Genomic DNA, 228,906 nt, shown 5'->3' with positions numbered 1-228,906 from the left:
CGTCGACGGCGAAGAGCTGCTGATGATGAAAGAAAGCGACATCATGGGCATCATCGAGTAAGATGCCGGGTTTTCCCGAATTCTTCTCTGATCCCATCCGCTGACAACTACAGATTTTCTCTAGGAGAGTGAACAATGGCTGCTAAGGACGTCAAATTCGACACCGATGCCCGCAACCGTATGCTGAAAGGCGTCAACATTCTGGCTGATGCCGTGAAAGTGACCCTGGGCCCCAAAGGCCGCAATGTGGTTCTGGACAAATCCTTCGGCGCACCGCGCATCACCAAGGATGGCGTGTCCGTGGCAAAGGAAATCGAACTGGAAGACAAGTTCGAAAACATGGGCGCCCAGATGGTGAAGGAAGTTGCTTCCCGCACCAACGACGAAGCCGGTGACGGTACCACCACCGCAACCGTGCTGGCGCAAGCCATCGTCAAAGAAGGCCTGAAGCAGGTTGCTGCTGGCCTGAACCCGATGGACCTGAAGCGCGGCATCGACCTCGCGACCTCCAAGGTTGTCGAAGCGATCAAAGCATCGGCCCGTGACGTAAAAGACAGCGACGAAGTTGCGCAGGTTGGCACCATCTCCGCCAACGGCGAAGCTGAAATCGGCCGTCAGATCGCAGACGCGATGCAGAAAGTCGGCAACGAAGGCGTCATCACCGTCGAAGAAAACAAAGGTCTGGAAACCGAGACCACAGTTGTCGAAGGTATGCAGTTCGACCGTGGTTACCTGTCGCCTTACTTCGTCACCAACCCTGACAAGATGATTGCAGAGCTCGACGACTGCATGATCCTGCTGCACGAGAAGAAACTCTCCTCGCTGCAAGCCATGGTTCCGCTGCTGGAGCAGGTGATCCAGTCGCAGAAGCCGCTGCTGATCATCGCGGAAGACGTCGAAGGCGAAGCGCTGGCAACTCTGGTTGTCAACAAACTGCGCGGCGGCCTGAAAATTGCTGCTGTCAAGGCGCCGGGCTTCGGCGATCGCCGCAAAGCCATGCTGCAGGACATCGCGATTCTGACCGGTGGTCAGGTGATCTCCGAAGATCTGGGCATGAAGCTTGAGTCCGTCACCATGGACATGCTGGGCACCGCCAAGAAAATCGAAATCACCAAAGACGAAACCACCATCGTCGATGGTGCTGGCGAGAAGGCCGAGATCGAAGCACGTGTTGCACAGATCCGCACCCAGATCGAAGAAACCACGTCCGACTATGATCGTGAGAAGCTGCAAGAGCGCGTTGCCAAACTGGCAGGCGGTGTTGCTGTTATCCGCGTCGGTGGCATGACCGAAGTGGAAGTGAAAGAGCGTAAAGACCGCGTCGACGATGCCCTGAACGCAACCCGCGCAGCTGTGCAGGAAGGTGTCATCGTTGGTGGTGGTGTTGCTCTGGTTCAGGCCGGTAAGGCACTGGACGGTGTCGAGGGTGCAAACTCTGACCAGAACGCCGGTATTACCATCGTGCGCAAAGCCATCGAAGCGCCGCTGCGCCAGATCGCTGAAAACGCAGGTGTCGACGGTGCCGTGGTTGCAGGCAAGATCCGCGAATCCGCGGACAACAGCTTCGGCTACAACGCTCAGACCGATGAATATGGCGACATGTTCTCCTTCGGCGTGATTGACCCGGCCAAAGTGACCCGCACCGCTCTGGAAGATGCGGCATCGGTTGCTGGCCTTCTGATCACCACCGAAGCCATGGTTGCTGACAAGCCCGCCAAAGAAGGCGCGGCGGCAGGCGGCGGCATGCCCGACATGGGCGGCATGGGTGGCATGGGCGGCATGATGTAATCACAAATCCCGTTGGGATTTGGGATGCGACAAAAGGCGATTGGCCGCATAGGCCAATCTGCCAGACGTCCGCCACTTATGATGTTAGGAATTTGGGCTGCCTTCGGGCGGCCCTTTTTCATTTTGGACAGCGAAGGCCCGCCTTGCGGACCTGCCTGCGGCGCGAGTATTTTTAGAAAGGTGACTGCCGGGAGGTTTGCTTGTCATTGCTCTCTTTTCGTTTTTGAAACGACGGCCTAAAGTCATCCTCATGGTCAAAGCCGTTTTTATTCAATCTTCGCATTCAGGTTATGACGATCAGCCGGGCAAAGCGTATCACTTTCCGAAAAAGCACTATTTGAGTCGGGTAGAACAAACCGTTGGTGATTGGGTGATTTTCTACGAAGGACGACGCGGAGGTGGAAGAGGCTACCATGCTGTCCAGCGCGTGCTTCAGGTTCAGAGCGACCCTAACGACCCGGAAATGGCGTACGCGCTGCTGGACGTCGGCAGTGAGTTGTCTTTCGAAAATCTCGTTCCAAGATGGGTAGATGGTCAGGGTCCGTTTGAAACTGGGCTGCCTAAATCGCGCGGCAGCAATACGAGCGCAGTTCGATTGATTTCGGATGGAGATTTTGCGCGGATAATCAATGCAGGGCTGGAGGCACGTAAAGAGCCGAATGCCATTCCAAGAACCGGAGATTTTGTCGCTGAGCCTGGTTTTGCAGAGGCGCCGGCCCCCTTCGAACCCCAGATTCAACCGCGCGAGATGCTGCTGTCTCAGCGGGCTTTCCGGGACCGTAGCTTTGCGAGGCAGGTCAAACATGCTTACGGCGGGCGCTGCTCAATGTCAGGGCTGGAACTGCGCAATGGCGGCGGACGGGCCGAGGTGGAAGCAGCGCACATCGTGCCGATCTCGGAACGTGGTCCCGATACGGTGCGCAATGGCTTGGCTCTGTCGGGCACGGTACATTGGATGTTTGACAGGGGGCTGTTGTCGATCAGCGATAACAATGAAGTGCTTGTTGCCAAAAACGCGGCGGATAAGGCGGCGCTGGACCGTTTGCTGCTGCCCGACAGGCGTCTGATTGAGCCTGCGAACGAGGCATATAAACCACATAAATCCTATCTTCGATGGCATCGGGAAAATGTGTTCAAGGGCTAATGCCGTTCGCTATGGGAGCGGTCGGGCTCTGGATCTGTGCCTAGACATAAAAATATCAGTGGTCCCGGGCATCTCGGCAGGGTAGCCCTAGCGCATGCGTCTGATTTTTCTCGTCTCTCTCACCATGGTGGCCTTTGCTGCGAATTCCATTCTGGGCCGGTTGGCCATTGGTGGGGGCTATATGGAAGCAACCAGCTTTGGTCTGCTGCGACTGTTTTCCGGGGCGGTGACGCTGATTGCGCTTTGTATACTTCGCGGGCTGTCGGTGCGGCGCGATCTGCGGCAGACGCTTTGGGGCGCGGCGGCGCTTTCGATCTATATCGTCGGGTTTTCCGTAGCCTACCAGGATCTTGATGCGGGGCTTGGCGCCCTGATCCTGTTTGGTGTTGTGCAGGTGTCGATGTTTCTCTGGGGGAGTTTCAGTGGCAGCCCGGTGTCTTGGGGGCAGATCGGTGGGGCAGGGATTGCGTTCGCCGGGCTTGCGTTTGTGGTCTGGCCCAGCGGTGGCGCATCCGCCGCGCCGCTGGGGGCGTCGCTGTTGATGGCTTTGGGAGGGCTTGGTTGGGCGGCGTATAGTCTGCTGGGGCGTGGAGCGCGGGCGCCGCTTGCGGCGACGGCAGTGAATTTCGCGGTAGCAACCCTGATGATGGTGCCGGGGGTCCTGCTGTTTGGTGGCGATATCGTGGTCACGCGAACAGGGGGGCTTCTGGCGGTCCTATCAGGGGCGGTGACTTCCGGACTTGGCTATGCGCTCTGGTATCATGTGCTTCCCAGATTGTCGCCTGCGGTGGCGGCAACGGTGCAATTGTCCGTGCCGGTGATTGCAATCCTCGCAGGTGCCGCACTGCTGGGAGAGGCGATCACGGTTTCATTGGTGATCGGGTCGACAGCTGTTTTGGGCGGGATCGCCGTTGTTGTCTTGTCTGCTCCCGGTCGCAGGACGGCTGCGCACAGCAAGACAGTGGCGGAGCGCTGACACGTTGCGTCACAGCAGACCCATTTGCGGTCCACCCTTCCTGTTGTAGGGCTTTGGCCCTATGTGCAGTGTTCCATGATCCCAGTGAGGTCGCGAAACACCATGATCCGTTCTTTTATCCCCTCTGCGCTGACGGGCGCGGTTTTGTGTTTCTCCGCAGCCATGGCGCGCGCGGATTGCGCCATTCTGCTGCATGGGCTGGCGCGCAGTGAAATCTCGCTGGCGGTGATGGGGCAGGTGCTTGAGGCGCGCGGTGTCCACGTCGTTATCCCCGGCTACCCTTCGACTGACAAAGCGGTGGCGGATCTTGCGGCCGAGACGCTGCCCGATGCAGTTGAGCACTGCACAGCCCTCATCTCAGAGGGTGAGCGTATCCATTTTGTCACCCATTCCATGGGAGCCATCCTGCTGCGTCACTGGCTTCAGAGCCACCGACCGGACGCGTTGGGTCGCACGGTCATGCTGGCTCCGCCCAACCACGGCAGTGAGCTGGTGGATGAGTTGGGCGATTGGGAGGTGTTTGGCCTTCTGAACGGCCCCGCTGGCCTGCAGCTGGGGACGGATGCGGACAGCCTGCCCAACCGGTTGCCACCGGCCAGTTTCCCCGTTGGTGTGATTGCCGGCGATCTGTCGCTTAATCCGATTTTCTCCGCGATCATACCGGGAGCAGATGATGGCAAAGTCTCCGTGGAGAGCACCTATCTGGAGGGGATGGTAGATCACATCGTGCTGCCCGTCACCCATACGTTTATGATGAACAACCCTCAGGTTATCGCGCAGGCGCTGCATTTCCTCGACGCCGGGCGCTTTGATCCGGATATCACGTGGCTCGACTCGATCACGGGACAGATTGAGGAGGCCTGCGCGCAAGGCCGGTGCAGTGATGATGGAAATCAGCCGCAAGGGGAGGCACAGCCATGAGCGCGCTCGAACTGACATTGACCGGGGCAGATGTGCTGCGCCCGGACGGCTTGGAACGCGGTGGCGAGTTGACCTTCGCAGGAGGTGAGATCCAGACAGCGCGCGCCGGGCGGGCGATTGATCTGTCAGGCTACCGTATATTGCCTGGCATCGTGGATTTGCACGGCGACGGATTTGAACGTCATCTGGCGCCGCGTCGTGGCGCGATGAAGCAGATGACCGAGGGCGTGATTGCCGCCGAGGCGGAACTGGCCGCCAATGGCATCACCACGGCTGTGCTGGCGCAGTTTTATTCCTGGGAAGGTGGGCTGCGTGGCCCGGACTTTGCGGGCCAGGTGTTTGAGGGGATCAAAGCGGCTCGGTCCCGGGTGGTGACAGACCTGGTTCCACAACTGCGGTTCGAAATCCATCTGCTGGATGCCTATGATGAGCTGCCCTCTCAGATCGCGCGGTGGCAGGTGCCTTATGTGGTGTTCAACGACCATTTGCCGCATGACCGGCTGGCACAGGGGAAAAAACCGCCGCGTCTGACTGGGCAGGCGCTGAAAGCGGGGCGCAATCCGGACGTTCATTGGCAGATGCTGAAGGATATGCATGCCCGCAGACCGGAGGTGCCCGCCGCACTTGATAAGCTGGCTGCGACGCTGGGCGCTGCAGGGGTCCGCCTTGGCAGCCATGATGACCATAGCGCCGGGGACCGCATCACGTGGCGCAATCGCGGTGCGCGGATTTCGGAATTCCCGGAAACGATGGCGGCCGCAGAGACGGCCAAAGCCGCAGGCGATGCTGTTATCCTTGGCTCACCCAATGTGGTGCGAGGCGGCTCGCATAAGGGCAATGCCTCAGCGCTGGATCTTATTACCATGGGGCTGTGCGATGCGCTTGCGTCGGATTACCACTATCCCAGCCCGCGCCGGGCCGCGTTGATGCTGGAGCGTTCCGGCCTGCTGGATCTCGCAGGCGCGTGGCGGCTGGTGTCGGAGGGGCCAGCGCAGATCCTCGGGCTTGAGGATCGGGGGCGCTTGGGAACAGGGCTGCGCGCCGATCTGGTGATCCTTGACGCTGACGATCAGATCGCGGCGACTTTTTCAGGCGGTCGGGTCAGCTATATGAGCGGCGATGTGGCCGCCCGTTTTCTCACCTGACTGCAGCAGCACTACAGCAGGCAGCGGCGCGGCGCTGCCCATCAGGCCGGATGGCCCTCTGCGCAGCGCGTAAAACCGGCGGGGCCGCTTTTACTGCCGCGGTCGCCGCTACCGGGGCATCTTCTGGCTGAAAATATCCCGGGGTTTGGGGCGGCGCTCCAAGATCCCAACCCCGCATCTCAGGTCTGCGGTTTTTGCACCCGATTAACATGGCCCATCTTGCGGCCCGGCTTTGCCTCGGTCTTGCCGTAGAGGTGGAGAGCGCAGTCGGCCTCTTTTGCCAGTTCGGGCACCCGGTCCATATCGGCACCAATCAGATTTTCCATCACAACGTCGCTATGCCGCTGCCCGTCGCCAAGACTCCAGCCCGCAACCGCACGGATATGCTGCTCGAACTGATCAATGGCGCAGCCGTTCTGGGTCCAATGGCCGGAGTTATGGACGCGCGGGGCGATCTCGTTCACGATCAACCCCTGGGGTGTGACGAACAACTCGACCCCAAGAACACCGACATATTCGAGTGCATTCAGGATTTTGCCTGCCATCAGCACCGCATCCATGCGCTGCCCTGCACTGAGGCGGGCAGGAACGGTTGTGGTATGCAGGATACCGTCGCGGTGGATGTTCTCACCGGGATCAAAACAGGCGATTTCACCGCTGACGCCCCGGGCTGCAATGACTGAAACCTCATGGCTGAAATTCACGAACCCTTCAAGGATCGAGGGCGCGCCTGCCATGGCAGCCAGTGCGTCGGCCGCGTCTTCAGGCGTTTTGATGCGGGCTTGCCCCTTGCCGTCATAACCAAAACGGCGGGTCTTCAGGATCGATGGGGCGCCGATCTGTGTCAGCGCCGCGTCGAGACTGGCCTGATCGGAGATATCGGCAAAAGCGGCAGTTTGCAGGCCCAGATCCTGCAGAAAGGTCTTCTCGGTCAGGCGGTCCTGACTGATGCGCAGTGCCTCGCGGCCAGGGCGGATCGGCTTCAGTGTTTCCAGCAGATCAAGGGCCGAGGTCGGGATGTTTTCAAACTCATAGGTGATCACATCAACGGAGGCGGCAAAGGCGGCCAGTGCTTCGGCGTCTTCGTAGCTGGCGGTTGTGACCTGGTCGGCAACATGGGCTGCGGGCGGCTTGGCGCTGGGCTCAAAGATATGTGTTCTGAACCCGAGGCGCGAGGCCGCGACCGAGAGCATCCGCCCCAACTGACCCCCACCGAGGATGCCGATGATTGCGCCGGGTTTCAGAGCGTTTTCAGACAGGTCAGTCATCAACAGGTTCCTCTGGGATGGAGGCAGAGAGGGCAGCGCGCCAGTCGTCGAGGCGTTGGGCGAGATCTGCGTCCTGCAGTGCCAGAATACCAGCAGCCATCAGGCCTGCATTGGCCGCCCCGGCGGCACCGATGGCCATGGTGGCCACGGGAAACCCCTTGGGCATCTGCACGATGGAATAGAGCGAATCGACACCGGAGAGGGCGCGGGTCTGGACCGGCACACCAACCACAGGCACGCGGGTTTTTGAGGCGACCATGCCGGGCAGGTGGGCGGCACCACCGGCGCCAGCGATAATCACCTGCAAGCCGCGGTCGGCAGCGGATTTGCCGTAGCTCCACAGCCGGTCGGGGGTCCGGTGGGCTGAGACGATCTTTGCCTCATAGGGAACGCCCAGGTCATCCAGGAGGGTGGCGGCCTCTTTCATAGTGGGCCAATCCGACTGGCTGCCCATGATGATGCCCACTTTAATGTCGGCGGTGTGCTCTGGCATAGGCTCAGATCCTGTCATGCCGCGGGCCTGCGAACCCGCTGGGTTGGAGGAAGCGCGCACTATAGAGAACCCTGTGCATCACGCAATGCGGCAATGAACCCTTTGGGGCGCAGTGTTTGGAGGTCAGGATCAGGCGATGATATCCGGTGTTAGCCGGTCTTCGATCAGCGCGATCTTGTCCTTCAGGATCAGCTTCTGCTTCTTCAGTCGCTGAATGGTCAGCTGATCGCTGGTGCCACGGTCCTGCAGGGCGGTGATTGCCTCATCCAGATCGCGGTGTTGCCTGCGAAACACCTCCAGCTCCACCTGTAAAACATCGTCGGTTTTCATGGAGATATCGGTTGGTGCGTTCATTGGCGACTCGGCTTCTGGCGGGTTAAGACTTAGCGAATATTACGCTTTTAGGGGCTTTTGCGCCAGCGCTGCTGTGCCTTGGGCTTGTGAAAACGCATAAAACACCCATATTCTTAGGAAAGCGGTCGCCATAATGGGGCCGCCACCATACGTCGCTTTAGAATCAAGGACGAAACCTGTGTCTAAACTCACACTCGGCTCGTATCCGCATATGTTGGGATTTGAGCAATTGGAACGCCTTCTGGAACGCTCGGCCAAATCCGGGAATGAAGGCTACCCCCCTTACAATATTGAACAAACCTCGGATCATTCCTATCGCATCACGCTGGCCGTGGCCGGTTTCGGCGAGGCCGATCTGGCGATCACCGTGGAGGACCGGCAATTGGTCATCCGGGGTCGGCAGAGTGATGACAGCGATGGTCGTGTGTTTTTGCACCGGGGTATTGCCGCGCGCCAATTTCAGCGCATGTTTGTATTGGCGGATGGTGTCGAAGTTGGCGAGGCGGTCATGGAAAACGGACTGCTGCACGTCGATCTGACCCGGGCGCGACCGGAGACTGTGGTTCAGACAATCAACATCAAGAAGGGGTAAGACAGATGCACACAGCCTACCAGTTCAACGATGCAGACAGCCGTATTGTCTATGTAAAGGCCGTCGATGTGGCCGATCTCCCTGCTGAGGTTCAGGCCGGTGCCAACGGGCGCACACAGCTTTATGCAGTGCATGATGCGGCGGGGGAGCAGTTGGCGCTGGTCAGTGACCGCAAAATGGCCTTTGTGCTGGCGCGGCAACACGATTATGCACCGGTGCCTGTGCACTGACATCATCGCTGAGGGGCAGGGGGCGAGAGCGGTATCGCTGTTGCCAATCTTGTCGCAGCTCATCGGTCGGGCGCCCTCGTGGCGCCCTTTTTCATGCCTGTAAAGGCACTCGGGTCTGATGATAGTGCCAGAAATCAAGGCGTTCTCATCAGCGGCGCTATATCGGAAGCTCCAAGCAAATGTCCCTTGCGATACGGCCATTGGCGTGGTCTTGCTTGGAGGTGACGGGATTGATTGCGGGAGGGATCGATGCGCTACGATTTCGATTGGGTTGATGCGTTTTCGGCGCGGGCCTTTGGCGGCAATGGCTGTGCGGTCGTGCACGGTGGTGCGGAGCTGAGCGATGAGACCTGCATGGCGTATGTGCGGGAAACCTCTCTGGTGGAATGCACGTTCACCGGACCATCTGAGGTGGCCGATGTGCGGGTGCGCTATTTTCTGGCCAGCCGGGAGATCCCCTTTGCGGGCCATCCGACCATCGCGACTGTTGCAGCGCTGCGAGACCGCGGGCTGATGACCGGGGATGCGATCACATTGGAAACAGGTGCCGGGCTGGTTCGGGTCACCATTGTCGATGATCTCATAGAAATGACGCAGGTCGCGCCTGAGTTCGGCGGCTTTGCCGATCCGGAGCTGGTGGCGGCGGCGGTCTCTTTGCCGGTGGATGCAATTGTCGGGCAACCACAACGAGTATCCACCGGATTGCCCTTCTGCATTACAGTGCTGCGCGACCGGGCCTCTCTGGAGGCGGCGCAGCTGAACATCCCGGCGCTCACCCGATTGGGGGAGACGATGGGCGCCGAGGGCGTCGATATGATGGAGCCATTTCTGGTGACCCTTGAGGGCGCCACGGCGGAGGGAGATACGTTTTCACGGCTGCTGATGGCGCCGCCCAGTCCGCCAGAGGATCCGTTCACCGGCTCGGCAACCGGGGCGATGGCAGCCTACCTGTGGCGTCACGGGCTGATGGAGCCCGATCACTTCATCGCGGAGCAGGGGCATGGGCTGGGGCGGCCGGGGCAGGCCGTTGTAACCCGGGTGGGTCCGGCAGAGGCACCCAGCGGTATCCGGGTTGCGGGGCGGGGCTATGTGCTGATGCGTGGCACTGTCGATTTGCCTGACGCCAGCTGACAGAAAGGCCGGAACCTGATGCGGGAACCTGCGATTGCGGTTGTGCCTTACGGGGCCAGACTGAGCCGCAACTTTGCCAGCCGTGACCTCTCCACTTTGCATTGGCCGCTCGGCTGCCCTGAGGCGCTGGGCGGCGGGCAGGTCGCAGACCTGACAGCGCGGGACCACCTGATCGTCTGGGCCAAAACGGCCATGTATTTCCAGCCGCGCTGGCCCTGTGCTGCGCAGACTTCGATGATGGTTATGGAGCCAAAGATCATGTCGGCGCTGCATCATCGACTGTTGCCCTGGACGTGCCGCCGGTTTTTCCGGGTGTTCAGCTATGACGATGATCTGCTGGGCCGGATCGGCAATGGGGTGTTCCTGCCGTTTGGGACCACCTGGGTGCCGGAGTGGCGGGATCTGACCGTGGAGAAATGCGCGGATCTTTCGGTTATCGCCTCTGCCAAACGCGATCATCCCGGTCATAAGCTCCGCCATGAGATAGTCGCGCATCTGCAAAGCACAAAGCCTGAAGCCGCCATTCTGGGGCGCGGATACCAGCCCTTTGAGGCAAAGTCCGACGGGCTGGCGCCTTATCGGTACAGCGTGGTGATCGAGAATGTGCGTGAGCGGAATTACTTCTCCGAAAAACTCATTGATGCGATCCTGTGCGAAACGGTGCCGATCTATTGGGGGTGCCCGAATATCAGCGATTTCCTTGATCCGACCGGCATGATGGTCTGCGCCTCGGCGGAGGAGCTGCGCGCTGCCATCTCAATGATTTCAGAAGGGGACTATGCCGCGCGGCTGCCAGCGCTTCGGGCGATCAAGTCTGAGGCTGCGCGCTATGGAGAGATCGAGCGGCGCGCGGCGGAGGCGCTGGTAGCGAACCTCTGAGACAGCTTTAGCGCAAAAGAGAAAGGCCGCCCGGAAAGGCGGCCTTGGTCGTGTTTTGCTCGGGGCGGGCAATCAGCCTGCAATCAGCCCCATGTTTTCCAGCTTCAGCAGCACCTGATGGGCGCAGTTGTCCACGTCGACATTCTCGGTCTCGACGCGCAGCTCGGGATCTGTCGGCACATCATAGGGGTCGGAGATCCCGGTGAATTCCTTGATTTTGCCTTCGCGTGCCAGCTTGTAGAGGCCTTTGCGGTCGCGGCGCTCACATTCCTCGATCGAGGTGGCAACATGCACCTCAAGAAAGGCGCCGAACTGTTCCACATCCTCGCGCACGGCGCGGCGGGTGGTGGCATAAGGCGCAATCGGCGCGCAGATGGCGATTCCACCGTTCTTGGTGATCTCGGATGCCACATAGCCGATACGACGGATGTTGAGGTCGCGGTGCTCTTTGGAGAAACCAAGCTCGGAAGACAGGTTTTTCCGCACGATATCGCCATCCAGAAGGGTGACCGGGCGGCCGCCCATTTCCATCAGCTTGACCATCAGCGCGTTGGCAATGGTGGATTTGCCGGAGCCGGAGAAGCCGGTGAAGAACACGGTGAAACCCTGCTTGGAGCGCGGCGGCTTGGTCTTGCGCAGCTCATTCACCACCTCAGGGAAGGAGAACCACTCAGGGATTTCCAACCCTTCGGCCAGACGGCGGCGCAGTTCTGTGCCAGAGATGTTCAGGATGGTGACATTGTCGCGATCTTCGATCTCGTCATTCGGCTCATACTGGGCGCGCTCCTGCACATAGACCATATGCTTGAAGTCGACCATTTCGATGCCGATTTCTTCCTGATGCTCACGGAACAGGTCCTGCGCGTCATAGGCGCCGTAGAAATCCTCACCGGCGGAGTTCTTGCCGGGGCCTGCGTGATCACGACCAACGATGAAATGGGTGCAGCCGTGGTTTTTGCGGATCAACCCGTGCCAGACCGCCTCACGCGGGCCCGCCATGCGCATTGCCAGATTGAGCAGCGACATGGAGGTGGTGGCCGCCGGGTATTTGTCCAGCACCGCCTCATAGCAGCGCACGCGGGTGAAGTGATCAACATCGCCGGGTTTGGTCATGCCAACAACCGGGTGGATCAGCAGGTTGGCCTGAGCCTCACGCGCGGCGCGGAAGGTCAGCTCCTGATGCGCACGGTGCAACGGGTTGCGGGTCTGGAAGGCCACGATGCGGCGCCAGCCCAGCTTGCGGAAATAGGCGCGCAGCTCGTTCGGGGTGTCGCGACGGCCGCGGAAATCATAGTGGACAGGCTGCTGGATGCCTGTCACGGGACCACCGAGATAGATCTTACCTGCGGTGTTGTGCAGATAGTTCACCGCCGGATGGGCGTCGTCATCGGCGCCAAATACTTTTTCCGCTTCGTGCGATTTATTAGGCTCCCAGCGGTCGGTCACAGTCATGGTGCCGAGGATCACACCTTCCTGATCGCGCAATGCGATATCCTCGCCAATCTCCAGCGAGGCGGCGAAGTCCTCAGAGACATCCAGCGTGATCGGCATCGGCCAGAGGGTGCCATCGGCCAGCCGCATGGTGTCGACGACGCTGTTGTAGTCTTCTTCGTTCAGAAAACCCTTCAGCGGGTTGAAACCACCGTTCATCAGCAGTTCCAAATCGCAGATCTGGCGCGGGCTCAGGTCGTGGCTTTTCAGCTCTGCGGCTTCGACCTTCAGCTTTTGTGCGGAGTCATAGGAGACGTAAAGCTCCGGGATGGGGGCAAGGTTATTTTGCATCAACTTGGTCCTGTACTTAAATGGGACGAGGCCACTGGTGGTTCCGGTGAGTTCCGCATGCAGCGCGTCATATTCGGCGAACTTGCGGGTGAGAAATTGATCGGTGAGCCGGATCTTCTCGGCGGCACCGCGGGTGGTGAGGGCATAGGCAAAGCGTTGGCGTTTATCAGGGCCGGCCCGTTCGCTGACCTTGACAAGCCCTGCCTCAGCAGCTGCACGCAGCTGCGCATTGAGCCGACCCAGAGAGATGCCCACAGCCGCCGCCGTTGCCCGCTGCGAGGCGTCAGGCGCCTTGTCGAGCTGGCTGAGGATACGAAAGAGCAGGTCTTCCTCCTCATGGCTGAGAGATGCTGATACGGGTGGCATTGTCCGACTCAAAGTGTGTTCACGCGTGAACGCATCTCATGGTTTGCAGTCGCAGCAAAGGCCAAACCACTGCGCTGTTAGTGAAAAAGACCGCCGTTCCCAAATTGCAACGCAAGTGGAACGGACGGTCCTGTGAAATCCCTGCTCGGGAACAGGGATTTGAAGTCTAGGGCGGCGGGGGAGTTAACCCTCTGCAAACCCCCAGCCATCGGGCTGAAAGCCGTGGTCGATCGCAACGCGGGTTGCCACCTCTTCGACCATCCAGATCGCGGAGGCTGACAGGATCTGATCCGGCATTGTCGCAATGAGCGTTGCAGGTTCGTCGCCCTCTGCCTCGGCCCATTGGGTATGAAACCCCAGATCGGCCAGCGCTTCGGCCAGCGGCATCCACTCTTTGTCGGCCTTGCCAGGCACAAAGAACAGGTCCAGATCGGCCTCAAACGGCAGATCGCCCTCGGCTTGCAGATCTGAGAAGGCCGAGAATGTCTCGGCCCTCTGGCTGTTGAAATCATGCGCCACGGCGCTCACTCCTGTTCTGCCAGAAAGCGTTCGGCATCCAGCGCGGCCATGCAGCCCATACCAGCGGAAGTGACAGCCTGGCGATATTTGTGGTCGGTCAGGTCACCAGCGGCAAAAATACCGGGAATAGATGTTTCGGTGGTGCCGGGGGTCACCTTCACATAGCCACCGTTGTGGGTTTCCAGCACATCCTTTACCAGCTCGGTCGCCGGGGCGTGGCCAATCGCGACAAAAACGCCCTTGCAGGGGATCTCGGTGATCTCGTCGGTTTTGACGTTCTTCACCCGTACCGCTTCAACGCCCAGCGGGTTCTCGGTGCCGACCACTTCTTCCAACTGATGGAACCACAGCGGCTCGATCTTCGGGTTTTTCATCAGGCGGTCTTGCAGGATCTTTTCCGCGCGCAGCTCATCCCGGCGGTGAATCAGCGTCACCTTGGAGGCGAAATTGGTCAGGAACAGCGCCTCTTCCACGGCAGTGTTGCCGCCACCGATCACGACGATTTCCTGGCCGCGATAAAAGAAGCCATCGCAGGTGGCGCAGGCGGAGACGCCGAAGCCCTTGAATTTCTCCTCAGAGGGCAGGCCCAGCCATTTTGCGCGCGCGCCGGTCGCGAGGATCACCGCATCCGCTGTATAGTTAGTGCCGCTGTCACCCTTGGCCACGAACGGGCGCGAGGTGGTGTCGAGGTCGGTGATGATGTCCCCGATGATCTCACAACCCATCGCCTTGGCGTGGTCTTGCATCCGCACCATCAGATCCGGGCCCTGAACCTCGGTATCGCCAGGCCAGTTCTCGACCTCGGTGGTGGTGGTCAGCTGGCCACCCGGCTCGATACCCTGAACCAGGATCGGTTCCAGCATGGCGCGGCTGGCATAGACACCGGCAGTATAGCCTGCCGGGCCGGACCCGATGATCAGAACCTTGGTGTGGCGCGTGTCGCTCATCTCATTTCCCCAGTAGATGAATAGGGCGGTCTTGCCGCCGTCAGGCAATGCATATAACTGCACCCGGCGGCGTCTTAAAGCCCTGGCTTGGGCGAAGATGGGCGGTCCTGACCTTAGCGGTTTTACTAAGATGCTGAGGTTTCATCTTATCATTGGCAAATATTGTTGCGCGCAACTGAAATAATATTGCGTGCGCTTTGGATGCTGGTATAACAAACGGAAATTTCAACAGGAGCTTCCAGATGGTCACAACACGCCTTGATCCGATTGATCGCAAGATTTTGTCGGAATTGCAGGCCGACGGTCGCATGACCAATGTTGAGCTGGCCAAGCGTGTCGGTATTTCCGCACCACCCTGCCTGCGCCGTGTGCGCTCGCTTGAGGAGGCGGGGTTGATCCGGGGCTATCACGCTGAAGTCAATGCCCGCGAACTGGGGTTCGAGGTGCAGGTTTTCGCCATGGTGGGGCTGGAGAGTCAGGCCGAGGCCGAGTTGAGCGCATTTGAAGCAAAATGCCGGGAATGGCCGCTGGTGCGGGAGTGTCACATGCTGAACGGTGAGGTGGATTTCATCCTGAAATGCGTCTCCCCTGATCTCAGCACCTTCCAGAGCTTTCTGACCAGTGATCTGCTGACCACTCCGAATGTGGCCAGTGTCAAGACATCGCTGGTCATCCGTGGCGCCAAGGATGAGCCGGGTGTGCCATTTGACGTTCTGGAGCAGCGCCTCGCACGTGAGGCCTGATCAAGGCCGATAACCTTGGCTGCGACCCTAAAAAAGGCGCCCCGCGAGCGGGCGCCTTTTGCGTAGGTTTGACCATCCTTGCCGCGCGAAAATGGACCTCAGATCATATCCGGGTCGGAGGGGGCAACACGCGGATAGGCCAGCGGACCAAAGCCTGCAATCGTCTCGACATGGGAAAACAGGTTGAGGTAGAGCGTGCGGATTGCGTGGCTCACCAATTTCAGCGCCTCGGGCCCCGGATGATAGGTTTCAAACGGCAAACCGCCGACATTGATCACCGCGTGCCGGGGCAGGCAGATATGGTAGAGATCTACTGCCGTCGGGGGCGCGGTTTCCACAATGCTCATACCGTCGTGATACTGCTGTACCGGTACCAGTGCGGCACCGTTTTCCAGCTGAAGACCTGGCAGGGGCGCGCGTTGCAGCAGCCGCGCAGCTGGGCCCGTGACAACCGTTGACATCGGTTTCGCCTCGCCCAGGCTATCGGCAGTGAAGCTGGTCAGCCGATGGCTGCGTCCGTTCTGGCCGCTGCGGGCGGGAATCAGGCTGGTACAGCCTTTCCACACCAGCGGCTGGGCCTCCCCGTCATAGGTCATCAGCTCATCACCCGGCAGAAGATCCTCGATGGCGATAGGGCCTTGGGAGGTCTCAATCAACGAGCCGCGGCAGAAGGCGGTAAAGGCCTCCTCAAATAGCGGCAGCGAAGGCGCCACGTGGCGGGTTTCGGCGATGGATCCATTGGGTAACAGGCTGCAGACGTCATAACGGCGCAGCTGGGGCCGCGCGCCGCCGCGCTGGGCGGCTGGATCTTTCAACAGGGCGTTCGCTTCGACCGCATTGGCAGCTGCGCGTCGCAGCGACTGAGGTATGGTCATGGCTAACTTGCCTCTCTCATGACTGTACAGACGTCGACTTTGGCGGCGCGATGAGCAGAAAGCGCGCCAAAGCCGTTTGATCCCTGCCGGGTGCCCCATCCGCAATACGCACGGTTCGGGGTATGCGCCCAGCAGGGCAGGTAATCGCGGCGGGTCCCGCTTGGGCAGAGGTCGCCGCCTGGCCTGAACATTGGTGGACGATGTCAGGCCGGTATTCATGGTCCCCGGCTTGTTGTGAGCCGGGGTGCAGTTCAGGCGCTTTTGACAGCTGCCTGCTGCGACGGGGTTTGATGGCGGCGTTCAATCGCGGTTTGCCGGGTGGCGCCACGGGTCCAGGGCAGGCGGACCTCTTCGGTCTTGGCGGCGGCCACAATCGATTTGATGAAGCGCGATTTCGGTTTCATGAGGCGTCTCCTGTCGGGGCGGGGCAACCTCCTGTCGCCCGCACGCTGTAGTCCCGACCTTTGTCGCCTGCCAATGCGCCAGCAATGTGGCCGATCTGTGGAATTCACCGGAACTTCGCCAGATCTGCGCGCGCTATCACACCATACTCCGGCGCTGTTTTGCACCGGAATTCAATGTCGTGTCACATGATGAAGGCCGCGGTGATTACAGGCGGATACAGGAAATGAGGCGACCATAATCTGCCTCTTTCTGGTGGGTCGCACGGCGGTAGGAGTAGAACCGTTCCGCGTCGGAATAGGTGCAATGACCGGTCCAGGCCGCCTCTGCCACGCCTGCGCTGCGGAGTTTTTGCAGGCCCAGCGATGGCAGGTCAAAGAGATACCGGTCGCCCTCACCATTGGCAAAAAATCGGGCGTTGTCCGCATCCTGCATCATGAAGTCATCAAAGAACTCCGGGCCGACTTCATAGGCGCGCTGCGAGATTGTGGGGCCGATAACCGCGCGGGTGTTTTGACGGCTCGCCCCCAGCTGTTCCATGGCATCCAAGGTGGCTTCTAGAACGCCGTCCAGCGTGCCGCGCCAGCCCGCATGGGCGGCGCCGACCACCTTTGCCTCGGCGTCGTGGAACAGCACAGGCTGGCAATCAGCGGTCAGGATGGACAGCACCACACCGGGCACATTCGTGACCATCGCGTCGGCCTGAATGTCGCCCTGAATATTGTCTTGTCGCACATCGGAGATGGTCAGGACATTGGCCGAATGCACCTGATTTACCCGGCCGAGCGCCTCCGGCGGTGCGTCCATCGCGGCGGCAGCTCGGGTCCGGTTGATCTGTACGGCTTCCCGCTGATCGGACGAACCAAGCCCGCAGTTCAGCCCCGCAAAGATCCCTGAAGACGCGCCACCGCGCCGGGTGAAAAACCCATGTTTGGTGCCATTCAACAAGTCGGAGATGAGAATTTCCAGCGTCATGCGTTCAATCCCGGTGGAGGTGAGGCCTGCATGGGGAAAATCCCCAGCACTTTGAACAGGTTTCCCATTTCCTCAGGGTGCGTCAACCGCCGATGTGCAGCAATCAAAGATTGCAGGGCGTTCCCCTCCAGCCGCGCGGCTAGCGTCTGCGCGCGTTCGGTGATGCCCAGACGCTCCAGAAACACGCCCTGTGGGGTCAGCCGGCTATGGCTGCAACCTGCGGCCTTCGCGGTCAGTGCCAGTGCCTCAAAATCAACATGGGTGGTCAGATCGGCGCTGCCGGGATCAGTGAGCGGATCGCTGGGTGCATGGGCGCGCAGGGCCTGCAGCGTATCCCCCAGGGATCGCCAGTCGCCATAGTCCACGATCAGCGCGGCGCCGCCGTGGTGCGAAATCCGGGCAGCGATGGTCTGCACCATGGGCTGCGCTGCTTCGCACAGTTCCACCAGATCATTATCGCGGGTGTCCTCAAGACGATGCGCCAGCGCCGGTTGCGGTGTCACCGCGCCAAGGCCAAAGCTCAGCATGCCGTCCTGCAGCCCGACGGATTTTTCGCGCCAGCCGTCGCCATCTCGCAGAAATTGACGCACCGGCAGCGCATCGAAGAATTCATTTGCGATCAGAAACAGCGGCTGCTCGGGCAGCGCTGTGATGGTGTCGTGCCAAAGAGGGGCGTAATCGCTCAAGGTCTCCGCCTGCCGGGCGCGCAGGGTGGGGGAGGCCTCGAGGAGCGCGATTTGCATGGCGTCGTGGAACCCCGGCACCTGTTTGGTGGCGCGCAGCAGATCCGCCATCAACGTGCCGCGACCCGGGCCAAGCTCGGCCAGAATAAACGGGTTAGGGCTGCCCTGATCCAGCCAGCATTGCGCCAGTGCCAGCCCGATCAGCTCTCCGAACATCTGGCTGATCTCCGGCGCGGTGATGAAATCGCCCGCGCGGCCCAGCGGGTCGCGGGTTGTGTAGTAGCCATAGGTCGGGTGCAGCAGCGCCTCCGCCATGTAGTCCGCAACCGAAATCGGTCCCTCGGCGCGGATGCGGGTCGCGATGTGGTCGCTCAGGCTCATGCGGGGACCTCAGTAGTGGAGCGGCGGCGCAGTACCAGAAAGACTCCGATGGCAATCATCGGCAAGGACAACAGCTGCCCCATGGTCAGCCCATATCCGCTGATCTCCCAGGCGAGGCCAAGCGGGTTCTCGGCTGTTACGAATTGCGCATCCGGTTGGCGTACAAATTCGACCGCAAATCGCGCCGCACCATAGCCTGCAAGAAACACACCGGTGATCCAGCCGGGCTGGCGCAGCGCGGCGCGCCGGTAGACCAGCCACAGCAGAACCGCGCCGAGGATCAACCCTTCCAGCAGCGCCTCATAAAGTTGCGAGGGGTGGCGCGCGCAGATCTCCCCCAGCGCCTGACCGCAGGACTGCGCTGCGCGCCCCGGAAAGGCCACGCCCCAGGGCAGATCAGTTGCCCGGCCCCAAAGTTCGGCATTGTTGAAATTTGCAAGCCGCCCCAGCAGCAGCCCCGGCGGCACCGTATGGGCCACCAGATCGGCAATCTGCAGGCGCGGGATATTGTGGCGCAGCGCGTAAAGCCAAGTCGCCAGAATCACGCCGAGCAGACCGCCATGAAACGCCATGCCACCTTGCCAGATGCGCAGAATTTCGGTGGGGTTCGCAAGGTAATAGCCCGGCTGATAAAACAGCACATAGCCCAGCCGCCCGCCCAGGATGACACCGAGGATGATCCAGGTCAGCAAATCCTCAACCTGTGCCGCTTTCATTGGCGGCTGCGCGCCGGGCCATAGGGCGGGGCGTCGCAGCGCCGCCACCGCAAGCCGCCAGGCAATGACAATGCCGACGATATAGGCCAGCGCATACCAGCGTAGAGCGAATTGGCTGCCAAACAGCTCAATTGTGAAAATTTCCGGGGTCAGATCGGGGAACTGGAGGAAGAATGCATGCATATGCCGTCAATGCCTTTGCAGGGGCTGCAGTGTCAACGGCTTGCCGCCGCCGGTGTTGATGCCCATATAGGGGGCAAGGCAGACATGGAGAAGACAATGCAGACGCGCAACAAGATCATGGATGATATTTCTCAGCTGATGACCAATGCCATGGGCGTGGCCCATGGCGCGCGGGAAGAGGCGGAGACCGCGATGAAGGGGTTGATCGACCGTTGGCTGGCGGATCGCGATTTCGTGACCCGCGAGGAGTTCGACGCGGTGCGCGCCATGGCGCAGAAAGCCCGCGAGGAGAATGAGGCGTTGAAAGCGCGGCTTGATGCGCTGGAAGCGGGCAAATCCGGCTGACGCTCTCCCGGTGCTGTTCCTGGGGGACACACCCAGGGAATGGCTGAAATATCCGATCTGCAACATTCATTGGCGCACGGCCCCGTCTGGGCTGTGCGCCATTCTTCTGCCGGTATGTGGGGTGCAGTGCGCGATCTTGATGCCTGCAACCGCGTCCAATCTCAAACTCACGGCGCTGTCACGATATTTTGAGGGTATGGACGGTTCGTCCACAACTTATTGCAGTTATCCCCAAATAAAGGGTTGCCAGACTCTCTCGCTGCCTCCACCATATCTAGTAGGAGAAGAGGAAAGTCTCCTCTCCTTATTGAGCAGGCCGCTAGCAATTGGGGGTGCCCCGCATCTCTTTTGCTAGAGATCAGAGAGGTGGCAACATGGCTCTTTCCGAACATTTTCTGGAAGACGAAAATCACCCTATCGACATCGTCGAACATCTGGCCTCGGACCATGATTGGGATTTCGACCGCATAGGTGACGATCAGATCGCGATGGCGGTGGAAGGTCAGTGGCGAACTTATTCGCTGACACTGGCGTGGTCCGGCTATGAAGAAACCCTGCGGATGGTGTGCAGCTTTGAGATGGAGCCGCCGAAGGACCAGCTGCCAAGGCTCTATGAGCTGATCAACGAGATGAACGATCAGTGCTGGGCCGGCGGTTTTACCTTCTGGCCCGATCATAAGCTGATGCTTTATCGTTATGGGTTGGTGCTGACCGGCGGTCAGGTGGCCAGCCCGGAGCAGATCGACACGATGATCAACTCCGCTGTCGCCAATTGCGAACGCTACTATCCGGCCATCCAGCTGATGGTCTGGGGCGGGCAGTCGCCGCGTGACGCGCTTCAGGTCGCCATTGCAGAGGCTTACGGGCGCGCGTAAACCTATCCCCGAACCGGTCCCGCATGGGGCCGGAGATCCGATCAGGGGAGGGGAAAGATGCAGGTTTCAGAGATCGCAGCGCGCGGCATCGCGCTTTTGGGCTGCGGCAAGATGGGCTCGGCCATGTTGGCGGGCTGGCTTGACCGGGGGGTATCCCCGGAGGCTGTCTGGGTGATCGATCCCAACCCGTCCGATTGGCTGCGTCAGACAGGTGTTCACATCAACGCGCCGCTGCCTGAGGCGGGTGCCGATGCACCGGGGATCGTGTTGATCGCGGTCAAGCCGCAGATGATGGGCGAAGCACTGCCGCAGCTGCAACAGCTTGGCAATGGCGAGACGCTGTTCATTTCCGTGGCCGCCGGGACCTCAATCGCCACCTACGAAAACCTGCTTGGCGCCAACACGCCGATTGTGCGAGCGATGCCGAACACACCGGCTGCGGTCGGGCGTGGCATCACGGCGATCATCGGCAACGCCTGTGCCTCTGCGGACGACGTGACCCGTGCGGAGACGCTGCTGCAGGCCATCGGTCAGACGGTCCGGCTGGAAGCCGAGGCGCAGATGGACGCGGTCACCGGGGTCAGCGGCTCCGGTCCGGCCTATGTCTTTCACCTGATTGAAACCCTTGCGGCAGCAGGTGAGGCCGAGGGGCTTCCGACGGATCTTGCCATGCAGTTGGCCAAGGCCACCGTGGCGGGGGCAGGCGCGCTGGCGGAAGCAGCAGAGGAAACCCCAGCAGAGCTGCGCGTCAATGTGACCAGCCCCAATGGCACGACACAAGCTGCGTTGGAGGTGCTGATGGACGCGGACAACGGCTTCCCACCCTTGCTGCGGCGCGCGGTGGCGGCGGCCTCCCACCGGTCAAAGGAGCTGTCGCGTGGATAACATCAGTTTCGACGATTTTCTGAAGGTCGATATCCGCGTCGGCGAGGTTGTGCGCGCTGAGGACTACCCCGAGGCCCGCAAACCCGCGATCAAGATGTGGGTGGATTTCGGCGACGAGATCGGCGTCAAGAAAACCTCGGCGCAGGTCACGGCACATTACACCCCGGAAAAACTCTTGGGCAGACAGGTGATGGCGGTGGTCAATTTTCCGCCCCGGCAGATCGGCAAATTCATGTCAGAAGTGCTGGTTCTGGGGCTGCCGGACGAGGCGGGCGAAATCATGTTGATCGGCCCGGATGGGGCTGTACCACTTGGGGGGCGGATGCATTGAGCGGGAAACTCTGGATTACCCGTCCGATGACCGCGGCTGTTGAGGCGCGTGCCCGATCGGAATTCGATGTCGAGATCCGGCAGGAGACAACGCCACTGAGTGCCGAGGACCGCCAGCGGGCGCTGCGTGAGTTTGATATCGTTATGCCCACCCTTGGCGATCAGTTCGACGCGGCGAGCTTTGCCGGGATCTCCGCACCTCGGTGCAGGCTGCTGGCCAATTTTGGCGTCGGCTACAATCACATTGACGTCGACGCCGCGAAAACTGCGGGCATTGCGGTCAGCAACACACCGGGCGCGGTCACCGATGCCACCGCCGATACCGCGCTGACGCTGATGCTGATGACCGCGCGCCGGGCGGGCGAGGGGGAGCGGCTGGTCCGCTCCGGTCAATGGCAGGGCTGGCATCCAACCCAGATGCTGGGGCTGCATCTGACCGGCAAACATGTGGGTATCGTCGGCTTCGGTCGCATTGGTGAGGCCATCGCGCGGCGCTGTCACTTTGGTTTTGGCATGTCGGTCAGCTATCTGGCGCGCAGTGAAAAATCACCGGGCTTTCCGGCGGTCCGGGCCGACAGCCTGAATGCCTTGGCGGCAAGTGTCGATGTGCTGGTGCTGGCAGTACCGGGCGGTGCCGAGACCCGGCACCTGATCAATGCGGAGGTTCTGGCGGCGATGCGGCCTGAGGCGCTGTTGATCAATATCGCCCGTGGCGAGGTCGTGGATGAGGCGGCGCTGATTTCGGCCCTTCAGACGGGGCAGATCGCCGGGGCCGGGCTGGATGTCTATGAGTTCGAACCAGAGGTGCCTTTGGCGCTGCGGCAGATGGAGCAGGTCACGCTCCTGCCGCATCTGGGCACAGCCACGGAGGAGGTCCGCAGCGATATGGGACATCTTGCGCTGGACAATGTGGCGGCCTTCCTGGCTGGGAAGCCGCTGATTTCGCCGGTTTGACAAAATGCAAAGGTTGGGGCGCGGAGAGTATGTGCCCCGCCTTAGTTTTGGTCTGAGTGCGTCAGTCAGACGCCTCCGCAGGCAGGTCACCCGTGGCCTGTCGCCAGTGGCGACGGCAGAGCGACACATATGTTTCATTGCCGCCGATCTGTACCTGGGCCCCTTCGGTGATGGTCCGCCCCTGATCATCCTGCCGGATCACCATGGTCGCCTTCTTGCCGCAGTGACAGATGGTGCGCACCTCGCGCATCTCATCAGCCAGCGCCAGCAGCGTCGCCGATCCCGGAAACAGCTTGCCCTGAAAATCGACCCTGAGCCCGTAGCACAGCACCGGCACCCGCAGATCATCCACCACCCGTGCCAGATCCCAGACCTGATCCGGCGACAGAAACTGCGCCTCATCGACAAAGATACTGGCGACCGGGCCCTTGGCCAGACGGTTGGCGACCTTGTCAAACAGGTTCTCGCCGGGGCGAAACATATCCGCCTCGGCGCCGATCCCGATGCGGGAGGCAATCCGCCCCTGACCGGCGCGGTCATCCAACGCCGCAGTCAGCAGATAGGTGTCCATATTGTTCTCGCGGTAGTTATGCGAGGCTTGCAAGAGCACCGTCGATTTGCCGGCATTCATGGTGGAGTAATGAAAGTAAAGCTTGGCCATGGGGCTGATTTAGCCGCAGTGCCCCCCGGAGGAAACGGTTTTCTTCATCAGATGCGGCCAGATGTGGAATGGCAGGGCGGGCTTGGGTGAGCCATCCGTGAAGCACCCTGCACGCTGATGTCGGTCCGAGGCGAAACAACCCGAGAAACGAACCACACGACACCCGCAGCAGGGCGCAAACTGGACGGAAATTGCCCACCAGCGAAGGCCCACGAAACACGCCTCCGCCCCCAACACATTTCCCTGTCGTAAGACCTGGATCAGCGCTGTAAGTCCCTTAAAACCTTAGGGATAGAAATAGGTTCGCATTTCCTTTAAGTGTCGTGAATGGGAAATTAACGCGTTTCTTCCCCAATGGGGAAGCGGTCATATGCAGGTAGAATTTATATGGCAGACATAGGTACTTATCTAAAAAAACACACCGAGGCGCTGGTCAAGGATGTGGGGATCGAGGCGGCCTGCCAGATCACAGGGAAATCCAAGGCGACGCTTGGCCGATATTACTCGGATAATGCCGAACACGCCGATCGCTTCATGCCGGTTGATGCGGTGGCCAAGCTTGAGGCGGCGGCCTCCTTTCCGCATGTGACATCTGGTCTGGCGGATCTAAAGAACATCACCCTATCGTATTGTGAGGCAAGCGCGGCGTCAGAGGCCCGCAGCGGTGGCGTCAATGCCGATGTGATCGCACTGAGCCAGCGTTTCGCCACCTTGATGAGTGAATATCAGGAGGCGATGGCCGATGGAATTATCACCATCAACGAGGCCAAGCGACTGCTGCGCGAAACGGTGATGTTGCAGCAGGTGTTGCTGGATATGAAACTGCATCTGGAAGAAGAGAGTGGCTGAGATGTCAACGGGGAAGGCCGCGACGCTTGGAGCACGAGCGGCCAAGGATCTGCCTGCGCTCGTTGACGCTGCATTGCCGCAGATTGATGTTGTTGGTCTGGCAGCGGCGGACGATCCGCAGCATCCACCGCGTATTCTGCTCCTTTACGGGTCGTTGCGGTCTGTAAGCTATTCACGAAAAGTCGCCGAGGAGGCTGCGCGGATCCTGCGCGCGCTGGGCTGTGAGACGCGGATCTTTGATCCGAGCGGATTGCCCCTGCCGGATGACGAAGGATCCGAGGGACATCCCAAGGTCACCGAACTGCGTGATCTGGCGGTCTGGAGCGATGGCATGGTCTGGTCCAGCCCCGAACGCCATGGCGCGATGACCGGTATCATGAAGACGCAGATCGACTGGCTGCCGCTGTCGCTGAAGGGCGGCATCCGCACCACGCAGGGCAAGACGCTGGCGGTGATGCAGGTCTCCGGTGGGTCGCAATCCTTCAATGCGGTCAATCAGATGCGCATCCTGGGCCGCTGGATGCGGATGATCACAATACCCAACCAGTCCTCCATTCCCCGAGCCTGGCTGGAATTTGGCGAGGGCGAGCGACTGCCTGACGGTCCGTTCTATCGCCGGGTTGTCGATGTGATGGAAGAGTTGGTGAAATTCACCTGGCTGACCCGTGGCCGCAAGGATTACCTGGTCGACCGCTATTCCGAGCGGGTTGAAGATGTCGAAGCCGTGCATCAGCGGGTGTCGCAGAAATAGCCCGGATCGTCAGGTGCTCCGTTATAAAACAGGGCCTGCCACACTCGGCAGGCCCTTTTCTATGGCTCATGTTGTGTATTAGGGCGAGCCTGCGAAGGTTCAGGCAACGCGGCGCAGGATAACGGAACCCACGGAATAGCCTGCCCCAAACGAACAGATCAGCCCAAGATCCCCCGCGACCAGATCGTCTGAGTATTTCGAGAAAGCGATGATTGACCCAGCTGAGGATGTATTGGCGTAATCCTGCAGGATATTGGGCTGTTCACCGGCCTCCGGCGTGCGGCCGAGGACTTTCTTGCCGATGAAATCATTCATCGTCTTATTCGCTTGATGCAGCCAGAGCCGCTTCAGGTCGGTGTTTGCAACCCCTTCAGCCTCCATATGCTCGGCGATGTGCTGGCTGACCATCGGCAGCACTTCCTTAAACACCTTGCGGCCGTTCTGCATGAACTGCATGTCGCGGCGATCCTCGACGCCGTCCGGGCGGGAGCGGCGCAGGTAGCCATTGTTGTTGCGGATGTTGTTGGAGAAACTGGTGGCGCAGCGGGTCGACAGGATCTCGAAATAAGCTCCCGTTGCGTCTTCGCTGCGCTCGATCAGGGTCGCTGTCGCCACATCGCCAAAGATGAAGTGACAATCGCGGTCGCGCCATTCCAGATGGCCGGAGCATATCTCCGGGTTCACCACCAATGCCGCGCGGATTGACCCCGACCGCACCATATCGGCAGCGGCCTGAATGCCAAAGGTGGCTGAGGAACAGGCGACATTCATGTCAAAGGCAAAGCCCTCAATGCCCAGCAGATCCTGAATTTCGATTGCCAGCGCAGGGTAGGCGCGTTCCTTATTGGAGGCCGCGCAGATTACCGCATCAACATCGGCAGCGGTCTTGCCTGCCTGCGCCAGCGCCTTTTTGGCGGCATCCAGCGCCATCTCTGCCATGATTGACGGCTCATCATCGCTGCGTTGACGCAACAGCGGGTGCATCACCTCGGGATCCAGAACGCCGCTTTTGTCCATCACATAGCGCTGCTCGATGCCGGAAGCCTTGAGGATGAACTCCTCCGAGGAATGCGCCAACGGCTCCATCTCGCCAGCGGCAATCGCCTCAGCATTTTCGGCATTGGTCTTGTCTGCGTAGGCATTGAATGCCGCGACCAGCTCGGCGTTGGTGATCGTCTGTGACGGGGTGAAGACGCCCGTGCCGGTGATGGCGGGTGTGAACATGCGCTGGACCTTCGGGTGGTTTTCAAAAAGTGCTGCATATCTGGGCATCTTCCCCCTGTCAGGTCAAGTCTGGCGCCATGGCTCATGGCAATAGCTGCTCCTACGTCAACGCCACAGGGAGGGGGCCGCAGCCGGTTTGAGGCGCTTAGAAAACTTCCTTCCTTGAATAGTTCGAATTTTGAAGTATATGCCCCCTGAAGGCGGTGGCGATATGATTCGAGACTCCGACAAGATTTCTGACCATGATACTGACCAGGCTTCGCGCGAGACCCGCCCGGAGGTCTGCGCGATGTTGGGCGTTTTTGCGCTCTATTGGCGCATTGATGCCTGCATCGAAGACAGCGTTGATATGCCCGAATTGAGCCGAATGGAATGTCACATCCTGGTGCGTCTTGGGACCCCATCCCGTATGGGGGAACTGGCACGAATGCTGCAGACCGTTCCCTCTTCGGTGACTGCGGCGGCAGACCGTCTGGAACGACAAGGGCTGATCTGGCGCAGCCGCGATCCTCAGGATCGGCGCGCTTGGCTTTTGTCACTAACGCCGGATGGTGTGGTCAAGCGGGATCGCCTGGTGGCGGCGATGTCTGAGCTGTTTCAGCGCATTTCCGGGCTTGACCGGGACGAAATCCAACAATTTGCGGCCCTTTCGGCCAAAATCCATGACACTGTTGTAGCGGCGGACGCGAATCCGCTTCGGAAGGAGTAACTTATGCAGCTGAGTTCGAGAGTCATTGCCGGTATCGCCGCGCTGATGTTGGCAGGGGGACCGGCACTTGCCGCGGATGCCCTGAAACCTGTCAAACTGATGGAAACACAGTCCGGCGCAATGCCCATCCACCGCGAGTTTTACGGTCAGGTTGCCGCCAAGGAAACGGTTGATCTGGCGTTCCAGGTTGGCGGTCAGGTGGTGAAGTTTCCCGTGACAGAAGGTGCCTTTGTGCCAAAGGGGGCGCTGGTTGCTGAACTGGACCTCGAACCGTTTGAGCTGAAACTTGGTCAGGCGCAGCTGCAGAAGGAACAGGCAGATCGCACGGTCACACGTCTGGAAAAACTGACTGGCACCGTTAGCCAGGTCTCCATCGACGATGCCGAGACCCAGGCGGGTCTGGCGCGGATTGCTCTGCGGGATGCGGATTACGCGCTGGAACATGCAACTCTGAACGCCCCATTTGATGCGTTGGTTTCCAGCCGGGAGGTAGCGTTGTTCAGCACCGTCAGCGCGGGTGCGCCGGTTGTGCGTTTGCACGACATGTCGGAACTCCACATTGAGGTCGATGTGCCTGAAGTGCTGTTCCAGCAGGGGGAAGACAATGACGCCCTGACGATCACCGCAACCTTTCCAAACAGCGACACTGCATATCCGCTGGAAATTCTGGAATTCGATGCCGAGGCCAGCAGCGTTGGCCAGACCTATCGCGTGACCTTCCGCTTGGATCCGCCAAAGGACCGTCAGGTCTTCCCCGGGGCGTCCACGACCGTACGGGTCACTGTGGATACCGGGCTATCAGCCATCGTGGTTCCACCGACCGCAATTGTGCCCGCCGCCAATGGTGAGCCTGGCGTAATGCTGTTTTCGCCCAAAGGTGGGGATGAGGGCACCGTGACCTGGACCAAGGTTGAAACCTCCGCCACCGATGGTGGCCAGATTGAGATCACCTCCGGTCTGCAGGGCGGTGAAGAAATCGTGCTGACCGGTGGCGGCGCGCTCGCCGATGGTGAGGCCGTGCGCCGCTTCACCGGCTTCACCAACTGAGGGCGGATCTTATGGACATTGCACGCGGGTCGATCAATCGGCCGCTTTATACATGGCTCATCATGCTTGCCGCGCTGTTTGGCGGGATCTGGGGGTTCCTGAACCTCGGACGGCTCGAAGACCCGGCCTTCACCATCAAACAGGCGGTGGTCATCACCCAATATCCCGGTGCCAGCGCTGAGCAGGTGGCACTGGAAGTCTCTGAACCGCTGGAATCGGCGATCCAGAAGATGGGAGAGGTGAAACAGATCACCTCAATGAACCAGCCGGGGCTGTCGCGCATCGACGTTGAGATGCAGGACACTTTTGACGGAAGCGAGCTGCCGGCCCTCTGGACCAAGCTGCGCAGTGAGGTTGAAGATGCGGCCCGCGAATTGCCCGAGGGGGTGAGCACCCCCTTCGTCAATGACGGGTTCGGGGATGTGTTCGGCGTCTTCTATGCGGTGACAGCCGAGGGGTACACTGATGCGGAGCGTCACGAACTGGCGACCTTCCTGCGCCGTGAACTGCTGGCGGTGGATGGCGTGGCCGATGTCGAAATCGCTGGCCTGCCGGAAGAGGCGATCTTTGTCGAACCGAAGATGGCGATCACGGTAAACCAGAACATTCCGATCAATGCAGTGTCGAACGCTCTGGCCACGGCCAATTCGGTGCGTTCTGCGGGCCAAGTTGACAACGGGCCGGTGCAGACGCGCGTCAGCGCTCCGGAAGGCTCCGACTCCGTGACGGAAATTGCGGGTCTTACTGTGGGGTCTCAGGGCGAGGTCATCAATATTATCGACATGGCCGATGTCCATCGTGGCCGGGTGGATGACCCGTCCCAGATCATCCGCTTTGACGGTGTTGAGGCCTTTACCATTGGGGTTGCAGGTCTGGCGACAGAAAATATCGTTGAGGTGGGCCAGCGGGTGGATGCGCGTCTGGCTGAGCTGGACAGTCAGATCCCTTACGGTGTTGAGCTGAAACCGATTTACCAGCAGCATGTCGTCGTCGATCAGGCGTCCAATGACTTCCTGGTGAATCTTGCGATGTCGGTCGGCATCGTGGTGATCGTGCTGGCGGTCTTCATGGGCTGGCGGGCCGCCATCGTTGTGGGCACCACGCTGTTGCTCACGGTTGTCGGAACGCTGATGTTCATGAATTTCTTCTCCATTGAAATGGAGCGGATTTCCCTTGGCGCGTTGATCATTGCGATGGGGATGCTGGTGGATAACGCCATCGTTGTGGCGGAAGGTATGCAGATCTCCATGGCGCGGGGGCGGAATTCTCGCGAGGCCGCGCATGAGGCAGCATCAAAAACCCAGATCCCGCTGCTGGGGGCAACCGTCATTGGCATCATGGCCTTTGCCGGTATCGGCCTCAGCCCGGATTCAACCGGTGAGTTCATGTTCTCGCTGTTTGCGGTGATTGGTATTTCGCTGCTGCTCAGCTGGCTTCTGGCGCTGACGGCCACGCCGCTTCTGGCTCACTACTTCTTTAAACAGGGGAGCGGTGACGATCATGATGCCTATTCCGGGATCCTGTTCCGCACCTACAGCAAGATTCTGCGGCTGTCGCTGACACTGCGCTGGTTTGTGGTGCCGGGGCTTATCGCGATCACAGTGTTGTGCTTTATTGGCTTTGGCCAGGTGAAGCAGCAGTTTTTCCCCAACTCCAACACGCCGTTGTTCTTCGTGCACTACAAGCTGCCGCAGGGCACGTCGATCACCACCACCTCACAGCATATGCGTGTGTTTGAGGAGTGGCTGGCAGAGCGGGACGATGTGGAAACAACGAGCACATTTGTCGGGCAGGGGGCCACGCGTTTCATGCTGACCTATGATTCCGAAGATCCAACCCCCAGCTATGGGCACCTCATCATCCGGGCCACCAGCCTTGAGGCGATCCCGGCGCTGCAGGCGGATCTGGAGGCCTTTGGTAAGGGGCGCTTCCCTGAGGGCGAATTCCGCACCAAACGGCTGGTCTTTGGCCCCGGTGGGGGCGCCCCGATTGAGGTGCGGTTTGCCGGGCCTGACCCCCGGGTGCTGCGGCAGCTGGGTGAGGAGGCAATGCAGCGTCTGAAACAGGCGACACCAGATATTCTGAGTGTGCGTCAGGACTGGCGCGAGCAGGAAATCACGCTGAAGCCGATTTATGCCACGGACCGGGCGCAAACTGCCGGTGTCACGCGGGAGGCTATCGCGGATGCGCTGCAGTTCTCCACCGATGGTCTGCGGGCGGGTGTGTTCCGCGAGCGGGATCGCTTGATCCCAATCGTTCTGCGCCGTGCCGAGGTTGGTGAATATAATCTGATGGATCAGCTGGTGTTCTCTGAGGCGGCAGGTAAATTTGTGCCGCTTGAGCAGATGGTCGACGGGATTGACGTGGTGGTTGAAAACACCCTTGTCCATCGCCGTGATCGTGTGCCCACGCTGACCGTTGGTGCAGACATTCCAGCAGACCTGACCGCAGCCAGTGTTTTCTCGCAGGTCAAAGACACCATTGAGGAGATCCAGCTGCCTGCGGGCTACACAATGGAGTGGGGCGGGGAGCATGAGAACTCTGCCGACGCCAATGCCAGCCTTGGCAAGCAGCTGCCGGTCACGATCCTGATTATGGTGCTGATTTCGGTGCTGCTGTTCAATGCGATCCGCCAACCGATCATCATCTGGCTGTTGGTGCCGATGTCGGTGAACGGGGTGGTGATTGGCCTCCTTGGAACTGGTATGCCCTTCACCTTTACCGCGCTTCTCGGTCTGCTCAGCCTCTCTGGCATGCTGATCAAGAACGGTATTGTCTTGGTTGAGGAAATTGATCTGGTCCGGGCGGAAGGAAAACCGCTGCGCGAGGCCATTGTCGAGGCGTCCGTGTCGCGTCTGCGCCCGGTCATGCTGGCGGCGGTTACAACCATCCTTGGCATGGCACCGCTGCTGACCGATGCCTTCTTTGTGTCGATGGCGATCACCATCATGGGGGGGCTGGCTTTTGCCACTGTCCTGACCCTGGTGGCCGCGCCTGTGTTCTATCTGATCTTCTTCGGACGGGATGAAAAACGCGAGCAGGCCGCCGCAACCTGATCACTGCGCCTGATATTTCAAGAGAAAGCCCCGGTTGCAGAACCGGGGCTTTTTTGTTGTGCAGATCACCTTCTGATTGCGGGGCTGGGTCCGCAAGATGGCCTGTGGAGCGGCATAGGCAAAGCGGTACGGTCCCCGTGCAGGGCAAATACAGGCGCGGCTGCTGGTATTTCAGCGGCAAAATCCTGCTGTGATCCGCGCATGATCTCTTAAGACTTATGCGGTGGCAAAGCACCGACGGGATTCGCCCCAATTGCCAGTGGGCGGGCCAAATTCCGCCTTAATCCCCGCGATTCCTTTCCAGATCTCAGCGCCCGGCCCGTATCCACAGGAAAAATCGCACTGAAATCCTTGCTGGAAAAATGACATTTTTTCCGATGTTTGAGCGAAATTTCCCTAAAAATGTTCAGAGAGGTTAAGGAAAATATAGTGCTATGGCAGTCCTATGACCGCAGTCGCCGTGCGCGTTAACTGATTGTTAAACATGTCACATTCTGCGCGCCTTTCTGACAGCTCTCCACAACTCCAAGCCGCATTCCAGCCTCAGCCGACCCCGAAGATGGCGATGTGGGAAAAAATCGGAGTGGACCATGAAACGCATTATCCGGCTGATCGCCGCTGCTATTATTTCGAGTACAACCCTGAGCCTATCTGTGGAGGCGCAGTCTGCCGGAGTTAGGGCCGTGCAGGGATGGGAAGCTGTCGGACGGCTCAATATTGCCGGGCGCAATATGTGTACCGGCAGTCTGATCGCGGCCAATCTGGTACTGACCGCCGCGCATTGTCTCTACAATCCGCAAACCGGTCAGGCGGTGAACCCGCGAAGCATCAAATTCGAGGCCGGTCTCAATGGACGCAGGGCCAAGGCCTCACGCAGGGTTGTGAAAGCAGTTATCCATCCCGGATATCGCCACAGCTGGTCCAGTCGCAGCGAAGCGGGCAGCGATATTGCAGTTTTGCGCCTGGATCGTCCAATTGCGGGGAGTAAGATCCGCCCGTTCTTATTGGCAGCAGCTCCAACACCCGGTGAAAGTGTCGACGTGCTGTCCTACACTATAAATCAGGCAACCCGCCCGGCCCGTGAGCAAGGATGCCGGATCCTTTCGACCAGAAGCGAAACTCTGGTGACCTCTTGTCGGGTAGAATATGGTGCCTCAGGGTCGCCTGTTTTACAGATGCGCAAAGGTGGCACGCCGATGCTGGTTTCCGTGATTTCGGCCAAGGCTCAGATGGGCCGCAAACGGGTGTCGCTGGCCACCACCTTTGATGGATCGCTGCGCAGGCTAATGCGCCGCGCGGGCTGAGCTGGGCCCGCCCAGCCTCCGCTCCGTTTCCCACAATTGCGTCTGTGGGGGGTGGGCGGCACCCAATCGGTCAATAACCCCGGAGCACCTGCTCCGGGGTTTGTTCAGGACGGGATCGGAGGCGCGTCAGTTGACGAAATGGAGCCGGTCAAACTGTCGCCGCCACGCGGAAACCTGATCCTGAACCGGCTCTCCACGCAAAGCGGCCGCGATTAGCGTGGCCAAGGCGACGGCATCTTTGCTGGTCATGCCCCAGCGCACCAGCTCTGGCGTGCCGATCCGCAGGCCGTTCATATCGCCCTCAACCGCAGGCAGGGGCAGGCCGATCCCGCAGGCCAGAAACCCATTCCGTCGCAGCAGTTTTGACGCGGCCTGCCCGCCACCATAGATCTCGGCGCGCAGCGCAAACTGATGGGACATGGTGATGCCGTCGGCTGTTTTGAACAGTGGCAAGCCTTCTGCCTCCAGCGCGGCTGCAAGGCTCTTTGCCATCGCAATCATTTCGGACGCATAGGCCCGGCCGTGATCGCGCCAGTCCAGCAGGGTCACCGCGAGGGCTGCGGATTTTGCCACATCAAAGTTCGCCGTCATGCCGGGAAAGGCGATGCTGTCCAGCGCCTTGGCGATTTCGGCATCGTTGCTGACGATCAGCCCACCGGCAGGACCACCAAGGCTCTTGTAGGTGCTCATGGTCATGAAGTGGGCGCCCTCGGCCAGCGGATCGGCCCAGGCCTTCCCTGCGATGATCCCACATTGATGGGCCGCGTCAAACATGACCTTGGCGCCAATCTGATCCGCGATCGCCCGCACGCCTGCAACGGGGTGTTCAAACAGGTTGAGACTGCCGCCGATGGTAATCAGCTTGGGGCGTTCCCGCTCTGCGAGCTGCTGAAGGGCCTCCAGATCGACGGTATAGCCATCTTCGAGCACTGGTGCATCGATACTGCGTAGCCCATAAAGCCCGGCACAGCCGGCGGCGTGATGGGTCACATGTCCGCCGATGCTGGCGGGCGGTGCAATGATGGTATCGCCGGGGCGGCAGGTTGCCATAAAGCCGTAGAGATTGGCGAGCGCGCCGGACGGCACGCGGATTTCGGAAAATTCCGCATTGAAGACCTCGCAGGCAAGACGCGCTGCAATCACCTCGATTTCTTCAATGGCCTCTAATCCCATCTCATATTTATCGCCGGGATGCCCCAGCGACGGGCGCGACCCCAGACCCGAAGCAAGCAAAGACTCCGCCCTTGGGTTCATCACATTGGTGGCCGGGTTGAGGTTGAAACAGTCTGCCTCATGGATCACACGGTTTTCTTCGACCAGGGTCGCGATACGATCCAGCAATTGATCGGATGCTGCACCGGCCGTGGCCCGGGTGATGTCCTCGATCCGGGTGATACTTGCTTCGGGAAGCCAGCTGTGGGGCGCTTGAGTCATCTGATCCTCCATCTATGGATAGCTCTGCCTGTGCTCACTTTGCGCTTGATGGGCGTGACCGGGCAAACCAGATTTGCTATTTGTTGGCGTAGAAAAACTAAGCCTGAAGCGAGCTGCCATGACTGTCTCCCCCAGACGCCCCAAGGGGCCTCCTTTGAACGCGATGCGGGCGTTTGAGGCTGCCGCGCGCCTCTCCGGTTTCGTTGCTGCGGCACAGGAATTGGGCGTGACACCCGGCGCGGTGTCCCAGCAGGTAAAGGCGCTGGAGGACTGGACGGGCACGCCGCTATTTCAGCGCAACCCGCAGGGGGTGCTGCTGACCGCGGCGGGGCAGGCGCTGTTGCCAAGCTTCGTGGAGGCGTTTGATGCGCTGGGTGCGGCGACGCAGGCCTTGCGATCGCTACGACCGGTCCAGGAGCTACATATCGCCGCCCTGCCTTCCATTGCGCAACTGTGGTTGCCGCAGCGGCTCGACCGATTGCGCAGGGCGCTGCCAGATCTGAAAATCTCCGTCACGGCGATGGAGGAACCTCCAAATCTCAACCGTGAACTCTTTGATTTTGCGATTTTCTACGCCTCACCTGAGGAGCGCCCGGAGGCAGCGCTGGTCTTGCAGGGAGACCGGATCTTTCCGGTTTGCGCTCCGGCGGTTGCTGCGGGGCTGAACCATCCGGAAGACCTGTCACAGGTCGCCCTGTTGCAGGATCAGACCTGGGCCGGGGATTGGACGCAGTGGTGCAAGAGCACCGGACTGGTTCTGCCAAATGCCGATAGCGGCCCAGCCTATTCGCTCTATAGCCTGGCGCTGCAGCAGGCGATTGCCGGAGCCGGTGTGCTGATGGGGCATGAGGCTTTGGTTGCTGATGCGCTGGGTCAGGGCAGCCTGATGTGTCCGTTCAAGGATCTTATCGCGGACAGCGGGCGCCAGCTTATCCTTGTCCAGCCACCGCGCGCCAGAAGAGGCCCGGCGCATGAGACCATATTGGGGCTACTGAAATAGAGAGGCAGTTGCGATAGCAAAAAAGCCCCGACGCGTTGTCGGGGCCTTTTGAATGGTTCGTATTCTGCCAATGTCGGCTGATCAGCCCTGCAGGCTCTTCACCTCAACATCGCCTTCAGCCTGCGCCTTGATCGCGCGGGCGGCGGCATTGGCGCCGGCAGCAGTGGTGAAATAGGGGATCTTGTCATAGAGCGCGACGGACCGCATGTCTTTGCTGTCCTGTACGGCCTGCGCGCCTTCTGTGGTGTTCATCAGCAGCTGGACGTTGCCGTCCTTCAGCATATCGACCACATGGGGGCGGCCCTCATAAACCTTGTTGACCAGCTCGCAGGGCACGTCATGGCCGTCCAGCCAGCTTTGGGTGCCGCGTGTTGCCACCAGGGTAAAGCCCTGTTCCACCAGAATTTTCGCCGCATCCAGCATCAATGTGCCCTTGTCAGCATCCTTGATCGAAATGAAGGCGCGCCCTTCAGAGGGCAGCACCATCCCGGCCCCCATCTGCGCCTTCAGGAAGGCGCGGGCAAAGCTGCGGTCCCAGCCCATGACCTCACCGGTGGAACGCATCTCCGGCCCCAGCAGCGTATCAACGCCGGGGAAGCGGGCAAAGGGCAGCACGGCTTCTTTCACCGAGAACCAGGGCATGTCGGGATCCGCCAACGTCATTGGGTCGGCCATCGGCACGTTGACGTCATAGCCGGCATCCGGCTCATACGGCGCACGCTTAGGGAAATTCGACAGCGGTTCACCGGCCATCACGCGGGCGGCGATGGAGGCGATGGCGCTATCGGTGGATTTCGCCACAAACGGCACGGTGCGCGAGGCACGCGGGTTCACCTCAATCAGGTAGATCACCTCATTGCCATCGGCATCGGGTTTCACCGCGAACTGGATGTTCATCAGGCCGACCACATTCAGCGCCTTGGCCAGCGCATTGGTCTGGGTCTTGACCTCTGCAATCACCTCTTTTGACAGCGAGTAGGGCGGCAGAGAGCAAGCACTGTCGCCGGAGTGAACGCCTGCTTCCTCAATATGCTGCATGATGCCGGCCACATGCACATCCGTGCCGTCGCAGATTGCATCAACGTCCAGTTCCACCGCACCGGAGAGATAGCTGTCGAGCAGAACCGGGCTGTCCCCGGAGACCACAACCGCCTCGGCGATGTAGCGCTTCAGCTGGTCCATATCGCGCACGATTTCCATCGCGCGGCCCCCCAGAACATAGGACGGGCGGATCACCAGCGGAAAGCCGATTTCTTCTGCGATCTCAATCGCCTGTGCGTCGGTGGATGCAATGCCGTTACGCGGCTGCTTAAGACCCAGCTGATTGACCAGGGCCTGGAACCGCTCGCGGTCCTCGGCCAGGTCAATGGCGTCAGGTGAGGTGCCGAGGATCGGAATGCCTTCCTCTTCCAGCGCATTGGCCAGCTTCAGCGGTGTCTGGCCGCCGAACTGGACGATGACGCCATGCAGGGTGCCGTTTTCCTGTTCCTTGGTCAGGATCTCCATCACATGTTCGAACGTCAGCGGTTCAAAATACAGCCGGTCTGAGGTGTCATAGTCGGTCGACACGGTCTCCGGGTTGCAGTTGATCATGATGGTCTCATAGCCCGCATCGGTCAGCGCAAAACAGGCGTGGCAGCAGCAGTAGTCAAACTCGATCCCCTGACCAATCCGGTTGGGGCCACCGCCGAGGATGACGACTTTTTTCTTGTCCGAGGGGCGCGCCTCGCATTCCACATCGCCAAAGGCCGGAGCCTCATAGGTGGAATACATATAGGGAGTCTGGGCCTCGAATTCGGCGGCGCAGGTGTCGATCCGCTTGAAGACAGCATTGACGCCAGCGTTGCGGCGGGCGCGGCGCACGTCACTCTCACTCTGGTCGGTCAGTTTGGCCAGACGCGCGTCGGTGAAGCCCAGCATCTTGATCGCGCGCAGACCATGCTCGTCCTGGGGCAGGCCTTCGGCGCGGATCTTGGCTTCGGCGTCAACGATTTCGCGGATCCGGGCCAGGAACCAGGGGTCGAATTTGGTGACCGCGTGGATGTCATCATCGGACAAGCCGTGGCGCATCGCCTGGGCGATGGTGCGCATCCGGTCCGGGGTCTGCTGGCTGATCGCCTTGATCACCGCGGCTTTACCATCGGTCTCATCCTCGGCGCCGGGGATGGCCACCTCATCAAAACCTGTGAGCCCGGTTTCCATCGAGGCCAGCGCCTTTTGCAGGCTCTCATGGATGGTACGGCCAATGGCCATGGTCTCGCCCACGGATTTCATCGCGGTGGTCAGATAGGGCTCTGAGCCTGCAAATTTCTCAAACGCAAAGCGCGGGATCTTGGTGACGACATAGTCGATGGTCGGCTCAAACGATGCCGGGGTCACGCCGGTGATGTCATTGTCCAGCTCATCCAGCGTGAAGCCGACCGCCAGTTTGGCGGCGATCTTGGCAATCGGGAAGCCGGTGGCCTTGGAGGCCAGCGCCGAGGAGCGCGACACGCGCGGGTTCATCTCGATCACCACCATGCGGCCATCGGCTGGGTTCACCGCCCACTGCACGTTGGATCCGCCGGTTTCCACGCCAATCTCGCGCAGCACCGCAATCGAGGCGGAGCGCATCATCTGGTATTCTTTGTCGGTCAGCGTCAGCGCCGGGGCCACGGTGATCGAATCACCTGTGTGGACGCCCATCGGGTCGATATTCTCGATCGAGCAGACGATAATCGCGTTGTCGGCGGTGTCGCGCACCACCTCCATTTCGTATTCTTTCCAACCCAGCAGGCTCTCATCGACAAGGATCTGATTGACCGGTGAGGCATCCATGCCGGAGCGGCAGAAATGGATGTAATCTTCGCGATTATAAGCGACCCCACCGCCGGTCCCGCCAAGGGTGAAGGCCGGGCGGATGATTGCGGGCAGGCCGATATCTTCCAGCTCATCCAGAGCCATCTGAACACCGGCGTCCAGATCGGCACTGCCGTTGTCTTTCTTCGGCGCTGTGATGATTGTGGCGCGGGGGTTCTCCAGCCCAAGCCGATCCATCGCCTCGCGGAACAGCTTGCGGTCTTCTGCCATTTCAATGGCTTCGCGCTTGGCGCCGATCATCTCAACGTCGAATTTCGCCAGCACGCCCATCTCTTCCAGCGCCAGCGCGGTGTTCAGACCGGTCTGCCCACCCATCGTCGGCAGCAGTGCGTCGGGGCGTTCTTTTTCGATGATTTTGGCAACCACTTCGGGCGTAATCGGCTCGATGTAGGTGGCATCCGCCAGACCCGGATCAGTCATGATCGTCGCCGGGTTCGAATTCACCAGAATGACCCGGTAGCCCTCTTCGCGAAGTGCTTTGCAGGCCTGCGCGCCTGAGTAGTCAAACTCACAGGCTTGGCCAATGATGATCGGCCCCGCACCAATGATCATGATCGATTGGATATCGGTTCTTTTCGGCATGGCCTGAATCCCTCTGATTTGCGCGAGTCATGGGCACCCCCGTGCGCCCAAATTGTCCTGCGTTATAGGGACCGCGCCGAAAGGTTCAAGGGGGATCGGAAACCGAATTGGAAATGCCGCATCCATGCCTTTTGTTCGCATAGCGAACGGATATATGTGGAGGGGCAAGATAGACGGAGCAGGCAGACGTGCGGATTCGCTTTGATCAGGGGCCAAAGGGGGCCGCCACATGTTTTGACACCCCGCTGCGCATCATTCGCGCGGACGGGCCGGACGACGTGCCCGCGGCCTTGGCGGCGCTGGATACGGCGCGCGATGCCGGGCACTGGCTGGCGGGCTACGCGTCGTATGAGCTGGGCTATGCGCTTGAGCCGAAACTGGCGAGCCGGATGCCAAGGGAGCGGCGGCTGCCGTTGATCTGCTTCGGGGTCTATGATGAGCCCTCTGGTGAAACGGATCGGGCATTGCCAGACCTTCCCCCTGGCGATGCGGGTTTGGAGGGTATCACCCCCCGATGGACCTATGACCGCTATGCCCAGGCCTTCGCCGAGGTGAACCGCAATATCGGCAAGGGCGATATCTATCAGGCCAACCTGACCTTCCCGATCGATGCCGATGCCTATGGCACCGCTGAAGACCTCTATGCAGCGTTGAAAGCCAGACAGGCTGTCGGCTACGGCGCCCTGATCGAACAGGACGACCTGCCGGATCTGTTGTCCCGCTCGCCGGAGCTGTTTTTCCGCACCGATGCGGAGGGCGTGATTGAGACCCGCCCGATGAAGGGCACCCAGCCGCGCAGCGTTGATCCGGTGGAGGATGCCCGCCGCCGCGACTTCCTGCGTCAGGATGAGAAAAACCGCGCTGAAAACCTGATGATTGTTGATCTATTGCGCAACGACATTTCTCGCGTGGCTGAGACCGGTTCGGTTCATGTGCCCGAATTGTTTGCCGTCGAGAGCTATGCGACGGTGCATCAGATGGTTTCCATGGTGCGCGCTAAATTGCGCCCCGACGCCGGGTTGGCAGAGATCTTTTCAGCGCTGTTTCCCTGCGGATCCATTACCGGCGCGCCGAAAATTCGGTCGATGGAGATACTGGCCGATCTGGAACCCTGGGCGCGCGATATCTACTGCGGCACAATCGGTTGGGCGGCACCGGATGGATCGTCCGAATTCAACGTGGCCATCCGCACGCTGATGCTCGACGAGGGCCGCGCGACGCTCAACGTGGGCGGTGGCGTGGTCTGGGACAGCACCGCAGAATCCGAATATGAGGAAGCGCTATGGAAAGCCCGGTTCGCCCGCGTGACGCCATCCAGAACGATCCCGCTTTCCGCCTGATCGAGACGCTGGGCTGGCATCCGGGGCAGGGGTTCCGGCATCTGTCGCAGCATCTGGCACGGATGGAGCGCAGCGCGGCAGCCTTTGACCTTGCCTTTGATCCTGAGGCGGCGGCGCGCGTGTTGGCTGAGGTGACCGGCGCAGCACCGCTGCGCTGTCGGCTCACGCTGGGCGTGGATGGTCAGCTGGCGCTGGTTACGGCGCCGCTTGGCCAGATACCGGCGCAATGGCGTCTGGGCATCGCCGAGACACAGCTGGACGCGGGGGATATTTGGCTGCAGCACAAAACCACCCGCCGCGCGCTTTATGACGCCGCGCGTGCCACGCTGCCGGAGGGGGTGGATGAGCTGCTGTTTCTAAATGCGCGCGGTGAACTTTGCGAGGGCACGATCACCAATCTCTTTGTCACTCGCCCAGACGGGCAGATGGTCACTCCGCCGCTGTCTTGCGGCCTGCTGCCGGGTGTCCTGCGGCAGGTGCTGCTGGCGCAGGGGAGGTGCGAGGAGGCTGTGCTGCGGCTTCAGGATCTGAAGCAGGCAAAAGCCATCCATATGGGCAACTCTCTGCGGGGGCTGGTCCCGGCACGGCTGGTATAGCAGGGAACTGGGGGTTTCAGGCGTCAGACCACGTGGAAATCACCCAGTTTGCTTGACAACGCCGCCGCAACCTAGTGTACCACCCCGGACGAATTCCGCGCCGTTCTGGCGCATCTCCCGATTGACGGCCCGCCCGGTCATGTGACCGGTATAACGAAAGGTCACCCCATGCACGACTATCGCAGCCATACCTGCGCCGAACTCAACAAATCCAACGTCGGTGAGACCGTCCGCCTGTCGGGCTGGGTCCATCGCGTGCGTGATCACGGCGGCCTCCTGTTCATCGATTTGCGCGACCACTACGGCGTCACGCAGGTTATGGCCGACCCGGACAGCCCGGTCTTTGCCGACATCGAGAAGGTCCGCTCTGAATGGTGTATCCGCATTGACGGCAACGTAAAGGCACGCGACGAGAGTCTGGTGAACGACAAGATCCCCACCGGTGAGATCGAAGTCTTCATCCGCGACATCGAAGTGCTTGGCAAATCCGAAGAACTGCCGCTGATGGTGTTTGGCGAACAGGAATACCCGGAAGAAACCCGCCTGCGCTATCGCTATCTCGACCTGCGTCGCGAGAAGATGCAGAAGAACATGCTCTTGCGCTCCAACATGATCCAGTCGATCCGTCGCCGCATGTGGGACAAGGGCTTCAACGAGTATCAGACGCCGATCATCACCGCCTCCAGCCCCGAAGGCGCGCGTGACTTCCTGGTGCCGTCGCGCCTGCACCCGGGCAAATTCTATGCGCTGCCGCAGGCGCCGCAGCAGTTCAAGCAGCTGATGATGGTGTCGGGCTTTGACAAGTACTTCCAGATAGCACCCTGTTTCCGCGATGAGGACCCGCGCGCTGACCGCTCACCCACCGATTTCTACCAGCTCGATCTGGAGATGTCCTTTGTCACCCAGCAGGACGTGTTCGACACCATCCAGCCGGTGATGCAGGGCGTGTTCGAGGAGTTCGGGAAGGGCCGTAAGGTCGACAGCGAGTGGCCGCAGATTTCCTATAAGGATGCGGCGAAATGGTATGGCACCGACAAGCCGGACCTGCGCAACCCGATCAAGATGCAGGACTGCTCCGAGCATTTCCGCGGGTCTGGTTTTGCGATTTTCGCGAACCTTCTGGAAAACGAAGGCACCGAAATCCGTGCCATCCCGGCCCCCACGGGTGGCTCCCGCAAATTCTGCGACCGGATGAACAAATTTGCCCAGGGCGAAGGCTTGCCGGGCATGGGCTATATCTTCTGGCGTGATCAGGGCGAAGGAATGGAAGCCGCCGGCCCGCTGGCCAAGAACATCGGCCCGGAGCGGACCGAAGCCATTCGCCAGCAGCTGGGTCTGGGTGTTGGCGATGCGGCCTTCTTCCTTGGCGGCAAGCCAAAGACCTTCGAAAGCGTTGCAGGCCGCGCCCGCACCGTGATCGGCGAAGAGCTGGGTCTGACCGACAAAGACCGCTTTGCCTTCTGCTGGATCGTGGATTTCCCGATCTACGAGAAGGATGAAGAAACCGGCAAGATCGATTTTGAGCACAACCCCTTCTCCATGCCGCAGGGTGGCATGGACGCGCTGCTGGACGATCCGCTGTCGGTCAAAGGCTATCAGTACGATCTGGCCTGCAACGGCTACGAACTGGTCTCGGGCGCGATCCGGAATCACAAGCCGGAGATCATGTTCAAGGCGTTTGAAATTGCCGGCTACGGCAAGGAAGAAGTCGAAAAGCGGTTCGGCGGCATGGTCAACGCGTTCCAGTACGGCGCCCCGCCGCACGGGGGCTGCGCGGCCGGCATCGACCGTATGGTGATGCTCTTGGCCGATGAGGCCAACATCCGCGAGGTCATCATGTTCCCGATGAACCAGCGTGCCGAAGATCTGATGATGGCGGCGCCCTCTGAGCCGATGAGCGAACAATTGATGGAGCTGGGCCTGCGGGTGATCCCGCAGGATCAGTAATCCGATCAAAATATGATACGAACAGGCCCGGGCAATTGTCCGGGCCTGTTTGCTTTTGGAAGGGGCAGCGGCCTCCGCAGCGGAGAAGGTGGAAAAACGCGCCTGCAGTGCATAGGTCTGCAGGGTGCCGCAGGTCGCCCAAAAATTGATCTGTGGGTCGGCGCCGCAATGTACGACCGTCTGAAGGCGATATCAGTTGAGAAAGGCCCGAACACGATGCGCTTTGATCCTGAACTGGCAGAGATCCGCTTTGGCTGCGGTCTGTCGCCACGCCACGCGCCACCGAAGGGGCCAGACGAAATGCTCACAGCCCTGCGCGCGCCTGATAGTGCGGCTCAGGACTGGCCGATACCGGGGTTCGATGGTGCCTTAGCTGATGCGCGCGCCTATTCCGCCGCCCGCCGTGCCCGCAAGGCCGCCATCGGCAGCCCGCTGTTCGATGTGCGGGACAAGGATCTGAAGCGCCAACGTGCCAGGATGCGGGATCATCAGGCGGTATGGTTCACTCAGCGGCTCCTGCGCTGTATCACAACATCAAACGGGTTTCGCGAACGCCTCACGCTGTTCTGGGCCGATCACTTTACTGCGCAGGGCAAGATTGCCGCCCTGCGCTACGGCGCGACGCCCTATGTCGAGAGTGCGATCCGCCCCAATATCGCGGCTCGGTTTGAGGATCTGCTGATTGCGGCGGTGACCAGTCCGCTGATGCTGCATTATCTGGACCAGCACCGCTCCACCGGTCCAAATAGTCGCCGCGCGGGGCGCGTGGCCCGGCGGCAGGGGCGCGTGGTTGGCCTCAATGAAAACCTGGCGCGTGAAGTGCTGGAGCTGCATACGCTGGGGGTCGGCGGGCCATACGGGCAACAGGATGTGCGCCAGCTGGCAGAGCTGTTCACCGGGATGATCTACAACATTGAGGACGGGTTCAAATTCGCGCCGGGTTGGGCAGAACCCGGTGCAGAGGTTGTGCTGGGGCAGTGCTATGATGCGGAGATCACCGGGCTCGCGGCGATCAAACAGGCGTTGCGGGATCTGGCCCGGCATCCGGCGACGGCAGATCATCTGGCGCGGAAGCTGGCGGTGCATTTCACCCGCGATACGCCGGACCCGGCCTTGGTCGCGCATCTGGCAGACCGCTACCGGGCGACCTCCGGCGATCTGATGCAGGTCTATGCGGCGCTGCTGGAGCACCCTGCTGCATGGGAGACGGATCTGGGCAACGTGAAACCACCTTTTGCCTATCTCGCCTCCGCCTGTCGGGCGCTGGCGATGCCACCTGCGGCCCTGACCAAACTGAGCCGCCCTCAGATGAACCGGTTCTTTCTGCGACCAATGCAGCGCATGGGGCAGCGTTGGGAATTTTCCAACGGTCCTGATGGCTGGCCCGAGGCGGATGGCGACTGGATCACACCGCAGGGATTGGCGGAGCGGTTGCGCTGGTGCATGTCGGTGCCGGTGCAGCTGATGGAAACGCTGCCTGCACCGCTGGAGGCCCTGCAAGATGCGCTTGGCAATCGCGCCACCGCGCAGCTGCGCTTTGTTGCCTCCGCAGCCGAGACCGAGCGGGAGGCGGTGGGGCTGATCCTGGCCGCGCCCGCCTTCCAGCGCCGGTGAAAGGGAAAGCCCGATGACAAATATACCGCCGACCCCCTCTGCTAGCCCGCCTGCCAGCCTGTCCCGACGCAGCTTTCTGGCGCGCTCGGGCCTGATCGGCTGTTCGCTGGCGGCCAGTCCGTTGCTGACACCGGTCAGCTTTGCCGCTGCCCCCTGGGACACAAGGCTGGTGGTGATCATTCTGCGCGGCGGCATGGATGCCATTGATGTGGTACAGCCCTATGGCGATCCGACCTATGCCGGGCTGCGGCAAACCCTGCTGGGCGGGCCGCAGAATGGGGCGGCGGACCTTGATGGTTTCTTTGCGCTGCATCCGGCGCTGGCGCCGTTGATGCCGCTGTGGCGGGCCGAACAGCTGGGGTTTGTGCAGGCGGTCTCCACCCCGTATCGCAACAAGCGCAGCCATTTTGACGGTCAGGATCTGTTGGAGGCGGGTACGCCGGGGCTGCATCAACGCCGCGACGGCTGGCTCAATCGGCTGCTGCAGGTGACCCCAGGGGTGGAGGCGCGCACCGCCTTTGCTATCGGACAGGGGGAGATGAAACTGTTGCAAGGGGCGGCGCCGGTCTCCGATTGGTCGCCGGATGCCGAGATCGCGCTCAGTCCGCAGGCGGAACGTCTGGCGGGGCTGATGATGGAAGGGGATCCGCTGTTTCACGCTGCGTTGGCCGAAGCGCTGAATCTGGCTGACAGCGCAAAGGCGGACGCAGCCACTGGGCGCGCCGGAACCACAGGGCAGGGTCCGCGTCGTGCACCGCCCCACCAGCGGATCGCCAGCTACGCGGCGCAGCAGCTGCGTGGGGAGAGCCGGATTGCCGCCTTTTCGATCAACGGATGGGACACGCATAATCGCCAGAAAGGCGCGCTGACGCGGGCGCTGCGCCGTCTGTCCGAGACTATTCTAACACTGCATGGCGATCTGGGGCCGACCATCTGGGACAAGACGGCGGTGGTGGCGATGACAGAGTTCGGGCGCACCGTGCGGGAAAACGGCACTGGCGGGACGGATCATGGGACCGGCGGTGCCATGGTACTGGCCGGGGGCGCGATCAGGGGCGGTCGGGTCCACGGGCACTGGCCCGGTTTGACCGAGGCCGCGCTGTTTGATCGCCGCGATCTGATGCCCACCGGCGATGTCCGCGCGCAGATGGGCTGGATCATGCGGGGCATGATCGGCACCGATCATCAGGCGATTTCGGATGTGATTTTTCCCGGCGTCGAGATGGGATCGGATCCGGGTTTGGTGCGGCGCTAGGGAGATCTGGCGGAACCGTCGACTGAGATCAGGTAAGTTCGAGCTGTTGCACGGTATTGTACCGTCTCGGATATGAGGCGCTTGCCAGCGAAATCACCAACAGGCCACGCTGTAATGACTTCGGGCGCGGTGACGCTGTGTCAGCGCAGACGGATCAGCGGTCGCTGCGTTCTAGGATGACCAGAGATCCCAGACTGCGATCGCGGTTGCGGCGGATTTCACGGGCGGAGAACCGCGCCTGCAGGTATAACACGATGCCCAAAGTGGCAGATGCGATAAGGACGACTTCGATCATCTCAGATGGCGACCTTCTGTTTCAGACGTTCCTGCACCAGCCCGGCAACACGCGCGGCAACCCCAGCGACGGGGCGCCCGGTGCTACGGGCGTCCGCCAGATCGGCGGCGGCCCCGGCCAGATGGGAATCGCCAACGCTGCGGGCGACACCCCCAAGAAACTGCGCGACATAGTCCAATGTCTGTCCCTCCTCAGCTTCGTTCAGCACCTCAGCGGCGTGGGCCATATCATCCTGAAAGGCGAGCAGATCAGGCTCAATCACCTCATCGGTCAGCTCATTAGGGCCAGACAGCTGGCGCTCGGCGGGCAGGCGCGACAGGATCGCGGATTGAAAGGCCGCAAGCGAGGTGATCGGCTTGGCCAGAAACCCATCGGCCCCGGCCGCCATCGCCATCGCCTCTCCTGCCTCATCACCGGAAATGCCAAGGATCACACCAACCCGCGGGCTGGCCTCCGCCATGGACTGAATGAGATCGGCGCCGGAGCCATCCGGCAGGCCTAGATCGGCAATTACCACGGAAGGTCTGTAAACTTTCAGGTGCCGATGGGCGGATTTCAGACAGTCAGCGCGCCGGATCCGGGCGCCACTGCGCAGGCACAGCAGGCGCATCGCCTCGCAGGCGTATCGGCTGTCTTCCACCACAAGAATTGTCAGCCCCAGCAACGGTCGTTTCGTCGTGGGCAAGCGGTGGGCGGCAGCAAACAGTTCCGAATCGTCCATGGTTAAGGCTCCTGACTGGATACGACTCAACGCTAGGGAAACGGGGCTAACAGCTGGTTAACATTGACGGCGCGCCTTTAGGTTGAATTGAATTCACTGGGATAAATTGATGCAACAGAGCGTTATTGCAGTGAATTTTCTGCCGCGCGGATTGGCGCACTTGCCCACAGGCAGCAGCTCTTTGATAAGTCTGGGCAGACAGATCACTCAGGAGACCGCAAAATGATTGGCCGCCTCAACCACGTCGCAATCGCCGTGCCCGACCTAGACGCCGCTTCGGCGCAGTACCGCAACACCCTGGGCGCCAAGGTGGGCGCGCCGCAGGATGAGCCGGATCACGGTGTCACCGTGGTGTTCATCGAACTGCCCAACACAAAAATCGAGCTGCTCTACCCGCTGGGCGAGGCCTCCCCCATTGCAGGGTTTCTGGAGAAGAACCCAGCGGGCGGCATTCATCACATCTGTTATGAGGTGGATGACATCCTTGCCGCGCGTGACCGGCTGAAGGCGGAAGGCGCGCGGGTGCTTGGCTCCGGTGAGCCCAAGATTGGCGCCCATGGCAAACCGGTTCTTTTCCTGCATCCGAAGGATTTCAACGGCTGCCTGGTGGAATTGGAACAGGTTTGACGCTATCTGCCCCTTAACCCCTCACAGTGGGGCGGGGGTATCAGAAGGACAGCTATCATGGGTGTGACATCCGGTTTGGTTCTTTATGCGGTGATCTGGTTCATGACCTTTCTGATCGTGATCCCGATCCGCATTGAGACGCAGGGCGACCGTGGCGAGATTGTGCCCGGCACGCATGCCGGGGCGCCGGAGCATCATTATCTGAAGCAGAAGGCCGTGATCACCACGATCGCCGCGGCCGTTCTCTGGGCGATTATCGCGACGATCATCCTCAGTGGTTGGATCACCGTGAATGATTTCGACTGGTTTGACCGGCTGCCTGATCCGCAATAGGCGCGCGCCTTAGACAACGATAATAGCGAAACAGGCGGGCATGGGCCCGCCTGTTTGCATGTCTGCCTGTCGTGACATGTCGGTGACAGAAATCAGCGCGAAACCAATTGCTGCCCGGCGAGCCGGTGAAACAGATGCGTGAATGTGGCTGCCCCGATAATGGGGACCAGCAGGTTCACCAACGGGATCGACAGCGGCATTGCCATCAACACGCCTGCCATCCAGACGGTGCCCAGATGTTTGCGCCGCAACCGCTTTGCCTCTGGCAGACCCAGGCGGCGGGCCGCCGCCAGCGTGAAATATTCACGCCCCAGCAAAAACCCGTTCAGCCCCCAGAAGATAAACAGCGCAAAGGGGGCAAACATAAAATACAGCACCAGCGCCAGCACATTGGCCACCACCAGAACGCCGAGGAAATTGATGGTGTCGCGCACCCCATCCCAGAATGGTGTCTTGATTGCGGGGGGTAGGCCCGGATAGTGGCGATCCTCCACCGCCTGCGCGACCTCATCCAGAAACATCGAGGTGATGGCCGAGGCCACAGGCACCATCAGGAACACCGACAGGAGCAGCATCAGCACCAGAGAGGTGATCGACAGCAGGTCGTCGATCCAGGTGACTGGCCCAATCAATGGCAGGGTGGCATCGGGACCGACCAGCCATTGGATCAGCGCCAGAAACGCCGCATAGGTCACCACCAGCAGCGCCACGGTCAGACCGACGCCCAGAAACAGGACCTTGCGGAAACGGGGATCGCCGAGCTGGCTCAGCGCTTTGGTGAAATCGGTCAGTATCATTGATCCATCCAGGTTGTCAGCGCGTCCAGATCCGGGCGGGGCCGTTCCGGCGGGGCCGAGGCCTCTGTTGCAATATGGATCAGGCCGGCAATCCGCTCATGCGGGTGCAAGCCAAACGCCTCGGCGCAGAAGTCTGGGTCATGGCTAGCCCAGCCTGACAGCCAATTGGCGCCCCATCCGGCGGCCAGGGCGGCATTCAGCAGCGCCAGACAGACCGCCCCGGCGGAGTAGGTCTGTTCGATGGCGGGAATCTTAGGGCTGGCTTTCTGCACCTCGACCACGGCGACGGCCAAATGGCCCAGCTCAAACTGGCTGCGGGCTTTTGCGATGTCCTCCGCCGATTTGCCAAGCCGCTCACCGGCCTTGCTGGTCAGATCTGCCAGCCGCGCCATTGCGGGTTTCTCGATCACGACAAAACGCCAAGGCTCCAGCTTGCCATGATCCGGGGTGCGCGCGGCGGCGCGCAGCAGGGGCATCAGGGCGGCGCGGTCTGGCGCCGGGGCGATCAGTGTTTTGGCCGGGCGAGAGCGGCGCGACAGAAGAAACGTCAGGGCAGCATCATTGCGAGGGGGCATATGTGAAACCTTTTTACATCTACCGCCCATGTCGGCAGGGCGGCGCGGGTTTTCAAGGGGCGATCCGGGGGGGCAGTGGAAATTGCCTGACAGGCGCGGGCATGAGGGCTGGCGGCATCTGCGGTCCGAACGCGGGGTCTGTGGCAGGAAATATCCCGGACGCCCGTGCAAAGTCTATGGAATCCGCCACCAATTCGCGCCATCACTGCGAATATGGGTAAGCCAAAGCAAAAAGACCTCCCCAATCTGAGTCATCTGGCCGTCGCTGGCGGCGAGATTGCCGTACGCGTCACTCCGAAGGCCGCACGCAATGCGGTGCTTCCAGCTGCGCAGGCTGAAAGCGGGCAGGGGGCAACGCTCAAGATCACGGTGACGGCGGCGCCGGAAAACGGCAAGGCGACCGCTGCGGTTCAGGCGCTTCTGGCGCGCGCCATGCGGATTGCGCCCTCAGACCTGGAACTGCTGCGTGGCGCGACCTCTCGTGACAAGGTGTTTGCCTACCGTCCCTGACGGCGGCGTCCCTCATGAGGTATCACGACCTCAACGCAGGCTGACGGAGCACTTCTTCAGAGCGCTAGCTCTCCTCCTCATCCTCGCGGGTAAATCGGTAGACCCCTTCGGGCAGGTCCAGCGCCGCAGCCAGATCCCGGACCTGACTGTGAGAGAGGGTGATTTTCTGCACCCGGTCGGTACGCGGGTCCAACTGCTCGACCGTGACACATTCAGTGAAAATATTGATGGAAACATCCTCCATCAGCTGGGCGGTCTCGTCATCGACGAGGGTCACGACTGTGGCGTCGAATTCGTGCTCGATGGTAAACATATGCCCAGCTTGCCATCGGGCCGCCCCCACTGACAAGGCTTTGTCGCATCACGTATTCTTGCGGCACATTGCAGCCGCCAGGGCTTCATGCGATTGATCCTATGTCGGCTGTCGCGATAAGGTGGTACTGGCAACGCAATGGGCACTGGCAAAGCAAAGGAGATGTCATGCGTCGAGTCTTGCTGATGATGGGATGTGCGCTCACCATGGGGCTGGCAGCCTGCGATACCGTGGTCGACACCGGGACCGCGCCCGCCGCGCGGCCCTCCGGCCCACCGGTGCAGGGCATGTCCCCGGCTGAAGGGCGCAGCGCCTTTGCGGCGGTCACCCGCGTGGTGGAGCCGGTTTCAGAACGTGAATGCCGTGCCCGGACGCAAGGCCTGAACTGCGACTTCCTGATCCGGATTGATCCCAACCCCAAGGCCCCACCAAACGCCTATCAGAGCCAGGACCGGTCGGGGCGCCCTGTGATCACCTTCACCCAGCGGATGCTGGGGCAGATTGCCAATCGCGACGAACTGGCCTTTGTGATGTCGCACGAGGCCGCACACCATATCCGTGGTCATCTGGCACGCAAACGCCAAAGCGCGGTAGCAGGCTCGATCCTGCTGGCCGGGCTTGCGAGCGTTTCCGGTGCCAGTGCCGCTGATGTGGCCCGCGCGCAGGATCTTGGCGCCGCTGTGGGCGCGCGAACCTATTCCAAGAATTTTGAACTGGAGGCGGATGAGCTGGGCACCATCATCACCCATAAGGCCGGGTATCGTCCCAGCGTCGGGGTGAAATTCTTCTATCGTCTGCCCGATCCCGGTGATCGTTTCCTCGGCAGCCACCCCGCCAACCCGGACCGGGTGCGCGTGGTCAATCAGACGATCCAGAAATACAACCTGAATTGACCGATCTGGCGCAGTCCGTCGCCTCCCTGAGGCAGCTCGGCGTGGTGCTGAGCGACCGCGGATCAAAATACGCGGTCAGTGGCGCGCAGGTCACCAGCCGGGCGCAGATCGACGCGGTGCTGGCAGAGCTGAAATCCGACCGCAGCTATGCCAAGGCGACCCACAACACCTGGGCGGCGCAACTGCCCAGCGGTGGCCTCAAGGCTGATGATGGGGAGAGCGGCGCCGGTATGGTGATCCTGCGCATGATGGAGCGGGAGGGGCTGCGTGACCATGTCATCATCGTGACCCGCTGGTATGGCGGCAAGAAGCTGGGCGGTGACCGGTTTCGTCGGGTTCAGGATGCGGTGCGCGCCTATTTCGATCAGGTGACCGCCAGCTGAACCGAGATCCCATATGCCAGGCTGTTTGGCCCAGTGTCTTGAGTGTCAGGTGTTTTGGGCATCCGGCGTCTCTGTTTATCGGCTGTTTGACCTGCATCAAGTCGCCCGGCCCTGACTGAGGTTAAGTTGCCCGCAGGATGAATGATTTCCGGGGACAGCGCGATGACCAGCCAAACCAATGAGACCAGCAGGCGAGATCTGAAAACCCACGCCGCCCTGTTTGACCGCATGGCGGAGACCGTGGGCCTCGATCTACAGGAGGAAGCGATCTCCGGTCGGCTGCGATTTGATGAGATCAGCGAGGCGGTGCTGCGCTGCACCCGCTGCGCCGGCGTCGGCGCCTGCCACAAATGGCTCGACAAAGGGCTGCGCCCGGGGGCCGAGGCGCCCGACTTCTGCCGCAACCGCGACCTCTTGGCCTATCTGAATGAGGAGGAGGTCTAAAGTCTGATCCCAGGCGTGCATCTTTCGACGCCTCTCCATCGGGCCGCCAGTCCGATGTTCCGCCCCTCTTATCCGATCCTCACAGGAGATCCTGACATGCACCCTTTGGGCCACCCGCTGCATCACCTACGTCTGATCAAACGGATGGGGCAGGCCTGCGGCGTTGATCTAACTGCCAGTTTTGCGGCGGGGCAGATCACACAGACAGATTGGGCCGATATGGTGACCCGCTGCCGTGGCTGTCGCGAGGTCGCCCGTTGCGAGGCGTTTCTGGATCAGATCGACCGCGCCGCAGACACCATGCCCAAGGCCCCACTGCAGGGCTGCCGCAATGGCGATGCGCTGCTCCGGCTGCGGGACTAAGCGTGGCTGCTGCGTCGCTGACGCAGCCGGTGCCAGTGATAGAGCGCCGGCGCCAGTACGTAATCATATAGGGCGGAGGCCAGCTGGCGCAGCCCTGGCAGCCCAACCACACGCGCGACCCAGCGATAGCCCGGCATCTGCGCCCAAAGCACCAGAAACGCCGGGATGCCACTCAGCACCTTGCCCTGATGGCGCACATGCAGCCGCCGTGCGGCCTGATCCGCATCAACACCCCAGCGCGCCAGATCTTTTGAGTTGAGGTCATCAAAACGCAACGGCAGCTCCCGCCGCTCCGCCAGATTGGCGTAATGGCGGATCTCGATACTGCACACCGGGCACTCTCCGTTATAGAGGATCTCGGTCGTGTCGTCCTGAGGGGTCGGCATGGTTGGATGCCTCCTAGTTGGATGATTACCTGAGACATGTAACGGCGACCGGGCGCATGGCGAGAGGCAGATGGTCACACCTGCGCTTGGCTTGGACTAGGCCATACTCTCTCATTCCGTGCTGGACCGGCGGGGCGGGCGCTGCAGTCAGGCGGGTGGCTGCTTGTGCTGAGACGTCTAGGATGCTGACACTTTCTATCACAACCTTTGCAATGCCTCATAAGTTGTGCAAAATCAGCGTATGATTGTATGACCTATGAGTTTTTATCGTATTGGCAAGAGGGGCTTTGACGCATCATGGAGAGACCAGAATATCTGAAACAAGGAGAGCCTGCGCGTCTTTTCCCGGTTTTGTCCAATAACTCCAAAGAGGGGCGAACAACTTCAATTCTCTTGGCGTGCCTTTCCAAAGTTGAGGAACTGGCATCAGAGTTGCTGGCGTCGTTGGGGCAACGGACTGGCAAACGCACCACGGTAGAGACCTTCACTGAAGTGGTTTTTGATGGTCAAAAAGAGGCGTGCAAAGATCGTCCTGACGGGTTGATCATCGTTAAAAACGGTTCTCGTGAATGGCGGGCCATGGTGGAGGCAAAGATTGGCAATAACCCTCTGACCGCAGAGCAAATTGAAAAATACCGCAGCTTGTCAAAGGACAACGGGATTGACTGCGTCATTACGATTTCCAACCAGTTTGCGACTTTGCCCGCGAGCCATCCACTGGAAGATGTCCGTAAAAGCCGGTCAAAGATTCCTGTTTTCCACTGGTCATGGATGTTTGTCCTAACGGCCGTGGATTTGTTGATCAGCAACGATGGTGTGGCCGACGATGATCAACGTGTGTTGTTGAATGAACTGAGACGCTTTTTGACTCATGAAAGTGCAGGCATTCGTGGGTTCGATCGCATGCCGCCAGAATGGGGTGAGCTAAACAAACTTGTCTCTGCTGGTGGTAAGATACTTGCGAAGTCACCAGAGGCTATTTGTGTATTGGACGCTTGGCATCAGGAAACCAAGGACCTGTCTTTGATTTTAAGCAGGCAGACGGAAGCAAGTGTCAGAGAGCGCTTGAACAGGAAACACGCCAAAAACCCTGCAGATCGTCACAAAGATGAATTGACCCAACTCAGAGAAGCACATCAACTGCGCGTTAGCTTTGATATACCTAATGCTGCTGCCCCCTTGGAGGTTGTCGCGGATCTCAATCGCCGAACGATCGAAGCTGGAATGACACTCCGGGCACCTGAGGACAAGAAATCATCAAAAGCGCGATTGAATTGGCTTCTCCGTCAGTTGAAGAGCGAAGCTAGCAGTGATCTGTTTGTTCGTATGACTTGGCCCGGGCGCAGTGAAGATACCCATTTCCCCTTGGTGGAGTTGGTGACCGATCCGGATCTTTGCGAAAAGGACAAAAATGGACTTCAAGTCGTCAGTTTTCATATCTATGTCGCAAAGCGCTTGGGCGGAAAATTCACCCAGCAAACAAACTTCATCGCTGAGCTTGAGACGATTGTCCCGGACTTCTACCGCGAGGTTGGCCAAGATCTAACGTCATGGCGAAAACCTGCACCAAGAATTCGAGAGTCTCAGACAGACGCCAGTGTTCAATCGATTGAAGACGAAGCGGAAGTGGTGGCGTTGCAGGCGCAGTGAGTACCGGGGCTTCAGCCGCCTAGCCAGCCCTGACGCCCCACAGATCATACTCCCCCGCTTCATCGACTTCAACGGTGACTAGCTCGCCAACCTGCAACCCTTCGGTGCCCTCGTCAATAAACAGGTTGCCGTCGATCTCAGGCGCGTCGGCTTTGGTGCGGCAGGTGGCGATGCCGTCCTCGTCGATGTCGTCCACGATCACCTGTAGGGTCTGGCCCACCTTGGCCGCCAGCTTCGCCTCGGAAATCGCCTGCGCCTTCTCCATGAACCGGTCCCAGCGCTCCTGCTTTACCTCTTCGGCAACGTGATCCGGCAGGTCGTTCGACCGCGCGCCATCGACGTTTTCGTATTTGAAACAGCCCACACGATCCAGCTGTGCCTCATCCATCCAATCGAGGAGATGCTGGAACTCAGCTTCTGTCTCGCCGGGGTAGCCAACGATGAAGGTGGAGCGGAGGGTGATATCCGGGCAGGTTGCGCGCCAGGCCTTGATCTCATCCAGCGTTTTGGCCGCAGCCGCCGGGCGCGCCATGCGGCGCAGCACATCCGGGTGGGCGTGCTGGAACGGGATATCCAGATAGGGCAGCAGCGCGTTATCCGGATCCGCCATCAGCGGGATCAGCTCACGCACATGCGGGTAGGGGTAGACATAGTGCAGCCGCACCCACAGCTCATCCGCGGGGGCCAGTTTGCCCAGCTCGCGGCTCAGATCTTGAATATGGCTGCGCAGCTCACCGTCTTTCCACGGGTTCACATCATATTTGCGATCCAGCCCATAGGCGGAGGTATCCTGCGAAATCACCAACAACTCGCGCACGCCAGCATCCACCAGTTTTTCCGCCTCGCGCAAAACCGCATGGGCGGGGCGGGACGCCAGTTTGCCGCGCATGTCGGGGATGATGCAGAATTTGCACTTGTGATTGCAGCCCTCGGAGATCTTCAGATAGCTGAAGTGGCGCGGCGTCAGCTTCACACCCGCTGCTGGCAGCAGATCTACGTAAGGGTTGGGTGAGGGCGGCACGGCGGCATGGACCGCATCCAGCACCTGCTCATATTGATGCGGGCCGGTCACCGCCAGAATGCGCGGATGATGCGCGCGGATATAATCCGGCTCTGCGCCCAGACAGCCGGTGACAATCACCTTGCCGTTCTCCTTCAGCGCCTCACCGATGGCTTCAAGGCTCTCGGCTTTGGCACTGTCGAGAAAGCCGCAGGTGTTCACGATCACCGCATCCGCCCCTGAGTAATCCGGCGACACGCCGTAGCCCTCAGCCCGCAGCCGTGTCAAGATCCGCTCACTGTCAACCAGCGCCTTGGGGCAGCCCAGGGACACCATGCCAAGGGTCGGCTGTCCCTCACGGGGCGCCTCGCCAAGCCGGGGCTTGGGCGCAAGATCGGGGCGAAGGCTGGGCGGATTGGCGGAACCGGGTGTCTGTGTCATGCGCGCGCGTATATCAGGACTGGGACAGGAGGCAAGGAAAACGGAGGGGTTGGCCGTGCACCCGCTGTACGCCCCCTGTGCCTCCCTCGTTCGTCAGAGGCTGCATTTCCCGCTTACCCGGACGATAGGCCGAGCAGCACCTGACTTTCTCCCTGGGAAGGCGCTTTGCACCTCCTCTGGGTACGATGCTGCCCTCGGAGGTCGAATAAGACCACCGACCATGGATAGCCCTAGGAATGGCGCATGATCTCTCTGAGAGGAACGGTCAGCGGCACCGGCTGCGCTGACCAATAGCCGCAAACACGCAATGCTTTGATACCGGGCGAGGGCTTCGCGCATTGCACCCGCCCGCCCACGCGGTAAGCTGCGCAAAACCCCGCGGGAACAGGGGGCAAGGCAAGAGGTGCGGTGATGAAGCTGATAATCCGGGTTGTAATAGCGCTGGTGGTGGCCGTGGTGCTGCTGTTGGGCGCGCTGTTGGTGCTGCCGGGCGAGAAACTGGCCCAGCTGGCCGCGAGCCAGATCGAGAAGCAGACCGGGCGCACGGTGACCTTTGGCGGGCGTGTTGGCTACACGCTCTGGCCGACGCTGGGGGTGAAGGCAGACCGGGTGGCGCTGTCCAATGCCGATTGGGCTGGTCCTGAGCCGATGCTGACGGCAGAGCGGCTGACCATCGGTATTGCGGCAGCGGATCTGATCGGGGGTAAGATTCGGGTGACCGAACTCTCGGCGGTGTTGCCACAGCTCAATCTCAGCACCCGCGCGGATGGCACCGGTAACTGGGTGCTGGGTCCCGTCGACGAGGGCCAGACCGGGGCCGCGCCAGCCGCCGAGGGCCGCATGGAAAGCCTGCCGGTCAGTATTGAGGCGCTGAACCTCACTGGCGCCAGCCTGCGCTACGCCCCCCATGGCGAGACTCCGATTGAGCTGACCCAGGTTGATCTGGCGCTGCAGTGGCCTGAGCCTAACGGGACTGTGCTGGCCGATATCACGCTGCGCCCTGCTGGCGCGCCGGTGCAGATCGCGGCGGAGATCGGCACGTTTGAGGCATTTCTGGCAGGGCAGGTTGCCTCGGTCGGGGCCAGTGTGACCGCTGATGAGACCGAACTGCGGTTTGACGGGCGGGCTAATATCACTGGCGCCGCGACGGGTCGCCTGACTGGAAAAAGCTCTGATCTGGCGCGCAGCCTTGCGGTCTTGGGCGGCGCCGAGGGGGTTGAGACACCCGCGGTGAAGACTTGGCTCATCGCGTCGGATCTCACCTATACCACCGATGGGCGTCTGGCGCTGCGTGATCTGACACTGGAGGCAGATGCCAATCGGTTGCGCGGCGCAGCGGATGTGGTGCTCGGCGATGTGCCCAAGGTGACCGCGCGTCTGAGCGGTGACCAGCTGGATTTCTCGGCGCTGCTGCCCGCGGGCGATGCGGACCTGCCTGCGGCGGCTGCGGCTGGCACGGGTACGGATCCGGTCAGCGACGGCTGGTCGCGCGAGCGCATGGATTTCGGCTGGCTGGCGGCGCTGAATGCGGCAATTGCACTGGATGTTCAAGGGGTCGACACCGGCACCGTCAAACTGGGGCCAAGCAAGCTGGACCTCGCGCTGGACAACTCTCGTGCGGTTCTGAAATTCCTGCCTGCCAGCGTCTTTGACGGTCAGGTGCAGGGGCAATTGGTGGTCAACAATCGCAATGGTCTGTCGGTTGGTGGCAAGCTGAGTTTTCAAGACATCCGGCTGGAACAGGCGCTGGGGCAGACCATGGGATATGATCGCCTCAATGGCGAGGCGCTGGGCGAACTGGAATATCTGGGTGTCGGCAATTCAGTAGCGGAGATCATGTCTTCGCTCAGCGGCAAAGGCTGGCTGGAGGTCGGCAAAGGGTTCTTTACCGGCTTTGATTTGGAACAGCTGATGCGCAGCGGCAGTGGCAATGGCGGCAGCACCGTGTTTGATCAGCTGACCGCCAGCTACACGATGGAGGGCGGCAATCTCCTTAACCGGGATCTGCTGCTGACCCTGCGCGGGCTGCGCGCCGAGGGGGAGGGCCGCATCGGGCTTGGGGCGCAGGATCTGGACTATCTCTTTACCCCCGGCATCCAGCGCGGGGATGGCAGCACCCGCCTGTCGATCCCCGTGGCCATCACTGGCCCCTGGAGTGACCCAAAGATCCGTCCCGATCTGAAACGGGCGCTGGAGCCGGAAATCGACGCGGTGGAACAACAGGCCAAGGATCGCCTGCGCGAGAAGTTGAGCGAAGAACTGGATACAGAGATCGCGCCAGAGCGGGACATCAATGAGGCGATCCGCGACCGGATCGAGAAAGAGGCAAAAGACCAGTTGCTGCGGCTTCTCGGCGGCGATTGAGGCTGCGGCTAGATGACATGTCCTACAACAGAAAACGCCCGCCAATGGCGGGCGTTTCTACTTCAACTCTGAGAATGATCAGAAGGTCTGATCATAGTCACCGACCAGCGGTTCGGTGCGGATCACCGCGTCAATCTCGGCAAAGATCTCGCGCAGTTCCGCTTCGCTTTCGCTGCTCTCGCAGACCACCACGAGGTTGGGCGTATTGGAGGAGGCCCGCACCAGCCCCCAAGATCCGTTATCAAGGATCACACGCGCACCGTTCACGGTGACGACCTCCTTGATGGGGCGGCCTGCCAGCGTCTCGCCAGCCTCGGCCTTGGCAACCAGCTTCTCGACCAGACGCTCCAGCACGGTGTATTTCTCGGTATCGGCGCAATAGGGCGACATGGTGGGCGTCGCCCAGGTCTTGGGCAGCGCCTTCCTCAGGTCGGACATGCTCTTGTCCGGGTTGCGGTCCATCAGCTTGCAGATTTCCACCGCCACGCGCATGCCGCAGTCGTAGCCCCGGCCCACAGGTTCGGCGAGGAAATAGTGGCCGGATTTCTCAAACCCTGCCAGCGCGCCAATTTCTTTCACCCGCCGTTTCATGTGGCTGTGACCGGTTTTCCAGTAATCCGCCGTCACACCATTGGCCTTCAGCTCGGGATCCGAGGCAAACAGCCCGGTGGATTTCACATCCGCCACAAAGGTCGCATTCGGGTGCAGTTTGGACAGATCGCGGGCCATGATGACGCCGACCTTGTCGGCAAAGATCTCCTCGCCCTCATCATCCACCACGCCGCAACGATCGCCGTCGCCATCAAACCCCAGCGCCATATCGGCGCCAGAGGCCTTCACGCTGTCGGACATATCGTGCAGCATTTCCATGGCTTCGGGGTTCGGGTTGTAGTGCGGGAAGGTATAGTCCAGCGCGTTGTGGCTTTCGACCACCTCAACCCCCATCCGTTCAAACAGCTCCGGTGCAAAGGCGGAGGCGGTGCCATTGCCGGTGGCGCAGACCACCTTCAGCGGGCGGGACATTTTGAAATCGCCAACCAGATCGTCGAGATAGGCCTCTTTTACGCCATCCACGAACTGATAGGAGCCGCCGGGGCGGGCGACGCCCTCACCATTCAGGACAATGTCCCGCAGCTCACCCATTTCATCTGGACCATGGGTCAGCGGGCGTTCAAAGCCCATCTTGACGCCGGTCCAGCCGTTGGGGTTGTGCGAGGCGGTGACCATGGCGACCGCGGGCACATCCAGGTGGAACTGCGCGAAATAGGCCATCGGCGACAGGGCCGGGCCAATGTCGCGCACCTCGATACCGGCCTGCATCAGGCCGATGATCAGCGCGTGTTTGATAGAAACCGAATAGTCGCGATAGTCATTGGCCACCGCAATCACCGGCGGGATGCCGCGCTTGTGCATCTGGGTGCCAAGCCCCAGCCCCAGCGCCGTCATGCCGGGCAGATTGATTTCCTCAGGGTATTTCCAGCGTGCGTCATATTCGCGAAAACCAGTGGGCGTGATCATCGGATCGCGCAGAAAGCTCCAGGTGTTCGGGCGCACCTCGGGGATGGGTTTGGTCATGGGATTACGCTCTCTTGTCGATCAGATGCGGATAGGGTCGGCCTTGGCCAGCGCATCAAAGCGCATCAGGCTCTCGATCAGCTTGGGCATCTGGTCCAGATAAATCATGTTTGGCCCGTCAGAGGGCGCGTTGTCCGGGTCCTCATGGGTTTCAATAAACAGCGACGCAATACCCAGCGACACTGCTGCACGCGCCATCAACGGCGCAAATTCACGCTGTCCACTGGTGGAGCCGCCTTTGCCACCGGGCTGCTGTACAGAATGGGTGGCGTCCATCACCACCGGGTAACCGCCCTGGGCCATCTGCGGCAGCGACCGCATGTCAGCGACCAGTGTATTGTAGCCAAATGAGGTGCCGCGCTCGGTCAGCAGGATGTTTTTGTTGCCGGTGCTTTCCACCTTGGCGACGACATTGGCCATGTCCCAAGGGGCCAGGAACTGACCCTTCTTGATGTTCACGGCCTTGCCGGTGTTGCCTGCGGCCAGCAGCATATCGGTCTGACGGCATAGGAAGGCCGGGATCTGCAGGATATCCACGGCCTCGGCCGCCACTGCACATTGCGCCTCTGTGTGGACGTCGGTCAGCACAGGCACGTCAAATTCCTTGGCGATGGTTTGCAGGACCTTCAGCCCCTCATCCACGCCCAGCCCACGTTTGCCGGACAGCGAGGTGCGGTTGGCCTTGTCATAGGAGGCCTTGAACACATATTGCGCGCCATATTTTGCGCAGGCCTCTTTCATCTGACCTGCGATCATGCGCGCATGGTCCAGGCTTTCCAGCTGGCAAGGGCCAGCAATGAGGGTCAGCGGGCGGTCATTGCCGATGCTGAGGTCGGCGACGGAGATATTTTTCATGGCGTTATGACGAAACCTGTTCTCGGAGGATGGACGCAGTAAGCGAGCACATCAGGTAAATACCGGAAAAGATCAGGAATGCCAAAATCGTATTTTCAAATCGGCGGGGATAGGTTGCTTCCTGGCTTGGGACGGGTTCCACGGCTGTTGTCAGATAGCGGACTTGACGGTTCGCCTCCATCCGGGTCTGCTCCACCTGTTGTAGCGCCGATTGCAGCATCATATCGCGGGTGGCCAGATCGGCCTGCGCCATCTGGATCTGCACTGTCAGGCTGGCGAGCGAGTTTTCGCCAGCTGAGGCGTCTATCATGCGATCATTCAACCGCTGAATGAGGCTGTTCAGCCGCGCGATGTCGGCACGCGCGCCATCCACCTTGGCTTGGTTGGGGCGGGCATTGTCCAGCAGGGCGGCCAGCTCCAGCTCCTTTTCCTGACGCTGCAACTCAAAGGTGCTGATCTGTGAGCGCAACGACATGATCACCCCCTCGGGGTCAAGCACCGTGCCGCGCTGTTGCAACCGCACCAGCCGTTCCTGGGCGTTGCGGCGTTTTTCCTCTGCCATCTCCAGCGCGGTTTCTGCATCGCCCACCTGATCGGAGCGTTTCTGCACCGACAATTGGTTCACCTTTTCCTGCGCATAGCTGATCAGCTTTTGGGAAAACTCGGCCGAGACCTGCGGATTGGCGGCCGTGACCTCCATCCGGACAACCCCCTCTGTCGGGTCATAGCCAATCTTCACGTTGCGGGAATAGGTCTTATAGGCTTCCTCATTGGTGGGGTTGTCTTCCAGCCGCTGGATCGGGTCGATCCACTCCTGCGTGAAATGGGATTTGAACCCGACCTCCCGGTCCAGCCGCAACATCGCCTCTTTCGATTGCAGGTAGCTTTGCACCGCGATCGAATCCTGACTGGTGGCAAACTGCGTGCCACTCAACAGCCCGCCCAGCCCGCCGCCACCGCCGGCGCTGTCGGCCTTAAGCACCAGAAATTCCGATTTCGCAGCATACATCGGCGTCGCAACGCCATAGAAATAATAGCCCGTAAGCGCCGTTGGCAGCATCACGAAAAACGCCAGCCGCGCGCCGAGCAGCAAGAGCTTGCGACGACGACGACGGGCGATATCACGCTGAATTTGCTGAATTTCGCGGTTGCGCCGCTCCGCCGGGCTCAGCTCGGTTGCGGGCAGGGACACCTTGTCGGACGGCACCGTTTGCGGCAGCTGTACGCTGCCCGGCGCCTGCGGCGCACCAGCGGGCTGGGCCGTATTGGGCTGCACCACCAGTTCCAGCATATTGGCGCGCTGGAACGGGTCGATCCCCTTCAGTCGCAGCTGACGCACAGCATCAAAATCGGAGGTGGCGGGCAGGTTGTTTTTCTGCGCGATCCGGCGGGCCAGTCGCAACTGGCGTCCTGTCAGCCCCTCCTTGCGGATCTCATCCAGATCGGTGGAGGGTTTGCCGGTCGTTGCTTTTGACGGCTCCTTAATGGAGATGGCGTCATCCGCAGGTGAGGTCTCGATGCGGCCAGGCGCCCCGGGACCTGCCTCTCCGGCGCCAGTCTGGCCTGCAGCTGTCGCCGATGCCATGGGCGGGGCAGCCTGGGCCGCGTCAGCGGCGCTGGGCGGCGGTACGGGGCGTGCAGCCGCGGGTTGCGCTGCGGTGCCTCCACTGCGGCGGACCCGGAATTTCTTAGCCTTGGGTTTGGTAGTCATAGAGCTGTTTCGCTTCTTCCAAGGTTTCAAACATATGCAACTGGCCATCCACCAGAACAGCCGCAGAACGAACAAATTTCTCCAGCGTCTTGGGCTGGTGCGACACCATGATAATGGTGGTGGTTTCAAGCCGTTCCTGCAGGATTGACCCGGCTTTCTTGTTGAATTCCACATCCGTGGTGCTGGGCATTCCCTCATCGATGAGGAAGATATCAAAATCCAGCGCCAGCATCAGCGCAAAACTGAACCGCGCCCGCATACCGGAGGAATAGGTGCCGACAGGTTGGTCAAAATACTCGCCCAGCCCACAGAGCCAGCGACAATAGGCTTCGACGTAATCGGGATCCAACCCGTAGAGATTGGCGATATAGCGGGCATTGGCCATCGCCGACAGACGGTTGATCACCCCGCCCATAAACCCCAGTGGAAACGAGATCCGGCAGCCACGGCGAATTTCACCCTCATCGGGTTTCTCCAGCCCGGCCATCATATTGATCAAGGTGGTCTTGCCGGTGCCATTGGGCGCCAGCACCCCCATGGATTTGCCGAGGTCAACGCGAAAGGACACCCGGTCAAGGATCACCTTGCGCTGGGTGCCGGTCCAGAAGGACTTGCTCACGTTTTCAAACTCAAGCATCGCGTGTTCCGGTGCTGCTCTCGGCCCCGTTCCGGGGACTCTCGTCCTCATGATGCGCCAGGCGGATCCCGACGGCCTTATGCCTGCACTAACAGATTTGTGTTAACGATATAGGCTGCTATTTGGACCATATTATGTCCAATTGTTGTGGGATTTATCAACGCTCCGTTAGTCAGATGACGCGGCTTTGATCACATGGCGACGTTCTTGCAGGCTGCATGGCAGGCGAACAGACAGGGTGCCATGAGGCTGCGAACGGGCAGATAACAGGGGGCAGAGATGACCACAATCGAGGATCTGAGGCAGGAGATTCGCGCCTGTCGGCTATGTGCGGAACGGTTTGCCGCAACCGTGACCCGGCACAGCCCGCGCCCGGTTGCCTGGTTCGACAGTGCCGCGCGTATCCTAATCGCCGGTCAGGCGCCGGGCGCGCGTGTTCACGCCAGCGGTCGCCCCTTCACCGATCCGTCCGGGGATCGCCTGCGGGAGTGGCTGGGGTTGAGTGAGGCGCAATTCTACGACCAGTCGCTTGTGGCAATCGTGCCGATGGCCTTCTGTTTTCCGGGCTATTCCGCAAAAAAGGCGGATCTGCCGCCCCCAGCAATCTGTCGCACCACCTGGCATGATCGGGTGATGGCCAGCCTGCCCAATATCGGTCTGCGCGTGCTGGTTGGCGGCTATGCTCACAGCTATCATCTGGGCGGCAAACAGTCGGTGCAGGCGCGGGTTGAGGGCTGGCGAGACCATGCGCCGCAAGAGTTTCCCTTGCCACATCCGTCCTGGCGCAATACCGCATGGCTGAAACGCAATCCCTGGTTTGAGACCGATCTGCTGCCGGTCCTGCGCGCCCGGGTTCAGGAGCTGATATCATGACTGACGCCACCCCTCTGGATCACAGCCACGCCGCAATGCTGGCCGCCCCCCAGGACGATGCGGCCCGCCTGCGGTTCTACGAGCGGCTGGCGGATAGCGAGTTATTCCTGATGCTGACCAAGGAACCCGAGGGCGACACCATTGCGCCGGAGCTGTTCGAGACCTCCGATGGCACCTTTGCACTGGTCTTTGATCGCGAGGACCGGCTGGCAGAATTCGCCGGGCGCATCGTTCCTTACGCCGCTTTGTCGGGTCGGGTCGTGGTGCAGATGCTGGCGGGGCAGGGGGCAGGGGCCAAAATTGGTCTTGGTGTTAACCTTGATGTGGCGCCGTCCGCGATCTTGATCCCGGCTGAGGCGGTGGTCTGGTTGCATGACACGCTGGGCCAGACCCCGGCAGAGGTCGATGCCGAGATTGAGGCGATCACCGCGCCCAAGGGCCTGCCGGAGATGCTGATCACGGCGCTTGATACCAAACTCGCCACGGCTGTGGGGCTGGCACAATCCGCCTATCTGGTGGGGCTGCACTATCGTGGCGGCGGGCAGGGCCATCTTTTGGGGTTTGTTGATGCCAAGGAGGCTGCGCAATCCGCTTTGGCCAAGGCGGTGGGCGAGGCGCTGACCTTCTCCGGGGTTGAGGCGGGTGCGCTGGATGTCGGCTTCTTTGCCAGCAGCGATGCGATGGCCGCGCGTCTGGCGCAGGCCGGGCTGCGGTTCGATCTGCCGCAACCGGCGGAACCGGTGCTGCCGTCGGCCCCCGGACGCGACCCGGAAAACCCGCCTCGGCTCAGCTGAGGCAGTAGGTCTCAAACAGAAACATCGCGACCCTGCTCGGGGCCGCGATGTCCAGTGTCTTCTGCCGTGGTGAAAGGCGGGGCGACCCCGCCCGCGGTCAGCTGTCCGCGTCAGCCGGTTCCAGCTTGTCCTGTGTCTTGGTCTCAAAATCGGACGCATCGTGACGTTCGCGCAACTGGGTGTGCAACTCACCAAAGGCCCGGTTGACCATGCGGCCCCGTGACACCGCTGGACGCGCGTCGATTTCCTTCGCCCAACGCAGCACATGGGTGTAGCTCTCCACGTCCAGGAACTCTGCCGCCTCATAAAGACGGCCCAGCACCAGCTGGCCGTACCAGGCCCAGATCGCCATATCGGCGATGGAGTAGTCCTCTCCCGCGATATAGCGGTTGTCGGCCAGCTGCCGGTCCAGAACATCCAATTGGCGTTTGGCTTCCATCGAGAAGCGATTGATCGGGTATTCGTATTTCTCCGGCGCATAGGCATAGAAATGGCCAAAGCCACCGCCGAGATAAGGCGCGCTGCCCATCTGCCAGAACAGCCAGTTCATCACCTCGGCGCGCGCGGCCCCCTCCTTGGGCAGGAAGGCGTCGAATTTCTCCGCCAGATGCACCAGGATTGAGCCGGATTCAAACACCCGTACCGGTGCATCGCCGCTGCGGTCCATCAATGCCGGGATCTTGGAGTTCGGATTGACCTCGACAAAACCGGAGCCAAACTGATCCCCTTCGCCGATATTGATCAGCCAGGCGTCATATTCGGCGCCACTGTGACCTGCGGCCAGCAGCTCCTCCAGCATCACCGTGACCTTCACCCCGTTGGGTGTGGCCAGTGAATAGAGCTGATAGGGATGCTCGCCCACCGGCAGGTCCTTATCATGGGTGGCCCCGGCAATGGGACGGTTGATCGAGGCAAAGCGGCCGCCGCTTTCCTGTTCCCAAGTCCAGACTTTTGGCGGGGTGTAGGTTGTGTCACTCATCTGTTGGCCTTGTTTTAAAACGGTTTTCGAATGTGTCAGTCGGGCATGTTGCGCCGCCCCGAAGGAAGGGGCAACGCGGCATTGTGCAAAACATAAGCAGGCCGCGCAAAATTCCAATGACTGGAAGGTCTGTCGCCTACACTTTTTGTTGACCATCGCTGGGCCAAGGTGGCTGGCGTCGATGTCATGACTCCGCAGCAAATATCTCCACCCAGAACCCGCCTGTAACAAACATTCGCCTCAGATCACGCAGGCTCCGTATCGGACACAGGGGCGTGAGCCCCCCTTCGCATCGCGGCGGATCTGAATATTGTCTAGCCAGCCCGGCTGTGATGGTCGGCGTCCAGTTTTGCCCGGGAGCCCTTTGACCCGTGCCCTTGAAAGGATAGTCTATGAAACGCGTTCTCTTTGCCGCCCTTGCCGCTGCCTCCTTTGGTCTGCCTGCCTTTGCCGGGGATCAATATATCGACAGCACCGGCTTTGCGGTCTCCGGCTATGACGTTGTGGCCTACCGCGATCTGGCGCAGAACCCCGTTGGCAGCGCCCAGCCCGCAGCGGTGCCGGGCAATGCGGCCTACACGGCTGAGCATAACGGCGCCACCTTCGCTTTCTCCAGTGCTGAGAACCGCGACAAGTTTGCGGCAAACCCGGAGTATTACGCGCCGCAATATGACGGTCACTGCGCCTATGGCGTCTCTAAGGGGGGCAAGGTTCCGGGCAATCCAAACCTGTGGCGCATCGTGGATGACAAGCTGTACCTCAACATCACCAAAAACGTTGTTGGCTTCTGGGAAGAGGATATTCCCGGCAATATCAACCTTGCTCAGGGCAACTGGCCCGAGATTGAACCAGCGGACGCCTCCAAGAATGTGATCCCGAACTTCACATCCTCCGCCCCGGAACAGGGCTGATCCGGGCGATCCGTTAGGGAGAGAGCAGGGGCTATACCCTGCACCCTCCCCAAACGGCAGAGCCCAAAGAAAACAGCGCCCCGGAGCAATCCGAGGCGCTGTTTTGATCTTCAAGCGATGGCCGATATTTCGCAAGGTCGAGGCCGACCCGCAGTTTACCGTTTGCGGTCGCGGCGTGCACTCATCGGCTGGAACGCCACGCCGACATGGGCTTCGCAATAGGGTTTGCCCTGCTGAACAGGCAGGCCGCAGAACCAGAAATCCTCGGTCGCGGGATCACCCACGGGCCATTTGCACGTCCGCTCGGTCAGTTCCATCAGGCCCAGCTTCTTGGCTTTCTTCTCGATCTCATTGACCTTGGCCAGTGCTTCGGGGCTGATTTCATTGGCCGAGGGCTGCGGCGGCAGCGGCTGGCCCGCCGGAATGATCTGGCGGCGTGCAGGCGTGGCCGGGCGACCTTCGGCAGAGGCCGCAGGCTCAGGCGTCACCGGGCGGGCCGGTTCGGTCTTGGGCTGCGGCTTGGGCTTCGCCGGTGCGGCTGCAGCTGCGGCGGGCGCCGGTTTTGGTGCCGCGGCGGGTTTTTCCTTGGGCTCGGCGGCGGGTTTGGCCGTACCGCTGTTGCGGTTGGACAGTCCCAGGCGATGCACCTTGCCAATCACGGCGTTGCGGGTCACGCCGCCCAGTTCCTTGGCGATCTGGCTTGCAGATTGCCCTTCGCCCCACATTTTCTTGAGCAGTTCGACGCGCTCGTCTGTCCAGGACATCTGTTGCCTTTCCAAGCTAAAAGCGGCCCCAGATCCTGCGGCCGCCATCGAATTCCGTATCAGGCCCCTATTCTAATCACTGCGTGCCGAGTTACAAGGGCGTCTTGCGCCTCGGGGTCTGCTCTCTTGGTTCTTATTGGCCCCTGCCAGCCTTTGGCAGAGGCGCTTTGGGTGTGAAAGCCGCTTGCCCCGGCAGGGTGGGCATGGTTTGACGCAGAGGATCGACCGATGAGGAAGACCTGGGGCCGTCACCGACCAGTAAGTCCACAAGATTGGCCCACAGATAGTCCCCGCAGATAAGCAAAGAGGCGCGACATGGCACAGCACACCCCAGAGCAGACAGCACCGGCGACACCGGCCATCGCCCTTGGAGAGCGGCGCTTCGGGCGGATGAACTGGCTGGGTCTGCGCACGCTGGCGCGGCGCGAAATCACCCGGTTTCTGGTGGTCTGGACCCAAACGCTGATGGCGCCAATGGTGACGGCGGCGCTGTTCCTGATGATTTTCAATATTGCCATTGGTCCGGGGCGGGGCGATGTTATGGGCGTGCCCTTCATCGAATTTCTGGCCCCCGGTATCATGATGATGACGGTGATTCAGAATGCCTTTGCCAATACGTCATCGTCGATTGTGATCACCAAGGTGCAGGGCAATATCGTCGATACGCTGATGCCGCCCTTGTCGGGGTTTGAAATCCTGCTTGGCTATCTGGCCGGGGCGGTGGCGCGCGGCGTTCTTGTCGCGCTGGGCATTGGCACCGGGTTGATGCTGGTGCTGGGTGTGGTGCCGGAACATCCGCTGGTGGCCCTGCTGTTCGTGGTGCTTGGTGCGCTGTTTCTGGGCGGGCTGGGCATTGTCGCCGGTGTCTTTGCCGAGAAATTCGATCAGATGGCGGCGATCACCAACTTCATCGTGACCCCGCTCGCCTTTCTCTCGGGCACATTCTATTCGGTGGAGGCGCTGCCGCCGGTGCTGCGGCTGCTGTCACATCTCAACCCGGTGTTCTACCTGATCGACGGGGTGCGATTCGGGGTGATCGGCACCTCCGACAGCTCCCCTCTGCTCGGACTGCTGGTTTGCAGCCTGTCCAGTGCGGCCATTGGCACATTGGCCTGGCTGATGCTGCGCAGCGGCTACCGGCTGAAGTCCTGATCCGCCTGCGCGCCCGGATCCACATGTAGGGTCGGCACCCGCTGCCGCCCCTCGCGCCAGGCCAGGAGCGCCGCGCCCGCCAGGATGATCACTGCGCCCAGAACGGTGATTGCATCCGGCGCCTCGGCAAAGACGGCAAAATCATAAATCGCGGCAAAGATCAGCGTGGCATAGCTGAAAGGCGCCACAAAAGATGCATCCGCCCGCGCCATTCCATTGATGAAACAGCCCTGCGCACAGGCCATCATGGAGCCAAGCGCGACCATCAGCGCCCATTGCTCGGCTGTTGGTGGCTGCCAGACTGCGATCACCGCAACGCTGGCAATCACTGACCCCAGCAGATTGTTGAACCACAGGATCTGCAGCGGCTTCTCCCGCCCGGCCAACCGTTTGATAAAAATCAGCTCCAGCCCCATCACCGCAGCCGCCGCCAGCGCCAGCAGGCTTGCGGGCTGAAAGCTGGCAGGGGTGGGACGCAGCAGGACCATCGCCCCCAGAAGCGCAATCGCTGCCGCCGCCCAACGCCAGCGCCCAACCGTTTCCCCGAGCAGGGGGATCGCCAGCAGCATCCCGAATACCGGGTTCAGAAAGGTAATCGCGGTGGCATCGGCCAGTGGGATATAGGCCACGGCGGCAAACATCAGCGTCACCCCCATCCAGCCAAAACTGGTGCGCCCCAGATGCAGCCCCCAATGCGGCGCGGTGAACCGGGGGCGCCGCAGCGCAACCAGGGTGCTGATCGCCAAAAACGCAAACACGAACCGGCCAAAACTGATCTGCAGCGGATGCAGCGGTGCCCCCAGAGCCTCTGTGCCAAGCGCTTTGGCGACCAGCGTGGTGCCTGCGATGAACACCGTGGCGAGCAGGATCAGCGCAGCGGCGAGGGCGGGGTTCTGACGGGTGTTGATCATGCTGCCAGCACTGCCTGTTGCTGCCACCAAAAGCAAGCCACCAGAGGGGGCACCGTGGGTGAGCTGGCTGGCGCATCTGCCGATTGCAACAGTTGATACCTTCGAATTGATCAGCCGAGCTGACAAACGGTCTTTTCTTTTCCCAAAACCTCCGTTATGGACGCAATCATGATCACTGCTGCACATATCACTCTGCTGCGACGCCGACGCCACAGCGCGTAATCCGGCCCCGATCCCCCGTGCCCTGTTGCGGCACATCCAACTTCTCCAATATCGTTGACCCTGCGGCCCGGCTGCGTCACTGCTTGGCCCAACATGTCCAAAAGGAAGATCCCGATGATCCCGTCCGTTCTGCCCACTTATAATCGTGCGCCCCTCAGCTTCGTGAAGGGCGAAGGCGCCTGGCTGATCGAGGCGGATGGGCGACGTTTTCTGGATCTGGCAGCGGGCATTGCGGTGAATGCGTTGGGTCATGCCCATCCGGCCCTGGTGAAGGCGCTGACCGATCAGGCCGAAACCCTCTGGCATGTCTCCAACCTCTATCACATCCCGCAGCAGCAGGCGCTGGCGGATCGGCTGGTGGAGCACAGCTTTGCCGATACGGTGTTTTTCACCAACTCCGGCACCGAGTCCTGCGAACTGGCGGTGAAGATGGCGCGGAAGTATTTCCACGACAAAGGCCAGCCTGAGCGGGTGGAGATCCTGACCTTCTCCGGCTCCTTCCATGGCCGCTCCTCGGCCGGGATCTCCGCCGCCGGCTCCGAGAAGATGACCGGTGGCTTTGGGCCCATGTTGCCGGGGTTCACACATCTGATGTTTGGCGATCTGGATGGGGTAACCGACGCCATCAGCGATCACACCGCCGCCATTCTGATCGAACCGGTGCAGGGGGAGGGCGGCATCCGCCCGGTGCCTGACGCCGAACTGAAGGCGCTGCGCCAGATCTGTGACGAGCATGGCCTGTTGCTGATCCTCGATGAGGTGCAATGCGGCGTGGGCCGGACCGGCAAGCTCTTTGCCCATGAGTGGGCCGGCATCACCCCGGACATCATGATGGTTGCGAAGGGCATTGGCGGCGGCTTCCCTCTGGGCGCAGTGCTGGCCACCGAAGAGGCTGCCTCCGGCATGACCGCCGGCACCCATGGCTCCACCTATGGCGGCAATCCCCTGGGCTGTGCGGTGGGCTGCGCGGTGATGGATCATGTCACCGACCCGGAATTCCTTGCCGAGGTGAACCGCAAGGCCGGTCTCCTGCGCCAGAAGCTTGAAGGGTTGGTGGCCGCCCATCCGCAGGTCTTTGAAGAGGTTCGCGGCAGCGGACTGATGCTGGGTCTGAAATGTGTCGCGGCCAATTCCGATGTGGTGGCCGCAGGCTACGCAGCTGAAGTGGTCACCGTGCCCGCCGCCGACAATGTGGTCCGCCTGCTGCCGCCGCTGACCCTCACCGATGAGGATATCGCTGAGGCCTTCACCCGGCTTGATCAGGCCGCCACCGCTGTGGAGGCCAAAGCGGACGCCTGAGGCGTCATCTTTCCAGAAATACTCCGGGGGTGCGGGGGCTGGCCCCCGCGCCTGGCCGCAACGGCACCCGCCCCGGCAAGACACAAGCACAACGAAAGCGACGTTCGATATGAACCATTTCCTAGATATCCATAAAACCGATGCCACCGACCTGCGGGCGATCATTGATCAGGCCAGCGCCACCAAACAGGCCCGCCTCGGTCGCCCCAAGGCGGCGCTGGATGATGAGCTGCCGCTGAAGGATTGCATGGTGGCGCTGATTTTTGAAAAACCCTCCACCCGGACCCGCGTGTCCTTTGACGTCGGCGTGCGCCAGATGGGCGGCCAGACTATGGTGCTGTCGGGCAATGATATGCAGCTGGGCCACGGTGAGACCATCGCCGACACCGCCCGCGTGCTCAGCCGTTATGTCGACATGATCATGATCCGGACCTTTGATGAAACCGTGCTGACAGAGATGGCGGAGTATGCCTCGGTACCGGTGATCAACGGCCTCACCGATCGCACTCATCCCTGTCAGATCATGGCAGATGTGTTGACCTATGAGGAGCATCGCGGTCCGATCAAGGGCAAGAAGGTTGTCTGGTGCGGTGATGGCAACAATGTCTGCGCCTCCTTCCTGCATGCTGCCGCGCAATTTGGCTTTGATCTTACCTTTACTGGCCCGGCGCAGCTCGATCCGGAGCCTGAGTTCATTGGCCTTGCGCGCAAGGCAGGCTCGCAGGTGATCATCGAACGCGACGCTGCCAAAGCGGTCGAGGGCGCTGATCTGGTGGTCGCCGACACTTGGGTTTCAATGCACGACAGCCAGTCCTCCAAGGAGCGCCGCCACAACATGCTGCGCGGCTATCAGGTGAATGACGCGCTGATGGCCCATGCCAAACCCGACGCGCTGTTCATGCATTGCCTGCCTGCCCACCGCGAGGAAGAGGTGACCTCCGCCGTGATGGACGGCCCGCAGTCGGTGATCTTTGATGAGGCCGAAAACCGCCTGCACGCGCAAAAGGCAATCATGCGCTACTGCCTCGGGGCCTGAACCAGGCTCCTCAGTTCGCGAGTAGGCCAACAAAAAACCGCCGCACCCGATCAGGATGCGGCGGTTTTTCTATTTCAGGTCGGGGGCCGGGATCACATGGTGATCGCGGTCAGCGCCAGGAAGACACAGCCCGACAGCAGGGCGGCGGCCGGCACGGTGATCACCCAGGCGGCAGCAATGGTCATGAAATGGCTACGGCGCACCAGCTTGCGACGACGGCGTTCTTCCGGTGCAATCCGCTTGGTTTCAGGCCGCGTGGCGGAACTGCGCTTCAGGCGGCGTTCCATATGCCATTCACGGAAGAAACCCACGCCAAACACAGCCCCCACCGCGATATGGGTGGAGGACACCGGCAGCCCCAGCCAGCTGGCCACAATCACGGTGATCGCTGCCGACAGCGACACACAATAGGCGCGCATCGGGTTCAGTTTGGTGATCTGGCTGCCGACCATGCGGATCAGCTTGGGGCCAAACAGGAACAGGCCAAAGGAGATGCCAAAGGCGCCGATCACCATGACCCAGGTCGGGATCGCCACTTTGGACGCGATATCGCCAAACTCGGTGGTGTGCACAATCGCTGCCAGCGGGCCCACCGCATTGGCCACATCATTGGCACCATGGGCAAAGGACAAGAGCGCGGCAGAAATCACCAGCGGGATTGAAAACAGCACCTTCAGAGATTTGTTGCGGTTCTCCATGCCCTCGGACTGACGCTTGATCAGCGGCGCGGTCACCACATAGGACAGCCCGCCAACTGCGGCACCAATCAGCAGCGCAATTTCCAGATCAATCTTGATGATCCGCTTCAGGCCCTTCAGCGCCAGATAGGAGGCAAACGCCCCCGCCATGATGCCCACCAGCACCGGCACCCAGCGGCGCGCGGCAGCGATTTTGTCGTCCTGATAAATGATCTTGGCCTTGATAAAGGCCAGGAACAGCGCCGCAATCACGCCGCCCAATACGGGTGAGATTACCCAGCTGGCAGCGATCTTGCTCATGGTGGGCCAGTTCACAGCTCCAAACCCGGCCGCAGCAATGCCTGCGCCCATGACGCCACCCACAACCGAATGGGTGGTTGAGACCGGCGCGCCGATCCAGGTCGCGAGGTTGACCCACAGAGCTGAGGAAATCAGCGCCGCCATCATGGCCCAGATGAACACTTCGGAGCTGGCAACGCCCGCAGGGTCAATAATGCCCTTGGAAATGGTCGAGACCACATCGCCGCCGGCCAGCAGCGCACCGGCACTTTCGGCGAGCGCAGCGATCACAATGGCCCCACCCATGGTCAGCGCATTGGCACCCACCGCAGGACCCATGTTGTTGGCCACGTCATTGGCACCAATGTTCAGCGCCATATAGGCGCCAAAGGCCGCAGCCGCGATCACCACAAAGTTCGACGGCGCCGAGCCGAGGAACACCGCAGCGCCAACACCGGCGAGGGCGATGAAGACCAGCGCGATGCCGGGGGCAACCAGCGGGCGCGACACATAGGATGTCGCCAGTTCAAGTTGAGAGATCCGGTTAAGATCCCGGTCCAGTGTCTTCCACTGCGGTCGCTGCGGTGCGTCGCTCATTGTATCGATCCCGATTCAAAAGTTGCGCACGCGCCTAGCGTCCCCGTTGCAGTCATGCAAGGGGTTTGTCATATTTCAATCACGGATCTGTTACAATTGACGCAGAAGATCGCTCAATTCAGGCTCCGCCACCAGCTCTGCCGCGGCCTTCGGGGACATCCACTCACGGGTCCGTTCGGACTGTTCCGGGTAATCATCAGAAAGCTCCAACACCTCGGCGACATAGACCAGAGTATGAACAACTTCCTTGGTGCCGTTGTCTTGCAATTTGACATATTCATAGGTGCCGACCGGGTCGCCCTCAATCCGGGCTTCGCGCACGCCAGCCTCTTCCCAAGCTTCCTGCAGCGCTGACTGCGGGCCGTTCATGCCCTTGATGGGCCAGCCCTTTGGCACGATCCAGCGGCCGGTACCACGACTGGTGATCATCAGAACCTCTTTGCCCTCAGCACCAGTGCGATAGCACATGGCGGCCACTTGCAGCCGCTTGGGACGAAAGAACATTGGCCGGAGATACTCCTCCCAGGCGCTGGACATGATATGTTTCATTGCTGCTCAGCTTTCTCGTGCCCGTGGTGAACTGCGGGCCCATTTTTTGCTTTGTAACAATCTTTGCACGTTAGGGGCGAAATACAAGAGGGGGCGGGCGGTAAAATTCGGGGATTTACCGCATATCGGCGCAAAATACCGTGAAATTGCGGGGAAATTGCGTGTTTGGGCGTCGTTTTTGCCTATTTGCGCGGTTTGGCCCGCAATGTCGGATCGGCTTGTGTGGGGTCTTCGGGCCAGGGGTGTTTGGGATATTGCGCCCGCATGTCCTTGCGCACATCCGCATAGGACCCGGACCAGAAACCGGGCAGATCGCGGGTGATCTGAATGGGGCGCTGCGCCGGGGACAGCAGCGAAACCTTGAGGGCGACACCGCCCACCGTGGGATGGCGGGTGACCCCAAACATCTCCTGTAGTCTGACGGAAATCTCCGGCACCTCTTCGGCATAATCAATCGGGATCTTGCGCCCCAGCGGCGTGGTGAAATGCGGCGGCGCTAGCTGATCCAGCCGCTGTGTCTGCTGCCAGGTCAGCGCCGTGCGCAGCGCAGGCAGCGGGTCAAAGCGTTTCCAGTCCTCGGCGCTGCGGATCCCCTCCAGCATCGGCAGCAGCCAGTCTTCCAGTGTCGCCAGCAAAGCTTCTTCGCTGAAATCCGGCAGATCCTCACCATCCGCCTGCAACAGCCGCACCCGCGCGACAAACCGCGCAGCGGCGCCGCCCAACCGCAGACCCAGCTCGCGTACCCCTTCCAGCATGGCGGTGGCGATTGCTTCGGCGGGAACATCCTTCCAGATGTGATCCTCCAGCACGATGGCCCCCAGACACTGCTGGCGGCGCGCCACCACCCGGCGGTCGCGTTTGGACCATGTGCAGGTCTGCTGCGGTGTGATCTGGTCGGCAAATTCGGCGCGCAGTTCCGACAGGGTGATCGGCGTGGCCAGCCGCAGCCGCGCCTCACGCGGGTTGCCGTCACTGTCCAGCCCCACCAGAAACGGGGAGGCGGCCAGGCTGTCCTCCGGTGGCAGCACCGCGCCCTTGCCCCCGGAGAGCACATAGCGTGGCGCATCGCCCTTGCGGCGCTGTCCGATCCGGTCGGGGTAGGCGGCGGCGGCCATCACAGCAGCACTCGCCGAAGCTGAGGGGGTGCCACGAGAGGCCTGCCGCGCCAGTCGCCTAGCCTCTCCTTTGATACGCTCCAGCGTGGGGACATTCAGGTGATAACTCCGGCGGCGCTGAAACCCTCTGGCATCCCGCAGCGCCTCCAGCCGCAGCGCCAGATCCACCGGCGCACCGCGCAAAGGATCGCGTTCCGCCAGCAGGGCCGCCAGCGGTGCTGCATCAGCGCCAAACCGCGCCAGCATATGCCCCAGACGCGGATGCAGCGGCAGCTTGGCCAGGGCCTTGCCATGGGGGGTGATCCGACCCTCCCCATCCAGCGCGCCCAGCATTCGCAGCAGGGCCTGCGCTTCCTTCAGCGCGCCGTCCGGTGGTGGCGTCAGAAACGGCAGATCATCCGGAGCCGCCCCCCAAAGCGCCAGTTCCAGCGCCAGTGATGTGAGGTCAGCGGCCTGGATTTCCGGCGGTGGGAAGGCGGCCAGCGCCCCGTCTTCGCCCTTGGTCCACAGCCGGTAGCCAACCCCCGCCGCCACTCGGCCGGCACGGCCCTGCCTTTGGGTGGCCTCGGCGCGGGTCACACGTTCGGTGACCAGCCGCGACATGCCCGATCCGGGATCAAACCGGCTGCGCCTTGCCAGCCCCATATCCACCACCACGCGAATGTCCTGAATGGTGAGAGAGGTTTCCGCAATGGAGGTCGCCAGCACCACCTTGCGCAGCTTCGGGTCGGGCTGGATCGCGGCGCGCTGCTCGGTAAAGGGCAGGGCACCAAACAGCGGGCGCACCACGCAATCGCCGGGCAGCCGGCCAGCCAGCGCGGCAGCGGCTTTGCGGATTTCGCCCTCGCCGGGCAGGAACACCAGAATGCCGCCGCCCTTGGCCTCGGAGCTGTCATTGCCGCCAGATCCCGCGGGTCGGGTCTCCGCCTCGGCGCGTTGCACCAGATCGACCAACGCATCCAGCCGCCGGGGGCCACGTCCGCTGCGGCTGTCCGCTGCCAGCGGCGCCTCCAGCCAGCGCGTCTCCACCGGATAGCTGCGCCCCTCGGAGGTGACCAGCGGCGCCTCCATCAGTGCAGCCACCGGCGCGGCATCCAGTGTCGCCGACATCGCCAGCAGGATCAGATCGTCGCGCAGCGCGCCCGCCACCTCAAGACAGAGCGCCAGACCAAAATCGGCATTAAGGGAGCGTTCGTGGAATTCGTCAAAAATCACCGCGCCGACGCCGGGCAGATCTGGGTCCGATTGCAGCATCCGCGTCAGGATGCCCTCGGTCACCACTTCGATCCGGGTGTCTGCGCTCACCTTCGCTTCACCGCGGATCCGGTAGCCCACGGTCTGCCCGACCGGCTCGCCCAATGTGTCGGCCATGCGCTCGGCGGCGGCGCGCGCGGCCAGTCGGCGCGGCTCCAGCATGAGGATGCGCCCGTCGCACAGCCCAGCCTCCAGCATCGCCAAGGGCACCCGCGTGGTCTTGCCCGCCCCCGGCGGGGCCTGCAACACGGCGCGTTTGTGGCGCTGTAGTGCGGCAATCAGTTCGGGCAGGGCGTCATCAATGGGCAATCTGGTCATGCTGCCTTATCGCCAATGGCGCGGGTCTGGTCCAGCGCCGACCGCACCGGCTTTGTCCCCCTGCGAAGGATGCTCTCTGGACAATCGCGGCCCGGCTGCGCCATCAATGCGCGACAGGCGGATGGGAGCGGGAGAGGCCGATATGTCAGCAGCAGACAAACCGAAAGGTGCCACGCGGGGCGCCGTGCCGGATATTGACGATCTGGCCACCCGCATTCTGAACGGCGAACGCCGGGCGCTGGCGCGGGCCATCACGCTGGTTGAAAGCGGACGCGCCGATCACCGAGAGGCCACCACCCGCCTGCTGGACCTGCTGGCCCGCGAAAACCGCCAATCCCTGCGCATCGGCCTGTCCGGCACGCCTGGGGTGGGGAAATCCACCTTTATCGAGAGCTTCGGCATGATGCTGATCGCGGCGGGCCTGCGGGTGGCGGTATTGGCAGTGGACCCCAGTTCAACCCGCTCCGGCGGGTCCATTCTGGGCGACAAGACCCGGATGGAGCACCTCAGCCGCGAGAAAAACGCCTTCATCCGCCCTTCGCCAAGTCAGACACATCTGGGCGGCGTCGGCCGCCGCTCCCGCGAGGCGGTGGCGCTCTGCGAGGCGGCGGGATTTGACGTGGTGCTGATTGAAACCGTCGGGGTCGGGCAGTCCGAAACCGTGGTGTCAGAAATGTCCGATCTGTTTCTCTTGCTGCTGGCCCCGGCTGGCGGGGATGAGTTGCAGGGTGTCAAACGCGGCATTATGGAGATGGCCGACATCATTTTGGTCAACAAGGCGGATGGCGACCTGAAGCCCGCTGCAACCCGCACCTGTGCGGATTATGCCGGGGCTCTGCGCCTTTTGCGCAAACGCCCGCAGGATCCGGATGGCTATCCCAAAGCGCTGATGGTCTCCGCCGCCACCCGTGACGGGTTGGAGACCGCTTGGGACGACATGCAGATGCTGGCCGACTGGCGGCGCGAAAACGGCCACTGGCAGCGGCGGCGCGGCGAACAGGCCCGCTACTGGTTCGGCGAAGACGTGCGTCAGGCGCTGCTGGCCCGGCTGGAGACGCCCTGGGCGCAAGGCCGTATGGCCGATCTGTCAGAAGAGGTCGCTGAGGGGCGCGTCACCCCGGCGGCGGCAGCCAAGGACCTGCTTGCAGGGCTGGGGGTTGGCTGAGCGGTCTGGCGCCGGGCGGCTGGCGGGAACGCCACCCATGGCCGCAACGAAAACCTTCGATCAGCGCTGGATTTCACAGGTGAGGCAGGCTAGAAGGGCGCGAACCTTGGATGCGGGAATAGCCCGTTAGGGGGGTGTGCACAGGTTGTCCCATAAAACCGTTTCATATGGCTTGACCCTGCACGCGATTCCTCCTAAACGCATCCAACCAGTTTTCGGGCGCAGCCAATGGCCGCGCCCCTTGTAATTTGGTGCTCGATTCGAAACTTGATCAACGGGCGCCCCAGATACGAAGGATGAACCTATGTCGCGCCGTTGCGAACTGACCGGAAAAGGCCCGATGACTGGCAACAATGTCAGCCACGCCAACAACAAAACCAAGCGTCGCTTTCTGCCGAACCTGAACGACGTTACGCTGCAGTCCGAGACGCTGAACCGTGGCATCAAGCTGCGCATCTCCGCTGCTGCTCTGCGCACCGTCGACCACCGTGGTGGTCTGGACGCCTTCCTGGCCAAAGCCAAGGACGAAGAGCTGTCCAACACCGCGCTGAAGGTCAAGAAAGAGATCGCCAAGGCACAAGCCGCAGAGGCCTGATCGCCGACCTCCCCACCTAAGGGCCGGGACAGAGATTTTAAACGCCGTGCATGAGATCATGCGCGGCGTTTTCTTTTGCCGATGCGGCCGTTGAGGCCGGGGTCGGCCTGTTGCATGTGCCTTTGCCTGCGTCGCTTTTTCGCCTTGCGGCGGCGCGGTCACAGGCGCATATCTCATCCCGACATGACCTTTCTGCGATCATATCTGGCGCTTGCCCTGATCGTGCTGATGGCTCTCACCGGCGTCAGCGCTCAGGCGGGGATGCGTGATGCGACCGGTCAGATGGTGATCTGCACCGGCACTGGCCCGGTGATGGTCTATATCGACAGCGATGGGCAGCCGGTGTCGCCGCCGATGGACTGCCCTGAGTGTCTGACTTTTGTTGCGGATCTGGGCCTGCCCCTGGCGGTCTTTGGGCACAGCACCCTGCCGCAAAAACTGCCGCGAGACATGTCGCAGCGCGCTGAGATCCGGCCTGTGATGCGGTTGGCGGCCTTTGCTCGTGGGCCGCCGGAATTGGGACGTTCCCGCGCGGTATGACCGCGCTGTTTCTGACCCAAATTCCAAAGTCTACGTATCAAGGATCAAAGACCATGACCTTCAAGACCACGATCGCCGCCACCTTCGCCGCACTCAGCTTTGCCACTGCGGGGCTCGCCGCTGACGTCACCGTGACGGATTCCTACGCCCGCGTCTCCTCCAAAGCGGCCAAGAGCGGCGCTGCCTTCATGATGATCGAAAACGCCACCGACAGCGATGACCGGCTGATCGACGCGCGCAGCGATGCCGCAAAGCTGGTGCAGCTGCACACCCACAAGGAAGGCGAAAACGGCGTCATGCAGATGCTGCACGTCGAGGAGGGCTTTGCCATTCCCGCAGGCGACACCCATATGCTGCAGCGGGGCGGTGACCATGTGATGCTGATGGGGTTGACCAAGTCGCTGGAGCATGGCGACGCCATCGACCTGACGCTGGTATTTGAGAAGGCCGGAGAAGTCACTGTGACCGTCCCCGTTGATCTGGAGCGCAAGCCCGATCACGGCGCGATGAAACACTCGCACTGATCGACCCGTGCATCAGGGTCTGATCTGACACCTGATCAAACACACTATGGCCAATCCGCGCTCTGCCGCATGGGTTGGCCATTTTCTTTTGCCGCAGCCGCGCTACGATAGAACTCGCAATTGGTGCCCGGTGGCGGTGCAATCTTCGAGGGCGATGAGAATGGTGCAAAAGATCCTCTTTGTCTGTCTTGGCAATATCTGCCGCTCGCCCGCTGCTGAGGGCGTGTTTCGCGCCTTGTGCCCGGAGGTGGACACCGACAGCGCTGGCACTGCCAGCTACCACGTGGGGTCACCGCCCTATGGGCCGATGCAGGCCGCCGCCAGCGCGCGCGGGATTGACCTTTCCGACCTGCGCGCACGTCAGTTCGCGCCGCAGGATTTCACCCGGTTTGATCTGATCATCGCGATGGACGGCGACAATCTGGCAGACATCGAGGCGCAGCGCCCCGTGGGCAATACCACGCCGGTGCAGCTGTTCACCGATTACGCGCCGGGGCAGGGCGCTGATCACGTCCCCGATCCCTATTACACCCGCGATTTTGAGGGCTGTCTTGATCTGATTGAGGGGGCCGCCGCTGGGTTGACCAAGGCGCTGCGCAACAGCGATGCGGGCTAGGTCTTAGTCTTCCAGCACTTTCAGATCGCCAGCCAGCCAGGGCAGGCGCTGCACGGCAGGATCAATCATATGCCCCTGCACCAACCGCCGCATAGTCTGCGCCACGTCGCGCGGCACCCGGTCGGCCCAGTCAGCACTGGAAAACAGCGAAATCCGCCGCGAAAACGCGCCAAAGGGCAGTGGGAAAGCCTCAATCTCATCATGGAACCGCGCTGCCCGCATATAGCCCAGCGGCGTGGTGATCGCCCAGCCAATCCGACGCGCTACCAGCGCCATCAGCGACAGGTGGGAGCCGATCTCAAACCGTTCTTCAAACAGCAGTTTCTGCCGCGCCAGATGCGCCTCGATCTGCTGCGAGATCAACTGGCTGCCCTCGTAGCGCAGGAACGGCAACGCGTTGAGGATATCCTGTTCCGCCTCTGGCTTGCGCAGCATCCCGCGTGGCGCCACCAGCATGAAGGGATCCTGCACCAGCGGGTATTCGGTGATCCCCTCGCGCAGGGCACCAGAGGTGGCCGCCACCGCGATATGCAGCTCGCGCGCGTCCAGCGCGTCCAGAATGTCGTGGCTGGAGGCGGTGATCATCTTGAAGCGGCAATTGACCAGGCTTTCGGCCAGAGTGGTCGCCAGGCGCGGGGTCAGATCATTGTCGAAATCGTCGATCAGTCCGATGGACAGCGTCGACAGGTGGTTGAGGTCAACCACGCTCAATTCGCTCTGTGCCAGCCGCAGTTCCGTCAGCACCGCCTCGGTTCTGGCCAGAAAATTGCGCCCGGCAGGCGTCAGCACCATCGGGCGGCGGCCATGGTTGACCAGCTCCGCCCCCAGCGCGCTTTCCAGATTGCGCAGCTGCTGGCTGACCGCAGGCTGGCTCAACCCGGTGAGCGCGGCGGTCTGCGCCACGGATCCGGTTTTTGCCAGCGCTTCGAACACTTCAAGCCCGCGCAGCGTCACCCCTTTCATCAACATATCTGCGGTCCTGCTTGATGTTGCGGGCGCGGGTCTGCGTCCCGTCTATGGGAAAGGGGAGGGGCGATGCGGACCGTCTACTCAGCTGCGGTCCGCGTTGGTGTCTTATGCGATTTCATCCGGGCAGAGGGGGGGGAGGGGCGCAGCTGCAGCAACCCTGCCACGCCGGATCAGCTGCAAACGCGTGCGGCATTCTCGCCAAAGGATTTGTACCGCTTCCACAGCCGTTCATCCGAGCTGCGGCTCGATTGGCGCACCACCTGGGCCTGATGCGGATCGCTGAACCATTTGGAGACGGTCTTTCGCTCGCTGCGGTTGAGGCTGGCGTTGGCCACCGACTGGATGCAGCGACACAGCGAGGGTGAGGCGGCGGTGCGGTCCGACTGGCGGCAGGCTTTCTCGATCGCGCCGGCTCCGGCGGGGGCAGGCATCACCCCGGTGATCATCACGGCGCATAGCGTGGCGGTCAGCAGTAGCTTCATCTTCATTGTCCCTAGAAATCTGCAAGTGCTCTGATTTGAGCGGGTCTGTCGCCCGCGCTTGCCGGGACTATGCCGCAAGCGGCGGGGGCTTTCAATCTAGGTAAACAGGGGGTTGAGCCTCGGCGGAAACCCGCCAATGGGGGTATCCCAGTTTTTGGAGCAGGGGCGCTGACAGGGCCAGCACCCCTCCGGTCAGGACTGGTTTGGCCCACGCAGGGACAGGAGCATCTGACGCACGGACTTCCAATCCTCCGCCTCGGCGGTTTTGCCAACCTCCTGACAGCGCCGCATTTTCTGCGCCACTTCGGCCACAGCCTTGTCGCCATGCGCCGAGTAAAGCGCACGGGCATATTCAGCACTCCTGATCGCATCCATATCAATATCCTCCTGAGCAGTGGGATCCCCCGCAGCGGGGGCGCGCGTCTCGCGGAATGGCCGCAGTATAGCGCATTTTTAGCCCTCCCGCAGGAGGCCGGGTGAATTTGCGGTGTTTTGGCGAGGATGCGCTGAGGCGCGCGCCTGAGCTTGGGGCCGGGTGGAATAGTTTTGGGGAGGTTGGGCAAAGACTTCTTTACCCTGACCAGGCCCCGACAATGAGGTCGATCAGGCTCTGGAGCGTCTGTACAATTCTTGTGCCCTTGTATCCGCTGCTTGCGTCAATGCGCTTAACTACTTCGCCGCTGCGGATTACAATACGCATCTGGGCAACGCGTCCAAAGAAGCGCCTGATAGCACCGCTTTGAACTTCGCCAACGGTCGTTGAAATTGTCTTCGCATCGAGTTCTAGTTCAGTGCCGAGCTGATCATGGCTCACGGAAATCAATTCCGTTGCCCTCTCAACAATCAGTTGTTTTTGGCTGGACTTTGCTAATTTGAGCTTGTGTTTGACACGTGCCTCCCACGCTTCCGCGACCTCCGGATGATGGGCGCGGAGATCGGTCACGGCCCTGTCCAGCACCTGCTCTAGTGCCGTCAGCTTGCCGTCTGGCTGGTAAGTGCTGTCCTTTAGTCCCCCAATGATATCCTGAAGCGCGATTTCGAGATTTTGTTCTATTGCATTGGCGTCGCCACGGCAGCTTTCCAGCGTAAACTCAATGTACATCCAAGCAGTTGAGTTGCTGTTAAAGCCGCAGTTACTCTTGGCGACGACGGATCGGGCAAACTCGACTTGCTTTAGTGTGGTTTCAACCAGGGTGACTGCGTCGAGCGGCACTTGCTGGGTAAAGAATAGGCCTGTTGCGCTGTCAAAGCTGACTTGATCGGACTGAGGGAGCTGTTCGGCGAGCCATTCTGCTTGGATTCGATCAATCTCGGCAGCGACAGCTTCGGGGCCTGCGTCCCAGATCGCACCGTTGATCAACGCAATGCGGCGCTGGAGTTCCCAGTCGAGCGGTTTGCCATCCAGGAAACCTTGGTACCATTCGCGCCAGAAAACCCACGGAGAATTGGGGGCCTGTGCCATGTTACGCAGGATTTCCCATCCGTCTTTTGAGCCAGTGAACATAGGAGTAAGGTTGGATGTCGGAGGCATGTCCTCAGCGATCCCGTCGCGAACTAGTATTTCCTCGGCACGTAGAAATATTAGAAGTTCATCATCTTCGACGAATGCGGATACGGAATCTAAGATGTCTTCCAATCTCGCCAGAGCTGGTTGGCGTCGTCCTCTCGACTTCGCGAACTGGGTGCAACTTAAGAGTATTGACCTGTATGAGCTGTCTATAGTTTCAAGCTCGCGTTCAGGTAATCGGGCGCGAAACCCACGCTTGGTCTTGTGCTCCCCAATGGAGCGGTAGGCATTGTATGTCGCCAGAAGTGCTGCTCGTGTGGCCTGTAGTCGAAAATCTTCGATACGTAGTCTGTCAACGTCGTTTGCGGAAGCAGAAAAGATTCTTGGCCATACACGCATGGCCATCCGCCATCCTAGCAGTCGGATAAGCGATGCATCTTGGGTAGGCATTTCACAGTCTAAAAATTCTTGAATGTTATCTGGCAGCATAATGTTCCCTTGGGCAATCATCCAATCTTGACCAAACCCTAAAACCAAATCATATCCCCTTGCATGACAGACCTCGCTCACATCCGCAATTTCTCCATCGTCGCCCATATCGACCATGGCAAATCCACCCTCGCTGACCGGCTCATTCAGGAGACCGGAACGGTTGAGGACCGCGATATGAAGGAGCAGCTGCTCGACTCCATGGATATCGAGCGCGAGCGGGGCATCACCATCAAGGCCAACACCGTCCGCATCGACTATAAAGCCGATGATGGCGAGACCTATGTGCTCAACCTGATCGACACCCCCGGTCACGTCGATTTCGCCTATGAGGTCTCCCGCTCCATGCGCGCGGTCGAAGGCTCGCTCTTGGTGGTCGACAGCTCGCAAGGGGTGGAAGCGCAGACGCTGGCCAATGTCTACCACGCGCTGGACGCCGACCATGAGATCGTGCCCGTCCTGAACAAGATCGACCTGCCGGCCTCCGACTGTGACCGCGTCGCCGAACAGATCGAGGATGTCATCGGCATCGACGCCTCTGAGGCGATTCAGGTCTCCGCCAAAACCGGGCAGGGTATCCGCGATACGCTCGAAGCCATCGTCCAGCAGCTCCCGGCGCCCACCGGCACCCGCGACGCACCGCTGAAGGCGATGCTGGTGGACAGCTGGTATGATGCCTACCTCGGCGTGATCGTTCTGGTGCGGATCATGGACGGCGTGCTGAAAAAGGGCATGCGGGTGAAGTTCATGTCGAACAACACCCTGCACCATGTGGACCGTATCGGTGTGTTCCGCCCTGCGATGCAGGTGGTGGATGAGCTGGCACCGGGCGAAATCGGCTTTCTCACTGCCTCGATCAAGCAGGTGCGCGACACCCGCGTCGGCGACACCATCACCAATGACCGCAACGGCACCGAGGTGGCGCTGCCGGGCTTCAAACCTGCGCAGCCCGTGGTGTTCTGCGGCTTGTTCCCGGTCGATTCAGCTGAATTCGAAGATCTGCGCGACGCCATCGACAAGCTGGCGTTGAATGACGCGTCGTTCAGCTTCGAGATGGAAACCTCCGCCGCACTTGGCTTTGGCTTCCGCTGCGGCTTCCTCGGCCTTTTGCATCTTGAGGTGATCCGCGACCGGATTGAGCGCGAATATAACATCGAACTGATCACCACCGCGCCCTCCGTGGTCTATCACGTCTATATGAAGGGCAAGGATGGCGAGGCGGGCGAGATGATCGACCTGCACAACCCCGCCGATATGCCCGACATGTCGAAGGTCGATCACATTCAGGAACCCCGCATCAAGGCGACCATTCTGGTGCCGGATGAGTATCTAGGCGATGTGCTGAAGCTCTGCCAGGACCGTCGTGGCATTCAGGAAGACCTGACCTACGCCGGCTCCCGCGCCATGGTGGTCTATGACCTGCCGCTGAACGAGGTGGTGTTTGACTTTTACGACCGTCTGAAATCGGTGACCAAGGGCTATGCCTCCTTCGACTATCAGATGACCGGCTACCGTGAGGACGCGCTGGTGAAGATGTCGGTGCTGGTCAACGACGAGCCGGTGGATGCGCTATCGATGATGGTGCACCGCGACCGGGCGGAGATGCGCGGCCGCGCCATGTGCGAAAAGCTCAAGGACCTGATTCCGCGCCACATGTTCAAGATCCCGATCCAGGCCGCCATCGGTGGCAAGGTGATCGCCCGCGAAACCCTCTCCGCCCTGCGCAAAGATGTGACCGCCAAATGCTACGGCGGCGACGCCACCCGGAAGCGCAAACTGCTGGACAAGCAGAAAGCCGGTAAGAAGAAGATGCGCCAGTTCGGCAAGGTCGACATCCCGCAAGAGGCGTTCATTTCCGCCCTCAAAATGGACAGCTAAAGCTGACCATTTTGGGGGCGGCGCGGGCGAAAGCACTTGGCAAAGCCGATTGCGTGCCCGCACCCCGGCAATGACGCGGTGACAACACAACATCTTCAAACGCATGCAAAACGGGGCCACGGCCCCGTTTTTTTCGTTGTTGCCCGTTCTCATGCCCCGCCCTGTTGCCAGACCGGGCAGCGCGCCATGCCCCGTCAAACCACATGTTTGTCTTTGGCAAATGGGGGAGGGCGCTGCCCACCGCATTTTTCACTCTGGCCCGCCAGAAATCGCCAAATAACAAAAAAACCGCCCAGCCCCTCGGGCCAGACGGTTCCTCTCTTCCCCACAACCGTAACAAGGTCAGAGGCTGTTCTGCACGTCCTGTGCGGCGCCGCTGATCGCTTGGCCGGCTTTGGAAATGTCGCGGCCTGCGCCTTTGGTGGTTTCGCAGGCGGTCAGGCCAAACAGCGCGCCGGTCAGGGCAAGGGTGGTGAGGGCGGTTCGGATCATCTCATATCTCCCGTGGTCGATCTTGCCCAACAGATAGCAAGGCGGACTGAGCCGTTCCAGTGGTTTGCGGGGCGATATATCGGCGGCATTTTCACGACCGCCATCGCGCTGGACCCCATCGCCGACACTGACCCGATCCCCCATATCCAGCGAGTACTACTTTGGGGTGAAACCGCATAGGTTGAGTCGGGCCGATAGAATTTCGTCAGCAAAACCTGTCACCGATCCGGGGAGGACCTCTGAATGAACCACGCCGCTCAAAAGGACATACTGACACATTTGCGCAAGGGCCTGCCAGCCGTTGGCGCGCCGATCACTGCTGAGGCCTCTGTGGTGCCGCTGGCGCCCCGTCGCACAAGCCCGGCCATGGCGCAGCCGTCCGAGGCCGTGCTTAGCCGCAAGTGGCTGGAGCTGCGCCGCGATATCGACTGCGCACTGGCCCGTCTCGATGAGGGGTCCTATGGCTATTGCCAGATCTGCGGCGATCGCATCAGCGACAGCCATCTGAGTGAGCATCCCGCCACCCCTTTCTGCGCTTCCTGTGCCGGGGAGGCACGCTAAGGCCTGGCAGGGGAGGCCGGCCCGGTGCCTCTCATCGGTGCCTGCACCCTCAATCGAGCCGTAGTCATCTCGCGATGATATTCCGGCGGAATCGCCTCTTACACTGATCCATCTCCCTAAGGGCCGCAGCTGGTCTCCGTGCTGACCCCCAACTCGCCCGCGCCTCCACGCGGGCGCTTTTCTATTTTTGCCGGTTTTCATTGCAGGTTCGCTCACCTACAGCAAGGGCACGTGTTCTGACTTTTACGATGGAGCTATGCCGATGTCCTGCGCCCTGTGTGCCGCCGAATCCCCGCTTGTCCCTTATGAGGTGACAGGTGCGCCTGAGGGCCAGTCCCCGGAGGTTGCGCTCTGCCATCTCTGCGCCGAACAGGTGGCTGGAGATCTTGATCCCAATCATATGCGCGGCCTGTCATCGGCGATGTGGTCTGAGACGCCCGCGGTTCAGGTGCTGGCGGCCCGGCTGCTGGCGCGGCTGGCGGATCACGACTGGGCGCGTGACCTGGCCGAGCAGCTCTGGCTGGAGGATGAGATCCGCACCTGGGTTGAGGCCGCGCCGGCAAGCAGTGCCCATCGTGACAGCAACGGCGCGCCGTTGGCGCAGGGCGATTCCGTGGTGCTGATCAAGGATCTGCCAGTGAAAGGCGCAGGCTTTACCGCCAAGCGCGGCACGGCTGTGCGCAATATCTCTCTGGTCGCTGACAACTCCGAGCATATCGAAGGCCGGGTTGACGGGCAGCGCATCGTCATCCTCACCAAATTTGTGAAGAAGAAATAGGCGACCCAGTCGCCACAGGGCCGCAGAAATGCGCGCCCGCCCGTTGCCGCCCTGTCCCGGATGTGGCACAACCGGATCAACTGACTGAACAGATGAGTTTAGCATATGACTGACTTTGCCGAACGTCGCCGCATGATGGTCGACACGCAGATCCGCCCGTCGGATGTCACCAAATTTCCGATCATCGAAGCCATGCTGGCGGTGCCGCGCGAGGCCTTTGTGGCGGCTGCGCAGCGCGAGGCGGCTTATGCCGATGGCAATCTCGATATCGGCCCCGGTCGCGTGCTGCTTGAGCCGCGCACCTTGGCGAAGATCCTTGACGCGATTGACGTGCAGCCCGATGAGCTGGTGCTCGATGTGGCCTGCGGGCTGGGCTATTCCACGGCGGTTATTGCCCGGGTGGCCCAGATGGTGATCGGCGTCGAAGAGGATGAAAGCATGGCTTCTGAGGCACAGGATCAGCTCTCAGCGGTTGGTGCAGACAATGCAATCGTCCATACCGGGCCGCTGGATGCTGGCGCTGCGGAACATGGCCCCTATGACGTGATGATCGTTGAAGGCGGCGTGGAAACCGTGCCGGAGGCGTTGCTGGACCAGCTGAAAGATGGCGGTCGTGTGGCCGCGATCTTCATGTCCGGCGCTTTGGGAGAGGTCAAAGTCGGCTACAAGAGCGGCGACCTGATTTCCTGGCGACTGGCGTTTAATGCCGGCGCTCCGGTGTTGCCCGGTTTTGAATCCGCACAGGAATTCGCTCTCTGAATCTGCAGAGCGTTCACATTCGGTCCGCGCTGTTCTCGATTGGCGCGGATTGCAACAGACAGGCGTCTGACACCCCGCAGCGCCAGAGAGCAGAACGGCACTACCACGTCGGTGGGCCGGACCACATGAGGCTGAAGATGCGCAATAAACTGACGGCAAACCTGTTCAAGGCCTTCGTTTTCGCCGGAAGCGCAGCATTGCTGCTCGGCGCCCCGAAACAGGCCGCCGCCGACAATCTCTCCGATGCGATGATCGGGGCCTACAAGACCAGCGGCCTTTTGGAACAGAACCGTGCCCTGCTGCGCGCGCAGGACGAAAATGTTGCCGCTGCAGTTGCCCGATTGCGCCCGGTCGTGGACTGGGTCGCGCGGATCGAGCGTCAGTATACCCGCAACGGTAACGGGACATTCGCAAACTCGAACCACGACTCGACAATATCGACTGGGGTTGATGTCTCCTGGTTGCTGTTTGACAACGGTGTGTCGCGGCTGAGCCAACTGGCGGCACAGGAAACCGTACTGGCCACCCGTCAGGCCTTGCTGGATATCGAACAGCAGGTTCTGTTTGCTGCTGTTCAGGCTTATGTCAATGTGTTGTTGCAGCAAGAAACCGTCGCACTACGCAGCAATAACCTGCGTCTGCTGCGCGAGGAACTGCGCGCCGCGAATGACCGGTTTGAGGTTGGCGAGGTCACGCGTACCGACGTGGCACTGGCCCAGAGCCGGGTCGCAGGAGCGCAGGCCAGCCTGATCGAGAGCCAGGGTGATCTGCGCAATGCGCGGGCCACCTACGTGCAGGCCGTCGGCAGTGCACCTGGTTCAATCGCTGGCCAGCCACCGCTGCCGCAACGTGTGGCCTCGCTGCAATCCGCAGAATCCATCGCTATGCGCAATCACCCCAGCCTTCTGTCGCAGCAACATGCGGTGAAGGCCGCGGACTATGCCTCACAGAGCAACAGCCGCAATCTCGGGCCATCGGTGACGTTGCGGGCCAATGCAACTCATGCATCTGACGCCAGCGGGCCGGGCACTCGGGACACGTCGGGGGCAAGCATAACGTTGTCGCAGCGGTTGTATTCCGGTGGCTCTCTGGCCTCCGCGCGTCGGGCCAGCATTGCCCGTCTTCAGGCTGAACGCGGCGCCTTGATTACCACGCAACGCAGTGTAGTGCAGGACGTCTCCGAGGCCTTTGTGGAGCTGGAGGCCGCGCGCGCCAGCCTTGTCTCCTCCAACGAACAGGTCCGCGCCGCGCGCGTCGCCTTTGATGGTATCCGTGAGGAGGCCACGCTGGGCGCCCGCACCACGCTTGATGTTCTTGAGGCAGAGCAAGAGCTGCTGAACGCCCAGACCGCCCGTGTCCAGTCGCGCGCCAATCAGGCGCTTGCAGCCTATGCGCTGTTGCAGGCGCAGGGGCTGCTGACCGCGGAACACCTTGGTCTGGCTGTAGAAATCTACGATCCGACGCTGTACTACAATCTGGTGAAGGATGCTCCGGCCCATGTCAGCCAGCGCAGCAAGGATCTGGACCGGGTCATGCGCGCCCTGGGCAAGAACTGAGGTCCGGTTGACCACCAATTGGAGGCCCGCCAGTGTGGGCCTCCCTAAAAACCACCTGATTCACACGGTTGTCTGGACCGGGACAGGTCGCTACACTCAATCGCAAGAGGCGAGAGTGATAAGCAAAAATGTCCGAACCGGTTACCCAAGCTGAAATTGAAGACGTCCTGTCATCGATCCGCCGTCTGGTGAGCGAGGACAGCCGCGCCGCTGGCTCCTCGGTTGGCAAGGGGGCAGAGGCGGCATTGGCTGCGCAGATCGCCAAGCCCGTCCCGGCAGCATCTGGGGAGCAGGGCGTCGGCGCGCCGGGACCCGCAAATGGCGCCACAAATGGCAGCAGCCAGCCGGTCACCCGTCTGGTTCTGACACCGGCGCTGCGCGTCCCCGAAAGCAAGCTGACCCCCGTCGCCCCTACACCTTCGCCCCCCCCCGCAGCGGACATTGCCACCTCGGCCTCCGCCGAGAATGATCACGTGTCGGAAGAGATTGCCGACGTCGCGCCCGGATCGCTGGCCGCTCTCTCCGGAAAAGACAGGTTTGAGGCGTTGCTAGCAGCCGATGCCATTGAATTCTGGGATGAACCGGAAGATCGCATTGCGCAGGGGATCGCCTTGCATGACAATGATCCCGGCAATGAGGATCTGGCCTTTTTCAACGGGATCACCGCCGCTACAGCGGCCGACGAGGCCGCCGACGAGACCCAAGATGCGGCGCTCGCCGCAGATATGCCCGGCACGCCAACAGCGCAGGCTGAGGGGGCGCTCAACACTGAGGCGCCTTGGACTGATCCTGCCGCCACGCTCTATCAGGCCGCCGCCAGCACGGACCACGAGGAGGAGACGCAGGCTGAGGAACCCATTCCGCCAGCGGCCCCGGCAAAACCCGCCGCGCAACTGAACCCGAAGGTCGGCGCGGTGGTGCAGAAACTGGCGGAGATGGAAGCAGCCAATACGGCCCGCCCGGTCCTGTGGGAACCCGACGGAACCCGCGACACGCCCTACGCCGGCAGTGATCTGGAAACACTCGCCTGGGATGATCAGGACAGCGACACGGATGCACAGGGCCAGACAGAACCCGTCGATCAGACCCAGAGCGTTGCGGATGTGGTCATCCGATCCGAGGGGGAGGACACGCAGTCTGAGGCTTCGCAGGCCGAGGTGCCCGCCGCCGATACCGCGGTTGAGGAGAACACACGCACCGACATCCCAGCAGCGCCAGCCGCATCCACCGCCGACGAGGTTGACCGCGATCTGCTGGAGACGTCAGTCACCGAAACCGCACTTGAGGCGCTGGACACTCTTGGCTCCGATGAGAGCTTTCTGGATGAGCACGCGCTGCGTGAGCTGGTTTCGGAAATCGTGCGCGAGGAGCTGCAGGGCGCTCTGGGTGAGCGGATCACCCGCAATGTCCGCAAGCTGGTGCGCCGCGAAATCCACCGCGCTCTCTCGGCCCAGAACCTGCTCTGAGGTTGCCACCTCGGGGGTGACGGATCTGAGACGATGCAGATGGCGCGCTTAGGCGCTGCGCACCGGTTCTGCCAGCGCCAAGAGCGCATCCAGATCCATACAATCCTCAAGGTGATCTGCCAGCGCGTCCAGCGTGGCCTCAACCCCGTCGTCATAGCCCGCGACACTCTCATGGCCGAGACCGGAGAGCACGGACGCCCGAAACGCATCCGAACTGAACAGCCCGTGCAGATACGAACCGCGCACCCGCCCATCGGGGGAGACGGCACCTTCCAGACGGCCATCAATCTCCAGCCAAGCACGGGCGCAATCCGTCCCATCAGTGCGCCCCATGTGGATTTCATAGCCGCTCACAGGCAAGTTGCCATCGCAGGTCACCGCCTCGGTCAATGTCACCCGCTTTTCACCGGCCATGACGGTATGCACATTCAGCAGTCCCAGACCGTCAACCTTGCCCCGATGGCCATCCACGCCGTCCGGGTCATCAACAGTCTGCCCCAGCATCTGATAGCCACCACAAAGCCCCATGACATGGCCCCCCCGACGGTGGTGGGCGAGGATATCAATGTCCCAGCCCTGCGCCCGCAAATAGGTCAGATCGCCAATGGTGGATTTGCTGCCGGGGATCAGAACCAAATCCGCATCACCGGGCAGGGCGCGGCCCGCAGGCACGATTTCCACCGTAACATTGGGTTCCGCTGCCAGCGGGTCGAGGTCGTCGAAATTGGCCATCCGCTCCAGCTGCGGCACCACGATCTTGCAGGCGCCACCGGGGCGGGAGGCGATGTCCATCATATCCTCAGCCGGCAGTTTCCACGCATCCCAGAACCACGGGATTACCCCCATTGAGGGCCAGCCGGTGCGCGCTGCGATATCATCGCGACCGGCATCGAACAGGCTGCGATCCCCGCGAAACCGGTTGACGGCAAAACCCTTGATGCGCGCCAGATCCTGCGGGTCCAGCACCGTGTGGGTGCCGACAATCTGCGCAATCACACCGCCACGGTGGATATCACCCACCAGCACCACTGGCACCTCCGCCGCGCAGGCAAACCCCATATTGGCGATGTCGTTCTTGCGCAGGTTGGTCTCAGCGGGGGAGCCCGCACCTTCGATCAGGACCAGATCCACATCCGCCGCCAGCCGGTGAAAGCTGTCCAGTGCCGCCTCCAGCAGGCCGGTCTTGTCGCGCATGAAGGATCCGGCCGCCTGTGTGCCCCGGCGTTTGCCCTGGACAATCACCTGCGCGCCGGTCTCCGTCTCCGGCTTCAGCAGCACCGGGTTCATATCGGTGTGGGGCGGGCGCATGGCCGCGCGGGCCTGCAGCGCCTGTGCGCGACCAATCTCGCCGCCTTCAGGCGTCACAGCGGCATTGTTGGACATGTTCTGCGGCTTGAACGGGGCCACTGACAGGCCCCGGCGCACAAAGGCGCGCGCCAGCCCTGCAACGATCATTGATTTGCCGACATTGCTGCCGGTGCCTTGGATCATGATCGCCCGTGCTGTCATGGCGGCCTCTCTCGTGCTTTTGATGGTGTGATCTCTCACCTGTCAGCCATGGCGGATTTTTCCCGTCCTGAAAAGACCGCAGAGCGGCCTATTCCGCGTTGAAACCGCCACCACAAAAAGAAAAAACGCGCCCCCCAGGACGCGCTTTTCTTCGACAGTCATATATAGTCTTTCAGACTGGCAGGTCTGATCAGGCCGCCTCGGCCTGTGCCGCGTTGCGGCGTTCGCTCTCTTCGCGCGACAGTGCAACAGAGGTGCGGACACCCCGGCCCACAAATTCCATCAGGCCGCCGACCACGCGTTCGTTCGGGTCGATGCCTGCACAGCTCAGCACTTCGCGCCCGTCGCGCGACCGTGCCCACCGAGCGATCTGCTCGGGGCCATTCCCATATTTCTTGTCATCGGCAATCGCATCATCAAGTGCCGCCAGTACAACCGCGGCAAACAGCTTGCGGGCCCGGTTGCCTTGCTCGTTATTATATGCGGTGCCGTCAACGAAATCTCGCATCGTGCTTCCTTTTTGTTCTTGCTATTGCAATTTCGGCGTGGCGCTCCTTATGGCGGAATTGTGACGATTCGGATAGCCTGCAAACGCATATCTTTTATGCGCAATTTGCATAGCTCTCCGGTCCGTCACACGACATATCGTTGTCTTGCCAGCCGACTCCCTGCCAGATATAGGAGCGGTTAACAGTTCATCAACCACCCGAGAGGGATTTTTGTCATGCCCAAAATCAACGGTAACGAGATCCGCCCCGGCAATGTTCTCGAGCACAATGGCGGTCTGTGGGCCGCTGTCAAAGTCGATCACGTCAAGCCCGGCAAAGGCGGCGCCTTCGCCCAGGTCGAGATGCGCAACCTGCGCAACGGCTCCAAACTGAACGAGCGTTTCCGCAGCGCTGACAAGGTCGAGAAGGTTCGTCTGGAGCAGAAAGATCAGCAGTTCCTCTATGAGAGTGACGGCATGCTGGTGTTCATGGATGCTGAAACCTACGAGCAGATCGAACTGCCCGCAGAGCTCTTGGGCGACCGCCGTCCGTTTCTGCAGGATGGCATGACCATCGTTGTTGAATTCCACGACGACGAGGCGCTGAACGCCACCGTGCCGCAGAAAGTCACCTGCAAGATCGTCGAGACCGAGCCGGTCGTCAAAGGGCAGACCGCCGCCAACTCTTTCAAGCCGGCGATCCTTGATAATGGCGTGAAGGTCATGGTGCCGCCCTTCGTCGGTCAGGACGAGATGATCATCGTCAATACCGAGACCATGGAATATTCTGAACGCGCATAAGCAGTTAGCGCCAACAGATCCGCGAAACAGAAAACCCCCGCAGCCTCGCTGCGGGGGTTTTTCGCTACATGTGAAAATAGTCAAGCGCTCAGTTGTAGTCTATCTCCAGCTTGCGCAGCTCCAGACTGTGGCCGCATTCATCCATCATCTTGCCGTAGGCGGCAGTAAATCCGGCCAGAGATGCGTCCAGAACCATCTCGCCAGCGGCATAGGGCACCACCGTGCGCACCTCCATCCGCTGACCGTTCTGCATCCACAGAATGCTGTTCAGCGCGTCCATCCAGCGGATCTGCGCGCGCGCCTCAGCAAGGCCTTCCTCGTTGATTTCGCCGTTTGCGATACCGTAGAACACTGCTTCTCGGTCGATGATAAAACCAATCGCCTGACCGTTCTGCACCTGCGTCGGGTAGTGGCGGGCGGCGCTCTCAAACAGTTCCAGCTGTGGGTAGGTTTCCGGCGGGCCGACATCGCCTTGGGTCACCGAAAGCCGTAGCAGCGGCAACCCGTCGCCGCCGGTCCAGGCCTTGCAATCGCGCCAGTCATGCTGTTCCGTGACCCGAATTTCAGCGGCGACAGACCAGTCCTGATACTCCCAATAATCCGTCGCAAGGGCGGGCAGGGGCAGCAAGCTGAGGGCAAGACAGGGGAGCAGGCGCATTGGCAATTCCTCGAAAAATGATGCCTCAGACATAGCCGAGCGGCGGATCAACCCTGCTGTGACGTCGCGTCACAAGCTGCGGGTGCGGCCACAGAATTGCCTCAGGTCTTAGCCTGCCAGTCGATCCGCGCGTCCTGCGCACACATGTCGTCACCGGCGCGGTCGAATCGCAGATAGGCGATGGCCTGATTTCCGGCCTGCGTGAACAGCGTGCCGACGGGTTTATCGGCGCGCCGGATCTCGGTGCCGATGGGGGCCGCGCCCGCAACCGTGACCGTGGCCAGCCCCTTGCGCAGGGTGGTCTTGTGCTTCATCCGGGCGGTGACCTCCTGGCCGACATAGCAGCCTTTGCGGAAATCGACGCCGTTCAGCCGTTCAAACCCAGCCTCCAAGATGTAGCTGTCCGATCCCAGCTCAATGCCGGTTTCGGGGATGCAATGGGCGACGCGGATCGCGTCCCAGTTGCTGCCATCGTCGCCCGCCTCCGCGCCATAAAGCCGCCAGCCGAGATCCGGGTGTCGCGGATCCGCCAGCGCGCCCTCAGGCGCAGGTCCGGTGCCCCGGCACACGGCCAGATCGGTTTCCTCAATGGTGATCTTGGCGCGCAGCCGGTACATGGTCAGCCGTTTGGCCAGACTGGCGGCCAGGCTCTCGTCCACATCCAGCAGCAGATCTTCGCCATCCGCAGCGACAAAGAAATCCGCCAGATATTTGCCCTGTGGCGTCAGCAGGGCGGCATAGACCAGCCCCTGATCGACCTTGGCGACATCATTGGTGATCAGCCCCTGCAGGAAGTCACGGGTCTCGGCACCGGAAAGGCGCAGGATGCGGCGGTTGCTCATAGGTCAGGCTCCTGAAGGATCATGAGAGGCAATGTAGGTCGCGGGGTGGGCAAGGCCTAGCCGAACATGCGGCGGGCCAGTTTCTGGAACCAGCGGGGTTGGTCACCGCCATCGCGGACTTGTTTCGGTGCCTGTGCGGCCACGCCTTCGCGGTCGACCAGTGTCTTGCCGTCCTGAAATTGCAACCGGTAGAGATCCGCATAGATGCCGCCGCGTTCCAACAACTCCTCATGGGTGCCATGGTCCATCACATGACCGCGTTCCATCACCACGATTTTATCGGCATTGCGGATGGTCGACAGCCGGTGCGCGATGACCAATGTGGTGCGCCCGCCGGAGAGTTTCTCCAGCGCCTGTTGCACCACCTTTTCAGATTGCGCATCCAGGGCCGAAGTCGCCTCGTCCAGCAGCAGGATCGGCGTGTCCCGCAGCAGCGCGCGGGCAATCACCACCCGCTGGCGCTGTCCCCCAGACAGGGCTGAGCCACGCGGCCCCACCAGCGTATCCAGCCCATTGGCCAGCTTCGGCAGGAAATCCGCCACATGGGAGGCTTTCAATACCTCCTCAAGCTGCGCATCACTCACATCGGTGCGCCCCAGAAGGATGTTCTCGCGCAGGGTTTCGTCGAACAGCAGCGCCTCCTGTGTGACCACGGAAAACAACCCGCGCAGGTCATCCAGATCGAGATCCCGCACAGCAACGCCGCCCACGGTGACGGATCCCTCCTGCGGGTCCACCAGCCGGGTCAGCAAGTTGAAGATGGTCGATTTGCCCGCACCCGAGGCGCCGACCAGGGCGGTGGTTTTGCCTGCCTCTGCCACCAGCGACAGTTGGCGCAGCACATCGGAGTCGCCATAGCGCAGGGTCACATCTGTCAGCGCCACTTCTGGCAGGCCCTTGGGGGGGGCGACGGGGTTTTCCGGCGATACCAGTTTGATGGGCGAGTCCATCAACTCCTTGATGCGCTCCATCGCGGCGGCGGCGGCCTGCCAGGTGCCGCTGATCGACGCCAGACGGCGCATCGGATCAAAGGCCAGACCGATGGCGGTGAAGAAGCTCATGAACTCACCAACGGTTTTCTTGCCCTCGATGATTTCCGCGCCGCCGTAAAGCACCACGCCCATTACGCCCAACCCGGCCATGATATCGATCATGCCAGTGGTGGACGCCACGCCAAAGGACGCGCGCACCTCGGAGCGGACAAACTGATCCATATGGCCGCCAAACCGGTCGGTCTGGTAGTCCTCAAGATTGTTCAGTTTGATCGGTACGATGCCGTGAAAAATCTCATCCAGCCGGGTGGAGAGCGAGGCGCCCAGATCCCGTGCCTGCGAGGCCTTGCGCCGCACGTAGCGTTGCACGGCGGCCAGCGGCAACAGCAGCATCGGCAAGCCAACCAGCATGATCGCGGTCCAGCGCCAGTCCACGCTGATCGCCACTGCCAGCACGGCAACCATCTGGGTGACATCGCGGCCCGCCCCGGTGATCAGCGCCTGCCAGACCGAATTGATCGCCATTACATCGCTTTGCACCCGCTGGATCAGAAACCCGGGCGGGTTCACCTGATGAAACGAGGGATCCTGTCGGATTAGCCGCGCCAGCATATCCTTGCGCATATGCGCCGCAGAGGTCTGGGAAATCTTGCTCAGGATCACCTTTTGGCAGACGCTGGACAGCCCCCGCATGGTAAAAATGATCAGAAACGCCAGGCTGACCCAGAACAGCGCATTGGTATTGCCCGCGACAAACACCAGATCAAACATCGGCTGCATCATGTAGCTGAGGCCACCAACGGTGCCGCCCTCAATCAGCATGAACAGGATCGCCAGACCCAATAGCCCCATGTAGTGGCGCAGATAGCCCCGCCAGAGCCAGCCGAGCAACTCGCGCGAGGACATGTGCTCGGGCTTGCTCTTGATGGCCGGGGGCTCCCCTGTGACGGGGGGCTTTGCCACGGTCTGATCCGTCGCGGGAGCTGTGGTCTGCGTCGGCGATGCCGCCTCCGTGGACGCGTCCGTGGCGGGGGCCGTATCCGGCGCTGCGGGCGAGGGGGTCTTGGGGTCAGTCTGGGGCAAGGGGTCCAACCGCTGTGGTTTTTCTGGCGCTGACATCTGCGTCAGACCTGCGCCATTTAAGCAGCTGAGGGGAAAGGTGCAAGCATTGGCGCGGCTGTCACCCGTTGCAGGCGCGGCGCCGACCGGGATCATGACATCGCTACGTCAAATTTATTTGCACGGCAGCGCAAGGGCTTGCAGCCTGTGACCCCGCAGGCCACAGTCGCCGCAATCAGACCGTTTGCAGGACAGGAGTGCAGCATGACAGCGGGTGTTTCCCTTGCCGCGGGGCGCGGATATCTGGCGATCCCCGGACCGTCGGTCATTCCGGATGCGGTGTTGCAGGCGATGCACCGCCCGTCGCCGAATATCTATGCCGGAGAACTGGTGGAGATGACCGCGACGCTGATCCCCGATCTGCGCCGGGTTGCGCGCACCGATCATCATGTGGCGATCTATATTTCCAATGGTCACGGTGCCTGGGAGGCGGCGTTGCAGAACACGCTGAAACCCGGCGACACGGTGCTGGTGGCCTCCTCCGGGCGCTTTGCCATCGGCTGGTCCGAAATGGCAGAGGCGCTGGGGATCGAGGTTGAGCTGCTGGATTTCGGCACCGGCGCGCCCTGGGATATGGATCGGATCGCCAGCCATCTGGCCGCAGATACCGCGCATCGGATCAAGGCGGTTCTGGCAGTGCATGTCGATACCTCCAGCTCCATCCGCAATGATGTGGCGGCGCTGCGCGCGGCCCTGGAGGCCTGCGATCACCCCGCGCTGTTGATGGCAGATTGCATTGCCTCGCTCGGCTGTGACCGGTTTGAGATGGACGCCTGGGGCGTCGATGTGATGGTTTCCGCCTGCCAGAAGGGGCTGATGGTGCCTGCGGGCATGGGGTTTGTGTTCTTCAGCCCCAAGGCCGCCGAGGCCCGCGCCCGCCTGCCGCGAGTCAGCCGCTATTGGGATTGGGAGCCACGCGCCAATCCGGAAGAATTCTACCAGTATTTTGGCGGCACCGCGCCGACACATCATCTCTATGGTCTGCGGGCCGCGCTGGATCTGATCCACGGGGAGGGGATGGAGACCGTCTGGGCGCGGCATCATCATCTGGCGCGCGCGATCTGGGCGGCCTGTGGCGCTTGGGGCGCGGATGGTCCGCTGCGGATGAATGTGCAGGACGTTGCCTTGCGCTCCAATGCGGTGACCTCCCTGCATCTGGGCGGCGATCACGCCACCCGCCTGCGCGCGTGGGTGGAGCAGACCCTGGGGCTGACGCTGGGCATCGGCCTTGGCATGGCGCCGCCGAACAGCCCAGAGTGGCACGGCTTCCTGCGCCTGGGTCATATGGGCCATGTGAATGGTCAGATGATCATGGGGCTACTGGGCGGCGTTGATGCCGGGCTGAAAGCGCTGGAGATCCCGCATGGATCCGGCGCGCTGGAGGCCGCAGCATCGGTGATCGCCGGGGCTGGCAGCACAGAAACCAGCGCGCCCTCAGGTCTGAGCTGCTGCGGGTGATCCGCAGCAGCCCTTGCGCGCGGCCTCAGCCGCTGCGCGCCCGCGCCAGCGCGATAGGCAGTGCGCGGGCGAAGGCGTCGAGCTGATCCTCCGGCCCGCAGCTCACGCGGATGCAGCGGTTTTGCGGCGGGGCAAAGGGCATCCGCACAAACACGCCCTGATCCACCAGACCGTCCAGCACCGATTTGGCAAACGCGCCATCTCTGCCGCAGTCGATGGCCACAAAATTGGTGGCTGAGGGCAGCGGCGTCAGCCCATTGGCGCGGGCAATTTCGCCAATCCGGTCGCGGGCGGTGCTGATGCGGTCCAGAACCTCTGCCAGCCAGTGCTGATCCTGCAGGGCCGCCAGCGCGCCAATCTGGGCAGTGCGGTTCATGCCGAAATGGTTGCGCACTTTGTTGAAGGCGGCGATCAGTTCCGCCTCTGCCAGCACATAGCCCACCCGCGCACCGGCCATGCCATAGGCCTTGGAAAACGTTCGGGTTCGGATCACGCGCGGATCATTGATGTCGATGGGCAGGGCAGTGCCCTCCGGCGCGCAGTCGATATAGGCCTCGTCCAAGAGCAGCAGGCAGCCCTTTGGCAAGGTATCCATCGCCGCCAGCAGATCGGCGCCGCTATGCCAGCTGCCCATCGGGTTGTCGGGATTGGCCAGATAGACCAGCTTCGCACCCACATCTGCCGCCCTGGCAAAGAGCGCGGCGGGGTCTTCGTGGTCGCCCTTGTACGGGACGGTATGCAATACGCCGCCAAAGCCCGCGACATGGTAATTGAATGTTGGATAGGCGCCAAGCGAGGTGACCACCGCATCGCCCTCGCCAATCAGCAGCCGCACCAGATAGCCGAGCAACCCGTCAATGCCCTCGCCAATCATGATATTCTCAGGCGCAACGCTGTGGTGGGCGGCCAATGCCGCGCGCAGGTCGTGGCTTTCGGCGTCGCCGTATTTCCAGATCTCCGTGAGCGAAGCCTGCATCGCCGCAATCGCCTTTGGCGAGGGGCCAAAGATATTCTCATTTGCGCCCAGCCGTGCCTTGAACACCGCGCCGCGCTGGCGTTCCTGGGTTTCCGGCCCGACAAAGGGAACCGAAGCGGGGAGGGATTGGGCGAGCGGGGTGTAGCGTGGCTGTGTCATGGGGGCAGATAACGTGATCGGACCCTCTCGGGCAAGCGCAGGTCACAGCCTGCCGCTTTGCCCCGGCGTTACGCTGGCGCGGGCCGGGGATCCGGGGCAGTCTGCGGCCAAGAGAATGTCCGAGAAAGAGGGGGCCGACATGGCACGGGTATCGGTAGAGATCGAAGACCACATCGCACGGGTGACATTGACCCGTGGCGACAAGATGAACGCGCTGGACAGCCAGATGATCGAAGAGATCATCGCCGCCGGTGAATGCTTGATGAACAGCAAGGCGCGGGTGGTTGTGCTCTCGGGCGAGGGCAAGGCGTTCTGCGCCGGCCTGGATCTGATGAGCTTTGCCCAGATGGGGCTGCAAAACCCCGAAGAGTGGCTGATGAGCCGCTCTCACGGTGATGCCAATCAGGTGCAACAGGTGGCGATGGTCTGGCGGCGGCTGCCAATGCCGGTGATTGCGGCGATCAATGGCGTTGCCTTTGGCGGCGGGCTACAACTGGCGCTGGGGGCCGATATCCGCATTGCCGCGCCGGATGCGCGGTTTTCGGTCATGGAGATGAAATGGGGTATTGTTCCCGACATGGGGGGCATGGTGCTCTTGCCGCAGCTGTTGCGGTCGGATGTGCTGCGCCGGCTGACCTATACGGCGGAGAAGGTCTCGGCGCCGCAGGCGCTGGACTGGGGGCTGGTTACGGAACTGGCCGAAGATCCCGTCGCCCGCGCCCATGAGCTGGCGACCGTGATTGCAGGCCAAAGCCCGGCCGCCATCCGCGCGGCGAAAGCGCTGATCGAGACGGCCGAGGCCAGCACCGACAGCGCCGAGGTGCTGCTGGAGGAATCCCGCGTTCAGGTTGGTCTGATCGGCAAGCCCGAGCAGATGGAGGTGGTCGCCGCCCAGATGCAGAAACGCGCGCCTAAATTCGATTGAGCCCGGCGTCAGCCAGGTCCGAAATGAACCCGTACTGAAACGAACCCGTGCTGAAACGAAAAAGAGCCGCGCCTGGATCTGACCGGCGCGGCTCTTTTCTTAGTGTCTTGCCTCGTCAGGGGCGCGCGCGTCAGATCGAGGCGCGGTAGATCTTGTCGATGTTGGAGCCAAGCGCCGCGTTATAGTCCTCATCGCTCATGGCCACGTTCAGACCTTCGGTCAGGGCGCGGCTGAAGGAGGCGATCATGGTCTTGTTCTGGGACAGCTTCTCGCAGGCGTCATCGGTGGTGTAACCGCCGGACAGGGCCACGACGCGCACCACATTGGCGTGGGCTGCCAGATCGTCATAAAGACCGGCCTCGGTCGGGATGGTCAGCTTCAGCGCCACTTTGGTCTCGGCGGGTAGGGCGTTCAACTCGGCCAGAATCGCGTCTTTCAGCAGCGCTTCAGCTTCGGCTTTGGTGGCGGAGTGGATGTCCACCTCCGGTTCGATGATCGGCAGCAGGCCGGCAGCGGCAATCTGGCGGCCGATGATGAACTGCTGACCCACGACATTCTTGATGCCGGTGGCATTGGCGCCCTTGATGACGGAGCGCATCTTGGTGCCGAAAATCCCGGCCTTCACCGCGCGCGACAGCAGCGCATCAAGATCAGGCATCGGTTTCATGGTCTGGGCGTCGTCCGCCTCATCCGCGAGACCTTTGTCCACTTTGAGGAAGGGCACAACACCGCAAGTGTTCCAGAGGTAGGCAGGCACCGGAGTGCCGTCGATGGCCGCATCCATGGTCTTTTCAAACAGGATCGCGCCGAGGATCTTGTCGCTGTTGAAATCGGGCGCGGTGATGATGCGGGCGCGCATCTTCTGGATCTCACCGAACATCTCGTCGTCATTGGCATAGGCGTCTTCGGTCACACCATAGAGCGCCAGAGCCTTCGGGGTGGAGCCGCCGGACTGATCGAGCGCCGCAATGAAGCCCTTGCCGTTTGCGATACGATCAAGCTGTGCGGTCTGGGTCGAAGTTTCTTGCGCCATAGGTCGGGTCTCCACGAAAAGGGATTGTCTGTCTTGCACCGTCTATACCGCGCCTGCGGCAGGAAACAACTATTAGCATCAGGTGGTTGCGCTAACGCCGTCGCTAACATGACGCCTGGGCAAGAAAGACGCCTGGGCAAGAAAAAAGGCAGACCGCACGGGCCTGCCTTTTTCGTTGTAATGATCTGTGGCGCATGCGGCGCCGGGCGTCACACCAGACGCGAGGCTTCCTTGGCGGCGCGAACGAAATCGTCGAACAGCGGGTGCGGATCAAACGGTTTCGATTTCAGTTCCGGATGGAACTGCACGCCGATGAACCAGGGGTGATCAGACCATTCGACGATTTCCGGCAGGCGACCATCGGGGGACATGCCGGAGAATTTGAGGCCACAGGCCTCCAGTTGCTCGCGGTATTTGGTGTCCACCTCATAGCGGTGACGGTGGCGTTCCTCGATCTTGGTGGTGCCATAGACCTCGGCCACTTTGGAGCCTTCGGCCAGCGTGGCGTTGTAGGAGCCCAGACGCATGGTGCCGCCCTTGTCGTCATCGACCTTGCGCGCGACAGTGTGGTTGCCCTGCACCCATTCTTTCAGGTGATAGACCACCGGCTCAAAGCGTTTCTTGCCCGCCTCGTGGTCGAATTCTTCCGAACCCGCCTCGGAGATACCTGCAACGTTGCGCGCGGCTTCGATCACCGCCATCTGCATGCCAAGGCAGATGCCCAGATAGGGCAGCTTGTGCTCGCGGGCATATTGCGCCGCCTTGATCTTGCCCTCGGTGCCGCGCTCGCCAAAGCCGCCGGGAACCAGAATGGCGTTATAGCCCTGCAAGTAAGGCGCGGCGTCTTCCTTGTCGAACAGCTCGGCGTCGACCCATTCGATCTTCACCTTCACGCGGTTCGACATGCCGCCATGGGTCAGTGCCTCGGCGATGGATTTATAGGCGTCTTCCAGCTGGGTGTATTTGCCCACGATGGCAATTTTGACTTCGCCTTCGGGGTTGTAGATGCGGTCAGCCACATCTTCCCAGCGGGCCAGTTTGGGTTTCGGGGCAGGGGCAATGCCAAAGGCATCAAGAACCGCCTGATCGAGACCCTCGCGGTGATAGGCCAGCGGCGCCTCATAGATGGATTTCAGATCCTGCGCGGCAATCACCGAGTCGGCGCGCACGTTGCAGAACAGCGCCAGTTTTTCGCGTTCCTTATGCGGGATCGGACCCTCGGAGCGGCAGACCAGAATATCGGGGGCCAGACCGATAGAGCGCAGCTCCTTCACGGAGTGCTGGGTCGGTTTGGTCTTCAGCTCACCGGAGGCCTTGATATAGGGCAGGAGGGTGAGGTGCATGAAAATACACTGGCCGCGCGCCTTGTCATTGGCGAACTGACGGATCGCCTCAAAGAAGGGCAGACCTTCGATGTCGCCGACGGTGCCGCCGATTTCGCAGAGCATGAAATCAACCTCATCTTCGCCGATGGAGATGAAGTCTTTGATTTCATTGGTCACATGCGGAATGACCTGAATGGTCTTGCCGAGGTAATCTCCACGGCGTTCCTTTTCCAGCACGTTGGAATAGATCCGGCCCGAGGAGACCGAGTCGGTCTTGCGGGCGGCCACGCCGGTGAACCGTTCGTAGTGGCCCAGATCGAGATCGGTTTCGGCGCCGTCGTCAGTTACGAAGACTTCGCCATGTTCGAACGGGCTCATCGTGCCCGGATCGACGTTCAGATAGGGGTCCAGTTTGCGCAGGCGGACGGAATAGCCGCGCGCCTGAAGAAGTGCCCCAAGAGCGGCGGATGCCAGCCCTTTGCCCAGAGATGATACAACACCGCCAGTAATGAAAATGAAACGCGCCATGAGTGTTCGGCTGCCCCCGTGAGAAGTCAGAATTCAGCTGCCCGGCGGTTGCAGAAACCGCAGCATCACGGGGCTTTACGTATAAAGGATTCGCGCAAAATGCGCAAGCAAGCCGCAAGATGCTGTTACGGCTGCTTTTGTTCATTCTAAGTGTAGTGGATTCTCGCGAATCCCGCGTCAGACGCAGTGGTCATTGTCGGATCTGCCCAAAGCGGTGAGATCCGCCGGGCCGATCCAAAGGTCCGGACCCGAAGGGCCGGATTTAGTCTGCGCTGGGAACCAGCGGTGCGTTGTCGCCCTGAACCGGCGGCAGCAGATCGCTGCCGAGCGGCGCTTCGGGGGCATCAGCGGCACCCTCTGCGACAGGGGCGCTCAGGCGGTCCGCGACCGAAGAGCCTGCGGATTTCTGTGCCGCCAGAATGGTCAGCGTGATCGAGGTGCCGATAAAGGCCACGGCCAGGATCCAGGTCAGCTTGCTCATCGCGGTGGCTGCGGCCCGGCCAGACATGGCCCCGCCACCGCCGCCGCCCATGCCAAGGCCGCCGCCTTCGGAACGCTGCAAGAGGACAACGGCAATCAGCCCCAAGGCCAGAAGAAGATGGATGATGAGTACGACGTTTTCCATAGGATCCTACGGCGGTTGGCTGAGTATCGGGCGGTAAATAGGGAAGATTGCTCTGAGGGGCAAGGGCTCAGTTTGTCGAAGCGTGGAGAACGCGGCGCTATGGCCTCTGAGGCGGCTGAAATGTGCAGGAAATAGCGCAGGATCGGCGCCTGCGGGAGGAGGCGGTGGCGCCTTGCATCAGGCCCGCTGATCCCATCCATGACGGATTGTGACTGGACAGGTTTGCGCTGTGGCGGGCAGTCTCACCCCATGCCTCATGATCACGCTGACGCCCCGCATAGCCTCTTGCCCCCGGATCCTGCCCTGCGCGTCAAGGCGCTGGAAACCCTGCTGACCCAGAAGGGGCTGATTGATCCGGCCGCTCTGGATGAGATTATCGACACCTATCAGAACCGCATCGGTCCTGCGAATGGCGCGCGGGTGGTGGCCCGCGCCTGGCACGATCCGGACTTCAAGGCCGCGTTGCTGGCTGACGCCGATCCGGTGCTGGCGGATCTGGGCTATTATGGCCGTCAGGGCGAGCATATGGTGGTGGTCGAGAACACCCCCGCGCAGCACAATATGGTCGTCTGTACCCTGTGCAGCTGTTACCCGTGGCCGCTCCTGGGCATTCCGCCGGGGTGGTACAAATCGGATGCCTACCGCGCCCGCGCTGTGCGTGAGCCGCGCCGGGTGCTGGCGGAGTTTGGCGTGACCTTGCCTGCGGACACATCGGTGCGGGTCTGGGACTCCACGGCCGAGGTGCGCTATCTGGTGCTGCCGATGCGACCCGAGGGCAGCGAAGGGATGAGCGAAGAACAACTGGCCGCATTGGTGAGCCGTGACAGTATGATCGGCACAGGATTGGCGATCGCGCCCGAGGTGGCGGCGTCATGAGCCGGGTCCATGACATGGGGGGACGATTCGGCGATGGGCCGGTGACGCCCGAACCGCAGGGCGCCCCGGTTTTTGCCGAAGACTGGCACGCCCGTGCGCTGGCGATAACGCTGGCCTGCGGCGCGTTGGGGCAGTGGAATATCGACACGTCGCGCCATGCGCGCGAACGGCTGGCACCGCTGGATTACACGCGGTTTTCCTACTACGAGAAATGGCTGGCGGGTTTGGCAACGCTGCTGGTGGAAAAACAGGTGCTGAGCGCCAAGGATCTTGCCACAGCCACTGACGGCAAGGATGGCACGGGCCCAGATCGCGCGGCCCCGCATCCGCTGGCTGCCCGTGCCCTGAAGGCGGCGGATGTGGCCGCAGCACTGGCCAAGGGTGGTCCGGCGGATCGCCCCAGTGATGTGGCCGTTGCCTTTGCCCCTGGTGACCCTGTGCGCTGTCGCCGCCCCGGTGGCAATCGGTTGGTGGCGGGCGGCCACACGCGGCTGCCGACCTATGCGGTTGGAGCGCGGGGGTGGATTGTGCGGGTGCATGGGACGCATGTCCTGCCTGACAGTGCCGCCCATGGTCTGGGGGAGGCACCAGAGCCGCTCTATGCGGTGGCCTTTGCGGCATCGGACCTGTGGAGCGCGCCGGAGCATCCGGGTGACGAGGTGGTGCTGGACCTGTGGCAGAGCTATCTGGAGGCGGTATGAGCGGATTTGAGAGTTTGACACAGGCGCAACCGGACCCGGTCTTCGGGCAGCCCTGGCACGCGCAGGTCTTTGCGCTGACGGTGCATCTGAATGAACGCGGGGCGTTTTCTTGGGGCGACTGGGTGGCGCGGTTTTCTGCGACGCTGCGCCGTCACGGGTTGGCGAAGGATCTGAATGGTGGCGAGGATTATTTTGCCGCCTGGCTGGAAACGCTGGAACACTATCTGGCCGAGGCCGGAACAGTGGCGGTCGAGGACGCCGCAGATATGCGCCTGAAATGGGAGGCGGCCTATCTCGCCACGCCTCATGGCCAACCGGTTCGGCTGGCAGAGCCCGCAGCGCAGGAGGGCTAGCCCGCGTTATGCACAACGGGCAGGGCCGCTGCGGCGGCTTCGTAAACAGGGGGTTCAGACACTGTTGGGGGCATGGCGCTGTGTTGGTGTCTGCGGCTGGATGTCTCCGGTGTGACCCCTTGGTCTGATGGGGTTTATTCGGTGTCTCCTCCTACGGATGAAAAGAAAAGAGGGCGGCGCCGCCGCTAAAGCTCTGGTCAGGCCCGGGTGGGGCCTGGCGGACAGGATATCCTGATCTGCCCCCGCATTGTTTGGCGTGCCAACTGCGGTCTTACGCAGCACCATGCGGATGCGGAGCCGATCTTGGGTCGTCTTGGTTGGTGGCGCAGCAGGGCGGTTACTCCGGCTGCGCAGAGGTGATCGATCAGCGATCAGTCTGGCAGATTTGTGGGTAATGATCGTGAAGAGGGCGCGCGGTGAGGAGGCAACGGGGGCGGGCGCGATGGCAGGGTGCGATAGCAGCGCGCAGGAGGCGCGATTTGCGAAGTGTTGCCTGTCTTCCTGAAGCAGCCGAACTAAGGGCGTTTCGCGACATCAGTTGCCGGTCGATAGATCCTCGTGCAGCTGGGTCAAGCGCATCGCAGCGGTTTTCAGGGGTTCGAGAAACTCGAGAATCTGGCTCAGCGAGTGACGTTGAACCGGGGCATGAACCGAAAGGGTTGCCATCAGTCTGTCTTGAGTATCAAGGATCGGCACAGCAATCGCAGCCATGCCAGTCATGAATTCCTCGTCATCGGTCGAGTAGCCCCGTTCACGGGTTTTTTGCAGCTCTGCGCGCAGCGCATCAGGAGAGGTGATTGTCTTGTCGGTCTGTGGCTCCAGAGCCCGGGCTGAGAGCACGCTGTTTAAGGTCGCAGCCCGCAATGTCGACAGATACATCTTGCCGCTAGCCGTGCAGTGAAACGGCACCTGGGTACCGATCGGAAGCTGAATGCGCAGCGGCCATTTGGTCTCAACACGGTCCAGATAGGTCATGCCTTCGCGATCTGGCGTCGCCAAATTGCAGGTTTCTCCGATTTCCTCAGCTACCGCCTTTAGGATGGCCAGTCGGGCCGTGCGCAGATGTTCGGATGAAATTGTGTTCACCGCCAGTGACCGCAGTCTCGGGCCGGGTCCATAGGAGCGCCCATCGAGATCGCGTTGTAGGAAGGCTTCTTCCTCGGCGGTTTGCAATAGCCGGTGCAGGGTGGGCTTTGGCAGGCCCAGAGCCTCAGCCAATTGTGCAGGCTTTACTGCGACGCCCCGCCGGACAACCTCCTCCAGAATCAACAGCAGCCGCAGGTTTGTTGGAATCTGTGTTTCTTTGGGGGGGCTCGTCCGGTCGGGCATGGCGTCACATCTATCTGTTGGGCAGCAGGATCAGCGCCAGATCGGGAACCAGCGCAACCAGTACCCAGACACCAATCAATGCTGCAAGGTAAGGCATGGTATAGCGCAGCAGTCGGAAGTAGGGAACGCCCGTCACTCCAGATGCGACATAGAGGTTAAGCCCGTAAGGCGGCGTGATAAAGCCAATCGAGGCTCCCACCAGGAAGATCACCGAGAAATGGATTGGATCTATCCCAGCTGAGGCCGCGATGGGTGCGAGGATTGGCGCGAGGATAATGGTCACAGGCAGGCTTTCCAACACCATGCCAGAGAAGAACACGATCACCATCGATGTGAAGAGCACCGCGTGGTAGCCCCCCATCGAAGTAACAAAATCGCCGATGGTTTGCTGCGCACCTAATAGCGACAGGATTTGTTGCATCACCACAGAGATAGCAATAAGCGGCGCCAGAATGCCGGTGATCTGAGCTGATCGCACCACCACTGCTGGGATTTGCCGGATGGTAAAACCTTCGACCACCAGCATCTCAGCGTAGGATTTTTCTGATATTGGCCTATCCTTGCGTGATCCCATGATCAGGTTCAACGGATAGCTGACCAGCCCTGCAATCACGCAAAACCCAACAGTAACACCTGCCGCTTCAGTCGGAGAGAATTTGCCTGTATAAATACCCCAGAGAACCAGCCCAATTGCGAAAAAACCGAGCCAGGCTCCAAAAGCGGTTTTTAGAACGCGGGTGAGTTGCAGTGGGATCAAATGTCCCCAGCCGTTGATCCGACAGATGGTCCAGCAGGCCAATTGCATCCCGATCACCATGAGTGCTCCTGGCAGGATGCCGGCGACAAACAGTTCCGAGATCGGTAAGTTTAACAGAAAGCCATAAACAATAAAGATAATCGAGGGTGGGATGATAATCCCCACCGTACCGCCCGCAGCTGCCGTGGCTGCTGAAAAGCGTTCGTCATAGCCACCCTTGACCATCTCGGGATGCAGCATCGACCCGATGGTTGCCGTCGTCGCGGAATTGGAGCCGGAAATGGCCGCAAACAAGCCGCAAGCCCCAAGGGCTGCCATGGCAAGTCCGCCCCGCAGCCAGCCCAGACAGGCATATGCGAAATCCGATAGTCGCCGGGCAATCCCTGACTGGTTGATCAGATCCCCAGTGAGGATAAACAACGGCATCGCCAAAAGGGCAAAACCTTTGTTGAAGACGTTCAGCAGCTCAGCGCCCATATTGTCGAGCGTCAGCCCCAGCACAAACGAGCAGCCGATCACCCAATATGCAATGACCAGCAGCACCGGTACGCCCAGCATGAAAAGGAAGGTAACACCCAGCGAGATCAGCGTGACCCAGGAGCCGTCCGTCATCAGATGTCCCCTCCGATTACAGCCTGTTTGATAAGCGGCGCGCCAGAGCGCCAGTTTGCAAAATCCTCAATCAAGTTTTCAAACACCCGCGCCACCATCAACACAAAGGACATTGGCGCTGTGATCAGGAACCACCACTGCATGACATTGTCGGTGCCCAGAACGATCTGAAAATTTGACGCCGATAGGGCTGTCATTCGGGTGGTTGTGACCAGTACGATCACCGCAAACACAAACCACAACACGGCATCCAACATCAGACAGGCCAACTGCCCGCTGCGGGGCATCATGGTTCGAAACTCGGCAAAGCTGAGGTGGGTCCGCAGTCGCACATTAAAGGCAGCTCCAAACCAGGCCATGATCATAAACAGCAGCGGCGGGATGGTTGTTGACCAGGGCTGCTGATTGGAGAATATGAAGCGGTCGATAACGCCCCAAAAAATGATAAAGGCAATCGCCAGATAGCTATAGACCATCACGGTGCGCTCCAGATGGCGGTCCAGCCAGGGCACCAGCTTGTAAATCCATAGCATAGTCAGACCACTCACTGCGGTGGCAACTGTTCCGAAGACCCAAGCGCCTTGTGTTTGGAGCGCATTGCGGATTTCCCAACTATCTTGCGACATGAACGCCTTAAATATGTCGCTGATCTCAGACCAGAGTCCCATTTCTTCCTCCCTGATGTCCACCGCGTTGCGCCCGGTGCTCGGACAAGTGAAATCGGCGCGCAACTGCACGCCGATCCTTATCTATGGTATCGGGTTTTAGGCTTTCCACCACCGGCGAGGTTCGACATTTTCAGGTTTCATGTCCTTGGGTACCTGGCGCGCGATGTCATAGATTTCCTGATAGGTATCAATGCCACCTGCCCATTTGTTCAGGCGGTCTCGCCACTGTTCCCAGAGCTGAGGCTGAAACTCTGGCGAGCACATCTCCTCGGCCATCCTGATCTGGTCATCAGCGAGGAACGCGTTGCGCACGTTGTTTTCAGCAAAAATCGTCCCCGGCATTTGCGGGTCGGAATGACCGACCGTTTTAACCAGTGCCGCCTCATTTGCGGCCTGCACATGGGTCTGAGCCCAATAGGCGCTCTCCATCACCGCGTCCTGAAGATACCCCTCGAGACTGTCAAAGACAGAGGCGCTCATAGAGGTGTGCTCGGTGCCGCAGAAGAATTTCAGGTCTACCGACTGGCTGACCACTGGTGACATATTGGCATAGGCCACAGCAGAGGCCCAAGTTTCCGCACCATCAATCAGGCCCTGCTTCAGCCCGTCCAGCGTTTCTTCCCAGGCGACTGGAACGGGATTGAGGTTCAGCGCCTGCATGGCAATTCGGCCCAGCTGGGTTCCGGTCACTCGGTTTTTGGTGCCAAAAAGCTGCTCCAGCTTGGTCACGGTGGGTTTGTCTTCCCAACCCAGACCCAGCTGAATGCCGCGCAGCTCGCAATGGCTGAACAGGAATTTCAGCCCGTGCCGTTTTTCCAATGGATCCCGCAGAATGCGTTGTGAGTCCGGGCTGTACAGGAAATGATACTGTGAAGCCCGACCGGGGAACATGTAGGCGTAGTCAAGAACATTGAGATAGGGCGCGCCTCCGGCCGAGTTCTGGGTCGAGGCTGCATAAATATCGACAATGCCCTGCTGTGTCTTTTCAACACATGAAGTCTGGCCGCAGATTTGGTTGTTGCCGATGAACTCAATACGGATCTCCCCGTCCGTACGGCTCTCCAAATCACGAGCGAATTCCAAGGCGCCAGCGCGCTCAATTAGTAGATTTTGGGCGTTAAATCCAGAGGCGCCAAACTTGAGCGTATGCTTTGCGGGCTTTGCATAACGCTTGTCGTAGGTAGATTCAGCTGCTGATGCGAGGTTGGCCAGACTGATGGCACCTCCAAAGCCCCCCGCTGCCAAAAGAGTCGAACTCATGCCGTAGCGGCCTGCGACGCGGAACAAGTCCCGCCGCGAGATGCGATGTAGATTCTCCTTGAGTCCCATAGTTTCCCTCCCTAGATGAAATTATTGAGACGTTTTATCTCAAAAACGCTAGCTCAATTCATGCAATCTGCATAGACTTTTTTTCGTGAGCAACGGGAGGGACGAGTTTTGGACGCTGACTATATCATCGTGGGTGCCGGTTCTGCGGGCTGTGTCATTGCCAACCGGCTAAGTGCGAACCCTCGCAAAAAGGTGGTTCTACTCGAAGCGGGCGGAAAAGATATCAACCCTTGGATCCACATCCCTGTTGGCTATTTCAAAACCATCCACAACCCGAAGGTCGACTGGTGTTACAAAACGGAACCTGATCCGGGTCTGAATGGCCGATCAATCGAATGGCCCCGCGGAAAGGTCCTCGGCGGTTCTTCCTCGCTCAATGGGTTGCTCTATGTGCGTGGGCAATCGCAGGATTATGATCGCTGGCGCCAGATGGGCAACGAAGGCTGGGGCTGGGATGATGTTCTTCCCCTGTTCAAACGAAGCGAAAACAATGAACGAGGCGGCGACGCTTTTCATGGCGATCGGGGCGAGCTTTCTGTATCAAACATGCGCATCCAACGCCCTATTACCGATGCTTGGGTCGCTGCGGCCCAGGCCGCAGGCTACAAATTTAACCCTGATTACAACGGTGCCGATCAGGAAGGGGTTGGGTTCTTCCAACTCACGGCGCGCAATGGACGACGCTGTTCGTCAGCCGTGGCTTTTTTGAACCCGGTCAAGTCACGGCCAAATCTACAGATCATCACCCATGCCCATGTGCAGCGTGTGGTAATACAAGGGAAGCGTGCAACCGGTGTGACCTATAAAGATCGGTCTGGTAACACGCATGTCATCAACGCAAATTGTGAAGTGATCCTATCTGGTGGGACCATCAATTCGCCGCAAATCCTGATGCTTTCCGGCATTGGCGAGGCCGAGCACTTGTCTGAACATGGTATAGACGTGATCGCTGATCTGCCTGGCGTCGGCAAGAATATGCAGGATCACTTGCAGGCCCGACTGGTCTACAAGTGTAACGAACCAACCCTGAATGACGAAGTCAGTTCTCTGCTGGGGCAGGCGAAGATCGGTGCGAAGTATCTGATGTTCCGGGCGGGTCCGATGACTATGGCCGCCAGCCTTGCCACCGGGTTCCTAAAAACGCGCCCTCATTTGCAAACCCCTGACATCCAATTTCATGTCCAACCACTGTCTGCGGAAAACCCTGGCAAAGGCGCTGACAAATTCTCGGCTTTCACTATGTCGGTTTGCCAGCTTCGCCCCGAATCTCGTGGTGAGATCCGGTTGAGATCCAGTGATCCCAGCGCCTATCCAAAGATCTTCCCCAATTACCTCTCGACGCAAACAGATTGTCAGACCCTGGTCGATGGGGTGAATATTGCCCGCAAAATTGCTCGACATGCTCCCTTGACGTCCAAGATATCGGAAGAATTTCGCCCGCACGCCAGTTTAGACATGGAGGACTATGACGCAACACTGGACTGGGTGCGCAACAACACCGCATCGATCTACCACCCTACGGGAACCTGCATGATGGGCCGGTCCGCACAAGCCGTTGTTGATGCTCAGCTGCGGGTACACGGCATAACCGGGTTACGGGTTGCTGATTGTTCTATCATGCCTGAAATTGTGAGCGGAAACACCAATGCTCCTGCGATAATGATAGGAGAAAAGGCCAGTGAGCTCATCGTTCAGTCTACCAAGACATCGAGCTAGGGAAAGGCCAGATTGTAGGCGTCACTGCTAGGGCGGCGGCCTGCCGTGAGTGCACCGTTCTCCGGAGGTCCCTGAAGCCGGAGGGGGAATCGCCGGGCCTCAGAGGCCTGAGCGGGGCGGGGGCTGGAGAGCGGGCCTGGGTGCGCGGAGCGTTGTCCGGTTGCCCGACGCAACGGGGCTCAGGCCTGCTTCGGGCCACTTTCGCACGATATCCTGCGGAAAAGCGGTGCGCAGGCGGGGTGCGGCGAAAAACCGGTTCCCCTGTCTGCGCTGCCTCGTTATACGGAGCGTCGGTTTCAACCAGCATACAGAGGACCTGAGATGGCCAATGTCGTGGTAGTCGGCGCCCAGTGGGGTGACGAAGGTAAAGGCAAGATTGTCGATTGGCTCAGCGAGCGCGCTGATGTCATTGCGCGTTTCCAGGGCGGTCATAACGCCGGTCATACGCTGGTGATCGACAGCAAAGTCTACAAGCTGCACGCGCTGCCCTCGGGTGTGGTGCGCGGCGGCAAGCTCTCGGTCATTGGCAATGGCGTGGTGCTGGACCCCTGGCACCTGATGAAAGAGGTCGAGACCGTGCGCGCGCAGGGCGTGGATATCTCCCCTCAGACGCTGATGATTGCAGAAAACACGCCGCTGATCCTGCCGCTGCATGGCGAGTTGGACCGGGCGCGCGAAGAGGCGGCCTCCAAGGGCACCAAGATTGGCACCACCGGGCGCGGCATTGGCCCGGCCTATGAGGACAAAGTGGGCCGCCGGGCGATCCGCGTGGCGGATCTGGCGGATGAGGCGACCCTGATTGCCCGCGTTGATCGTGCGCTGCAGCACCATGATCCGCTGCGCAAAGGCCTGGGCATTGAGGCGGTGGACCGTGACGGGCTGATTGCTCAGCTGAAAGAGATCTCCAAAGAGATCCTGCCCTTTGCCGCGCCGGTGTGGAAAGTGCTGAACGAGAAGCGCAAGGCAGGCAAACGGATCCTGTTTGAAGGGGCGCAGGGCGCGCTCTTGGATATTGATTTTGGGACCTACCCGTTTGTGACCTCCTCCAATGTGATCGCCGGTCAGGCGGCCACAGGTGTGGGCATTGGTCCGGGCTCCATTGATTATGTGCTGGGCATTGTGAAGGCCTATACCACCCGTGTGGGTGAAGGCCCGTTCCCGACCGAGTTGCTGAATGCGGATGGCACCCCGGATGCAGATGGTGAGCGTCTGGGCACCCGTGGTCACGAGTTTGGCACCACCACCGGCCGTCAGCGGCGCTGTGGCTGGTTTGATGCCTGCCTTGTGCGCCAGACCTGTGCCACCTCAGGTATCACCGGGATTTCGCTGACCAAGCTGGATGTTCTGGACGGGTTTGAAACCCTGAAGATCTGTGTCGGCTACGAGCTGGACGGCAGCCGTCTGGACTATCTGCCGACCGCAGCTGACCAGCAGGCGCGTTGCACCCCCATCTATGAAGAGATGCCGGGCTGGAGCGAGAGCACTGAAGGGGCGCGCAGCTGGAACGATCTGCCGGCCAATGCCATCAAATACGTGAAGCGCGTGGAAGAGCTGATCGACTGCCCGGTTGCGCTTTTGTCCACCAGCCCGGAGCGGGACGACACCATTCTGGTGACCGATCCCTTTGCTGACTGATGTCTGACGAAGGTGGTCTAAGCTACAAGGCGCGGCGGCGCTGGGCGCTGGTGATCCTGCTGATCGGCATGCCGCTCTATATCGTGCTGGCGGTCAATGTGGTCAGCTGGCTCGACCGGCCCTCGCTGCTGGTGGAGTTGGTGGTCTATGTCCTATTGGGGGTGTTGTGGATCCTGCCGTTCAAATTCGTCTTTCGCGGTGTCGGCAAGGCGGATCCCAATGACCCGGATCAGGATCAGGGCTGAGTTTATGATATTGGCGGGGAAGGGGCGCTGCCCCTCTTGACCTTGCGGTCAATTCACCCCGGAGTATTTGTGGAAAGATGACGGGCGGTTTGCCCTGAACATCTTGCCCTAGACAGAAAGAAGGCGGCCTTTGCGGGCCGCCTTTTTCATGTGTTGCACGGGGGTCAGGGATCAGCCGACAGCGCGGTTGCCGGGTTGAAAGCCGATCTGGCCGGAGGCGGTGAAGCGACCGTTGTCGGCGCGTTCAATCTTGCCTTCGCGCAGGAGTTGGCCAAAGCTGCGCAGCCCGTCTTCACGGTTGAATTCGGTCCCGTCGACGCCGCGAACCTTGTTCATCAGCTGCGGGCGGGAGAAGTGATCGCGCCCTTCTACAAAGCTCATATAGGCGGCAGCGGCTTCGAGCAGCTCGCCGAGTTCGACTGCGCCGGTTTCTTCGGCGTAGGCGGCGAAGCCGCCTTCGGTGGCGCTGGTTGCCGGGGAGTCTTCAGCCAGGATCGCAGCGGAGACCCGGCGCGGGCGCACCGGTGCGGCTGGGGCGGCGCTGCTGTCGTCGATGCGCTGTTCCTGTACCAGTTTCAGTGGTGCCGGGCGGCTGGCGGGTTTGGCGGGGCGCTGGTCGGCGCCGCTGCGGCCCTCACCGCTGGAGGTCGGGCGGGCATCGGGGCGGCGCGGGCGCACCACGCTGGCCAGATCATCGCGGTAGACCTGCGCGTCATCTTTGTTTTCCAAGGCGCCACCGGCGCTGCGTTCGGTGGAGGCCGCGGCCATAACGGCGCGCAGCTGGCTGTAGGTTTCGCGCGAGGTGCTGTTTTCGGGGTCTTCCAGACGTTCGTCGGCGGCGGCCATCAGGCGGGCAATATCGCCGTCGGCGGTGCTGGTGGCGCCGCGTTTGGGGCCCGGTTGCGGCGCCACGGATGCGGCGGCCTCCTGCGGGGTGCTGATGGGTTGGGGGGCCTCTGTCAGCTGCGCAGGGTGCTGGCGCGTTGCCGTGTCGTCAGGCTGCAGCTCAGCGCTGTCATCTTCGTCGTCATAGGCCGCCTGCGTATCTGAGATATCATCGATATCGTCAGCACCGAGCAATTCTGCCTCTACGGCGGCGAGTTCGGCCAGCAGTTCGGCCTCGTCATCGGGGGACAGGCTGCTGTCGGTGGCAGGTTCTGACGCGGGTGTGCTGGTCTGGGGGGCCAGTGTGGCGGTGCTGTCAGCCGCTGGGGCGCTGGCCTCATCATCGACCGCTTCCAGCGTGCCGCTGGCCATGGCGCCTTCGATCTCGCGACGCTTGACGCGCAGCACGCGGCCCCGCTTGCGCGGCGTTTCGGGTTTTGCGGGTTCGGCCGCGTCAGCTGTGACCTCAGTCTCTTCGGTCTCTTCGGGCTGGGAGGTCGCAGCGGGCGTATCGCTGTCCTGTTCGGCGGCGATATCATCCAGACCGTTCAGATCATCGCGGGTCTCTTCATCTGAGGTGTCATCCTCAGCCTCGGCTGTGCCGCTATCGGCGAAGAACGCCTCAGCGCCTTCGGGCACGTTGGGGATGGCCGGTGTGTCAGAGGCGTCAGTGTCTGTTCCAAGGTCGAGGCGGTTCAGCGCCTCGGCGATATCGGCGTCGCTGTCGGCATCGGCGGTTTCTGTGGGTGTCTCATCCGCGCTCTCTGCATCCACCGCATCGTGATCGGCGGAGAGCGCATTGGTGATGTCTTTCACCGCGTCTTCGCGCGCCTGTTCGGCGTGCTGATCTTCGGTGAACTCCTCCGTTGGGGTCTTGGCGACAACCGCGCGAATGCGGCGCAGCTTGGCGGCGATGCTTTCGGCGGAGCTGTCAGTCTCGGCCTGAGCGGGATCGGCCTGGACCGCCTCGGGTTCCACAGTCTCGGCCACAGCCGTATCAGCCGAAGCGGCGACGGGTGCGGCGGGCGCAGTCTGTTGCACTGGCTGCAGCGGTACCTCTGCCACCTGAACTGGGGCCTCGGCGGCGGGCTGGATCTGCGGCGCGGCTTCAACGCGTCTGGCGGTCGGCTCAACCGGGTCTGCGGCGGTGACCGGAGCCGCAGTCGGGGAGGCGAGAGCGCTGGAAGCGCGGTGCTGCGGAGCATCACCTGCGGGCTGTGTCGGTGTTTCGGCGGCGGGGCTGGTCAGGGTGGCGGCGCGCAGGTGGATGCCTTCGGCGCTGGTGCGGGCCTCGACCTGGCGGGCAACCTCACGCTGGGCAATCCGGGCCAGCATCTCGGCGTCCGGCTGTGGCGGTTCTGCCCCGAAATAACGGTCATCGGAGGCGAGATCGCGAAAATACTCCGCAATCGCCTTCATGGTGCCAAATGAATCGTCGAACCCTTCCAATGTGCAGGAAAAAGTCCCGTAGGAGACTGTCAAAACCTTGTTGTTCTGTACCATCGGATAGGTGTCCTCGCCAAAGTCATTGCCGCTTACGTTGCTGGCGCAGGGGGTCAAATTGCGCCCGAATCCGTGCAATTGATCGTATCATTTTGTGTTCAGATTGTGGTCTGTTTCCTTTTCTGCGAGTAATCCTGGTATGAAAGAGCTGATTGTTGAGCGGGTTGAGCCGGTGACGCTGGTTGGCGCCGGGGTGCTGGGACCGGATGATCTGGAGGTGGCGCTGGCGCTGGCTCCGGTGCTGGTTGCGGCGGATGGCGGGGCGGCGCATGCGCTGGCAGCGGGGCATCGCCCGGTTGCGGTGATTGGCGATCTGGATTCGCTGGCGGCGGAAGTGCAGGCGGATCTGGCGCCGGGGTCGCTGCATCATGTGACCGAACAGACCTCTACGGATTTCGACAAGGCGCTGCGGATGATCGGCGCGCCGGTGGTGCTGGGTGTTGGATTTTTGGGCGGGCGGATTGACCATCAGCTGGCCGGGTTCAATACGCTGGTGCAGCCACATCCCAGTCCTTGCGTGCTGCTTGGCCCGCAGGAGGTGGTGTTTCATCTGCGCGGTGAGATTGCGCTGCCGCTGACGGCGGGGGAGGTGGTGTCACTGTTTCCGATGCAGCAGGTCACCGGCTGGTCGGAGGGGCTGGCCTGGCCCATTGAGGGCTTGCAGCTGGATCCGATGGCGCGGATCGGGACTTCCAACCGGGCGACGGGGCCGGTGCGGCTCAGGGCGGATGGGCCCGGGATGCTGGTGATCCTGCCGCGGGCGCGGCTGGCGGATGTTGTCGCCGCGTTACGGACGCAGGGGTGAAAGTCTGACAGGCAGCGCCGGTCAGACCGCTGGCTGCTCGGGCGCGAGGGGCGGATCCTTGAGCAGCAGCGCAGCCTTGTCGGCGGCCGCCTTTTGTAGCTGGATCTGGCGTTCGCGCAGGATCACGAAGAGGCCGGCGGCGATGGTGATTAGGATGCCGATCGCGGCGAGGCCGTTCGGCAGCTCATCAAAGATCCATAGACCAATCAGGGCGGCAACCGGAATTTCCAGATATTGCATTGAGGCCAGTGTGGCAGCGGGCGCGTAGCGCAGGCTCCATGTCATCAGCAGATGCGCGGCGGTGCCCAGCAGACCGATTGCGGCCAGAAGGCCCCATTGCTCAGCGTTTGGTGTGATCAGCGCCAGTACGGGAACATCCGCGATCTGGCCCAGCAGCAGCACGGGGGCCAGCAGCACACAGGCCATGGTGCCGGAGACCGCCTGCAGGCCCACGGGATCGGTGTCCTTGGCGATCTGGCGGGTGACCAGCATGAAAAGCGCAAAGATCACCGCCACCATCAGTGGCCAGAGCGCGTGCCAGCCGACAGCCACAAAGCTGGGCTGTATCACCAGAAGCGTGCCCGCAAAGCCGACAATGCAGGCCAGAAGGCGGATCATGCCCACCTCTTCGCCCAGCACATATTTACCAAGGAGCAGCATGATGAACGGCATCACAAAGGCAATCGCCACCGCATCCGCAAGGGGCAGGTGTTTCAGCCCGGTGAACATGGCGCCGATGCCTGCGATATGTAGCAACGTGCGCACAAAGGTGAGGCGCAACACGCGGCCTTGCATCCGCCAGATTCTGCCCGTCGCCCAGATCAGCGGGGCGAGCAGCAGAACCTGAGCAGCAAAGCGGACAAACAACAGTTGGCCAAGAGGGATATGCGCCCCCAGCAGTTTGGCGACCGCATCCCCCATCGGGGCGGTGATGCAGAAACCAAGCATCAAAAGGATGCCGAGAGAGGGGCGATCATGGGTCATGCGGCCACGCTAGGCGCGGGCGCATGGGGATGCAAGCAGGGGTTGCGATTTGGATCTGGCGGGATGCGTGAGGTGTATGCTGCACAGCCCGCCAGAACGAGCTTTTGGGACTTCAGCAGTTCGGCACGTTCACCGCGAGGCCGCCGAGCGAGGTTTCCTTGTACTTGTCATGCATGTCTTCGCCGGTCTGGCGCATGGTCTCGATACAGGCATCCAGCGGCACGAAGTGCTGGCCGTCACCGCGCAGGGCAAGCGAGGCTGCAGAAACCGCCTTGATCGCTGCCAATCCATTGCGTTCGATACAGGGCACTTGCACCAGACCCTTCACGGGGTCGCAGGTCATGCCCAGGTGATGCTCCAGCGCGATCTCGGCTGCGTTTTCCACCTGTTCGGGCGTGCCACCCATCACCGCGCAGAGGCCTGCGGCGGACATCGCAGCGGCAGAACCGACCTCGGCCTGGCAGCCGGCTTCGGCTCCGGAGATCGACGCGTTGTATTTCACCAGACCCGCGATGGCGGCGGCGGTCAGCAGGAAATCCTCGACATGGGTCTCTGACGCGCCCGGCACATGATCGAGGTAGTAGCGGATCACCGCCGGCAGGGTGCCTGCGGCGCCATTGGTCGGGGCCGTGACCACCTGACCGCCAGCGGCGTTTTCCTCGTTCACCGCCATTGCATAGACGCTCATCCAGTCATTGATGGTGTGGGGCGCGTTGATGTTCATGCCACGTTCGGCCTGCAAGGCATCGTGGATCCCCTTGGCGCGGCGGCGCACATTCAGGCCGCCGGGCAGGATGCCGTCGCGTTCCAGACCCCGGTTGATGCAGTCATTCATCACTTGCCAGATGCGGGCGGTGCCTTTGGCGAGGCTGACCTCGCAGCCGCGCGCGATCTCATTGGCGCGTTTCATGCTGGCAATGGATTTGCCGCTGGCCTTGGCCATCTCCAGCATTTCAGCCGCAGTTTTGAACGGGTAGGGCACTGGCTCGCCTTCGTCTGTCGCCTTGCCAGCGGCCAATTCTTCCTCGGTGAGGACAAAGCCGCCACCGATGGAGTAATAGACCTGCCGCAGGATCACGTCACCCTGCGCATCGGTGGCCATCAGGATCATCCCGTTGGCATGACCGGGCAGGGCGTGATCATAGTCGAAGATCATATCCGCCTTAGGGTCGAAATGCAGCGCGCCGAGTCCTTCGGGGTGCATGGTGTGGGTCTTGTCCAGTTCAGCGAGGAAGGCGGTCGCCTTCTCATCATCGTAGTCATGGGCGACAAACCCGCCGAGGCCGAGAATGGTGGCGCGGTCGGTGGCATGGCCAACGCCGGTAAAGGCGAGCGAGCCATGCAGAGAGGCGCGCAGACCGTGGAATTCAAACGGCGAGGCGCGCATCAGGTCCAGGAACTTTGCAGCGGCCACCATCGGCCCCATGGTGTGCGAGGACGAGGGGCCAATGCCCACTTTGAACATGTCGAAAACGGAGAGGAACATTAGGTGGCTGATCCTTCTGAGGGATTTGCGTAGGATGGCTGGGTAAAGGGGGCCGGGCCGAGGCCTTCGGCCTCGCAGGCCACGGTCACGGCAGTGCGGCTTTCCAACCCGGCGCAGAGACGCTGCAGGCTAGGGTAATGTGCCAGAGTGAACCAGGATCGGTCGGCCTGCGCCGGATAGAGCGCCATCCAGCGTATCTGGCAGGCCAGATAATAGTCCAACACTGAAGGTTGCAATGCACCAAACCATGAGGGGCGAGCGGCGGCGGCCTGATCAAGGTTGGTGAGATGCTGATGCAGACGCTGACGCAGCACCTGTTGCAGCTGGGATTGCTGATCGGCGTCCGGGCCGATGTATTTCTTCGGATAAAACAGCATCCGCAGATCGGCGTGCAGCGTATTGGACGCAAAGAACAGCCACTTCAGGAAGGCCGCGCGGTCTGGGCTGGCAGGGGGCGGGGCCATTGCGCTGTGCCGTTCGGACAGCCACAACACAATGGCGGCGGTCTCAAACATTGGCCCGTCCGGGGTTTCCAGCACCGGGATCAGCCCGTTCGGGTTCAGCGCCCGGTATTCCGCGCTGGTCTGCGCCTTGGCCCTGCGATCAACCAGTACGCATTCATAAGGCTGGCCAAGCTCCTCCAGCACCAGCCGGATGACCAGCGAGGCGTTATCGGGAGCGTAATGGAGGCGGTAGCTGTTCATCATGGAACCATTCTAAGCTGTCTGCAGGTGTTGGTAACGCCCGTTTCCGACGTTTCCAATAGGAAACACGCAGTTTGCGCAAACCTTCCGGCAGGGTCGCAAGTCGAGGCTTGGTGTACGGAATGAAATGCTTATGCTCCCGTTGTGAGAGGCAGCGCCGCTGCCGAGCCAGACGGAGTGACTGGATGTCCCGCCCTTCATTTGACGATCTCAACGAATGCCAGAAGCTGCTGTTTGGAAATGGGGTTGGGCCCTACTGGCTGCCGGAGCGGATGCGAGAGTTGATTACCGAGACAGCCAGCTGGTTTTTTTGCGATGCCAGCTGGCGGCACCATGATTTTGGCTATGCTGTCGGCGGCGACCGCTGGGACCGGGCGCGCTGCGACTGGAAGTTCTTTGTCGCGATGCTGCATGACGCGGTAACGCAGCGCTGGCCATGGGCGCTGGTGACGGTGCCAACGGCAGTATTGCTGAGTGTTCTCTTCTATCTGGCGGTGCGATTGGGGGGCCAGTTTGGATCTTTTGATTACCGCGAAGACTATGCCACGCTGGCAGAGATCCTTGCCGAGTGAGGGACTTGCAGTGGCGAGATGTGGCGATCTGACGCCGGGTCTCGGCAGGCATCCGGTCACCGATGCTGGTGCACACCCACGTGGCCGCGCTGCGGTTTCGCGGCACGGGTGCAATGGGCAACTCGCGCAGCGCCCCCTCGCGTCTGTTGGCAACAATGCATATAACACATTGAGAACACGTCAATGCAGTCTCATGGAGTCGCGGTCATGACCGGAGAATTATCCCCCATCGACAAGGCCAAATTTGTTGCCGCCAAACGTGCGGCGGAGATGGTTGAGGATGGCATGCGGGTGGGGCTGGGCACAGGCTCCACAGCCGCCTGGCTGGTGCGCTGTCTGGGTGAGATGGTGCAGAACGACGGTCTGCGGATCAAAGGCGTGCCGACCTCCACCCGCACGGCGGAGTTGGCCCGCGATGTGGGGATCGAGATCCTGACACTGGATGAGGCGAAGTGGCTGGATCTGACAATTGACGGCGCTGATGAATTCGACCGCGATCTGAACCTGATCAAGGGCGGCGGCGGCGCGCTGCTGCAGGAGAAGATTGTCGCCACCGCCTCTGACCGGATGGTGGTGATTGCCGACAAGGCCAAGGAGGTCGAGAGCCTTGGGGCGTTCCCCCTGCCGGTGGAGGTGATCCCCTTTGGCTGGCAGACCACGCAGGCGCTGCTGGAGGAGACTTTGGTGGCGATGGAGGTCATGGGCCGCAAGACGACGCTGCGGATGAACGGGGATGCAGCGCTGGTGACGGATGAGGGCAATCATATTCTGGATCTGCATCTCAATCGCATTGGCAATGTGCGGCAGATGGCGCTGGTGCTGAACCAGATTCCGGGCGTGGTTGAGAATGGTCTGTTCATCGACATCTGCGACATCGTTGTGGTGGGCTATGGCGATGGCAAGGTTGAGGTGCGCGACATCAATGAAGGCACGGTGGAGACCGACCGGCTTGATTTTGTGGAGACTGAGAACCTGTTTACCGATCTGAGTGACTGAGGCGAGACGAATGAGGTTCGTCGACTGGACCTGTCTTGAGAGACTGCTGTATTTGGGTCCATATGATGACAAAGTTCTCTCAAATCAGGCCTGCTGTATCTACCGATGAGCCTTCGCAGACGCATGAGCCGGTTTCGCTGTCGGTAAAGCTGCGCGTGCCGGTGAAACTGCTCTTGTTGTTCTCACTTGCACTGCTCTTGGTTGAGGTGGCGCAAAAATCCGACTGGTGGGGATTGGGCCAGAGCGGGTACGAGGTCCCTTACATAGGACCTTTGACCTACATAAATATCGTATTGTTTTGGTGCGTTATATCGGGCGGCCTGACTCTCAGCTGGGCGGAGGTTTCCTCAAAAGGAATTGCTACACGCAGGGTCTTGCGTTCATCCTCCTCCACGATCCCCTGGTCCAGAGTTGTTGCGGTTCAGGAAAAGCCTGTAGCTCTGCGCTTGTTCCCCTCCGCACCCTACCGGTACGCGTGGATCCTAGTGCGTCTGGAAGACGGTGCATTGACCAGACTGCGATGCCCGCTGGAAAACGGCGATGCAAAAGAAACGCGGCGGTTTCAGGCCGCGTTCGCGTCGTATTGGCAGGATTTGCCCTCGCCGGATGCCAAGGCGGCTTTAGGCTAGACCGGTTGTTGCTATCGCCCCGGTGCTCTTCACGTCGTTTTCACGGTTTCGAGACTATATCGCGCTTGGCATTATAAACCGCGCAGCGCACCCCCACCTGCGAGACTGGCAATTCCTTCTGCGCTATGTGATACCTCGCGCAAGACATCAGAAAGGCGACTAGCATGAGCTTTGATTACGATCTCTTTGTTATCGGCGGCGGCTCCGGTGGGGTGCGTGCCGCGCGGGTGGCAGCACAGCGTGGCGTCAAGGTGGCGCTGGCAGAGGAGGACCGCTACGGCGGCACCTGCGTGATCCGGGGATGTGTGCCGAAAAAGCTGATGGTCTTCGCCAGCGAATACGCAGGTATGGTTGAGGATGCGCAGGCCTATGGTTGGGATCTGTCGCCCGGCAGCTTTGACTGGGACCGCTTCAAGACCAAGCTGCACGCGGAGCTGGACCGGTTGGAAGGCATCTATCGCGGCATCCTGAAGAACAATTCGGTTGAGACCTTTGATCAGCGCGCCAAACTGGCGGATGCCCACACGGTTGAGCTGGCGGACGGCACCCGCAAGACCGCGAAACATATCCTGATCGCAACCGGCGGCTGGCCGGTGACACCGGAGTTTCCCGGCTCGGAACTGGCCATCACCTCCAATGAGATCTTCCATCTGGAAAAACTGCCCGAGACCATGCTGATTGTCGGCGGTGGCTATATCGCCTGCGAATTTGCGGGCATCATGAACGGGTTGGGGGTCAAGACCACGCAGTATTATCGCGGTGCGCAGATCCTGCGGGGGTTCGACGATGAGGCGCGCGGGCTGATCTCAGAGGAGATGTGCCAGTCCGGTGTAGATCTGCATCTGGGCACCAATGTGCTGGAGATGCGCAAAGAAGGCGACAAGATCTGGGTGAAGGCCACCAATGGCGATGAGACCCTGTTCGATCAGGTGATGTTTGCCACTGGTCGCAGCCCCAATGCCGACGGCCTTGGACTTGAGGAACTGGGCATTGAGCGCGACCGCGCCGGGGCCATCGTGGTAGATGAGTACAGCCAGACGGGCGTGCCGTCGGTCTATGCCGTCGGGGATGTGACCAACCGGGTGAACCTGACACCGGTTGCCATTCGCGAGGGCATGGCCTTTGTTGAGACGGTGTTTGCGGGCAACCCCACCAGCCCTGATCACGACCTGATACCGACCGCGATCTTTACCCAGCCGGAAATGGGCACTGTTGGCCTCAGCGAGGAAGCGGCGGCGGAGCAGGAAGAGATCGAGGTCTATGCGACTTCCTTCAAGCCGATGCAGCAGGCCTTTGCCGGGCGGGCACAGCGGGTGCTGATGAAGCTCATCGTCTCCAAGGCGACGCGCAAGGTGCTGGGTTGTCATATTGTCGCTCCGGGAGCGGGTGAAATGATCCAGCTGGCAGGCATCGCCGTAAAAATGGGTGCAACAAAAGAAGACTTTGATCGCACCGTGGCAGTGCATCCGACGATGTCGGAAGAGCTGGTCACGATGAAGACACCGGTGCGGACGGCTTGATTTTTCAGGCAGAAACCACAGGTAGGAACAACAAGCCGCGATGGGCGGCGAGATAGGGATTGGACACATATGGCGGGCAATAACGGTGGCCCCTGGGGGGGCGGTGGCTCTTCTGGCGGCTCAGGCAACAGAGGCAACAACCAAGGCGGCGATGACAATCGTGGGGGCGGACGACGTCCTGATGATGGTCAGATCCCCGAGATTGACGAGCTGGTGAAAAAAGGCCAGGAACAGCTGCGTGTCCTGATGGGCGGTCGCGGTGGTGGCACAGGCGGCGGTGGTCGCGGTGGCGCTGGTGGCGGCGGCGGTGGCCCGCAGCTGACCAAAGGCACCGTGGCGCTGGCCGCGCTGGCGGCTGTCGGCTTCTGGGCCTTTGCAAGTTTCTACACCGTGAAGCCGGAAGAACAGTCGGTTGAGCTGTTTCTTGGGGAGTATTCCTCCACCGGGCAGCCGGGCCTGAACTTTGCGCCCTGGCCGCTGGTGACCAAAGAAATTCTGCCAGTGACTCGCGAACAGACCGAGGACATCGGTGTGGGCGGCGGTCGTGGCTCTGAGGCCGGGCTGATGCTGACCGGCGATGAGAACATCGTTGATATCGATTTCCAGGTGGTCTGGAATATCAATGATCCGGCGAAATTCCTGTTCAACCTGCGCGATGCCCGCACCACCATCCGCGCGGTGTCTGAATCCGCGATGCGCGAGATTATCGCCCAGTCTGAGCTGGCACCGATCCTGAACCGGGACCGTGGTGCGATTGCCTCGCGTCTGCAGGATCTGATCCAGTTCACGCTGGATGACTACGACAGCGGCATCAACATTATCCGCGTGAACTTTGACAAGGCGGATCCGCCGGCCTCGGTTATTGCGGCGTTCCGCGATGTTCAGGCGGCTGAGCAGGAACGCGACCGGCGTCAGAACGAAGCCGACGCCTATGCCAACAACGCGCTGGCCGAGGCCCGCGGTCAGGCGGCTGAGCTGCTGGAAAAAGCTGAAGGCTACCGCGCCCGCGTCGTGAACGAAGCGCAGGGTGAAGCCAGCCGTTTCTCTGCGGTTCTGACCGAATACGAAAAGGCCCCCGACGTGACCCGCAAGCGTCTCTATCTGGAGACGATGGAAGAGGTGCTGGGCCGGGTCGACAAGATCATCCTGGATGAGCAATCCGGCGAAGGTCAGGGCGTCGTTCCCTATCTGCCGCTGAATGAACTGCGCCGTGGAGGTAGCAACTGATGCGTAAATCAACTCTTTTGCTGCCCGCACTGGTGATTATCGTTATCACCGCGCTGTCGTCGGTGTTTATCGTGGATGAGCGCGAAAAGGCGTTGGTTCTGCAGTTTGGCCGCGTGGTTTCCGTCAAGGAAGAGCCGGGTTTGGCGTTTAAAATTCCGCTCATTCAGGAGGTTGTGCGTTACGACGACCGTATCCTGAGCCGCGACATCGATCCGCTGGAAATCACCCCGTCGGATGATCGCCGTCTGGTGGTCGACGCCTTTGCCCGCTACCGGATCACCGATGTGAACCGGTTCCGCCAAGCCGTTGGTGGCGGCGGCATCACTGCTGCTGAGAGCCGTCTGGATTCGATCTTGCGTGCGCAAACCCGCGAAATCCTTGGCTCCGTCAGCTCCAACGACATTCTGTCGTCGGACCGGGCAGCGCTGATGCTACGGATCCGTAACGGCGCCATCGCAGATGCTCGCGCGCTGGGGATTACCATCATCGACGTTCGCCTGAAGCGGACCGACCTGCCCTCCGAGAACCTCGATGCGACCTTTGAACGGATGCGGGCCGAGCGTGTGCGCGAAGCCACCGATGAGCGGGCCCGTGGTAACGAGGCCGCACAACGGATCCGGGCGCAGGCCGACCGGACCGTGGTTGAGCTGGTCTCCGAGGCGCAGCGCGAGGCGGAAATCATTCGTGGTGAAGCTGATGCTGAACGTAACGGTATCTTTGCGCAGGCCTATGGTGCGGATCCTGAGTTCTTTGAGTTCTACCGCTCGCTCAACGCCTATGCCGCGTCATTGCAGGCCGGGAATTCCACCATGGTGCTTTCGCCGGACAATGAGTTTTTCAACTATTTGAAATCCTCCAACGGCAAGCCTGCGGCAGCTGCCCAGCAATGATCACCGGTGCAGATGTTCTGCGCATGGGTGTGAGAGAACAGAGAAGGGGGCTGGCCGTTGGGTCGGCCCCTTTTTCGTCCGCCATTTCCTCGGTGTGTTCCCCTGCGGAATCTCACCGGGTTTCACTTCGAATTGAATACGTGCAACATTCGTTGTGACCGTTTTTGAAAAGACTACATTACAGCCCATGATCCGCTGCGGACCCAGAGGTGCATGCCGGTGCAGGCCCCGCCGCAGAAGATGGAATTTGGCGACAACTAAGGAGTAGTTTCGTGCAGCCACAGGCAATGAAAAATACAATCAGCAGCGCTCGCGCCGTTGCGCGCCAGCCCGCGCGCCAGACGACGCAGTGGCGCCTGCTCTGGCTAGCCATGATCAGCACCCTGATGGTGTTGGCGCAGGTGGCCATCGCGCAGGCCCGGCCCGAGAGCCTGGCGCCGCTGGCCGATAAGGTCAGCCGCGCGGTAGTGAATATCACGACGACAACCGTCGTCGAGGGGCGGTCCGGCCCGCAGGGTATTGTCCCCGAAGGCTCGCCTTTTGAGGATTTCTTCCGCGAGTTTCAGGATCGCAATGGTGGTCAGGGTGATCGCCCGCGCCGGTCTTCGGCGCTTGGCTCCGGTTTTGTGATTTCGGAAGACGGCTATATCGTCACCAACAACCACGTCATCGAAGAAGCCGATGAGATTGAGATCGAATTCTTCCCCGGCGAAGGCCAGCCGGCGCAGCCGCTGCCGGCCAAAGTTGTGGGCACCGATCCCAACACCGATATCGCGCTTCTGAAAGTCGAAGCGCCGATGCCGCTGACTTTTGTCAAATTCGGTGACAGCGATCTGGCGCGTGTTGGCGATTGGGTGGTGGCGATGGGCAATCCGCTGGGGCAGGGGTTCTCGCTCTCGGCTGGCATCGTCTCGGCCCGTAACCGCGAGCTGTCGGGGTCCTATGATGATTACATTCAGACCGATGCGGCGATCAACCGGGGTAACTCCGGCGGGCCGCTGTTCAACATGGACGGCGAAGTTGTTGGTGTGAACACCGCAATCCTGTCGCCCAATGGTGGCTCCATCGGGATCGGGTTCTCTATGGCCTCCAATGTGGTCAGCAAGGTTGTGAACCAGCTGAAGGAATTCGGCGAAACCCGCCGTGGCTGGTTGGGTGTGCGCATTCAGGATGTGACCAAGGATGTCGCCGAGGCTATGGGTCTGGACAGCGCCGAGGGTGCGCTGGTGACTGATGTACCTGAGGGACCGGCCAAGGCAGCGGGTCTGCTGGCGGGTGATGTGATCCTGTCCTTTGACGGTGTGGATGTGAAAGACACCCGAGCGCTGGTGCGTCAGGTCGGTAATACCGAAGTGGGCAAAGCCGTACGTGTGTTGGTCTTCCGTGAAGGCAAGACTGAGACGCTGCGCGTGACTTTGGGCCGCCGCGAGGACGCGCAGCGCCAGAGCACCCCGGCCAGTAGCGATGACACCGCGCCTGACATGACCGAAAAGCAGCTGCTGGGTCTGACTGTCAGCCGACTGAGCGATGACCAGCGCAGTGAGCTGAACGTGCCCGATGGCATGGACGGTCTGGTGATCACCTCGGTGGATGAGACCTCGGAGGCCTGGGAAAAGGGCATGCGTGCCGGTGATCTGATCACCGAAGCAGGCCAGCAGAAACTGACCTCCATCAGCGAGCTGGAAGCGCGTATCGACGAGGCGAAAGAAGCGGGTCGCAAATCGCTGCTATTGCTGGTGCGTCGTGCAGGGGAGCCACGTTTTGTGGCGCTGAACCTGTCTGAGTGACCTTTCGCTGCGGGCTGCTGCAAACAGTGGCCCGCTGTTGATGCGGTGCCCCGCTGCGCAGTCTTGAAACGCTGACGCTGGGGAATATCGAGACAGATCGCAAGACAAAAGGGCCGGGCAGGGATGCTCGGCCCTTTTGCGTGGATCACAACAGGGTGGCGAAATTGCCCCCAGCCCTTGGTCCGGCGCGTCACGGACTCGCGTCGGCGGAAGATGTCTGCACATAGGTCCAACGACCCCAGGCACCTCCCGGCACCGTCTGTTCGATCCAACGAGCTGTTCTTAGGTTTCCGCCGCCCCAGATGGCGCAGATGGTCCCCGGTGTGCGCCCGGCGGATGTCCTGGGTCCCGTCGAGCCATGTGCCGTGACACATGGCTCTTGATGGGACAGGCTGCCGTTGGGATGGAACGGATAACGGCAGCCTGTCACGACCATGCCCCTAAGCCACCGCGGTGGTCTGTAACCCAGTTCACAATTGAGTAAGATTATTGGGATGTGGTCCTGCGCGGCGGTCGGTTCCTGATCCGGGATCGGGGCTGGGGGACGCAGGGCGCGTTAGCCGATGTCGGGGTCGGCCAATAGTTTCAGCGCGGCCCGGTCGCGGATCGTCAGACCACCACGGCTGATGTCGATCACGTCACTGCGTTTCCATTGCGACAGGGTTTTTGACACTGCTTCGCGCGTGGCACCGACAAATTCCGCAAGTTCGCTCTGCGACAGTGACAAACGTCCGTCTCTGCCCTCGGTGGTCAAATATAGCAGCTTGCGGGCCAGCCGCACCGGCATCGGTAGAAAGACCTGTTCGCTGTATTGCGTGTTCATCCAGCGCATCCGCTGGCCCGCCAGCCGCAGCAGATCTCCGGCCAGGGACGGGTGGTGTTGCAGCTTTGCCAATACATCGCCGCTGCGCAACCGGCGCAGGCGGCTGGGCTCTAGCGCGGTTGCGGTCGCAGTACGCGGCCCGGGATCAAACAACGCGATCTCGCCAAAGACGGCGCCGGGGCGCATGATGTCCAGCGACAGTTTGCGCCCGGCAGAGGACAGGGTGGAGAACTCCACCGCGCCACTGACAATGGCATAGAGTGCGTCGCCCTCATCGCCCTGCTCAAACAGCTCTTCACCGGCCTGCAACAGCACTTCGCTGGCCTGACTGTCGAGCATTTCCAGCAAGCGGTCAGAGGCACCGGAGAGAAAGCCGCGATCAGGCAGCAGCCATTTGCGCCGCGCAGCGGAGCGCGCGCTGCCGGAGCCTGTGGTGCTGCCGGTGGTGGTGCCGGAGCGGGGCAGAGCGCCGGGGGCAGGCGGCAGCGGGCTCATGCCGGGCCTGCGGCGATCAAGGGAGGGCGATGGAGGCCTGTCTCAGGTTTCAACGGCAACCAACCCCAGTTTGCGGGCGCTGAGCAGCGACAGCTGATCATTGTCGAACCCGTCTTGTTTCTGAAATTTGCGGACGGAGGCGCGGGTGGTACTGTCCAGCTGGCCGGTGATCTCCCCGGTGTAGAGGCCGCGTACCGCCAGCGCACGTTGCAAAGACCCGACAAGTTGCGGGGTCATATCCACCGGGCAGGGCGTTTCAAACCAGCTTTCGCGGCGGGGGCGCACGATTTCCTGACGGGTCTCGCGGCGAAAGCGGGCCGGTGCAATGACCCGCCCGTCCGGCGCGGTCCTCGCTGGGCGGGTCATCACCTGAACGGTGACAGTCTCGATCACGGCAGGTGTGGTATGGGTGGCCCAGCAACTGCCGGGGGCCGCACCTGGCGGGGCGGCGGGGGCATTGCGGGAGACCTGGGTGCTGTTGCCACCTGCCGGAGGTTCCGCACAGGCGCTGAGCAGCAGCCCAGTCAGCACAAGCGAGACCAGGCGCAGGTTGGCCTGCCGCCAACTGTCGCGCCTGAAACAGGCCTGTCCCAGCCAGGGCCCACGCGGGCGCAAGAGGTCAGCCATGAACAAAGTCCCCGTGACGAAACACCGTGGTGAAACGCCTGTGTCAAATTATCAGCAGCCGTGATGCCGCGATGGCCCGTCCGCATGGGCGCATCTGTCCTTAGGCTACCGCAATTTGGGCTCCGGCGCAAAGCCCCGTTGCCGCTGTACCGAGACCGGTGCGTCGGACGTCGCCACACGAAGGCCGGGAACGGCGTAAGTGGCGCTGGATGGGAGTCGCCAGAGTGCAGGAGTTTTGCTCAAGCCGCGGTTTCTGACTGGCGCGGTGGCCGGTGGTTGGCTACAACCTCGGACGCAACGCGAAAAAGGATGCAGCTGACGATGGCAAAGATCACTTATGTCGAACACAACGGTGCCGAACACGTTGTGGAGGTGGCCAACGGCCTGACCGTGATGGAAGGCGCGCGCGACAACAATATCCCCGGTATTGAGGCAGATTGCGGCGGTGCCTGCGCCTGTTCGACCTGCCACGTCTATGTCGATGCCGGGTGGGTAGAGAAGCTCCCCGCCAAGGATGACATGGAAGAGGACATGCTGGATTTCGCCTATGAGCCTGATCCCGCGCGCTCACGCCTGACCTGCCAGATCAAGGTGACGGATGATCTGAATGGTCTTGTGGTGCACATGCCCGAGAAACAGATCTGATGCTGTCGGGGTCTCAGGCGCGGCGGTCTCTATCGTGCGCCTGGCCCCGGTTCATGCGCCGCGCAGAGCGGACCTTGCGTCGGTGGCGCGCTGGCGCCAGTGGCGGTGTCACCAAACGGTCGGGTCTCGTCGGGATCTGGGGCGGCGTCCTGTCGCTTGGCCTTGCTGGTGTCGGCGCGGGCGCGGACACGCTGTCGCGCCTGACAGGCGCGCAGTTCGACGGACCCGTCACCCATTATCCGCATGGGGTCTTGGGGGATCGTATTGAGTATTCTGCGATGGTGCTGCGGGACAGCCATGGGCGCCGCCATCGCATCGACCTGCCTGCCGGTGGCGCGGTCTTTGAGGATTTGTCCCCGCGCCTATGGGATGTGACCGGAGATGGCCTGCCGGAGGCGGTGGTTGTTGAAAGCGATCCGCAGGCTGGCGCACAGCTGGCAATCTATGGCCTGAGTGGCGGGGCAGTGCGTAAGATCGCGGCAACGCCGCATATCGGCACCCGGTTCCGTTGGCTTGCGCCGGTTGCTGCGGCCGATCTGGACGGCGACGGCCATATCGAGATCGCTTATATTGACCGCCCGCATCTGGCCAAAACCCTGAAGATCTGGCGCTACCGCAACGGGACGTTGCAGGAGGTGGCACAGCAGGCAGGGCTGACCAATCATCGCATCGGTGAGGATTTCATTACCTCGGGGCTGCGTGACTGCGGCGCGGGGCCTGTGCTGATCACGGTCAATGCCGATTGGGCGCGCATTATGGCAACGTCGCTGGTGGATGGTCGGCTGATCAGCCGCGACATCGGCGCATTTTCGCATCGGGACCAGCTGGCGGCACGTTTGCGCTGCTTGGATCCCGCATAGCCGCCGGATAGGGGCGCGGCGGACGCCATCGCACCTATTGGTAAAGTTGCGCGTATTTTTTTCCCACGGCCTGAATTGAGTGCCCGTTGCGTTGCAGGTTTGTTCACCACTTTGCCCGTAGTCTCTTGTCAAAGACACCTCCCGGGATGCTGCGGATTCGACCAGGGCGATCCGTGGAGGATTTCGTTTGTAAGCAGGAGACAGGCGCGTGACCTTTTCACCCTATGTGCTGGGCACCGGTATCGCCGGATGGAATTTCCTGGACCGGACCCGTGTCCAACAGCAGCAGATTTTCGAGAAATCGCCGATCCTGGATCGGGCGGTGCAGGATTTCACCCAGAAGATTGAAGGGATCCAGAGCTCGGATCAGCTGCTGGACGACTATAACGTGCTGAAGGTCGCGCTGGGGGCTTTTGGCCTTGATGAAGATATCAACAACCGTGCGTTCATCAAAAAAGTGCTGGATTCCGATCTGTCAGAGCCGACGTCATTCGCCAATCGCCTGAATGACAACCGCTATCTCGGTCTTGCGCAGACCTTTGGCTTTGGCGGTGAGACGGGGCCGCAGCTGCCCAGCTCCAGTGTTGAAAAACCCTATGCCAATGTCGCCAGCCCGGAAGATCTGCTGTCCAACCAGACGCTGCTCAACCAGGCGCTGGATGATTTTGGTCTTAAAAAATATGCAGGCAATGAGTTCTTTCTGATGCGGGTGCTGGAATCCGACACCACCGATCCTGCGTCATTTGTGAACCGGTTGAGCGACAGTAAGCTGGCCGATTTTGCCAATGCGTTTCAGTTCAATCAGCCACCTGAGTACACCAGCAGCATGGAGGCGCTGGTGGGGGAATTCAGCGCCATGAATGATGGCAATGGTCCTGCCACTGCGGATGAGTTGTTGGAAAATGAGGACCTGCTGGCGGCGGTCGTTGAGAGCTTCGATCTGGAATATACCAATACCATCTTCCTCAAGCGGATGCTGGAATCCAATCCTTACGATCCGAATTCGCCGGTGAACCAGCAGGAGGACCCGCGCTATCTGGCGATGTCGCGGGCCTTTGGCTTTGGTATTTCCGACATCAACAGCTTTACCAGCCCGGAGGAGCTGCTGGCGCAGCCCCTGCTGCTGGAGGATGCGCTGGAGCAGTTCAACCTGAGCAACCCCGGCGAACAGTACATCCGGGATGTGCTGGAGTCGGACCTGTCGGATCCAAATTCCTTCGTGAATCAGCCCAGCAATCTTGCCTTTTATGATTTTGCCGAGGCCTTTCAAAACGAGTGGCCAAGCGCGCCCAGCCGGATGCAGGTGCTCGCCAATGAGGTGGGGGGCAAACTGGCCGGCTATGAGCAGCCACAACAGTTTGTCTTTGACTTCGACGCCTTTGAGGCGGGGCTTGATGTGTTCAACATCAGCGAGCGGGAGCTGGATTTTGACGTGATGATCAAGGCGTTTGAATCCGATCTTTCCTCCGAGATTTCATATGCAAACCTGCACCGCGATCCGAACCTCAAGGCGATGGCGCATGCTTTTGCCTTCAACCCAGGCGGCAGTGATCACACCTATCCGGCTGGCTTTGCACAGGAAATCGCGGATCTATACAAGGATCGGAACTTCGAAATCGCCATCGGAGAAAGTGACCCGAACATGCGCCTGGCGCTGTCGCTGGAGCGTGAGTTGCAATCAATCGCGGATGCCGGGGGCAGCGAAGATGCGCATTGGTTCGGGATTATCGGCTCGCCGCCGCTCAAATCCATGTTCGAGACGGCGCTTGGCCTGCCGGCGAGCTTTGGGCAGCTTGATGTCGACCGTCAGGTGAATGAGATGAAAGAGCGTGCGCAGACATCTTTTGGCACGACGCATCCGGCTGATTTACTGGAAACCGAGAAACTGGATGAGTTTCGCAACCGGTTTCTGCTGCTGAGCGGTCTGAACAGTGATCAGGCGGCAAATGGGTTCAGTGATCCGATCTTCACCCTGTTCCAATAGGAACGACTGCATGACGACCCATCGCGGCGCCTGCACCCGGTGATACCGGACGCGACCGACTGGGTATCGGAGTGGTGTCTTGGCGCGCGGCGTCATACGGATGCGGACCTGCGCAGACGCGGCGTCTAGGTCAAAGGGTTCTCTGATGGCATGACCCGCCGGTTGCGATTGATCGAAAGATCGCGTTGGCTGTGATCCATACAACGCGGTGTCCTGGAGGGCCGTATCACAGCGCGCTTGGTCATGTTGGCTGCGCCATCAGGCTTGATCCCTTTAGAGGGGATCTCCCCGGACTTGATCATATCCGGCCATGGTGGGACGTGCTATATCGGGCCGGATCAGGAATGGCTGGTGGGCTTTGACTGAATTGGTGCTGGGAGGATCGGAGACGTGCGTATTGAGGCCGGGAGGTCTGATGCCAACCAACTGATACCGATATGTTTGCCAGTCGAACGACTGCTGCTGGGATCTTCGGTAAGAATGTGGTTCGAACCTGTCGTCACCATGGTGGCACCGGTCATGTCGACGGGGACCCGATTGAGATGAAACATACTGAGCCGAGTTCTATCGATTCAGTTGATGATTGAGGGTGGCCGTCCCGTCGGGCGGTACTTCCCAGCGCTAGTGACGTGCGGACACATGCGCATGCGCAGCACAATCACGTCGCCCAATCACCTTGCCCGGATCAAGGGGACACGCCAGACCAAGTGGGGCGCATCAAGCGGATCACATCAGACCGATCATATGGGTTGCTCAATCTGTGCAGGGACCAGACTGATCGCAGGTCAGTGGTGGTGGAGCGCTGCGCCGCGCCTCATGGGCCAACCCCTGCTGGATCTGGGTTGGCTCAGGTCCGAGATTACCGCCCGGTGCAGAGACCGCAGCGGAGGATCAAGGATCGGGGCTGCCAACCACATGGTCCCCGTCGATATCGCCAAGCGACGAAAACAAGGCGGCGGTATTGCTGACCCCCATCTTTTTCAGCAAGCGCGCCCGGTGCACCTCCACCGTGCGATAACTCAGGCCGAGGCTGCGGGCGATTTCCTTGCTGGTTTTGCCCTCGCACAGCAGGGAGTAAACTTCCCGTTCACGCCGGGTCAGTGGCTGATAAGGGCGTGAGCGTGACAGGTCAGCGAAGCTCCAGACCGCGCGTGCCAGCGGATCCTCGGGGGTGAAACTGTGGCCACGCACCCGCACCCAGAACAGGCTGCCGTCCTTGCGCCGCATGACCCGTTCATCCCAATAGGGCGCCCCGGTCCCCAACGTATCGTCACCACGGCTGCGCAGGTTCAAAAACTCCTCCTCGGACGGGTAGAGAAAAGCAAAGAGTTGATCCAGAAGGTCGTCCCGGGGATAGCCGAACATTTCGCAGAACCGCCGGTTGCAGTCCCTGAGCACCCGGTTTTCTGTGACGACGATCCCGACCGGCAGGAAATCATAGGCCAGCTGCATCAGGTCACGATCGGCAAATAGCTGGTCGAGTGTTTCGGGGCTGGGGTGGGTTTGCGGGCGTTGGGCCGTCATCTGATCCTGCTTGGTGCTCCTCGGGTTGCCATAAGGCTGCGCATACCTGCTGACACAGCATGGGTAGCGGGGGCTCTGGCCATTGTTGCGAGGACCTTAGCGGAGTGCGACCAGCGTGAAAACCGGCTGCGGGACGCGCCGGTGATCAGGACAGGTAGTAGTCCACCGGCTGCAGCGGCGGTGGCGCGTCCTGTCCCAGCTTCGGCGCCAGCGCCCGCTCTACCGTGCGACAGATCGCGTCCAGTGGCAGGCCGTTCACCGTCTCACCAAAGGGATGCGATAGCTCTTCGGTCACCTCTGCAAGGCCGAAGAACACATAGGCGACAATGCCCACAAATATCGGTGTCAGCCACCCCGCGCCGTCAATCAGCGCAAAGGGCAGGAGCAGGCAGTAGAGATAGGTGGTGCGGAACACCAGCAGCGAATAGACATAGGGCAGTGGCGTGGTGGCGATACGCTCACAGCCGGCCTGCGCCAGCGCGATGCTGGCGGTGCGCTCGGCCAGTGCCTTGCGAGCGAAGCCATCGTCCGCACCAAGGGCAACCGTTGCGGCAAGCGCATCCAATGCGGCGCAGGGGGCATGGGGAGATCCCGAAAAATCATCGCGTGCCCAACGGATTGCGGGGGTTGTGTCTGTTTCTTTGCGCAGATTGATGCGGTGCAGATGCAGGAACCCAAGGGCGAGCCGCAGGATTTGCGCCCGCCTGTCTGGATCAGCAACGAAGAGGTCGACCTCGCGGCTGAGACTGCGCAGATCCGCAACCAGCTGCCCCCACAACCGCCGCCCCTCCCACCAGCGGTCATATGCGGCGTTGTTGCGAAACCCCAGAAACAGCGAAAGCGCGATGCCAAACACAGCAAAGGGCGCCGCATTTGTATGGGGCAACGGCAGGACGTTGGCGTCGATCCACAAGATCAGCGCAGACAGGGCCGAGAGCCCGATGATCCGGGGCAGAATGCGGGGCAGGACGGAACCGCGCACCGCAAACAGCAGCTGCATCAATCCGGGTTTGTCGCGAAGGATCATCGGCGGTGGCTCCGAGGGAGGATAAGGGGACAAATAGCAGCTGGCGCGCGGCTGGCAGATCCCTGCGCCGATTGTTGACGCAGGCAGCGGCAGCTTAGACCGCAATCCAGCCTATCGCCGTGCAGAAAACGGCAGCTGGCGGGTGTTCGCGGCGGTTTTCTGTCGGATCTGCAAAGGTGCCCAGATAGTCTAACCTTCAGGGATCAGATTGGCGGCGGTGCTGCCGGGCGCCATACGCCCGGCCACGCCCAACTGTGTCGGGCAATCTTTGATTGGTCGTGAACAGGCGGGAGGGCCTGCTGCGCGGGTCCTATTTGAGCGCGCGCCAGCCGATATCACGGCGGAAGAACCCCTGCGGCCAGTTGATGCCATCGACCATCGCATAGGCGCGGTCGCGGGCCTCTTGCAGGGTGTCGCCGCGCGCCGTCACATTCAGCACCCGGCCGCCAATCGCCAGTACCTTACCATCTTCGGCCTTGGTGCCCGCATGGAACACCATATTGCTGCTGTCTTCGGGCAGGCCTTCAAGGCCTTTGATTTCAGACCTCTTTTCATAGGCGCCCGGGTAGCCTGCCGCCGCCATGACCACAGTGATCGCATGATCATCAGCCCAGTTTACCTGCGTTTCAGCCAGACGGCCCTCAGCGGCAGCCTGCATCAGGTCCAGCGCCTGCGCGCCGAGGCGCATCATCAGCACCTGACATTCCGGGTCACCAAAGCGCACGTTGTATTCCACCAACCGGGGTTGCCCATCCTTGATCATCAGGCCCGCATAGAGCACGCCCTGATAGGGCATGCCGCGTTCGGCCATCACCCGCATGGTTGGTTTCACGATCTCTTCCATCGCGCGTGCCTCGATCTCCGCCGACAAGACCGGTGCGGGGGAATAGGCGCCCATGCCACCGGTGTTGGGGCCGGTGTCGCCCTCGCCGACGCGTTTGTGATCCTGGGCGGAGCCGATGGCCAGCACGTCTTCGCCGTCGACCAGCACAAACAAGGAGGCCTCTTCGCCTTCCATGAATTCCTCGATCACCACCTCGGCACCGGCGCCGCCAAAGGCGCCGCCGAACATATCGTCAATGGCGGCGATGGCCTCGGCCTCGGTCATGGCGATGATCACGCCTTTGCCGGCGGCCAGCCCGTCGGCCTTGACCACCGTGGGGGCGCCGTGGTGGCGCACATGGGCCTTGGCGGCCTCGGCATCGGTGAAATGGCCATAATCGGCAGTGGGGGCGTTTGCCGCGTCGCAGATTTCCTTGGTGAAGCTTTTGGAAGCTTCCAGTTTGGCCGCAGCCTCGGACGGGCCAAAGACCAAGAGCCCTGCGTCGCGTAGGCGGTCAGCCACACCAGCGGCCAGCGGTGCCTCCGGGCCGATGATCACAAAATCAATGGCGTTTTCCTCGGCGAAGGCCGCCACCGCCCCGCCATTGTCGATGTCGAGAGAGGCGCAATCGGCGATCTGCGCAATGCCGGCGTTGCCTGGTGCCACGATCAGCTTGTCGCATTTGGGGTTCTGCATCACCGCCCAGGCCAAAGCATGTTCGCGCCCGCCGCTGCCGAGGATAAGGATGTTCATTGACGCGTTCTCCGATCTGCCTGAGCCCTATGACTCCCCAGCGCCAGCCGGGGCTTGCCTTGCTTGCCGCGGGTTCTATGCTGCGCGGACTTTCAAAACAAGAACTCAGTAGGTGCCTTTGCGCCGCAGGAGAGCAGCCCCGCCATGTCAGACCTGTTTGATGATCCAGCCCCATCCGACCGGCCCGGGCAGAATGCCCCCGAATTCACCGTCTCGGAAATCTCCGGCGAGGTGAAGCGCACGCTGGAGGGCACCTTCGGACGCATCCGGGTGAAGGGCGAGGTGGGCCGCGTGTTCAAGGCGCGCTCCGGGCATCTTTATTACGACATCAAGGATGACCGCTCTGTGCTGGCCTGCACCACGTGGAAGGGGCAGATCGCAAGCCTCTCCGTGGTGCCGGAAGAGGGGCTGGAGGTGGTTGTCACCGGCCGGCTGACAGCGTTCGGCGGGCAGTCGAAATACAATATGAACGTTGATGAGGTGGCGGTTGCCGGGCAGGGCGCGCTGATGGCGCTCTTGGAAAAGCGCAAGAAACAGCTTGAGGCGGAAGGCCTGTTTGCGCCGGAGCGTAAGAAGCCGCTGCCGTATCTGCCACAAATCATCGGGGTGGTGACCTCACCCTCGGGGGCTGTGATCCGCGATATCCTGCACCGGCTGCGCGACCGGTTCCCGCGCAAGGTGCTGGTCTGGCCGGTTGCGGTGCAGGGCGCCAACTGCGCGCCGGAGGTGGCCCGCGCCATTGAAGGCTTCAACCAGCTGACACCGGGGGGCGCGATGCCACGACCGGATCTGATCATCGTGGCCCGTGGCGGGGGGTCGATCGAAGACCTGTGGGGCTTTAACGAGGAAATTGTCGCCCGGGCTGTCGCGAACAGTCAGATCCCGCTGATCTCAGCCGTGGGACATGAGACGGATACCACGCTGATTGATTTTGTGTCGGACCGTCGCGCGCCAACCCCGACGGCGGCAGCAGAACTGGCGGTCCCGGTGCGGTTGGAACTGCTGGGCTGGACTGAGAATCAGGGGGCGCGCTTGGTGCGCTCTGCCGGGCAGGCGGTGCAGCAGCGACGGCAGCGGCTGAACGATCTCGCGCGGGCTCTGCCAAAGCCCGATACGCTGTTGGAAACGCCGCGTCAGCGGTTGGACCGGGTGTCTGAACGGCTGCCCGATGCGCTAATCCGGGGGGTGGAGCGCCGCCGTCTGCGGCTGAGCGAGGCGGCGGCTGCGCTGCGGCCCAGCACGCTGCGTCAGTTGGTCACCGCCCGTCAGGATCGGTTGCGCAACCTCTCGTCACGGCTGACGCTGCGCCCGATCCAGCAGGATCTTACCCGCCAGTATGATCGTATCGGCCAGCTGGCGCAGCGGCTTGAAACTGTGCAGACACAGCGGCTGGACCGGCACCGGCAACGGCTGGAGGCAACGGGCCGTCAGCTGGAGATCCTCAGCTACAAGGCCACGCTTGAGCGTGGCTATGCCGTGGTGCGCAGCGATGACGGTGTCATCACCCGCGCGGCAGAGGCCGCCATCCGGCCACGGTTGCGGATTGAATTTGCCGATGCAGAGATTGACGTGACGCCTGCGCAAGCAGCTGCCGGTGACGGGGCGATATCGCCAGCAAAGACACCCGGCGCGCCCAAACCAGAAGGGTCCAAAGCAGGGAAGCGCCAAAGCGACAAGGCGCCGCCGGATGATCAGGGGTCGCTGTTCTGAAGCGTTCTCGTCGCTGAGGTCACGCGAAAGCACCCACATAGGCCACATCGATATGGGCACAAGGCCCGGCGCGTGGATCAGGAGGGCGTGCGTCGATGCCTGTCAGACGCCGATCTTGGGGCCAAGGCAGAGCATATCCTCGCCCAGGTCTTCGGCCTCATACAGCTCGGTGGCCTCCGGGTCGCCGTCGAACTGCGCAATCAGCCCGTCGTCGCCGATTGAGAACTGCCAGCACTGCGGCGTGCCGATATCATCATAGATAAAACAGATCTGATCCGCCTCGGGGTACCATTCGCCGTCCTGGCATTGGCCGTCCAGAAACGACCAGATCACCCGGCGGTTTGGTAGATAGCGTTCAACCCCGTAGGGCACCCCATCAAAGCCGTAGAACAATGTGCGGCCTTGGGTGTAGCGGTCGAACTGATCAGCGGTAAGCGGCGCGCCCGCCCAGGCGGGGCGGCCCTCGGACACAGCGCCACAGAGCGCCGTCAATAGAATCAAACAGGGCAGTCGCATACGGCAACTCTGCCAGAGGGCTGCAGTTCTGGCCAATGTTTCCGTGAACCATGTCGGGCGAAAGTACAGGGCCTGTTCGACGGTCGGCTTTGCGACTGGCTTGCGCGGCGTCACCTTTGACCGGTGGCGAAGAGGCGGGCAACATCAGTCAGATACCGGCCAACTTAAGGCACGGCACGCAATGCAAGCATCGGCGCAGACCGCAGCTGCAGCGAAGGGGAGAGCGACATGCCAAGTTTTGGAAGCAGCCCGGTCGGGGATGTGTTGATTTTGGCGGCGGCCCTTGCGGCGCTTTTGTATCTCGGCCTGACCGCGCGACCTCCCACAGCGCTGCGCAGCGTGACCAAAACGCTGGCGGTGCTTTTGCTGGCCGTTGCCGCATGGATGGGGGGAGGGCCGCTGCTGCTAACCCTGGCGCTTGGCCTCTGCGCGGTTGGCGATTTCTGCCTGTCGCGCGACGGGGAAAGCGCGTTCATGGCTGGGGTGGGCGCCTTTGCGGCTGGCCATCTCGTCTATATTTTTTTGTTCCTCGGTCAGGAGAGCAGTGATCTCGCAAGGGTGGTCCAGCTGCCGCAACTGGTTGGCGTGTTGGTGCTGGCTGTGGCCGGGCTTGCCATGGCACGGCTGCTGGCGCCGCGGGCCGGTGCATTGAAGGGACCAGTGCTGGCCTATGTGCCGATCATTCTGGGCATGGGGCTGGCGGCGCTGACCTTGCCACTGGGCCTTGGGCTGACGGGTCTGGCGCTGGTGCTGCCGGCAGCGGTGGCCTTCATGGCCTCTGATATTGTGCTCGCGTTTGAGACCTTTGTATTGGGCGAAGATCACCCGGCGCGGCGGATTACGCCTTATGTGGTCTGGCCGCTTTACTGGGGCGCGCAGGTGGGGTTTCTGCTGGCGTTTCTCTAGGTCGGGACCGGATTTGCATCGGTTGAGGTGGCGAGGTGCTTTGCACTTGCCGCAAAACCGCATTAGGTGTCCGCGTAACAACTCGCACCGACCCAATCTGCGGAGACCGACATGGCGTTTTTCTCAAAACTGAAGGACCGGCTGTTCAAGTCGTCAAACAAGCTTGAGGAAGGGCTGGATGCCATCGTTGAGGAGGGCGCAGAGGATGCCGCCCCGCAACAGTCCGTACCGGAAAAGACGCCCGAGGTGCCGCCGTCCACACCGCCGGTCGAGGCCCCAGCTGAACAGCCTGTTGAGGCCCCAAAGGCCCCACCTGTGGAGGTGCCGTCTGAAACGCCGTCTGAGATCCCCGTAGATGCCCCTGCTGAGACCCCGGCCCAGACGCCCGAACAATCGCCTCGCCCGGCGGAACCCGTGACGAAACCGGCGGAGCCGATGGCGAAACCATCGATCGAGCGGACGGCCGCGCCGGACCCTGCTCCGGCAACGCCGGGGCTCTTGGGGCGTCTGATGGGACGCGGCAAAGCGGATGAGCCGCGCCGCGCGCTGGATGATGACATGCTGGAGCAGCTGGAGGACCTTCTGGTCGGGGCAGATATGGGGGTCGATACCGCGCTGCGTGTCACCGCCAATATGGCTGAGGGCCGATTTGGCAAACGGCTGTCCACCCGCGAGATCAAGGAACTTCTGGCCGCAGAAGTGGCCCGGATCATGGAGCCGGTGGCCCGCCCGATGCCGATCTATGCAAAACGGCCGCAGGTGGTGCTGGTGGTGGGGGTCAACGGCTCCGGCAAGACCACTACGATCGGCAAGCTGGCCAGCCAGTTCAAGGCTGCGGGCAAGAAGGTGGTGATTGCCGCAGGGGACACCTTCCGCGCTGCGGCGGTGGAGCAGCTGCAGGTCTGGGGTGATCGGGCAGGGGTGCCGGTCCTGACCGCACCAGAAGGCTCTGATCCGGCCAGCCTTGCCTTTGATGCGATGACCCGCGCGCAGGAAGATGGCGCGGACCTTCTGATGATCGATACCGCCGGACGCCTGCAGAATCGCGCTGATCTGATGGAAGAACTGGCCAAAATCGTCCGCGTGATCCGCAAGAAGGACGAGACCGCGCCGCATAATACGCTGCTGGTGCTGGATGCGACCACTGGCCAGAATGCCCTCAATCAGGTGGAGACGTTCCAGAAGCTCGCAGATGTCTCCGGTCTGGTGATGACCAAGCTGGACGGCACCGCCAAGGGCGGCGTTCTGGTGGCATTGGCGGATCGCTTCGGCCTGCCGATCCACGCCATTGGTGTGGGTGAGCAAATCGACGATCTGGCGCCTTTCGATCCGGAAGAATTTGCCGCCGCTCTCACCGGTCTGGAACGTTCCTGATCAACGCAGGCCCGCCCACCTTCTGGCTGAAAATATCCTCCGGAGGTCCGGGGGTGGTCAACCCCCGGTCATCTGTCCTGGTGCAAAGGTATTTCATTTGAGCGATTGGCTGATCTTGCTGGAAGGCACGGAGGCGGGGCACCATATGGCCCTTGCTCTGGCCCTGCTGGCTGCGCTGTTACATGCGGTGTTCGGCGCGCTTCAGAAAGGGCGCTATGATCCTTGGTTGTCGCGCGGGGCGATTGATTTTTCCTACGGGATGATGGCGATGCCGTTGGCGTTGTTCGTCGTGCCCTGGCCTGAGCCACATATGTGGCCAATCTTTGCGGCCGTCTGGGGGATCCATGTGCTCTACAAGGTCCTGCAGGGGCTGGCCTACAGTAAGGGCAGCTATACTGTTGTTTATCCGGTCGTGCGGGGGACCGGGCCCTTGTTCACGGTGCTCGGCGCTTCAGTTCTGTTTGATGAGCGATTTACGGCGGTGCAGTGGCTGGGGGTTGGCGTGCTTCTGGCGGGGATCTTTGGGCTTGCGCTCTACAATTTTCGCAATCTGACCAGCCACCGCGAGACCCTGGGCAGTGCGTTGGCACTGGCTGTGGCAACCGGTGTCTTTGTGGCGCTTTACACCACCTATGATGCCTATGGCATCCGCGCGACGGCGGATCCTTTCACCTTTCTAGCGTGGTTCTTCTTCATCGACGGGCTGGCGATGCCGCCTTATGCCTACATGCGTTGGCGGGCGATGACGCCACGCCCGGATCCCGGTCCCCTGATGGCCAAGGGGCTGTTGGGTGGTCTTATCGCCTTTGGCTCCTTTGGTGCGGTGATGCTGGCCACGCGGCTGGACAAGGTGGGCGAGGCGGCGGTGCTGCGCGAGACCTCGACCGTGTTCGCGGCCCTGATCGGCTGGCTGGTGTTAAAGGAAACAGTTGGTCCGCGCCGGATTGCGCTGATGGCTTTGATCGCGCTGGGGGCCGTGATAGTGGAGATGGGCGGCTGATCCGCTGGTCCCTCACCACCCCTTGATGAACGAACAGGTTGAAGACCAGAGGCAGGCAACCCAGATTTCGCAGAACGGAGCGCGACCGCAGATTGTGCGCGGGCGCAACAGGCAGGAGATCCCATGGCGGGCAAACCCATCAACCCAACCCTGAAACTGGTGCTGGAATACGGCCCGCTTGTTGCGTTTTTCGCAGCCTATCTGTGGCTGCGCGACGAGGTGTTTGTGATTGGCGGGGAGGAGTATCGGGGGTTCATCATGGCCACCGCGGGCTTCATCCCTCTGATGATCCTCTCAAGCCTGGCGCTGTGGCGGCTCACCGGGCATATCTCCAAGATGCAGGTCGGCACGCTGGTCATCGTGGTGCTGTTTGGCGGGCTGTCTGTCTGGTTCAATGATGAACGGTTTTTCAAGATGAAGCCGACGATCCTCTATGTGCTGCTGGGCGGTGCCTTGGCGATCGGTCTTCTGCGGGGCCAAAGCTATCTGAAGGTGGCAATGGATGAGTTGATGCCGCTGCAGGATGCCGGCTGGATGATCCTGACCCGGCGGCTGTGTTATTTCTTCTTCGCGCTGGCGGTGACCAATGAGCTGGTCTGGCGCAGCATGAGTGAAGAGACCTGGGTCTACTTCAAGACGTTTGGTCTGTCGTTGGCGATGTTTGCCTTCTTCATGACCCAGGCGCGGGTGTTTCAGGCCTATGCGCTGCCGGATGCCGAGGTGGATGAGACGGAGTGAGCCGGGGCCTTCGCATTTGCATTGGCGGCTGGGGTGTCGCATCTCGCGGGTCTCTCGTCGCCTTTGAGGTTGGGTCACGCGGGTGTGATAGAACACCAGGCGCTGAAGGGGGCGCAGCGCCGCTGCGGACTTGACCAAACGGCGGTTTCGGCGTATCCGAGGCTTACATATCGTGGCGATTTGTTAACCGGATTGCGGGCCACGTAAAACAATCCCGCTAAAGAGGTCAGGATGTGAAGGACCCCCTTTCGCTTGGCCGAACGGGGGTTTTTTAATGCGCATTGCGCGCAAGGAGACAGAAGATGAGCGAGACCTGGAACAAGCGCACCAAACTGGTGCATGGCGGCACCCGGCGCAGCCAGTACAATGAGGTCAGCGAAGCGATCTACCTGACGCAGGGCTTTGTCTATGACAGCGCTGAGCAGGCCGAGGCCCGGTTCATTGAGACCGGTCCCGATGAATTCATCTATGCCCGCTACGGCAACCCCACGGTGGCCATGTTCGAAGAGCGGATTGCCGCGCTGGAAGGGGCCGAGGACGCCTTTGCCACCGCATCCGGCATGGCGGCAGTCAACGGCGCGCTTACTTCGATGCTGAAGGCCGGTGACCATGTGGTATCAGCCAAGGCGCTGTTTGGCTCCTGCCTCTATATCCTTGAGAATATCCTGACCCGCTTTGGCGTTGAAGTGACTTTTGTTGATGGCACCGATCTTGACGCTTGGCGCGCGGCGCTGCGGCCCGACACCAAGGCGGTGTTTTTCGAATCCATGTCCAACCCGACGCTGGAAGTGATCGATATTGCAGCGGTGGCAGAGCTGGCCCATGCGGTCGGTGCCACCGTCGTGGTGGACAATGTGTTCTCGACCCCGGTGTTCTCAAACGCCATCGAACAGGGTGCGGATGTGGTGATCTATTCCGCCACCAAGCATATCGACGGGCAGGGTCGGGTTCTGGGCGGTGTCATTCTTGGCACACGCGATTTTATCCGCGGCACCGTTGAACCCTATATGAAACACACCGGCGGTAGCCTCAGCCCGTTCAATGCTTGGACCCTGCTAAAGGGGCTGGAGACGATTTCGCTACGGGTGAATGCGCAGGCGGACAGTGCGCTGGAACTGGCGCAGGCGCTGAGCGGTCATCCGGCGCTGTTGCGGTTGATGTATCCGGGGCTGGAAGATCACGCCCAACACGCGCTGGTCCAGCGGCAACTGGGCGGCAAGGGCGGCACTGTGCTGTCGCTGGATCTGAAGGGTGGCAAGGAGGCCGCCTTCCGCTTCTTGAACGCGCTCACCATCCCGGTGATCTCCAACAATCTGGGGGATGCGAAGTCCATTGCAACCCATCCGGCCACCACCACCCATCAGCGGCTGTCGGAGGAGTTGAAAGATGAACTGGGCATCACCCCGGGGCTGGTGCGGTTCTCCGTCGGGCTGGAAGATGCAGGCGATTTGATTGCGGATCTGACGCAAGCGCTTGCGGCGGCTGAGGGCTGAACGGCGCGCCACCAAGACGCAGTTGGGGCAGGGGCATATTGGGTTGCCTGCCTCAGCTGGGAACAGATCCTGGGTGATCTGGGGTCAATCGCCGGAAATACGCAAAACACGACGCTTTTGAATGATCTGTTTTGCGATCTGCCGCGTAACAGACTAAAACCAATCCTGCTGCTTGATGATCGGGCAGCATCAGCGGAGGTCTCTGTGTCATGAACTCTCACTCGCGTAATCTGACCAAGGCGCCTGATCGAGCGGACGCAGAAGAAGCGCTCGATCTGTTGCGCCAATGGGCCAGCGCGGCCACCGAGACCGAAATTTCCCAATTGAACCCGGCGGTTGCACGGCTTCTCCCGGATGCACCTGCCGGTAATTATCCCGATCTGTCGCGGCACTACCCTGAGGGGTTTGTGGCTGACAGCAGCTATCGTGCAACCCTGCCGGATCTGCAGAACGGCCCCTCCAGCCTGATCCGTGGGGCGCATGAGCAGATCCAGCATGTGGGGATTTCCAACTTTCGCCTGCCGATTCGCTTTCACACCCGCGACAATGGGGATCTGACGCTGGAGACCAGTGTCACCGGCACCGTCAGCCTGGACGCCGACAAGAAGGGCATCAACATGTCCCGGATTATGCGGTCGTTCTACAAAAATGCTGAGCGCACCTTCAGCTTTGAGGTGATGGAGGCAGCGCTGGACGATTATCTGACAGATCTGGAGAGCCTGGATGCGCGCCTTCAGATGCGGTTCTCCTTCCCGGTGAAGGTCGAAAGCCTTCGGTCAGGTCTGTCTGGCTATCAGTACTATGATATCGCTCTGGAAATCGTCGATCACGATGGCGAGCGGACCAAGATAATCCACCTTGATTATGTCTATTCCTCGACCTGCCCCTGCTCGCTTGAGTTGAGTGAGCACGCACGTAGTTCACGGGGACAGCTGGCGACACCGCATTCACAGCGCTCGGTTGCGCGGATATCGCTGGTGCAGGAACCCGGCGCCCCGGTGCTGTGGTTTGAAGACGTGATTGATCATTGCCGCCGCGCGGTGCCGACCGAAACGCAGGTGATGGTGAAGCGTGAGGATGAACAGGCCTTTGCCGAGCTGAACGCGGCGAACCCGATCTTTGTGGAAGATGCCGCGCGGTTGTTCTGTGAGGCGCTGCAGTCGGACCCGCGGATTGGTGATTTCCGGGTTGTGGCCAGCCATCAGGAAAGCCTGCACAGCCACGACGCGATCAGCGTTCTGACACAGGGGCAGACATTTGCGGCCCGCAGCATTGATCCCAAGATGTTCGCGACCCTCATTCATCAGGGCTGAGGGCGCCTGAGGCGTGCATTCCGCCTCGGACCTGACCTCTCAAACAGAACCGCCTGCCCATTCGGGCGGCGGTTTCTTTTTTGTAATCAATGTTCATCTGCGTCGCGGCATTTTTTTTGCTGCACTGCGGCAATAATCAGCTAAGCTCGCAACCTGAGGGGGTGCGCGCGTTGCGGCCCCTATCCTCAGGAGGCCGCAAAAGCTGCCCGCCAAACAGGAGATGTTGATGATCCCTCTACCCGATTTCACAGACCTTCCCCGAACCCCTGCTGCGCTGGCTGGCACGATTGTTGGTAACCAGTTGCGGTTCTGGCGTGGCGCCATGACCCTGATGGGGTCGGTGCCTGCAGCGCAGGTGGCCCTCGCCCGCGAGGCTATGGCTGCGACTTATGGCGTCACTGGCAAGACCGGCACCAAGACAGCAGTGCCGTCATCGGCCAACGATACGGTTGCAAAGCCTGCGCCTGCCCGCCGTAAGGCCACGCGCAAACCGGCCCGTCCGGCGCAATCGGCGGCTGTGAAAACGAGTGAAAAACCTGCCCCGGACCAGGTCACCACACCAAAGGACGCTAACGTAGTAGCAACTTCAACCGGCGCCACCTCTGGCCAGAGCGGGTTTGCCAGCCAAAGAACCACCAGCGGCGGTAGCGCTGCGAAGTCGGCTGCATCGACGCCCTCTGCGCCTGGGGCTCGCCGCAAAACACCTCGTGCGCCGTCGAAACCAGCGCAGATGCCAGCCCCTCTTAAGTCGGCGGCGGCCAGATCTGAGGCAAAGCCTGTTGCGCCCGATAGCCGGCAAGTGAGTGTGAAACAGACCGGAACCACCAGCGCGCAGGCCTTGATGGCGGGTCAGGCCGCAGGGGCAGCCCCGGGACAACAGGATAGTGGCAAACTGGCTGCTGCGAAGCCAGCCACGGCCAAGCCAGCCGCTGCAAAGGCTAAACCTGGGTCTAAGTCACGGGCAAAACAATAGGGCTCGCCCGCTGGACGTGCGCAGTCTCTTGACAGTCTGTGCGGGGCAGGCCAACGCTGCGCCCATGTTGGATCTGCGTCCGGTTGGATATGTCATTGGCCTGTTGGTGGCCATTCTTGGGGCGACCATGGTGTTTCCTCTGGCCGTCGATCTATACGACGGGCAGGGGGAGTGGCCGGTTTTCCTCGAAAGCGCGGTGATCACCATCCTTGGCGGCGGGCTGATTGCGCTGTCCTGCGCCAATGGGGTGCGCGAGGGGCTGACCATTCAGCAGACCTTTCTGTTGACCACGCTGGTCTGGGTGGCGCTGCCGCTGTTTGGGGCCCTTCCGCTGATGCTGGGGGCCACCGAGTTGCGGTTTGTTGACGCGTTTTTCGAGGCGATGTCGGGCCTCACGACCACTGGCTCCACCGTGATCTCCGGCCTGGACGATCTGCCGCGCGGATTGTTGCTGTGGCGCGGTATCCTGCAATGGCTGGGCGGCATCGGAATTATTGTGGTCGCGATGGTGTTCCTGCCCGAGTTGCGGGTCGGCGGAATGCAGATTTTCCGCTCAGAAGCCTTTGACACTATGGGGAAAATCTTGCCTCGCGCGCAGGCGATCGCGAAGCAGATTTCACTGATCTACGTGGGGCTGACCGTCGCCTGCATGGTGGTCTATATGCTGTTGGGGATGGAGCCGTTTGACGCGCTGGTCCATGCGCTGACCACCTGTTCGACCGGCGGGTTTTCCAATTATGACGCGTCGTTCGGCACCTTCAGCGGCGCACCTGAATATGCGGCATCGGTGTTTATGATCCTCGCGGCGCTGCCGTTTGTGCGCTATGTGCAGATGATCAACGGCCAGTCCAAACCACTGTTTCGTGACAGTCAGATCCGCGCGTTTCTGGCGACAATTGCCTTGCTGGTGGTGGTGACCGCCTGTGTGCTGGTCTACGTCTTCCCACATCACCCGGAACAGGCCGTGCGCGAAGCGCTGTTCAACATCACCTCGATCATTTCCGGCACCGGCTACGCCAGTGTCGATTATATGCAGTGGGGCAGCTTTCTGGTCATGCTGTTCTTCTTCATTGGGTTGATCGGCGGCTGTGCGGGCTCCACCGCCTGTTCGGTCAAGATCTTCCGCTATCAGCTGCTGTTTGCCTCAATTCGGGTGCAGATCCAGCGGATCCATTCGCCACATGGGGTGTTTGTGCCGCGCTATCAGGGGCGCACGGTGGACGCCGAGGTGCTGAGCTCGGTGATTTCCTTTTTCATGTTCTTTGTCGTGACGCTGGGGATCGTGGCCTGGGCGCTGGCCCTGACGGGGTTGGATTTCGTAACTGCGGTGTCTGGTGCTGCAACGGCTGTGGCCAATATCGGCCCCGGCCTTGGCGATCGGATTGGACCTGCGGGCAATTTCTCGACGCTGAACGACGGGGCGAAGTGGATTCTGAGTGCGGCGATGCTGATCGGTCGGCTGGAACTGATGGCCGTTTACGCCATTCTGACCATCCGGTTCTGGCGCAACTAGGCAGATCGACCGCCACGGGCACGTCCGGCGCATCAATATTGCGTGTTGCTCCTGCGTTTCTATGTGTATCGCTACAATCCGCAGGCTTGCCCTCTTGAGGCCGCTCGCATAAGAGGCGGGGAGTTGAAACCCGCAAGCGCACGGAGAGTTTTGCCCAATGCCCGTTCTTGTGATGAAATTCGGCGGCACATCTGTCGCCAATCTGGACCGCATCCGCCGCGCCGCCAAACGCGTTGGTGTCGAAGTGGCCAAGGGCTACGACGTGATCGTGATCGTCTCTGCGATGTCGGGCAAGACCAATGAGCTGGTCGGCTGGGTCAATGAGACCTCGCCGCTGTTTGATGCGCGCGAATATGATGCGGTTGTGTCCTCAGGGGAGAATGTCACCGCCGGGTTGATGGCGCTGACCCTGCAGGAAATGGATATTCCGGCGCGCAGCTGGCAGGGCTGGCAAGTGCCGCTGAAGACTACCAGCGCCCATAGCCAGGCGCGGATTGAGGAAATCCCGCCGGAAAACATCAACGCAAAATTTGGCGAAGGCATGCGTGTGGCCGTTGTTGCCGGCTTTCAGGGGATCAGCCCCGAGGGCCGCATCACCACGCTGGGCCGGGGCGGGTCGGACACCACTGCCGTGGCCTTTGCGGCGGCGTTTGAGGCTGAGCGCTGCGATATCTACACCGATGTGGACGGGGTTTACACCACTGACCCGCGGATTTGCGACAAGGCGCGCAAACTGGATAAAATCGCGTTTGAGGAAATGCTGGAGCTGGCGTCGCTGGGCGCCAAGGTTTTGCAGACCCGCTCGGTTGAGCTGGCGATGCGCTACAAGGTGAAACTGCGCGTGCTGTCCAGTTTCGAGGAACAATCCGACGAGGCCGGAACCCTGGTCTGCGACGAGGAGGAAATCATGGAATCCAATGTTGTGGCCGGTGTGGCCTATTCCCGTGACGAAGCCAAGCTGACCGTCCAGTCGGTTGCCGACCGTCCCGGAATTGCGGCGCATATCTTCACCGCGCTGAGCGAAGCGGGCGTGAATGTCGATATGATCGTGCAGGATATCTCTGACGAGGGCCGCACCGATATGACCTTCTCCTGCCCGACCGATCAGGTTGCGCGTGCAGAACAAGCGCTGCAGGCGGTGAAGGAAAAGGGCGAGCTGAACTATGCCGAGCTGTTGGCAGACCGTGATGTCGCCAAGGTTTCTGTGGTTGGCATCGGCATGCGCTCGCAATCTGGGGTTGCGGCGAAGATGTTCAAGGTGCTGTCAGACGAGGGCATCAATATTAAGGTGATCACCACCTCCGAAATCAAGATTTCGGTGCTGATTGACCGGAAATACATGGAACTTGCGGTGCAAGCACTGCATGATGCGTTTGAATTGGACAAGGCGGCCTGATCTGGACCTGGCCGCCTGACACCGAAATCTGTGTGAACGGCCCCCATGGTAAAGACGACCGAATCCGAAAGTCGCAACTTATTGATGCGCTTGCGCGAGGCGATGGCCGGTGATGACGCCGGTCAGGCCCGTCTGGACAAGATCACGCAGCTGATCGCCGACAGCATGCACAGCGAGGTGTGCTCGGTCTATCTGTTTCGCGATGACGAGACGCTTGAACTTTGCGCGACGCAGGGACTGAACGTCGAATCCGTGCACCAGACGCGCATGCGGATCGGCGAGGGGCTGGTGGGCCGTGTGGCGCGCTATGGCAAAGTGGTGAACACGCCTGATGCGCCCAATGCCAAGGGCTTCCGTTATATGCCGGAAACCGGAGAGGAGCGGTTTGCCTCCTTCCTGGGCGTGCCGATCCAGCGTCTGGGTGAGATGCTGGGCGTGCTGGTGGTGCAGTCCAAAGAGGGGCGTGAGTTTTCCTCTGACGCGGTTTATGCGCTGGAGGTGGTGGCCATGGTCATCGCCGAGATGACCGAATTGGGGGCTTTTGTCGGGGAAGGCGCGGCCTTGTCTCCGTTGCACCAGCAGCCGGTCCTGTTGCGCGGCACCATCGCGCAGGAAGGCGCTGTCGAGGGCCATGTCTGGCTGCACGAGCCGCGCGTTGTGGTGACCAATCCGATTGCCGACGACCCCCACCGCGAGCTGGAGCGCCTGCATGAGGCGGTTGAGGAACTGCGCGTGGGTGTCGACAAGATGCTGGAGGTCACCCAGACCGGCGACAAAGAACAGTTGCAAGTGCTGGAAGCCTACCGGATGTTTGCCAATTCCAAGGGCTGGATGCGCCGGATGGAAGAGGACATTGGCCGCGGCTTGAGCGCAGAAGCCGCTGTGGAAAAAGAACAATCGCAGGCGCGTGCCCGGATGGGCCAGGTGCAGGATGCCTATCTGCGCGAGCGTCTCAGTGATCTGGATGATCTGTCAAACCGCCTGCTGCGCATCCTGACGGGGCAGGGCAGCGAGACGGGCGCCGAGTTGCCCGATGATCCGGTTCTTATTGCACGGAATATCGGTCCGGGAGAGTTGCTGGAATATGGCCGCAATCTGCGTGGTATCGTGCTGGAGGAAGGCTCTGTCGGCTCCCACGCGGCGATCATCGCCCGCGCACTGGCAATTCCGCTGGTGGTCCATGCCAAACGTATCACGACCGAGGCGCTGAACGGCGACCACATCATGGTCGATGGCGAGCAGGGCGTTGTGCATCTGCGTCCCGATGATACCGTTGTCGGCGCCTTTCGTGATAAGATTGCCATGCAGGCCAAAGCGCAGGAACGCTATGCCTCGATCCGGGACAAACAGGCGCTGACCCGGGATGGCCGCCGCGTGCATCTGCTGATGAATGCCGGGTTGATGGCGGATCTGCCGTCCCTGCAAAATTCCGGCGCCGAGGGTGTGGGCCTGTTCCGCACCGAACTGCAGTTTCTGGTTCGCAACCAGATGCCCAAACGCTCAGAATTGGTGGCGCTATACCAGCGGGTGCTGGACGCGGCGGGCGGCAAGCGGGTGGTGTTTCGCACGCTGGATATCGGCTCGGACAAGGTGCTGCCCTATATGAAGCCGACGGATGAGCCCAATCCGGCGCTTGGCTGGCGGGCAATCCGTGTGGGTCTGGACAAGCCCGGTGTGATGCGGATGCAGCTGCAGGCGCTGATGCGGGCCGCCAATGGGCGTCCCCTTACGCTGATGTTCCCGTTTGTGGCCCAGTTCGAGGAGTTCCGCGACGCCAAGGCTGAGGTTGCCAAAACACTGGAGCGGGAGCGCCGTCTGGGCCATCCTCTGCCTGAGAAGCTGGAAGTCGGGGCGATGCTGGAAACCCCCTCTCTCGCCTTTGCGCCGCAGAAGTTCTTTGACGAGGTTGAATTCCTGTCGATTGGTGGCAATGACCTCAAGCAGTTCTTTTTTGCCGCTGACCGCGAGAACGAGCGGGTGCGCAAGCGCTACGATACGCTGAATGTCAGCTTCCTGAGCTTCATCGCGCAGATCGTTGAACGCTGTGAAAAATCCGGAACACCGCTCAGTTTCTGTGGCGAAGATGCCGGCCGCCCGATTGAGGCCGTCTGCCTTGCTGCGATGGGGTTGCGGGTGCTGTCCATGCGCCCGGCCTCAGTCGGTCCGGTGAAATCACTGCTGATGCGCGTGGATCTGAATGACATCCGCAAAATCATCGCCGACGCCCGGCACCGGGGGGAGCAGACGGTGCGCCCAGCGGTTATGCAGTATCTGCGAGAGCTCTGAACACCTTGCAAGACAGCGAGGGTTAGAATCCAAAAACCGCGCGGCCCAATCCGCGCGGTTTTTTTACGGCTGCCTCTGCCTGCGGACTGCAGCCTATGGGCGTCCTTGAGTGGTCGCCTGTGGATAAATTGTCGAAATCATCGCAACCCATGTTTGATGGATAGCGATTTTTCGGCTGAAAATATCCAATAAAAATTTTGAAAATCGCCCATCGCCTTGCAGGATGCTGATAATATTCCGCTTTTCGCGAGGTTTGCAATCTGGTCGCGCAAGGGTTGAGAGCTCTTAGGTTACCCCCGTACTTATCCACAGGTGTGACGGTGTATTGGAAATACATCTATGTTATTGATATTGCTTATCTAAATGGGGTCGTATTCGCGAGATGGCGGGGCAGGCCTAATAAGTTCTCAACATCAACTATGACGCCTAGGCAGCTGAAATATAGTGAGAATATGCGGTGGTATGTCGGCGGATCTATCGCCCGCGTACCGATAGGCCCCGAAAAAACCAGGGTGTCCTGCCACAGATGGCAGTTTTTCAGGTTTGGGTGAATATTCCCTTAACGGAACAAATCAGCCATATTGGTAAAAGCTTCAAGTATAAAAGTTTAAGCTTGAAGTTTATTGCGATCCGCTTATCCTGTTTGCAGTTCAGACAGCAATAGGGGAGTGGCATCATGAAAATCGCCTGTTTGGGAGGCGGCCCGGCTGGCCTCTACTTTGCGATCTCGACCAAGTTGCGCCAACCTGATGCTGAGATCACGGTTTTTGAGCGTAACAAACCGGATGACACGTTCGGTTGGGGCGTTGTGCTGTCTGATGATGCGCTTGAGAACCTGACTGCGAACGATCCTGTCAGCGCCGGGCAGATACGCGATAAATTTGCCTATTGGGATGATATCGCCGTGGTGCATGGCGGCGCGCGGACCGTTTCAGGTGGCCATGGGTTTGCCGGGATTGGTCGTAAGGCTATGCTGGTGATCCTTCAGGAGCGCGCGCGCGAACTGGGCATTGATCTGCAGTTTGAGACGGAAGTCGGGCCCGCAGCCTCCTATCAGGCGGACTATGATCTGGTGGTGGCCTGTGACGGGTTGAATTCCCGCGTCCGCAGTGAATTTGCGGACCAATTCAAGCCCAACGTCGATGTGCGCCCATGCAAGTTCATCTGGCTGGGCACGAAGCAGAAATTCGACGATGCCTTCACCTTTATCTTTGAGAAGACACAGCACGGCTGGATGTGGATCCATGCCTATCAATTTGATGCTGAGACCGCGACGGTGATTGTCGAATGCTCTGCTCAGACCTGGGAAAACTGGGGGTTTGAGGCGATGAGCAAAGATGAGATCCTGCGGACTTGCGAGGAGATCTTTGCTGATCATCTGGACGGGCACTCTCTGATTTCGAATGCCGATCACCTGCGCGGCTCTGCGGTGTGGATCAACTTCCCGCGGGTTCTGTGTGAGACTTGGCACCATGAAAACGTGGTATTGCTGGGCGATGCCTCGGCCACGGCCCATTTCTCCATTGGTTCGGGAACCCGGCTTGCGTTCGACAGTGCGATTGCATTGGCAGAGTTCATCACGACCGAACCGACGCTGGAGCAGGCGTTTGTGCGCTATCAGGAAGAGCGGCGGCTGGATGTGTTGCGGCTGCAATCGGCGGCGCGCAACTCTCTGGAGTGGTTCGAAGAAGTCGAGCGGTATCTGGATATGGATCCGGTGCAGTTCAACTATTCGTTGCTGACCCGGTCGCAGCGGATCTCCCATGAAAACCTGCGCCTGCGGGATGCAGACTGGCTCGCCTCGGCGGAGAAGTGGTTTCAGGAGGCTGCCGGAGCACCCGCAGATGCGCCGACCCGTCCGCCAATTTTTGCGCCTTATAAACTGCGCGAGATGCAGCTCAAAAACCGCATCGTGGTGTCGCCAATGGCGCAGTACAAGGCCAAGGATGGCTGCCCGACCGATTGGCATCTCATTCACTATGGCGAGCGCGCTAAGGGGGGCGCGGGTCTGGTCTATACCGAAATGACCTGTGTCTCGGCTGAAGGGCGGATCACGCCCGGCTGTCCCGGCCTATACGCCCCAGAGCATGAGACGGCGTGGACGCGGCTGACGGATTTTGTTCATGCTGAGACCGACGCGAAGATCTGCTGTCAGATTGGCCATTCCGGTCGCAAGGGATCCACCCAATTGGGCTGGGAGACCATGGACGCACCGCTGCGCGACGGGAACTGGGAAACGGTCTCCGCCTCGGCCATTGCGTGGTCTGATGGCAACCCGGCCCCGCGGGAGATCACGCGGGCGGAGATGGACGCGATCAAGGATGAATTTGTTGCCGCAGCGCAGATGGCTGAACGGGCGGGGTTTGACATGATCGAACTCCATGCGGCGCATGGCTATCTGATTTCTTCCTTCATTTCTCCAAAATCCAACATTCGGACCGATATCTATGGCGGGTCGCTGGAGAACCGGCTGCGCTACCCGCTGGAGGTGTTTGACGCCATGCGCGCGGTCTGGCCTGCGGACAAACCAATGTCCGTTCGTATTTCCGCCAACGATTGGGTTGGCGATGAAGGGGTGACGCCAGAGGAGGCGGTGGAGATCGCACGGGCCTTCACCGCGGCGGGGGCGGATATCATCGATGTGTCTGCGGGGCAGACATCGACAGAGGCGCAGCCGGTCTATGGCCGCATGTTCCAGACGCCGTTTTCGGACCGGATCCGCAATGATGCCGGGATCGCGACCATGGCGGTGGGCAATATCTATGAGGCGGATCACGCCAATTCCATCCTGATGGCCGGGCGGGCCGATCTGGTCTGTGTTGGGCGTCCGCATCTGGCGGATCCCTATTGGACCCTGCATGAGGCAAGCCGGATCGGCGACCGTCATGCAGATTGGCCGCTGCCGTATCTGGCGGGGCGGGATCAGGCCTGGCGTCTGGCAGACCGCGATGCAGAGGTGATCCGGGCATGAGCGATCTGGCGGGTAAAGAGCTGGCGGACAAACATGTGGTGATCACCGGTGGTGGCTCCGGTGTTGGCGCTGCATTGGCGCGCAGCTTTGCGGGGCGCGGCGCGCGGCTCACGCTGCTTGGTCGGCGGATCGAACCGCTGCAGGAGGTGGCCGCTGAAACGGGCGCCCTGCCACTTGCCTGTGACGTGACCGAGGCAGGGGCGGTGCGGGCGGCACTTGATACGGCGCGACAGCAGCATGGGCCAGTGAGTGTTGCTATTGCCAATGCAGGTGCCGCGCCGTCGAAGCCTTTTGCCAAGATGGATCTGGCGGATTTCGAGGCGGCTTTGGCTGTCAACCTGTCGGGGGTGTTTAACCTGTGGCAGGCCGCGCTCCCTGATATGAAGTCGGCAGGCTGGGGGCGGATGATGGCTGTTGCCTCAACTGCCGGGCTCAAGGGGTATCCTTATGTTTCGGGGTATTGCGCGGCAAAACATGGGGTTCTGGGCCTCACGCGGTCGCTGGCGCTGGAACTGGCGCGCAGTGGCATCACCGTAAATGCGATTTGTCCGGGTTTCATTGAGACGCCGCTGCTTGAGCGGTCGATTGCGACCATTGTGTCCACCACCGGGATGAGCGAGGAAGCGGCGGCAAAATCGCTGCGTGCAGGCAACCCGCAAGGCCGCTTTATCCAGCCGGAAGAGGTGGCGGATGCGGCGCTGTTCCTTGCCTCGTCTTCTGCAGCGTCCATCAATGGCAGCGCGCTGCCCATCACCGGAGGTGAGATCTGATGCAAACCGACCGCTCCAAGGACCGGCTGCGGCTGTGGCTGAAAGTGCTCAAGGCAACCCGCGCCGTGGAAAGCGAAATTCGCGAGAACCTGCGGCAGGAGTTTACCACCACGCTGCCGCGGTTTGACGTGATGGCAGCCCTGAGCCAGCATCTTGACGGGCTGAAGATGAGCGAGCTGTCTGGCGTGCTGAAAGTGTCCAATGGCAATGTCACCGGCATCGTCGAACGGCTGGTGGATGACGGCCATGTGCAGCGCGAGAAGGTCCCCGGAGATCGCCGCGCCAGCCGGGTAAGACTGACGGAGGCGGGGATCGCGGAATTTGCCCGTCAGGCCGCCGCCCATGAGGCCTGGATTGACCAGATGTTTGACAGCGTGCCCGAAGCCGAGGTTCAGACGCTCTCTGATGCGCTGGATCAGGTGGCCAGACGGCTTGAAAATGAAGGACGCGACAGATGATTTCGACGGATACCAAGTATTTTCTGTGCAGTGTTGAGGACGGTATCGCCACCGTGGCGCTGGACCGCCCCGAGCGAAAGAACCCTCTGAGCTTTGACAGCTATGCAGAGCTGCGGGACTGGTTTCGCGACCTGCACTATGACGACGATGTGAAAGCGGTGATCTTTGCGCCCAATGGCGGCAACTTCAGCTCTGGCGGAGATGTTCATGATATCATTGGACCCTTGACCAGAATGTCGATGAAGGAGTTGCTGGCCTTTACCCGGATGACCGGCGATCTGGTCAAGGCCATGGTGAATTGCGGCAAGCCGATTATCGCAGCGCTGGACGGTGTTTGCGTGGGGGCCGGCGCGATTATTGCCATGGCGTCGGACATCCGGATCGCCACGCCGGACACCAAGACGGCGTTTCTGTTCACCCGTGTTGGGCTGGCGGGCTGTGACATGGGGGCCTGTGCGATCCTGCCGCGCATCATTGGCCAGGGACGGGCGGCAGAGCTGCTTTATACCGGGCGGTCGATGAGCGCTGAGGAAGGGCAGGCCTGGGGGTTTCACAACAAGGTGGTGTCGGCAGATGCCTTGCTGGGGGAGGCACGCAACTGGGCCGAGCGGATCGCGGCGGGGCCGAATTTTGGTCACATGATGACCAAGACGATGCTGGCACAGGAGTGGTCGATGTCGATTGAGCAGGCCATCGAGGCAGAAGCACAGGCGCAGGCGATTTGCATGCAGACCGCCGATTTCGAGCGCGCCTATCAGGCCTTTGTAAAAAAAGAAAAGCCCTTGTTCGAAGGGGATTGATCCGGCCCGTGCAGGCCGCAGCACCGGAGGAGGGTGCGGCGGCCTCCGGCGGGAGTATTTGGAGAAAGATGACAGGCGGCGGGTGCCGCTGCCGGGAGGAGCGATATGGCGGATAAGACCTTTCTGAGCTGGCCGTTTTTTGAGGATCGCCACCGCGCACTGGCGGCGGATCTGGACAGCTGGGCACAGGACGCGCTGGCAGATATTGACCACAGCGACACCGATGCTGCCTGCCGCGCGCTGGTGTCGGCCTTGGGGTCTGCGGGCTGGACGCAGCATTCCGGTGCCATGACCGGCGAGGCGCTGGACGTGCGCACACTGTGCCTGATCCGTGAGACACTAGCGCGCCACGATGGTCTGGCGGATTTTGCCTTTGCCATGCAGGGGTTGGGAACCGGAGCGATTTCACTGTTTGGGACTGATGCACAGCAGGCGGAATGGCTGCCGCTCACACGCAGCGGCAAGGCGATTTCAGCCTTTGCCCTGACCGAGCCGCAATCAGGATCCGATGTGGCCAATTCCACCATGACCGCGGTGCGGGATGGGGATCACTATGTTCTGAATGGTGAGAAGACCTGGATCTCCAACGGCGGTATTGCTGACGTTTATACGCTGTTTGCCCGTACCGGCGAGGGACCGGGGGCCAAGGGGCTCTCGGCTTTTGTTGTGCCTGCGGGGCTGCCGGGCTTTGAAGTGGTGGAGCGGTTGGAGACGCTGGCGCCGCATCCCCTTGCGACCCTGCGGTTCAGTGATTGTCGGATCCCGCGCAGCGCATTGCTGGGCGAGGCGGGCGCGGGCTTCAAGATTGCGATGTCGGTGCTGGATGTGTTCCGATCCACCGTGGCGGCGGCCGCACTGGGGTTTGCACGCCGAGCCTTGGATGAGGCATTGGCACGCGTGACAAGCCGCCATGTGCAGGGGGCGCCGCTGGCAGATCTGCAGATGGTGCAGGGACATATCGCAGATATGGCGCTGGATGTGGATGCAAGCGCACTGCTGGTCTATCGCGCAGCCTGGGCCAAGGACAGTGGTGCTGCGCGCATCACCCGGGAGGCCGCGATGGCGAAGCTGTTCTCCACCGATCAGGCGCAGAAGGTGATCGACAAAGCCGTCCAATTGCATGGCGGCGATGGTGTGCGGCAGGGTCAGAAGGTTGAGGAGCTCTACCGCGATATCAGAGCGTTGCGGATCTACGAAGGGGCATCTGACGTCCAACGTGTGGTGATTGCTCGTCAAGCGATTTCCACATTCCAGAAGGGAGGCTGAGATGCTGGGTCCAAGCGCACATATCGATACATTCACCCGTGATAACCTGCCGCCGGCGGATCAGTGGCCGGAGTTCCTGGCCGGCGGGTATGCCTACCCTGAGCGATTGAATGCGGCGGTGGAACTGACCGATGCCATGGTGGAGAAAGGGTTCGGGGATCATACCGCCCTGATCGGCAACGGGCGGCGACGGACCTACAAGGAACTGGCAGATTGGACCAACCGGCTCGCCCATGTGCTGGTCGAGGATCTGGGGGTGCAGCCCGGCAACCGGGTGCTGATCCGCTCTGCCAATAACCCGGCGATGGTGGCCTGCTGGCTGGCGGCGACCAAGGCGGGGGCTGTGGTGGTGAACACCATGCCGATGCTGCGGGCAGGTGAGCTGACGAAGATCATCGACAAGGCAGAGATCAGCCATGCGCTGTGTGATACACGGCTGATGGAGGAACTGGTGGCCTGTGCCAAAACCTCGGCGCATCTGAAGTCCGTCGTTGGGTTCGACGGCACCTCCAACCACGATGCGGAACTGGACCGGCTGGCGTTGGAAAAACCGGTGCGGTTCGAGGCGGTGGCAACGGGCCGAGATGATGTGGCTCTCCTGGGGTTCACCTCAGGCACCACGGGGTCACCGAAGGCGACGATGCATTTTCACCGTGACCTCTTGATGATTGCCGATGGCTATGCGGCGGAGGTGCTTCAGGTCACGCCTGAGGATATCTTTGTCGGGTCTCCGCCATTGGCGTTTACGTTTGGACTGGGTGGGTTGGCAATTTTCCCGCTGCGGTTTGGGGCCGCGGCGACCTTGCTGGAGAATGCCTCGCCGCCCAATCTGATCGAGATTATCGAGACGTATAAGGCAACCGTCTGTTTTACCGCGCCGACTGCCTATCGGGTGATGCTGCGCGCGATGGAGGAGGGGGCGGATCTGTCATCACTCAGGGCGGCGGTATCCGCCGGGGAAACCCTGCCAGCGCCCGTTTATGACGAATGGATCGCCCAGACTGGCAAGCCGATGCTGGATGGGATCGGGGCGACGGAGATGCTGCATATCTTCATTTCCAACCGGTTCGACGACCATCGCCCCGCCTGCACCGGTAAGCCTGTGCAGGGTTATCAGGTGCGGGTTCTGGACAAGGATGGCAATGAAGCGCCGCGCGGAGAGGTTGGTCGCCTGGCGGTCAAGGGCCCCACCGGCTGCCGCTATCTCGCGGATGCGCGGCAGGGCGAATACGTCAAGGATGGCTGGAACATCACCGGCGACAGTTTCGTGATGGATGCTGACGGCTATCTGCATTTTGCCGCGCGCAACGATGATATGATCGTCTCCGCCGGGTATAATATCGCCGGTCCCGAGGTTGAAGCGGCGCTCTTGTCCCATGAACTGGTGGCGGAATGTGCTGTGATCGGCGCCAGTGATGATGCGCGCGGTGAGATCGTGCAGGCCCATGTGGTGCTGACCGGGGGTACGCAGGCGTCGGAGATCCTGACCAAGGCGCTGCAGGATCATGTCAAGGCAACCATCGCGCCTTATAAGTACCCCCGCGACATCGTTTATACTGACGCCCTCCCCAAGACCGAAACCGGCAAGATCCAACGGTTTCGATTGAAATCGACGTAAGAGGCGGTGGGTGCCAGTCTCTGGTCCTGTTGCTAGAGCACTGGCACCTGTTCCAGCCGGTCTATCAGGTCGGCAGAAATCGCGTCGGGGCCGTCGTTGAACTGCGCACGGGAAACAAAGTTCAGATGCCGTGACAGAAGCGTCAGCTTGGGCGAGGTGATCTCTTCGTAGAATATCTTCATATCCTCACGGGCCATCAGCTCTGTGATCTTGCTGCGGTGGGCGGTGACGGCGGCCTCATGCAGTGATTTGATGCCTTTGAGACGCTTGAGCCGTGTTAGCTCTTTTTTCGTGGCGGAGAGGCGGCGCTGAATGGAGGTATCCTGCTCCATGTTGAAGTTCATGCGCATCCAATAGGCCAACCCCTGATCACGTTCCACATGGTTGACGCGGCCACGGTCGCGTTTGACGAGGAAGCTTTCGGTGCTGCGCACAGCGTAGTGGTTGAGGGTGACCATGTCATAGCCATGGTCGCGAATACCAAAGCGCCAGCCCTGATCTGCCATATCCTCGGGCACCGATCGGCCGGTCCCCGCAACCCAGTTTGGCATATCTGCAATGCGCCGCTTCAGCGGGCGGTGGACACCGATGCGGTCATAGGCGCCAGCAACATAGTCGCCAGCGGTCTTGAACATCGTCTTGATGCCCCAGGCCTGGATCGGAGCAGGGCAGTATTTCGGCGCGCAGTGGCTGTGCTCTTGCGTTAGAAGTACGTCACTGTAGCTGTCTCGAAAGCTATTGCCGAACAGGCGCCACTGCATTGAGATCATGTCAGGATCATTGGTAGCGGCAAAGAGACTGTCGAGATCCCCATCCCCGACGTGAATATTGACGAATTCATCAACGTCGGAGACGAGAACCCACTCTGCGTTGCGGACCAGATCAAGGCTCTCGGCGTATTTGAGCGCACCTTTCTGCGGGTTATAGCCGCTCCCCATCTCCTGATAGGGGTTGTCCATGCGGGTGACATAGCCGCGCTCTGCCAGCCCATCCAGCAGTTCAACCGTGCCGTCGTCGCAGTCGTTCGTGAAAACCAGCATATGGTCAAATCCGATAGCGCGGTGGTGGGCGACCCATTCGAGTATGAAGGGACCTTCGTTCTTCATACAAGTGATGATTAGGCGCTTTGCCGTGGCGGTTGGGGCGGCGGTCATGGCTTATCCTTCCGCTTCTGCAAGTTCGGCGCGGAGACGGTTAAGGGAATTGCGGATGTTCTTGGCATCGCGTTTTTTCAACGTGTATTCACAGACTTGAATGGCGAGCTTTGGGTGGTTCTTCTCCTCAGCCTTCATCAGCAGATCATGCTGAAAACGGGGGAGATCACGACGGGCGCGCAGCAACTGGTAGAACCGTTGGGCGGTAAGGCGGTCCTCAAAAATCTCGCTCAGTATCGGTTCTAGGATCCCCATATTGACCAGCGCCTGCGGCAGCTGGTGGCCGAAGAATGGCATTCTCAACTTGCGGATATTGTCACCTTTCAGGCGATTGACCTGCTGCACATCCGGGTCGAAGTAGGGATCATAGAGAACCACCGTATCATCAGCGAGATGGGTTGCCTCTGCGGCGTCCGCATAGCGATCATCCCAGTCCAGACGCGCGGTCCAGCCCCAGCGGTCATCATCGGGCAGAACGCGGCGGTCCAGCGTGGTTTGCGGCGCGATGGCGAGTACCTTGGCGCCCGGTGCACATTGCGAATAGGTCAGCGCGCCATAGGCGCCCATGGAGGCGCCGTAGAACAGGACCTCATCGAATTGATTAAAGAAACCACTGTCGCGCAGGTGGTCAAAACTATCATGAACAAAGGGGCTGCGGAACCAATTGCGCTTGGAGCCGATCACACCAAGGACCGAACAGCCCAGCGTCTGCGATAGCAGTTTGTAGCCCCAGGGCCATCGCTGGCCCTCCTTTTGCTGAACCACATGGATATTGTCGAAAGTGACCACAAGCCGCTTGCCAAAAGGCTCGAAGAACAGCGCGTTTTCATCGCTCTCCCAGAAAAAGCCAGCGCGCTGAGCGGCATGGGTCCGCATGTCCGTGAACCTTGGGTCACCAGCAGCGGGTGCGGTGGTGTCTGGAGCTTTGGGAAGCCAGATCGGCACATGATCAAGCCTATGCAGATCGCTCGAAACAGGCGCGGTGGGTGCGACTTTGACCACACGGCTTGCAGCGGGCGCTGGGTTGGTTGCAGCGGTGACGGCCTGAGGCGCCCGCTGCATCTTCTGAGCCAGTTCTGAGACATCCATCGACACGCCCAGCTCTGCTTCGCGACTGCGCAGATCCCCAACACGGATCTTGCCTTGTACCATGTCCTTCAGCAGCCGTGTCTTTGCCTCAATCTGGTCAGGTGAGAGCAGCAGGGCTTCGGGCTCGGGTATCTGGACATCCGCCGGGGTTCCGGCCTCAGCCTGGTCTTCCAGCTTGGTGAGATAGATCGCATCCGGGCGTGCGACTTCGGTCAGGTTTTCGTAAAGTGCGGCGTATTCCGGTTTTGATTTCAGATCAGCGATCTTGGCTTCGTGCCATTGAACCGCTTCCGCATGTAGATTTGCCAGCTTCGCATCGGCCATCAGCGTGTCCAACTCGGCACGCATCATTGGTACGCGGTTGTGCATGCGTGCGTCGGTTTCAGAGGCGTAGTTGCGCCGCGCCCAGTAGTCGATACCCTGATCCTGCTCCGTATGGTTGATCCGGCCACGGTCCCGCTTCACCAGAAAACTGTCGGCGGAGCGCAGCACGTAGTGGTTCAGCGTCGCCATGCGATACCCAAGTGATCGCTTGGTGGAGCGCCAGCCATTGTTGGTTAGCAGCATCTCCGGCATGACGCGACCGGACCCGTTGACCCAGCGCACCTGCGAGACGTTTTCTTCGTCGTCGATTTTCAATGGACGGTGTACGCCGATCTTTGTGTAAGGCGCGGACTTGTGCAGCATGCTTTTGAAGCCCCAACCCAGTCGTGGCTTGGGAATGAACTCTGGCGCGCAGGCGGTGAACTGTTCGATGATCGGGCGGTCTTCATAGTTGGCAACGCCACCATTGCCAAAAAATTTCCAGGTGAAGGAGATGACGTTGGGGTCACCAGCCGCTTTGAACAGATCGGCAAAACGTCCTTCGCCGACGTGGATGTTCACAAATTCATCGACATCAATGGTCAGAACCCAATCCGCCGCCTTGTACACGGGCTGCTGCATCGCGTCTGCCAGCGCCACATGCTGAGGCTTCTTACCGGAGGTCGGATCCCAGGGATTGGCGACGCGGGTGACCAGACCCAGCTGAGCCAAGCGATCCAAAATCTCATTTGTGTTGTCGCTGCAATCGTTGGTGTAGACGAGGAAATGCTTAGCTCCGATCGCCTTGTGATAGGCAATCCACTCCAGAATGAAGGGCGCCTCGTTCTTCATTGAGGTCAGGATTAGGATGTTATCGTTTGAGATTGGCTCTGACAGCGGTGAGAGCCGGTCGCCAATGGTCTCGGTGCGCAGCTCAAGGTTGTTGATCGCGCGTTGGTAATGCGGGCTCTGCACCAGTTGGTCCAGCGGCATGCTGAGATGCGGGTCGGCTGATTGCCCAACGGCAGGGGGAGGGGCTTTGGCCGCCGGGGTGGAGGTTTTGGCTTTTGCCAGCTCAGCCTGTGTCGGTTTTCCCGCAGGTGGGCGGTCCGGGATCGGGGCAGCAGCAGCATCAATGTCGTGACGGACCAAGGCGCGGCCGAGATAGCTCTCAGGATGCGGAATACCACCCTCATGAGTGATCAGGCGGCGGCTCAGCCGACGGTTCCAGAGGTGCACGCCATAGCAGCCATCATCGATCTTCTTCTCAACAATATAGCCCGGCGATAGCAGATTGCGGCGCTCTTTGAACGAAATCTGGAAAAACGCCATCTGTGGTTTCACATGGGCCATCTCGCCAGTTTCATTGAGGAAATGCGTCAATGCTGAGGGCCCCCAGACGCCCCATTTCAGCTCGGATACATGCACCGGATTGCCAGCCGCATGTGCGGCTTCAAGCTGTGCACGTTCTTCCCCCTTTGCCCAAGGCGGGATCGGGTATTCGTTTTCGCAGAATGCATTGAGCCGCTGCAGCGTTCGGGAGAACCGGGGCAGACCGAGGACGGCATTGCAGACCAGACGCCCGGTTTTTTCCCAGCCAAAAACCCATTGATCTTGAAAATCCCAGGGCTTCACGCAGAGAACATCTGCGTCCACCCAAATGACATTCTGCATCGAGATCATCTTGTAGCGAAAGGCATCGGCGTGAACGGCCGGGGAACCAGACACCTTGTGGCGGATGAAGTCTGACGCCGGAAAAATTCGGTTCGCGTCCATCAGCTCAACACCGGGTGGGCAATTGTCTACGGTTTCATAGGTGTAAAGAAGGGTGCGATGTCCGTGATCGGCAAATGATTTGAGACAGGTTTGTTCAAGATAGCTCAGATTTCCCCCAATCCAGAGGGAGGCGATTACTGGGAGGTCAGACATAATATTCCGCACTGCTTCGTTGTTTTTATGAAAAAGGCCAAGAGGGCGATCGTTGGGGCGCTCGAAAATCGTATCTTTCGCTGGGCGAAATTGACGACTTGCAAAATCGAGTCTGAAAAACTGCTCCCTGTCCAGAAGTGCCTCGTTCGACACTCATCCTTGTTACCACAAGGGGGCTCCGTGGGTATGTCGACACGGGTCCCTCAGCGCTGGTGCCGTTCGTGCGTATTCATACCTGCCTTATCAACCTCTTGGGCCGGTTATCGACCTGCCTGTGATCATTGCCCGAGGTAACCCCGCATGCCATAAGCGAAAGATACCCTACCTTCTGAGTGCGTTCAAATGATTGTAAGCCACAAACATAACTTTGTTTACGTGAAGCCGGGGAAGACTGCTGGCAGCTCAATCGAACTCGCGATCAGCAGATATTGCGGCCCGCAGGATATGATAACCAAATTGCGCCCGCGTGAGGAAACCCAGCGGGTGGATTGCGTCGCGCGGGTCGAAAATCCGCGATTTGTGAATATCAATTCCGGCAACATCATCGAACTTCAAAACCACTCCAGATATTGTGATGCGCTGCGCATCTATGGTGAGGATATCGTGGATTACGATGTGGTCTGCACCGAGCGAAATCCCTGGGAGAAAGCAATTTCCTCGTTCTTCTGGAAGGGCAATCGACGCCCAGAGCGTCCGGTAGTACCCCGGTTCAAAAGGTTCGTCAGCGATCACCGCTGGCCGCAGGATTTTGACGTCTATTCGCTAAATGGTGTCTGCGTCGCAGATCACATCATCCGGGTCGAACGCCTAAAGGACGATTACCGCGACTTTTTGAGGTTCCTCGGGGTTCCTGTGGAAGGAGAGATCGTGTTTCCATCATCCAAAGGATTTCAGCGCCCGAAGGAGGCGACACGAGAGGCGATGTATACGCGTCCTTGGGTGGTGCGAACTGTGTTTGAGCAAACCGAGGAGCTGCGCGCGGTATTGCCTTACCGTTTTGACGACCGCTCCGCGCCAGATATCCAACTGAATGAGGACCGCCGGGCGGCGCGCTACAGGTTCCTCGAAGACAACGACTGCGGTCCGCACTACTGGGAGCCGATTCAGGCGCCCAACTCGGTTTAGGCTCCCGGCATTGAGGTTCCCAGGTGACTGTTGCGGCGAGAGCGTGTGTGACGGCCAGTTGCAAATACAAACTCATGGACAGGTTGGCTTGCAAGAACGGTAGATGACGGGGGCGCGTTTAAGATCTCAGCACGGGAACGCCTTTGGGGTTTGTCCGAGGTCAGGCCCGTACCGGCGCTCCACAGATCTCACGCGCGGCGGCGACGATCTTGTCGGCATTGGGCAGGCAGTGCTGTTCCGGAACGCGGGCAAAGGGATCGGCACATCCGGATAGGCGATACGCTTGGGCGGTGCCTTCAGGTCGGCCAGGTTGCTTTCGGTCACGATCGCGATGATTCGCCTGAGAATCCGTAGCTGTGATTATTCTCGTCTACCACGATCAACCGACCAGTCTAGGCGATGCTGGCGCGGATCGTGTCGCGGTCTAGCGGCACGAGAGAACGAAGATCAACCACCTCAGCGCTGAAACCCTGCTCGGCCAGCTTGTCGGCCGCTTTCAGCCCGAGGTGCGCACCTTGGGCAATCGACACGATGGTCACGGCGCGCCCTTCGCGGGCAATCGCGGCTTTGCCGATTTCGGCCTCATAGCTTTCTTCCGGCACATGGGTGAGGGCGCCCGCTTCGGTGCCAAGCCAGCCCATACCCTGCAGCCCCTTGTAATACACATAAATCACCGGATTGGGGTCGCGCAGCGCCGCTGTCATCAGCCCCTTGGCCTATCAGGCGAACACGGCTGTCAGTGCGTCTTCAGGTTCCGGATCGGCGCTTTCGCGGGCAAAACTCATTGCTTCGTCCACAGCGGTCTGTGCTTTTGCTTCCAATGCATCCAGTTCCGCTTCGGTAAAGTTGCCGTCAGCCAGGAGCTTGGCGCGCATTGCCGGGATCGGGTCCTTCTCGAACAGCCCGTCTTTTTCACCGTCCGGGCGGTAACCTTCGGCATCGCCGTAAAATGTCCGGCCAGACGATAAGTCTCGACCTCGATCAGTGGCGGACCTTCGCCGCGACGCGCCAGCGCGATCGCTTCACCGGCAACCTCGTAGATCTTCATTGGATCGTTGCCTGGAGTGTAGTGGCCGGGAATACCGTATGCCGCCGCCCGGTCCGAGTTGCGCTGTATCGTGGTCGAGGCCTCTTTCGACACGGAAATGCCCCAGGCATTGTCCTCGACGACAACGATCATTGGCAGCTTCCAGACGGCAGCGAGATTCGTCGCCTCGTGAAAGGCGCCCTAATTGGCGGCACCTTCACCGATGACAGACACTGCAACACCCGGTTTGCCCTGAATTTGACGCGACAGCGCCGTCCCGGCCGTAGGTATCATGCCTTCAGCGATAATCCCCGAACAGGCAAAGTTCACATCGGCGTCGAAGATATGCATATGGCCACCGCGCCCGCCGGACAGGCCCGCCGCCTCGCCGAAAATATCGGTGGCAATCTTCTTCATGTCCACACCTTTGGCAATGGCCTGATGATGCGGGCGATGCGTCGCGGTCACGATATCTTCGGGATTCAGATGGGCACAAACACCAACCGCCACCGGTTCCTGTCCGTCTGATAGATGCATCTCACCGGGGAACGGCCCGTCCGCCATATTGAAAACCGGTGACTTGCCTTCCATGTAGATTTTCTTGATAGCGTTTTCGAAACGACGGCTGGTCACCATCTTTTCATACATCAACGCCAAGGTATCTTTTTCTGGCTGTAGTGTTCCTCTCCTCCTTGTCGAAGAAAAGGCTGATACAGTTTTTATAGGTTGTGTAGCGTTTTCCTAAGGCGACGTGTCGCACCGGAAAAGCTGTCTCATTTGGTTCGAGTTGAGACACTCAATTGGACAGACAAGCACCAAACAGCATTGAAGTAGAGAGCGTGAGCTGGTGAAATTGGTCGACTTTTTCGTGGGTTGAGACCTTCCTCTATTCAACTAAGTCCATACCAATGTTGAGATTTGTTCCCACGTCTACAACCGCGTCCGCATCGCGATACATTATTCCCGTTGATGCACCGCGCAACTTACTGTCGATGGCGACGTTGAATAGCGCGACATCGCGCAGGTTATCTGCGAGCTCAAGCCGCGCACGGATTGCCCAAACCTGGTTCGGCAGGAGCGGGCGTTTCTGGCCGATGATACGTCCCTTGTTCAAGGCTCTGCGTTTCGGGGTGACCGCGGGAAGCTGGTCTCTGGGCATAGTTTGCCTTCTATCCTATCCTCCCCCGACCCAATCATCGGCACCGTGCTGACTCTGGAATTCTATCTGGTTAGGGAAAGTCGGCTTCACAGGTCAGTTCAGCGGCAACGTTGTCGCATCTGCATTTGGCCGGTGAGAGCCCAGGCTGTGAATTTGAAATTCTTGCTGCACGCGCTTGCAGCATCAATAGTACTGCATGTGAAAAAGATCTGATGTTGCTTTGCAGCGGAAGGAACGGTCGTTCATGCACACCGCCGCGAGAAACAGATGTCGAGTTTTCAGATCGCTTGACAGTATATGAGCTCGCTTCGGCTGTTCTATTGTCCGAACTGGATTGGAAGTCATCGCAAACCAATTTCTTGCAAGCTGCGACGGGCCTGGAGTTGCCCCCTGAATGTGGTCCACCAATTGGGAACGATATGTCCCGCAACTTTCGAACGGCGGCCATTCAGCACGATGCTATTCTCTCGGCTCTCTGGGCGTCAACGCGGTGCTGGTGGCTGGTTATGGAGGGAGGATCGAGGGCCTATCATGCGAATAATCCAACTTCCCGTAATCCCCCCAAAACACCAAGCCTGGAGTTAACGGCGGAACATTGGCCAGAAACGACTGCAGCTTCCCAAAAAGATGTGGGCCACTCGTCGTGGCTGCGGGGTAAGCACCCGACCCAAAAAGACATGGGTTGAGCTGGTGCAAATGTTGCCCAAATAAAATGTCAGCATACTATAAGTGCAACTCTTGTCTGTATTGCCGGTTAGAAAGCCCGGCCATACAACTCAGACATATGGTGGTTTCACATCCGCTCTGGCCCGAATTGGGAGGGGATGTGATTGGAGCATGTAGGCAGATTTCAACTTCCAGTCTGAGGGCGCGAAAGGGGCTGGCGACTGAGGGTAGCCGATACGACTTGCCCTTCCACGACGACTGCATAAGTCCCGTTCGAGATTGACGCGCTGTTGTCAGCGTTGATGAAGCACGTCCCAATCGCGGCTCCTTGCTGGTAGGCATATCCGCCGCTTGCGACGTAGCCGACCACCTGACCATCCTTCAAGACAGGTTCGTTGTGATGCAACAGGGGACCCGCCTCTTTCAGCTTAATGTGACATAGGAACGGGCCTTCGCCCGCAGCCTTGCGCGCGACAAAGGCATCGCGCCCGATGAAGGGGGGGGCCTTGTCGGGCTTGCAAACAAAACCCAGCCCGACCTGATGGGGCGCTTCGGTGTAGGACATGTCGTGACCCCAGTGCAGGAAGCCCTTTTCGATCCTCAGCGCGTTCAGCGCCTCACCGCCAACCAATCTAAGGCCCATGGGTTCTCCTGCCGCCCACAGGACCTCAAAAACATGCTCGGCAAAATCGGGAGTGATAAAAATCTCCCAACCCAATTCACCGGTGTAGGACAGGCGTTGCGCAAATACGGGGGCATGTCCGATGTGAAAATGCTGAAGGCTGTTGAACGGGAAAGCCTCGTTTGACAGATCTGCATCGCAGACCGCCGCCAGCAGATCGCGTGATTTGGGTCCCGCAACGGACAGCACCGCATGGGCGGTCGTCGCGTCACGCAGGCGCACATCTTCACCGTCGGCAATGTGGCGTTTCAGGTGATCGCGGTCGCGGCGAGTATGCGAGATCGACGACATCAACATGAAACTATCCACCCCATGGCGCGCCACGGTTACATCGCTTTCAATGCCGCCGCGTTCGTTTAGCATCAGCGTATAGGCGACGCGGCCTACCGGCATGTTGATGTCATTGGTGCATATGCGTTGCAAGAATCGCATGGCATGGGGGCCCTCGACCATCAATTTTCCCAGCATGGAATAGTCGATCATCGCCACGCCTGTCCGGGCGGCTTTCTGTTCGGCCTGCGCATGATCGAACCAGCTGGGGCGATGGAAGGAATAATCATATTCCGGCGTAACCCCCTCTGGCGCGAACCAGCCGGGGCGTTCCCAGCCTTGCGCCTCGGAATAGACGGCGCCCTTCGCCTTCATCGCGTGATAGAACGGCGTGCGGCGGAGACCGCGGGCGGTTTCACGCTGACGGCCCGGCCAGTGCATTGCATAGGTCAGCACCAGCGTTTCCGCGCAGCGTTCACGCAAATAGGGATCGCGCGCCTGCCATTCTTCGATGCGGGCGGGGTCCATCTCTGCAAGGTCCATGGTCGGGTGGCCAGCCATGATCCAATCAGCGAGCGCCTTGCCCGCGCCGGGGCCAGACTGGATGCCGGTGGAATTGACACCGGCCAGCACGTAATACCCCTTGAGATCAGGGGCTTCGCCCAGCGTAAAGCGCCCGTCGTGGGAATAGCTCTCCGGGCCATTGAAAAAGGTGCGGATTCCGGTTTCCTGAAGGATCGGCACACGGTTCAGGGCCAGTTCGAGCACCTCCATCACATCATCGTCAACAAACGGCAGGCTGTCGAATTCAAAGCTGTCGGGAATGCCATCCTTCGCCCAGGCCTTTGCGTGGAAATGCGCAAAACCAAAGAGCAGCTTACCCGCATCTTCCTTCCAGTAGGTGCCATCGCAGTAGGACCGCAGAACGGGCAGATCGGAGGGCAGGTCGGGGATGGGTTCGGTCACGAGGTAATAGTGTTCGCAAGCGTGAAGTGGCACGCCGACCCCGTCTTGGCGGCCCAACTCCCGCGCCCACATGCCGCTGCAGTTCACCACGAAATCGGCGGTGATCGTGCCCTCATCGGTGCGCACGCCGGTGACGTTTCCACCTTCAGTCAGCACCTCATCTACCTTGATCCGTTCCCGGATCGTGGCGCCATGCATTCGCGCGCCCTTGGCCAACGCTTGGGTCAGGTCTATGGGGTTGGCAGACCCGTCGGAAGGCATGTGGATGCCGCCCAACACGCCCTCGGCATTCATCAGTGGCCAGCGTTCAGCGATTTCGGCGGTGTTCATGTAGTGCGCTTCGATTCCGAAGAGGGAAGCAAAATCCGCCTTGCGCTTGAGTTCGGCCAGCCGTTCCTCGTTCACGGCGATGGAGATCGAGCCCGATTGCCGGAAACCCGGGTTCTGGCCGGTCTCGGCTTCGATTTCCTGAAGCAGTTCGACCCCGTAGCTGGCGAAAGCCGTTGTCGCGTGGCTTCCCTGGAGTTGTCCAACAAGGCCTGCGGCGTGCCATGTCGTGCCGCTGGTCAGCGTCTTGCGTTCCAGAAGAATGACGTCTTTCCAACCCGCCTTAGCCAGGTGATAGGCCACGGAACAGCCATGAATGCCGCCGCCAATGATAACAACTTGGGCGTGGGTGGGGAGGGGGTTTGCCATGGTAGATCCTGTCTATCTGAGTGATGCCTGAAAGAGCCGCCCACAGTTCTCCGGAGCGTCATTTAGCCCCGCAAGACGCATCATGTGCCACGCGAGTGCTTGATTGGAGGCGATGACCGGTTTGCGGATTGCGGCCTCGGCCAATGGAATGACCTCAAGGGCGCGCAGGCTTGTGCAAGAAACGAATACCCCGTCGCAATCTCTGCGGTTACCGATATGACGCACGGCCTTGAGGATGCTGTCTGCACTGATCCTCGCGACGGTGAAATCATCGGACTGATCGAATGTGGCCACGGCGGTTGTGTCGTATCCGGCCTCCCTAAGGTTGGCCTGCATCGCCAGGGTCACATCGACCGGATAAGGCGTAACCAGCGCGATCCGGTTCAGCCCAAGCGCGGCCATTGCGGCCTTGCAGGCGGTGATCGGGTTGGTCGTTTTGGCAGCGGGATGAACGCCGCGGATCAGGGTGTCGACGCGGTCCTCGCCGATCATTGTGGCGCCAGAGGTGCAGGCATAACCGATCACGTCGAAGCCAAAGCGTTCTGGCAAAAGCGCGGCCGTATGCGGAAGGTCCGCTGCCATCTGGCGGAGCGTCTCGGGCGATACGTCCATCGTATTGGGTATGCGCGCGGCATAGGGGGCCACATCGTCCTGTTTTGAAAAAATGCGGGCAAATTCATGCTCAATCGTTTGATCTGTCTGCAACACGACAAGGCCAAAGCGCGCACGCGTTCCCAAGCCACCGTCTGTCGTGAAATCAAGCGTTTCGACGTGGTCGTTCTGTATCATGACTGATCTCTCCTGCGGGATGGGGCCTAGCCCATATCAGCGGTGAGGCGGGGCTGACGATCGAAACAGGGGTGACCAGTGAGGGTCTCGCCGGACGTCTCACATCTGCCCGGCTTTCCGCGGCCATCGCGCCAGAAGTTGTTTTTTCGGTCTCGGGTCAAAAGGTTCATTTGCTTTCTCCCGCAATCTGGTATATACCAGTTATAATTTTTGTAACTACATCGGCACAACGGGACCTGTCAATATCAAACAATCGCTTGCGCTGCCTGGTATATACCAATTACTCTGTGCGCAATTTTGTAATTCTGGAGCGCGGGAAATGTTAAGCGGGCATGACAGCGATATCGAAACAGATGCAGCGATTGCCCGGCCGCGGTTTCTGCAAATCGCAGACGATATTCGCGGTCAGATTGCGCGGAAGGAATTGAAAGAGCACGATATTCTTCCATCAGAGCGCAGCCTGTCCGAACAATACAGTGTGAGCCGCATGACCGGGCGCAGGGCGCTTGAGGCGCTGGAAACCGAAGGGGTGGTCTACAGCTCGGACCGTCGCGGGCGGTTTGTTTCACCCCAGCGACTGAGCTACAATGTAAGCAACATGGTCAGCTTCGTCAGCAACGCGCAGGCCAGTAACATCGACCTTCAAATCGAGGTGATCGACACGGTCGAGACCGCGATGGACGGCAAACTGGCCGCACGTCTTGGGCAGCCCGAAGGGTGTCGCGTTACAGCCTATACGCGGCTGTTTCATACCGGTGATCATCCAATTTTTATCGAGACCGAGTCCCTCGTCGCGGATCGATTCCCCGATTTCCTGCGCCATGATCTGCGGCAGTCGACGACGCAGATACTCGAAACACAGTACCAGACCTCTGCCGCCACCGGCGACATCGTGATCCGAATGCGCGGCGTTCAGGAGCAAGAGGCACAGCTTCTGGGAATTTCCGCCAGCCATACCGTGATCGAACTGGAACAGGTCATCCGCGATGCAAATGGCGTGCCGTTCTGTTTTGGGCGGCAGGTCTGGCGAGGAGAAATGGCCGAGTTCTCGGCCCATGCCATCGTGACCCGCCGATAAAGGAACAAAGCAATGTCACTCGCCGACGCAGCCCCCGAGCGGGGATTTCAGAATACGGAATTCGAGGCACGCACGGCAAGAGCACAGCGGCTGATGGCGCGCGATGGCTTGGCCGGATTGTTGCTGATGAGCGAGCAGGACGTCCGGTATTTCACCGGCTTTCACACCCTGTTCTGGCAAAGCCCGACTCGGCCATGGTTCGTCTTCGTGCCGGCGAGCGGCAAGCCGGTCGCGGTCATCCCTGAGATCGGCGCCGAACTGATGCGTCGCAGCTGGATCGACGACATCCGCACATGGAGCGCACCGGCACCCGAGGACGATGGCATCAGCCTTCTGACAGAGCTTCTGGCGCCCTTAGCAAAAGTGGGTGCAAGGGTCGGCGTGATGAAGGGTCATGAGACCAAGTTGCAGATGCCGCTGGGCGATTGGGAACGTCTTGTTGCGCGATTGGGCGGGATCAAGTTTGCGGATGTGACCAAGCTGGTTCAGGGCCTGCGGATGGTCAAATCCCCTGCCGAGATCAAAAAGCTGTCCCATATCTGCGCAATCGGATCCGCCGCTTTTAGCAAAGTACCGGATCTGGTTGGCGAGGGGATGCCGCTTGAAGAAGTTTTCCGGCAATTCAGGTTGGCGGCGATAGGGTCTGGCGCGGATGATGCACCCTATGTGGTGGGCGCAGCCGATCAGGGTGGCTATGCCGATGTGATTTCACCACCCTCGCGGCGGCCGCTTCAGAAGGGTGATGTTTTGATGTTGGATACGGGGTGCACCTGGGACGGCTATTTTTGCGACTTTGATCGCAACTGGGCCATTGGCGATGTTCATGATGATGCCAAACGCGCGTATGACGTGTTGTGGCGGGCAACTCAGGCTGGGATCGATGCGGCAAGGCCAGGCAACACCTGCCGTGATCTGTTTCTTGCGATGTCGAAAGTCATCGCCGAGATGGACAGCTCTGGTGGCGATATCGGGCGGCTTGGCCATGGCTTAGGAATGCAGTTGACCGAACAGCCCTCGCACGCGGCATTTGATGAGACCGAACTCAAAGAGAACATGGTTCTGACACTCGAACCATCGCTGAGCTATGGCGAAGGACTGATGATGGTGCATGAAGAGAACATCGTCGTGTCCAATGGCGAGGCTAAGCTGCTTACAACGCGCGCAGCGCCGGAGCTGATACTGGTACGCTAGGCGCGCGCTGCTGGACTAGATGATATCCAACGACACCTTGACGCGATCCATCACGATTGAAGACGTGAATTTGCTGACGTTGGATGAATCGAAAAAATATTCTTGGGTGAATTGCTCGTACTCGGCGATATCCTGCACGATCACGACCAGGATGAAATCGGCCTCGCCAGTCGCATAATAGCACTGCTGGACGGCTGGTGCGCTGCGCATGCGGCGCTTGAATTCATCCAAGTGCCGGCGGCTTTCTCGCTCTAGCATGACCTGAACAATCACGGTCATACCCCGGCCCAATGCGACCGGGGATAGCACTGCTATTTCGCGCTCGATTATGCCGGTTTCTCGCAGCTTTTTGAGGCGCTTCTGAACAGCCGGCGGTGACAGTCCAATTTCACACCCAATCGCTTCTGCCGTCAGACGCGCGTCGTTTTGAACCAGTCTGAGAATCTCTAAATCTTTGTCATCCATGATCTGATCTAAATCACCAAGTTCGAAGAATACAATCAATTTAATTCCGATTTGGGGAGATTAGACGAAAATGATCTCATTTTGGCTATAGTCTCAAGGCTGTCGACTTGGGGGAGAGCACTGAAGAACCAAATCATGCGCCGATTTGTACGTCCGAGGGGCGTTCGTTGCCTCCTGCAGTCAGTTAACCCTCCGAGAGACCTCGAATACCAACCGCGCATTCCCCCAACGTCATCTAACAAGGAGGATGCTAACTCATGAAATTCACCAAAATGCTACTCACTGCGGGTATCGCAATCGCCACATCGGCAACAACCGTGTTCGCAGGTCCTTTGCAGGACCGTATCGACGCCGGTGAAACAATCCGCGTCGGTTTCGCCAACATTCCGCTTTGGGGCTATCCCAATGAGAACGGCGACGCAGACGGCTTCACAAACGACATTGCGATCCAGACGCTCGCATCGATGGGCCTGACCAACATCGAGGCTGTCGTGACAGACTGGGGCGGATTGATCCCGGGCTTGAAGGCCGAACGCTTCGACCTGATCACCGGTGGCATGTATGTCTTGGGCTCGCGTTGTGAAAACGTCACCTTCTCGGAGCCTGTTGCAAAGTCAGGCGATGGGATCCTGGTTGCTGCAGGCAACCCGGAAAACATCAATAACTATACGGACGTGCTGGAAGGCAGCCACATCATGGTGACCGGCGCCGGCTACAACACGGTGGAAGCTGCCAAGAACCTCGGCATTGCAGATGCCAATATCATGCAGGTGCCCGGCCCGACAGAAATGGTTGCCGCCCTTAAGGCAGGCCGCGCAGCTGCTGCGATCCTGACAGACTTCGAAGCACAGCATCTCGCCGCTGACCACGCTGAAATCGAGCTCGCCGATTCTTCGCAGATGGAAGAGTGGAGCAAGAACTACGCTGCGATCGGCTTTCGTCACGAAGACAAAGAGTTTGTCGAAACCTTCAACGCTGCCCTCAAAGACTACATGGGAAGCGACGAGATGATGGCCGTTGTTGGCGAGCATGATTATTCTGAAGTGCACCTTCCGGGTGACGTCACAGCAGAATGGGCCTGTGCCAACCGGTGAGCGCGCCTCAGCGTGAACTTGAGTGGCAGATCAACCTGGTCTGCCACATTTCTTGAACATTCCTGTTCGGAGCGAACTCGTGGGTCTTATTGAATTCTATGGCCAGTACTGGCCCCTCTTGATGTCAGGCACAGGCATCACGATTGCACAGTTCCTACTTGGGGCTGTTTTGACGGTCGCACTGGCGCTTGTGTTCGGATTGATGAAGATGTCCTCGAACAAGCTGATCAAAGGCTCGTCCGTTGTCTATATTGAGATTTTCCGAGGCACTTCGCTGCTTGTTCAGCTTTATTGGATTTTCTTTGTTCTGCCGCTGTTTGGCCTCACGCTTGAGAAGTTCACGGCGGGTTGGATTGCTATTGGCTTAAACGCTGGTGCCTACGGGGCCGAGCTGGTTCGCGGTGGCATCATGGCGGTTCCGAAAGGCCAATGGGAAGCGGCAACGGCGATCAATATGAGCGGGGCACGACGCATGTGGCGCATCATTCTGCCACAAGCGCTGGTCAACATGTTGCCCGCCTGGGGCAACCTGTTGATCGAGATATTGAAAGGCACTGCGCTTGTGTCACTGATTGCCGTGACCGACCTGATGTTTCAGGCCAAGCAGATCAACGCGAGCACCTATCAGTCGGCACAGATATTCGGTGCGGCGCTGGTCATCTACTACGTTCTGGCCCGCTTCCTGCTGACCCCTTTCTTGCGTTGGCTTGAAGGGTTCATGGCCCACAAACTGGGGAGGGCATAACCCGTGTTGGACTGGCTTTTCAGAGACGAATGGTTCCCCAAGTTCGACTGGCGTTGGGACTACACCTGGGAGATCTTGCCGCGCCTGATCGAGGCGACAGGCAACACGCTGATGGCAGCGGCCTCGGGCTATGCCATTGCGCTGGTTCTTGGGCTTGTCCTTGCACTCGCACAGCGCAGCCCAAGCAGGCTCTTGACGTTTGTGGTGCGCGAATTCGTGGAATTTGTTCGTTCGACGCCGCTGCTCCTTCAGATCTTCTTTATCTTTTATGTCGGTCCCCAGTTCGGGATTACGCTCAGTCCTTGGGTGTCTGGCATGATCGCCATCGGTCTGCACTACTCCTGCTACCTGTCCGAGGTCTACCGCGGCGGGCTCGACAGTGTGCCCAAGGGGCAGTGGGAAGCGGCGACAGCTCTGAACATGACCACCGCCCAGACCTACAAGCGGCTGATCATCCCGCAGGCCATCCCGCCCGCGATTCCAGGGCTGGGCAACTACCTTGTCGGGATCTTCAAGGACACGCCAATGCTGTCGGTAATCGGGGTGGCCGAGTTGATCCATACCGCCAATTCAATCGGCTCCGAGACTTGGCGCTACTTGGAGGCCTACACCATGGTTGGTGTGATCTTTCTGGCGCTCTCTTTGCCCGCCGCTGGCCTTATTCGCGCATTTGAAGGATTCGTGCGCCGCAAACTAGGAATGTAAGAAATGGAAGATCTGACGGGTTTCCCAACTGAAATCACGAGAGCGGGCCAGCCGATGGTCAGCTTCAAAAAAGTGCAAAAGGCCTATGGTTCTTTGGTGGTTCTGGATGATCTTGATCTGGATGTATCAGCCGGTGAAATGGTGTCAATCATCGGGCCGTCAGGGTCGGGCAAGACCACTGTTCTGCGGATGTTGATGACGCTCGAGAAGATCAACGGCGGCGTCATCTACGTGGATGGAAAACCGCTGACGCACATGGAAAAAAATGGCAAGCTTGTCCCTGCTAGCGAGAAGCACCTCCGCGCCCGGCGCAGCGATATCGGGATGTGCTTTCAACACTTTAACCTGTTCCCGCATATGACGGCGATCCAGAATTGCATGGAAGGTCCGGTTCAGGTGCTCGGTCTGTCCAAAGCTGAGGCGCGAGACCGTGGCGAGGAGCTGCTTGAACTCGTGGGCATGGCGGACAAGAAAGACCAACACCCTTCGCGGCTCTCGGGTGGGCAGCAACAACGCGTCGCGATTGCGCGCGCGCTGGCGATGCGCCCCAAGGTGATGCTGTTTGACGAGGTGACGTCGGCGCTTGACCCCGAGGTCATCGGCGAGGTGACGAACGTCATTCGCAAGCTCGTGTCAGAGCACAATCTGACAATGCTGATGGTCACGCACCAGATGGGCTTTGCCCGCGATATTTCGGATCGCGTCTGTTTTTTCTACGGCGGCAAGATCGAAGAACAGGGACCGCCGGCAGAGCTGTTCGGGAACCCAAAACGTGAGCGCACACAGCAATTCCTCAGCGCGGTGAAAGAGGCCGTCTGACACTGGTCATACGAAAGAGGTTTTAATGTTTTCAGCGGGCGATGAGGTCAAATCCCGGAGTTGGGCTCCGGTTCTGGATGCCGGGCGCCACAACAGGGCGCAGCTTGGGTTCATATTGATGTCGACGGATCTTGCGAGTGAGCAGGATTTCTTCGACATGGCGCCTCCGGGTGTTGGCATCCACATCACCCGTTTGAAGACCGACGACCATACCACGCGTGAAACCCTCGCCCAACATATCCACCATATGGCCGACGCCGCATCACGGCTGCAACCTGACATGAAGCCAGAGGTAATCAGTTATGGCTGCACCAGCGGGTCCATCGTCAACGGTGAGCAAGCCGTGTTTGACGCAATTGTCAAAGGTGCGCCCTGGGCGCAGCCCATGTGCATTGTGACGGGTGTGGTCGATGCATTGCGGGCGGTGGGTGCACAAAAACTGGTAGTCGGCACGCCCTATCTGGATGAAATCAATACTGCCGAAGCAGAGTTTCTTGTTCGAAAGGGATTTGACATCCTCGATATTCAGGGCCTCAACCTTGCAACGGGGATCGAGTTTGGGCAGGTCACCCCTTCCTTCTGGAGAGACTTTGCCGTTCAGATTGATCAACCCGAGGCAGACGCTATCTTTTTGTCTTGCGGCGGTATCCGCGCACCGGAAGTGGCTGAAGAGATTGAGCAGATTGTCGGCAAGCCGGTGATCACGTCAAATCAGGCGCAGTTCTGGAGCTGTCTGCGGCGCGCCGGACTCCCGGACAGGCTCACCGGATTCGGCCAGCTGTTTCAGCATCCGGGCACAGAGATTCTGCCTCAGTAACCGCCCGATTTATGGCCGAAGAACACCTTGGTGATGTCTTCGCTGACATCCCAGGTGACCCGTTTACCATCATGGACAAATAGGCTGTCGCCCGGGCCAAGCTCGATGATTTGGCCCGTGTCGTTTTGAATTAGGCGGCATCGGCCGGACAAGACCGTCATCAACTCATCGCCTTGCTCGGTGCATTCGAATGCGCCCTTGGTACAGCGCCAGATGCCATAGCGGGTTGTGTGCCCAGGGCCTCCGGCATCTAGTCGCCCATATGTTTCCGGCGCGCCACGGGTGATCACATAATCACTTTGCGGGGAATCAAACGGCCAGAATTCAAGCGGCCCAACATCGTCTCCTGGCTTGTATCTTGGCATTTGAACCCCCTCGCAATTGCGTATGGAGCCCGCATTAAGCGGCCTCTAAACCTTCCATGATCATGCTGAAAATCTCGGCGTCTGTCACACCTTCCGACCCGAGCAACAGAACACGCGAGGTTGATGACAGGCCAAGTTTTTCAGCAAGGGAAGGATCTTCCATCGCAGCGATCAAAGCAGCCAGACCTGCGACAGCGCTTTCTCCGGCTTGCACAGCCGCTTCATTGGCAAGTGGTTTGGCCAGCAGGGGTACTGTTGGGGCAACCATCTCTTCGGGGATCGTCAAGTAATCGGTGGCTTCCTCTGATAGGATTTCCCATGCAAGGCCCGAGGGTTCGCCGCAAGACAGCCCGGCCATCAATGTCTCTTCTGCGATGTCTACTTTTGTGGCCGCGCCGGTTTTTGCGCTTTCAAACAGGCATGCGGCCAACTCTGGCTCTACAATGATGGGCCGGGGAGAGGCACCACCCCAGTACTGGCGCAGCGCTGCGATCACGCCCGCTGCTAAATCACCAACTCCACCTTGCAAAAACACATGGGTCGGTGGCTGATCCAGCGCGTTGCAGATCTCTTGCACCATGACGCCATAGCCACTCATCACATCGCGCGGGGGCAACGAATAGCCGGGCCAGGAGGTGTCGGAAACTTCGAACCAACCATTCTCTTCAGTCTCGGATTTTGCAAGAAGGACGGACTCGTCGTAATCCCCTTCGATCCGGACAACTTCGGCACCAAGATCCCGCATGGCGACGGCGCGGCCCTCGCTTACCTCCGCATGAATGTAGATGCGACAAGGCACGCCAAAGCGTTTGCGGCCCCAGGCAAGTAATCGTCCGTGGTTGCCATCGGTCGCAGATACAAGCGTGATCTTTGCGCATTCCTCGGCATATGCCCCGTTTCTGACCTCAGCAAGGGAGACAGCCCTGTCGAAGCGCTTTGATATTTCACGTTGCAGCACGCGCAGCGCGGCATAGGATCCACCCAACGCCTTAAAGCTACCAAGCCCAATGCGCGGGCCTTCATCTTTGTAAAGGATTTCGCCAACGCCAATCTCGGCTGCGATTGTGGAAAGTGAGACCAGCGGCGTTGGTGCGTAGCCGTCCCATGCGGTGATTTCCTCACGCGCGGTCAAGAAGCTCTCATGTGTCAAAACACGGTATGAGGCGTCACCTTCAGCGGGGTTCGCTGCGATGTGTTCGATATGCGCTTTGGGGGGCAGTAACGGCATCATGTGGCCCTTTTTTTGGTAAGCGATCCCTCACAAGCTGCGCCAAAAAGACGGCACCGATAGGGAGAAGCGCGTCGTTGAAATCGCAATCTGAAGCGTACAGGGGTTGGATGTAGGGCCTTTCGGTTCCGTTTCCCAAAAGCAGGAAACATTCAGGAACTGCGGCGCAGAAATGGGCGAAATCCTCGGAACAGCTCATGGGGGGACGATCCGGAATTGTATCGAGGCCCGCGTTTCGTGAGGCCTGAATCACTGCCTCAGTGGGACCGGGAGCATCAATGGTTTCGATGGATCCGGTATTGAAGGCAACTGTGGCACCCACGCCATGAGCTGCGGCAATACCATCGACTATCTGACGCATGAAGCATTCGACGTCCTGCCTGTCCTGTGCCAGGCGTGTCCGTACATCGCCATTCAGCCTTGCGGTCTCCGGCAGAACATTGCGTTGCCCATTCGTCAGGAATTCCGTGGCCGAGACAACCGCCCCGCATCTCGGTGCCAGCTTTCGGGACACGATGGTCTGCAATGCCTGGACTATTTCGGCACGGACTGTGATGGCCTCGACGCCGACATGCGGCATCGAGGCGTGGCCGCCTTGCCCCCTGATCTCTATGTCAAACAGGCTTTCGCTGGTGCAGATCTGTCCAACCCGAGTAAAAAGCTCACCCAAAGGTGCGCCAGGCAAGCTGTGAATGGCGTAGACCTCATCGAGCGGGAACCGGTCCAAAAGCCCGCCGTCGATCATGGCGCGTGCGCCCAACCCGTGTTCTTCATTCGGTTGAAAAATGATTACGACTTTGCTGTCGAAGTCGGGCTCGTTTGCAAGTATTTCGGCCGCCCCCAGCAGCATTGTCATGTGGCCGTCGTGACCACAGGCATGCATCACGCCATCGTTTTTAGAGATATAATCATGAAAGCTGCTTTTCCAGATCGGAAGCGCGTCCATATCGACTCGCAGGCCGATTGTACGATTTCCACCACCAGATCGCAGGACGCCGACGACGCCGATCCCTTCATGCATCTCCACACCGAAAGCACGAAGCTGTTGCGCAACTTTGGCCTTGGTGCGCACCTCGCTAAAACCTACCTCTGGGTCGCGGTGAAAAGACCGGCGAAGGTCTGTCAATTTCTCATCAACTGTCTTCATTTTGCCCGACGCTTGATTGAGGGCAAGATAGGGGGCAATGCGCTGAATTATACATCAAATGATGCCAAACGGCGACGAAATCCTGCACGGATTTCTCTAATTGGAATGCCAACAGGAACTGAAGCGCGTTTCGAAACTCTCTGCACCACTCTCGCTCAGCTTCATCGGGTGGTGACAACAAGTCGCGCAATTCGACCGCACATCCGCCAATGTGACCGCTATGTCAAAATGCGCTGTGTTTGCTGAAATCACAATCAATTTCGTCGTAGTTTTACGACAGTTTGCGGTTTTTTCTCTCGAACCGCAGTTAACTTGATGAGGGCTGTGCCAACAAGAAAGGAGTAAGAGATGATTCCAGGGCTGGAAACTGCAATCACACATCAAGAAAGCTACGACCGCAATCTAGAACGCTTGCGCTCCCTTAAGCTTGTGCTGCCGCGCATTTCCGAACTCGCTGACCCCGCGGCGAATCTTGCTGAAAAGATGGCTGAAAACACGGATGCGGACCCCGATGGACCCGATGCACGCAATCTCTTCCGCGTGCATTGGCATAACGGGGCAGACCGCCACAGCCTGGTGCCGGTGCCAGAGCATGTTGTCCTCCCCGACGCTCTGACTGGTGTGAAAGCAAAGATCGTTGTTGCCTTAGGAAATCGGTTTCCGATGATCAACACGCACAAGGTTCTGGCGGCCTATGGTTGTCTTATCCCGCGGTTGATGTCGGGTGCTTTTGACGCCACTCGGCACCGGGCTGTCTGGCCATCCACCGGTAACTATTGTCGCGGCGGCGTCGCGATCGCCACTCTGCTGGGCTGTCGGTCGGTGGCCGTTCTGCCCGAGGGCATGAGCAAGGAGCGGTTCGATTGGCTGAACCGATGGCTGACGGACCCGAATGACATTTACCGCACGCCTGGCACAGAGAGCAACGTCAAGGAAATCTATGACGCCTGCCACGAACTGGCGAAAGACCCTGGAAACCTGATCCTGAACCAGTTTGGCGAATACGGGAACTACATCATTCACCGTGCTGTGACCGGCCCGGCTCTGCAGCGGGTGTTTGATCACTTAAATGCCGATGGCACGAAGACCGCGCGCGCTTTTGTGGCCGCGACGGGCTCGGCCGGAACGCTGGCGGCAGGGGATCACCTGAAAAAGGCGCTCGGCACCCAGACGGGTGTGATCGAGGCGCTTGAATGCCCGACACTGCTTTATAACGGATATGGCGAGCACAACATTCAGGGCATCGGCGACAAGCATGTTCCGCTTATTCACAACGTGATGGGGTCCGATTTTGTTATCGGCGTATCTGAAACGGCCTGTGATGATCTGAACCTTGTCTTCAACACGTCTGCTGGCCGCTCATACCTGTCACAGCACCGTGGTTTGAACCAGAAGCAGATTGCGCAGCTTGGTGATCTCGGCTTGTCGTCCATCGCGAATATCATCGGCGCGATCAAATATGCCAAGTTCAATGATCTTGGCTCAGATGACGTTGTGCTGACCGTCGCGACCGATGGCGCCGATATGTATCACACTGAGATGGCTATTGCAGAGGGCCGCCACTTTGGTGGGAACTTTGCTGAAATGCAGGCGGCAGAGGCATTCGGTCAGCATATTCTGGGCGCGGGCATCGATCATACGCAAGAGCTTGGCCGTTTTGACCGAGAGCGTATCTTCAACCTTGCCTACTACACTTGGGTAGAGCAGCAGCGCATCTCACTTGAAGCGTTTGATCGCCGCCGAGACCAGTCGTTTTGGGATGGTTTGATGGATCTGGTGCCAGTTTGGGACGATATGATTGGTCGGTTCAATGCCGCATAAGGCACCTGTCGAAAACCTGCCGCTGACGGCGGCGCATTGGGGTGTCTATCGTGCCGAGGTCAACGAGGGCAAACTTCGCGCTCTGCATCCGTTTGAGCGGGATCCAAACCCCTCCCTGATCGCCAACGGTTATATTGGTGTATTGGACGATGAATTGCGGATCGACGCGCCAATGGTGCGCAAAAGCTGGCTGGAAAACGGGCCTGGCAGCGCGACCGACAAGCGCGGTGTCGACCCTTTTGTGCAGGTTACATGGGACGAGGCCGAGACACTGGTCGCCAATGAATTGAGCCGGGTCAAGGCGTCCTTCGGGAATGAAGCCATCTATGGCGGCTCCTACGGTTGGTCTGGAGCGGGCCGGTTTCACCATGCACAGAGTCAACTCCACAGGTTTCTGAATTGCATTGGCGGGTATACCAGGTCGGTGAACACCTACTCGCTGGCAGCAGGCGAGGTGATCCTGTCTCACATTCTGGGTGATCCAGCGAGTTTCATCCATAACCCGCCAAGCTGGCAGTCGGTGGTTGAAAACGGCGAGTTGCTTGTGGCCTTCGGAGGAATGCCCCTGCGCAACAGCCAGATCAGCTCTGGCGGAACCGGTGCGCACAGGGCGCGATCTGCCCTTTCCGATGCCAAAAAGAAAGGTATGTCCTTCGTAAATATCTCGCCGATGCGCAGTGACGTGGCTGCGGACCTGAATGCAGATTGGATAGCCGCGCGCCCAGGCAGTGATGTCGCGTTGATGCTGGCAATAGCCCATGAGTTTTTGTCGAACAACTGGCATGACCGGTCCTTTCTCGACCGTTATACGACCGGATTTGAAACCTTTGCCCGATATGTGATCGGGCAGGTGGACGGGATCGTTAAATCTGCGGCATGGGCGGCTGATATCGCGAATGTTCCAGCCCAAACGATCAAGGACCTGGCGTCGCGCATGGCAACGTCGCGCACGCTGATTTCGGTGAGCTGGTCTTTGACCCGACAAGAGCATGGTGAACAGCCGTTCTGGATGGCGACGACCTTGGCTGCCATGTTGGGTCAGATCGGGTTGCCAGGCGCAGGCATTGCCTTTGGGTATTGCGCTGCAAATTCCATCGGGATGGAACGCCAGCCGATAAAATTTGCATCGTTCCAGCAAGGGAAAAACCCGGTCACAACCTTTATACCTGTCGCCCGGATTAGCGATATGCTGCTGAACCCTGGCAGCACATTCCGGTTCAACGGTCAGACGCTCACCTATCCGAATATCAAACTAGTTTATTGGGCGGGGGGCAATCCGTTCCACCATCATCAGGACCTGACCAAACTGGAACGCGCATGGCAAAAGCCTGACACGATCATCGCCCACGAATGGTGCTGGAATGCCCTGGCCAAGCGGTCGGACATTGTTCTTCCTTGTACCACACAGCTTGAACGGCGCGATCTGATGATGACACCACGCGATCCATATATCGTCTCCATGGAGGAGGTCGTCCCGCCGCATGCCGAGGCTCGTGACGACTATGAAATTTTCACCGGGATTAGCCGCAAACTCGGTGTCGATACGTCATTCACGGAAGGGCGAAGTTCTGATGACTGGCTGCGATGGCTCTATGAGAAGAGCAGGCAGAAGGCAGACAGTTGCGGGGTGATCTTGCCGGACTATGCGACATTCACTGAAAAGGGCTGGCACTACATTGACCCGGGTACGCCAAGCAGTGGAGCCCTAGAGGCGTTTCGCAAGGATCCCCGAGTTGCACGGCTGGAAACGCAGTCCGGACGGATCGAGATCTGCTGCGCACAAATCGCGGATTCACGTCAGGACAATATCTTGCCGCATCCCGCCTGGTATGCGCCGGAAGAATGGCTGGGGAATGCGACCGGGAAACACCGGCTTCATCTGATCTCGGGACAACCGGCAGACAAGCTGCACTCTCAGCTGGACCATGGGCCTGAAAGCCAGGTAAAAAAGGTGAATGGACGGGCGGTCGCAGGCCTCAATCCGGTGGACGCCGAAACGATGGGCGTGTGCGACGGTGTTCTGCTGCGCGTCTATAATGAACGCGGAGCCTGTCTGGTTTCAGCGCGGCTCGATCCGTCGTTGATGCAAGGGTGCATAGCCATCAGCACCGGTGCCTGGCTGGATGCTGCGCGGCAGGAAGATGGCACGCTTATCTGCCAGAACGGTAACCCAAACACCTTGACCCGCGATCAAGGAACGTCGGATTTGGCACAAGGCCCCGCTGCACATAGTTGCCTGGTCGGCATCGAAAAGCTGACGGTCAGCTTTGGACAGAGTAAAGCCTATCTCCCGCCAGTAATTCAGCGGGCTTAACCGACATTTTGGGGAAGTGACCGCGCTGCTGAAACATCAGCCTAGTTCTGTTTCAGAATTACCAATTGCGCTGTGGCATCCTTCGCAATGTGTCGTTTGAAGTGATCGGCGAAATCAAGTTGCACAGTTAGATTTTGCCCGGTCCGACGATGTTCTCGCTTGGGCTCAGAACGGGTCCGAACCACGTTCAATCAGTTCAGGACGACGGCTATCGGAATTGCTTCTATGATTGTCGGCACCGCTGCTAAAGACCGCACCGCGAGAAAATTGTACTGCAAGGACACAGGGCCGCTTCGTCCGTTTAGTCTTATCCACACAACATGCGGGGACGGGTTGGATTGCGAGCCAAATGCTGTAACCACTTTGAAAGACTGTCCTCAAGACCTCAGCCGCGCCGTGGCATAGCAAGTGCTGCGGGCGCGAACAGGGCCTGCTTGAACAACGGCCGCGCCTGCAAAAGGCTGCAAAGTCCCGCGATCGTTGGTTCGAGTAACAAAATTCGCCTTGCTCTGATCGAATGGTCGGCTTTCTTGCCGCGTTGCGACAGCCAAATTTTGACATCCGCAGAAAAATCCGCTCTGCGTGCGCATGCAGCAAGATTTGGACACTTCTCCTTTGGGCTCTTTACGGCCGTTAGGCGCGTTTTGCGCCAACGTCCGGTTCACCGGTATGAGCTGAGCAGTCTAGTGTTGTTAGGATGGCCGCCATCGTATCCCGCTACCTGCGTCTCGCCGTTGTCCCACTGATACAGCAGACCGATTTCTTCGTCAGTTTTGATGCAAGAAATACGGCCGATGGCTTCGGCCGTCGTGCGAACACTCTCTAGTTTGGGCAAAACTTGCCCCTCTCGTTAAACAAGTCCTTGGGATCGACCTCGAGGGCATCCGCGACCCGCTCCAGAACATCGATTGATGCTGAATTTTTGGCGAGTTCGATCTCGCTGATATAGCTGCGATCTATGTTTGCAGCCAAAGCCAGTTGTTCTCGGCTCAATCCTCTGGAACTTCTTAGATTTCGGATATTTAACCCAATTTGTTCTTGTAATTTCATGGCCTCTACTCGGCCACATCAATCTGGCACTGGTGGTCGAAGGCAGTGTCGACATCGACATCAGTGGCTTGGAAATCGATTTCGTGCGCTCGATCCGTGTTTGGGATGTTCGGCACTACAGTCATCGCGAACGTGGCCGCGACGATGATTGTTCTAAGAGTTACAATATGCGCCTCGGGACCTATGGCACGCAGGGTGAATTTAGCTGGCAACGAACGACCCCAGCAGCGGCCCCGCAATGGGTGCTGCCGTCGCGACGGTGTTCGTCATCGAATTGTCGTCGCGGGGTCGGCGTTGAATGGGAAGATCACGAAGGCAACCATGGATATGAGTGGGGGCCCTACTAAGGCTATTCGCCGATGTCCTTCATACGTTCCGCGATATCGCCCGCAATGCGCTCATACAGGGCGGCTTGTTTGTCCCTTGGCGTTCCTGGCTTTGGGTTTCTCCAGCGGATGCGTTTGGCGAGCCAGAACAGCATACGGGCCGCTGGATCGGATGTTGCATCCGGTTCTGCGGCCGGATACTTCTCCTCAAGAGCGACGACGATTTCCTGAGACAGGCTGCGCCGGTTAAGTGTGGCATGCGTTTCCAGACGCTTCTTCCGCGCGGCAAGAAGCCTTGGGTGAAAGGGCTGAAAAATGAGCCCAAGCCATATTCAGCTGATTCCGGCCCCAGAGCTTGCGCTTCTCTTCGGCTACAGTGAGCCGAGCGCGTCCTTCTATGACTTCTGCCGTAGGACGGGTATCGCTCCGGTGCCCAGGCGGCGCGGGTGGTATGACCCAAAACTCATTCGGGCGCGACTGGATGCTATTCAAGGCATCAGCGCAGCAGAACGCGAAGCCACTTCGCAACCGAGCCTCGTTGAACAGCGGAGCGCGCGCCGTGCCCAGAAGTAGCTTTCCCAAGGGTGCCCACCGTGTCCGGCGCAAGGTTGTGCCCGGTGTTCGCTATCATTTCTATGCTTGGCGCGGCGGCCCCAAATTTTGGGAAGGGACGGATCCAATCCCCAAAGATCCCGAATTCTATCATGCGTTTTCGCAGTGCGGTACGGGGCGGATATCGATTTCCTGATGTTGGCGCGCACCTATGGGGTTCTCCGAATGACCCATCCGGCCGATATGCAGATTGTTCACTTGATCGTGGCGATCAGCACTGGTGCCGGTGTTTTGCTCAGTGCGGTGTTGATGAACGATGCGCTGACCAAATTTGGGGAAACCCACTGGCAGCAGATGTCCGAGATGAAGGGGAACGGCTTTTTCGGAAAGCCCGGCCACGGCTTCGTCCTCGGCAAAATGGGCAAGCCCAAGAGGCGCAAACCCTTCGTGATGTCCAAGGTATTCCCCCATGCCCTGATCGTCGCCCCGACCGGGCGCGGTAAGACCACAGGGTTCGTCATCCCGAACCTCCTGACCTATCAGGGCAGTGCCGTGGTGCTGGACGTGAAGGGCGAAAATTTCGAAGCCACCGCGCGCCACAGGGCCGCGCAGGGCGACAAGGTCTTTCGGTTCGCGCCCACAGATTGGAAGGATGGACGCTCGCACCGCTACAATCCTTTGTTGCGCATATCGGCGCTGGACAACGTCGATCGCCAGCAGATGGAGCTGCAGCTTCTAGCATCGCTGTTCTTGCAAGCTGATAGCGACCGGGTCCAAGGGCTTCTCGATGGTGGTATAGATCTGTTCGTGGCGGCAGGACTTTTGGCTTTCGAGCGAAAGCGACCGACCTTGGGCGAAATCTACCGGATCACGGCTTCAGGCGGAGACAAGCAGAAGGAATATCGCCGCCGCGCCGACGAGGTGGTCAACCCCTGATCTTCATGCGCATGGCCTCGACCAACAACGACACGCTGACGTCCTACCTGTCGCTCTTGATGACATCTGGACTCAAGCAGTGGTCAAACCCGGCCATCGACCGTGCGACCTTAACGTCGGACTTCGATTTCCGAGATATCCGCAAGACGCCGTTTTCGGTCTACCTCGTGGTTGAACCGCTGATGGTAAAACCGCTGGCGCCGTTGATCCGCTTGTTCTTCTCGGACTTGCTGGCATCGCTGCAGGACCATGAACCAGGCAAGGACGAGCCTTGGCCCGTGATGATCATGCTCGATGAGTTCAACCGCCTGGGCAAAATGCCGATCGTGCTCGACAGCATCGAAACTCTGCGGTCTTACCGGGCCAACCTCGCGATCGTCACACAGACCATCCCGGCGCTAGATGAAATCTACGGTGAAAACGCCCGCCGTGCCTTGCAGGGCAACGCGGGCATCAAGCTCTACCTGACCCCCTCAGATGAAAAGACCATCGAAGAGCTCAGCAAAGCCGTCGGCAAAACCACCAAGCGCGTCGTGACCCGTTCGCGCTCGGTCGGACGCAACCCCTTCGCAGGTCGCAGCATGTCTGAACGGACCGAAGAAACCGCGCTGCTACCTGAGGATGAGGCACGGCGCATGGATCTTGATGACATCGTTCTGGTGGTCGACGCGCAAATGCCCGTGCGCGCCAAGCGGATCAAGTACTATGAGGATCGGTTCTTTAAGCAGATCTTCGACAAGCAGAGCGGCGATTTGCCATTTCCCTCAGCGGGGGACCAGATGCGCGGCCTACAAGGGCAAATCAAGGCGCTGGAGGCGAAGATTGGAGCGCTTGAGGTGCCGATGGTGCAGGCAGTTGGTGACCCCAAAAACAATGGAACTCGGCGCGTAGAGATCGATGGTTTGGCCGCTTCGAAGCCGGAACCACCTTCGGTCGAACAGTCAGAATTAGAAGAATATTTGAAGGGATCAAATCGAGTCGATGCGTTTATGGAAGCTGCCGCGATCGCGAAGAATTCATAAGCGGTTCTCCAGTTTTGCATTCAGTTCGGCGGTCTCAATAGGCTGTACTTTTCCGTCTTGAAATCGCGCATTCGATCAATATGCGCGCGGTCGATAGAACAGGGGCTCGATTCCCCGATAGCTTGTTTCGGAAAACACACGTTCGAGTCTCTCACGCTCAGAAGTTGAGAATGTTGCGCTCGAGCTGAACCTCAGCCGGTTTGTACCATACGGAACCACTTTGAAGTCAAGCAATCGAGACCGAAGTTCCTCCCGTTCAGATCCAAAAGCGTCCGGTGTGGCAAGGGCTCTTTCAATAAAAACCCCTATGCTTTCTTTAATGCCATCTGCGTCACTCTGTCTTGCAATTGGGGTTGCGAAAACGACGGTCCAGTCTGTTGCTTCAAGCGACATCATACAGGTGTCAAATGTGACTAGGTTTCTATCTGAGGAACAGTCGAGTACAACTTTTGCAAGATGAGATGTTGAATACGATCTGCGACGCCATTGCTCACACTCGTCGTTCGCGCTTGTTCCCTGTGCACCGGGAAGCAGACGCTCAACGTAGATCATGTCTACAAATTCGTCCGGGATACGATTGCGGAGATCGTCACTCAGAGCATTCGCAAATATTGGGTTCTGTTTGACCGGGATAGGGGCGAGAAAAGCCTCAATACGCTCAATACCCGTGCCAGTTGCAAGCCAGCGGTACAACGCCGCATAGAACTCGACGTCATTGTGTCTGCGCCAACCATTGCGCGTTTCTGAAACACTTCCGCTGTTGAGCTCGTCCAATTTCGCATCCAGAACGTCTGCTGCATCTTCTAAGTGTTGCGCGGCTAAATCGTGCTTGCCGTCTTGATCCGCGGCAACTGCTAAGGCTGCATAAAAGGTTGCTTGTCGAGTGGCGTTTCTTAATGGATAGAACGAAAACACTTCTGATTGACCATCGGACGCCTCGGATGCGAGCCCTTGACTGTATTCCTCATTGAATGCTTCGATTCCGATCAATGCTTCGGGAACACCACTTACATCAATAGCCCCTGTGCAAGCTGATTGACGGAGATCGAACATGGGATCTAAGGCCACGGTTTTGTAACCTGTTTCTTCAACTCGGTTTGAAGCCAAGCAATCGAGCCATCGGACATTTGAGCTTTCTGCATTGCCATCCTGTTGCATCATTCGCCAGGCAGCCTGTTGCAATGCCAAGTCCTCTGCTTGGTCGCCTGTCGTCCAAGGTGACATTGCGCACAAAACAGGGCCAATCGTTGCCACATCATTTTCTAGACGTTGTCCTAGAGCTGAAATTACTCTCTCACGTTCCCCGGAAGGAAGCGCGTCAATAATCTCATGAGGTGCTGGGGCAGTCAAAATTTTGTCGACTTCGTCCGCGAAAACTGGCGCGGACATGGTTAGGGCGAATATGAAAAAGATAAGGCGTATCATAGTCAGTTATCCGATGCAGCTTCAGCCGCAATAGTCGTTTCTGACGTTACGGCACCTGGATCAACGGGTGCCAGCCGATCGACTTCCGTTAACAATGGGTCGCTTTCAAATCCTCGTACGCCTCGTGAGAAAGACTGACAAAAATCGTCGAGGGAACGGCCGGTGGACTCGAATGTGCCAGTCAGAACGTTGTCCCCGTCAAGTCTTAGGTTGAAGCTAATAATTCGATTGTCTGAGCCCGTCGAGCCCGCGGCATACAAATGATAAGTTGTCGTCCGGTCGCCATAAACGCGGAACGGTTCAACATCTGACGGATCCACATACGCATTTGGGTCTGGCCTCAAACGCGCCCGAACTTCATCGTCGCCAGGTAGGCGCTCCGGCCAATCGATCCAGTGCTTGCCAAGATCACCACAATCGATCCGCATCCTCATCAATTCGACGCCTCGTGATCGGTCGTCCAAACCAGCTTGCAAAATTGTTCTCAATGCATCCCTTTGCCCAGTCATGGCCGCTAGATTTGTCTCAGCAGATTCTAATCGTGACTCGCTCACACCCAAGTCGTTAGCGACTCTCGCATACTCTTTATGCGCCCGAACAAATGCCAACGCATCGGCCTCAGTCGAAATTGCAATGGATGCTCTATTGTCTTTAAAGTTATGGAGCCCCGTGCCGAAACTGACAGCAGCTGCGCCCAACAGCAAAAAGAACAGGACGAATATTGCGCCGCCTACTTCAATCGGCAATTCGAATCCTAGGAACTTCATGTTCCCAGCCCCAACCGCATCGATCTTAATAATGCGTGCAAGTAAAACTGAAAGACCTGAAAGGGCTATGACCAGCCCAAACCAATATGCAACTGGTGCAAAGGTGAAAACGTCAATCGGGTTGATACTGGTCAATACGGGAAGGAGCAGGGGTAGTATTGAGATCACTACTCCAAAAACAATTAGAAATAGCGCGATAGCGATCGATATCCCTCTACCAGCTAGCTCTGGGTTCGGATTATCACTCATGATGTTGCCTCTATCAGAACGCCATCCAAAACGGCATTGAACCGCTTCCCCACCTCTTCGAAGCCTTTCGACGTTCCATGGATTTCATCATTCCAATCGTCGACGTTGGGCATAGAACCTCTGCAGTCAACCACATGGACGTCGTTTTGTCCCTGCTCGTCGCTCAACGCGAACAGCATATTGTAAAGACGGTCGATAAAGACCGCGATTATCTTTCGCCGGAGTTCAGCGTCGTTGATCTCGCGCTTGGCAAAGGCGCGCCCAAGCCACTGATCGTTGCCCGCATAAATTGGGTTTCTTTTGTCCGAGGCGCTTGCAGGATATGGAATGGCGTAGTCATAGCCGTGAATAATCACAGGCAACCTTTCCAGCCCCGGCTCCGATCTGACAAGGCCGATCATTCGTGAATACCCCAGCCTAAGTTCCGAAATGCGATCATTCAGGACTGAGAAGTTAATGTGACCAGAAACATCAGTAACGTTACCGTTGAAATCGTTTAATAGCCCTAGGAGCATCGGCTCCTTTGTTGCTGGGTCTTCGCCGATTATATCATTCCCGGCACCGGAAAATAGGAAAGCCTTTACTCGAGCCCTGTGACGTCGAAGTTCGGTAATGAATTCGAACTTTCCCTTTTGAGGAGAGCCAGTAGTCATTTCTTTTAAGGTTGCACCCGCTGCGCCAAGTGACCAGACGTTGAAGTCCGGCAGCAGGTGGTCAATCGTTTCGTCGATCAAGATCGGAAACTGAAACCAACTATCACCTTCTGATACGATTACCGGTTTGTCTGGCTCGCGCTCAAGAACTGAGAAGAACTTGCCTCGTCTTCGGAACCTAGCCAAGCCGTTGCCAATTTTCATAGCACTTTCGAGCTCTTGATCAGCGGCTGTCATTGCTACGGTTTTGGGATTCGGCCGCACGTTAAAGTCCAGTCCGCCATCTCCTGGTACTAGTTCCACATAAGGGCGTAAATCGGTGTCCGAAACATCATCATCTCGCAACAGTCGAAGAAAATCATCGTATGTTATTTGGTCTGCCATACGTCACCTGAAAATTGCCGGTCACCTTAAATCAATGCAGCAACCCTAGCGAGTGTTTGCGGAACCGTCTACAGTCCAGTTATGACCTTAGATGAAGTTCAAATATCAATGATGGCAGCGGCTGAAGAGCGTCTGGGTTCGCATCTCAGCCGAATTCAAAGCACGGAACGCCGCATCACGGAGAGAAGCGAACGGATCCTGGGAAGAAGCGCAACCAGAAATGCTGAGCGGGGATCATGGCAGTCTGAAACGATAACTCATCGAGCCGATCCTGCAGGCCTTCTGGAGAGATTGGTCGGCAATTCGAATGATATAGTTTCAATCGAGTTTCTCGAAGCGGGCCTTTTGGCGAGAAGGGCGGTTGGTCGGATATGGGACGGCGACCAATCTTACTCCACTGGGTTCCACGTCGGGTTGGGTTTAGTGATGACGACAGCCCACAGCTTGCCATCCATCGCGGCAGCCAGCGACCATGTTTTGCAGATGGACTACGAAGAGCAAAGCCTCGGCCCACCTCGTCGGATTAGCGAGTTTTCACTCGACCCCGAAACGTTCTTTATGCGCAACGAGGAGTATGATGTCGCTATTTGTGCTGCAACGGATTTTGCTGGAATCGCGCCGCCCTTAGACACCTTTGGCTGGCATGTATTTTCCGGAGAAGACGAGGACACAAGTAGCGGAACACCTGTAAGCCTAATTCAGCACCCAAATGGTGAAATGAAGTCATTGGTGGTCCACAACAGCCATTTCGTGGATACTGGCAGAGGCAGCGACGACGATCGGTATTGTTGGTACACAGCAGATACCAAGCCGGGCAGCTCTGGATCACCTGTGTTTGACCCTTCTTGGCGCTTGCTGGCTTTGCATCATAGCGCGGTACCAGCGCGCAACCCACAAGGCACAATACTTGACCGCGATGGTAGCCCACTGCAAAAGGACGGGGTGCCCGTAACTGATGTTTCACAACTCAATGATCTCGCGAACGTCTTGTTCCGAGCGAATGAAGGCATTCGCGCTTCGCGACTCGTGGGCTGGTTAAAGTCGGAGCAAAATCCAGACCCAACTCAGGAAGCGCTTCGGGAAAAACTTCTGGATCTATGGCGTAGGCCGGGTGCTCGCAGGATTGCACAACAAGCTGCTGTATTAGGATCTGCTTCAGTTTAGTGCAGTGGGCGCTCGAAAATACACTTACCCTTTTTCTAGCCGCTTCGCCCGTTCAGCAACTCTCTGAACCATCGAAACCGTCGCACCACCTGTCTGCCGTATGCCAGCCCCTGCGATCTCCGCATTCGACCTCGTCCCAAACCGCGCCCGCGCTCGCGAGCCTTTGGTGCCGATCAAGCCCTTGGCGAACCCGCCGGGACCGGGAAGGCTCGGCGGTCCGGCCATCATGAAGTTGCCGGAGATTGAGCGCACGATCAGTGGGGTGGCGATTATCATGCCGCCTGCGAGGAACATCATCATGAAGAAGGGCACCAGCGCGCCGATGTTGCTGGCACCGGATGGATCTCCGAGCTCGGCCATTAGCGAGCGCGACATCCCGACGACGGTGGAAAACACTCCTGCGATCACGAGGGGGTAGAGCGCGTAGGAAACCGTGCTGGACAGCCAGCGGTGGAAATAGTCCTTGCTTCCGTCGAACAGCGAAAGCGCGATCATGATGGGGGCGATGCCGATCATGAAGGCCAGCATGATCTTGGCGAAGATCAGGACAAGCCCGCAAAGCGCGCCTATGACGCCTAAAAGGAACGCACCAATCGCGCCGATCAGGGCTCCGGCCATCCAATGCATGTTGTCACCAGCCGCGTTCAGGTAGTCGCCGAACTCTTCGATGAGGTCGTCAAAGGCTCCGGCAAAGTAGGATGCACCTGCACCGCCTCCGCCAAGCCCGGCCACCATGCCGCCCGCGAGCTGGTCGAGCCCGTTGATGAGGGCGCTGGCTACTGCGTTGAATTGGACCCAGTTCATTGCAAAGAGGGAGATCAGCATGAGCTTGAGGGCGAACCAGAACGCGGTCCGCCCATCCATGGATTTGTACTGAAACACCATGTTGAGGAAGACGCCGATCACTGCGAGGGTTGAGGCTACGGCAATGATGCCGCCAAGCTGTCCGGCGACGTTGCCAAAGGTAGTTTGGGCCGCGTCGTCCAGAAAGTTGTCGGTTGTCTCTACCATCCAGGTGACGACGCCCATCCGATCCTCCTCGGTTTGCTTTTAGGTGCTTTAGCTGGTGCGGCGTTTCAGGAAGGCTTTCAGGATGTGCTCGCCGTCGAAATCCGGCACGACCGAGACTAGCTCCCAGCCATTTTGGCCAAGGGCGGTCAGCTGCGCTTCGATCTTCGGGGGCTTTGTCTTGGCGGTGTTAATCTGTTCAATCTTGTATTCAAACATGGGCTATTTCCTTTGAATGGGCCGGATCAATCGGCAGGTAGAATTCGGTGATGCCGCGCGCGCCTTCATGGCGACCGGCCTGGATGATCACATCGATCGAGCGGGTGATGTAGTCGTTCATGTCCTGGTAGGTCATAGGCACGTCGGTTTTCAGGGCGGCGATGGCGAGGCGCTGCACAGCCAGCTGAGGGGTTTCAGCGTGGAGCGTGGTGAGTGAGCCACCATGGCCGGTGTTTATGGCCTCAAGGAAGGTCATGGCCTCTTTGCCGCGTACTTCGCCCAAGACGATACGGTCCGGCCGCATCCGCAGGGTAGAGGTCAGCAGGACATCAGCCCTGCGCGTGGCCTCATCGCGGTCAGACATCAGCGTGACGACATTGGGCTGCGTCGGACGCAGCTCGGCGGCCTCTTCGATCGTGATGATACGTTCGTCGGCGGGCACGAAGGAGAGGATCTTGCGCGCCGTGACGGTCTTGCCGGTCGAGGTCCCGCCGGAGACGATCATGTTGAGCTTGTGCGTGACGCAGAACTTGATCGCGGCGTCGATGTCACCGTTGGCCACGACATCGCGCAGCTCGGCATTGCACTTGCGTCTTGCGGCCTCGTTGCTGCGCTCTTTTCCGAAGAGATAGGACAGCTTGATCTGGTCCAATGGCAGGTCCGCAAAGAACCGCAGGGAAATCGCGTAACCGCCATCAACGGCCGGAGGCTGGATGACTTGCGCGCGGATGGGGCGGTCGCGGAAGGTTATGCTGACCGAAACAATCGGTTTCGTTCGGCTGAGCGTGGTGTTCGCGGCGGAGGCAATCTGATTGCCAAGGTCCTTGATCTCATTCGCCGAGAGCTGTCGATTGACGCTCCGCATGAAGTGATCACCCTGAAACTCCGCCCACAGCGTGCCATCAGGATTGATGCAAAGCTCGATCAGCCTTGGGTCACGCGCCTCAGGGATTTTGTCCATCGAGCTTTGCAGATAGCTTGCCGCCATGATCAGAAGATCTCCAGATCACGATCGACCATCACGGTGACGCGGGCACCTTGGTCGACATAGATCACGGGCGAGATGGAGAGATATTCGCCGATCACGCTTTGTGCGCTGTCCTGCAGGTCTTCGCCAATGCCCTCGAGCACATCCGAGGCGATCTCATCTTCAGTGTTTTGCGCAGCCACTGCGGGCAAGGCTCCGATCAGTGATATTAGGGCGGCGGACCCGAACCGCGTGCCGAAACGGCTGTCGACAAATCCGGTCGTGCCGGAGCGGCCCAGTTCATCGCCACCGAAGGCGCTGATTTCGACGGTCTGGTTGCTGGGCAGAATGATCCGGTCCCAGGCGATCGTCACGCGTTGCTGTGCGATATCGAGGCCGGATTGATACCGCCCGATCAGGCGTGCCCCGCGCGGGATCAGGATCCGCGAGCCGTCATAGGCGTGGACATCTTCAGACACCATCGCGCGGACCTGACCGGCGAGCGAGCTGTCGACTGCGGTCTCCAGCACGGCCTGGATCATCGTGCCCTGAACAACTGTGTTTGACGGATTCACGATCAACTGGGCTTGCGTCACCTCAGCAGGTTCAACGCCGTTGCGGACAAATTCGGTGTCACCATCAAGCCGTCGCTGCTGCGCGGCGGTTTCATTGTTGCCGCCCCCGGTGCCGCCAAAGGCGATGATTGGGCTGGCGATACGGGCTTGGAGTTCCTCAAGTTCTGCTTGCCGCCGCCGCTCGAGTTCCTGAAGACGCAGTTCTTCGGCCGTGGGGCCGGTTGGTGCGGGCGTGCGCGGCGTTTCCAGGCGTGCAATCTCGAGATCGTTCTGCAGTCGTTGAATCTGACGTGCGCGTTCTTCCAGCTCTTCGCGCAGGGCGGCTTGCGTTGCAGCAGCCTCACTGCGCAGGGCGTCGATTTCTCAACAGTGACCTGAGAATGGGCGAATGACTCGCAAGAGTTTGCCCAAATACGTCTACAATGACCGGGGATATCTCCGGTTCATCCGGCGTTCGCGCGGTATCTCGGTAATGATGCACGAGGAAGCGGGCACGCCGGAATTTTGGGATCATTACAATCGCCTGCTGAAAGGAAAACCAGCGCCTGCGCCGGTGAAACGCAATTTTGAGGCGTTGATCCTTAGCTACTATGAGAGCGACGCCTACAAGAAGCTGAAGCCCCGGACGAGATCCGACTATCGGCGATACATCAGCCACATTCGAGAGATCTGGGCGGACAAAGACCCGGCCAGGATCGAAACCCATCACATTTATGAATTGCACCGGGCCAATGCGGATCATTGGCGGCAAGCCAACTATCTTGTCCAGGTCATGGTCGTCCTTATGAATCACGCCCGGTTGATCGGCTTCATCAAGAAAGAACACGGCAATCCGGCGAAGGGTATTCCGCTCTTCAAGCAGCAGAGCGACGGCTGGGAGCCGTGGCCAGATGATGTTCGGGCCGAGTTCGAAGTGCTGGTCTCAAAGAGGGCACGGCTGGTCTATGAGCTTTGCATTGGTACAGGCCAACGGATTGGCGATGTCGTGAAGATGAAGTGGGAGCACTTTTCCGATGAGGGTTTCGATTTCACGCAGGGCAAAACCGACAAGCCTCTTTGGATCCCACTCACCGACCGCCTGAAAGCCCATCTCGACGGGCTTGGGCGAACGGACGGCACTGTTGTGACCGACGCCAAGGGTCGACCAGTGAGCTACCGTATCGTTGCGGAGGAAATGCGCGCCATCAAAAAGAAGATGAAGCACGACAAGGCAAGCTACTACAAAACCCATGGTCTCAGGAAAAACGCGACAATCGAGCTTTATCTGGCGGGGTGTGATGACGAGATGGTCAAAGCCGTCACTGGTCACTCAGGCGTTGAGATGCTCAAAAAATACGGTGGGCCGATCCGGCAAAGAGAGCTCGCCAAGCGCGCTCAAGAGGCAAGAAATCAAATGGAACGAAGCAAGACCGAAACGTGAAAGTTTCAACGGTTGTTTCAAAAATTGCAGTGAAGGAGAGGAAGGATGACGCAAGTCATTGATTTTATTGGAGGCGAGTACCGGAATCGAACCGGTGTACACGGATTTGCAATCCAATGTTTTATCGTTATTTGACAGGCTATTAGGTGGAAATAGGTATCACGACAAATCCAGAACTATCGGCGAACATGATACCGGTAAAATCGGGGGCATTCCTGCGGTTCTGACGCCGGTTTGGGGCGCTCAATGAGCCGCCATAGCTTTGATCCTGACATCGCCGCACTGGTAGGGCTGAACGCAGCGGTGATTTTCCAGAATATCACCTTCTGGATCGAGAAGAACCAAGCCAACCGGCGCAATTTGCGGGATGGGCGCTATTGGACCTACAACTCAATCTCCGCCTTCGCCGAGTTGTTCCCGTATTTGACAGAAAAACAGATCCGCACGGCGTTGGATAAGCTGATCAAATCAGAGCTGATCCTGAAGGGGAGCTTCAGCGATGATCGTTATGATCGAACATGCTGGTACGCGTTGGGCGATTGCATTTGCCCAAATGGGCAGATCGAGTGGGCCAAAGGGGAAAATGATACATTTGCCCCTGAGGGCAAGCCGTCTGCCCCTGAGGGCAAATCCTATAAGAACAGATATAAACCAAATATAAATCCATATCCTTCGCGCGGGGTGGTGGATGATGAAGCTGAGAAAATCTTGGCGGCATATCCCGAGGATCGCATCCGCCGGAGAGCGGATTGCTTGTTGGCGATCCGGGAGATCCTGACGAGTGGTATCACTGCTGCCGATCTGATCGAGGCTGTTCAATCCTATGCCAGTGAAAGCGCGGGTTTCACCCGTTCCAAGGTTTGCTTTTCGGACAATTGGTTCAGCTCTGAGCGTTGGCAGCGGTATGTCTGCGATGCCCAGATACAGCGTGAGGCCGCGAAAGCCAAAGAGGCCGAGGCGCTGAAAGGGCTGGCGGTTTGGATCGCAGATCGCAGCCCGCTTTGTCGGCATATTTCGCCCAGCCAAATCACGGCGCTTTTGGCGGCTGAACTGGTGACGCCGTTGCAAATTCAGGCGGCAGGGCTTGGCTGATGGGGAAAACAGAACCGTCTTCAGTGCAAAGAGCAAGGCGACCCATGTCATACGCTGGCGCATCTGACACGGGACCTTGCGAGGGGTGGCAAGCCTCCCCTTCGAACCCCACCGGCGGGGGCAAGCCCCACGCCAAAGCAGCCCTGACCGAGACATTTGTCTTTCGGTGCAACGCGGCTGAAAAGGCAGAACTACGCGCCAAGGCTGAGGCGGCTGGCGTTCCCGCTGCGACCCTCTTGCGTGAGGCGCTTGGCCTGACGGAGGCGCGCCGCCGCAAGCCAATGCCACGCGTCGATCCGGCCTTGAGGCTGGCGGTCGGGCGCATCGGCGGTAACCTTAACCAGATCGCTCGGGCTACGAACCGAGCTTTGCTGGCGGGGCGAATAGAGCTCGACACGCTGGCCCTCGCGCGTCAGCTCGTGGTGATCGAACGTCAGCTTGCCCAGCTCCTCGATGAGGTGCGGCAATGCTGATCAAGTTCTTTCCCAATGGCAAAGGCGTGGGGGCCGGTCCTGTCGGCTATCTGATCGCGGATGAGGTGCTGGCCTATGATGACAACCGCGACCTGATCCGCGATGCCGATGGCCAGCCCCAGACAGTCACGCGGCATCCGCTGCCGGAGGTTTTGCGGGGCAATCCTGATCGCACCGAGGCGCTGATTGACGCCAGCAACAATCAATGGACCTATCGCGCGGGTGTCATCAGCTTTGCTATTGAGGACGCACCGACTGAGACCCAGCAGCTCGAAGTCATGGACGCCTTCGAAGGGCTGGCCTTTGCGGGAATGGACCCTGAGCAATATGATATGCTCTGGGTCCGCCATACCCACGAAGATCGCGTTGAGCTGCATTTTTGTACGCCTCGGCTGGAACTGACCACAGGCAACAGTCTGAACATTGCACCACCCGGCTATCAGAATGCCTATGACAGCCTGCGTGACCTGATGAACAAGACTCACGGCTGGGCCGATCCGATGGATTTGGAGCGCACCCAAGAGGTGCAGGTGGTGGCTGAGGCTCCAACTCGTGCGCAGGGCCGCGATGAGTTGCATGACTGGATTCTTGATCAGATCAGCATTGGCAGCATCACTGACCGTGCCAGCATGGTCGATGCTCTGACAGATGCGGGCTTCGATATTCCCCGCGCCAGCAAAAACTACATCACCGCCAAAGACCCGGAAACCGGCGAACGCTGGCGGCTGAAAGGAGAGATTTTCAATGAAAACTGGCAAGCCACCCCGGCTGAGCGAGAAATTGAACGCGGATCTGGACTTGATCCGACAGGAACATGCCACCTTGATGAATTCTCAATTGGAGATCTTCAGGACCGATTTCAGCGACATTGCGACAAGCGCGCTGAATACAATCGAGACCGATATCCGCTATTTTCTGAGCGACAGCAGGAGCGAATTGCAGAGGCGCAGCGAGACGATCCGGCGTTGGCTGACGATATCGCCTTGGGTGATCGCAGGGCTGATCTTGGTGTGGATCACCTCGACCGTGGCGGTGAGCTGGCTCTGGATGACCTTTTTGACGCGTTCGGAGCTGACGGAACTGGGCCTGACACGGATCGAACAGGCGGGGCAGATTTGGCTGACGCTGGATCCCGATCAGACCGAAATGAAAACCTGCACGATGGCGGGAACACCGATCATCTGCATCGAAATCAGGGGGCAATAAATGACGACACCCCTGACAGCCTTGGAACGCGATTTGCTCGCCTGCGTCGAGCGGTTGGTGACGGCCTGCGAAACCTCAGCGCAGGAATTGCGCGCCTTGGAAGCACGCTCGACGAACGGGATCGAGAGCAAAGTGAATGGGTTGGCGCATTGCGTGGCGCTGCTGATGAAATCGCATCTCTTGTCGGTCGCCACATTGGCCGACTTGCTGACAGAGGAGCAGACCTACGAGACGCTTCAAGAGGGCTTAGAGGCCAGCTTGAAGTTAGCGAAACGCGCCGAACAACGGCTGAACGAGACCTGAATGAACAAGAGCGCGGCCATAGTCATGGCCTTTGAAACGAAAGGAAAATAGATGAGTTTACCCTTTGATCACTTTACCATGTCCTACGGGCAGTCCCGCGACTATGGCATCGATTACCGAACGTTTGAAAAGGTGGCATGTTTGCCCGAAGGCGTTCCGTTGATGGCCCTTGCAGGGGTTTGGGGTGACTACAGCAACATCCGTTGTCTGTTCATCGACGAGGAAGGCAACGGGTATTGTCGAAATATCAGTGGCAGAGGTGGTGAATATATCATCCGAGAACTGGGCCTGAACGCCAAGGATCTAAAAGTGGGGCAGATGGTCATGTCAGTAGCGCCGCCACCGCAGCTATGATTTGTGTCATATAATGTTGAAATTTTAGCTTTGGAGGGCTATGTGAATGGCAGTAAAGGGATGGTCTAACCGTCCGAATATTAGGCCAGCTATGGCCTGCCTTTTGATTTCTTGGCTATGTGCAGAGCGTTAAAACTGGGAAGTCGAGCGCGCGGCGTTAATTGACAGGTAACGCATTTGAACCTATATTCCTCCCCATAAGGATACCAGATCGACTGTGAGGTTCCTTCCGCAACGCAAGTTGTCCAACTGGAATAGTGGATAAGGCCTAGGCCGAAGAGAGCGTCGAGATAGCCAAGGAGTTGCCTGCAAAGGTGGCTCCTTCGGTCGTTCTAGCGCCTGAAATATTTGACCTTTTTGCCTTTGAGCGCCTGACCGATGACGACTGCAATTTTCACTTTCTGACCGTTTTCTGGCTGCGGTCGATGGTGGGCGCTTTCGACAAACAGGCGCAGTTTGTGCCGGATGCCGTCGAATCTGCCCTTGTGGGGGCGAAGCGTGAAAAAGGCGGTGTAGGCCGTTCCATCACCCAACATCATCGTGGCGTTATATGTGCCATAATTTCGGTCTGATGGCGTAAGGTAAAGGCGGTTTTGCGGCAAGGTTCCAAGCAGTTCCGCCAGATCCGTTGAGGCCGCAAACCGATGCGGGCAAAATACGCGAGGGCGTATGCCGTCCATGATTTGCACCTGGCCCGCGTGTTCTGCGGTTTCAAAGGCTCTGGTCCAGCAATGGCAGGAATATTCGACAAGAATATTAACCCGGTCGCCCTTGGGCAAATCGACCGTCAATATATGTGGTGTGAGGTGAGCGACATGTAGGCGGGTGCTGTCGATCACCTGCGGCGTTACCGCCACGCCGCTGGTGTCGGTCAGGGTGCCGTCAGCCGCCACAAGATGCCGCGTCATATGTTGGCCTCAAGACGCTTGGCTTCAGTGGCTATGCGCGCGCGGAAATAGTAGATGCGGAATTCGGAAGATTTGTTCATGGGGTGCTTGTGCGGTAGGAACCTTATTCTGGATGGGAGCGGGAATATGCGTGGAGAGCCGTTTTGCAATTCAACGGAAACGCCACCCACATTTTTTTTATAGGAATGTGGAGGCGTTTCCATAAATTGATTTTTGGTCAGGTTCCCAACAGATGTGCTAGCTCAACAATCTCTGCGGCATCTGCGCCAGTGGAAACACGATTGCCGAACATTTGCCCAATGACAGCCCGTAGGCCTTCGACATCGTTAGATTGCACAGCTTCGATTCCAGCTTGAATAAGGCGTTCATGAAGCTCGGGATCCACTGCTAGTGTATGCTCCTCAGCTAGTTGTTTGAAGATGGCGATCAGGAAGTCCGGGGTTTCAGAAAGAACCTTCATGCGGATGCCCTGCATTTCGTCCAAAGAACGGCGTGCAGCGTCATAATTTTTCTCACGAATCTCACGGCGGGCGGAAACAAGCAATTTGTCATGGCGTTCTGCATCGACGCCCTGAGCATTATCGCGAAGCTCATCAAAAGAGGTTTCTGCCTTGGATACTTCTTCAGTAAGAACCCTTTCTTCATTCTCAGGGGCCATTTTCAGCAGTGCGATATCTTGTCTGATCTTACGCGCTTCTTCTGCTACGGAACGATGTGTGTCAGCATCTACAGAAGTGGAAAGTGCAGAATGTTGGCGCTCAATACGCTTCCTAATGTTACCACTGGGATCGGCATTTTCATCCAAGGTACCATCCAGATCTTCCAAGTCGCCTTCCGCGCGAGCCAGCATGGTTGCCGCCAGCTCTGCGCCGCGCTCTCCATCGTACGGGATACCGCCATCGGCTGAACGGTATAGGTTGGTGGCATCGACAACGCGCCCCAGAGAAGGAAGTTCCACGGCAAAGCTCAGGGTGCCATTGTCACTCATTTGCCAATCAATGACAAAATCATCACCACGATTAATCCGTTCCCCGCGCTCAAGTTCGTCACGACAGCTCAGATGAAAGTTTCCTATGTGCAGATTATGTTCCGGCGTGTCTATTTCCTCGACCATGTCGTAAAATTCCACGGCGATAAAATCATCTTCTCCACCGGTCAGTGTTTTGCCCGCACGGAAAGATTTTTTACCCCGTGCAGGCAAGGCAGTTCCTTTTTTGACAAGTACTTCTAGTTTATTGCGCTCATACCCAACGAGGCCGTGCTGAACCTTAACAGCCAGCGTATAGGTCATCGGAACACTTGCTGCGCTTGCCTGGGATTTGCTGATTACGATTTCGCGGGATGCATCTGGCACCGTCTTTCCATGCGGATCAAATACCGTAATCTTGAAACGGTTGTCACCATCTTTCCGGGCGGTAACGTTGATGCTGAGCGGGCCAGAAAGGGGAATGCGTCCAGTAGAAGAGCCTTCTTCATCCAAAATTTCCACCTCATGCCCCGCCGGCATATCTGGTGCAGGTTTGAGACGGACTTTTGCTGTTTCGCTCGAGACGCGGGACTTATAATCGATTGCCAAAGAAACACTGCCTGTCACAGTTTCTTTTTGCTTGCCACTTTTTTGGGAGGAGCTTTCTCCATCCCATTCGCGGCTTTCGGCAAAAATGGCAGCTCCTGTTGCGACTGCGGTCATAGGGTCAAGGCCTCTTTCAACCCTAATAGCTAATTCGGCCTCTAGCATGTCCCAAATAACAGGCATCTTAGAGGGGCCGCCAATTGGAACGATTTTTGAAATGTCTTCGTTCCTGTACCCATTGTCAGATATGATCTTTCGGCACAGATCAATTGATTCATCCACTCGGTCTCTGATTAAATCGTTGATTTGGTTGCGGGTAAGATCAATCGAAACATAGATTTCCTCTCCGTCTTCGTCGGTCATTCTAATTTCATCTTCGGTGGCGAAAACGGACGTAGTTGGCGAGGCTGAGAGAAGAATTTTCGCTTTTTCAACAGCATGCTTACACATTGTCGAAAGGTGGTTGTATTTTTCATGGCGTTGAAAGTCTGTCGGAAGGGAAAAGTTTTCCAATAGCCATGGGCGTACAATGCTATCAAAAATTATCCGATCAAAATCACGCCCGCCCAGCATGTTGATCCCTTCATGAGCGATAACGTTTACAACACCTGCGGTACTCATCACGAGTGCGAGGTCAAAAGTACCCCCGCCGAGATCATAGACGAGGAAGACGCCATCTTTTTGCTTACTGTGAGAGATTGCCGCGAGGGCGGCCGCTACGGGTTCTTGTAGCAAACTAACTTGCTCCAGCCCCGCCAATCGTGCAGCAGCAATCGTATCTTCACTTTGCATCTGATTGAACGCGGCTGGCGTTGTGATAACAACCCCTTCAATATCTTGGCCACCGGCTTCGGTCATCGCTTGCCCGACCAGTGCTTTGATTATTTCCGCGCTACATTCAACCGGTGTCCACGTTTGCCCTGCAAAGGTAACGGGGTTTTTTGTTCCCATTGAACGTTTGAACCCGGCAGCAACATTTTTGGGAGCTGACAAAAGGCGGTCATACGCAGACTTACCGATGAAACGGTGTCCGCGTTTGTCGAGATATATCACACTGGGCAGTACATCCGTGCCATCCGCTGTTTTGAATAGGCGCGTCGATCCATCCATATGGCCGACAACTGCTGAGTTTGAGGTTCCAAGATCAATGCCGAGATACAATTTTCATTCCTTTTCATTTTTTACGGGCTGGACGAGAATACGACCCAACCTGATTATTTTCATGTCTGCCAAAATCGCGGGTTCGATCGTTTTGGAAACGATCAACTCAACGTCATCAGCGTAGTCGCCAGCATTGTCAGCAGAAGCGGCGATCCCATCATGAAACGCTTCGCCATCGAAATCGACAACTTTGACCCCGAGCTGGTTACTCAGAAGGGAAAGCTGCCGGTCGGAAAAGGTCAACTGAGCACGCAGCCTGCGCGCCTCTTTTTCTGGCATTGCTTCAACAGCTTTGAGGGTTGTTTTCGTCAATTTCCAGTAGTCGACGCAAAGCTGTGATACAGCTTCCATTTTGTGTTCAAAATCCAGTTCATCACTCATGATTTTTCCAATTTGCGTTTTGGAGATTCAAAATTACCCACCAAAAATTATCAAAAGCAGGATGATGCCGCCAATGACGACCCAATATCCAATTTTCTCATTTTTCTTCTGAGTGATCTTTTCCTTAAGTTGGACCAGCTCCAGCTTGTCATTACCCCTTGCGTATACAAGCATTTCATCGACGACTCGCGACATCCCAGAAACGTTTCCCCTGTTTCTTTCAAGCTCTTCCATTTTCCAGTTGCGATGCAAAACAGCGCGTTCTTCGTCAAGCTTTTCCCGAACTTCGGCAGACGGTGCAGCACGTGTGAAATGTATCAGGCCATTGATAATTCCAAATGCTGTTTCTGGGTCGTTACGTTCGTTGTTTATGAACAGCGCTAAGTCTCTGATAATGAGGAACGCAACAGTGTGATCACCCGGTTGTGATGTAGCTGAAACAAGCGCGGAATAGATATCAGTAACAGGCCCCCGCCGTGCCGTGGAAAAGCTGCTTTTTGCAAGATCTCGTTTTACTTTAGGCAGTTGACTTTTAGCCGCTTCACAGGCCGCGACCAAAGGCTCCAATTGTTCGCTTTGCTGTTTTTGCTCAACCAGTGTTTCCAACTGTGCAACATCGCCTCGCAAAACTTCGGCTACGGATTCAAGCTCTGGAAATGTGTGCAGTAGCGCTGCGGATAAGCGCTTTGCGTGATCATACTCGCCACGTTCGTTTGCCAAGGTTAGGCAGAGCTGCCGGAGCTTTTCATATACTCTCTTCGAGCGCCCTTCTTCATGCCCTTGTTGTTGTTCATAAACTTGGACAGGTTGATTTATTTCATCCCATTTGACCAGAAGTTCAGAAGCTGCATCGACAATAATGTTTAGATTAGCGCCCTCTTGTTCAGCACTTTTTATGACGTCGTCAATTTGATTGTTGAGCGTTGCCAAATCCGGTTCGCTCAATAGATCATATTGCCGAACAAACTGCGCTAGAAATGGGCTTGATGGGTCTCGATTGACCTCATACTCAACAATCTGATCCATGGTTTCGCCGGGCTTTTCTAGGGCCCACACGCCAATAGCAGCGGTTTTGGCCTGCATGGTCATTAACCGCCGCAAGGCCCCTTCAAGTTGGGCTGTGTCTATATTCGGAAAGCCCGCCTTTGAGCGATTTTCATTGAGGAAATCGAGCGTTTCGGAAATATCAACTTCCTCCCATGTTTTGATCAACTTGTGAAAGACATCATTGCTCCCTCTGGAGAACTGAGTGAGGTGAGAAAGAATGTTGCTTTTGGCAAGTTCGGGAAGATGTTCTGTCGCGCCAAACAGATTGGAATAATCCCCCGAAACCATCAGGGCGGTGATACTTGATATCTGCTCATCGCTCAGCTCCGGCAACCAAGAAATCTCCATTTCCAGCCTGGCAAGAGGTGCCAGAAGATTTTGCTGGGCGCGCTGAATTTGCGGCAAAGAAAATGTTTCTTCAAACTCGGCATCGTCAGCTAAGTCTGTGACTTCTGGGTGTGATGATGTGTAGTTAGCTTTCAAAATATGAAAGGCATTCTCAAGAATACTTTGTGTTTGGTTGTCCATTTTGTTTCTTATCGGTTTGTCAAAAAATTCTAAGCTCTTTGTGGCGATGCTTCATGAGTGTTCGCACTAAACGATGCCCGATCAAAATTCCGATCGGACCTGCTGCAACCAAAAGCAAGTAAAGGGAGCGCGAAACATCCCATGTTGTTTGGCCAGAAGTCGCGATTAAACCCGTTGCGCCAACGATCAATGAGACACCACCGGCAATGGCAAGTCTGCGGGCGAATTGGAAAATCTCCCGATCACATAGGTCGAGTTCCGATTCCTGGCTGTTATAATTGACGTCTGTCATATTCGTTCTCGCAATTCATAAGGTATCGAAATATTTTTTTGCCAGATCCGTTTCTGGCTCTCCGGTTTGCGCTGCTTGGTCAGCGACATAACCGATGATCTTGGACAGCTTTTCAATCGGAAGGTTCGTCCCCCTCTCGCTGTCCTCTGCAAGCACGGCATATGACGCTCTTTCAGCAAGATCCGGGCTGTCGCCTTTTTTGACCTTCCCACGTCCAGCGAGAAGCCATTCCAAGCTTACGTTAAATGAATCACAGATCGTAATGGCTGCGGCTGCGGGCAGGTCACGCTTTTCCTGCTCATAGTTTTTATAGGTCCTATCTGTCACCTCGATGGCTGCGGCCATGACCTGCTGTGTAAGGTCATTTGCCTTGCGAACCTCGCGCAACCGCAGGCCTATTCCTGACAATTCTGTTGACAACAGGTGATTCCGTTCATTATTGGTGAAAATAATTTCACTTTGCTGCGATTTGTTTTCTTTTGTTCACTTTGCAGAGCTGCTTCCTGAAACACAACAAAAAGGTGAATTGTGACCAAAACTCTCGAAACACCCAAAGAACTGGCCGAGCGTGTCGGGCTGCCTGTCACCAACATTCGGTATCTGATCCGCGAGGATATGCTGGATCATATTTTCACCGCCCCCGGCAAACGTAACCCCAAGATCCCGAACGGTGCGTGGGAGAGGTATATTGCGCAGTTTACGGTCAAGGCGCAGGTAAAGGGGGCGGGATCATGAGGCCGAAGACCCCGCTCATGGCCAGTGAAACCACCGCCGCGCGCCTGCTGGATCTGGGGGCAAAGCAGTTCAGATATTTGGTGGATGAAGGGTATTTGCCGAAAGGGTATGAAATCGCCCCCGGCGTCGTGCGTTGGGACACAGATACGTTGAAGCAGATCTCAAATGGTGAGGTTGGTGAAGTTCAGGGATCAATTGAATGGTGATCCGGCGCAAGAAATACCTGTGGCGGCATTCGTCCGGTCGCTGGTATGTGCGCAAATGCGTCAACGGCAAGATGATCTATCTTGGGCGCATCACGGCGGAGGAAGGCACCGCCGATTTTGACCACCAGTATTGGGAAATCGTGAGTGGCAAGAGGGCGGAGGTGAAAACCTCATGGACCGCACTGATTGCCGCTATGCGCGAAACCGACAAATGGGCAGGCTTCTCGCCCCGGTATCGCAAGGATTTGGAACCTGTTTTTGAATATTTGACCGAGAAAATTGGCAAGGCGGACGTAGCTCGTCTGACACAAGCTGATATTTACGATGCGATGGAAAAGAACCGGCACCGGGTTCGGTTCGCGAATTACATCCCGACCGCGATCAGCATGTTGTCCAAGCTGGCGATCCGCAAACGGTGGCGCAGGGACAATCCCGCGATTGATATCGAACCGCTCAAAGTTCCGAAGGCGCGCAAAAAGCCGCATATCCCTTGGGCCGATTGGGCGGTGGAGAAGATGCGGGAGGAAGGGAAGCCACTGCCTCTTCTGATTTTCGAGATTGGCGTGGGCAGTGTGCAGCGCCCCGGTGATTGGGTGGATTTCCAGTGGGGCGATTATGATGGCGAAACTCTGAAGCTGCGCCAGAACAAAACCGGCAAACCTTTGTTGTTGCCGTGCACTGAGGCGTTGAAGAAAGCCTTGGATCAGGCGAAGGCCGAGCTGGGATTCGCCCCGCATCCTTCACGGCACATCCTGACGCGCGCAGATGGTTCTGCGATGGATTATCACGCGATGGCGCGGGTAATGGTGCGAGAGCGTAAGCGGCTGGGCCTGATGGACTTTGATCAACACGCGTTGCGCTATCGGGGTGTGATGGAACTGGCGTGGGCTGGCTGCACCGACGACGAGATTGCCAGCTTCAGCGGCCATACATCCAAAGCCATGATCATCAAATATGCAGGCGAAGCGCGGCAAATCATGCGAGCGCGTCAGGCGGCAGCAAAGCGCAAATGACCCCGAACAGAACAGGCACAGAACGTGAAACTGATACTAGAGGTGATACCCAATGAGCAGAAAAATCCATAACACATTGATTTTATTGGAGGCGAGTACCGGAATCGAACCGGTGTACACGGATTTGCAATCCGCTGCGTCACCACTCCGCCAACTCGCCTTACCGGTGGTGTGAGGCGTGATTAATCACATGCGGGGGAGCGGTGCAAGGGGAGCCGTGCAGAACTGGGCGGAAAAATTGAAAAAATCCGTTGTGGCGCTGCCTTGTCCTAAAGGGCACGCTGACCTCAGGCTGGGGGAGGTCAAGACAGGTGCCTGTCCCGGTGATATTTGTTCGCACAACAATCGGATTTGGAATACTCGCGGCGACGACGCATAGCTGCGGGCAATATGCAGGAGCGCCCCGCTGCCTTCAGATCAGGTTGACGTGACACCGGGGCCGGAAAGGGCTTTGTTGAGCGCGTTTGCAATCAGCTGTGGCACCTGCGGGAGTGCCCCGAGAACCGGCAGAGTATCGCCGCCAAAGCCTGCATCGGCCAGCGCATCGGGAATGTCGTCACGCACGTGCTCGCCCGCTTGCGCAAAAAACGGCAGGCAGAGGTTGGGCCGCGCTGGGGCGGTGTCTTCGAACACTCGGGCGGTCGTTGCGATGCGCGGGTCTTCCTCAACGTAACCGGTGGCCAGCGTGGTGCCGGGAAGGCGGTCGCGCATCGCCGTTGCAAAGGCCTCTGCCGCCTCTGCGGCCTTGGGGCCACGGGCTGAGCCATGTGCCGCGAGCAGAATACGGGTTTGGGAAAGGGACCAGCCGCGTGCGGCGCAGGCCAGGGCAAGCGCATCGCAGGCAAGGCCGGGCAGGTTGGGGTCAAGCCCAAAGGGCGGAAGATGATGAACGTCGTGCCCTTGCAGCCGTCGTGGCAGCACAGAACTGGTAAACCAGCCATTTGCCATAAAGAACGGATAAACCAGCGCGCCCTGAGGTGTCACCTGTTCCAGCCTGTCGGAGGTGGCAAGGGTGGCCGAACGGATATCCCAGTCCGGCAACAGGGTTGCGACCGCATCCGCAAGCTCTGCCAGCGCGCGTTCCTGCGGGGCGGGATCGGAGGGCTGGCCGTGTGCGGTGATGACGGCGGTGGGCCGGTGCACCGGTATAGCGTGGGGAGAGGTCATCTGGCGTGGTTTTCCGACTGTGCGATGATCTGGACGGCGAGGGCGGGCTAGATATCGCAGATAGAGGTTTCGTTGTGGATTTACTACGTTGTGCTTTCACCCACGGATCACTTTTGCAGCGGCAGAGCGTGGCGGGTCACTCGGTTGCCTTTGTCAGGGCAGCGGCGGATTCAGGCAAGGGCGCGCTGATTGGGCATCAAACCTGCGGGGACCGCAGATCGTTGAGAAAGCTGCGCAGCTGCTCCGTGTGGATCGGCTTTGTGAACAGCTGGGCATCCAGTCCTTGCGCCAGCGTGGTGATGTCTGGGCGGAGGGTGGCGGACATAAGGCATGCAGGGAGAGGACCAAGATCGCGACGCAGATCCTCGATGACTTTGGCGCCGCTTAGGTTTGACCCCAGGTGCAGATCGATCAGCAGAACATCCGGGGCGACCTCAATTTCGGCCAGCAAGGTCCGGGCTTCACCCTCGCTGGCGCAGGGCAGCACGTCGATCTGCCATTGTTCCATAGTGAGGCTCAGCGCCTGCCGCAGGTCTGTATCGGCAACAATCAGCAGCGCGATCAATTGCGGCAGCTGCGCAGCGGCAGGGCGAGGGGGCGCCGCGTCAAGAAGCGATGCCTCGCCGATCTTCGGCTGGGCGGCGTCGCGGGGCAGGTCAATGGCAAAGACCGTTCCACGCCCGACCTCAGATCTGAGTGTCAGGGGGTGGCCAAGCAGCGCGCAGGCACGCTCCACAATGGCCAGCCCCAGCCCCATTCCGTCAGCAGCACTCGCCGTGGCATTGAGGCGCTGGAACTCCGCGAAAATGCGGCCGCGATCTCGTTCTGCAATACCGATCCCCGTATCCCAGACCTCAACCCGGACGGAGGCGTGACGGGGCCGTACGCCAATCAGGACACCACCTTGGTCGGTGTAGCGCAGAGCGTTGGAAATCAGGTTCTGCAGGATGCGCCTCAGATAGGTCACATCACTCAGCACGCGCGCCCGACTGGGTCTGAGGCGCAGGGTCAGTCCTTTTATATCAGCGATCGGGCGCATCTCGTCCCGCAGTTGGCCCAACAGATCATCCAGATCGAGGGGGGCCACATGGACCTCGGCGCGACCGGAATCCAGCCGTGAGATATCAAGGAGGGCGGAGACCAGCGTTTCGACACTGTCCAGCGCATTGGCCGCCTTATGCAACGTGTCCTGAGGCGCACCGTCGGGAAGTTCGCTTTCCAGAGCGGCGACAAAGAGTTTTGCGGCAGATAAGGGTTGCAGCAGATCATGGGAGGCGGCAGCGACAAAGCGGGATTTGGACGCATTGGCCCGTTCAGCGGCCTGCAGCGCGTCTTCCAGCTCCAGCGTTCGCTCCAGCACGCGTTGTTCCAGGGTGTCGCGTGCCTCGCTCATGGCACGGGCGGCCTGCCGTTCGGCGGTGACATCGGTGAAGCTGATCACAAAGCCGCCATCGGGCATATCCTGCATAAACACCGTCAGAACCCGCGTCGCACCCTGCTGAATATCGAAAGAGAGCGGAGCCCGCGCGCGCTGATCGGCGGTGGTCTTTGCGGAAGCTGAACTGTCCCCCAATGCGGTGCGCGGGCGCGCCCAGTCTGCGACTTGATCGGCGATATCCGCCTGCGCAAAGGTAAAGGTCTCGCGCAGTCGCTCAAAAATACCCTCAAACCGGCTGCCGATGCGAAATCGCCCGATCGGGATCGACAGCAGATCCCCCATCAGCCGGTTCCACCCGACCAACCGGGCCTGCTGATCGAAGATGCAGACCCCCTGGTTCAGATGTTCTAATGTGGCGCGGATCAGGCGGGCCTGATCGTCGAGAATGCGTTCACGTTCCTGATGCTGGATCCGCATGATATCCGTGACATCGGTCTGCAGGATGACCGTGCCGTCATCCGGCGTCCGGTGCTCGCTCACCTGCACCCACCGATTGCCGGTCATGCGGACGTTGAACATGACGCTGCGGTCCTGATGTCGTGCTAGTCGGCGCGCAGCCCAAGTGGTGGGGGGCGTGCCTGTCGGCAGCGACAGGGCCGTGCTGGAACTGACCAGCTGAACGTAGCTGTCAAACCTCAATCCCGGACGCAGATCTGCGCAGATGTCCGGCATGTGCATGCCAAATCGGCTGTTGCACATCACCAGCACATCCTGCGCATTGAAGAGCGCGAACCCTTCCTGCACGGTTTCAATGGCATTGGCGAGATTGGCGCGCGCGGCTTCGGTTTCGCGGTTGGCCTCGGCGAGCTTGGCGTTCGAGAGATTGAGCAGATCCAGCGTGCGCTCCAGATCGCGGGTGCGGCTGCGGATTTCCTCTTCCAGCAAAACAGCGCGTTCGAACTGCGCATAGGCAAGGCCGGAGGCATCGGTATCCTGTTCCACCCGGCGCATCAGGGTTGCGGTGATTTTCAGCAGTTTTTCATTCTGCCGTTCCAGAGAATCGCGCGGATCAATCAGGCCTTCGGTCATGGCCTGACCGCAGTGTCGTCTGTTTCGGGCGGGTAGATGGCCACTCCGGTCAGGGTCTGGTTCACATGGATGGAGTTCACCTGCTCCCCATAGGTGCAAAACCCAACCGCGCGGTGTTTGGCCAGCAGCGTGGAGATCTGAGGGGTCAGCTGTTTCTGCTGGGCCTCCATCCGTCGCAGCAGGCAATCGCAGGCCAGAATCACATCCGGTGTCCGGGTCTCTCCCAGCGCAGAGAGTGCGTGGTCGAGATGATCCACCATATCGAGAGGCTCTGCCAGTGTCAGCACGACCCCTTCGTCGATGGCGGAGAAAAACACTAGATCGCCAGTGTCTGCGACCTGTTGGATCGCGCGCACATGATGCTGGCCACCAATGCGCACCACGACGGGATGGGCGGCAAAGGTGAAGGTGGTCAGCTGTTCCGGATCCTTGCCCAGCAGGCGCGCATATTCCCGCGCTGCCGGTTCGGCGTTGATCTCATGGACCAGTCTGCGAGCAGGATCAGCCCCGGTTACCACCATGCGCTGGGCCGTCGGTACCAGATGATCGGTGTTGAAGACTTTGATCGGGCAGTTGCTGCGGATCTGTAGCAGGACCGCTGCGTCCTGCCGTGCCTTCCCATCACAGAGGACATATGTCGCGCCAAAATCGCTGCCATCTCCGGCGGATCCGCCAAACAGTGGCACCGGGCCAAGCCCCGGCGCAAGATCGGCAGTGAGCGCGTCCTCCTTGACCGACAGCCCATCAATCAACAGGAAGGCAAATTCGGATCCCCACTGTGGTGTCTCCCGCGCCATATCGTTGCGATTGCGAATGATCTGGTCGATCTGGCTCTGGGCATCATAGGCGTTCAGATCGTCAATCGGCAGAACACGGGCGCTGAAATGGCTGCGCGGAAGGCCGATGGCGACAATCTCTCCATCTGTGTAACCGGCCTCGCCGATTTCGCCTGCGGTGGTACAGCCAACCACCTGTGCGGGGGCCAGATCATGTGCGGCCGCCGCGCTGAGCGCATCGATATCGGCTTGGGGAGAGACAAAGAGAATGATCAACTCAAGCTCATCCAACGGCGCCAGCATCTGCGCCAACCTCGCCAGCGCATCAGGCGCGTCGGCGTCTGCAAAACCGGTGCGGGTGATGCGACCGGCGTGATGCAATGCGGCAGCCATAGCTGGCAGAGTGCGCTCGGCCTCCGCCTGTGCGGCTGCGGGGATATCGGTGTTGGCGCGGGGACGGGCAGGGCGTGTCATGCTGGATGGTAGGCAGTTCAGCCCAGATCTTGCAAGACGTTTGCAAAGCTGGTTTCCTTTGCGATCAGAACTGCTTGGGTGCGGCTTTGCACACCGAGTTTGCGCATGATTGCGGTGACATGAGCCTTGACCGTGGTTTCGGCGATGGACAGGTCATAGGCGATCTGCTTGTTCAGTTTGCCAGCACAGATCAGCTGCAAGATGCGCGCCTGCTGATTGGTCAGTGTCGCCAGTCGCCCGGTCGCGTCCTGCGTTTCGCTGTCGCGCGGCAACAGTACATAGCCAGGCGGGACAAAGGGCGTGCCCTTTGCGATGGCGTCGAACGCGCTGATGTAGATCTCGCGCTGGCTGTGCTTGGGGACGAAACCTGCGGCACCTGCGTGAATGGCGGCACTGATCACCCGATTGTCCGCCATGGATGAGACGACTAGGATCGGCGCGCTGGTGGCGTTGCGCAACCGGATAAGCCCGTCCAGCCCATGAACATCCGGCAGATTCAGATCCAGAACCACCGCATCGGGGGCCGCTTTATCGGCGATCTCGGCCATGGCCCGTTCCAGTGTCGGTGCGGTTGCGATGGTGCTAATCCCGACTGTCGCGCGCAAGGTCATCGCCAAAGCGTCGCAGAACAGCGGATGATCCTCGACGATCAGCGCGGTGACAAAGCGGGCCAAGCCTTGCGGATCGGCGGTGGCGCTCTGCGTCGTGGCTGTTGTGGGGGACGTCTGTGTCATCGAGCTCCTGAGGTCGGGCGGCTGGTTCTGTGGCATAGGTCAGGCACTTGCAGTGACTTAAGCGCTGCTGTCGGCGAGAATCATGCTAACAGCAGAGATGCGGACCTACCAATAGGCGAAAGGTCGAAGGCGATGATCATGATCTGCGATCTGGACCGACAATGGTCAAGAACAAGCTGACGGCACAGGCTGACCGAAAGCGTTTAGGCGGGGTAGCCCACCGTTGGCCTGCAACCAATGTCGCATATCGGGGCGGTTCCGGTTTAGACTATGCAATGTCATGCAGGCCGTCCGCTGTCTGCCAGGATTGAGATCCCCAGCCGATCGCCAGAAGAAGGAATAGCGCTTATGAAACTTGCCGATACCCGCACCATAGCTGCCCCGCGCGCCGAGGTCTGGCAGGGGTTGCTGGATGCCGAAACCCTGAAGAACGCGGTGCCGGGCTGTCAGGAGATGGACGGCTCCGCCGAGAATGGCTTCACGGCGGTCGTTGTGCAGAAAGTGGGTCCGGTGAAAGCGACGTTTCGCGGGACTGTGACGCTTTCAGATCTTGATGCGCCAAACAGCCTGACCCTGCGCGGCGAGGGGAAGGGCGGCGCTGCCGGTTTTGCCAAGGGGGATGCCCATGTGACTTTGAGCGACGGCGAAGATGGGCAGACCCTTCTCAGCTATGAGGTGGAGGCCAAAGTTGGCGGCAAGCTGGCGCAGCTGGGCAGCCGTATCATTGATGGCTTTGCCAAGAAGATGGCCGATCAGTTCTTCGAACGGTTTCAGAGCGCTGTTGAAGCCGATGAGGCAGCTGGCGCCGACGCGGAGGCAGACGACGCGGACACCGAAAACCCCACCGATGACGACGCGCCGCGCAAGGGGTGGATTGGCCGCGTGCTGGGCAGCTGACACGGCCAAAGATCAGATCTGCGGCAGTCGATGGTTCCAAGCGAAGCTGCGAAATTTGAGATTTTCACGCCAGATCCGCTTGACGCTCAGAAAGCACCGATTTATAGACCAAATTCCCTGAGCGGGTATGGTGAAATGGTATCATAAGAGCCTTCCAAGCTTAAGGTGCGGGTTCGATTCCCGCTACCCGCTCCAGGATGTCCCACATCAGCTGCTACTTGTGCCGCCTGCGCACTCACCCTTCACAACGCGGCACGTCTGGTTGATCTGCGGCATGCGGCGCTATGGCCAGGGATGATGGTCTCTGTGCGCTTGACCTTAGAGGTTTGCGCAGTCATGAACCTTGGCGATGCGCAGGCTCGAGAACCTGCCACACGGAACGTCGAAGGAGCTGACATGGCGGGAAATCAAGCGGTCCCGACTGCGGATGTAGAGCGCGAGAAATCACGCAAAGTTGGTGTTCTTTCCGCACTGTGGCCATTCATGCGTCCCTATCGTGTGCTGATGGCCATGGCGACGCTGGCGCTGGTGTTGACAGCGGGTCTATCGCTGACCCTGCCGCTGGCGGTACGTCGGGTTGTCGACAATTTCCGGATCTCCGAAGCCGCGCTCCTCAATCAGTATTTTGCCGCTGCCCTTGTGATCGCTGCGCTGTTGGCGGCAGGCACCGGGCTGCGTTACGCGCTGGTCACACGGCTGGGCGAGCGGGTGGTTGCTGATATCCGCAAGGCGGTGTTTGACCGTGTCATTGGCATGAGCCCGGCGTTCTATGAACAGATCATGACCGGCGAGGTACTGAGCCGGATCACCACAGATACCACGCTGATCCAGTCGGTTCTGGGGTCCTCCGTGTCGATTGCCCTGCGCAACATGTTGATCTTCATCGGTGGTTTGGCGCTGATGCTGCTGACCTCGGCCAAGCTGACCAGCCTCGTGCTGCTGATCGTGCCTGCGGTGATCGTGCCGATCCTGGTGCTGGGGCGGCGCCTGCGCAAGATCAGCCGCGAGAACCAGGATTGGATCGCGGCCTCGTCTGGCAATGCGGGGGAGGCGCTGGGCGCAGTTCAGACGGTTCAGGCCTACACCCATGAAGGTGCAAGCCGGAGCGAATTCAGCCGTCTAACCGAAACCGCCTTTGACGTGTCGATGCGACGGATCCAGACACGCGCCTTTCTGACTGTCATCGTGATCTTCTTGGTTTTCTCCGGGGTGGTTGGGGTGTTGTGGATGGGCGCCAATGACGTGCGCGCAGGTGTGATGACCGAGGGCACCTTGGTTCAGTTTGTGATTTATGCGGTTCTCGTTGCAGGCTCGGTTGCAGCACTGTCGGAAATCTGGAGCGAATTGCAGCGGGCCGCGGGGGCGACCGAGCGGCTGGTGGAGCTGCTGACAGCGATAGATCAGGTCCAAGATCCCAAGCAGCCCCAAACGCTTGTCACACCAGTGCGCGGGGAAATCCGGTTTGACAACGTATCCTTCCGCTATCCGGCGCGTCCACAGATCCCGGCGTTGGTGGATGTTTCCCTGACCGTGCAGCCGGGGGAAACGGTTGCCTTCGTCGGGCCGTCTGGTGCGGGTAAGACAACCATCATCCAGATGATCCAGCGGTTTTATGATCCGACGTCTGGTGCCGTTTGCCTGGATGGTATGCCGTTGCGGGATCTGCAACGGGATGATTTCCGCAAACATATCGCCTTGGTGCCGCAGGATCCGGTCATTTTTGCGCTGTCCGCGCGTGACAACATTCGCTTTGGCCGCCCCGGTGCCAGCGACGCTGAGGTTGAGGCCGCTGCCCGAGCTGCAGCAGCGCATGAGTTTATCACCGCACTGCCCGAAGGCTACGACAGCCAGGTTGGCGAGCGCGGTGTCATGCTCTCGGGTGGGCAGAAACAGCGGATTGCGATTGCCCGTGCCATTCTGCGTGATGCGCCGGTGCTGCTGCTGGACGAGGCGACATCTGCGCTTGACGCGGAAAGCGAACGTCTGGTGCAGGCGGCTGTAGACGAGCTAAGCCAGGGGCGCACCACATTGATCGTGGCGCACCGGCTGGCGACCGTGAAGAAGGCAGACCGCATCGTGGTCATGGAAGAGGGGCGCATCGTGGCCACCGGCACCCATGACCAACTGGTCGCCGAGGGCGGTCTTTACGCTCGTCTGGCGCGGCTGCAGTTCACCGATGGACTGGCTGCAGAATAGGCAAATCCCGCCTCAAACGGTCACTATTTCGGTTTCAAGGTTGAAAACTGTCAAATGTCGCTGCGTCAAAGCGCAGGCTTCCTTGACGTGACCCTGTCGGCGCGCTTGCACGACAGGCCGTTTCAAATCATTTTGTGTTAACTGAAATTCCCCGGCACAAGGGGACTAGGGGAGGAAACCAATGGGATTTGCCACGGCCGCGGACTGCTTGGCACTAGTGAATGAAATGCCCTTCGGGCAGCGAAACATGCCGACAACGCTCTATGGGTTGTTGTCCCGTACGGCCGGGAAGTTTCCTGACAACAAGGCGGTCAGCTATCAGATCTTCTCGGGCCCGACCGACAAGGCCGAGACCCTGACCTGGCGCCAGCTGAAGGATAAGGTCACTCAGGCGGCGAATATGTTCCGCTCCATGGGGATCGGAGAGAAGGACGTCGTTGCCTATATCCTGCCCAACTGTAACGAAACGGTTGTGACACTGCTGGGCGGCGCTGTGGCCGGGATCGCCAATCCGATCAACCCATTGCTCGAGCCAGAGCAGATCGCCTCCATCCTGCGCGAGACCGGGGCAAAGGTGGTGGTGACGCTGAAGCCGTTCCCGAAGACCGACGTGGCCCAAAAGGTCGCCGAGGCGGTGCGCCACGCGCCTAAGGTAAACACGGTTCTGGAAATCGACCTCAACCGCTATCTGACCCCGCCGAAGTCTTGGATCGTGCCGATGATCCGCCCAAAACTTGAGGGCAAGGACAAGCTGGCGCATGCGGACTACAAGAACTTCAACAAAGAGCTGCGCAAGCATCCCACCGAGCTGACCTTTGCGGATTCCGACAGCGACCGCGTGGCCTGCTATTTCCACACTGGCGGCACCACCGGCATGCCTAAGGTGGCACAGCACACTTATTCCGGCATGAACTACAACGGTTGGCTGGGCAGCAAGCTGCTATTCACTGCCGAAGACAACATCATGTGTCCGTTGCCGCTGTTCCATGTCTTTGCCTGCCATGTGATCCTGATGGCGGCTGTTGCCTCCGGTGCGCATGTGGTGTTCCCAACGCCACAGGGCTATCGCGGCGATGGTGTCTTTGACAATTTCTGGAAGTTGATCGAACGCTGGAAGATTTCCTTCATCATCACGGTGCCCACGGCGATCTCAGCGAAGATGCAGCGCCCGGTGGATGCGGATGTTTCCACCGTGAAAACCGCTTTCTCCGGTTCGGCCCCCTTGCCGGTCGAGCTGTTCAAACGGTTTGAAGAAGCAACCGGCGTCAAGATCGTCGAAGGATACGGCCTGACCGAGGCAACCTGTCTGGTGTCCTGCAATCCGGTTCAGGGTGAGAAGAAAATCGGCTCGATCGGTATTCCGCTGCCCTATACGGATGTGAAGATCGTCAAAGGAACTGAGAGCGGCGCAGTTGAACTGGGTGTGGATGAGATTGGCGAGATCTGCATCTCCAGCCCCGGTGTCTATGCCGGTCACACCTATACCGAGGTCGAGAAAAACGACGGTCTGTTCTACAAGGATCAATACCTGCGCACTGGCGATCTTGGGAAGCTGGACAGCGACGGGTACCTCTGGATCACCGGTCGTGCCAAGGATCTGATCATTCGCGGTGGTCACAATATCGACCCGGCCGAGATTGAAGAGGCGCTTCTGGGGCATGAGGCCGTGGCCTTTGCCGGCGCCATCGGCCAGCCGGATGCTCATGCCGGCGAGGTGCCTTGTGCCTTTGTCGAGCTGGTCGACGGTGCCAGTGTTAAAGCAGAGGAGCTGTTGGCCTATTGCCAAATCCACGTACATGAGCGGGCTGCGATCCCCAAACATGTCACTGTAATGGATGAGTTGCCGAAAACCGCCGTGGGCAAGGTCTTCAAACCGGATCTTCGTAAGAATGCCATCACCCGGATCTACAACGACGCGCTGCTCAAGGCTGGTCTGCCAGCCCGTGTCGAACAGGTGGTCGATGACAAAGGTCGCGGTCTGGTCGCGCAGGTCGAAGAAAACGGTGCCAAGGCCTCGGATATCTCCGATGTGCTGGGGGTCTTTACCCGCCCGTGGGAACCCCTGCCCAAGGCGTGATCGCCTGCCTTCGGCATTGGTCTTTGTAAGAGTTTGAGAAAGCGTCCCACCGGGGCGCTTTTTTCAATTCTGGGGCATGGTTTTTGACCGCAGCGCTGCTAGGCTCATCCCGCGTGCTACGACACAAGGAACAGGCGAGATGAACTACGAGCGGCTGATCGACGAGGAAACTTGGGCCTTTATCCGCAAGACCGGCGAATGTTATCCGGATGACGCGGTGGATCTGTCGATTGCCGAACAGCGTAAGGTCTATGACGCCATGGCGGCTGAGTTTCGCGCGGCGCGTCCTGATAGTGTCAGCTGCGAGGATCGTCTGGTGGGTGCCGTTCCGGTGCGGATCTACACCGCCGGAGAACCGGGCTGCACGGTGATGTACTGTCATGGCGGCGGGTTTGTGGTTGGCGGGTTAGACAGCCATGACGACGTCTGTGCCGAGCTTTGCGCGCAAACCGGTTATCGCGTGGTCGCTGTGGATTACCGTCTGTCGCCCGAACACCTGCATCCTGCTGCCTTTGAAGATGCCTGGGCGGTCTGCCAGTGGATCTCTGCCAGCTTCGATGGCGATCTGGTCCTGGCCGGGGACAGCGCCGGTGCCAATCTCTGCGCTGCGGTGGCACATCATGCCCGTGGACGGCTCACGGGGCTGGTCGGTCAGGTGCTGATCTACGGGGCCTTTGGCGGTGACATCAACGAAGGCTCTTATCTGGAACATGCGCAGGCCCCAATGCTGACGCGGGATGACATTCTGTTCTATGGACAGCTGCGGCGCCCGGAGGGAAGTGAGGTCGGCACTGACCCGACATTGGAACCGCTTGCTGACAATGATTTCTCAGATCTGCCTGCCACCGTGCTGGTCACCGCTGATTGCGATCCCGTGCGCGATGACTCCCGTCACTACCGCGACAAGATTTTGGCAGCCGGGGGCAAGGCACATTGGATCAATGAGCCGGGGTTGGTCCACGGCTATCTGCGCGCCCGCCACAGCGTTGGCCGCGCCCGCGACAGTTTTGAGAGGATTTCCGTTGCAGTGGAAGCGCTGGGGCAGGGGCTCTGGCCTTATGAGTGACGCCGACCCTAGCCTGCAAAGTCACGGCATTGTTCGGGTGCGGCACTGCGGTCGTACCATCCACCGCTTTTGACGCGCCAGTCGCTCGTGTGGGTGGTCACATAAGACCAGTTGCCCACCGGGAGATGGGAATACCCAATGACATCGCCGGGCTGGATCACTCCTATTCGCGCCGTTCCTGCACTGTGACCTGAGTAGAGCGGCACCGGACCACCAAGCCAGCCAAGGCAGGCGCTTTCAAATTCATCGCGGATCGGCAGATCGACAAGAAGGCGGCGCAGATGGGTGTCATTCAGTGCCAGCTGACGGCGCTTGGTATTGACCTTGCAGCCGTGAAACTGCTCTAGCCCCCGGATTTCCTGCACCTGTCGATTGCTGTGTGGGTCAAGCGCGACCGATTTGCCCAGACAGTCGCTATTGTCAAAGACGCTTCGCCCCAATGTCGACCCGAAGCAATAACCGGCCCGGTCCATGATCAGATTCCGCGTGAACCAAAGATCGTCACAGCCATCCTGCGCCAATGCGGGCAGCGGCAGAAGCAGCAGTATCAGGGCAAGGCAATGTCGGGTCATGGCAGGCTCCTGTCGGGCGAATACATCGATCATCCAAAGAAGCCTGCCACGGATCCTCAGCTGAGGAAAGATTTTGCCTTCATCGTGTCGGCAATTGGCGCACCAAGACGGCTGAGAATGGTGGGGGCCAGTTGCAGCTGATCAATCACCACATCCTCTGCAGGGCCTGTCGCATCGCCAAAGTAATAAAGCGCGGTTTCCTGTTGCAGGGGGCTGCGCCCGCCGTGGTGGCCGCGCTCATCCTGGCCATGATCTGCGGTGACGATGATCTCATAGCCCATGTCGCGCCATTTGATAATGAACGGGGCCAGCATCTCGTCCATCACGAAACAGGCGTGATCCATCTCCTGACAGTCGTGAAAGAACCGGTGCCCCATGCAATCCAGCGTGCAGGTGTGCAGCATGCCGTAGTTGAGGCCAAAGCGTAGGCAAAGATTGGTTAGCGTGCCAAAGAGGTCCACGTCGGAGGGGGTCATCTGGTTGACCAGCCCGTAGCCGGTCATCGAATGGAACCGCCCGTGATTGATCGTGGCGCTGTCGGCCTCGTCATACTCCACATCGCGCACCGGATCATAGGGATGGCGATTGAAGAAGGAGGACCAGAAGCTATGGGCAACTGCACCTGTCACGCCACCACCCTGACGTACCTGACTGAATACATCCTTGTGCCCCAGACGGAAGACATTGCCATTGCCGGTGCAGCCGTGCTCAGCCGGGACCACGCCGGTGTGGATCGAGGCATAACAGCTGGCGGAAATCGACGGCAGCACCGCCCGGTGTTTCCAGACCCGTGCCTCGCCGCTGTCGACCCAGCCTTCCAGATTGCCAAACAGCCGACGGAAATTGCGCCAGGGGACGCCGTCCAAGATGATGAGGAGAAGTTTGTTGTCCATCGCAGAACCCAGGGTCTTATAGAGGTGAGTTAAAAAGGCGGTCGTGAGGATTGTACCTGCGACCGCCTTTGAGAACGTCCCGCCGCAGTCGCCTGCGATGAGAGGTGATATGCACTGCCTGCTTGCTAGTTGCCGGCGCTTTCCATCTTGCGGTTGGCGATGACCTCTTCCAGCCAGCCCAAACGCATTTCCGGCACCGAGCTGAGCAACAGATCGGTATAGTCGTCAAAGGGTGGCGACAGTACCTCGGTTTTACCGCCATAGCGCTGCACGCGGCCCTGATACATCACCGCGATATTGTCCGAAATCGCCCGCACTGTGGCAAGGTCATGGGTGATGAAGAGGAAGGCGACATTCTCGATCTTCTGCAATTCGAGCAGCAGTTTGAGGATGCCATCCGCCACCAGCGGATCCAGCGCCGAGGTGACCTCATCGCAGATGATCATCTTCGGCTTGGCGGCCAAGGCGCGGGCAATGCAGACACGCTGTTTCTGCCCACCCGACAGCTCTGCCGGGTAGCGATCCATGAAGCTTTCGCCCAGTTCGATCTCATCCAGCAGTTCGATGATCCGCTTGCGCTTCTCCGCGCCTTTCATGCCGAAGTAGAACTCCAGCGGGCGCCCGATGATGGTGCCCACGGTCTGGCGCGGGTTCATGGCCACATCTGCCATCTGGTAGATCATCTGCAACTCGCGCAGATCTTCGCGGCTGCGCCCCGCCAGATCGGAGGACAGGGTGCGGCCTGCGAACTCGATCTCGCCCTCGCGCGGCGGCAAGAGGCCGGTGATCACCCGTGCGAGTGTCGATTTCCCAGAGCCGGATTCCCCAACCACCGCCAATGTCTGACCGGGGTGCAGGTCAACATTCACATTGTGCAGCACGTCGAACTTGGTGCCCTTGTAGCGCGCGGTGATATTGCGCACGCTCAGCACCGGTTCCGGGGTGGGGGCCTTCTCCTCATGGGTGATGGAGCGGACCGAGACCAGGGCCTGAGTATACTCCTCCTGCGGTGCGTTGATGATCTGATCAACAGGGCCGTATTCCACCATATTGCCGTGGCGCAGCACCATGATGTCGTCGCTCACCTGCGCCACAACCGCGAGGTCATGGGTGATATAGAGCGCGGCGACACCTGTGTCGCGGATGGCTTCCTTGATCGCCATCAGCACCTCAATCTGGGTGGTCACATCCAGCGCCGTTGTCGGCTCGTCAAAGACCACCAGATCCGGCTCCGGGCAGAGCGCCAGCGCGGTCATGCAGCGCTGCAGCTGGCCGCCTGAGACCTGATGCGGGTAACGCTCGCCGATATTATCGGGATCTGGCAGGCCCAGCTTGGCAAAGAGGGTCCGCGCGCGCGCCTCGGCCTCTTTCTTGGAGAATTTGCCCTGCTCAACCGCCGCTTCGATCACCTGTTCCATGATCTTTTTGGCCGGGTTGAAGGAGGCAGCAGCCGATTGCGACACATAGGTCACCTCGCCACCGCGCAGACGGCGGATATCGCGCAGTTTTGACTGCAGGATGTCGCGACCGTTCACCCAGACCTCGCCGCCGGTGATTTTGACCCCACCGCGGCCATAGGCCATGGAGGCCAGACCGATGGTGGATTTTCCCGCGCCGGATTCCCCGATCAGCCCCAGCACCTTGCCCGGTTGCAGGTCAAAGCTGACACCATGCACGATTTCGATGTCATGCGGCTTTTCACCCGGCGGGTAGACAGTTGCGCCGATCTTCAGATTGCGCACTTTCATAAGAGGTTCGCTCATCCGCGGCCTCCTTTCAGAGAAGTTGTGCGGTTCAGGACCCAGTCCGCCACAAGGTTGACCGAGATCGCAAGGGTGGCGATTGCAATGGCGGGCAGCAGAGCCGCCGGGATACCATAGACGATGCCTTCCTTGTTCTCTTTCACGATGCCGCCCCAGTCGGCTTCCGGCGGTTGCACGCCAAGGCCGAGGAAGGAGAGCGTCGAGACGAAGAGCACCATGAAGATGAACCGCAGGCCCATTTCGGCCACCAGCGGTGACAGAGCGTTGGGCAGGATCTCGCGGAAGATGATCCAGGCGGTCCTCTCCCCGCGCAGGCGGGCCGCTTCGACGTAGTCCATGACCTCGATATCCACCGCGACGGCACGGGCCAGGCGATAGACACGGGTGGAGTCCAGCAGCCCCATGACCACGATCAGCACCGGTACCGTGACCGGCATCACCGACAGAACGACAAGGGCGAAGATCAGCGTTGGGATCGACATGATGAGATCCACCAGCCGCGACATGACCTGATCGACCCAGCCGCCCGCGACTGCGGCAAAGAAGCCAAGGATTGAGCCCGTGGTAAACGACAGGATCGTGGCTGCGGTGGCGATGAAGATGGTTGTGCGACCACCGTAGATCATCCGGCTCAGCAGATCGCGGCCAATGTTGTCGGTGCCCAGAAGATGCTCCGCAGAACGCGGCTCCCAGACGTCACCAACGATTTCCGCCATGCCATAGGGCGCCAACAGCGGCGCAAAGATCGCCATCAGAAAGTAGAGGGCCGTGAAGAACAGCCCGATCATTGCAGAGATAGGGATATTCTTCATTTCGGATGCCTCAGACGCGGGTTGGACAGGATAGCGACAATGTCAGCGATCATGTTCAGAACAATGTAGACAGCGGCAAAGATCAGACCGCAGGCCTGCACCACAGGCACGTCACGCTTGGACACATGGTCGACCAGATACTGCCCCATGCCGGGGTAGACAAAGACCACTTCGATCACCACCACGCCCACCACCAGATAGGCAAGGTTCAGCATCACCACATTGACGATCGGTGCAATGGCGTTGGGGAACGCATGGCGGGCAATCACGTGAAAGGTGCTGAGGCCCTTCAGCTCGGCTGTTTCGATGTAGGCCGACTGCATCACATTGAGGATCGCCGCACGGGTCATCCGCATCATATGCGCCAAAACCACCAGCGTCAGCACTGCAACAGGCAGGGCAATGGCGTTGAGTTTCTCTAGCAGGCTCATGGAATCATTGATCATTGCGACAGAACTGAACCAGCCCATCTGCACCGCAACGAAATAGATCAGCAGATAGCCAATCAGAAATTCCGGGATCGAGATCGAGGCCAGCGTCACGGCCGAGATCAGCTTGTCCGGCCAGCGGTCGCGGTAGCGCACTGCCAGAAGGCCCAGAAAGATTGCCAGCGGAACCGAGATAACAGCAGCCCAGAAGGCCAGGAACAGCGTATTGCCAAGGCGGCGGCCGATGCTCGTTGCGATGTCCTGACCATTGGTCAGAGCAGTGCCCAGATCCCCCTGCAAAGCGCCGAACAGCCAGTCGAAATAGCGCAGTATGGCAGGTTCATTCAGGCCCAGTTCTTCCCGCAGATTGGCGAGCGCCTCAGGGGTGGCCGACTGGCCCAGAATGGACTGCGCCACATCGCCGGGCAGGATCAGGGTGCCCATGAAAATGAGCACGGATGCGGCAATCAAGAGAATTAGTCCCAGCGCTAGGCGCTGGGACACAAGTTTTACGACGGGGTGCATGGCATAGACCTCTATCAGGCCAACCAGCACTTATGCGACCACTTGCCGGCCATGGTGTCGCCGGTGGAATCCACCACCCAACCCTGAACCTTGCTGCTGGTCGCTTCGATGAAGTCGTTGAACATCGGGCAGATCAGACCGCCTTCGTCGCGTACCATCATGCCCATCTGGCTATAGAGCGCCTTGCGCTTGGCTTCGTCCAACTCACCGCGCGCGGCAAACAACAGCTTGTCGAAGTCTTCGCGCTTGAAGCGGGTGTCGTTCCAGTCTGCGGTCGACAGATAAGCGGTCGAATACATCTGGTCCTGCACCGGACGGCCACCCCAGTAGGAGGCGCAGAAGGGCTGTGCGTTCCAAACTTCCGACCAGTAGCCATCGCCGGGTTCACGCTTCAGCTCCAGCGGGATGCCAGCTGCGTTCGCGGACTGCTGGAACAGCTGTGCTGCGTCCAAAGCACCAGGGAAGGCAACATCCGACACCCGCAGGGTGATCGGGCTGCCGTCGTGGCCGGATTTCTTGTAATGCTCAGCCGCCTTGGCCGGATCAAACGGGCGCTGCGGAATGCTGTCGTCAAACAGCGGGTAGGCTGCGTTGACAGGCATGTCGTTGCCGACAGAGCCGTAGCCGCGCAGCACTTTATCGACCATTTCTTCGCGGTTGATGGCGTACTTCAGCGCCAGACGCAGTTCATTGTTGTCGAACGGCGCTGTGTCGCAATGCATGATGAACACATAGTGACCCGGACCCGCGGCATTGCGCACCGTCAGGTTTGGCGCGCGATCCAGCAGACCTGCGACCTTCGGCTCAACACGGTTGGCGATGTGGACCTGACCGGACTGCAGCGCCGCCATACGGGCGGTGGCGTCGTTGATCACGACGATCTCGACCTCATCTACATGGCCACGGCTGTCATCCCAGTAGTTGGGGTTTTTCTTCCACATGTGGCGCACGCCGGGTTCATCCGCTTCCAGCATATAGGCGCCGGAGCCGATACCTGCTGCCGGGTTGTCAAAGCCACCATCGGGTTGGATCATCAGGTGATAATCAGCCATCAGATAGGGCAGGTCGGCGTTGGGTGTGGTCAGCGAAACGACGAAGTTGTCACCATCGGCCTTCATGCTTTCGATGCCACGCATAATGCCCAGAGCACCGGATTTACTGTCTTCGTTGGAGTGGCGCTCCATGGTGCGCATCACATCCTCAGCGGTCACCGGCTTGCCGTTGTGGAACTCAACGCCCTTGCGGATTTTGAAGGTCCATGTCTTGGCGTCAGCGCTGGCTTCGACACTTTCGGCGACGCGATTTTCGATGCCACCCTCGGGCGTCACATTCACCAGCGTTTCGCCGAACTGATAGAGGTTGTGATAAGGCACCTGGCTGGCGGCCACGGCCGGATCCAGCGAGTCGGTGCTGCCACCGCCGATGGAGCCGAGCTTCAGCGTGCCCCCTTTGACCGGGCCTGCGGCCTCGGCTGCGCGGGCAAACATGCTGCCTGCAACAGCGGCGCTGATCCCCAGTGCTGCGGTTTTGCCCATGAATTCACGCCGGGTCATTTTACCGGAGGTGACGCTTTGCGTCATGAAATCAAGTTGGTCTTTCATTGCGGACTCCCTGTCGTATTTAGACGCTGAACACGTCATTTCTTGAATTGTCATTCAAGGTTTGCGCATTTGATGCGACCTCGCAACCCTTATTAGCGTCCTTTTTGGCGCCAGCAGGGACGGCGAAGTCTTCAAGAGACGGTGATCCCGTCGCCTTTTGCGACTGGTATGTCGTATTTGGCTGGAAGTGAATGCTTGGCGGGACAATATGTGGAAAAAAGCCTCCCGGATCAGAGACCAAATATTATCCCGCTCACACCGAGGTATTCGCCGATGGCTGGCGAAAATCAGCGCGTTTTCTGCTAGAACGGGTCCATGGAGGGGATCATAGACCCGTTAAGGGTCACTGGCATCAGGCCGGGATTTCGCGTCTTTATCGCAGTTTTACGTGGTGAGGCAGGGCGGA

The 228,906-nt window shown here is 59.8% G+C and carries 207 protein-coding genes, 2 tRNA genes, 4 pseudogenes and 1 riboswitch (1 of these 214 cut by a window edge); of the genes and pseudogenes, 115 read left to right on the top strand and 98 right to left on the bottom strand.

The window, feature by feature from the left end:
- The 6 genes from OO25_RS11820 to OO25_RS11795 all read left to right on the top strand — a co-directional run.
- Positions 1-61, top strand: partial view of a co-chaperone GroES gene (locus OO25_RS11820; RefSeq protein ID WP_024096377.1) — the end only. It extends 227 nt beyond the left edge of the window; the window shows 61 of its 288 coding nt (coding positions 228-288); its start codon lies beyond the left edge, outside the window; the stop codon is at positions 59-61.
- A 74-nt stretch (positions 62-135) separates the two neighbouring features.
- Positions 136-1,788, top strand: a complete 1,653-nt coding sequence (gene groL / locus OO25_RS11815) for a chaperonin GroEL (RefSeq protein ID WP_040173917.1) — start codon at positions 136-138, stop codon at positions 1,786-1,788.
- Between the two features lie 196 nt (positions 1,789-1,984).
- On the top strand, positions 1,985-2,932 hold the full coding sequence (locus tag OO25_RS11810) for an HNH endonuclease (RefSeq protein WP_242407034.1): 948 nt from the start codon (positions 1,985-1,987) through the stop codon (positions 2,930-2,932).
- Between the two features lie 94 nt (positions 2,933-3,026).
- Positions 3,027-3,908, top strand: coding sequence for a DMT family transporter (locus OO25_RS11805; protein WP_040180241.1), 882 nt, complete (start codon positions 3,027-3,029; stop codon positions 3,906-3,908).
- A gap of 102 nt (positions 3,909-4,010) precedes the next feature.
- On the top strand, positions 4,011-4,829 hold the full coding sequence (locus tag OO25_RS11800; RefSeq protein ID WP_040180240.1) for an alpha/beta fold hydrolase: 819 nt from the start codon (positions 4,011-4,013) through the stop codon (positions 4,827-4,829).
- Entirely contained in the window at positions 4,826-5,974 is a 1,149-nt protein-coding gene (locus OO25_RS11795; protein ID WP_040180239.1) for an alpha-D-ribose 1-methylphosphonate 5-triphosphate diphosphatase, read from the top strand. The genes OO25_RS11800 and OO25_RS11795 overlap by 4 nt, the downstream gene beginning before the upstream one ends.
- Positions 5,975-6,153: 179 nt before the next feature.
- Here the strand turns inward: OO25_RS11795 and OO25_RS11790 are convergent, their stop codons facing one another.
- The 3 genes from OO25_RS11790 to OO25_RS11780 all read right to left on the bottom strand — a co-directional run bounded on the left by OO25_RS11790 (position 6,154) and on the right by OO25_RS11780 (position 8,089).
- The gene (locus OO25_RS11790) at positions 6,154-7,242 is read right to left on the bottom strand and encodes a 5-(carboxyamino)imidazole ribonucleotide synthase (RefSeq protein WP_040180238.1); all 1,089 of its coding nucleotides are present in this window, start codon (positions 7,240-7,242) and stop codon (positions 6,154-6,156) included.
- Positions 7,235-7,735 carry a 5-(carboxyamino)imidazole ribonucleotide mutase gene (gene purE / locus OO25_RS11785; RefSeq protein ID WP_040180236.1) on the bottom strand — a complete coding sequence of 167 codons (501 nt, stop codon included), beginning with the start codon at positions 7,733-7,735 and terminating at the stop codon, positions 7,235-7,237. Before purE ends, OO25_RS11790 begins: the two co-directional genes overlap by 8 nt.
- A 129-nt stretch (positions 7,736-7,864) precedes the next feature.
- The gene (locus tag OO25_RS11780; protein WP_014875389.1) at positions 7,865-8,089 is read right to left on the bottom strand and encodes a YdcH family protein; all 225 of its coding nucleotides are present in this window, start codon (positions 8,087-8,089) and stop codon (positions 7,865-7,867) included.
- A 178-nt stretch (positions 8,090-8,267) separates the two neighbouring features.
- Between OO25_RS11780 and OO25_RS11775 the strand changes: the two genes are divergently transcribed.
- The 4 genes from OO25_RS11775 (at position 8,268) to OO25_RS11760 (ending at position 10,921) form a co-directional block, all read left to right on the top strand.
- Complete coding sequence (locus OO25_RS11775) at positions 8,268-8,681, top strand: Hsp20 family protein (protein ID WP_024096385.1); 414 nt, start codon at positions 8,268-8,270, stop codon at positions 8,679-8,681.
- Positions 8,682-8,686: 5 nt separating this feature from the next.
- Positions 8,687-8,911, top strand: a complete 225-nt coding sequence (locus OO25_RS11770) for a DUF1150 family protein (protein ID WP_040173931.1) — start codon at positions 8,687-8,689, stop codon at positions 8,909-8,911.
- A gap of 249 nt (positions 8,912-9,160) precedes the next feature.
- Positions 9,161-10,042 carry a PhzF family phenazine biosynthesis protein gene (locus OO25_RS11765; RefSeq protein WP_040173933.1) on the top strand — a complete coding sequence of 294 codons (882 nt, stop codon included), beginning with the start codon at positions 9,161-9,163 and terminating at the stop codon, positions 10,040-10,042.
- Between the two features lie 18 nt (positions 10,043-10,060).
- Entirely contained in the window at positions 10,061-10,921 is an 861-nt protein-coding gene (locus OO25_RS11760; protein ID WP_040180235.1) for a hypothetical protein, read from the top strand.
- A gap of 72 nt (positions 10,922-10,993) precedes the next feature.
- Here OO25_RS11760 and OO25_RS11755 read toward each other — a convergent pair whose 3' ends face one another.
- The 3 genes from OO25_RS11755 to trxB all read right to left on the bottom strand — a co-directional run bounded on the left by OO25_RS11755 (position 10,994) and on the right by trxB (position 14,535).
- Positions 10,994-13,069, bottom strand: coding sequence for a bifunctional sulfate adenylyltransferase/adenylylsulfate kinase (locus OO25_RS11755; RefSeq protein WP_040173937.1), 2,076 nt, complete (start codon positions 13,067-13,069; stop codon positions 10,994-10,996).
- Between the two features lie 183 nt (positions 13,070-13,252).
- Positions 13,253-13,588, bottom strand: coding sequence for a ribonuclease E inhibitor RraB (locus OO25_RS11750; RefSeq protein ID WP_040180342.1), 336 nt, complete (start codon positions 13,586-13,588; stop codon positions 13,253-13,255).
- A gap of 5 nt (positions 13,589-13,593) precedes the next feature.
- Positions 13,594-14,535, bottom strand: a complete 942-nt coding sequence (gene trxB, locus OO25_RS11745) for a thioredoxin-disulfide reductase (RefSeq protein WP_040180234.1) — start codon at positions 14,533-14,535, stop codon at positions 13,594-13,596.
- A 242-nt stretch (positions 14,536-14,777) separates the two neighbouring features.
- Between trxB and OO25_RS11740 the strand changes: the two genes are divergently transcribed.
- Entirely contained in the window at positions 14,778-15,278 is a 501-nt protein-coding gene (locus OO25_RS11740) for an Lrp/AsnC family transcriptional regulator (RefSeq protein WP_024096392.1), read from the top strand.
- Between the two features lie 98 nt (positions 15,279-15,376).
- Here the strand turns inward: OO25_RS11740 and OO25_RS11735 are convergent, their stop codons facing one another.
- The 5 genes from OO25_RS11735 to lgt all read right to left on the bottom strand — a co-directional run bounded on the left by OO25_RS11735 (position 15,377) and on the right by lgt (position 19,493).
- A complete protein-coding gene (locus OO25_RS11735) occupies positions 15,377-16,153 on the bottom strand; it encodes a Hint domain-containing protein (RefSeq protein WP_040180233.1) in 777 nt (258 codons plus the stop codon).
- Positions 16,154-16,404: 251 nt separating this feature from the next.
- Positions 16,405-16,557: a hypothetical protein gene (locus OO25_RS22975; RefSeq protein ID WP_165587462.1), complete on the bottom strand. Its 153-nt coding sequence runs from the start codon at positions 16,555-16,557 to the stop codon at positions 16,405-16,407.
- A 205-nt stretch (positions 16,558-16,762) separates the two neighbouring features.
- Complete coding sequence (pgeF, locus tag OO25_RS11730; RefSeq protein ID WP_040180232.1) at positions 16,763-17,530, bottom strand: peptidoglycan editing factor PgeF; 768 nt, start codon at positions 17,528-17,530, stop codon at positions 16,763-16,765.
- Positions 17,527-18,594 (bottom strand): class I SAM-dependent methyltransferase, encoded by a 1,068-nt coding sequence (locus OO25_RS11725; protein WP_040180229.1) that lies wholly within the window; start codon positions 18,592-18,594, stop codon positions 17,527-17,529. Before OO25_RS11725 ends, pgeF begins: the two co-directional genes overlap by 4 nt.
- Positions 18,591-19,493: a prolipoprotein diacylglyceryl transferase gene (lgt, locus tag OO25_RS11720; RefSeq protein ID WP_040180228.1), complete on the bottom strand. Its 903-nt coding sequence runs from the start codon at positions 19,491-19,493 to the stop codon at positions 18,591-18,593. The genes OO25_RS11725 and lgt overlap by 4 nt, the downstream gene beginning before the upstream one ends.
- 96 nt (positions 19,494-19,589) lie before the next feature.
- Here lgt and OO25_RS11715 point away from each other — a divergent pair, with 96 nt between their 5' ends.
- From OO25_RS11715 to OO25_RS11695, 5 genes are all read left to right on the top strand, one after another.
- A complete protein-coding gene (locus OO25_RS11715; RefSeq protein ID WP_040180341.1) occupies positions 19,590-19,838 on the top strand; it encodes an accessory factor UbiK family protein in 249 nt (82 codons plus the stop codon).
- Positions 19,839-20,212: 374 nt separating this feature from the next.
- A complete protein-coding gene (locus OO25_RS11710; RefSeq protein ID WP_040180227.1) occupies positions 20,213-20,713 on the top strand; it encodes a YbjN domain-containing protein in 501 nt (166 codons plus the stop codon).
- Between the two features lie 57 nt (positions 20,714-20,770).
- Positions 20,771-21,598: a pyrroline-5-carboxylate reductase gene (gene proC, locus OO25_RS11705; RefSeq protein ID WP_040180226.1), complete on the top strand. Its 828-nt coding sequence runs from the start codon at positions 20,771-20,773 to the stop codon at positions 21,596-21,598.
- On the top strand, positions 21,591-21,929 hold the full coding sequence (locus tag OO25_RS11700; protein WP_040173948.1) for a tRNA-binding protein: 339 nt from the start codon (positions 21,591-21,593) through the stop codon (positions 21,927-21,929). Before proC ends, OO25_RS11700 begins: the two co-directional genes overlap by 8 nt.
- Positions 21,930-21,955: 26 nt before the next feature.
- Positions 21,956-22,882 carry a D-glycerate dehydrogenase gene (locus OO25_RS11695; protein WP_052465666.1) on the top strand — a complete coding sequence of 309 codons (927 nt, stop codon included), beginning with the start codon at positions 21,956-21,958 and terminating at the stop codon, positions 22,880-22,882.
- A gap of 61 nt (positions 22,883-22,943) precedes the next feature.
- Here the strand turns inward: OO25_RS11695 and OO25_RS11690 are convergent, their stop codons facing one another.
- The gene (locus OO25_RS11690) at positions 22,944-23,543 is read right to left on the bottom strand and encodes a thymidine kinase (protein ID WP_040173952.1); all 600 of its coding nucleotides are present in this window, start codon (positions 23,541-23,543) and stop codon (positions 22,944-22,946) included.
- A gap of 387 nt (positions 23,544-23,930) precedes the next feature.
- Between OO25_RS11690 and OO25_RS11685 the strand changes: the two genes are divergently transcribed.
- Both OO25_RS11685 and arsH read left to right on the top strand, forming a co-directional pair.
- Positions 23,931-24,392, top strand: coding sequence for a hypothetical protein (locus OO25_RS11685; RefSeq protein ID WP_040173954.1), 462 nt, complete (start codon positions 23,931-23,933; stop codon positions 24,390-24,392).
- A gap of 1 nt (position 24,393) precedes the next feature.
- Complete coding sequence (arsH, locus tag OO25_RS11680; RefSeq protein WP_052465665.1) at positions 24,394-25,143, top strand: arsenical resistance protein ArsH; 750 nt, start codon at positions 24,394-24,396, stop codon at positions 25,141-25,143.
- A 99-nt stretch (positions 25,144-25,242) separates the two neighbouring features.
- Here the strand turns inward: arsH and OO25_RS11675 are convergent, their stop codons facing one another.
- Complete coding sequence (locus OO25_RS11675; protein ID WP_040180224.1) at positions 25,243-26,367, bottom strand: beta-ketoacyl-ACP synthase III; 1,125 nt, start codon at positions 26,365-26,367, stop codon at positions 25,243-25,245.
- 211 nt (positions 26,368-26,578) lie between these two features.
- On the opposite strand from OO25_RS11675, the gene OO25_RS11670 reads away from it, so the two are divergent.
- The 4 genes from OO25_RS11670 to OO25_RS11655 all read left to right on the top strand — a co-directional run bounded on the left by OO25_RS11670 (position 26,579) and on the right by OO25_RS11655 (position 32,483).
- Positions 26,579-27,076 (top strand): MarR family winged helix-turn-helix transcriptional regulator, encoded by a 498-nt coding sequence (locus OO25_RS11670; protein WP_040174104.1) that lies wholly within the window; start codon positions 26,579-26,581, stop codon positions 27,074-27,076.
- A 3-nt stretch (positions 27,077-27,079) separates the two neighbouring features.
- On the top strand, positions 27,080-28,123 hold the full coding sequence (locus tag OO25_RS11665; RefSeq protein WP_040180223.1) for an efflux RND transporter periplasmic adaptor subunit: 1,044 nt from the start codon (positions 27,080-27,082) through the stop codon (positions 28,121-28,123).
- A gap of 11 nt (positions 28,124-28,134) precedes the next feature.
- Positions 28,135-31,179, top strand: a complete 3,045-nt coding sequence (locus OO25_RS11660) for an efflux RND transporter permease subunit (protein ID WP_040180222.1) — start codon at positions 28,135-28,137, stop codon at positions 31,177-31,179.
- 590 nt (positions 31,180-31,769) lie between these two features.
- The gene (locus tag OO25_RS11655; RefSeq protein WP_040180220.1) at positions 31,770-32,483 is read left to right on the top strand and encodes a serine protease; all 714 of its coding nucleotides are present in this window, start codon (positions 31,770-31,772) and stop codon (positions 32,481-32,483) included.
- Positions 32,484-32,609: 126 nt separating this feature from the next.
- Here OO25_RS11655 and glyA read toward each other — a convergent pair whose 3' ends face one another.
- Positions 32,610-33,917, bottom strand: coding sequence for a serine hydroxymethyltransferase (gene glyA, locus OO25_RS11650; protein ID WP_040180338.1), 1,308 nt, complete (start codon positions 33,915-33,917; stop codon positions 32,610-32,612).
- 118 nt (positions 33,918-34,035) lie between these two features.
- Here glyA and OO25_RS11645 point away from each other — a divergent pair, with 118 nt between their 5' ends.
- Complete coding sequence (locus tag OO25_RS11645; protein WP_040180218.1) at positions 34,036-34,917, top strand: LysR substrate-binding domain-containing protein; 882 nt, start codon at positions 34,036-34,038, stop codon at positions 34,915-34,917.
- Between the two features lie 81 nt (positions 34,918-34,998).
- Here OO25_RS11645 and carB read toward each other — a convergent pair whose 3' ends face one another.
- Positions 34,999-38,358 (bottom strand): carbamoyl-phosphate synthase large subunit, encoded by a 3,360-nt coding sequence (gene carB / locus OO25_RS11640; protein WP_040180217.1) that lies wholly within the window; start codon positions 38,356-38,358, stop codon positions 34,999-35,001.
- Between the two features lie 188 nt (positions 38,359-38,546).
- Here carB and OO25_RS11635 point away from each other — a divergent pair, with 188 nt between their 5' ends.
- From OO25_RS11635 to OO25_RS11615, 5 genes are all read left to right on the top strand, one after another.
- The gene (locus OO25_RS11635; protein WP_040180215.1) at positions 38,547-39,698 is read left to right on the top strand and encodes an aminodeoxychorismate synthase component I; all 1,152 of its coding nucleotides are present in this window, start codon (positions 38,547-38,549) and stop codon (positions 39,696-39,698) included.
- Positions 39,641-40,294: an aminotransferase class IV family protein gene (locus tag OO25_RS11630; protein ID WP_040180214.1), complete on the top strand. Its 654-nt coding sequence runs from the start codon at positions 39,641-39,643 to the stop codon at positions 40,292-40,294. The genes OO25_RS11635 and OO25_RS11630 overlap by 58 nt, the downstream gene beginning before the upstream one ends.
- 168 nt (positions 40,295-40,462) lie before the next feature.
- Positions 40,463-42,241, top strand: a complete 1,779-nt coding sequence (gene aspS / locus OO25_RS11625; RefSeq protein ID WP_040180213.1) for an aspartate--tRNA ligase — start codon at positions 40,463-40,465, stop codon at positions 42,239-42,241.
- A gap of 216 nt (positions 42,242-42,457) precedes the next feature.
- On the top strand, positions 42,458-43,855 hold the full coding sequence (locus OO25_RS11620) for a DUF1800 domain-containing protein (protein ID WP_040180336.1): 1,398 nt from the start codon (positions 42,458-42,460) through the stop codon (positions 43,853-43,855).
- A 13-nt stretch (positions 43,856-43,868) separates the two neighbouring features.
- Positions 43,869-45,110, top strand: a complete 1,242-nt coding sequence (locus tag OO25_RS11615; RefSeq protein WP_040180212.1) for a DUF1501 domain-containing protein — start codon at positions 43,869-43,871, stop codon at positions 45,108-45,110.
- A 154-nt stretch (positions 45,111-45,264) separates the two neighbouring features.
- Here the strand turns inward: OO25_RS11615 and OO25_RS22970 are convergent, their stop codons facing one another.
- Positions 45,265-45,405 carry a hypothetical protein gene (locus OO25_RS22970; RefSeq protein WP_158524467.1) on the bottom strand — a complete coding sequence of 47 codons (141 nt, stop codon included), beginning with the start codon at positions 45,403-45,405 and terminating at the stop codon, positions 45,265-45,267.
- A gap of 1 nt (position 45,406) precedes the next feature.
- Complete coding sequence (locus OO25_RS11610) at positions 45,407-46,126, bottom strand: response regulator (RefSeq protein WP_040180210.1); 720 nt, start codon at positions 46,124-46,126, stop codon at positions 45,407-45,409.
- A 222-nt stretch (positions 46,127-46,348) separates the two neighbouring features.
- Here OO25_RS11610 and mce point away from each other — a divergent pair, with 222 nt between their 5' ends.
- Positions 46,349-46,753 (top strand): methylmalonyl-CoA epimerase, encoded by a 405-nt coding sequence (gene mce, locus OO25_RS11605; protein ID WP_014875354.1) that lies wholly within the window; start codon positions 46,349-46,351, stop codon positions 46,751-46,753.
- Between the two features lie 57 nt (positions 46,754-46,810).
- The gene (locus OO25_RS11600; RefSeq protein ID WP_014875353.1) at positions 46,811-47,086 is read left to right on the top strand and encodes a DUF1467 family protein; all 276 of its coding nucleotides are present in this window, start codon (positions 46,811-46,813) and stop codon (positions 47,084-47,086) included.
- Positions 47,087-47,178: 92 nt separating this feature from the next.
- Here OO25_RS11600 and OO25_RS11595 read toward each other — a convergent pair whose 3' ends face one another.
- Positions 47,179-47,883: an EI24 domain-containing protein gene (locus tag OO25_RS11595; RefSeq protein ID WP_040173974.1), complete on the bottom strand. Its 705-nt coding sequence runs from the start codon at positions 47,881-47,883 to the stop codon at positions 47,179-47,181.
- On the bottom strand, positions 47,880-48,458 hold the full coding sequence (locus OO25_RS11590; RefSeq protein WP_040173976.1) for a nitroreductase: 579 nt from the start codon (positions 48,456-48,458) through the stop codon (positions 47,880-47,882). Before OO25_RS11590 ends, OO25_RS11595 begins: the two co-directional genes overlap by 4 nt.
- Before the next feature lie 213 nt (positions 48,459-48,671).
- Here OO25_RS11590 and OO25_RS11585 point away from each other — a divergent pair, with 213 nt between their 5' ends.
- On the top strand, positions 48,672-48,968 hold the full coding sequence (locus tag OO25_RS11585; RefSeq protein ID WP_040180209.1) for a DUF167 domain-containing protein: 297 nt from the start codon (positions 48,672-48,674) through the stop codon (positions 48,966-48,968).
- Between the two features lie 64 nt (positions 48,969-49,032).
- On the opposite strand, the gene OO25_RS11580 is transcribed toward OO25_RS11585, so the two are convergent.
- Positions 49,033-49,281, bottom strand: coding sequence for a hypothetical protein (locus OO25_RS11580; protein WP_040173979.1), 249 nt, complete (start codon positions 49,279-49,281; stop codon positions 49,033-49,035).
- Between the two features lie 167 nt (positions 49,282-49,448).
- Here OO25_RS11580 and OO25_RS11575 point away from each other — a divergent pair, with 167 nt between their 5' ends.
- From OO25_RS11575 to OO25_RS11560, 4 genes are all read left to right on the top strand, one after another.
- Positions 49,449-50,174, top strand: coding sequence for a M48 family metalloprotease (locus OO25_RS11575; RefSeq protein WP_040173981.1), 726 nt, complete (start codon positions 49,449-49,451; stop codon positions 50,172-50,174).
- On the top strand, positions 50,171-50,557 hold the full coding sequence (locus OO25_RS11570; protein ID WP_241770613.1) for a YigZ family protein: 387 nt from the start codon (positions 50,171-50,173) through the stop codon (positions 50,555-50,557). Before OO25_RS11575 ends, OO25_RS11570 begins: the two co-directional genes overlap by 4 nt.
- A 162-nt stretch (positions 50,558-50,719) precedes the next feature.
- Complete coding sequence (locus OO25_RS11565) at positions 50,720-51,001, top strand: DUF6455 family protein (protein WP_052465671.1); 282 nt, start codon at positions 50,720-50,722, stop codon at positions 50,999-51,001.
- Between the two features lie 96 nt (positions 51,002-51,097).
- Entirely contained in the window at positions 51,098-51,364 is a 267-nt protein-coding gene (locus OO25_RS11560; protein ID WP_040180208.1) for a DUF6455 family protein, read from the top strand.
- Here OO25_RS11560 and OO25_RS11555 read toward each other — a convergent pair.
- Positions 51,361-51,750, bottom strand: a complete 390-nt coding sequence (locus OO25_RS11555; protein WP_040180206.1) for a thiol-disulfide oxidoreductase DCC family protein — start codon at positions 51,748-51,750, stop codon at positions 51,361-51,363. The genes OO25_RS11560 and OO25_RS11555 overlap by 4 nt on opposite strands.
- 297 nt (positions 51,751-52,047) lie before the next feature.
- Between OO25_RS11555 and OO25_RS11550 the strand changes: the two genes are divergently transcribed.
- A complete protein-coding gene (locus OO25_RS11550; protein WP_242407033.1) occupies positions 52,048-53,400 on the top strand; it encodes a hypothetical protein in 1,353 nt (450 codons plus the stop codon).
- A gap of 19 nt (positions 53,401-53,419) precedes the next feature.
- Here the strand turns inward: OO25_RS11550 and rimO are convergent, their stop codons facing one another.
- Positions 53,420-54,841 carry a 30S ribosomal protein S12 methylthiotransferase RimO gene (gene rimO / locus OO25_RS11545; RefSeq protein ID WP_040180204.1) on the bottom strand — a complete coding sequence of 474 codons (1,422 nt, stop codon included), beginning with the start codon at positions 54,839-54,841 and terminating at the stop codon, positions 53,420-53,422.
- 411 nt (positions 54,842-55,252) lie between these two features.
- Between rimO and OO25_RS11540 the strand changes: the two genes are divergently transcribed.
- Complete coding sequence (locus tag OO25_RS11540; protein ID WP_040180203.1) at positions 55,253-57,205, top strand: AsmA family protein; 1,953 nt, start codon at positions 55,253-55,255, stop codon at positions 57,203-57,205.
- 78 nt (positions 57,206-57,283) lie between these two features.
- On the opposite strand, the gene OO25_RS11535 is transcribed toward OO25_RS11540, so the two are convergent.
- The 4 genes from OO25_RS11535 to OO25_RS11520 are packed head-to-tail and all read right to left on the bottom strand — an operon-like array spanning position 57,284 to position 61,983.
- A complete protein-coding gene (locus OO25_RS11535) occupies positions 57,284-58,780 on the bottom strand; it encodes a phosphomannomutase/phosphoglucomutase (RefSeq protein ID WP_040180202.1) in 1,497 nt (498 codons plus the stop codon).
- 21 nt (positions 58,781-58,801) lie between these two features.
- Positions 58,802-59,635: a 3-deoxy-8-phosphooctulonate synthase gene (gene kdsA / locus OO25_RS11530; protein WP_040180201.1), complete on the bottom strand. Its 834-nt coding sequence runs from the start codon at positions 59,633-59,635 to the stop codon at positions 58,802-58,804.
- A gap of 4 nt (positions 59,636-59,639) precedes the next feature.
- Positions 59,640-61,346: a capsule biosynthesis protein gene (locus tag OO25_RS11525; RefSeq protein WP_040180200.1), complete on the bottom strand. Its 1,707-nt coding sequence runs from the start codon at positions 61,344-61,346 to the stop codon at positions 59,640-59,642.
- Positions 61,324-61,983, bottom strand: a complete 660-nt coding sequence (locus OO25_RS11520) for an ABC transporter ATP-binding protein (RefSeq protein ID WP_014875338.1) — start codon at positions 61,981-61,983, stop codon at positions 61,324-61,326. Before OO25_RS11520 ends, OO25_RS11525 begins: the two co-directional genes overlap by 23 nt.
- Before the next feature lie 279 nt (positions 61,984-62,262).
- Between OO25_RS11520 and OO25_RS11515 the strand changes: the two genes are divergently transcribed.
- Together OO25_RS11515 and OO25_RS11510 are read left to right on the top strand one after the other, a co-directional pair.
- The gene (locus OO25_RS11515; protein WP_040180199.1) at positions 62,263-62,856 is read left to right on the top strand and encodes a uracil-DNA glycosylase family protein; all 594 of its coding nucleotides are present in this window, start codon (positions 62,263-62,265) and stop codon (positions 62,854-62,856) included.
- Entirely contained in the window at positions 62,853-63,650 is a 798-nt protein-coding gene (locus tag OO25_RS11510; protein WP_040180197.1) for an SseB family protein, read from the top strand. The genes OO25_RS11515 and OO25_RS11510 overlap by 4 nt, the downstream gene beginning before the upstream one ends.
- A 97-nt stretch (positions 63,651-63,747) precedes the next feature.
- Here the strand turns inward: OO25_RS11510 and yghU are convergent, their stop codons facing one another.
- The gene (gene yghU, locus OO25_RS11505) at positions 63,748-64,629 is read right to left on the bottom strand and encodes a glutathione-dependent disulfide-bond oxidoreductase (protein ID WP_040173997.1); all 882 of its coding nucleotides are present in this window, start codon (positions 64,627-64,629) and stop codon (positions 63,748-63,750) included.
- 392 nt (positions 64,630-65,021) lie between these two features.
- Between yghU and OO25_RS11500 the strand changes: the two genes are divergently transcribed.
- A complete protein-coding gene (locus OO25_RS11500; RefSeq protein WP_040180196.1) occupies positions 65,022-65,540 on the top strand; it encodes a YHS domain-containing (seleno)protein in 519 nt (172 codons plus the stop codon).
- 155 nt (positions 65,541-65,695) lie between these two features.
- On the opposite strand, the gene OO25_RS11495 is transcribed toward OO25_RS11500, so the two are convergent.
- Positions 65,696-66,304, bottom strand: coding sequence for a GcrA family cell cycle regulator (locus tag OO25_RS11495; protein ID WP_027246824.1), 609 nt, complete (start codon positions 66,302-66,304; stop codon positions 65,696-65,698).
- 315 nt (positions 66,305-66,619) lie between these two features.
- Here OO25_RS11495 and OO25_RS11490 point away from each other — a divergent pair, with 315 nt between their 5' ends.
- Entirely contained in the window at positions 66,620-67,456 is an 837-nt protein-coding gene (locus OO25_RS11490; protein ID WP_040174000.1) for an ABC transporter permease, read from the top strand.
- On the opposite strand, the gene OO25_RS11485 is transcribed toward OO25_RS11490, so the two are convergent.
- Positions 67,438-68,367 carry a DMT family transporter gene (locus OO25_RS11485; RefSeq protein ID WP_040180333.1) on the bottom strand — a complete coding sequence of 310 codons (930 nt, stop codon included), beginning with the start codon at positions 68,365-68,367 and terminating at the stop codon, positions 67,438-67,440. The two genes, OO25_RS11490 and OO25_RS11485, sit on opposite strands and share 19 nt — an antisense overlap.
- A 336-nt stretch (positions 68,368-68,703) precedes the next feature.
- Between OO25_RS11485 and OO25_RS11480 the strand changes: the two genes are divergently transcribed.
- Both OO25_RS11480 and argF read left to right on the top strand, forming a co-directional pair.
- Complete coding sequence (locus OO25_RS11480) at positions 68,704-69,888, top strand: aspartate aminotransferase family protein (protein ID WP_040180195.1); 1,185 nt, start codon at positions 68,704-68,706, stop codon at positions 69,886-69,888.
- A gap of 109 nt (positions 69,889-69,997) precedes the next feature.
- Positions 69,998-70,924 carry an ornithine carbamoyltransferase gene (gene argF, locus OO25_RS11475; protein ID WP_040180194.1) on the top strand — a complete coding sequence of 309 codons (927 nt, stop codon included), beginning with the start codon at positions 69,998-70,000 and terminating at the stop codon, positions 70,922-70,924.
- A 92-nt stretch (positions 70,925-71,016) separates the two neighbouring features.
- Here the strand turns inward: argF and OO25_RS11470 are convergent, their stop codons facing one another.
- From OO25_RS11470 to hrpB, 3 genes are all read right to left on the bottom strand, one after another.
- Positions 71,017-72,498: an inorganic phosphate transporter gene (locus OO25_RS11470; protein WP_040174004.1), complete on the bottom strand. Its 1,482-nt coding sequence runs from the start codon at positions 72,496-72,498 to the stop codon at positions 71,017-71,019.
- A 90-nt stretch (positions 72,499-72,588) separates the two neighbouring features.
- Positions 72,589-73,047, bottom strand: a complete 459-nt coding sequence (locus OO25_RS11465; RefSeq protein WP_040174005.1) for an NUDIX hydrolase — start codon at positions 73,045-73,047, stop codon at positions 72,589-72,591.
- Between the two features lie 182 nt (positions 73,048-73,229).
- Positions 73,230-75,734, bottom strand: coding sequence for an ATP-dependent helicase HrpB (hrpB, locus tag OO25_RS11460; RefSeq protein WP_040180192.1), 2,505 nt, complete (start codon positions 75,732-75,734; stop codon positions 73,230-73,232).
- A 142-nt stretch (positions 75,735-75,876) separates the two neighbouring features.
- Between hrpB and meaB the strand changes: the two genes are divergently transcribed.
- The 5 genes from meaB (at position 75,877) to OO25_RS11435 (ending at position 79,174) form a co-directional block, all read left to right on the top strand.
- Positions 75,877-76,899: a methylmalonyl Co-A mutase-associated GTPase MeaB gene (gene meaB, locus OO25_RS11455; protein WP_040180190.1), complete on the top strand. Its 1,023-nt coding sequence runs from the start codon at positions 75,877-75,879 to the stop codon at positions 76,897-76,899.
- Positions 76,900-77,203: 304 nt separating this feature from the next.
- The gene (gene rpmB / locus OO25_RS11450; RefSeq protein WP_024096446.1) at positions 77,204-77,494 is read left to right on the top strand and encodes a 50S ribosomal protein L28; all 291 of its coding nucleotides are present in this window, start codon (positions 77,204-77,206) and stop codon (positions 77,492-77,494) included.
- 183 nt (positions 77,495-77,677) lie between these two features.
- Positions 77,678-78,034, top strand: a complete 357-nt coding sequence (locus tag OO25_RS11445) for a DUF2946 family protein (protein WP_040180188.1) — start codon at positions 77,678-77,680, stop codon at positions 78,032-78,034.
- 53 nt (positions 78,035-78,087) lie between these two features.
- Positions 78,088-78,558, top strand: a complete 471-nt coding sequence (locus tag OO25_RS11440; RefSeq protein ID WP_040180187.1) for a copper chaperone PCu(A)C — start codon at positions 78,088-78,090, stop codon at positions 78,556-78,558.
- Between the two features lie 160 nt (positions 78,559-78,718).
- Positions 78,719-79,174 carry a low molecular weight protein-tyrosine-phosphatase gene (locus OO25_RS11435; protein ID WP_040180186.1) on the top strand — a complete coding sequence of 152 codons (456 nt, stop codon included), beginning with the start codon at positions 78,719-78,721 and terminating at the stop codon, positions 79,172-79,174.
- 3 nt (positions 79,175-79,177) lie between these two features.
- Here OO25_RS11435 and OO25_RS11430 read toward each other — a convergent pair whose 3' ends face one another.
- The 4 genes from OO25_RS11430 to OO25_RS22220 form a co-directional block, all read right to left on the bottom strand.
- The gene (locus OO25_RS11430) at positions 79,178-80,143 is read right to left on the bottom strand and encodes a LysR family transcriptional regulator (protein WP_040174015.1); all 966 of its coding nucleotides are present in this window, start codon (positions 80,141-80,143) and stop codon (positions 79,178-79,180) included.
- A 170-nt stretch (positions 80,144-80,313) separates the two neighbouring features.
- A complete protein-coding gene (locus OO25_RS11425) occupies positions 80,314-80,625 on the bottom strand; it encodes a hypothetical protein (protein ID WP_014875319.1) in 312 nt (103 codons plus the stop codon).
- 192 nt (positions 80,626-80,817) lie between these two features.
- Complete coding sequence (locus OO25_RS11420; RefSeq protein WP_040174017.1) at positions 80,818-81,000, bottom strand: hypothetical protein; 183 nt, start codon at positions 80,998-81,000, stop codon at positions 80,818-80,820.
- A gap of 196 nt (positions 81,001-81,196) precedes the next feature.
- Positions 81,197-82,738 carry a hypothetical protein gene (locus OO25_RS22220; RefSeq protein WP_139044778.1) on the bottom strand — a complete coding sequence of 514 codons (1,542 nt, stop codon included), beginning with the start codon at positions 82,736-82,738 and terminating at the stop codon, positions 81,197-81,199.
- Here OO25_RS22220 and lepA point away from each other — a divergent pair.
- Positions 82,685-84,499: a translation elongation factor 4 gene (gene lepA / locus OO25_RS11410; protein ID WP_040174020.1), complete on the top strand. Its 1,815-nt coding sequence runs from the start codon at positions 82,685-82,687 to the stop codon at positions 84,497-84,499. The genes OO25_RS22220 and lepA overlap by 54 nt on opposite strands.
- 342 nt (positions 84,500-84,841) lie before the next feature.
- Here lepA and OO25_RS22565 read toward each other — a convergent pair whose 3' ends face one another.
- Complete coding sequence (locus OO25_RS22565) at positions 84,842-84,991, bottom strand: entericidin A/B family lipoprotein (RefSeq protein WP_072506443.1); 150 nt, start codon at positions 84,989-84,991, stop codon at positions 84,842-84,844.
- A 243-nt stretch (positions 84,992-85,234) separates the two neighbouring features.
- Here OO25_RS22565 and OO25_RS11400 point away from each other — a divergent pair, with 243 nt between their 5' ends.
- From OO25_RS11400 to OO25_RS11380, 5 genes are all read left to right on the top strand, one after another.
- On the top strand, positions 85,235-85,552 hold the full coding sequence (locus OO25_RS11400) for a hypothetical protein (RefSeq protein WP_040180184.1): 318 nt from the start codon (positions 85,235-85,237) through the stop codon (positions 85,550-85,552).
- Positions 85,553-85,814: 262 nt separating this feature from the next.
- Positions 85,815-86,330, top strand: a complete 516-nt coding sequence (locus tag OO25_RS11395; protein WP_040174118.1) for an alkylphosphonate utilization protein — start codon at positions 85,815-85,817, stop codon at positions 86,328-86,330.
- A gap of 105 nt (positions 86,331-86,435) precedes the next feature.
- Entirely contained in the window at positions 86,436-87,089 is a 654-nt protein-coding gene (locus OO25_RS11390) for a protein-L-isoaspartate O-methyltransferase (protein WP_040174026.1), read from the top strand.
- Between the two features lie 137 nt (positions 87,090-87,226).
- Complete coding sequence (locus tag OO25_RS11385) at positions 87,227-88,645, top strand: TolC family outer membrane protein (RefSeq protein ID WP_040180328.1); 1,419 nt, start codon at positions 87,227-87,229, stop codon at positions 88,643-88,645.
- Between the two features lie 128 nt (positions 88,646-88,773).
- Positions 88,774-90,111 (top strand): hypothetical protein, encoded by a 1,338-nt coding sequence (locus OO25_RS11380; RefSeq protein ID WP_040180183.1) that lies wholly within the window; start codon positions 88,774-88,776, stop codon positions 90,109-90,111.
- A gap of 48 nt (positions 90,112-90,159) precedes the next feature.
- Here OO25_RS11380 and OO25_RS11375 read toward each other — a convergent pair whose 3' ends face one another.
- Positions 90,160-91,620, bottom strand: a complete 1,461-nt coding sequence (locus tag OO25_RS11375) for a cobyric acid synthase (RefSeq protein ID WP_040180182.1) — start codon at positions 91,618-91,620, stop codon at positions 90,160-90,162.
- A gap of 190 nt (positions 91,621-91,810) precedes the next feature.
- Complete coding sequence (locus tag OO25_RS11370; protein WP_008207990.1) at positions 91,811-92,128, bottom strand: DUF6280 family protein; 318 nt, start codon at positions 92,126-92,128, stop codon at positions 91,811-91,813.
- 216 nt (positions 92,129-92,344) lie between these two features.
- On the opposite strand from OO25_RS11370, the gene efp reads away from it, so the two are divergent.
- Entirely contained in the window at positions 92,345-92,908 is a 564-nt protein-coding gene (gene efp, locus OO25_RS11365; protein WP_040174033.1) for an elongation factor P, read from the top strand.
- A gap of 88 nt (positions 92,909-92,996) precedes the next feature.
- On the opposite strand, the gene OO25_RS11360 is transcribed toward efp, so the two are convergent.
- The 3 genes from OO25_RS11360 to OO25_RS11350 all read right to left on the bottom strand — a co-directional run bounded on the left by OO25_RS11360 (position 92,997) and on the right by OO25_RS11350 (position 96,306).
- On the bottom strand, positions 92,997-93,566 hold the full coding sequence (locus OO25_RS11360) for a hypothetical protein (protein WP_040180326.1): 570 nt from the start codon (positions 93,564-93,566) through the stop codon (positions 92,997-92,999).
- 101 nt (positions 93,567-93,667) lie between these two features.
- Positions 93,668-94,408, bottom strand: a complete 741-nt coding sequence (locus tag OO25_RS11355; protein WP_040174036.1) for a folate-binding protein YgfZ — start codon at positions 94,406-94,408, stop codon at positions 93,668-93,670.
- A 56-nt stretch (positions 94,409-94,464) separates the two neighbouring features.
- Positions 94,465-96,306 carry an ABC transporter ATP-binding protein gene (locus OO25_RS11350; protein ID WP_242407039.1) on the bottom strand — a complete coding sequence of 614 codons (1,842 nt, stop codon included), beginning with the start codon at positions 96,304-96,306 and terminating at the stop codon, positions 94,465-94,467.
- A 417-nt stretch (positions 96,307-96,723) separates the two neighbouring features.
- Here OO25_RS11350 and OO25_RS11345 point away from each other — a divergent pair, with 417 nt between their 5' ends.
- Entirely contained in the window at positions 96,724-97,977 is a 1,254-nt protein-coding gene (locus tag OO25_RS11345; RefSeq protein ID WP_052465662.1) for an alanine--glyoxylate aminotransferase family protein, read from the top strand.
- A 25-nt stretch (positions 97,978-98,002) separates the two neighbouring features.
- Here the strand turns inward: OO25_RS11345 and OO25_RS11340 are convergent, their stop codons facing one another.
- Complete coding sequence (locus tag OO25_RS11340; RefSeq protein ID WP_040180180.1) at positions 98,003-99,112, bottom strand: pyridoxal phosphate-dependent aminotransferase; 1,110 nt, start codon at positions 99,110-99,112, stop codon at positions 98,003-98,005.
- 139 nt (positions 99,113-99,251) lie between these two features.
- Here OO25_RS11340 and OO25_RS11335 point away from each other — a divergent pair, with 139 nt between their 5' ends.
- The gene (locus OO25_RS11335; RefSeq protein WP_040180322.1) at positions 99,252-100,037 is read left to right on the top strand and encodes a crotonase/enoyl-CoA hydratase family protein; all 786 of its coding nucleotides are present in this window, start codon (positions 99,252-99,254) and stop codon (positions 100,035-100,037) included.
- 130 nt (positions 100,038-100,167) lie between these two features.
- Here OO25_RS11335 and OO25_RS11330 read toward each other — a convergent pair whose 3' ends face one another.
- The 3 genes from OO25_RS11330 to secG all read right to left on the bottom strand — a co-directional run bounded on the left by OO25_RS11330 (position 100,168) and on the right by secG (position 103,548).
- Positions 100,168-101,070, bottom strand: a complete 903-nt coding sequence (locus tag OO25_RS11330) for a fructose bisphosphate aldolase (RefSeq protein ID WP_040174041.1) — start codon at positions 101,068-101,070, stop codon at positions 100,168-100,170.
- A 209-nt stretch (positions 101,071-101,279) separates the two neighbouring features.
- Entirely contained in the window at positions 101,280-102,923 is a 1,644-nt protein-coding gene (locus tag OO25_RS11325) for a CTP synthase (RefSeq protein ID WP_024096471.1), read from the bottom strand.
- 262 nt (positions 102,924-103,185) lie between these two features.
- A complete protein-coding gene (gene secG / locus OO25_RS11320; RefSeq protein WP_040180179.1) occupies positions 103,186-103,548 on the bottom strand; it encodes a preprotein translocase subunit SecG in 363 nt (120 codons plus the stop codon).
- 249 nt (positions 103,549-103,797) lie between these two features.
- Here secG and nthA point away from each other — a divergent pair, with 249 nt between their 5' ends.
- The 3 genes from nthA to OO25_RS11305 are packed head-to-tail and all read left to right on the top strand — an operon-like array spanning position 103,798 to position 105,478.
- Positions 103,798-104,424, top strand: a complete 627-nt coding sequence (nthA, locus tag OO25_RS11315; protein WP_040180178.1) for a nitrile hydratase subunit alpha — start codon at positions 103,798-103,800, stop codon at positions 104,422-104,424.
- Positions 104,421-105,125 (top strand): nitrile hydratase subunit beta, encoded by a 705-nt coding sequence (nthB, locus tag OO25_RS11310; protein ID WP_040180176.1) that lies wholly within the window; start codon positions 104,421-104,423, stop codon positions 105,123-105,125. Before nthA ends, nthB begins: the two co-directional genes overlap by 4 nt.
- Complete coding sequence (locus OO25_RS11305; protein ID WP_040180174.1) at positions 105,122-105,478, top strand: nitrile hydratase accessory protein; 357 nt, start codon at positions 105,122-105,124, stop codon at positions 105,476-105,478. Before nthB ends, OO25_RS11305 begins: the two co-directional genes overlap by 4 nt.
- Positions 105,479-106,012: 534 nt before the next feature.
- On the opposite strand, the gene OO25_RS11300 is transcribed toward OO25_RS11305, so the two are convergent.
- From OO25_RS11300 to OO25_RS11285, 4 genes are all read right to left on the bottom strand, one after another.
- The gene (locus tag OO25_RS11300) at positions 106,013-106,807 is read right to left on the bottom strand and encodes an IclR family transcriptional regulator (protein WP_040180172.1); all 795 of its coding nucleotides are present in this window, start codon (positions 106,805-106,807) and stop codon (positions 106,013-106,015) included.
- Positions 106,808-106,817: 10 nt separating this feature from the next.
- On the bottom strand, positions 106,818-108,176 hold the full coding sequence (locus OO25_RS11295; RefSeq protein WP_040174049.1) for a TRAP transporter large permease: 1,359 nt from the start codon (positions 108,174-108,176) through the stop codon (positions 106,818-106,820).
- A complete protein-coding gene (locus tag OO25_RS11290; protein ID WP_040174126.1) occupies positions 108,176-108,844 on the bottom strand; it encodes a TRAP transporter small permease in 669 nt (222 codons plus the stop codon). The genes OO25_RS11295 and OO25_RS11290 overlap by 1 nt, the downstream gene beginning before the upstream one ends.
- Before the next feature lie 96 nt (positions 108,845-108,940).
- Positions 108,941-110,173, bottom strand: a complete 1,233-nt coding sequence (locus OO25_RS11285; protein WP_040174051.1) for a TRAP transporter substrate-binding protein — start codon at positions 110,171-110,173, stop codon at positions 108,941-108,943.
- A 108-nt stretch (positions 110,174-110,281) separates the two neighbouring features.
- Here OO25_RS11285 and OO25_RS11280 point away from each other — a divergent pair, with 108 nt between their 5' ends.
- The 3 genes from OO25_RS11280 (at position 110,282) to OO25_RS11270 (ending at position 113,769) form a co-directional block, all read left to right on the top strand.
- Positions 110,282-111,889: a GMC family oxidoreductase gene (locus tag OO25_RS11280; protein WP_040180170.1), complete on the top strand. Its 1,608-nt coding sequence runs from the start codon at positions 110,282-110,284 to the stop codon at positions 111,887-111,889.
- 321 nt (positions 111,890-112,210) lie between these two features.
- On the top strand, positions 112,211-113,524 hold the full coding sequence (locus OO25_RS11275) for an adenylosuccinate synthase (protein ID WP_040180168.1): 1,314 nt from the start codon (positions 112,211-112,213) through the stop codon (positions 113,522-113,524).
- Entirely contained in the window at positions 113,524-113,769 is a 246-nt protein-coding gene (locus OO25_RS11270; RefSeq protein ID WP_040174055.1) for a DUF2842 domain-containing protein, read from the top strand. Before OO25_RS11275 ends, OO25_RS11270 begins: the two co-directional genes overlap by 1 nt.
- A gap of 171 nt (positions 113,770-113,940) precedes the next feature.
- On the opposite strand, the gene OO25_RS11265 is transcribed toward OO25_RS11270, so the two are convergent.
- The gene (locus OO25_RS11265; RefSeq protein WP_040180321.1) at positions 113,941-116,157 is read right to left on the bottom strand and encodes a hypothetical protein; all 2,217 of its coding nucleotides are present in this window, start codon (positions 116,155-116,157) and stop codon (positions 113,941-113,943) included.
- 139 nt (positions 116,158-116,296) lie between these two features.
- On the opposite strand from OO25_RS11265, the gene OO25_RS11260 reads away from it, so the two are divergent.
- Entirely contained in the window at positions 116,297-116,962 is a 666-nt protein-coding gene (locus OO25_RS11260) for a thiamine diphosphokinase (protein ID WP_040180166.1), read from the top strand.
- 21 nt (positions 116,963-116,983) lie between these two features.
- Here OO25_RS11260 and OO25_RS11255 read toward each other — a convergent pair whose 3' ends face one another.
- The 3 genes from OO25_RS11255 to OO25_RS11245 form a co-directional block, all read right to left on the bottom strand.
- Positions 116,984-117,946, bottom strand: a complete 963-nt coding sequence (locus OO25_RS11255) for a DMT family transporter (protein ID WP_040180165.1) — start codon at positions 117,944-117,946, stop codon at positions 116,984-116,986.
- A 112-nt stretch (positions 117,947-118,058) separates the two neighbouring features.
- A complete protein-coding gene (locus OO25_RS11250; protein ID WP_040180163.1) occupies positions 118,059-119,432 on the bottom strand; it encodes an L-serine ammonia-lyase in 1,374 nt (457 codons plus the stop codon).
- The gene (locus tag OO25_RS11245) at positions 119,432-120,139 is read right to left on the bottom strand and encodes a glutathione S-transferase family protein (RefSeq protein WP_040180162.1); all 708 of its coding nucleotides are present in this window, start codon (positions 120,137-120,139) and stop codon (positions 119,432-119,434) included. Before OO25_RS11245 ends, OO25_RS11250 begins: the two co-directional genes overlap by 1 nt.
- A 182-nt stretch (positions 120,140-120,321) precedes the next feature.
- Between OO25_RS11245 and OO25_RS11240 the strand changes: the two genes are divergently transcribed.
- From OO25_RS11240 to OO25_RS11210, 7 genes are all read left to right on the top strand, one after another.
- Positions 120,322-120,708, top strand: coding sequence for a hypothetical protein (locus tag OO25_RS11240; protein WP_040180161.1), 387 nt, complete (start codon positions 120,322-120,324; stop codon positions 120,706-120,708).
- 207 nt (positions 120,709-120,915) lie between these two features.
- A complete protein-coding gene (gene rpiA / locus OO25_RS11235) occupies positions 120,916-121,704 on the top strand; it encodes a ribose-5-phosphate isomerase RpiA (protein ID WP_040180160.1) in 789 nt (262 codons plus the stop codon).
- Between the two features lie 65 nt (positions 121,705-121,769).
- Positions 121,770-122,333 (top strand): hypothetical protein, encoded by a 564-nt coding sequence (locus tag OO25_RS11230; protein WP_139044777.1) that lies wholly within the window; start codon positions 121,770-121,772, stop codon positions 122,331-122,333.
- Positions 122,334-122,497: 164 nt separating this feature from the next.
- A complete protein-coding gene (gor, locus tag OO25_RS11225; RefSeq protein ID WP_040180156.1) occupies positions 122,498-123,853 on the top strand; it encodes a glutathione-disulfide reductase in 1,356 nt (451 codons plus the stop codon).
- 69 nt (positions 123,854-123,922) lie between these two features.
- A complete protein-coding gene (gene hflK / locus OO25_RS11220) occupies positions 123,923-125,080 on the top strand; it encodes an FtsH protease activity modulator HflK (protein WP_040174069.1) in 1,158 nt (385 codons plus the stop codon).
- A complete protein-coding gene (gene hflC, locus OO25_RS11215) occupies positions 125,080-125,970 on the top strand; it encodes a protease modulator HflC (RefSeq protein ID WP_040180154.1) in 891 nt (296 codons plus the stop codon). The genes hflK and hflC overlap by 1 nt, the downstream gene beginning before the upstream one ends.
- A gap of 287 nt (positions 125,971-126,257) precedes the next feature.
- Entirely contained in the window at positions 126,258-127,757 is a 1,500-nt protein-coding gene (locus OO25_RS11210; protein WP_175304823.1) for a Do family serine endopeptidase, read from the top strand.
- A 556-nt stretch (positions 127,758-128,313) separates the two neighbouring features.
- Here the strand turns inward: OO25_RS11210 and OO25_RS11205 are convergent.
- Both OO25_RS11205 and OO25_RS11200 read right to left on the bottom strand, forming a co-directional pair.
- The gene (locus tag OO25_RS11205) at positions 128,314-129,075 is read right to left on the bottom strand and encodes a Crp/Fnr family transcriptional regulator (RefSeq protein WP_241770615.1); all 762 of its coding nucleotides are present in this window, start codon (positions 129,073-129,075) and stop codon (positions 128,314-128,316) included.
- A 42-nt stretch (positions 129,076-129,117) separates the two neighbouring features.
- On the bottom strand, positions 129,118-129,702 hold the full coding sequence (locus tag OO25_RS11200) for a peptidoglycan-binding protein (protein ID WP_040180150.1): 585 nt from the start codon (positions 129,700-129,702) through the stop codon (positions 129,118-129,120).
- A 321-nt stretch (positions 129,703-130,023) separates the two neighbouring features.
- Between OO25_RS11200 and OO25_RS11195 the strand changes: the two genes are divergently transcribed.
- From OO25_RS11195 to OO25_RS11185, 3 genes are all read left to right on the top strand, one after another.
- Positions 130,024-130,347 carry a 2Fe-2S iron-sulfur cluster-binding protein gene (locus OO25_RS11195; protein ID WP_014875267.1) on the top strand — a complete coding sequence of 108 codons (324 nt, stop codon included), beginning with the start codon at positions 130,024-130,026 and terminating at the stop codon, positions 130,345-130,347.
- Positions 130,347-131,207 carry a VCBS repeat-containing protein gene (locus tag OO25_RS11190; RefSeq protein ID WP_040180149.1) on the top strand — a complete coding sequence of 287 codons (861 nt, stop codon included), beginning with the start codon at positions 130,347-130,349 and terminating at the stop codon, positions 131,205-131,207. The genes OO25_RS11195 and OO25_RS11190 overlap by 1 nt, the downstream gene beginning before the upstream one ends.
- A gap of 208 nt (positions 131,208-131,415) precedes the next feature.
- The gene (locus OO25_RS11185; RefSeq protein WP_040180148.1) at positions 131,416-133,191 is read left to right on the top strand and encodes a DUF1217 domain-containing protein; all 1,776 of its coding nucleotides are present in this window, start codon (positions 131,416-131,418) and stop codon (positions 133,189-133,191) included.
- Positions 133,192-134,082: 891 nt separating this feature from the next.
- On the opposite strand, the gene OO25_RS11180 is transcribed toward OO25_RS11185, so the two are convergent.
- The 3 genes from OO25_RS11180 to purD all read right to left on the bottom strand — a co-directional run bounded on the left by OO25_RS11180 (position 134,083) and on the right by purD (position 137,318).
- A complete protein-coding gene (locus OO25_RS11180; protein WP_040174078.1) occupies positions 134,083-134,715 on the bottom strand; it encodes a LuxR C-terminal-related transcriptional regulator in 633 nt (210 codons plus the stop codon).
- A gap of 145 nt (positions 134,716-134,860) precedes the next feature.
- Entirely contained in the window at positions 134,861-135,742 is an 882-nt protein-coding gene (locus OO25_RS11175) for a bestrophin family protein (RefSeq protein WP_040180146.1), read from the bottom strand.
- A gap of 310 nt (positions 135,743-136,052) precedes the next feature.
- Positions 136,053-137,318, bottom strand: coding sequence for a phosphoribosylamine--glycine ligase (gene purD / locus OO25_RS11170; RefSeq protein ID WP_040180145.1), 1,266 nt, complete (start codon positions 137,316-137,318; stop codon positions 136,053-136,055).
- A 144-nt stretch (positions 137,319-137,462) separates the two neighbouring features.
- Between purD and xseA the strand changes: the two genes are divergently transcribed.
- Entirely contained in the window at positions 137,463-139,028 is a 1,566-nt protein-coding gene (gene xseA, locus OO25_RS11165; RefSeq protein WP_040180144.1) for an exodeoxyribonuclease VII large subunit, read from the top strand.
- Between the two features lie 102 nt (positions 139,029-139,130).
- Here the strand turns inward: xseA and OO25_RS11160 are convergent, their stop codons facing one another.
- Positions 139,131-139,544, bottom strand: a complete 414-nt coding sequence (locus OO25_RS11160) for a hypothetical protein (protein WP_040180143.1) — start codon at positions 139,542-139,544, stop codon at positions 139,131-139,133.
- 228 nt (positions 139,545-139,772) lie between these two features.
- On the opposite strand from OO25_RS11160, the gene OO25_RS11155 reads away from it, so the two are divergent.
- From OO25_RS11155 to folE2, 6 genes are all read left to right on the top strand, one after another.
- Positions 139,773-140,450 carry a lysoplasmalogenase gene (locus OO25_RS11155; protein ID WP_040180141.1) on the top strand — a complete coding sequence of 226 codons (678 nt, stop codon included), beginning with the start codon at positions 139,773-139,775 and terminating at the stop codon, positions 140,448-140,450.
- A 111-nt stretch (positions 140,451-140,561) separates the two neighbouring features.
- Positions 140,562-141,824, top strand: coding sequence for a signal recognition particle-docking protein FtsY (gene ftsY / locus OO25_RS11150; protein ID WP_040180140.1), 1,263 nt, complete (start codon positions 140,562-140,564; stop codon positions 141,822-141,824).
- A 97-nt stretch (positions 141,825-141,921) separates the two neighbouring features.
- Positions 141,922-142,824 carry an EamA family transporter gene (locus OO25_RS11145; protein WP_040180138.1) on the top strand — a complete coding sequence of 301 codons (903 nt, stop codon included), beginning with the start codon at positions 141,922-141,924 and terminating at the stop codon, positions 142,822-142,824.
- A gap of 123 nt (positions 142,825-142,947) precedes the next feature.
- Complete coding sequence (locus OO25_RS11140) at positions 142,948-143,562, top strand: inner membrane-spanning protein YciB (RefSeq protein WP_040180137.1); 615 nt, start codon at positions 142,948-142,950, stop codon at positions 143,560-143,562.
- 162 nt (positions 143,563-143,724) lie between these two features.
- Positions 143,725-143,804, top strand: a riboswitch (SAM riboswitch).
- 60 nt (positions 143,805-143,864) lie between these two features.
- Positions 143,865-145,055: an O-succinylhomoserine sulfhydrylase gene (gene metZ / locus OO25_RS11135; RefSeq protein ID WP_040180135.1), complete on the top strand. Its 1,191-nt coding sequence runs from the start codon at positions 143,865-143,867 to the stop codon at positions 145,053-145,055.
- A 209-nt stretch (positions 145,056-145,264) separates the two neighbouring features.
- Complete coding sequence (gene folE2 / locus OO25_RS11130; protein ID WP_040180133.1) at positions 145,265-146,368, top strand: GTP cyclohydrolase FolE2; 1,104 nt, start codon at positions 145,265-145,267, stop codon at positions 146,366-146,368.
- Positions 146,369-146,755: 387 nt separating this feature from the next.
- On the opposite strand, the gene OO25_RS22965 is transcribed toward folE2, so the two are convergent.
- A complete protein-coding gene (locus OO25_RS22965) occupies positions 146,756-147,067 on the bottom strand; it encodes a hypothetical protein (protein ID WP_175304822.1) in 312 nt (103 codons plus the stop codon).
- Positions 147,068-147,405: 338 nt separating this feature from the next.
- Between OO25_RS22965 and OO25_RS11120 the strand changes: the two genes are divergently transcribed.
- The 9 genes from OO25_RS11120 to OO25_RS11080 all read left to right on the top strand — a co-directional run bounded on the left by OO25_RS11120 (position 147,406) and on the right by OO25_RS11080 (position 160,419).
- Entirely contained in the window at positions 147,406-148,854 is a 1,449-nt protein-coding gene (locus OO25_RS11120; RefSeq protein ID WP_040170300.1) for a TrkH family potassium uptake protein, read from the top strand.
- A 157-nt stretch (positions 148,855-149,011) separates the two neighbouring features.
- Positions 149,012-150,250 (top strand): aspartate kinase, encoded by a 1,239-nt coding sequence (locus OO25_RS11115; protein WP_040170303.1) that lies wholly within the window; start codon positions 149,012-149,014, stop codon positions 150,248-150,250.
- A gap of 45 nt (positions 150,251-150,295) precedes the next feature.
- Positions 150,296-152,536 (top strand): phosphoenolpyruvate--protein phosphotransferase, encoded by a 2,241-nt coding sequence (ptsP, locus tag OO25_RS11110; protein ID WP_040170305.1) that lies wholly within the window; start codon positions 150,296-150,298, stop codon positions 152,534-152,536.
- 676 nt (positions 152,537-153,212) lie between these two features.
- Positions 153,213-155,507 (top strand): bifunctional salicylyl-CoA 5-hydroxylase/oxidoreductase, encoded by a 2,295-nt coding sequence (locus tag OO25_RS11105; protein WP_040180132.1) that lies wholly within the window; start codon positions 153,213-153,215, stop codon positions 155,505-155,507.
- A complete protein-coding gene (locus OO25_RS11100) occupies positions 155,504-156,277 on the top strand; it encodes an SDR family NAD(P)-dependent oxidoreductase (RefSeq protein ID WP_040180130.1) in 774 nt (257 codons plus the stop codon). The genes OO25_RS11105 and OO25_RS11100 overlap by 4 nt, the downstream gene beginning before the upstream one ends.
- Positions 156,277-156,735, top strand: a complete 459-nt coding sequence (locus OO25_RS11095) for a MarR family winged helix-turn-helix transcriptional regulator (RefSeq protein WP_040180128.1) — start codon at positions 156,277-156,279, stop codon at positions 156,733-156,735. Before OO25_RS11100 ends, OO25_RS11095 begins: the two co-directional genes overlap by 1 nt.
- Positions 156,732-157,535 carry an enoyl-CoA hydratase family protein gene (locus OO25_RS11090; RefSeq protein WP_040180126.1) on the top strand — a complete coding sequence of 268 codons (804 nt, stop codon included), beginning with the start codon at positions 156,732-156,734 and terminating at the stop codon, positions 157,533-157,535. The genes OO25_RS11095 and OO25_RS11090 overlap by 4 nt, the downstream gene beginning before the upstream one ends.
- A 105-nt stretch (positions 157,536-157,640) precedes the next feature.
- Positions 157,641-158,801, top strand: a complete 1,161-nt coding sequence (locus OO25_RS11085) for an acyl-CoA dehydrogenase family protein (protein WP_040180125.1) — start codon at positions 157,641-157,643, stop codon at positions 158,799-158,801.
- Position 158,802: 1 nt separating this feature from the next.
- A complete protein-coding gene (locus OO25_RS11080; protein WP_040180123.1) occupies positions 158,803-160,419 on the top strand; it encodes an AMP-binding protein in 1,617 nt (538 codons plus the stop codon).
- Positions 160,420-160,451: 32 nt separating this feature from the next.
- On the opposite strand, the gene OO25_RS11075 is transcribed toward OO25_RS11080, so the two are convergent.
- Both OO25_RS11075 and OO25_RS11070 read right to left on the bottom strand, forming a co-directional pair.
- On the bottom strand, positions 160,452-161,573 hold the full coding sequence (locus OO25_RS11075) for a glycosyltransferase family 2 protein (RefSeq protein ID WP_040180121.1): 1,122 nt from the start codon (positions 161,571-161,573) through the stop codon (positions 160,452-160,454).
- Between the two features lie 3 nt (positions 161,574-161,576).
- On the bottom strand, positions 161,577-164,894 hold the full coding sequence (locus OO25_RS11070) for a glycosyltransferase family 2 protein (RefSeq protein WP_040180119.1): 3,318 nt from the start codon (positions 164,892-164,894) through the stop codon (positions 161,577-161,579).
- Between the two features lie 444 nt (positions 164,895-165,338).
- Between OO25_RS11070 and OO25_RS11065 the strand changes: the two genes are divergently transcribed.
- Complete coding sequence (locus OO25_RS11065; RefSeq protein WP_242407032.1) at positions 165,339-166,019, top strand: hypothetical protein; 681 nt, start codon at positions 165,339-165,341, stop codon at positions 166,017-166,019.
- Positions 166,020-166,411: 392 nt separating this feature from the next.
- Here the strand turns inward: OO25_RS11065 and OO25_RS23260 are convergent, their stop codons facing one another.
- The 5 genes and pseudogenes from OO25_RS23260 to OO25_RS11040 form a co-directional block, all read right to left on the bottom strand.
- The gene (locus OO25_RS23260) at positions 166,412-166,723 is read right to left on the bottom strand and encodes a transketolase C-terminal domain-containing protein (protein WP_242407031.1); all 312 of its coding nucleotides are present in this window, start codon (positions 166,721-166,723) and stop codon (positions 166,412-166,414) included.
- A 15-nt stretch (positions 166,724-166,738) separates the two neighbouring features.
- A pseudogene (locus tag OO25_RS11055) lies at positions 166,739-167,637 on the bottom strand (thiamine pyrophosphate-dependent dehydrogenase E1 component subunit alpha).
- A gap of 382 nt (positions 167,638-168,019) precedes the next feature.
- Positions 168,020-168,205, bottom strand: a pseudogene (locus tag OO25_RS11050) (integrase); the annotation flags it as partial.
- Between the two features lie 850 nt (positions 168,206-169,055).
- A complete protein-coding gene (locus tag OO25_RS11045; protein WP_040180116.1) occupies positions 169,056-171,485 on the bottom strand; it encodes an FAD-dependent oxidoreductase in 2,430 nt (809 codons plus the stop codon).
- Positions 171,486-171,497: 12 nt separating this feature from the next.
- A complete protein-coding gene (locus OO25_RS11040; protein WP_040180115.1) occupies positions 171,498-172,274 on the bottom strand; it encodes an aspartate/glutamate racemase family protein in 777 nt (258 codons plus the stop codon).
- A gap of 319 nt (positions 172,275-172,593) precedes the next feature.
- On the opposite strand from OO25_RS11040, the gene OO25_RS11035 reads away from it, so the two are divergent.
- The gene (locus OO25_RS11035; RefSeq protein WP_052465661.1) at positions 172,594-173,352 is read left to right on the top strand and encodes a GntR family transcriptional regulator; all 759 of its coding nucleotides are present in this window, start codon (positions 172,594-172,596) and stop codon (positions 173,350-173,352) included.
- Positions 173,353-173,364: 12 nt separating this feature from the next.
- The gene (locus tag OO25_RS11030; RefSeq protein ID WP_040180114.1) at positions 173,365-174,543 is read left to right on the top strand and encodes a Xaa-Pro peptidase family protein; all 1,179 of its coding nucleotides are present in this window, start codon (positions 173,365-173,367) and stop codon (positions 174,541-174,543) included.
- Positions 174,544-174,558: 15 nt separating this feature from the next.
- Here OO25_RS11030 and OO25_RS11025 read toward each other — a convergent pair whose 3' ends face one another.
- The gene (locus tag OO25_RS11025) at positions 174,559-175,008 is read right to left on the bottom strand and encodes an Lrp/AsnC family transcriptional regulator (RefSeq protein WP_040180315.1); all 450 of its coding nucleotides are present in this window, start codon (positions 175,006-175,008) and stop codon (positions 174,559-174,561) included.
- A gap of 257 nt (positions 175,009-175,265) precedes the next feature.
- Between OO25_RS11025 and OO25_RS11020 the strand changes: the two genes are divergently transcribed.
- The 4 genes from OO25_RS11020 to ehuA all read left to right on the top strand — a co-directional run bounded on the left by OO25_RS11020 (position 175,266) and on the right by ehuA (position 178,371).
- On the top strand, positions 175,266-176,102 hold the full coding sequence (locus OO25_RS11020; protein WP_040170331.1) for a transporter substrate-binding domain-containing protein: 837 nt from the start codon (positions 175,266-175,268) through the stop codon (positions 176,100-176,102).
- Positions 176,103-176,181: 79 nt separating this feature from the next.
- The gene (gene ehuC / locus OO25_RS11015) at positions 176,182-176,847 is read left to right on the top strand and encodes an ectoine/hydroxyectoine ABC transporter permease subunit EhuC (RefSeq protein WP_040180113.1); all 666 of its coding nucleotides are present in this window, start codon (positions 176,182-176,184) and stop codon (positions 176,845-176,847) included.
- 3 nt (positions 176,848-176,850) lie between these two features.
- Positions 176,851-177,552 carry an ectoine/hydroxyectoine ABC transporter permease subunit EhuD gene (ehuD, locus tag OO25_RS11010; protein ID WP_241770541.1) on the top strand — a complete coding sequence of 234 codons (702 nt, stop codon included), beginning with the start codon at positions 176,851-176,853 and terminating at the stop codon, positions 177,550-177,552.
- Between the two features lie 3 nt (positions 177,553-177,555).
- Positions 177,556-178,371 carry an ectoine/hydroxyectoine ABC transporter ATP-binding protein EhuA gene (gene ehuA / locus OO25_RS11005; protein ID WP_040170335.1) on the top strand — a complete coding sequence of 272 codons (816 nt, stop codon included), beginning with the start codon at positions 177,556-177,558 and terminating at the stop codon, positions 178,369-178,371.
- A 31-nt stretch (positions 178,372-178,402) separates the two neighbouring features.
- Here the strand turns inward: ehuA and OO25_RS23255 are convergent, their stop codons facing one another.
- Entirely contained in the window at positions 178,403-178,618 is a 216-nt protein-coding gene (locus OO25_RS23255; protein ID WP_242407030.1) for a hypothetical protein, read from the bottom strand.
- Between OO25_RS23255 and OO25_RS11000 the strand changes: the two genes are divergently transcribed.
- A complete protein-coding gene (locus OO25_RS11000; protein WP_242407029.1) occupies positions 178,619-179,188 on the top strand; it encodes an arylmalonate decarboxylase in 570 nt (189 codons plus the stop codon).
- Here the strand turns inward: OO25_RS11000 and OO25_RS22215 are convergent.
- Genes OO25_RS22215 through OO25_RS10985 form a run of 3 tightly spaced genes read right to left on the bottom strand, consistent with a single transcriptional unit; the run spans position 179,182 to position 181,928 of the window.
- Positions 179,182-179,553 (bottom strand): cupin domain-containing protein, encoded by a 372-nt coding sequence (locus OO25_RS22215; RefSeq protein ID WP_052465660.1) that lies wholly within the window; start codon positions 179,551-179,553, stop codon positions 179,182-179,184. The genes OO25_RS11000 and OO25_RS22215 overlap by 7 nt on opposite strands.
- 34 nt (positions 179,554-179,587) lie before the next feature.
- Positions 179,588-180,685 carry a diaminopropionate ammonia-lyase gene (locus tag OO25_RS10990; protein WP_242407028.1) on the bottom strand — a complete coding sequence of 366 codons (1,098 nt, stop codon included), beginning with the start codon at positions 180,683-180,685 and terminating at the stop codon, positions 179,588-179,590.
- Between the two features lie 40 nt (positions 180,686-180,725).
- The gene (locus OO25_RS10985) at positions 180,726-181,928 is read right to left on the bottom strand and encodes an amidohydrolase (protein WP_052465659.1); all 1,203 of its coding nucleotides are present in this window, start codon (positions 181,926-181,928) and stop codon (positions 180,726-180,728) included.
- A gap of 348 nt (positions 181,929-182,276) precedes the next feature.
- Here OO25_RS10985 and OO25_RS10980 point away from each other — a divergent pair, with 348 nt between their 5' ends.
- On the top strand, positions 182,277-183,749 hold the full coding sequence (locus OO25_RS10980) for a pyridoxal-phosphate dependent enzyme (protein ID WP_040180109.1): 1,473 nt from the start codon (positions 182,277-182,279) through the stop codon (positions 183,747-183,749).
- Positions 183,739-186,063, top strand: a complete 2,325-nt coding sequence (locus tag OO25_RS10975; protein ID WP_040180107.1) for a molybdopterin-dependent oxidoreductase — start codon at positions 183,739-183,741, stop codon at positions 186,061-186,063. The genes OO25_RS10980 and OO25_RS10975 overlap by 11 nt, the downstream gene beginning before the upstream one ends.
- Before the next feature lie 822 nt (positions 186,064-186,885).
- Here OO25_RS10975 and OO25_RS10970 read toward each other — a convergent pair.
- Positions 186,886-187,113, bottom strand: a complete 228-nt coding sequence (locus tag OO25_RS10970; RefSeq protein ID WP_040180105.1) for a helix-turn-helix domain-containing protein — start codon at positions 187,111-187,113, stop codon at positions 186,886-186,888.
- A gap of 1,049 nt (positions 187,114-188,162) precedes the next feature.
- Between OO25_RS10970 and OO25_RS10955 the strand changes: the two are divergent.
- Positions 188,163-189,949: pseudogene (locus OO25_RS10955) on the top strand (type IV secretory system conjugative DNA transfer family protein); the annotation flags it as partial.
- 75 nt (positions 189,950-190,024) lie between these two features.
- Here the strand turns inward: OO25_RS10955 and OO25_RS10950 are convergent.
- From OO25_RS10950 to OO25_RS10940, 3 genes are read right to left on the bottom strand one after another with little or no spacing between them, the layout of a single operon-like run.
- The gene (locus OO25_RS10950) at positions 190,025-191,374 is read right to left on the bottom strand and encodes a hypothetical protein (protein WP_040180102.1); all 1,350 of its coding nucleotides are present in this window, start codon (positions 191,372-191,374) and stop codon (positions 190,025-190,027) included.
- A gap of 2 nt (positions 191,375-191,376) precedes the next feature.
- Positions 191,377-192,390: a hypothetical protein gene (locus OO25_RS10945; protein WP_040180101.1), complete on the bottom strand. Its 1,014-nt coding sequence runs from the start codon at positions 192,388-192,390 to the stop codon at positions 191,377-191,379.
- On the bottom strand, positions 192,387-193,427 hold the full coding sequence (locus OO25_RS10940; protein WP_040180099.1) for a hypothetical protein: 1,041 nt from the start codon (positions 193,425-193,427) through the stop codon (positions 192,387-192,389). The genes OO25_RS10945 and OO25_RS10940 overlap by 4 nt, the downstream gene beginning before the upstream one ends.
- Positions 193,428-193,508: 81 nt before the next feature.
- On the opposite strand from OO25_RS10940, the gene OO25_RS10935 reads away from it, so the two are divergent.
- Positions 193,509-194,591: a serine protease gene (locus OO25_RS10935; RefSeq protein WP_082035327.1), complete on the top strand. Its 1,083-nt coding sequence runs from the start codon at positions 193,509-193,511 to the stop codon at positions 194,589-194,591.
- A gap of 24 nt (positions 194,592-194,615) precedes the next feature.
- Here the strand turns inward: OO25_RS10935 and OO25_RS10930 are convergent, their stop codons facing one another.
- The 4 genes and pseudogenes from OO25_RS10930 to OO25_RS10920 form a co-directional block, all read right to left on the bottom strand.
- Positions 194,616-195,620, bottom strand: a complete 1,005-nt coding sequence (locus tag OO25_RS10930; protein ID WP_040180098.1) for a type IV secretion system protein — start codon at positions 195,618-195,620, stop codon at positions 194,616-194,618.
- A gap of 30 nt (positions 195,621-195,650) precedes the next feature.
- The gene (locus OO25_RS22550) at positions 195,651-195,818 is read right to left on the bottom strand and encodes a DUF4177 domain-containing protein (protein ID WP_082035326.1); all 168 of its coding nucleotides are present in this window, start codon (positions 195,816-195,818) and stop codon (positions 195,651-195,653) included.
- Complete coding sequence (locus OO25_RS10925; protein WP_040180097.1) at positions 195,811-196,806, bottom strand: ATPase, T2SS/T4P/T4SS family; 996 nt, start codon at positions 196,804-196,806, stop codon at positions 195,811-195,813. The genes OO25_RS22550 and OO25_RS10925 overlap by 8 nt, the downstream gene beginning before the upstream one ends.
- A 2-nt stretch (positions 196,807-196,808) precedes the next feature.
- Positions 196,809-197,720, bottom strand: a pseudogene (locus tag OO25_RS10920) (TrbI/VirB10 family protein); the annotation flags it as partial.
- Between the two features lie 28 nt (positions 197,721-197,748).
- Between OO25_RS10920 and xerC the strand changes: the two are divergent.
- The 5 genes from xerC (at position 197,749) to OO25_RS10895 (ending at position 202,208) form a co-directional block, all read left to right on the top strand.
- Positions 197,749-198,780 (top strand): tyrosine recombinase XerC, encoded by a 1,032-nt coding sequence (gene xerC / locus OO25_RS10915; RefSeq protein WP_040180096.1) that lies wholly within the window; start codon positions 197,749-197,751, stop codon positions 198,778-198,780.
- Positions 198,781-199,026: 246 nt separating this feature from the next.
- Positions 199,027-199,872, top strand: a complete 846-nt coding sequence (locus OO25_RS10910) for a hypothetical protein (RefSeq protein ID WP_040180095.1) — start codon at positions 199,027-199,029, stop codon at positions 199,870-199,872.
- Between the two features lie 44 nt (positions 199,873-199,916).
- Entirely contained in the window at positions 199,917-200,345 is a 429-nt protein-coding gene (mobC, locus tag OO25_RS10905; RefSeq protein WP_139044776.1) for a plasmid mobilization relaxosome protein MobC, read from the top strand.
- Positions 200,339-201,889 carry a relaxase/mobilization nuclease domain-containing protein gene (locus OO25_RS10900; protein ID WP_040180093.1) on the top strand — a complete coding sequence of 517 codons (1,551 nt, stop codon included), beginning with the start codon at positions 200,339-200,341 and terminating at the stop codon, positions 201,887-201,889. Before mobC ends, OO25_RS10900 begins: the two co-directional genes overlap by 7 nt.
- Before the next feature lie 16 nt (positions 201,890-201,905).
- On the top strand, positions 201,906-202,208 hold the full coding sequence (locus OO25_RS10895; RefSeq protein WP_040180092.1) for a hypothetical protein: 303 nt from the start codon (positions 201,906-201,908) through the stop codon (positions 202,206-202,208).
- 332 nt (positions 202,209-202,540) lie between these two features.
- Here the strand turns inward: OO25_RS10895 and OO25_RS10890 are convergent, their stop codons facing one another.
- The 6 genes from OO25_RS10890 to OO25_RS22205 all read right to left on the bottom strand — a co-directional run bounded on the left by OO25_RS10890 (position 202,541) and on the right by OO25_RS22205 (position 208,518).
- Complete coding sequence (locus OO25_RS10890) at positions 202,541-203,047, bottom strand: hypothetical protein (RefSeq protein WP_139044775.1); 507 nt, start codon at positions 203,045-203,047, stop codon at positions 202,541-202,543.
- Positions 203,048-203,333: 286 nt separating this feature from the next.
- Positions 203,334-205,850 carry an Hsp70 family protein gene (locus tag OO25_RS10885; RefSeq protein ID WP_040180089.1) on the bottom strand — a complete coding sequence of 839 codons (2,517 nt, stop codon included), beginning with the start codon at positions 205,848-205,850 and terminating at the stop codon, positions 203,334-203,336.
- A gap of 3 nt (positions 205,851-205,853) precedes the next feature.
- Positions 205,854-206,231 carry a hypothetical protein gene (locus OO25_RS10880; RefSeq protein WP_040180088.1) on the bottom strand — a complete coding sequence of 126 codons (378 nt, stop codon included), beginning with the start codon at positions 206,229-206,231 and terminating at the stop codon, positions 205,854-205,856.
- 33 nt (positions 206,232-206,264) lie between these two features.
- Positions 206,265-207,806, bottom strand: a complete 1,542-nt coding sequence (locus tag OO25_RS10875; RefSeq protein ID WP_040180087.1) for a hypothetical protein — start codon at positions 207,804-207,806, stop codon at positions 206,265-206,267.
- A gap of 19 nt (positions 207,807-207,825) precedes the next feature.
- Positions 207,826-208,098 (bottom strand): hypothetical protein, encoded by a 273-nt coding sequence (locus OO25_RS22780; RefSeq protein ID WP_139044774.1) that lies wholly within the window; start codon positions 208,096-208,098, stop codon positions 207,826-207,828.
- Between the two features lie 15 nt (positions 208,099-208,113).
- Positions 208,114-208,518: a helix-turn-helix domain-containing protein gene (locus OO25_RS22205; protein WP_175304820.1), complete on the bottom strand. Its 405-nt coding sequence runs from the start codon at positions 208,516-208,518 to the stop codon at positions 208,114-208,116.
- Between the two features lie 108 nt (positions 208,519-208,626).
- Here OO25_RS22205 and OO25_RS10865 point away from each other — a divergent pair, with 108 nt between their 5' ends.
- The 3 genes from OO25_RS10865 to OO25_RS10855 are packed head-to-tail and all read left to right on the top strand — an operon-like array spanning position 208,627 to position 210,052.
- Positions 208,627-208,833 (top strand): hypothetical protein, encoded by a 207-nt coding sequence (locus OO25_RS10865; RefSeq protein WP_040180084.1) that lies wholly within the window; start codon positions 208,627-208,629, stop codon positions 208,831-208,833.
- Positions 208,830-209,039: a hypothetical protein gene (locus tag OO25_RS10860; protein ID WP_040180081.1), complete on the top strand. Its 210-nt coding sequence runs from the start codon at positions 208,830-208,832 to the stop codon at positions 209,037-209,039. Before OO25_RS10865 ends, OO25_RS10860 begins: the two co-directional genes overlap by 4 nt.
- On the top strand, positions 209,033-210,052 hold the full coding sequence (locus OO25_RS10855; protein ID WP_040180079.1) for a tyrosine-type recombinase/integrase: 1,020 nt from the start codon (positions 209,033-209,035) through the stop codon (positions 210,050-210,052). Before OO25_RS10860 ends, OO25_RS10855 begins: the two co-directional genes overlap by 7 nt.
- Before the next feature lie 86 nt (positions 210,053-210,138).
- On the opposite strand, the gene OO25_RS10850 is transcribed toward OO25_RS10855, so the two are convergent.
- The 5 genes from OO25_RS10850 to OO25_RS10830 all read right to left on the bottom strand — a co-directional run bounded on the left by OO25_RS10850 (position 210,139) and on the right by OO25_RS10830 (position 215,670).
- Positions 210,139-210,212 (bottom strand) — tRNA-Cys (locus tag OO25_RS10850).
- Positions 210,213-210,469: 257 nt separating this feature from the next.
- On the bottom strand, positions 210,470-211,219 hold the full coding sequence (locus OO25_RS10845) for a sirohydrochlorin chelatase (protein ID WP_040180078.1): 750 nt from the start codon (positions 211,217-211,219) through the stop codon (positions 210,470-210,472).
- Positions 211,220-211,415: 196 nt separating this feature from the next.
- Positions 211,416-213,686, bottom strand: coding sequence for a PAS-domain containing protein (locus OO25_RS10840; protein WP_040180076.1), 2,271 nt, complete (start codon positions 213,684-213,686; stop codon positions 211,416-211,418).
- A complete protein-coding gene (locus OO25_RS10835; RefSeq protein WP_040180074.1) occupies positions 213,683-214,936 on the bottom strand; it encodes an FIST N-terminal domain-containing protein in 1,254 nt (417 codons plus the stop codon). Before OO25_RS10835 ends, OO25_RS10840 begins: the two co-directional genes overlap by 4 nt.
- A gap of 17 nt (positions 214,937-214,953) precedes the next feature.
- Positions 214,954-215,670, bottom strand: coding sequence for a response regulator transcription factor (locus tag OO25_RS10830; protein WP_040170354.1), 717 nt, complete (start codon positions 215,668-215,670; stop codon positions 214,954-214,956).
- A gap of 348 nt (positions 215,671-216,018) precedes the next feature.
- On the opposite strand from OO25_RS10830, the gene OO25_RS10825 reads away from it, so the two are divergent.
- The 5 genes from OO25_RS10825 to OO25_RS10805 all read left to right on the top strand — a co-directional run bounded on the left by OO25_RS10825 (position 216,019) and on the right by OO25_RS10805 (position 221,906).
- Positions 216,019-216,567, top strand: a complete 549-nt coding sequence (locus tag OO25_RS10825) for a CoxG family protein (protein ID WP_040180072.1) — start codon at positions 216,019-216,021, stop codon at positions 216,565-216,567.
- 121 nt (positions 216,568-216,688) lie between these two features.
- Positions 216,689-216,762 (top strand) — tRNA-Gly (locus OO25_RS10820).
- Positions 216,763-216,963: 201 nt separating this feature from the next.
- Complete coding sequence (locus OO25_RS10815) at positions 216,964-218,763, top strand: ABC transporter transmembrane domain-containing protein (RefSeq protein ID WP_040170358.1); 1,800 nt, start codon at positions 216,964-216,966, stop codon at positions 218,761-218,763.
- Between the two features lie 181 nt (positions 218,764-218,944).
- Positions 218,945-220,840 carry an acyl-CoA synthetase gene (locus tag OO25_RS10810; protein WP_040170360.1) on the top strand — a complete coding sequence of 632 codons (1,896 nt, stop codon included), beginning with the start codon at positions 218,945-218,947 and terminating at the stop codon, positions 220,838-220,840.
- A 139-nt stretch (positions 220,841-220,979) separates the two neighbouring features.
- A complete protein-coding gene (locus tag OO25_RS10805; RefSeq protein WP_040170362.1) occupies positions 220,980-221,906 on the top strand; it encodes an alpha/beta hydrolase in 927 nt (308 codons plus the stop codon).
- Between the two features lie 8 nt (positions 221,907-221,914).
- Here OO25_RS10805 and OO25_RS10800 read toward each other — a convergent pair whose 3' ends face one another.
- The 6 genes from OO25_RS10800 to OO25_RS10775 all read right to left on the bottom strand — a co-directional run bounded on the left by OO25_RS10800 (position 221,915) and on the right by OO25_RS10775 (position 228,500).
- A complete protein-coding gene (locus OO25_RS10800; protein WP_040180304.1) occupies positions 221,915-222,478 on the bottom strand; it encodes a DUF4453 domain-containing protein in 564 nt (187 codons plus the stop codon).
- A gap of 56 nt (positions 222,479-222,534) precedes the next feature.
- Positions 222,535-223,371, bottom strand: a complete 837-nt coding sequence (locus OO25_RS10795) for an alkaline phosphatase family protein (RefSeq protein ID WP_040180071.1) — start codon at positions 223,369-223,371, stop codon at positions 222,535-222,537.
- 125 nt (positions 223,372-223,496) lie between these two features.
- On the bottom strand, positions 223,497-225,134 hold the full coding sequence (locus OO25_RS10790) for an ABC transporter ATP-binding protein (protein ID WP_040170366.1): 1,638 nt from the start codon (positions 225,132-225,134) through the stop codon (positions 223,497-223,499).
- Positions 225,131-225,946 (bottom strand): ABC transporter permease, encoded by an 816-nt coding sequence (locus OO25_RS10785; RefSeq protein ID WP_040170368.1) that lies wholly within the window; start codon positions 225,944-225,946, stop codon positions 225,131-225,133. The genes OO25_RS10790 and OO25_RS10785 overlap by 4 nt, the downstream gene beginning before the upstream one ends.
- Positions 225,943-226,899 carry an ABC transporter permease gene (locus OO25_RS10780; protein ID WP_040180303.1) on the bottom strand — a complete coding sequence of 319 codons (957 nt, stop codon included), beginning with the start codon at positions 226,897-226,899 and terminating at the stop codon, positions 225,943-225,945. The genes OO25_RS10785 and OO25_RS10780 overlap by 4 nt, the downstream gene beginning before the upstream one ends.
- Before the next feature lie 14 nt (positions 226,900-226,913).
- Positions 226,914-228,500, bottom strand: a complete 1,587-nt coding sequence (locus tag OO25_RS10775; protein ID WP_040170369.1) for an ABC transporter substrate-binding protein — start codon at positions 228,498-228,500, stop codon at positions 226,914-226,916.
- Positions 228,501-228,906 lie beyond the last annotated feature (406 nt).

The organism is Phaeobacter sp. S60 (assembly GCF_000826845.1).
Taxonomy (GTDB): domain Bacteria; phylum Pseudomonadota; class Alphaproteobacteria; order Rhodobacterales; family Rhodobacteraceae; genus Phaeobacter; species Phaeobacter piscinae.
The sequence above is the reverse complement of the archived record's forward strand: the minus strand, read 5'-3'. Positions and strand labels throughout refer to the sequence as shown.

Bases quoted from the DNA above. Each gene is read 5' to 3' on its own strand.
- groL (WP_040173917.1), top strand. From the start codon at position 136: ATGGCTGCTAAGGACGTCAAATTCGACACCGATGCCCGCAACCGTATG.
- OO25_RS11805 (WP_040180241.1), top strand. From the start codon at position 3,027: ATGCGTCTGATTTTTCTCGTCTCTCTCACCATGGTGGCCTTTGCTGCG.
- OO25_RS11800 (WP_040180240.1), top strand. From the start codon at position 4,011: ATGATCCGTTCTTTTATCCCCTCTGCGCTGACGGGCGCGGTTTTGTGT.
- OO25_RS11795 (WP_040180239.1), top strand. From the start codon at position 4,826: ATGAGCGCGCTCGAACTGACATTGACCGGGGCAGATGTGCTGCGCCCG.
- OO25_RS11790 (WP_040180238.1), bottom strand. From the start codon at position 7,242: ATGACTGACCTGTCTGAAAACGCTCTGAAACCCGGCGCAATCATCGGC.
- purE (WP_040180236.1), bottom strand. From the start codon at position 7,735: ATGCCAGAGCACACCGCCGACATTAAAGTGGGCATCATCATGGGCAGC.
- OO25_RS11780 (WP_014875389.1), bottom strand. From the start codon at position 8,089: ATGAACGCACCAACCGATATCTCCATGAAAACCGACGATGTTTTACAG.
- OO25_RS11770 (WP_040173931.1), top strand. From the start codon at position 8,687: ATGCACACAGCCTACCAGTTCAACGATGCAGACAGCCGTATTGTCTAT.
- OO25_RS11765 (WP_040173933.1), top strand. From the start codon at position 9,161: ATGCGCTACGATTTCGATTGGGTTGATGCGTTTTCGGCGCGGGCCTTT.
- OO25_RS11760 (WP_040180235.1), top strand. From the start codon at position 10,061: ATGCGGGAACCTGCGATTGCGGTTGTGCCTTACGGGGCCAGACTGAGC.
- OO25_RS11755 (WP_040173937.1), bottom strand. From the start codon at position 13,069: ATGCCACCCGTATCAGCATCTCTCAGCCATGAGGAGGAAGACCTGCTC.
- trxB (WP_040180234.1), bottom strand. From the start codon at position 14,535: ATGAGCGACACGCGCCACACCAAGGTTCTGATCATCGGGTCCGGCCCG.
- OO25_RS11740 (WP_024096392.1), top strand. From the start codon at position 14,778: ATGGTCACAACACGCCTTGATCCGATTGATCGCAAGATTTTGTCGGAA.
- OO25_RS11735 (WP_040180233.1), bottom strand. From the start codon at position 16,153: ATGACCATACCTCAGTCGCTGCGACGCGCAGCTGCCAATGCGGTCGAA.
- OO25_RS22975 (WP_165587462.1), bottom strand. From the start codon at position 16,557: ATGAAACCGAAATCGCGCTTCATCAAATCGATTGTGGCCGCCGCCAAG.
- pgeF (WP_040180232.1), bottom strand. From the start codon at position 17,530: ATGACGCTGGAAATTCTCATCTCCGACTTGTTGAATGGCACCAAACAT.
- OO25_RS11725 (WP_040180229.1), bottom strand. From the start codon at position 18,594: ATGAGCCTGAGCGACCACATCGCGACCCGCATCCGCGCCGAGGGACCG.
- lgt (WP_040180228.1), bottom strand. From the start codon at position 19,493: ATGCATGCATTCTTCCTCCAGTTCCCCGATCTGACCCCGGAAATTTTC.
- OO25_RS11715 (WP_040180341.1), top strand. From the start codon at position 19,590: ATGCAGACGCGCAACAAGATCATGGATGATATTTCTCAGCTGATGACC.
- OO25_RS11710 (WP_040180227.1), top strand. From the start codon at position 20,213: ATGGCTCTTTCCGAACATTTTCTGGAAGACGAAAATCACCCTATCGAC.
- proC (WP_040180226.1), top strand. From the start codon at position 20,771: ATGCAGGTTTCAGAGATCGCAGCGCGCGGCATCGCGCTTTTGGGCTGC.
- OO25_RS11695 (WP_052465666.1), top strand. From the start codon at position 21,956: ATGACCGCGGCTGTTGAGGCGCGTGCCCGATCGGAATTCGATGTCGAG.
- OO25_RS11690 (WP_040173952.1), bottom strand. From the start codon at position 23,543: ATGGCCAAGCTTTACTTTCATTACTCCACCATGAATGCCGGCAAATCG.
- OO25_RS11685 (WP_040173954.1), top strand. From the start codon at position 23,931: ATGGCAGACATAGGTACTTATCTAAAAAAACACACCGAGGCGCTGGTC.
- arsH (WP_052465665.1), top strand. From the start codon at position 24,394: ATGTCAACGGGGAAGGCCGCGACGCTTGGAGCACGAGCGGCCAAGGAT.
- OO25_RS11675 (WP_040180224.1), bottom strand. From the start codon at position 26,367: ATGTTCACACCCGCCATCACCGGCACGGGCGTCTTCACCCCGTCACAG.
- OO25_RS11670 (WP_040174104.1), top strand. From the start codon at position 26,579: ATGATTCGAGACTCCGACAAGATTTCTGACCATGATACTGACCAGGCT.
- OO25_RS11665 (WP_040180223.1), top strand. From the start codon at position 27,080: ATGCAGCTGAGTTCGAGAGTCATTGCCGGTATCGCCGCGCTGATGTTG.
- OO25_RS11660 (WP_040180222.1), top strand. From the start codon at position 28,135: ATGGACATTGCACGCGGGTCGATCAATCGGCCGCTTTATACATGGCTC.
- OO25_RS11655 (WP_040180220.1), top strand. From the start codon at position 31,770: ATGAAACGCATTATCCGGCTGATCGCCGCTGCTATTATTTCGAGTACA.
- glyA (WP_040180338.1), bottom strand. From the start codon at position 33,917: ATGACTCAAGCGCCCCACAGCTGGCTTCCCGAAGCAAGTATCACCCGG.
- OO25_RS11645 (WP_040180218.1), top strand. From the start codon at position 34,036: ATGACTGTCTCCCCCAGACGCCCCAAGGGGCCTCCTTTGAACGCGATG.
- carB (WP_040180217.1), bottom strand. From the start codon at position 38,358: ATGCCGAAAAGAACCGATATCCAATCGATCATGATCATTGGTGCGGGG.
- OO25_RS11630 (WP_040180214.1), top strand. From the start codon at position 39,641: ATGGAAAGCCCGGTTCGCCCGCGTGACGCCATCCAGAACGATCCCGCT.
- aspS (WP_040180213.1), top strand. From the start codon at position 40,463: ATGCACGACTATCGCAGCCATACCTGCGCCGAACTCAACAAATCCAAC.
- OO25_RS11620 (WP_040180336.1), top strand. From the start codon at position 42,458: ATGCGCTTTGATCCTGAACTGGCAGAGATCCGCTTTGGCTGCGGTCTG.
- OO25_RS11615 (WP_040180212.1), top strand. From the start codon at position 43,869: ATGACAAATATACCGCCGACCCCCTCTGCTAGCCCGCCTGCCAGCCTG.
- OO25_RS22970 (WP_158524467.1), bottom strand. From the start codon at position 45,405: ATGATCGAAGTCGTCCTTATCGCATCTGCCACTTTGGGCATCGTGTTA.
- OO25_RS11610 (WP_040180210.1), bottom strand. From the start codon at position 46,126: ATGGACGATTCGGAACTGTTTGCTGCCGCCCACCGCTTGCCCACGACG.
- mce (WP_014875354.1), top strand. From the start codon at position 46,349: ATGATTGGCCGCCTCAACCACGTCGCAATCGCCGTGCCCGACCTAGAC.
- OO25_RS11600 (WP_014875353.1), top strand. From the start codon at position 46,811: ATGGGTGTGACATCCGGTTTGGTTCTTTATGCGGTGATCTGGTTCATG.
- OO25_RS11595 (WP_040173974.1), bottom strand. From the start codon at position 47,883: ATGATACTGACCGATTTCACCAAAGCGCTGAGCCAGCTCGGCGATCCC.
- OO25_RS11590 (WP_040173976.1), bottom strand. From the start codon at position 48,458: ATGCCCCCTCGCAATGATGCTGCCCTGACGTTTCTTCTGTCGCGCCGC.
- OO25_RS11585 (WP_040180209.1), top strand. From the start codon at position 48,672: ATGGGTAAGCCAAAGCAAAAAGACCTCCCCAATCTGAGTCATCTGGCC.
- OO25_RS11580 (WP_040173979.1), bottom strand. From the start codon at position 49,281: ATGTTTACCATCGAGCACGAATTCGACGCCACAGTCGTGACCCTCGTC.
- OO25_RS11575 (WP_040173981.1), top strand. From the start codon at position 49,449: ATGCGTCGAGTCTTGCTGATGATGGGATGTGCGCTCACCATGGGGCTG.
- OO25_RS11565 (WP_052465671.1), top strand. From the start codon at position 50,720: ATGACCAGCCAAACCAATGAGACCAGCAGGCGAGATCTGAAAACCCAC.
- OO25_RS11560 (WP_040180208.1), top strand. From the start codon at position 51,098: ATGCACCCTTTGGGCCACCCGCTGCATCACCTACGTCTGATCAAACGG.
- OO25_RS11555 (WP_040180206.1), bottom strand. From the start codon at position 51,750: ATGCCGACCCCTCAGGACGACACGACCGAGATCCTCTATAACGGAGAG.
- OO25_RS11550 (WP_242407033.1), top strand. From the start codon at position 52,048: ATGGAGAGACCAGAATATCTGAAACAAGGAGAGCCTGCGCGTCTTTTC.
- rimO (WP_040180204.1), bottom strand. From the start codon at position 54,841: ATGACACAGACACCCGGTTCCGCCAATCCGCCCAGCCTTCGCCCCGAT.
- OO25_RS11540 (WP_040180203.1), top strand. From the start codon at position 55,253: ATGAAGCTGATAATCCGGGTTGTAATAGCGCTGGTGGTGGCCGTGGTG.
- OO25_RS11535 (WP_040180202.1), bottom strand. From the start codon at position 58,780: ATGACCAAACCCATCCCCGAGGTGCGCCCGAACACCTGGAGCTTTCTG.
- kdsA (WP_040180201.1), bottom strand. From the start codon at position 59,635: ATGAAAAATATCTCCGTCGCCGACCTCAGCATCGGCAATGACCGCCCG.
- OO25_RS11525 (WP_040180200.1), bottom strand. From the start codon at position 61,346: ATGACTACCAAACCCAAGGCTAAGAAATTCCGGGTCCGCCGCAGTGGA.
- OO25_RS11520 (WP_014875338.1), bottom strand. From the start codon at position 61,983: ATGCTTGAGTTTGAAAACGTGAGCAAGTCCTTCTGGACCGGCACCCAG.
- OO25_RS11515 (WP_040180199.1), top strand. From the start codon at position 62,263: ATGACCACAATCGAGGATCTGAGGCAGGAGATTCGCGCCTGTCGGCTA.
- OO25_RS11510 (WP_040180197.1), top strand. From the start codon at position 62,853: ATGACTGACGCCACCCCTCTGGATCACAGCCACGCCGCAATGCTGGCC.
- yghU (WP_040173997.1), bottom strand. From the start codon at position 64,629: ATGAGTGACACAACCTACACCCCGCCAAAAGTCTGGACTTGGGAACAG.
- OO25_RS11500 (WP_040180196.1), top strand. From the start codon at position 65,022: ATGAAACGCGTTCTCTTTGCCGCCCTTGCCGCTGCCTCCTTTGGTCTG.
- OO25_RS11495 (WP_027246824.1), bottom strand. From the start codon at position 66,304: ATGTCCTGGACAGACGAGCGCGTCGAACTGCTCAAGAAAATGTGGGGC.
- OO25_RS11490 (WP_040174000.1), top strand. From the start codon at position 66,620: ATGGCACAGCACACCCCAGAGCAGACAGCACCGGCGACACCGGCCATC.
- OO25_RS11485 (WP_040180333.1), bottom strand. From the start codon at position 68,367: ATGATCAACACCCGTCAGAACCCCGCCCTCGCCGCTGCGCTGATCCTG.
- OO25_RS11480 (WP_040180195.1), top strand. From the start codon at position 68,704: ATGATCCCGTCCGTTCTGCCCACTTATAATCGTGCGCCCCTCAGCTTC.
- argF (WP_040180194.1), top strand. From the start codon at position 69,998: ATGAACCATTTCCTAGATATCCATAAAACCGATGCCACCGACCTGCGG.
- OO25_RS11470 (WP_040174004.1), bottom strand. From the start codon at position 72,498: ATGAGCGACGCACCGCAGCGACCGCAGTGGAAGACACTGGACCGGGAT.
- OO25_RS11465 (WP_040174005.1), bottom strand. From the start codon at position 73,047: ATGAAACATATCATGTCCAGCGCCTGGGAGGAGTATCTCCGGCCAATG.
- hrpB (WP_040180192.1), bottom strand. From the start codon at position 75,734: ATGACCAGATTGCCCATTGATGACGCCCTGCCCGAACTGATTGCCGCA.
- meaB (WP_040180190.1), top strand. From the start codon at position 75,877: ATGTCAGCAGCAGACAAACCGAAAGGTGCCACGCGGGGCGCCGTGCCG.
- rpmB (WP_024096446.1), top strand. From the start codon at position 77,204: ATGTCGCGCCGTTGCGAACTGACCGGAAAAGGCCCGATGACTGGCAAC.
- OO25_RS11445 (WP_040180188.1), top strand. From the start codon at position 77,678: ATGACCTTTCTGCGATCATATCTGGCGCTTGCCCTGATCGTGCTGATG.
- OO25_RS11440 (WP_040180187.1), top strand. From the start codon at position 78,088: ATGACCTTCAAGACCACGATCGCCGCCACCTTCGCCGCACTCAGCTTT.
- OO25_RS11435 (WP_040180186.1), top strand. From the start codon at position 78,719: ATGGTGCAAAAGATCCTCTTTGTCTGTCTTGGCAATATCTGCCGCTCG.
- OO25_RS11430 (WP_040174015.1), bottom strand. From the start codon at position 80,143: ATGTTGATGAAAGGGGTGACGCTGCGCGGGCTTGAAGTGTTCGAAGCG.
- OO25_RS11425 (WP_014875319.1), bottom strand. From the start codon at position 80,625: ATGAAGCTACTGCTGACCGCCACGCTATGCGCCGTGATGATCACCGGG.
- OO25_RS11420 (WP_040174017.1), bottom strand. From the start codon at position 81,000: ATGGATGCGATCAGGAGTGCTGAATATGCCCGTGCGCTTTACTCGGCG.
- lepA (WP_040174020.1), top strand. From the start codon at position 82,685: ATGACAGACCTCGCTCACATCCGCAATTTCTCCATCGTCGCCCATATC.
- OO25_RS22220 (WP_139044778.1), bottom strand. From the start codon at position 82,738: ATGGTCGATATGGGCGACGATGGAGAAATTGCGGATGTGAGCGAGGTC.
- OO25_RS22565 (WP_072506443.1), bottom strand. From the start codon at position 84,991: ATGATCCGAACCGCCCTCACCACCCTTGCCCTGACCGGCGCGCTGTTT.
- OO25_RS11400 (WP_040180184.1), top strand. From the start codon at position 85,235: ATGAACCACGCCGCTCAAAAGGACATACTGACACATTTGCGCAAGGGC.
- OO25_RS11395 (WP_040174118.1), top strand. From the start codon at position 85,815: ATGTCCTGCGCCCTGTGTGCCGCCGAATCCCCGCTTGTCCCTTATGAG.
- OO25_RS11390 (WP_040174026.1), top strand. From the start codon at position 86,436: ATGACTGACTTTGCCGAACGTCGCCGCATGATGGTCGACACGCAGATC.
- OO25_RS11385 (WP_040180328.1), top strand. From the start codon at position 87,227: ATGCGCAATAAACTGACGGCAAACCTGTTCAAGGCCTTCGTTTTCGCC.
- OO25_RS11380 (WP_040180183.1), top strand. From the start codon at position 88,774: ATGTCCGAACCGGTTACCCAAGCTGAAATTGAAGACGTCCTGTCATCG.
- OO25_RS11375 (WP_040180182.1), bottom strand. From the start codon at position 91,620: ATGACAGCACGGGCGATCATGATCCAAGGCACCGGCAGCAATGTCGGC.
- OO25_RS11370 (WP_008207990.1), bottom strand. From the start codon at position 92,128: ATGCGAGATTTCGTTGACGGCACCGCATATAATAACGAGCAAGGCAAC.
- efp (WP_040174033.1), top strand. From the start codon at position 92,345: ATGCCCAAAATCAACGGTAACGAGATCCGCCCCGGCAATGTTCTCGAG.
- OO25_RS11360 (WP_040180326.1), bottom strand. From the start codon at position 93,566: ATGCGCCTGCTCCCCTGTCTTGCCCTCAGCTTGCTGCCCCTGCCCGCC.
- OO25_RS11355 (WP_040174036.1), bottom strand. From the start codon at position 94,408: ATGAGCAACCGCCGCATCCTGCGCCTTTCCGGTGCCGAGACCCGTGAC.
- OO25_RS11350 (WP_242407039.1), bottom strand. From the start codon at position 96,306: ATGTCCTCGCGCGAGTTGCTCGGCTGGCTCTGGCGGGGCTATCTGCGC.
- OO25_RS11345 (WP_052465662.1), top strand. From the start codon at position 96,724: ATGACAGCGGGTGTTTCCCTTGCCGCGGGGCGCGGATATCTGGCGATC.
- OO25_RS11340 (WP_040180180.1), bottom strand. From the start codon at position 99,112: ATGACACAGCCACGCTACACCCCGCTCGCCCAATCCCTCCCCGCTTCG.
- OO25_RS11335 (WP_040180322.1), top strand. From the start codon at position 99,252: ATGGCACGGGTATCGGTAGAGATCGAAGACCACATCGCACGGGTGACA.
- OO25_RS11330 (WP_040174041.1), bottom strand. From the start codon at position 101,070: ATGGCGCAAGAAACTTCGACCCAGACCGCACAGCTTGATCGTATCGCA.
- OO25_RS11325 (WP_024096471.1), bottom strand. From the start codon at position 102,923: ATGGCGCGTTTCATTTTCATTACTGGCGGTGTTGTATCATCTCTGGGC.
- secG (WP_040180179.1), bottom strand. From the start codon at position 103,548: ATGGAAAACGTCGTACTCATCATCCATCTTCTTCTGGCCTTGGGGCTG.
- nthA (WP_040180178.1), top strand. From the start codon at position 103,798: ATGCCTCATGATCACGCTGACGCCCCGCATAGCCTCTTGCCCCCGGAT.
- nthB (WP_040180176.1), top strand. From the start codon at position 104,421: ATGAGCCGGGTCCATGACATGGGGGGACGATTCGGCGATGGGCCGGTG.
- OO25_RS11305 (WP_040180174.1), top strand. From the start codon at position 105,122: ATGAGCGGATTTGAGAGTTTGACACAGGCGCAACCGGACCCGGTCTTC.
- OO25_RS11300 (WP_040180172.1), bottom strand. From the start codon at position 106,807: ATGCCCGACCGGACGAGCCCCCCCAAAGAAACACAGATTCCAACAAAC.
- OO25_RS11295 (WP_040174049.1), bottom strand. From the start codon at position 108,176: ATGACGGACGGCTCCTGGGTCACGCTGATCTCGCTGGGTGTTACCTTC.
- OO25_RS11290 (WP_040174126.1), bottom strand. From the start codon at position 108,844: ATGGGACTCTGGTCTGAGATCAGCGACATATTTAAGGCGTTCATGTCG.
- OO25_RS11285 (WP_040174051.1), bottom strand. From the start codon at position 110,173: ATGGGACTCAAGGAGAATCTACATCGCATCTCGCGGCGGGACTTGTTC.
- OO25_RS11275 (WP_040180168.1), top strand. From the start codon at position 112,211: ATGGCCAATGTCGTGGTAGTCGGCGCCCAGTGGGGTGACGAAGGTAAA.
- OO25_RS11270 (WP_040174055.1), top strand. From the start codon at position 113,524: ATGTCTGACGAAGGTGGTCTAAGCTACAAGGCGCGGCGGCGCTGGGCG.
- OO25_RS11265 (WP_040180321.1), bottom strand. From the start codon at position 116,157: ATGGTACAGAACAACAAGGTTTTGACAGTCTCCTACGGGACTTTTTCC.
- OO25_RS11260 (WP_040180166.1), top strand. From the start codon at position 116,297: ATGAAAGAGCTGATTGTTGAGCGGGTTGAGCCGGTGACGCTGGTTGGC.
- OO25_RS11255 (WP_040180165.1), bottom strand. From the start codon at position 117,946: ATGACCCATGATCGCCCCTCTCTCGGCATCCTTTTGATGCTTGGTTTC.
- OO25_RS11250 (WP_040180163.1), bottom strand. From the start codon at position 119,432: ATGTTCCTCTCCGTTTTCGACATGTTCAAAGTGGGCATTGGCCCCTCG.
- OO25_RS11245 (WP_040180162.1), bottom strand. From the start codon at position 120,139: ATGATGAACAGCTACCGCCTCCATTACGCTCCCGATAACGCCTCGCTG.
- OO25_RS11240 (WP_040180161.1), top strand. From the start codon at position 120,322: ATGTCCCGCCCTTCATTTGACGATCTCAACGAATGCCAGAAGCTGCTG.
- rpiA (WP_040180160.1), top strand. From the start codon at position 120,916: ATGACCGGAGAATTATCCCCCATCGACAAGGCCAAATTTGTTGCCGCC.
- OO25_RS11230 (WP_139044777.1), top strand. From the start codon at position 121,770: ATGACAAAGTTCTCTCAAATCAGGCCTGCTGTATCTACCGATGAGCCT.
- gor (WP_040180156.1), top strand. From the start codon at position 122,498: ATGAGCTTTGATTACGATCTCTTTGTTATCGGCGGCGGCTCCGGTGGG.
- hflK (WP_040174069.1), top strand. From the start codon at position 123,923: ATGGCGGGCAATAACGGTGGCCCCTGGGGGGGCGGTGGCTCTTCTGGC.
- hflC (WP_040180154.1), top strand. From the start codon at position 125,080: ATGCGTAAATCAACTCTTTTGCTGCCCGCACTGGTGATTATCGTTATC.
- OO25_RS11210 (WP_175304823.1), top strand. From the start codon at position 126,258: ATGAAAAATACAATCAGCAGCGCTCGCGCCGTTGCGCGCCAGCCCGCG.
- OO25_RS11205 (WP_241770615.1), bottom strand. From the start codon at position 129,075: ATGAGCCCGCTGCCGCCTGCCCCCGGCGCTCTGCCCCGCTCCGGCACC.
- OO25_RS11200 (WP_040180150.1), bottom strand. From the start codon at position 129,702: ATGGCTGACCTCTTGCGCCCGCGTGGGCCCTGGCTGGGACAGGCCTGT.
- OO25_RS11195 (WP_014875267.1), top strand. From the start codon at position 130,024: ATGGCAAAGATCACTTATGTCGAACACAACGGTGCCGAACACGTTGTG.
- OO25_RS11190 (WP_040180149.1), top strand. From the start codon at position 130,347: ATGCTGTCGGGGTCTCAGGCGCGGCGGTCTCTATCGTGCGCCTGGCCC.
- OO25_RS11180 (WP_040174078.1), bottom strand. From the start codon at position 134,715: ATGACGGCCCAACGCCCGCAAACCCACCCCAGCCCCGAAACACTCGAC.
- OO25_RS11175 (WP_040180146.1), bottom strand. From the start codon at position 135,742: ATGATCCTTCGCGACAAACCCGGATTGATGCAGCTGCTGTTTGCGGTG.
- purD (WP_040180145.1), bottom strand. From the start codon at position 137,318: ATGAACATCCTTATCCTCGGCAGCGGCGGGCGCGAACATGCTTTGGCC.
- xseA (WP_040180144.1), top strand. From the start codon at position 137,463: ATGTCAGACCTGTTTGATGATCCAGCCCCATCCGACCGGCCCGGGCAG.
- OO25_RS11160 (WP_040180143.1), bottom strand. From the start codon at position 139,544: ATGCGACTGCCCTGTTTGATTCTATTGACGGCGCTCTGTGGCGCTGTG.
- OO25_RS11155 (WP_040180141.1), top strand. From the start codon at position 139,773: ATGCCAAGTTTTGGAAGCAGCCCGGTCGGGGATGTGTTGATTTTGGCG.
- ftsY (WP_040180140.1), top strand. From the start codon at position 140,562: ATGGCGTTTTTCTCAAAACTGAAGGACCGGCTGTTCAAGTCGTCAAAC.
- OO25_RS11140 (WP_040180137.1), top strand. From the start codon at position 142,948: ATGGCGGGCAAACCCATCAACCCAACCCTGAAACTGGTGCTGGAATAC.
- metZ (WP_040180135.1), top strand. From the start codon at position 143,865: ATGAGCGAGACCTGGAACAAGCGCACCAAACTGGTGCATGGCGGCACC.
- folE2 (WP_040180133.1), top strand. From the start codon at position 145,265: ATGAACTCTCACTCGCGTAATCTGACCAAGGCGCCTGATCGAGCGGAC.
- OO25_RS11120 (WP_040170300.1), top strand. From the start codon at position 147,406: ATGTTGGATCTGCGTCCGGTTGGATATGTCATTGGCCTGTTGGTGGCC.
- OO25_RS11115 (WP_040170303.1), top strand. From the start codon at position 149,012: ATGCCCGTTCTTGTGATGAAATTCGGCGGCACATCTGTCGCCAATCTG.
- ptsP (WP_040170305.1), top strand. From the start codon at position 150,296: ATGGTAAAGACGACCGAATCCGAAAGTCGCAACTTATTGATGCGCTTG.
- OO25_RS11105 (WP_040180132.1), top strand. From the start codon at position 153,213: ATGAAAATCGCCTGTTTGGGAGGCGGCCCGGCTGGCCTCTACTTTGCG.
- OO25_RS11100 (WP_040180130.1), top strand. From the start codon at position 155,504: ATGAGCGATCTGGCGGGTAAAGAGCTGGCGGACAAACATGTGGTGATC.
- OO25_RS11095 (WP_040180128.1), top strand. From the start codon at position 156,277: ATGCAAACCGACCGCTCCAAGGACCGGCTGCGGCTGTGGCTGAAAGTG.
- OO25_RS11090 (WP_040180126.1), top strand. From the start codon at position 156,732: ATGATTTCGACGGATACCAAGTATTTTCTGTGCAGTGTTGAGGACGGT.
- OO25_RS11085 (WP_040180125.1), top strand. From the start codon at position 157,641: ATGGCGGATAAGACCTTTCTGAGCTGGCCGTTTTTTGAGGATCGCCAC.
- OO25_RS11080 (WP_040180123.1), top strand. From the start codon at position 158,803: ATGCTGGGTCCAAGCGCACATATCGATACATTCACCCGTGATAACCTG.
- OO25_RS11075 (WP_040180121.1), bottom strand. From the start codon at position 161,573: ATGACCGCCGCCCCAACCGCCACGGCAAAGCGCCTAATCATCACTTGT.
- OO25_RS11070 (WP_040180119.1), bottom strand. From the start codon at position 164,894: ATGTCTGACCTCCCAGTAATCGCCTCCCTCTGGATTGGGGGAAATCTG.
- OO25_RS11065 (WP_242407032.1), top strand. From the start codon at position 165,339: ATGATAACCAAATTGCGCCCGCGTGAGGAAACCCAGCGGGTGGATTGC.
- OO25_RS23260 (WP_242407031.1), bottom strand. From the start codon at position 166,723: ATGACAGCGGCGCTGCGCGACCCCAATCCGGTGATTTATGTGTATTAC.
- OO25_RS11045 (WP_040180116.1), bottom strand. From the start codon at position 171,485: ATGGCAAACCCCCTCCCCACCCACGCCCAAGTTGTTATCATTGGCGGC.
- OO25_RS11040 (WP_040180115.1), bottom strand. From the start codon at position 172,274: ATGATACAGAACGACCACGTCGAAACGCTTGATTTCACGACAGACGGT.
- OO25_RS11035 (WP_052465661.1), top strand. From the start codon at position 172,594: ATGTTAAGCGGGCATGACAGCGATATCGAAACAGATGCAGCGATTGCC.
- OO25_RS11030 (WP_040180114.1), top strand. From the start codon at position 173,365: ATGTCACTCGCCGACGCAGCCCCCGAGCGGGGATTTCAGAATACGGAA.
- OO25_RS11025 (WP_040180315.1), bottom strand. From the start codon at position 175,008: ATGGATGACAAAGATTTAGAGATTCTCAGACTGGTTCAAAACGACGCG.
- OO25_RS11020 (WP_040170331.1), top strand. From the start codon at position 175,266: ATGAAATTCACCAAAATGCTACTCACTGCGGGTATCGCAATCGCCACA.
- ehuA (WP_040170335.1), top strand. From the start codon at position 177,556: ATGGAAGATCTGACGGGTTTCCCAACTGAAATCACGAGAGCGGGCCAG.
- OO25_RS23255 (WP_242407030.1), bottom strand. From the start codon at position 178,618: ATGGTGGATATGTTGGGCGAGGGTTTCACGCGTGGTATGGTCGTCGGT.
- OO25_RS11000 (WP_242407029.1), top strand. From the start codon at position 178,619: ATGGCCGACGCCGCATCACGGCTGCAACCTGACATGAAGCCAGAGGTA.
- OO25_RS22215 (WP_052465660.1), bottom strand. From the start codon at position 179,553: ATGCCAAGATACAAGCCAGGAGACGATGTTGGGCCGCTTGAATTCTGG.
- OO25_RS10985 (WP_052465659.1), bottom strand. From the start codon at position 181,928: ATGAAGACAGTTGATGAGAAATTGACAGACCTTCGCCGGTCTTTTCAC.
- OO25_RS10980 (WP_040180109.1), top strand. From the start codon at position 182,277: ATGATTCCAGGGCTGGAAACTGCAATCACACATCAAGAAAGCTACGAC.
- OO25_RS10975 (WP_040180107.1), top strand. From the start codon at position 183,739: ATGCCGCATAAGGCACCTGTCGAAAACCTGCCGCTGACGGCGGCGCAT.
- OO25_RS10970 (WP_040180105.1), bottom strand. From the start codon at position 187,113: ATGAAATTACAAGAACAAATTGGGTTAAATATCCGAAATCTAAGAAGT.
- OO25_RS10950 (WP_040180102.1), bottom strand. From the start codon at position 191,374: ATGATACGCCTTATCTTTTTCATATTCGCCCTAACCATGTCCGCGCCA.
- OO25_RS10945 (WP_040180101.1), bottom strand. From the start codon at position 192,390: ATGAGTGATAATCCGAACCCAGAGCTAGCTGGTAGAGGGATATCGATC.
- OO25_RS10940 (WP_040180099.1), bottom strand. From the start codon at position 193,427: ATGGCAGACCAAATAACATACGATGATTTTCTTCGACTGTTGCGAGAT.
- OO25_RS10935 (WP_082035327.1), top strand. From the start codon at position 193,509: ATGACCTTAGATGAAGTTCAAATATCAATGATGGCAGCGGCTGAAGAG.
- OO25_RS10930 (WP_040180098.1), bottom strand. From the start codon at position 195,620: ATGGGCGTCGTCACCTGGATGGTAGAGACAACCGACAACTTTCTGGAC.
- OO25_RS22550 (WP_082035326.1), bottom strand. From the start codon at position 195,818: ATGTTTGAATACAAGATTGAACAGATTAACACCGCCAAGACAAAGCCC.
- OO25_RS10925 (WP_040180097.1), bottom strand. From the start codon at position 196,806: ATGGCGGCAAGCTATCTGCAAAGCTCGATGGACAAAATCCCTGAGGCG.
- xerC (WP_040180096.1), top strand. From the start codon at position 197,749: ATGACTCGCAAGAGTTTGCCCAAATACGTCTACAATGACCGGGGATAT.
- OO25_RS10910 (WP_040180095.1), top strand. From the start codon at position 199,027: ATGAGCCGCCATAGCTTTGATCCTGACATCGCCGCACTGGTAGGGCTG.
- mobC (WP_139044776.1), top strand. From the start codon at position 199,917: ATGTCATACGCTGGCGCATCTGACACGGGACCTTGCGAGGGGTGGCAA.
- OO25_RS10900 (WP_040180093.1), top strand. From the start codon at position 200,339: ATGCTGATCAAGTTCTTTCCCAATGGCAAAGGCGTGGGGGCCGGTCCT.
- OO25_RS10895 (WP_040180092.1), top strand. From the start codon at position 201,906: ATGAGTTTACCCTTTGATCACTTTACCATGTCCTACGGGCAGTCCCGC.
- OO25_RS10880 (WP_040180088.1), bottom strand. From the start codon at position 206,231: ATGAGTGATGAACTGGATTTTGAACACAAAATGGAAGCTGTATCACAG.
- OO25_RS10875 (WP_040180087.1), bottom strand. From the start codon at position 207,806: ATGGACAACCAAACACAAAGTATTCTTGAGAATGCCTTTCATATTTTG.
- OO25_RS22780 (WP_139044774.1), bottom strand. From the start codon at position 208,098: ATGACAGACGTCAATTATAACAGCCAGGAATCGGAACTCGACCTATGT.
- OO25_RS10860 (WP_040180081.1), top strand. From the start codon at position 208,830: ATGAGGCCGAAGACCCCGCTCATGGCCAGTGAAACCACCGCCGCGCGC.
- OO25_RS10855 (WP_040180079.1), top strand. From the start codon at position 209,033: ATGGTGATCCGGCGCAAGAAATACCTGTGGCGGCATTCGTCCGGTCGC.
- OO25_RS10845 (WP_040180078.1), bottom strand. From the start codon at position 211,219: ATGACCTCTCCCCACGCTATACCGGTGCACCGGCCCACCGCCGTCATC.
- OO25_RS10840 (WP_040180076.1), bottom strand. From the start codon at position 213,686: ATGACCGAAGGCCTGATTGATCCGCGCGATTCTCTGGAACGGCAGAAT.
- OO25_RS10835 (WP_040180074.1), bottom strand. From the start codon at position 214,936: ATGACACGCCCTGCCCGTCCCCGCGCCAACACCGATATCCCCGCAGCC.
- OO25_RS10830 (WP_040170354.1), bottom strand. From the start codon at position 215,670: ATGACACAGACGTCCCCCACAACAGCCACGACGCAGAGCGCCACCGCC.
- OO25_RS10825 (WP_040180072.1), top strand. From the start codon at position 216,019: ATGAAACTTGCCGATACCCGCACCATAGCTGCCCCGCGCGCCGAGGTC.
- OO25_RS10815 (WP_040170358.1), top strand. From the start codon at position 216,964: ATGGCGGGAAATCAAGCGGTCCCGACTGCGGATGTAGAGCGCGAGAAA.
- OO25_RS10810 (WP_040170360.1), top strand. From the start codon at position 218,945: ATGGGATTTGCCACGGCCGCGGACTGCTTGGCACTAGTGAATGAAATG.
- OO25_RS10805 (WP_040170362.1), top strand. From the start codon at position 220,980: ATGAACTACGAGCGGCTGATCGACGAGGAAACTTGGGCCTTTATCCGC.
- OO25_RS10800 (WP_040180304.1), bottom strand. From the start codon at position 222,478: ATGACCCGACATTGCCTTGCCCTGATACTGCTGCTTCTGCCGCTGCCC.
- OO25_RS10795 (WP_040180071.1), bottom strand. From the start codon at position 223,371: ATGGACAACAAACTTCTCCTCATCATCTTGGACGGCGTCCCCTGGCGC.
- OO25_RS10790 (WP_040170366.1), bottom strand. From the start codon at position 225,134: ATGAGCGAACCTCTTATGAAAGTGCGCAATCTGAAGATCGGCGCAACT.
- OO25_RS10785 (WP_040170368.1), bottom strand. From the start codon at position 225,946: ATGAAGAATATCCCTATCTCTGCAATGATCGGGCTGTTCTTCACGGCC.
- OO25_RS10780 (WP_040180303.1), bottom strand. From the start codon at position 226,899: ATGCACCCCGTCGTAAAACTTGTGTCCCAGCGCCTAGCGCTGGGACTA.
- OO25_RS10775 (WP_040170369.1), bottom strand. From the start codon at position 228,500: ATGAAAGACCAACTTGATTTCATGACGCAAAGCGTCACCTCCGGTAAA.